The organism is Salinivibrio proteolyticus, assembly GCF_001996165.1.
GTDB classification, from domain to species: Bacteria; Pseudomonadota; Gammaproteobacteria; order Enterobacterales; family Vibrionaceae; genus Salinivibrio; species Salinivibrio proteolyticus.
Genome location: NZ_MUFP01000001.1, coordinates 115,343 through 292,800, shown reverse-complemented (window position 1 = coordinate 292,800; position 177,458 = coordinate 115,343). Strand labels below are relative to the sequence as shown.

The following is a 177,458-nucleotide window of genomic DNA, read 5'->3' as shown; positions in this document are numbered from 1 at the left end:
CTTTCTAGTTCATTTTTGTCTTTAACTATTGCACCTAATCCTGTATATATTGCTTGTTCTTTATCTCCTATCAGTGTGATTTTTGTATGTTTTCTTATCACAATAAGTTTTAGTATTTCATATTGTATTTCAGATGTGTCTTGGTACTCATCAACGAGTATGTGATAAAAAAGCCTGCTTAAACGTTTGCAAAGTTTCGGGTTGGACTGTAGTAGCCGATAGCTAATATTAAGAATTAAATCAAAATCTATATAATTATTGTCAGCAAGATATTTGTGGTAGTCAGTGACAAGGTTGTGAGATTTTGTTCCTGCTGGGTATCTAGGCTTGTAGTCCTGTGTAAGAGATGTATCTATCGAGTCAAAAAAACCGAAATCATAAACTTCTTTAAGTTCGGAAATTTTTGCATCCCTTTCATGCTCATCTATAACAGTGAATCCACCACATAACCTTGGAACTAGGTTAATGTTTGGATTGATTATCCATTGTAGGCAAAGTGAATGTATTGTTCCTACCCATAAGGATTTGCTTTCTACGCCAAATGATAAAAGCCTGTCTTTTATTGTGTCTGCCGCAATATTTGTATATGTTATGGCGATAATTTTTCGCTTTCCTATGGATAGGTCATCGGAGTGGTCGATTATGTGATAAAGCTTTGATACAAGAGTCCTTGTCTTTCCAGAACCGGGACATGCAGAAAGTAACATGTTATTATTGTAGATAACTGCTTCCATTTGTTCTGATGTTAGATTTCTATAAGGCATTATATTTCCATGAACCGAATGAAAGTATCATCATTGTAGTATGACTTATAGGAAGTAACTTTTTCCTCAAAGCTCTCCTTCCCATTTATTTCATCTTGTATTTCCTGTGACATCAAGCTGATATTGTATTCCATCATTTTTGACGTTATGAGCTGCAGATCTCTATCTGAAAGAGAAAATTTTATTGCTCTAAGAATATATTCAGGGATGACATTTTCAACATCAAGATGACCAACCATTTTTGCAGCAAGCCAACCTTTTCCTATTTTTTTGGCGAACTTTAAAGCTTGGTTGTATTTGGTGGGTTTATCCTTTGACTCTATGTTTTTTAACACTTTTTCGCGGGCAGCATCTTGGGTATAAGAAGATGTTATTACTGATTTGAATAGCCCTACATTCTCTATGTGACTAATTAACTCAGTCTCGAAGGTGTTTTCTGCATAAAAGGCTTCAACGTAAGGGTTTTTAATTGTATAGGTATCTAAAGCTTCTTTTCGTTCAGCTCCTGATTTTTGTGCGTTTAGTTGTGACTTTATATACTCAGGAGTTGCGAAGGTGTCATTGGTTTCTGTTATAAATGCTTTATCTAAATCGGTGAGTATTGAACAATAGCTTCTAATTCTGTCCTCATGGAAAAGATCAGATATATGCTTGAATACAGTGCCATCCATTTTTATCAGGCTTATTCCCATTTCTTCAAAACTTATGCCTAGTGTTTCTTTAACCAAAGCAGGAATTAGTATAAGTTCGGCGTCACCCTCAACTAGTATTACGCTTTTAGCAAATAAGAGATCGCTTCGAACTGCATCTAAGTATCTTTCTATACATAAGATGTTTTCAGGTTTTAACTGGTTTGAAGGTGAGTATACTTCTGTAATTGTATCCTTTCTTGAAAGTATATTCATAGAGGAAATATTGGAAACAGAGCTTATTTGTGTGGAGTGAGTTGAAACAAATACTTGCGTATTTTTAAAATTGAAGTTCTCAAAAAGGGTTTTTTGAATATGTGTATGAATATGTGCTTCTGGCTCTTCAATCATTAAAAAATGGGTGATGTGTTCTTCGCTATCTCGAATTGCTTCATATTCATATAATTTTAGAGCTAAATATATTAGGTTTGCTCCGCCCAAGCTTAGATCTTCTATTCTGCCAGTACCCTGGTAGCTCAACGAATCCTCWACCACCAACCCAAGAGATTGTACTAGTTCGACAAAGTCTTCAGGAAGCTGAGATGAAACCTGAATTTTAGGTGAGTATGTCGATCCTATGGTGTTAACAAGAGAGCGAGCAATATCATTACTTAAGGTTTCTATCTCCGGTATCGAAGATATTTTTTTGTTTACATCAACTATATCATCAACGACACTTTTGTCGTCGGAAATTTGCTTGCTTTTTAGGGTTAGTAGTTTGTAAAGTGGGTTGGTTTTATAATATTTAAGGTCTGCAACAACATTTCTAAGTGCTTTAACATATGTGCAGGCAACTTCATTTATTAAAGAGAAGTATGGTGGCTTTCTATTTCCAATGAGCGCTTCACTTTCAAGGTTTGGATTAGGAAATGTGTACTGGTCAAAGTCACCTGCATATAGTTTGTAAGTTGCCTCATCAGTAAAATCTAACTTTGTTCGGACAAAAGCTACTGGCTCGTAAGTTTCTCTCGATATGGAGTTAGAAGAGCAGAAATTAATTATCTTTTCTTTTCGTAGAGAGAAGTCTGAATGATCGTTGCTGATTTCGTATAATTCTTGACGGAACGAGAATTTCGGTCTAAAAATAAAAGTATAAGTTCCATCAGTGGAAGCTTTTGGTTCTTCACCATCATTCAGAATATAGTTTGCTAATACTTGTTGTTCTTCTGTCTCGTCTAAACCTTCAAAATCAATTGCTATTACAATCCAGTGTCCGAAAGGTTCTCCTAGTCCTCTGTGAAAGTCATCCTTAGAAAGAAATTTCGCATTTGCTGGTAATGAATCATCCAGAATTAATCTCATGGCCTGAAAAACGTTAGTTTTTCCTGATGCATTTTCACCAATAATATTGTTTACGGCATTTCCTTTAAACCCAAATTTTGCTTTTTTGAAGTTCTTGTAGTTAACAATTGATACTTGACGAATGTACATAACTTTATAATGCCTTAAGATTTTGGGCGTTTGGTGCTAGCATAGATATATTGTGTAGCATAGAATGGTATGGTATGGAATCGACGGCACCTAAAAATTGGTAAAATTGTCCGTTGAAATACCATTTAAGAGGGGTGGATGGGCAAATTAGGTTTCGCAGTCCGTGGTCTGAAAAGTCGCGGTACCTCTATATCAGACCAAGAGCGAGTGAGCTGCTGCGATGATGCAGATGGCTATCCTGTGAACGGGGCGGCTGTGCGACAGTTGACCGTAGATGAGGCAAATGATTTGCGTAGGGATATGGCTGAATCCTCCGCTTGGGCCAAGGTTGAGCTGAAACGCCGACGAGCAGTAAAAAACCAAAAAAAATCTGAGCATGGTATGGATGATGGTATTGAGGATGGGTTCGATTCTAAGTAGTTGTTATGTAATGGTATTTTATTCTCGTTTATATTAGAGTGGGTAATGCTCGCCAGATAGCGAATTAAGTCTTACCCACTAACAACAATGCCAGTCAGTTTTCTGACTGGTATTTTTTATGGGGATAATGATTGTTGGTTTTCAGAAATCAGTGTTTCCAGAAAATCGACAACAGCTCTAACTCTGCGTGAGTGTGCTAAATCTGAGTGAATAGCCAACCAAATAGGCTGGTCACAACCCACATCTCCTTGCACACAAACCAAGCCTCTTTTCTTAGAGGTAAAATGAGGGAGTATAGCCATACCAATCCCTGCTTCTACAGCACTCATTTGTGCCGATAGACTGGTTGTGGTTAAGCGAAAAGGCTTTCCTTTTAACATTTTGGTTAACCATTGTGCTGCTGGCAAATTTTGCTGCAATTCAGACCACCCGATGAAATCATCATGTTCGAAAGATAGGCTAGTGGTGTCTGAGCTCTTTCTATTGTTTACGTAGTCTTGTGAGGCGTAAAGCCCAAACCCTAGTGTACCTAGTCGGCGGATGCTCACATTACCCCGTTCCGGTCTTACCATACGCAAGGCAATATCAGCATCGCGTCGGTGCAGGTTAACTGTGGACACGCCCGTGACTATCTCTACGGTTAAATTTGGATGAGCAGCAATAAGTTTTGGCATGGCTGGAATAATGAGGTGATCAGCTAATCCTTGCGCTGTTGCCAGGCGTACATGACCCATCACTTCAGCATTATTACGATAAGTAGCATCTCCAAAAGCAAAGCCGGCTTGCTCTAGGGCTTCAGCCGGTGAAACCAGATCTCTGCCTTCATCGGTTAATGTATAGCCCTGTTGATCACGCGTAAATAAGCGAACCTGTAGCGCAGACTCCAGACGTTCTAAACGTCGAGAAGTGGTGGCAATCCCCAAATTTAATCGTTTTGCTGCGCGACTTAATGTTCCTTCTCGAGCGATGGCGAGAAATATCCTGGCATCATCCCAATTCAAAGATGATGTATTGTTCTGTTTTCCATTTTCGGAAATCTGATTGCGGATTATGTGCATATGAATCTCCACTTTCGGAAAATATACTGCATATCTCAACGTAAACCAAGGGATATCAATCATGAAGAAACGTGTATTAGGTCAAAGTCTTGAAGTCTCCGATATAGGTTTAGGCTGTATGGGCATGAGTGAATTCTATGGGCCCAGAAATGACGCCGAATCCAAGGCGGTACTCCATAAAGCTATTGATCTGGGCTGCACTTTTTTAGATACCGCAGATACTTATGGTCATTATCATAATGAGCAGTTACTTGGGGAATTTCTGAAAGAAAGCCGTGCTGAAATTAAAGTTGCGACTAAGTGTGGAATTGTACGTCGTCCTGGGGAGTATCAACGAGTAATTGATAATAGTCCAGATTATATTCGCCGTGCTTGTGAGAGTTCACTACGCCGCTTAGGTGTTGAATGCATCGACTTATACTATATCCATCGATTAGATCCTAATGTGCCTATAGAAACAACCGTTTTTACGTTGTCTCAATTGGTTAAGGAGGGGAAAATTGCAAATATTGGCTTATCTGAGGTCAGCGCAAGTACACTGAGAAAAGCGCATGCTGTTCATCCAATTAGTGCCGTGCAGACCGAGTATTCACTGTGGACCCGTGATGTGGAGCAAGATGTTTTGCCAACATGTAGAGAGTTGGGTATTGGTTTTGTGCCTTATTCTCCATTAGGGCGTGGTTTTTTGACAGGGAATATTACGCCTGACAGTGACTTTACTCCTGAAGATGCAAGACAATCATTACCGAGATTCACGCCTGATAACCTAAGAGCGAACCGTCCGCTAACAGAGGTAGTTGCTAGCATGGCCAGTAGTAAGTCATGCTCTTCGGCACAAATTGCATTGGCATGGTTATTAGCGCAGGGGCCTGACATCGTACCTATTCCGGGTACAAAGAAAATGAAGCATTTGGTCGATAACTTGGGGGCTCCTGATGTCGTATTAACGGTAGCGGATTTGGCCCGCATTGAATCAGCAGTGCGTGAATTTCAGCCCGCAGGGGAGCGTTATACAACCGAAGGTATGAAAGGAGTGAACGCTTGAGCCTGTCAAATTACACCAGTTGGCGTAGCTGGGTCGCTGTTTTTATGCTAGGTATTGCCTCCTTTACGGTTGTTGCTACTGAGTTAGCACCAATAGGTATGTTGTCTTCGATTGCAAAGGATATGCAGCACAGTGTCAGCTCTACAGGATTAGTGGTTACTTTGTATGCATGGCTTGGTGCCGCTGCCGCTTTAATTTCTGTCATGATGATTAGCCATTTACCCCGTCGACCATTGTTAGTCGGACTGATGCTATTGTTGGGATTGTCTAATGGTGTGGCAGCGGTTAGTCATAGTTTTAGCGTATTGCTAGCTGCCAGGCTTGTCGGTGCTCTTGCTCATGGTGCTTTCTGGGCAATGATTGGCACTTTGGGTGCACAGTTGGTCTCAGAAAGTAGCGTGGGGAAAGCCACTGCCATTATTTTCGGGGGTGTTTCAACCGCGAGTGTTTTAGGTGTTCCACTTATTAATTGGATAAGCGCTGATGCTGGCTGGCGATTATCATTTTCACTTTTAGGAATATTATCTGTTGTTACGGCATTAACTCTGGCTCTAAGCCTTCCTCATGTATCAGGTACACTGCGTTTGGGAAGGGTGCAACTCTTCTCTGTGTTTCGAAATTCGAAGTTGAGGATCGTATACCTCATTGCGGCTTGTGGTATCGTTTCACACTTTGCTGCATTTACTTATGTTGAGGTGCTACTTTCTTCAGTGATTGCCCTGCCAAACAGTTGGATCTCTATCTGTCTGTTGACATTTGGTATTGCTGGCATATTCGGCAACTTCATGTGCGGAATGTATATAGACAACCACTTAAAGAGAGTCCTTAGCACTGGGCTTCTACTTATTTCGTTGTGTTTGATGTTAATTAGCCTTCCGATTGTTAATAGCAAAATCATGACATTGCTTCTCGTATCCGGATGGGGCCTTGGTGTTGCGGTTCTATTCGTTGGTCTCCAAACATGGATCATCCGATTAGCCAAAGACGATGCATTACCAGCTTCTGCTATTTATGCTGCTATTTTCAATGGTGCTGTTGGGATGGGAGCTGTATTAGGAGCAGGAATTTTAGACCATTGGAATATTAGTACGCTTTATTTATCTGCTTCATTGATTACGCTGCTGAGTCTTACTTTGGTGGTTGGTAGTCGTAAAGGAGCTACGGAACAAGCTACTATTGTATAAGTTTGGAATGTTATGAAATACGTCGTCAATCAGCAAAAAATTAAAAAATTCTTCGCATGGTATAGATGTTGGTATCGATAAAAAAACAGCTTTATAATTATCTGTCATATTGGTGTTTTTTATTATTGATATTAGAGTGGGAGTAACTTCCAATTGGAAAGGCTCGGCGTCAACAAGTTATAAATAGAAAAAGTCCGCTGAATGGCGGACTTTTTCTAAGCGGGCTTGGGTGTTTTATGATCGTGAAAACTTAGTCGGATGAACACATATCAGGCGATAAAGCATAAGTCCGGCTAGAGTATTTTAGTCCTAAATCCCTTTTCGAATCACACTCAATGTAACCACGTTCGTTAAGTTCTTTTTTAGTTTCTTCGGTTATGTACCAGCCATATGTAAATGACAGGGTGACTACTAATAAAAAAAACATCAAAAATATTTTCGGAAGCCAATTTAAAGATCGACCTGAAATGAAGGTGATAACCATTATCAGAAATGAAATAACTGATAAACTGAACAGAGCTAGTAAAGATGCATTGTTAATAGGAGAGTAAACCTTAACAAGGTTTTCATAAGAAGATAGTGAAGTTAACATCCTCAGAGAGAAATATCCACTTACCCATAAAAACGGCATTAATAAAATCAAATACCCTGATGACTTGAAACGATTAATTCTCATTGACTAACTTCTCAATTTCTCTTTTCATAGGTTCGGTGAAGTTATACTCGTCATCAATTTCTGAAACAACAAAGCCAATACCAAAAGCAGCGATAGCAAATATACCTAATACTGCTACCGTAGGCGGCGCAACGAAAGTCGCTATTACACCGCTAACGAGTAATGTAAAGCCTTGCGCGATGACTCCTGCCACAACGCCTTTAGCCACATCTGCAGAAAATTGACCAACCACTTCGCCTAATGTTTTTTCATCGTGAAGCATATAGTCAACGGCATTTACAGCGCCACTAAAAACAATTTCGACATAAACATTGCCTTTAAGGAAGGTGATATTACCTTTCACTGTATTGAGTGCATGTCCCAACTTTAGCATCTTTGGAGTGGCTGCTTGCCAGCGTGGGCCAATATCTAGGTAACGGGGTTTGTAGTTTTCAACCACTATGTTCATCACACCGTTGATGTTAACGGCTTTCGCTGTTGCTCCCAATCCTCCCAGCTCTTTTGCAACTTCATAGGCTCCTTTCAAGCCAGTTGCTACGCCGGTGTAGTCTTTACCCGTTGATAGCTGCCCATGTGTGTCTTGCATAAAGGCGTCTAAATACTCATTTGCTTCTTCTAGCGTTAGTACAGCAATACGAGTGTTCTTTTGTTGCGAATGATCCCATTGGTACTCTTTTGCCACTTCGCGTGCGTCTTCGAGCAACGCTTCATCTGTAAACGGATAAACCTGTTCTGACGGCTTTCTTTTGGCAAGCACTTCTGCCCTGTGCTTGGCATAGCGATCTTCATTGGCTTGCACATACTCCCATGCTTGATCGCTTTGTTCGAAGCGAGCCTTGCGATGGCGAGCGAGTTTTTCTTGTTGTGTTTCTTTGGCCGCTGGAGCTTCTGGTTGTGTGTCCCCTTCAATCCAGCGCGTGTTTATTCGACTGATGTCCACTTTCATCATCTCGTGTTTCTAGATAACGGCATGATATAACAGAAAATCCTGAGGCAAAAACTTGCCTGAGTAAGCCAACATGAAAATAAATGCCTATATAACAGATGTTTATGGGAGGTTGATGGGGCGGTGAAAAAACGTCTATTAATTTTTTCTATAAATTCGAAGCTTCTCCAATWAACGCCCAAACAAGGAGAGTTATTCAGCGAATAAAAATTGGCAATAAGAAGATGGCTAGTCAGCATAGTGCTCAAGGTGAGCATCAAAGAGTCACTGTGCGACGTTTATTCTCTATTTCTATGTGCTTTTTTGTTTCTAAATGTTTCAGGGTTATCCCTTCACTGCGGTTTTTTGTGCTGAAAAGCAAATATATCTTATGGTTAACATTTTGCTAACAGGTTGATGTGTAGCTAACTATGCTGATTTTTGCTTTACTGGGGCCGATATTTCATTAATTTGTCATTAAAGGCAGCGTCAGGGCATGTGCTGTGGCGACATTGAAACAATATGGAGTGAGCTGTGAGCAGTCAACTTAGTCAGTCAGCGGATGCTGACGGCCCGCGAGGGTTAGACCGGTTTTTAAATATGATTGAGCGGGCAGGAAACCGTATTCCTGATCCGGCACTGTTGTTTTTCTGGGGCTTGATTACCGTTTGGGTACTGTCGGCCATTTTATCGCAAGTTGAGTTCGATGCCGTTCACCCGCTGACGGGGAATGCGGTGCAAGTGAACAACCTACTGACTGGCGATGCGCTCGCACACTTTCTAGCCAATATGGTTAGCACTTTTACTGGTTTTGCGCCGCTGGGTATTGTATTGGTTGCGATGTTAGGGGTGGGCGTGGCTGATCAGTCAGGCTTTATCACCACCGGCCTCAAGAAAATGTTGAGTGTGACACCGAAGCAAGCACTTACTCCGATGCTGATTTTAGTGGCGATCGTGTCACACACAGCAGCGGATGCAGGCTATGTGCTGGTGATCCCATTAGGCGGGATTATCTTTCATGCTGCGGGACGCCATCCACTGGCGGGGATTGCCGCTGCGTTTGCCGGTGTCTCGGGTGGGTTTTCAGCGAACTTCATTCCGTCTGGCATTGATCCTTTGCTGGCAGGCTTTACCGAATCAGCCGCTCACGTATTGGATGATACCTATCAGGTGAATCCACTCGCGAACCTCTACTTTACCGGCTTGTCATCAATTTTGATTGTGGCATTGGGCTGGTTTGTGACCGAGAAAATCATTGAGCCGCGCCTTAGCCGCACGCCGATTGATGAGGATGCTGAAGACGCCCCCGATCTTGGCTCATTCACGGCGATTGAAGGTAAAGCGTTTAACCGCGCAGGCTTGGCTATGTTGGTGGGAATTGCTGCGCTTGTTGCTGCTGCTTGGCCGGAAACATCGCCACTTCGCTCTCCGTCAGGGGAACTGACTGCATTTGATGCGCCGATTATGCAATCAATCGTACCGCTGATTTTCGTGCTCTTTATTATTCCGGGCATTGTCTACGGCAAAACCGCAGGTACCTTTAAAACCAGCCAAGACGTAATCAAATCCATGTCGGATACCATGGCGACCATGGGTGCGTACATGGTGATGGCGTTCTTCTGCGCGCAATTTTTGGCTGCATTTACCCAATCCAACATTGGTACCTTGTTAGCGCTCAACGGCGCTGAGTTGCTGCAATCGATGAAATTGCCGGGTGAAATGACGATTGTGGGTATGATCCTGCTGACCGCCATGGTCAACTTGTTGATCGGGTCGGCATCGGCAAAATGGGGACTGATTGGTCCGATTCTGGTGCCTATGCTGATGGTTGTCGGTATTTCTCCTGAATTGTCGCAAGCGGCGTATCGTGTGGGTGACTCCGTCTCTAACATTATTTCGCCATTGATGGTGTTCTTCCCGCTAGTGGTGGTGTATTGCCAACGCTACGTGAAATCAACCGGGATTGGCACTGTGGCTTCGTTAATGATCCCATACTCCATCACCATGCTGGTGGGCTGGACGCTTTTCCTTCTGGCTTATTGGGCGGTTGGGTTGCCGTTGGGCATTCAAGCAAGCTATCAATACTTGGTTCAATAACGCGCTCCTACGTGACGATAGACAAGCCGGCCTTCGAGCCGGCTTATTTGTGTCGTATACTTGGCGCCATCTCAATGGGTGAAGTTACAGGGTTTTGAATGAGCGAGTTGCAAACGACATCAAACGAGCACGAAAAATACATGCGCCACGCTATGACGCTAGCGGAAAAAGCCGAGCAAGAGGGTGAGGTGCCGGTCGGAGCTGTGGTGGTATACCAAGGGGAGATTGTCGGGTCCGGATGGAACCGTTCAATTACTCAACATGATGCCTCTGCGCATGCGGAAATCATGGCACTGCGCCAAGCAGGTCAAGTGCTGGGGAACTATCGCCTGATTGATGCTGACTTGTATGTCACTTTAGAGCCTTGTCCGATGTGCGCTGCAGCTATGGTGCATAGCCGTATTCGTAACGTGTATTTTGGCGCCTCCGACCCTAAAACCGGTGCGGCAGGATCGGTGATGAACTTGCTCAGTTACGAGGGCGTGAACCATCATGTGGCATCGCAAGGAGGGGTGCTTGAGGATGCTTGCCGTGAGCAGCTTCAGGCGTTTTTCCGTCGTCGCCGAGCCGAAAAAAAAGCCGCTAAAAAAGCGGCTCGAGGGCAGGGCGAGAATTAAAATGCATCGTCAAAGGCGGCGAACTCGCGGATGGCAAACGTACGTTGTCGCCAAAGCACTTTCTTGTGCATATTTTGACGCATGCGCTTACGCCGGTTAGCGGCGGAAATCGTGTTTTTACGGAAGTTACTTCTCACGAGCCGTTTTCTCGGAACCATACTGCCCTCATTGCTGTTGCTGGTTAGCGTCGCTTTGTGGTGACGTTTCGTCAGTTTCTGTGACGGTTTCAGACTCTTGCTCAGGCGCTGGCGCGACAATGGTTTGTAGGCCGCCTAAGTCTTCAACCTGCTCATTGTCGAGCGCTTCAATATGCGCTTTTTCATAGCCTAGAATACTTTGATAATAACGGCGGATATTTTCGACGTAACTTAACGCTTCGTATCCACGCGCATAGCCGTAGCGTGTTTGGGTATAGTATTGGCGTTTGGCGAGCATGGGCAGACGCTTTTTCACATCACTCCATGAGTTAGGGTTGGCCCCTTGTGCCTCCGTGAGGCGGCGTGCGTCCATCATGTGGCCAAAGCCGATATTATACGAGGCGAGGGCGAACCAAATACGCTCATGCGGGTTCACGCTATCAGGTACGCGTTCTAATACTCGTTGCAGATAAAGGGCGCCGCCTTTAATGCTTTGCTCGGGATCAAGGCGGTTACGTACGCCGACAGATTTCGCGGTCGGTAAGGTCAGCATCATCATGCCACGCACGCCAGTCGGTGAAATAGCGCGCGGGTTCCAATGTGATTCTTGATAAGACAGGGCGGCGAGCAACCGCCAGTCAAATTCATTGGCGTACTTTTTAAATAGCGGCTCCCACTTGGGCAGTTTGCTCTCAATCGCGCGCAAAAAGGCGCGGGTATCGACGTAATCAAACTGATCCACGTGACCAAAATATTTCTCTTCTAAAATCGCCAGTTCACCGCTTTGGGCGAGATCACCAAAAAATTCCACCATTAAGGCGTAAGCGCTGCTATCGCCTTGCTTTTTCATAAACCAAGCGACTGGCTCGTCTTCGCTCAGTTCCATCGCGACCGTGATATCAGGGTGTGTGCGTTGGATCAGCGCAATGTCGACGGAGTCGGCAATAGTAAAGTCGATGTCACCATTCGCGACTTGTTTGAGGAGTTCGTCGTCATCGGCATCTTGGACTACTTGCCAAGACAGTGCGGGATGGGCTTTTTTCAGTGATTGGAGTGTTAAGTCATGACTGGAGCCTTCAACCACTGCCATCACAGCATCATCTCGGTTGAAGTCATCGACATCACGCGGTCGCCAGTGGCCGTTTTTATACACCACTTGCTGGCTAACAAAATAGTACGCAGGGCCGGGGCGAAAGGCGTCAAGGCGTTGCGGTGTGATGGTCAGGCCCGCGGCAATAATGTCGACATCGCCTCGCTCTAGGGCGGGAAAGAGCCCGGAGAGCGTGTAGGTAGGCGTCATTTCCAATTTTACGCCCAGCTTATCGGCAAAGCGCTTGGCTAAATCATAATCTAGGCCGGTTGGGCCATTAGGACCGATGTAATAAGAAAGCTGATTATTGAGTGTGCCCACTCTTAGCACGCCGCGATCGCGGATTTTTTCGAGAGTCGTACGGTCATCAAAATGCCAATCACAGCCCGCTAAAGGCAGGGTTAGCAGCACAAGGGCCACGCAGGCAATCCAAGATGGCAGAGTAAATCGACGCTGTCTCAAAGGCTGTTGCTCTTGTTGCGGGCCGGCGTGAAGACACAGGCCGTGATCAATGGACCCTCCATTCTACGTGAATAGGCGTCCGACCGATAGAGGGGAAATTTTTTGCGCAAACGGTTGCGTCAGGTGTGTTGCCCGCGAAGATTTTCCCCTATAATGGCCGCCGCTTGCTTAAAAGGCCAGCAAAAAATGGGCGTGAACCTGCGGACAGCAAAGGCTGCCAGTGTGAGTGGTGATACCCAWGTTTACATGTCAACGCGTGTTAATTTGGGTATACCCCTTTCACTAACTGCTAACGAGAGACGTACGCACATGGATATTTTGCGTGGTTCCCCCGCACTGTCTGAGTTTCGTGTCAATAAACTGCTGGCTAGCTGTCAAGCGCATCAGTTGCCAGTCACGGCACTGTATGCTGAGTTTATTCACTTCGCTGATTTGCATCACCCCTTGGATAGCGCGAGTCGCGAAAAGCTCGAAAAGTTGCTGACTTACGGGCCCACTTTACCGCCGCATGCGCCTGAAGGGACGTTGTTTCTCGTTACGCCTCGTCCCGGTACCTTGTCGCCGTGGTCATCCAAGGCAACCGATATTGCCCATAACTGCGGCTTGGACGCGGTGAAGCGCTTGGAGCGCGGTACAGCGTACTATATTCAGTTATCTGCGCCTTTGACCAGTGAGCAACACGCAACCTTAATCGGATTGTTGCACGATCGGATGATGGAAGCTGTGTTCGATGAGCTTGAGGCCGCCGCGGTGCTGTTTGAGCAAGCGGAACCTGCGCCGATGCATAGCGTAGACATTCTCTCCGGTGGCCGAGCCGCCTTAGTTGAGGCGAACCAAGCCTTAGGGTTGGCACTGGCAGAAGACGAAATTGACTATCTGGTCGAGAACTTCACCCAGCTGGGGCGTAACCCAAACGACATCGAACTGATGATGTTTGCGCAAGCTAACTCAGAGCATTGCCGACACAAGATCTTTAACGCCGACTGGACTATTGATGGTGAAAAGCAGCCTAAATCGCTGTTTAAGATGATCAAAAACACCTATGAGCAAACCCCAGATAACGTGCTGTCGGCGTATAAAGACAACGCAGCCGTGATGACTGGCTCAAACGTTGGACGCTTTTTCCCCACTCCAGAGAGCCACACTTATCAATATCATCATGAGCCGGCTCATATTTTGATGAAGGTGGAAACCCATAACCATCCCACCGCGATTTCACCGTGGCCAGGCGCAGCGACCGGCTCAGGTGGTGAAATTCGTGACGAGGGGGCAACCGGTGTCGGGGGCAAACCCAAAGCAGGATTGGTCGGTTTTTCTGTCTCTAACCTTAAAATTCCGGGCTTTATTCAGCCGTGGGAGCGCGATTATGGCAAGCCTGAGCGCATTGCTACTGCGCTCGATATTATGCTGGAAGGCCCGTTAGGTGGCGCGGCGTTTAACAACGAATTTGGTCGCCCTAACTTGCTTGGCTATTTCCGTACCTATGAGCAATTGGTGACCTCGCATGCCGGTGAGGAAGTGCGTGGCTATCACAAACCCATCATGATCGCCGGTGGGATGGGTAACATCCGCGACGGCCATGTGCAAAAAGGCGAGATTGACGTGGGCGCCAAACTGATTGTGTTAGGTGGTCCGGCGATGAACATCGGCCTTGGCGGCGGAGCAGCATCGTCGATGGCATCAGGCCAGTCGGCGGAAGACTTAGACTTTGCCTCGGTACAGCGTGAGAATCCAGAAATGGAGCGTCGCTGCCAAGAGGTGATTGATCGTTGCTGGCAGCTTGGCGACGATAATCCGATTGCCTTTATCCACGATGTGGGCGCGGGTGGCTTGTCCAATGCGATGCCAGAGCTGGTCGATGATGGTGGCCGTGGTGGGCGCTTTAATTTGCGTGATATTCCTAATGACGAGCCGGGAATGAGTCCGCTTGCCATTTGGTGTAACGAGTCACAAGAGCGTTATGTCTTGGCGGTTAAACCGGAAAATATGGCGCTTTTCGAAGCCTTGTGCGAGCGTGAACGGGCGCCATACGCAGTGATTGGTGAGGCGACCGATGCGCGTCACCTGTCGCTTGAAGATAGTCACTTCAACAATACTCCTATCGACATGCCGATGGATATCTTGCTGGGTAAAGCGCCCAAAATGCACCGGGATGTGACGCGTCAGCAAGTGACAGGTGTTGCGCTTAACACCCAAGGCATTGAGCTGGATGAAGCCTGTGAGCGTGTTTTACGCTTGCCGGCGGTGGCGGAGAAAACCTTCTTGATCACTATCGGTGACCGTTCGGTGACCGGATTGGTTGCGCGTGACCAAATGGTCGGCCCGTGGCAGGTGCCGGTCGCCAACTGTGCGGTGACGGCGGCCAGCTATGACAGTTATCACGGCGAAGCGATGGCGATGGGTGAGCGTACCCCAGCTGCCTTGCTTGACTTTGCTGCTTCTGCCCGTATGGCGGTCGGCGAAGCACTTACCAATATTGCCTGTGCCGATATTGGTAGCCTGACTAACATTAAACTGTCTGCGAACTGGATGTCCGCGGCAGGTCATCCGGGCGAAGACGCCGGCTTGTACGAAGCGGTTAAAGCCGTTGGCGAGGAGTTGTGTCCTGAGCTGTCACTGACCATTCCGGTGGGTAAAGACTCAATGTCGATGAAAACCCAGTGGCAGCAAGACGGTGAAAACAAAACCGTCACCGCGCCGATGTCGCTGATCATCACCGCCTTTGGCCGCGTGGAAGATGTGCGTCGTACCGTGACCCCACAATTGCGGACCGACAAAGGTGATAGCCATCTGATCGCGATTGACCTCGGTGAGGGCGCGCAGCGTCTGGGCGCAACCGCGTTAGCTCAGGTTTATCATCAGTTGGGTGATAAGCCTGCCGATGTCACCAGCAGCGCCCGCCTAAAAGGCTTTTTCCATGCGATGCAAACCTTGGTGGCAGAGCAAAAGCTACTGGCGTATCACGACCGAGCCGATGGCGGATTGTTCGTCACCTTGGCAGAAATGGCGTTTGCCGGTCACACCGGTATTGACGTGGATATCGCCCGCTTAGGCGATGATGCCTTGTCGGTACTGTTTAACGAAGAACTGGGCGCGGTGATCCAAGTGGCGGCGCAAGATCTCGAGCGTGTTAATGCGGTGTTGGATGAACATCAATTAACCGCATGCAGCCACCTGATTGGCGGCCTAAGTGATAGCGATGAGATTATCTTGCGTCACGGTGAGGTACCTATCTATCAAGCCAGTCGTCAGTACCTGCGTCAGATTTGGGCTGAAACCACGTATCAGATGCAAGCGCGTCGCGATAATCCAGACTGTGCTCGCCAAGAGTTTGACGCCAAGCAGGCGGCCGATCCTGGTTTACACGCTAGCCTGAGCTTTGATGTGCACGAAGACATCGCAGCGCCGTATATCGCCACCGGCCAACAACCGACCATGGCTATTTTGCGAGAGCAAGGCGTGAACTCGCATGTGGAAATGGCAGCTGCCTTCGATCGCGCTGGATTTAACGCCGTGGACGTTCATATGAGTGACATTCTCTCAGGACGCGTCAGTTTGGACGGCTTCCAAGGGCTGGTGGCCTGTGGCGGCTTCTCTTACGGTGACGTGTTAGGCGCTGGTGAAGGTTGGGCGAAATCAATTCTGTTTAACAGCCGCGCGCGCGATCAATTCAGTGACTTCTTTACGCGTGAAGATACCTTGGCACTTGGCGTGTGTAATGGCTGCCAAATGCTATCGAACCTGCATGAACTGATCCCAGGCGCCGCACACTGGCCACGATTTGTTCGTAACGAGTCGGAGCGCTTTGAAGCACGCTTTAGCATGGTGGAAGTGCAATCAAGCCCATCCGCCTTCTTTGCTGGGATGGCAGGGTCACGGATGCCCATTGCGGTATCGCATGGTGAGGGACGCGTTGAGGTGCGTGATGCAGAGCATCTGGCGGCCATTGAGGCGTCAGGCACGGTGGCGCTACGTTACACCGATAATCACGGCCAGCCAACACAAGCGTATCCGGCTAACCCGAATGGCTCACCGAATGGCATTACTGCGCTGACCACTGAGTCGGGCCGTGTAACCATTATGATGCCTCACCCTGAGCGGGTATTCCGTACGGTCGCTAACTCTTGGCACCCTGATGATTGGGGCGAAGACAGTGCATGGATGCGTATGTTCCGCAACGCGCGGGTCACACTGGGATAAGCCCTATACCAATCAAAGCCGCCAATCTATGGCGGCTTTTTGGTGATAAGCGTGAATCGATGGATGATTTTTTATCCTGCTGCGATACAATTTCAGCTAAACAACTGATCCATCAGGACCGGCTGCGGCCAACGAGAAGGATAACGGAATGAAAAAAATTGAAGCCATCATCAAGCCATTTAAACTCGATGACGTACGTGAAGCACTTGCCGACGTGGGGATTACGGGGATGACTGTCTCAGAAGTAAAAGGTTTTGGTCGTCAAAAAGGTCATACTGAGCTTTATCGTGGCGCCGAATATATGGTCGATTTTTTACCCAAAGTGAAGCTTGAAGTGATCGTCAGTAACGATGTGGCTGAGCAATGTGTGGATACCATTATTGATACCGCACAAACCGGTAAAATCGGTGATGGCAAAATCTTTGTCTTTGATGTTGAGCGCGTGGTGCGCATCCGTACCGGTGAAGAAGACGAAGAAGCGATTTAGTATCGCGATTTGGGCCAATACGGTAAGCAACAAAAAGCCAAGCGTGATGCTTGGCTTTTTGTTTGTGTGGTGTTGTGATTGACTACGCGCCAGGGTTGGCAGGATGCGCCTGATAGCGCCCGGGCTTATGATTCATCGCCAAGACTAAGTTGAGCACAATCGCGCCAACCACCGACCACATCAAGAGGTTGAGGTCGATGAGGAAGAAAGACAACGCCAAGATGGTACAGTCGATGCCCATCTGTAGTTTTCCTGCCGAGATCCCAAATTTGTCCTGACAATAGAGCACCAGTACGTTAAAACCGCCTAAGCTGGCATTGTGGCGGAAAATCATCAACATGCCGACGCCCATCAGTAAGCCCMCAATGACCGCACAATAGGCGGGGGCCAACCAAGTGATTTGAAAAAAGTAGGCGATATGGTCGGCCATCACGGACACCGCACCACCGGCGAGCAAGCTGCGCACAGCAAAGCGCGGGCTCATACGAAACCAAGCCATCAAATAAAACGGACAGTTACACAGAAAGTACAGGGTGCCGAAGGACAGGTCGGTAAATTGGCTGACCAACAAAGCAAGGCCAGTCGTCCCGCCGGTTAACAGTCCGGCCTGTTGCAAGAAAAACACCCCTTGTGCGACGAGAAACGCCCCAGAGGCAATGGCGATCACATCTTCTTTTAAGCTGTGTTGATATCGGCTCACACGGCTTCTCCCTACATAAACAGCAACAAAAAGACCGCCAAAACCCAACTGGGGCGGCGGTTAAAAAAAGTTAATGGGAATTGCGGGCGCGGATTTTATCGTCAAATGAGAGTAATAAAAAGTCAGCCAAGTAAATCACTGGCTGATAGGATGTCAGCAATTTGATACTCGCGTGTAAATTGTTTACAGCGCACAATCTGCGTTTCTGTGCGGCGGACTAATCTGGCACAACCGACGTATAAAAAAAACGGCCGATTGACACTACCTGTTGCAGCGGYTTTTTTGTAGAATGACGAACGCAGTAATGGCGGTAGCGAAAACGTTTGCGTCAGGCTTTTAAAACGCCGATTTTTCCGCCCGTTTGCCTTGGTTTAGTCACTTTAAATGTGTAAGGCGACTAACCCAAGGTGTGGTGCACTATGCCATATCAAAACCATTCGAGCTATCGGGCCAACTTGGGTACGGGTAGCATTCGCTTTAAGGGTAATAGCCCACCACCATTGAGTCAGGAGAGACAAATGCTAAAGCGTGACATGAAGATTGCGGATTACGATCCGGCACTGTTCGCAGCCATTGAAGAAGAAACGGCTCGTCAGGAAGAACACATTGAGCTGATTGCGTCAGAAAACTATACCAGCCCACGCGTCATGGAAGCGCAAGGCTCTCAACTGACCAACAAATATGCCGAAGGCTACCCCGGCAAGCGTTATTATGGCGGCTGTGAGCATGTCGATAAAGTGGAAGCTCTCGCGATTGAGCGTGCGTGTGAATTGTTTGGTTGTGAATATGCCAACGTGCAACCTCACTCAGGCTCACAAGCCAACAGCGCGGTCTATATGGCGCTGCTAAACCCAGGCGACAAGGTTTTAGGCATGAGCTTGGCGCATGGTGGCCACTTAACTCACGGCTCTCCGGTCAACTTTTCAGGCAAACACTATGAAGTGATTGCGTACGGAATTGATGAAGCGGGTAAGATTGATTACGAGCAAATGGAGCAGCTCGCGCTGGAACATAAGCCGAAAATGATCATTGGTGGTTTCTCAGCCTATTCGCAAGTGGTGGACTGGAAGCGTATGCGTGAAATCGCCGACAAAGTGGGCGCTTGGTTCATGGTGGATATGGCACACGTTGCTGGTTTGATTGCAGCAGGCGTGTATCCAGATCCATTGCCACATGCGCACGTGGTCACCACCACCACCCACAAAACCCTCGCAGGGCCGCGCGGCGGTTTGATCCTGTCCAATGCGGGTGAAGACCTCTACAAAAAGCTCAACTCTGCGGTGTTCCCAGGTGGTCAAGGTGGCCCACTGATGCACGTAATTGCGGGTAAAGCTGTCGCGTTTAAAGAGGCGATGGAACCTGAGTTTAAAGCCTATCAAGCGCGCGTGATTGATAACGCTCGTGCGATGGTTAAAGGGTTCCAAGCACGCGGTTATAACATCGTGTCAGGATCAACCGACAACCACTTGTTCTTGGTTGATTTGATTGACAAAGACATCACCGGTAAAGAAGCGGATGCTGCGCTTGGTGCCGCGAACATCACTGTGAACAAAAACAGTGTGCCGAACGATCCACGTAGCCCGTTTGTCACCTCAGGCATTCGTGTGGGGACGCCAGCGATTACACGCCGTGGCTTTAGCGAGCAAGACGCCGAACAGCTCGCGCATTGGATGTGTGATGTGTTAGATAACATCAATAATGAGCAAGTGATTGCTGAAACTAAAGAGAAAGTTCAAGCCATTTGCCGCCGCCTACCGGTTTATGCGTAACCGTAAGCGTTGTAAGTGAACAAGCAAAGGCGCCTTCAGGCGCCTTTTTTGTGCGTGGTTAGCCACCGATTGTTAGCGAAATCAGCTTTGCGCACAGAATCGTTACAAACTCGCCGTTTGCAGGCTTTTTCATAATCGCAAATCGGTTACACTAACGGGATGATATTGAGGAGGCTAGCCCCATGCACTGTCCATTCTGTGGTGCAACCGACACCAAAGTGATCGATTCTCGACTCGTCGCCGATGGCCATCAAGTTCGTCGTCGTCGCCAGTGTTTGGCGTGCGCAGAACGTTATACCACGTTCGAAACGGCAGAGCTGGTGATGCCACGCATCATCAAAACCAATGGCAATCGTGAGCCCTTTGACGAAGAAAAGCTGCGCGGTGGCATTCAGCGCGCGCTGGAAAAACGGCCTGTCAGTGCGGATGATATCGAAAAAGCGATCAACAGCATTAAATCACGCCTTCGCGCGACCGGTGAGCGAGAGATTAGCTCAGCCTCGGTTGGTAACTTGGTGATGGAAGCACTCAAAGAGCTCGATAAAGTGGCGTATATCCGTTTTGCCTCTGTCTATCACAGCTTTGAAGATATTCGTGAGTTCGGTGAAGAAATTGCACGGTTGCAAAAATGAGTAACAACCAACGCGATAACACCATGATGGCGCGCGCACTCGCGCTTGCCGCTCAAGGGCGCTTTACCACGACCCCGAACCCCAATGTGGGTTGTGTGATTGCCCATGGCGACGACATCGTCGGTGAAGGATTTCATCTTGCTCCCGGCGGTCCACATGCCGAGGTACACGCTTTAAAGGCGGCGGGGAAACGCGCGCAAGGGGCGACAGCTTATGTCACCTTAGAGCCTTGCTCTCACTATGGTCGCACGCCACCGTGTTGCGATGCCTTAATTGCCGCTAACGTCAGTCGCGTGGTGTGTGCCATGCAAGATCCCAATCCTCAAGTGGCAGGGCGAGGTATCGCACGCTTACAAGAAGCAGGTATTGAGGTGGTCGTCGGTGTGATGGCGGAGCAGGCCAAGGCGCTCAATCCCGGTTTCATTAAGCGAATGCTCACTCAGATGCCGTATGTACAGCTTAAGCTGGCCGGGAGTCTCGATGGCCGGACCGCCTTAGCCAACGGGCAAAGCAAATGGATCACCGGTGAGTCTGCACGCGCCGATGTGCAAGCGTTTCGTGCTCAAGCCAGTGCCATTTTATCGACCAGCGCCACGGTATTGGCCGATAACCCCAGCCTCAATGTACGTCAAAGCCAACTTCCTCGAGCCACGCTCGATGCCTATCCACAATCGACTGTGCGCCAACCGACGCGTGTTGTGCTAGATAGAGATAATAAAACCTCACCGGATGCAACCGTCTATCAGCTTGACGGCGACGTGATCCGTATTGTTGATTCACCGAGTAATCATACGTGGCCGGATAACGTGCAAGAATGGGTGATGCCCGATGCATCGCTCACCGCTATCCTTGGCGCATTGGCGGAGCATGACATTGACAAAGTGTGGGTTGAAGCGGGCGCGAGGCTGGCGGGTCAGCTACTCACTGAATCGTTAGTCGATGAACTGATTGTTTACCAAGCCCCCGTCCTGTTAGGAGGCGATAGCCGTCCCTTAATTGGTTTGGATGGAATGCAACGAATGGATGAAGCACCGCGCTTTCACTTTAATCACCTGACGAGGATCGGTGACGATGTTCGCTTAACCGCCATGCTCTCTGAGCATGCCGTGATCACGCAAGAGTACGAATAACGATGTTTACTGGAATTATCGAAGCGATAGGCCGAGTGGAACGCTTGACCCGCCGCGGGCAAGACATGACTTTGACTATCGACAGTGGCGAGCTTGATCTCTGTGATGTCAAACTGGGTGACAGTATCGCCACCAATGGGGTGTGCTTGACCGTGGTTGCATTGAGTGCAACGGGCTACAGCGCAGATGTGTCATCGGAAACCCTTGCGCGTTCATCACTGGGGCACTTGTCGGTCGGAGACAAGGTCAATCTTGAAAAGGCGATGCTACCCACCACGCGATTCGGCGGCCACATGGTGGCAGGCCATGTTGATGGCCTTGGAGAAGTGACATCGGTGAACCAAACCGGCCGCGCGTGGGAATACTGGATTAGATTACCGTCTGAGCTCGCCAAATATGTGGCGTTAAAAGGCTCGATCACGGTGGATGGAATTAGCCTGACGGTGAACGACGTCAATGGCAGTGCATTTAAGCTCACCATCGTGCCGCACACCGCTGAACAAACCACGATTCAAACTTTTGCGCCTGGGCGTAAGGTAAACATCGAAGTCGATGTCATTGCCCGTTACCTTGAGCGACTGATGCTCGGTGACAAGGCGGCAGAACCCACACAATCAACGGGAGTCAGCCTTGATACGCTGGCCCGTTCCGGCTTTTTGAAATAAGGAATCCAAGATGGCAATAAGTAGTGCCCAAGAAATCATTGACGATATCCGCCTAGGTAAAATGGTGGTGTTGATGGATGACGAAGATCGCGAAAATGAAGGCGACTTGATCATTGCGGCCGAAGCGATCACGCCAGAAGCTATCAATTTCATGGCCACCCATGGTCGGGGCTTGATTTGCTTAACGCTGACCCAACAGCGCTGTCAGCAGCTTGGATTACCTTTGATGGTGTCTGACAATAACGCCCAATTTTCTACTGCCTTCACGGTATCGATTGAAGCGGCGGAAGGGGTGACCACTGGCATTTCTGCGGCCGATCGTGCACGCACCGTCCAAGCTGCGGTCGCGCCTAATGCAAAAGCTGCCGATTTAGTCCAGCCGGGCCATGTGTTCCCCTTAATGGCACAAGAGGGTGGTGTACTGACCCGTGCTGGTCACACCGAGGCAGGCTGTGATCTGGCCCGCTTAGGCGGCTTTAGTCCTGCGTCCGTGATTGTGGAAATCTTAAACGAAGATGGCACCATGGCGCGCCGCCCTGATTTGGAAGTGTTTTGTGAAAAGCACGGTATCAAGCTGGGCACCATTGCAGATTTGATTGAATACCGAAACCTTAACGAAACCACCATTGAGCGTGTCGCCTCTTGTAAGTTGCCCACCGAATTTGGTGAGTTTGATTTGGTCACCTACCGTGACACCATTGATAACCAAATCCACTATGCGATGTGTAAAGGCGAAGTGACCGCTGATCCGACCTTGGTTCGCGTGCACTTGCAAGATACCTTTACCGATGTGCTTCAATCTGACCGAACGGCTGAACGTAGCTGGAGCCTAAACCGTGCGATGCAACGGATCAGTCATGACGGTGGTGTGTTGGTGATTTTGGGGAAAGAAGAAACCAGCGATGCCATTATCAATAAGGTGAAAGCATTTGAAGCGCAAGATAAAGGCGAGCAGCCAGCTAGCGCCAAATGGCAAGGCACGTCACGCCGTGTTGGGATTGGCTCGCAAATCTTGGCAGACCTTGGCGTTAAGCAAATGCGTTTGCTTTCGTCATCAACGAAACGCTATCACGCACTATCAGGCTTTGGTTTGAACGTGGTGGAATACGTCACCGAATAAAGTAACAAGAAAGGCCGCGCGATGTGCGACAGGGGTGGCGGGCACGGAACATGGTGCCATTCGCTAAAAATGTGGTAGAATCGCGCGGTTTCTCATTCCGGAAAGCAAGTCACAGGAAGGCTCATGAACGTAATCGAAGGTGCATTTGCCGCGCCCAACGCGCAGGTTGCTATTGTTATCTCTCGCTTTAATAGCTTTATCAACGAGAGTTTACTATCAGGTGCGATCGACGCACTGAAGCGCCAAGGCCAAGTCAGCGAAGATAATATTACCGTGGTCCGCTGTCCCGGTGCCTACGAGTTGCCTTTGGTGACCCAGAAACTAGCTAAAAGCGGTCGCTACGATGCGATTGTGGCGCTAGGTTCGGTGATCCGCGGTGGCACGCCCCACTTTGACTATGTGGCCGGAGAATGTAATAAAGGGTTAGCACAGGTTGCACTGGAGTTTGAAACCCCAGTCGCCTTTGGCGTGCTGACTGTTGACACCATTGAGCAAGCCATCGAACGCGCAGGTACCAAGGCTGGTAATAAAGGGGCAGAGGCTGCACTGAGCGCGCTTGAAATGGTCAATGTCCTGTCCCAGATTGAATCCTAAACGGGGGTTAGAGTGAAACCAGCCGCACGACGTAATGCACGCCAATTTGCATTGCAAGCCATCTATTCATGGCAACTGGCGCAAGGCAATATCGCAGATATTGAGGCACAATTCCTTGCAGCCGAAAAGTACGAAGAAGACGACCACAAAGACGCAGAGCCACTTCTGCGTGAGCCTGAAACCGATGTGGAATATTTCCGCAATCTGTTTAGCGGCGTGGTACTGAGTCATCAAGAGCTAGACAGCAAAATGCGTCCTTACTTGTCACGTCCATTGCAAGACTTGGACGACATGGAGCACGCACTGCTGCGTTTGGCGATGTACGAATTGGTGAAACGTGAAGATGTGCCGTATAAAGTCGTGATTAATGAAGCGGTGGAACTGGCGAAGCGTTTTGGCGCCGAAGACAGCCACAAGTTTGTGAATGGTGTGCTTGATAAAGCGGCCCCACGACTTCGTTAATTACCTCCCTTTCAAGGCCAGCCCCGCTGGCCTTTTTATTTTTAGATGCGATACCACGAAAGCCATTATGACGCGCAACGAATTTGACCTGATTCGCGATTATTTCGCTCGTCAGCCAGTGAACCGCCGCGATGTGGCGCTAGGCATTGGTGACGACTGTGCCATTACCCAAGTCCCCGAGGGCTGTCAGCTCGCCATCACCACAGATACCATGGTAGAAGGTACCCACTTTCTTGCTACAGCCAGTGCTTCCGATATCGCGCATAAAGCGTTGGCATCGAATTTAAGCGATTTAGCAGCCATGGGAGCGATGCCTGCATGGTGCTCGTTGGCGCTAACGTTACCTGAACCGGATGAAGCGTGGGTGGCAGGATTCTGCCAAGGTTTCTCTGCGCTTGCTGAATACTTTCAAGTCCAGCTGATTGGCGGTGACACCACACGTGGGCCCAAAAGCATTACCATGACCTTACATGGCCATGTCCCTCATGGACAGGCATTAACGCGCGATGGTGCTAAGCCTGGGGATTGGTTATATGTCACCGGTACCTTGGGGGATAGCCAAGCAGGACTGAACTATGTCCTTGGTAAGCCGGTGACCGATGAGGCACGGGCGGCCACATTGATTAATCGGCATTATCGCGCGCAGCCTCGCGTAGCGGCAGGCCAAGCTTTACGGGGTATCGCCTCGGCAGCGATTGATATTTCCGATGGGCTGGTGGCTGATATTCAGCATATTATCAAAGCCAGTGGTGTGGGCGCATCCATTGATGTGACCCAATTGCCGCTGTCGGAGGCGTTATTAGCGGATGTGGACAGCTATGAAACCGCGCAAAAGCTTGCCTTAACCAGTGGCGAAGAATATGAATTGTGCTTTACCGTACCGGAAATGTATCGCGGGACGTTAGAGACAACACTGAAACACACTGGGGTCACCGCCGCTTGTATTGGTCAAATTAATGGCAGTCAGTCTTTACAATTGATGGCCGATGGTAATCCCCTAGACTGGACGCTATCAGGATGGGATCACTTTAAGGAGTTGGACAGTGACAGATCCTAAGCAGCGTTTATCGCTTAAAAACCCGTTGCATTTGCTGGCCGTTGGGCTGGGGAGTGGGCTCTCTCCGGTGGTACCGGGGACGGTTGGTACCTTGTTTGCGGTGCCTTTTTATTGGCTACTGGCAACCTACACAGCGCCAGTTGGTTTATGGATAGCCATTCTTGTCGGTAGTCTTGCAGGCATTGTGATTTGCGGTCGTACCTCTGCGGATATGAAAGTGCATGATCACGGCGCGATTGTGTGGGACGAATTTGTTGGCTTTTGGATCACCATGGCATTGGTGCCAAGCACCGACTGGCAGATTATCTTGGCAGGCTTCGTGATGTTTCGACTCTTCGATATGATTAAGCCATGGCCTATCAGTTGGTTGGACAAGCATGTTCATGGCGGGCTAGGGATCATGCTCGATGACATCCTTGCCGGCGTGATGGCCATGTTGAGCCTTTGGGCGTGGGTGACTTACATTTAATCAACCAACCCTTGGCCACGAAAAATGCCGCGTGTTCAACGCGGCATTTTTGTATGGGTCAGTCGTAGAGGGTTAGCGCATTGTCTGGCTGAGCTTTTGATCGACAGAGAGATTGCCAGCTCCACTGAACACTAATGAGACGGCGGCAGCCAGTAATGCCAATCCAAACTCATACCCGTTGTTGCTTAGAAACAGGCCGTTATCCCAGTGTACGGTAACAATCGCGACCAGCATGGTGATTGCCGTGACCGCAGCAGCAGGGCGCGTCAATAGACCAATCAACAACAGCACACCGCCAAAAAATTCCGCACTACCTGCCATCAACGCCATTAGCACACCAGGCTCAAGGCCAATCGATGCCATCCATTGGCCCGTTCCTTCAAGGCCATAGCCACCAAACCAACCAAACAGTTTTTGCGCGCCGTGGGCGACTAGAATCACCCCGACAGGAAAACGCAAAGCTAAGGGGGCAAAGCTTGATTGAGTGGAAAGCAGAGTATGTAAACGTTGACGCATAATGGGCCTCTTCGAAAAAGTTGATAGATATTGGCGTTACTCGCCGGATTGAGAGCCATAATAAAGGTGAGACGTCGGAATAATAAGTAGCAGAGCTTGATGGATATGTTCGGATATTTTGAACAAAAATCAAATGAAACGAGGTAAAGAACAGCAAATAGCGACTAAAGAAGGAGGGGGTAATGGTTTACTGGCGCTCCCACAGGGACTCGAACCCCGATCGGTCGCTTAGGAGGCGACTGCTCTATCCTGTTGAGCTATGGGAGCGCGGGCAGCCATTATACGTAAAAACAGGCGCGATTTAAGCGCCTGTTTCAATTTAGTTTACTCCTTTGGTGACAATATCACCGATCTGAATGCTGCCTATCAAGCTGTCGGGTTGGATAACCGCTTCGGCACTGCTTTCATAAACACGCGCAACGGTTAATGTCATTCCGCTTTTACGGCGCTGCGTGCGCACAATCCCTAAATCATCAGTGAAAGAAGCGAGATGCCACAGTTGTAACTGGTCACCCTGTTTCACGCCATTGATTCGGCCGACGTTGATTTGTGCGATATTGTCTTTTAACGCCACAATCTTAGGCTTGCTGGCGCGGCAGGATAAGGCCGACTCTAAATCCAGCAAGATGTTACGACTCATGCGTCGTGCCATTTGCCCGTAAGGCGATTGCCAAAAACGCGCTGTTTGGGTATCCACTTGGCTATGGCGCTCAAAAGGCCATTTGGCAACATCACGATAGCGGCGCTGGAAAATGACTTCACCGCTTTCAGCCTCCATCGCTTGCACATTGACCGCCAATTGCCGATTGTCTTGAGAGCTACCGAAGCTGCCACTGTCTGTCGTCGCGGAGAGATCGGTAATGGCTCCAGTGACAACAAATTGCGCGTCTTTATCTTCCGCCAGCATTGCGACAGCTTGCGGGGCGTTCGGCGAAACATCGACATTCGCAATACCACGGCCAACAAAGCTTTGTCCGTGTTGAGTGACTTCTCGACTAAGCAGCACAGAAAAATCATCACCAAATTGGTAAATTCCTCCTAAGGCCGCTTGCTGAGGCGACACAATCGGGAAGCGTGTCATCACCATTCCTTTCTTATACTGTGTCTTGTGGCAAGCATTTGCCGATGGATAGATATCTACCCGCACATTGACCACATAATTGCCACCTTGAGTGCCTTCTTCCAGAATTAAGATCTCGCGCACTTCACTACCATTGAATTGGTAACCGGGCTTAACGGAGGTAAAAAATCGTTTGATTTGTTGCAAACTGCCTACATCGGCGCCGGAGAACTGCATAGCATCGAACGTGGCTGCCTCTAATGCGCGGACGCGTGCTGCTTGCTCGCTTTCAAGGATGGGCGAGCTGGCGGACACTTCATACCAAGCTGCCTGTGTGAACGGCGTGATAAACAGAGAAAAAAGCAGGCCGAATCGCGCCAAACGGGTTTTCATAGTCAAGTTCTCACTTAGTAGGTATGGAAATTGCTTCGTTAACATAACAGGTAGGGTGGCAACCCTAACAAGAGCATGACGCATGAGAAATTGATGCAAGTTGTGTTCCGGAACACAAGGGTGACAATTCAAGGTAAAGGTTTGTGGTCCTTGTCCGATACTCTAAGAAGACACTTGTCTCACATCGATGACTGATCGCGGAGCATGATACGATGAAAAAGTGGATAGTGGCGGTATTAGCGCTGTTGACAGCAGGCTGTGCATATACGCCTATTTACAACGGGAAAGAGCCCTACTCGGGGAGTGAGTTCTTCCTCAAGCAGCGTCCTCGCCACACGCTGGACTATTTTTTAAATAGCATGGCCGACGAATTACTGGCGACAAACGCTTACTTAACCGCACGTACCCCGTTGGCGGTCACGTCGTTTGTAGACTTGCAAGACATGTCTGAAACGAACTGGTTAGGCAATACAGTGACCGAAGGGCTGATCTATCAGATGCAAAGCCGTGGCTTTACCGTCATAGACTTCAAATCGACCGGCGCGATTCGTGTTACTGAAGAAGGGGACTTTGCCATCAGCCGTGATTGGAAAGAGTTAAACCCCGAGCAGCAGATTGATTATATCTTGACAGGCACCATGCTACGACAAGGTGGAGGTGTACTGGTCAATGCGCGTATTATTGGTATGGAGTCGCGTGTTGTGGTCGCTTCTGCGCAAGGGTTTTTACCCGCAGACCGTATTGGTCGAGATATTGACACGCTTTATAAAGTGCGCATGCGTGATGGCGTCATTATTCGTGATGATCAAAACCGCATCAAGCGTGAAACAGTCGTTCTTAAGCCTTAACCAAGACAGGATGATTCATGAGCATAAAACATGGACTTTGCCTTTTAGCCCTGATGGCTTTAACCGCGTGTCAGCCTCTGACCAAGATGAAAGAGGAGAACGTTATTTCTGCGGTTGGTATGGCTTCAATCAGTGCTCAGCAAGGGGCCACGCAAGAAGAGCGTGAAACGAGGGCAATGCGGGCGTCAAAAGTGGAGGCATATAAAGAGCTCAGTGAGCAGGTGTATGGACTTCGAGTCAGTGGTCGCACCCGTGTGGAGGATCAAAGTCTTGGCCGTGATAGCACACAAGGCGCTGTCGACGGGATTATCCGCGGTGCTGAAGTGGTGGCAAGCTACAAAGTTGGTGACAGCTACGTGACCGAACTGGAGCTGGATTTAGATTTGATGCAAAAAATGAAGCGTTATGGCGAGTCGCAAAACATCCCCCGTAACGAAAATATTATCTTTTAATCCACCTCTTCTCCGCGCAATCAGCGAGCCACAGGGCTCGCTTTTTTATTAGCCGTCATTGGCCAGCTGAGCCGCGTTGTCTTATCGGTTGGGTAGGTGTGGATGTGCAGTGGGTATACGTGCTGCGGCCAATATAAAGCGGTTAAGTAAGGAGACGTCAGTGCGCAGTGCCAGGTGGCTCGGCGTATACTAAAGCGCGAGCTACGCTTTTACATTTGTGCCCAGGGTTTTTCGGCCTGACGCATTGCCGTCATGGTCATAGGTCAGTTCCGACTTACCGCCGCTTTCTTGGAACAAATTACGTAACCGATGGATGCTTAAACTTGCGCGTTGTAGCGCCATCCCATTGGTCTCGTTTTGTTGCTTACAGGCTTGAATGTGCTGTTGGATGGTGTTGACGTACTCAACGCATTGCGGGTCGCCTTTAAGCTTTTCTCGCTCAGGATGCTGTGCGAGTTGGCTATCAGCACGCTGTATTTCATTCACCAAGATTTGCTTTTGTTTGGCGGTGGCTTCGATGTCTTCCGACACCCGGCTGGCAATGGTTTTGGCTTCTTGCTCGAGCAGCGTTTTTAGCGACTGAACTCGCTCTAGCTGCTGCTCGAGAAGAACGGACAGGGGCGCATTTTGACTCATAAACTATCCCGCCAGATTAACTGTCGTTCAAATCGTTCTCAAAGCGCATCATATTGGCAGCGAGTTTGTCAGCATCGACTTTATACGAGCCATTGGCAATGGCTTGTTTAATTTCAGCGACTTTCGCACTGTCAAAATACGGCTCAGAGGCCATTTGCTGATTCATTTTTCCGATCTCTCGGCTTTGATGGCTCAGCGACACAGCATCATCTTGACTGGTCGTGCGTTGCTGTTCACGCACGGCGCTCCCTTGCGCCTCTTGTGTCTTATTCTGGTTCCCGCTATTGCGGGTTGTGGTCAGCGGTTGCTGGTTACCACGTAGTTGGTCAATACTCGCCATAAACGTCGCCTTACTGTCAGTCGCTTTTGAGTCCGTTGCTCAGCGTATCGGCATTCCTTTTGCTAACTTTAGCATTCGGGCGTAAAAAATTAGAAATTTACCGTTACTTCGCCCACCGCCGAGATTGTAGCATCGACAATCCGATTGGATTTATCGTTCTTGACTTTTATTTGCTCTCCTAGAGCACCGTCACTTAATGCCGTACCTTTTGCAACAATATTGAGTCCGTTTCCACGTGCAGTGATAACAACGTCATCATTTCGACACACGGCACACACATCGTTACTGCTGATGGGCTGACCAATCCCGACCGTTCTCTTTACTTTCGAGCCTATTAGGCGCGCTGGACTGGTGTAGGTTTGGCCACGTTGAAACCGACTGTCAACCATTTGAATGGTCATATCACTCTCTGCAAGAGGCATGCCACGATCTAACGGGCGCTTGGCAACGACCAGTGGGATCATTAAGCGAATTTGGACTGGGATATACACCTGCCAGTCATCTTGAGGACACGAGACCATGACCGTGACCGAGGTATTCATGCGTTGTCGCCCTGGCACTTCGGTATCTAATGGCAACGGGCAATCGGTCAGGCGTAATCTCGAGTCAAGGTTGCCGGCTGTGATGTCGAGCTCACCATTTTTGGGCACCGAAATGATAGACTCGACATGTCGTTCTGCCGCTTCTCTGACCGCATCCATTTGACTTACCGTCGCAGCGGCTATACTTACGCTAAAGCTTGTTAATAAGCTGACGATAAATAAACGTAATATCTGATACATAGATCCAAACCATTGATGACGACCAAAGAAGAAATTTTCCCTTCTTTCTCGAGAGTAGTGCAATAACCCACTACTATTATCATGCTACTCTACATAAAAAACGGGGCAACATGGAGTTTATCTTATGACAGGTGGTGTTCTTGATTCGGTCAACCAGCGAACGCAGCTGGTAGGACAAAACCGGTTAGAGCTGTTGACTTTCCGCCTGATGAGAAACCAACGCTTTGGCATTAACGTCTTTAAAGTAAAGGAAGTTCTTCAGTGCCCTAAGTTAACCGCGATGGCAAATTTGCATCCCTTAGTGAAAGGGGTCGCGCACATTCGCGGTCAAACAGTCTCTGTCATTGATATGAGCCTAGCAACTGGCGGGCCAGCTATTCCGGATCCCGAGAATCGTTTCGTGATCATTTCTGAGTTTAACCGTTCGATGCAGGGCTTTTTAGTTGGGTCGGTCGAGCGTATTGTGAACATGAACTGGGAAAAAATCCTCCCTCCGCCTCAAGGCACAGGCCGTTCTCACTACTTGACCGCCGTGACTGAAATTGACAATGAGCTGGTGGAAGTGCTGGATGTTGAAAAAATCCTGAATGAAATTGCACCCGTGAATGAGGAAATCAGTGAGGAGGTGCTCTCCAAGCGCCAAGAGCGTGAAGAAAGTGCACCGAGCCAAGTGCTGGTCGCGGATGATTCGAGCGTGGCGCGTCGCCAAGTGAAGCGCGCTGTAGAAAGTGTCGGTTATGATGTTATCTTGGTACAAGATGGCAAAGAGGCACTGGATAAACTGAAAGAAATGGCAGCAGAAGGCAATATATATAGCCAGCTGGCATTGGTGATTTCAGATATTGAGATGCCGGAAATGGACGGTTATACCCTCACCACTGAAATCCGAAAAGATGCGAGCTTAAAAGATCTTCATGTAGTATTGCATTCATCTTTAAGCGGGGTATTTAACGAGGCCATGGTGCAGCGCGTGGGCGCCAACTCGTTTATCGCGAAATTCGACCCTGATGAATTGRGCTCTGCCGTCATCGAAGCGGTTAAGTCGTAACCCAAACAGAGCGATTGAGTTGATTAATGACAAATGTAGCAATCAGTGACCAAGAATATCGAGACTTCTGCAAGCATCTCGAATCGAAATGCGGCATCGTGCTTGGGGATAGCAAACAATACCTAGTACGAAGCCGACTTAGCCCATTGGTCAATAAGTTTGGTTTGGCGTCACTCTCTGAATTGGTGAAATCGGTGATTACGGGCCGAAATCGAGAGCTGGCAGTCGCTGCAATCGATGCGATGACCACCAATGAAACCCTTTGGTTTCGTGACACCTACCCGTTTGAAGTGTTGGCCCATCGTCTACTGCCTGAATTAGGCAAAGCCCGCAAACCGATCAAAATTTGGTCGGCGGCGAGCTCATCCGGGCAAGAGCCGTATTCTATCGCCATGACCGTAGCTGAAACGCAGCAACGCAAGCCGGGCATGTTAGGTAGTGTGAGCATTACTGCCACCGATATTTCAACCTCGATGTTGGAAGCTTGCCGTCAGGGAATTTACGATAACCTAGCCCTCGGGCGCGGACTCTCACCCGAGCGTCGTCGTACCTTCTTTGAAGATGTTGGTGATGGCAAGATGCGGGTGAAAGAGAACATTAAGCGTATGGTGACATTCCGCCCTCAGAACCTGATGGAAAGCTATAGCTTGTTGGGTAAGTTTGACATTATATTTTGTCGTAACGTCTTGATTTACTTTTCGCCAGACATGAAGGCTCAGGTCTTAAATCAGATGGCGGGAGCGCTTAACCCAGGCGGACACTTAATTCTTGGGGCGTCTGAGTCGCTGACTGGGCTCACTGATAAATTTGAGATGATCCGGTGTAACCCCGGTATTATTTACAAACTCAAGTAATCCTTTTCAAAAGCGGCATCTTTCTTGCCGCTTTTTCTTTTCTGTTTGCCTCTTCTTTAGTGAGTATTGCCGCCGTCTCATCCAGATAATCCCGCGGCTTGGTTTCTATCTCATTGAAAATATAGTGTTTAGATTGGGTATTAAAAATTGGCATCAAGATTGCTTTGATGTAATGAGAAGAGTTTTGGAGGTTGCCCATGGCGATTACATTTGACAATGCATTAGGCGTACACCAGCACACTGTCGGCGTACGCGCTACACGGGCAGAGACGCTGTCTAGCAACATTGCTAATGCCAATACGCCAGGCTACAAAGCACAAGATATCGACTTTAAACGTGCCCTGCAGGCGGCAACCTCAGGGGCAAGCATTGGCCTTAGCCGCACTAATGAGCGGCACATTGCTGCCACCACTCACGTGGCGGGCGAGAAGAAGTACCGCGTGCCTACGCAACCTGATACTGGGGATGGCAACACGGTTGATGCTCAGCTCGAAAAGAATTTGTTTATGCAGAATGCATTGGAATACCAAGCCTCACTGGATTTTCTTGGCTCAAAGTTCAAGAACATGAAAAAGGCATTGAAAGGGGAATAACCGATGAGCTTGTTTAATATCTTTAACGTATCTGGTTCGGCGATGAGCGCAGAGTCAGTGCGGTTGAACACCACATCAAGCAACCTAGCCAATGCCAATTCGGTAAGCAGTTCTGCGCAGGAAACCTATCGTGCACGGCATCCGATTTTTGCTGCAGAGCTTAACCGCTTCAAGCAGCAAAGTGGTGAGAGTGTGCCGGTGCACATTAAAGGTATCGTTGAGAGCCAAAAGCCTTTACGTGCCGAATATAACCCTGACCACCCGATGGCGAATGAAGAGGGTTATATCTTTAAACCCAACGTCAACGTGATGGAAGAAATGGCGAATATGATCTCCGCGTCGCGCGCCTACCAAACTAACGTGCAGGTTGCCGATGCGAGTAAACAAATGCTGATGCGTACGCTTCAGATGGGTCAGTAATGTAGGAGGCGATAATGGCCGGAATCGACGGTACAGGTTCGACTAGCGGACTGTCCTACATTGACCAGCTCAAGGCGCAGCAGGAGAAAAAACTGCAAGAGAGCCAGGAGAAAGTCACCGGACAGACTGAGCTCAAGCAGGAAGACTTTCTCTCACTGCTCACCAAGCAGCTGTCACAACAGGATCCGTTCAAGCCTGTCGACAATGACAAAATGATCTCTCAGATGGCGTCATTTGCGACGGTAGAAGGGATCGGCAAGATGAACAATCAATTTGATGCGTTCAATGAGTCGATTACTTCTAACCAAGCACTACAAGCGTCATCTTTGGTTGGCCGAGACGTACTGGTTCCTGGCTCGATGGGCGTCAAGCCTGAAGCTGGCGGAATCGCGGGCATGGTGAAACTGCCTCGCGCGCTCGATAACGTAAGTGTTCGGGTGGAGAACGAACAAGGCCAGCTATTGCGAACCTTCAGCATGGGGCCGAAGCCGCCCGGCGATCACCGGGTTGAGTGGGATGGCAACGATGACAACGGCAATCCGATGCCGGAAGGTCGCTATCGATTGAAAGTCAGCGGCATGGTTGATGGTAAAACTCAAGAGTTTGATTTATCAACTTATGCCAATGTGAACAGTGTCTTGCTGGGGAATGGCGACGGCAACGTGATGTTAAATCTTGCCGGCTTCTCCTCACCGTTCAAGCTCGCTGAAGTGCTAGAAGTCGGTAATGCCGACGTCGGTAATGTGACGAAAGGCTAACCGATTTATTAGGAGTGGAAAGCAATGGGTTTTAATATTGCGTTAAGTGGCCTTGGTGCGGCCCAGAAAGACATGAATACCACCAGTAACAACATTGCGAACGCCAATACATATGGCTTTAAAGAGTCGCGTGCTGAGTTCGGGGATGTGTATTCAACGTCGATTTTTTCGAACTCGAAAACCACCAATGGTACGGGTGTGCAAACCTCGGTCGTTGCGCAGCAGTTCCATGAGGGCTCGAGTATCTACACCAACAACCCGTTGGATTTACGGATCAGTGGTAATGGGTTCTTTGGCGTCTCGAATGATAAGCTTCAAACCAGTGACTATCACCTGACGCGTAACGGTGCCTTCCACCTTGATAAAAACAACGACATTATCAACTCGGAAGGTCAATATCTGCTGGGTTATAAAGTGGACCCTGACACGCAGCAAGTGGGATCGTACGAACCCCAAGCGCTGAATGTGCCCGATCAGTTTGGTCAGCCTCGTGCCTCGCAAAATGTCGACATTGGCTTGAACTTACCTGCCGGTGGCGCAGAGAAAGATCCGGCGCAGTTTAATTTTGAAGACCCAGAGACCTACAACAAGCAAACGTCTGCCACCGTGTATGATTCATTGGGTCAGCCTTATAAGCTTTCCACCTATTATGTAAAAGGCAATGATCCCGCCAACCCGAATAGTTGGTCGGTGTACTACACCATGACAGATCCCGAAGGGGAAAAACCGGTTAACATTCAAGGTGGTAATGTCACCAATGCCACAGGGCACGCGGGACATACGGTCGACTTTAACTCGGATGGCTCTGTTAACAGTATCAATGGTGGCAATCCAATAGTGACCGATCCGCTTGGCGCAGCAGGGGCGGCGCTGGAGATGAACGGTGCGAATGGTGATCAGCAGTTGACGATCAACTTCGACAATCCGACCCAATATGCCGCACCGTTTGAAATGCGTAAGTTTAGCGACGATGGCGCGACGACTGGCTACTTGACCAAGGTCGATATTGATCCCAAAGGCACCATCATGGCCACCTATAGTAACGGTGAAAACATTGCGCTAGGGCGTGTCGCTATGGTCCGTGTGGCCAACCAACAAGGCCTTGCTCAAGTGGGCAACACCCAATGGGATATAACGCAAGACTCTGGCGATCCTATTTTTGGTGAAGCGATGCAAGGTGCGTTTGGCCAAGTAAAAAGCGGAACGATCGAGCAATCGAATATCGATATGACTCAAGAGCTGGTGGACTTAATCACCGCACAGCGTAACTTCCAAGCTAACTCGCGAGCCTTGGAAGTGAGTAACCAGATGCAACAAAACATCTTGCAAATTCGATAACCCTACTTTCCTTGCCGTCCACACATTGGGCGGCAAGGCTTTTCCATTCTCTCTTCCTGTTTAGCTTCTACTTGGCACTAAATCTTCATAATTGTTTGATAAATATTAAATTTTAATACTGGCATGTTCTTTGCTTTGTTCTAGTTAGAACGATTGTGGAGGCAACCAATATGGATCGCGCGTTATACCTTGCCATGAGTGGTGCGAAGCAGGACATGCAAGCGATGCAGCTGCGCGCAAATAACTTGGCAAACGTGAGCACAACAGGCTTTCGAGCCGATCTTGAGCAGTCTCGCTCCATGCAAGCGTATGGCGAAGGACTTCCCAGCCGTGTGTTCAACATGACAGAGCGTCCTGGCTATCGTTTTGAGCAAGGCTCAACGATTACCACCGGCCGTAATCTTGATGTTGCCGTACAGGGACAGGGTTGGTTAGCGGTACTCGATAGCCAAGGGCAAGAGGGATATACCCGCGCGGGTCACTTGAAAGTCGACCAGACAGGCCTGCTGCAAAACAGTAACGGCAACCTAATCCTAGGCGAGACCGGCGGTCCGATTTTTATTCCACTCCCCGCAGCAAAAATTGAAGTGGGCAAGGATGGCTCGGTGTCGGTGCTTCCGCAAGGAGCGCCTGCCGATGCAATGGAAGTGGTAGATAGAATTAAATTGGTTCGTCCCGACAATCAAGACTTATTCAAAGACAAAGACGGGGTTTTCAAAGCCAAACAGCCTGGCACTATCTTTCCTGCTGATGCGGGAGTGACACTACTCACCGGTGCATTAGAAGGCAGCAACGTGAATGCTGTGGGCGAAATGACCGGCTTAATCGACTTGCAGCGTCACTTTGAAATGCAAGTGAAGCTGATGAAAACCGCGGAAAAAATGGACGAGTCGTCTGCATCACTGTTGCAGCTTGGCTAAGTCATCTTAAGAGGAACACACTATGCATCCAGCATTATGGGTCAGTAAAACCGGACTTGATGCGCAACAGACTAACATCTCGACCATCTCGAACAACTTAGCGAACGCATCCACCATTGGCTTTAAAAAGTCGCGTGCCGTGTTTGAAGATTTGTTTTACCAAAACATCAACCAACCGGGTGGCCAGTCTTCGCAAAACACAGAGTTACCCAGTGGCTTGATGCTGGGCGCGGGCTCTAAAGTGGTTGCCACGCAACGTGTTCATACCAATGGTAATGTGCAAACCACCAATAACGCCCTTGATATGATGATCCAAGGCGATGGTTTCTTCCAAGTATTGCTGCCGGACGGCAATATCGGTTACCAACGTAATGGTCAGTTCACCCTAAACGATGAAGGCACCATAGTGACATCGGGTTCTGGCTACGTGCTGCAACCTGAAATCACCGTGCCGCAAGACGCGGTGCAGATTACGGTGGGTACTGATGGTGAAGTGTCAGCCCGTTTGCGTGGCCAGCAAGAAAACCAAGTATTGGGTCAGATCACCACAGTCGATTTTATCAACCCGGGTGGGTTAGAGCCGATTGGACAAAACATCTATTTACCGACAGGAGCCAGTGGCGATCCACAAGAAGGGGTGCCTGGTCTGGATGGCTTCGGTGAAGTGAAGCAGTCGATGCTAGAAACCTCGAACGTGAATGTCACCGAAGAGCTGGTCAACATGATTGAAGCGCAGCGTGTCTACGAGATGAACTCAAAAGTGATTTCGTCTGTTGACCAAATGCTGAGCTATGTGAATCAGCAGTTATAAACAAGGTTAAGGGTTACAAGGGGGCGCTGATGACTTTCCAACGTGTTTTAATGCCAAGCTTGTTGCTTATGGCCTTGTTCGGTCTGAGCGGCTGCTCTTTGCCGGGTCAGCAAGACACAGGTAGTGATCTTGACCAAGCAACCTCAACCACGGATGCGGTCGAGGGCGAGACAGCGCCAGACAGTGAGGGACTGATTGGCTTACTCCGCCAACGCGAAGATCCCAAAGCTGGTGACCCTGCTTGGTCACCCATTCGTCCTCAGCAACCCCCAGAGCATTACGCGACTGCGACAGGCTCCTTGTTTGATAGTACTCGCCAGCGTGACCTTTATGACGGGTCTAAACCGCGCGGTTTGGGGGATATCGTCACCGTGATGCTCGAAGAGAACACGCAAGCACAAAAAAGTGCGAGCTCTGATTTGGCGAAATCCAATGATCTCACTATGGATCCGCTCTCGCTGGGGGGGGAAGAAATCACTATCGGCGAGCGGACCCTATCTTATGAAGTGAGTAACGATAACTCCTTCACAGGCTCTGCTTCGGCCGATCAGAGCAACAGCCTACAGGGGTCAATTTCAGTCCAAGTAATTGATGTTCTCTCGAATGGCAACCTCATGGTTCGAGGTGAAAAGTGGCTGACATTAAACTCAGGGGATGAATATATACGCCTCAGCGGTACCATTCGTCCGGCAGACATTAGCCCAGATAACACGATTGCATCGACACGTATTTCTAACGCGCGTATTCAATATTCAGGAACGGGTGATCGCCAAGATACGCAAGAGCAAGGCTGGTTGGCACGATTCTTTAATGTCACTTTATAGCGCAATAACGTGCCGGAGAGTTGACGTGAAAAAGTGGTTGTTATCGATTGTATTGCTGGTGGTGGCGTTTCCGAGCCTCGCGGCACGCATAAAAGATGTGTCGGAAGTGGCAGGTGTACGCAGCAACACCCTAACAGGCTACGGTCTGGTCGTAGGTTTGCCGGGCACCGGTGAGAGCACGCCGTTTACCGATCAAAGTTTTAAATCTATGCTGGAAAACTTTGGCATCCAGTTACCACCCGACATCAACCCTCAGGCGGCCAATATTGCGGCGGTGGCTGTTACGGCAGATTTACCCGCCTTTGCGAAGCAGGGTCAAAAACTTGACGTTACGGTTTCCTCGATTGGTTCGGCAGAAAGCCTGCGCGGGGGAACGCTGTTACAAACCTTCCTTAAAGGTTTGGACGGTAACGTCTATGCCATTGCGCAAGGCAACTTGATCGTGGGTGGTTTTAGCGCCACGGGGGCGGATGGCTCACGATTAGTAGGTAATACACCAACGGTTGGCCGTATCACTAATGGCGCGTCTGTTGAACGCGAAGTGCCCAATCCATTTGGTCGCGGCGACTTCTTGACCTTCAACTTATTTCAAGCGGATTTCACCACCGCGCAACGTATGGCGGATGCCATTAATCGCTTCTTAGGCCCTTCAATGGCCTCAGCGATGGATGCGACGTCTATACGTGTTCGAGCGCCTCGTGATGTCAGCCAGCGCGTCGCATTTTTATCGACGGTGGAAAATATTGAATTCGAGCCGGGCGATGCCGCCGCCAAGATCATTGTAAACTCTCGTACGGGGACGATCGTGGTGGGACAAAATGTCCGTTTGCGACCTGCGGCGATCACTCATGGCGGAATGACGGTATCCATTAATGAAGATTTCAATGTGAGTCAGCCTAACCCGCTTGGCGGAGGGGAAGCGGTCGTCACGCCGGATACTGATATCGAAGTGCAAGAAGAAGAGGGACGGATGTTCCACTTTAAGCCGGGCGTGACCTTGGACGACTTGGTACGTGCCGTTAATGGCGTGGGCGCAGCACCGTCAGATCTGATGGCAATACTGCAAGCGCTGAAACAAGCAGGTGCCATCGATGGCCAGTTGATCGTGATATAGGGCAGAACAATGAAATCACCGGTTGATAGCCAATTTGTGCATGACATTAGCCAGCTCGATTCACTACGGCAAAAAGCCGTAAGTGGTAAAGATGGTGATGAAAAAGCGGCATTGCGGGCGGCGGCAGAACAGTTTGAGTCGTTGTTTACACAAATGCTGTTCAAATCGATGCGAGAAGCGAATGAAGCGTTTGAATCAGATTTGATTGATAACCGCACATCGAAATTTTACGAGCAAATGGCTGATGAACAACTTGCCAGTGAACTGAGCCGTGAAGGATCTCTGGGCTTGGCAGATATGATTGTACAACAGCTAGGCAGCGCGCAATCGGGTGAGCCCCAAACCAACTTAAAAGAGGCCGCTTTCGCATCCGCGAACGCGCTGCCCATGAATAAAGATCAAAGTCGGCAAGCGGCAGAGCAAGCGATGGCCGAACTGGATAGACAGTCTATCGCGCCGCCAAGTATTCCAGAGCGTCCCATACGCAAAGAATCGTTTGATTCGCCAGAGTCGTTTGTGCAAACCCTCACGCCTCACGCACGTCGAGCCGCTAGGGCGCTAGGTACGGATCCGGCGATTATTCTTGCGCAAGCAGCGCTAGAAACGGGATGGGGTAAAAAAGTCATCGCCAACGCGCGCGATAACAGCCACAACCTGTTTAATATTAAGGCCGACAAGCGTTGGCAGGGCGATAAAGTCGCGACGCAGACCTTAGAAGTCTATGATGGCATACCGGTTCAAGAAACGGCGAGTTTCCGTGCCTACCCATCGTATCAAGATAGCTTTGACGACTTCGTCTCTTTCCTCAATAGTAACCCTCGCTATCAGCAGGCACTGTCCCAGTCCGCACAACCAGAACAATTTATTCGCGAGTTGCATCAGGCCGGTTATGCGACGGATCCGGATTATTCGAACAAGGTGCTCCGCGTGCTCGATCAAGTCCGCGGCATGATGGATCAATAACGGCAGGCAAGGGCTTGCCGTTATCCTTTTCTTTCTTTGGTTTATGTATGAGGCCCACATTAAATCATTGATTTTTATGGGCTTAAAAACCTTTTCTTCTATTGGCTCAATTCTTGCTTTGATTCCTGTATCTCGTTTCTATTGCCGGGTTTTCTGGAGGCACAATGGGCTTTGACCTGCTTTCCCTTGGGTCGCAAGGTGTACTCACCGCGCAGCGACAACTTAATACCACAGGTCACAATATTTCCAATGTGAACACTGAGGGCTATAGCCGTCAGTCTGTTGAGCAAAGGGTTAACGACCCCTATTACTGGGGGGGAAGCAACTATGGTCATGGTGTACACGCCGCTGCCGTGCGTCGTAACTACGATAAGTTTGCCGTTAATGAACTCAATATTGCTACCTCCAATTTAGAACATGCCGCTGCGCGCAATGATCAGCTTGGGCGCCTTGACGATATGATGGCTCACTCAGCGCGGAAAATTCCTGACAACATGAATGAGTTCTTTGGCGCCGTGAAAGGCCTCACCGATAGCCCGAGTGACATGGGGGCGCGTAAGGTGGTGCTAGAGAAAGCGCGCATGGTGTCTGCCGGATTAAACGACGTATACGGCGTACTTCAGCAGCAGTCTATTGATACTTCCTCGCAAATCGATGCAACGGTCAAGCGTATGAACGATATTGGCCGCGAAATTGTTGACATTCATACAGCCATTCTGAAAACCCCAGGCGAAGCGAATGACTTACTTGACCGCCATGACAAGCTGGTGCGTGAGCTAGCTGAATACACCCAAGTCAGTGTTAATGCGCGCGAAGATGGTTTATTTAATGTCATCATCGGCAGTGGTCATATGCTGGTGTCGGGAATGAACAGCAGTGAACTCACTACCTTACCGGGAAAGCCTGATCATCAAGAGCGACGTTTAGCCTTGGTTGAAGGGAAAAGCGTGAAGGCGATTTCTAACCGCGATATTCGCGGTAAGCTCGGCGCGTTATTTGAATATCGCGACCAGACACTGGGGCAGGCGCGTGACGAACTCGGCCGTATGGCGATTGGCTTTTCTCAAGCGTTAAACGATTTGCAAGGACAAGGCTTCGATCTAAATGGTGAGATTGGCAAGAATATCCTGACTGACTTTAATGACGATCGTATTGCGGCATCCCGGGTGATCAAAAATGGTGATTCGACCGCTGATCTTAAAGTATACATCGATGATCTTCAGAAGCTTAAAATTGGTGACTATCAATTAAAATTTGATGGGGCGCAATACACACTCACGTCACCTGATGGCCAGCAATCAACGGTTACGCCAAGCGGAACACCGCCAAGTTTTAATGTAGATGGCATGCGCGTTCAAATCGACGCCAACCTTGCACCTAACGAACGGGTCTTTTTGCGCCCCGCGCGTGCAGCTGCAGGGCAAATCCGCATGGTGATGGATGATCCTGCTGGCATTGCCGCCCAAAGTTATGTCAGCGCTAGTTCAATTAGCCATGGTGAGGGGGATGTGCGCGTACTGCAATCTGGGGCTCAGAAAGAATTCCAAGTTCGCATATCACCTGATGGGAGTCAGTTTGCGGTCACGGATACAGACGGGCAAGTACTGCTTGCACCACAAGCGTATCCGCCAACAGGGCCGGTTAACGTCAATGGCACCTTGATTGAGATTAACGATAAAGCGGCGCCTGACGATATTCTTGCTATCAGCCTGATCCCAGCAGATGGCGACAACAGTAACCTGATCCGAATGCAAGAATTGCAAACGCAAAAGCTGATGGATAACGGACGTTCTACCTTGTTGGATGTGTATGAAGGATTGAATACCGACCTTGGGGTACAAAAAGCATCGTATGAACGACTACAAGATGTCAGCTTGGTGGAGCATGATGCGGCGGAAGGACGCGTTGCTGAAATCGCCGGGGTCAACTTGGACGAAGAAGCCGCGAATATGATGAAGTTTCAACGAGCCTATATGGCGGCGTCGCGCATTATGACAGCGGCAAATGAGACGTTTGATTCACTGCTCAATGCGACTCGATAAGGATAGCTATCATGATTAGCCGTATTGCCAGCTTTCACAACTACCAGTCAGTGTCTAACGATATCATGCGCCAGAATATTAAGGTGCAAGATAATCAAGAACAAATGGCGACCGGTAAGCGGGTGATCACTGCGGGTGATGATCCTGTGTCGTCAATTTATATTCAGAATTTCCGCCAGCAAGACGAGCAAATTGATCAGTTCATTGACTCGATAACGTTAGCGAGAAACCGCCAAACGCGTGAAGAGATCGCGATTGATGAATCTGAGCAATTGATGGACAGTGCGAAACGCAAAGTGATGGCGATGATCAACGGGTCGTTATCCGATGACGATCGCACCGCACACCGTCAAGACTTACAAGGTATGTTTGATAACTTTATGGATTTGGTGAATACCAAGGATGAATCAGGCAACTTCTTGTTCTCAGGGACCCAAACCAGTACGCAACCTTTTTATCGCGACAGTCAAGGCAATGTCCGTTATGCCGGTGATAGCTATTTTCGTACTGYGCAAGTTGCACCCGCGGTAGAAGTGCCCACATCGGATCCGGGCGATAAAATGTTTATGGAAATTGATAACCCCTATGGAGATTATCAGCCCGAGTACGATTTGCAAGATGGCTCCTTGTTGCTGCTTGCTCGCGCAGAAAACAGTAATAATGCAGACAACGCCGCGTACGCAGTGACCTTTGATGTGAATGCCAGTGGTGATACAACCTATTCATTGACCCAAAACGGGACCGAAGTGAGCACTGGGCTCTACGACCCTCAAAATGGGATTGAGTGGAACACGCTTAAAATGACCTTTGAAGGTGAGATGAAGCCCGGCGATACCATTGCACTCGAGCGTCAAGACACCTTCACCATCTTCGATGCGTTTAAAAATGGTGCTGCGTTGTCGTATGCTGACATCGATGATGCGTCTGCAACCGCAGAGCTGCATCAAGTCACCGATCAGTTTGCAGCGGCGTTCAAACACTTAAACAAGGCCCGTTCTGAGGTCGGCACACGTTTGACTACGCTAGATCGGCAAGAGAGCATGCACAAAGATTTCAAATTGGTGCTGAATCGCTCATTGGGCACGATGGAGGACTTGGACTATACCCAAGCCGCGATCGATATGAACGAAGACATGTTAGCCCTACAGGCATCGCAACAAGCGTTTGCGAAAACGAAAGACTTATCGCTGTTCAACTATATCTAATCCGCATCGCCAACGTGCTTTAACGGTGAGACGTTTCCAGCAAAAGGGCAGTATTGACTGCCCTTTTGCTGTTGGTGGTCTTGGGGAGCGTCGGTTACTCGGTCAATAAATCGCGATACATGGCCTGTGCCATGGCGTCCAATAGCGGCTTTTTATCGTTCATCAAGGGTGGATAGCAGAATGCATACTCTTGATGGCCAGACATTGCGACTGCTTGCATCGGATCACTGTCTTTGTGGCCGGCAAAAAAGACATAACAAGGTGCCCCTACCGCAACGGCGGTCCGGTGAACAGCGGTACCTGCGGTAAACACGCCGTCAATGGATGCCATAACATTCGCACTCCCGACAAAATCATCCTTAAGATCCAAGCCTGGTAATGGCACGACCTCGATCCCAGTTTGTTTTTTAACTTTGGCCAGCTCTTTTGAGCAGTCGCCATACTGTAAGTTCACAAACTGAACTTTAGGATGAAGGGAACGCATTTTTGTTAACCATTGCCCCAGTTCATCGGCAATCAAATAATGGATATTCCGTGTTGCTGCTGCCAAGCCACTTCGCCAGCAAACGCCAATAACCGGCCCTTGAGCTTTCAGTTCATTCAGCATCGATCGCCAAGGTGCCTCTTGAGTCGCCGATGCGCGAATATAGGTTTGCTGATAAAGGTGGCGCTCGAAATGCTGATAACAAATCCCTGCCAGTGAGCCGCCCGCGACCCAGCTATTGATATCGGCTAACACGTGATCAGGAATATGGATATCTTGCCCGTCAGTACGTGAAATAGGCACGATCTCTGTAGTGGGAAAGGCGGCTTTGAGCACGGGCTCAAGACGAGGATCACAGCCAACGTAGACCTTTCGGGCACGTTCCACCACCATAGGCACATTATGAAAATAGGCGAGCTCATCCCCGACACCTTGTTCAGGCATAATGAGTACGGCATCGCTTTCGGGACGAGAGAGGTCCCAACGCGGTAACTCACCGTGATATTTCAGTCGACGGCCACATTCAATGCCAGCTTCGTTGGCCTCATAAAACGCGGGCCATGCCATCTGAGTGCGATAGACAAACGCTAAGTTAAAGCGTAGAGCGTGATCATCCGGGCTGTCAGCCAATAGCGATTCGAGACGCTTTTGCGCGCTATCAATGTTGCCTAAATACCAATCTAATTCGCCTAATTGCGCTTGCAAGGTATTCGCATGCTTACCCGTGACGTATTGGCAGGCTTTTTCGTGAATCTGGTAGCAATGGGTTAGTTTTTCGTGGGTAAATTGGTGATGCTGTTTTAAATGCTCAAATGTGGCACGCGCCAGCGCATAATGTAACTCTCCGCGCTCAGGGTCTTCCCGTAAGCACTGCTTAGCAAGTTTACTGGCCTCTAACCAGTTTCGCTCATTGAGATAAATCACCAATAATTGCCGGAGAAACGCAGGATCTTGGCTTTGTTTATACACGCTCAGGCAGCGTCGCCTCGCGTGAGTATAGTTGCCTAATCCCGATTCGGCTTTGATCAGAAGCAGTTGCCAAACTGGGTGAGCTTGCGCTTTATCACTGCCACGGAGTAACAACTGATGGGCTTTTCCGAAGGCTTCATCGTCCAGCGCATACTGTGCCAGTGCCATCAGTGCCGGCGGGTAATCTGGCTCGAGCGTTAAAATCGTTTGATAGAGCTGTTCGCCTTGCTCCACATGTCCATCAGCCATGAAGTTCGCCGCTAATGTCATGGTTTTCTCAATTTCTTCGGCGAGCCCTTGATTTTTGAGTTGGTGTAACTCGTCACGCAATGCGTGAGTACGACGGCTTTCACCTTTATGGCCGAGTTTGTCAGTCAGTTGGGCACGTAGGTTTAGAATGTCAGGGTTGGTTGGCGCGGCAACAAATAGACGTTCGACGATCTCCATCGCTGCCGTGTTCTTTCCTTGTTGAACCAGCAACTGCGCTTTATCAAACAGTAATGATAAATCGTCGGGAGTGAGTGCCAGTGCATGGTTGATATGCGCCATCGCCTGCTCGAGATTGCCTTCCTCCGCATCTAATACGGCGAGGACTTGCCGCACTTGCGCCGCATCGGGCGCATGAGACAAAATCTGCTCGAACACTTCGCGGGCGTCCGCTTTATTTCCTTCTTGATAAAGGTTTATGCCGAGTTTAAATGCCTCATCCAACGTCATATTGGTATGGCCATCGTTATCTTGGGTCATAGATTGCGTCGTCCTATTCTAGCTGTGGTGAGCACGGCCGTTGGCGCTGCCTGTCAAGGCAATGGCGCTGTATGGCAAGACAAGATTGATGCAAAAAATGTTCCTTTGATCTGTGGGTTAGCGTGTTTGGCAACTTACTTGCAAGGCAACAAGGAAAAGAAAGTTGGATAGGCATTGCCGCTCGTTTGCCGCTTTCGCCTCATTTTATGGTTTAGGCGTTGCCTCTCAAGACGATTGGCTGGGCAACAAAAGCCCATAAATCATTGATTAAAATATATTCTATAAAGTTGGCACACATATTGTATTAAATTCATCAAGCGGCCAGTTTTTGAACGGGCTGATCTTGAAACTGATTAACAAGCTGTTCCCGCAGCACCGCAAACAAACAGTGCAACACGTCGCGGGTAGGCTGTTTCGCAAAGCAAGCGAAAGTCAAAGGAGAGCAAAATGGGTGTAACAGTTAACACCAACGTGTCTGCGATGACTGCGCAGCGTTACCTGAATAAAGCGACTGATGAGTTGAATAATTCAATGGAACGTCTGTCGTCAGGTAGCCGAATCAACAGTGCTAAAGACGACGCGGCGGGTTTGCAGATTTCTAACCGTTTGGTTGCTCAGACGCGTGGTCTGGATGTGGCAATGCGAAACGCCAACGATGGTATTTCGATTGCGCAGACCGCTGAAGGCGCCATGCAAGAATCCACTAACATCTTGCAACGTATGCGAGATCTCTCATTGCAGTCAGCGAATGGCGCGAACGGTAAATCCGAGCGTATCGCGATTCAAGAAGAGGTTGAGGCTTTGCAGGATGAGCTAAACCGTATTGCAGAAACCACAGCATTCGGTGGGCGACGCCTACTCAACGGCTCTTTCGGTGATGCGTCTTTCCAAGTCGGTGCCGATGCCGGTGAGGCGATCATCATGGGCTTAACCAGTATTCGCGCGGATGACTTCCGCATGGGTGGGGTTGAGTTTGTTGGCACACAGCCAAAATCGGCTGACTGGCAAGTTGACCCGACCGCATCAACACTGCAGCTGCAATTTACTACCAAAGACGGTGAAAATGTCAGCTTAACGATCGGTGCTAAGCCAGGTGATGATGTTGAAGAATTGGCCAGTTACATCAATGGTCAATCCGATGAAATGCTCACCGCGTCTGTCGATGAAGAGGGGCAATTGCAAATCTTTATCGAAGAGCCCAAAGTCGAAGGTACAGTTACCTTCGGGGGTGGACTTGCGACATCATTAGGACTGGTTGCCGGTAACGGTGACTTGATCACGACCAAAGACATCGACGTATCCGATGTGGGCGGTGCACAAATGGCCGTTGGTGTGATTGACTCCGCGATGCGTTATATCGACAGTCAGCGTGCTGACTTGGGTGCGAAGCAAAACCGCTTGAGTCACACCATCAGCAACTTGTCGAACATTCAAGAGAATGTGTCTGCGTCCAATAGCCGGATTCGCGATACTGACTTCGCGCGCGAAACCACGGCCATGACGAAAGGGCAGATCCTTCAGCAAGCGGGTACGTCTATGTTGGCTCAGGCCAAACAGATGCCTCAAGCTGCACTGAACTTGCTTCAGTAACACTGACAAATCAAGCAACTAAAAAGCGGCAAGTGATTGCCGCTTTTTTTATGTCATTTTTTTCGCGAATCACGCTAAAGATATTTCTCCTGTGGACGTTAACTTCCATAGCACCATGAAGCGACGGTGGTTTAGCCATCGTCAGCACGCAAAAAATACTAAAGCTTTTTGACTGTGCGCCGCTAAATGGGTTGTGAAAGATTTTCGAACTGGTTTTCCCTGGTCAGCTGGGCGAAGCCGGACCTAGAACCAAAGGAGAATAGTTATGGCTATTACAGTTAACACTAACGTCCCTGCAATGACTGCTCAGCGTTACTTGAATAACTCAACCGACGCGCTGAACAACTCAATGGAACGTTTGTCATCCGGTTATCGCATCAACAGCGCCAAGGATGACGCAGCGGGTCTGCAAATTTCTAACCGCTTGATGTCTCAAAGCAGTGGTCTGGATGTTGCCGTACGTAATGCCAACGACGGTATCTCTATGGCGCAAACCGCCGAAGGGGCGATGGAAGAGTCAAGCAACATCTTGCAACGTATGCGTGACCTATCTTTGCAGTCCGCTAACGGCGCAAACGGCGACTCTGAGCGTGCAGCTATCCAAGAAGAAGTGGTTGCCTTGCAAGACGAATTAAACCGTATTGCAGAAACCACATCATTCGGTGGTGCGAAACTACTGAACGGCACATTCGGTACGCGTTCATTCCAGGTGGGTGCGGATGCTGGTGAAGCCGTGATGATGGAATTCAAAAACATCCGTGCTGACCATGCTGACATGGGTGGTGCTAGCTTTACTGCAGCAAACGCAAAATCAGCAGGTTGGACAGCAACAGACGGTGCAACCTTAGCCATTACTATCACGGACGCGGATGGTGCAACGACCGCTATCAACGTGACTGCAAAAGGCGGCGATGACATTGAAGAAATTGCTACCTATATTAATGGTCAGTCGCAAGACAAACTGAGCGCATCGGTTACTGAAGATGGTGAGCTTCAGATTGTCACTGCAGCAGGTTCAGATGCTACCTTTACCGGTGCGCTGTCAGCTTCACTGGCAATGGGTACCAAGGTAGATGAAACCATCAAAGATGTGGATGTTTCTACTATCGGTGGTGCACAGAAAGCTGTGGGTCTTATCGATAACGCGATGCAGTTTATCGACTCACACCGTGCTGAGCTGGGTGCGAAACAGAACCGTCTAAGCCACACGATTGCGAACTTGGACAACGTGAACGAGAACGTGACTGCCTCTAACAGCCGAATCCGCGATGTGGACTTCGCTAAAGAGACCACTGAGTTCACTAAGTCTCAGATTCTACAGCAATCTGGTACGTCGATTCTGGCACAGGCCAAGCAGGCGCCGTCAGCGGCACTGAGCCTGTTGGGTTAATCACGCTTTATAACCCAGTAGCGGCGGATACTCCGCCGCTGCGCTAACAGGAGGTGAATCGTAATGGACATTTCATCCGTTTCAACTTCATCCCTGCCTCATACCGGCTCTTCCGACGGCACAAAGATTGCAAGAGAAGAGAGAGTAGGAAAAACTCGGTCTGACCAGGTTAGCGTGAGTCAAAACCAGCAGGCCGTTCGTCGAGAAACGCGTGAGTCTATGCAGCAGCGACGCGTTGAACAAGCGGAGCGTATTAACGAAACCCGTGAAATGCAACGTGAGCAGCTGGAGAAGTTGGTCGAACGTCTCGATGAGTTTATGTCCTCTTTTAACAAAGGCCTAGCATTCCGGCTTGATGAGGATACGGGCAGAAGTATCATCACCGTTTATGAAATGAGCAGTGGTGATATCATCCGCCAAATCCCAGAAACGGAAATGTTAGAGCTGGCCAAGCAATTGTCGCAACATGCGCGAGGGCTGGTGGCAGAAAAGGTATAACGAGGTGAGAGAATCGTCATGGGTGTAAACGCAGCAGGCATGGGTAGCGGTATCGATATCAATGCCATGGTCACTAAGATCGTGGATGCTGAGCGTGCACCCAAACAAGAGCGGATCGTCAAACGCATGAATGATGTCGAAACTGACATCAGTGCGTTTGGCCGCTTAAAAGAATCTCTCGATAAACTCAAAAGTCAAATGTATGACTTTCGTCGCAACGAGTCTTATGCGGCAAGGACTGCCTCAGTCAGTAATTCTGACGCTTTAAGTGCATCAGCGAGTCCTGATGCGATTCCCGGAAAATACCAAATTAATGTTCAGCAGCTAGCAAGCACGCACAAGCTCGTTTCTGCTGGCATGGATTCAGATGCGCCATTAGGTTCTGGTAAGCTCACAATTACCATGGGCAACCGGACAAGCATCATTGATATCCCACAAGGTAAAAATAGTTTAACCGACGTTGTCCGTGCGATTAACAGCGATCCAACCAACCCCGGTGTGCAAGCGTCACTGATCCAAGATAACAGTGGTGCAAGATTGGTTCTAAACGGCACTAAGACGGGGGCGGGCAATCAGATTGCAGTGAACGTTGATGCTCAAATGGGGAGCGCCCTGCATCAACTAGGGTTTAAAGTCGGTCAAGCTGGCAATGGCTTGACGCAAATGCAAGCTGCTCAAGATGCGCAGATTATGATTGATGGTATTGCATCTGTCTCCAGTGAAACCAATACCTTTACCAATGCGATTGACGGGGTGTCACTTGACGTTAGTCAAGCTGGGGCGTCACCCGTTACCTTGTCTGTTGAGCACGATCGTGAGTCGGTACGCTCCACGCTGGAAAGCTTTGTTGATAACTACAATGCCTTTTTCCGTGTGGCGCAAGCCGTGGGCAAATACGATCCCGAGACGCAGCAAGGGGGCCCTTTAGTCGGAGAAAGTGTAATCCGTACGGCCACAAGTCGTTTACGGAACTTGTTTTCATCGCCTATTGAACAAGCACCAGAAGGGATGAAGACACTCAGCGAGCTGGGTGTAACGACCACGATGGATGGTCGGTTAGAAATTGATAGCAAGGTGTTAGATAGACAGCTTCGTCAAAATTTTAACGCTTTAGAAGGTTTCTTTGGTGGAAACAAAGGCTTTGCTCGCCAGCTGGAAGAGGTCGTGAATGGCTTTACCGGTGCCGGTGGCGCCATCAGTAACCGAGAGAATACCTTGTCTGATCAGAAGCTGCGTTTACGTGATGAGCAGCAGGAGCTGGATAGACGGATGGAAAACCTTGAGGCGCGGACCATGAAACGCTTCTCCGCCATGGAAGAAGCGACAGCGCAAATGCGCTCACAGCTTCAAGCAATGCAAAACATCATGCCAGCATGATGACGAGTGAAATGACACACTGGCTTCAGCAATTAGAAGCGATTGATGAGGCGATTGCGCATTCACTAGCCGAACGTGATGCTGATCCCGAAAAACTGGCTCAGCAATTGCATGATAGAAAGGCATTACTCGACCAGATTGCAGCGTCTTCGGAGCAGCCTGATGGTCAAGCATGGGCAAAGGCATTATCAAGAACCGAACAGCTGGTTCAAGCACTCGATAATGAAAGAGCTGATGCTGCCAAGACGTTGTTGCAGCAGCGCAAGGGTAAGCAATCTGTGCAGCTGTATAAGAAATTTCAATAGGTGAGGAAGACTATGAGAGGCTCACTACAGGCCTATAAAAAGGTCTCTGTTGACAGTCAATTAAGCGCCGCGTCGCCTCATAAGGTCATACAGATGTTGATGGCCGGTGCGATTGAACGCTTGATTCAGGGCAAGGCCGCCATGGCACAAGGCGACTTATCCGTCAAAGGTGAGCGGTTAGGTAAAGCGTTGGATATCATTATTAATCTCCGCGCTTGTCTATCAATGGATGATGGAGGCGAAATTGCCAACAACCTGGATGCGCTTTATGACTTTATGATTCGCCAAGTCAGTGAGGCGAATTTGGAAAATAAACCGGAACCCATCGACGATGTGATTGAGATTTTACGTGAGATAAAATCGGCGTGGGACCAGATTCCGTCCGAATACCATAATCTGACCCAAGCGACCAGCTAAACAGCCTACCAAAAGACTGACATGGCACTGGAGTCACAGGTTTACTGTGTCTCCGGTTGCCTTATGCGCGTTCTCTATTACAATGTCTTGATTAAAATTGAGTTTGTTGCGGCTTTTTGGCACGTGACAACAATAATATATCTATCAGGGCAGACGTATCTCACACATGCAAGATTTAGCAAAAATCCTTGTTATCGATGACGATGACCAGTTTCGTCACGATCTCGGCGTGATACTCGACTTTATTGGCGAGCGTTACGCGCTTCACTCGACAGCAGATGTCAGTGACGCACTTTGGGAGCAAAACTGGGGCGCATGTTTTCTTGGCCACGTCCGCTCTTCTGCCTTGCTTGAAAAGGTACTTGAGCAGCTTGCTACCTATCATCATGTTCCTGTTATCGCGATACGTCGCCACGACCGTGAGCTTTCAGGACTGCCAAACTATGTCGGTGAACTGGGTCTCCCCCTTAACTACCCGCAATTATTTGACGCGCTTCACCACTGTCGAGAGTTTGCAGGCAAACAGGCATTTAGCATCCCGCAGCTTAGCGGTGACAATACCGCCTTTCACAACATGGTCGGTAAGAGTGAGGCGATGGGGCAAGTCCGTCGCTTGGTAGACCAAGTGGCTGCCACCGAAGCGAATGTATTGATCCTGGGTGAGTCAGGTACCGGTAAAGAAGTGGTCGCTCGACACATTCATCATGCTTCCTCACGAGCATCCGGTCCTTTTGTGCCGGTCAACTGTGGTGCTATCCCAGCAGAGCTTTTAGAAAGTGAGCTATTTGGTCACGAAAAAGGCGCGTTTACGGGGGCGATTTCCGCGCGTAAAGGACGCTTTGAATTGGCCGAGGGCGGAACCTTATTCCTTGATGAAATTGGCGATATGCCCATGCCGATGCAAGTTAAGCTGCTAAGAGTGTTACAAGAGCGCACCTTTGAGCGAGTCGGAGGGAATAAGAGTATTCGCGCGGATGTCAGAGTTGTTGCGGCCACACACCGCCAGCTTGAGCAAATGATTGAAGAAGGCGATTTTCGCGAAGATCTTTACTATCGCTTAAACGTGTTTCCGATCGAAATGCCGCCGCTTCGAGAGCGTCTTGACGACATCCCAATGCTGATACACGAACTGATGTCGCGTCTCGATAGTGAAGGAAGCAGCCGTGTGCACCTCTCACCACGCGCGATCAACTCGCTCATGGAGCATGAGTGGCCAGGTAACGTACGTGAGCTCGCCAACCTCATTGAGCGTCTTGCGATTTTGTATCCGGGGCAGCTTGTTGACGTCAACCACCTTCCTGCCAAATATCGCTACAGTGATATTCCAGAATTTCAGCCGGAAGCGTATTCAGTGGAAGAAACCGCTGTGGCTGAACGTGATGCCTTAACAGCGATGTTTAGTGAGCCCGACGATGATCCTATGATGGATGAGATGCCAGGCTTTCACGATAGTCCTGGCGCGGTCGTGCTACCGCCGGAAGGCGTTAACCTAAAAGAAATGCTGGCGGATTACGAAGTTGATCTGATTCGACAAGCTTTGGAGGCGCAATCAGGCGTGGTCGCTCGCGCGGCAGACATGCTGAATATGCGAAGGACGACGCTAGTAGAAAAGATGCGGAAATACGGGCTAAATAAAGAAGAACTGATTTAATCCGACCGTGTGTCAAAAAAGCGGAGTCAAAAAAATGACTTCGCTTTTTTGTTTCTAATTGCATGATATAAATAACTATTTTTATGGCATAATCCCTGCTTAATTGGATAAAACCTTTATCAAATCGTGTATTACCGAGATGGAAAGCCAATCGTCGCCACTGGGATCAGTGGATCAACAAGTTACGCGTTATAAACAAGTATTGGATGTCATGCCTGCTGGTGTGATCTTGCTTGATTCAAACGGCCGAGTGGCAGAAGCCAATCCAGAGGCACATCGCTTGTTGGGTGAACCACTCACGCAAGAACGTTGGTTTGACGTGATCCAACGCGCCTTCTCTCCGCGTGATGATGATGGGCATGAGGTGTCGTTAAAAGATGGTCGCCGTGTAAAGCTTGCTATATCGGCATCAGATTCTGGCCAATTGATCTTGATTACCGATATGACAGAGACGCGCTTGCTGCAATCACGGGTCAGTGATCTACAGCGGCTATCGTCCTTAGGGAAAATGGTGGCTTCCTTGGCACATCAGGTGCGAACACCGTTATCCAGCGCCATGTTATATGCGGCGAATTTAGGTGCGCCTAACCTGAATGAAGCCACCCGACAGCGTTTCCAGTTGAAGTTGCTCGATAGGCTGCACGATCTCGAGAAGCAAGTGAATGACATGCTGTTGTTTGCTAAAGGGGGTGATAACAAAGTGGTTGACCGGTTTACGGTTGAGCAGCTTTTTAATGAGTTTGAGCCTATGGTGGACGCGGTCGTTCAAGGGAAGAATGTTGATTTTGCCATCAATAGTGATGACGAAAGCGTGACCTTGCTGGGAAATGTGAATGCCTTAGCGAGCGCACTGAGTAACTTAGTGGTAAATGCTATTCAGGTTGCGGGAAAGGCGTGCCAAGTCGTGGTCGATGCGCGCATGCATGAGAACAATCTCTTGTTATCGGTAGCCGATAATGGCCCGGGTATCGCGCCTGAGCTTCAGGCGAAAGTGCTAGAGCCCTTTTTTACCACCCGCCAGCAAGGGACGGGGTTAGGGCTTGCCGTTGTTCAAATGGTTTGCCATGCCCATAAAGGCACCTTGACGCTTCAGTCAGAGCCGGGTCAAGGCGCTTGTTTTACACTGTGCTTGCCGTTGGCAGACACACCTGCTGCACAAAGCAGTGATAGCGTAGGAGAAACACAATGAGCCAAACAACTGTCCTGATCGTCGAAGATGACGAAGGTTTGCGTGAGGCCCTCGTCGATACGCTTGCCCTTGCCGGATATCACTGGATTGAGGCCGATAGTGCTGAGCAAGCCTTGCTGACCTTGAAATCAGAGGCGGTCGATATTGTCGTTTCCGATGTCCAAATGGCCGGAATGGACGGGCTCGCTCTGCTGCGAACCATCAAAAATAACACCCCGAATTTACCGGTGTTATTGATGACAGCCTACGCCAACATTGAAGATGCAGTGGCCGCGATGAAAGAAGGGGCGATTGACTATATGGCCAAGCCTTTCGCGCCTGAAGTGCTACTCAACATGGTCAGCCGTTATGCTCCGGTTAAAGCGGACAGTTCGGACGCCATTGTCGCGGATCCTAAAAGTGTTGCATTGATGGCGTTGGCCGGCAAAGTGGCAGCGACCGATGCCAATGTGATGATCTTGGGGCCGTCAGGCTCGGGTAAAGAAGTGATGGCGCGATATATCCACGATCATTCTGCGCGCGTGGCGGCGCCCTTTGTGGCGATTAACTGCGCGGCCATCCCAGAAAACATGCTGGAAGCGACGCTTTTTGGTTACGAGAAAGGCGCATTCACCGGCGCCGTACAAGCTTGTCCAGGGAAATTTGAGCAAGCCCAAGGTGGCACCATTTTGTTGGATGAAATTAGCGAAATGGATTTGGGTCTCCAAGCTAAGTTATTACGGGTACTTCAAGAGCGTGAAGTTGAACGCTTAGGGGGCCGAAAAAGTATTCAACTGGATGTTCGCGTATTGGCCACCAGTAACCGCGATCTCAAAGAGTATGTGGGCGAAGGGCATTTCCGAGAAGATCTGTATTATCGGTTAAATGTCTTTCCTATTACTTGGCCGGCACTCACAGACAGGCCCGGCGATATTATCCCACTGGCGAGTCATTTGTTGTCACGCCACTGTCAAAAACAAGGCATGCCGTGTCCTACGTTAAGTCAAGATGCAGAGCAGAAGCTACTCCACTATCCATGGCCCGGCAACGTCCGTGAGCTCGACAACGTGATGCAGCGCGCTTTGATTCTAGCGAGCAATGCCGCTATTCAAGCGAGTGATATTTTGCTAGAAGGCCATGATTGGCATGATGCGTCCGGCTTACAGCTCCGAGTGATGGATAGCCAGCCGGTGGTGCCATCGGTTGCGACATCAGCGGCGTCATTTTCCGACCCGAATGTCAACGGCAATGCTGGATTGGGGAATGAGCTGCGAGATCAAGAGTTTGCTATCATTCTAGACACTATTCGCGCTTGTGAAGGACGCCGCAAAGAAGTGGCGGAGCGGTTAGGGATCAGTCCGCGAACATTGCGTTATAAATTAGCCAAAATGCGTGATGCTGGGATTGAAATTCCAAGCTAACTCCCTAGGATGTGAGGCCTTTGCCAACGTGGCCTCAAAGTTGCAAGTTAGCTGTCATGGCGGAGAAATTCTGACCAAGTTGACAAAAAATTGACACAGTAAGGATCGACGATGAAAGCCAATGCCCTGTCCCAAGAGATGCAAGCCATGGCGGTGGCCGCGAAAAACGTGTCGCAACCAGCGACGGGCCAACAAGTGAGCCAAGAATTTGGCGATATGCTGGCCAGCGCGATCAACCATGTTAACGGATTACAAAAAACATCGGGTGAACTTGCCACGCGCTTTGATGAAGGCGACCGTAGTGTCAGTTTGTCGGATGTGATGATCGCACGTAATAAGTCGAGTGTGGCATTCGATGCAACGGTTCAAACCCGCAACAAGCTGGTTGAAGCGTACAAAGAACTGATGAATATGCCAGTGTAATGTAGGAATTAACCAGTGGCTGAAGAGAATCAAAACACCGATCTGGCAGTCTCCGAAGGGGCGGCAGCATTGCCATCCACGGAGCTTGGGCCAGAGATGGATCAAGACGTACAAGACCCGGATGCGTTAGAGCAGTCTGCCAAGTCTGACTCGCTATTCGGCGACTTGGACATGGTACGTCAGATGATCCTTGTGTTAGCGGTCGCTATCTGCGTCGCGTTGATTATGATGCTGTTTTTCTGGGTTCAAGAACCCGAAATGCGTCCACTGGGCTCGTATGAAACCGAGGAGCTAATTCCGGTGCTTGATCACCTCGATCAAGAAAAGATTAATTATCAGTTAGATGGTAATACGATTCGTGTCCCTGCGGATGAATACTCATCGATTCGTTTGGGACTGACTCGGGCAGGATTAAACACCGCAACCGCTGAAGGCGATGATATCCTTCTTAATGACATGGGATTTGGCGTCTCACAACAGCTTGAGCGCGAGCGCTTGAAACTGAGCCGCGAACGTCAACTTGCCGCCGCGATTGAAGAAGTCCGTCATGTCCGCAAAGCGCGCGTGCTGCTGGCGATGCCAAAGCAAAGCGTGTTTGTGCGTCACAATCAAGAAGCCTCAGCAACTGTATTTCTTACGCTTGGCGGCGCGAATACACTCGGACAAGAAGAGGTAGACTCGATTGTCGATATGGTTGCCTCTGCCGTCCCATCCCTGAAACCGACCCGTGTAACGGTAACCGATCAGCATGGACGTTTGTTGAACTCGGGGAGTGAAGATCCTGCCACGGCAGCACGCCGCAAAGAATATGAGCTTGAGCGTAAGCAAGAGCGCCAGTTACGCGACAAAATCGATTCTATTCTCATCCCAGTATTGGGTTTGGGTAACTATACCTCGCAAGTCGATGTGTCGATGGACTTTAGTTCGCTAGAAGAAACCCAAAAGCAATTTAATCCTAATACGCCCGCCACGCGCAGTGAGTACACTCGTGAAGACTACAATAGTAGTGATATGGTCGCAGGGATCCCGGGGGCGTTAAGTAATCAGCCACCGGCGGACGCATCGATTCCTGAAGACGTTCAAGATTTGAAAAATGGTGGCGCAGGAGACACGGGCTCGGTCAGTCGTGAAGCCACGCGAAACTTTGAATTGGACACTACCATCCGCCACCGTCGTGCACAGTCTGGCATTATTGACCGCCAGACCGTCTCGGTCGCGGTCAACTTTAAGCAAAGCGTGGATCCGGAAACCGGTGATGTGGTGAAAACCCCACTGACCGATGATGAAATCGCAAAAATTCGTCGTTTGTTGATGGGCGGGGTCGGTTTCAGTGAAGCGCGTGGGGACGTGATTGAAGTCATCGCAGTGCCCTTTGTTGAGCCTGAACAAGATATGGCGATGGATGTGCCGATTTGGGAGCATCCAAACTTCAACGACTGGGTGCGCTGGATGGCTGCGGCATTGGTGATTATCGTGGTTATCTTGGTGCTTATCCGCCCAGCCATGAAAAAACTGTTGTACCCAGCGCTCGACGAGGATGGCAATACCGTCGGACCCAATGGCGAGATCTTGGGACCCGATGGCTTACCCATCTCCCCTGACGGTGATGACATTGGCTTGATTGGTTCGGAGCTTGATGGCTCAAGTAACTTTGCGATGTCATCATCGGATGTGTCCTTGCCAAACTTACACAAAGATGAAGATTTGTTGAAAGCGGTGCGGGCATTGGTGGCAAACGAGCCAGACCTAGCCGCACAAGCTGTGAAGAACTGGGTAATGCAAGATGGCAAATGAAGTCGCGACAACCGGCGGTGAAGAGCAACCGGGTACCAGCTTTGATGTCAACTCATTGAGTGGTATTGAAAAGGCAGCAATTTTGTTGTTGAGCCTGAGTGAGCAAGATGCTGCGAGTATTATTCGCCACCTTGAGCCAAAGCAGGTGCAACGCGTCGGTGCGGCCATGACCTCAATGACTGACCTTAACTCCGATAAAGTGGCCGCTGTTCACCGCGCCTTTCTCGAGGAAATCCAAAAATACACCTCGATTGGGATGGGCAGTGAAGACTTTGTTCGTAATGCGTTGGTAGCCGCGCTGGGTGAAGACAAAGCCAACAACTTGGTCGATCAGATTTTGCTTGGCAGTGGCTCGAAAGGCTTGGATTCACTCAAGTGGATGGATCCGCGTCAAGTGGCGAGCATCATCATCAACGAGCACCCGCAGATACAGACCATTGTGCTTTCGTATCTCGACCCCGAGCATTCCGCAGAGATCCTCTCGCAGTTCGTTGAACGTGACCGGTTAGATCTGATGATGCGGATTGCCAACCTCGAAGAAGTTCAGCCTGCTGCATTGCACGAGTTGAATGAAATCATGGAGAAACAGTTCGCCGGCCAAGCGGGGGCGCAAGCAGCTAAAATTGGTGGCTTGAAGGCCGCAGCCGAGATCATGAACTACATGGATAACAGTATTGAAGGCGTGTTGATGGACTCGATTCGCGACCAAGACGAAGAGATGGCCTCGCAAATCCAAGATCTGATGTTCGTATTCGACAACCTTATTGATGTCGACGATCGCGGTATTCAAACTATGCTGCGTGACGTGCCGCAAGAAGTCTTGCAAAAAGCGCTTAAAGGTGCGGAAGATAATCTGCGTGAGAAAATCTACCGCAACATGTCTAAGCGTGCGGCAGAAATGCTGCAAGACGATATCGAAGCCATGGGACCGATCCGTGTTTCAGATGTAGAAGGGGCTCAGAAAGAGATCCTGTCTATCGCGCGCCGTCTCGCGGATGCGGGTGAAATCATGCTTACTGGTGGCGGCGGCGACGAGTTCGTTTAGGCCATTCACGTATCAGAGGTAAATCATGAGCCTAGATAAGCGTCGTGGCTACATTCGTGCTGACGAGGCACAGACTGAAACCATTGACCGTTGGGAATTGCCTCCTTACGGCGACAAGCAGTCTTTACCCAAAGAAACCGCACTCAACTATGATCCGAGTTGGGAGCCGGAGCCCGAACCGGAACCAGAAGAGTCGGAGCTGGCGCCTGAACCCTTAACCGCGGACGCGCTCGAAGCGATTCGTCAACAAGGCTACGATGAGGGCCATGAAGAGGGCAAGCAGCTTGGTCATCGTGAGGGGTTAGAAGCGGGTCTTGAAGAGGGGCGCGAGAAAGGCCACGAAGAAGGTAAAAAAGCAGGCTTTGACGAAGGTGTCGCCGCTGGGCAAGCCCTGATCGAGGAGCGCTGCCAGCATCTAGATAGAATTTTAAATCAGCTCACGCACCCGCTCGAAAAGGTCAATGAAGATGTCGAACAGCAGTTGCTAGTGATGGTGCAAGCGTTGACCAAATCTCTGATTGGCGTCGAAGTGCAGACCAATCCGCACGTGATCTTACAAACCTTACGCGCCGCCATCGAGGCACTGCCGATTGCTGATCACCCCGTTACTGTCTCCCTACACCCAGATGATCACGCGGTAGTCAGTGAGGCGTACGGGCCAGATACCCTTGCCGCGCGCGATTGGACGTTACAATCCGAGCCAGCACTGTCTCGCGGCGATGTGCACGTAAAAGCGAAAGACTCGGTGGTGGATTACCGTCTTGCCGAGCGTGTGGACACCTTGTTACGAGAGTTTCATGGTAAAAACCAAGCGCGCCCGTCGGACGCTGCGCACCAACAAACGGATCCTGTGACAGAATCTGAGCAAACCATACGTGATCTCGCGCAACAGGAAGCGGACGCGCCGCAAGAGCATGCGTCGTCAGAGCTCGATTCTCAAGCTAGCTCACAGGATGAGCAAGCACCTTCGGCTGAGCAAAACGCATCAGTGGATCAGGACAAAGGTGAGTCATGAGTGCATTGGCAGAGCGACTCAAGCACTGGCAAGTTGACAATCTCGCCCCAAAACCCGTCGCATCGGGGAAATTGGTCCGTATGGTGGGATTGACACTTGAGGCCATTGGCTGTCGCGCGCCGATTGGCTCTGTCTGCTCGGTCGATACCCTTAATGGCACTATTGAGGCCGAAGTGGTTGGTTTCGCCGGTGAGCTACTTTATCTGATGCCCAATGAGCAAGTGTCTGGTGTGCTTCCTGGTGCACGTGTGACGCCGCTGGCAGAGCGAGGTCATTTGGCGGTGGGGATGGAATTACTCGGCCGAGTGATCGACGGTATGGGCAACCCTTTGGATGGAAAGGGCGATATCTATACTGATAAGCGTGCCAGCTTAGAAGGGACGCCAATCAACCCCTTGGCGCGCCAGCCGATTCGTGAACCTTTGGATGTCGGCATTAAGGCGATTAATGGCCTTTTAACCGTCGGCAAAGGGCAACGTATCGGCTTGTTTGCAGGCTCGGGGGTAGGTAAGTCTGTCACGCTTGGCATGATGACACGAGGCACGACCGCACAAGTGGTTGTGGTGGGGCTCATTGGCGAGCGTGGTCGCGAAGTCAAAGAGTTTATTGACGATATCCTCGGAGAGGAAGGACGCGCGCGTGCCGTGGTGGTTGCAGCCCCTGCCGATGCGTCACCACTGATGCGCCTCAAAGGGTGCCAAACTGCGTTGACCATTGCCGAATACTTTCGCGATCTAGGGCTCGATGTGCTCTTGTTAATGGACTCTTTGACTCGTTTTGCGCAAGCGCAGCGTGAAATTGCTTTATCGGTTGGTGAGCCACCGGCCACCAAAGGGTATCCGCCGTCGGTTTTTGCGCGTTTGCCTTCGTTGGTTGAACGTGCCGGTAATGGCGCGGTTGGGCAAGGTTCGATTACGGCGTTTTTCACTGTACTCACTGAAGGCGATGACTTACAAGATCCGATTGCAGATGCAGCCCGCGCCATTCTTGACGGGCATATCGTGTTATCGCGCGAGTTGGCTGACAGTGGGCATTATCCTGCGATTGATGTTGAGCGTTCGGTCAGCCGTGTGATGCCAAACATCACCAGTGAAGAGCAAATTCTGATGTCTAAAGCGGTACGGCAAGTGTTGTCCGTTTGCCGAAAAAATCAAGACTTGGTCTCGATTGGCGCGTACAAGCCAGGCTCAGATGCAGCGGTTGACCAAGCATTTAGTATTAAGCCGCGATTGGATGGGTATTTGCAACAAGGCATGAAAGAAGTGGTCCCCTTTGATATGTGCGTCAACATGTTACGCTCAACCTTGCAGGGGTAATCGATGGCTGATCATGCACTGACACTGCTGTTGGATAAAGCCCAAGAGGATGAAAAGCAGGCGCAGCTTGCCGTTGTCGCGGCGCAGCAATCTTTGGATAATTATTATCGCCAGCTTGAGCAAATCGAGCAGTACCGCTTGGAGTATTGTCGGCAAATGAGTGATCGCGGCCAGCAAGGCTTATCGGCCAGTGCATTTGGCCACTTAAACAAATTCATTGTCCAGTTGGATGAAACCTTGGCAAAACAGAGAGATGCAGAGCATCAGTTTAAAGAGCATCTCGATAACTGCCAACAAACCTGGCAGCAAGCGCGGCAGTATCGGCAATCGATAGAGTGGCTAATTGAAAAGCGTGAACGTGAGCAAGCGGAGCGAGAACGCTATCAAGAGCAGCGACAAATGGATGAAATGGCAGCGATTATTGCCCGTCGTCGTCCTTCCCCCTTCTCTTAATCTCATAATGGCACGATAATTGCTTTGTCATTACCACGACGAGCGAGTATTCGCCTCGCGAACAGGTGATTTACACGGTAATGATGAGAGACCTATGACGCAGTCTAACCTGACGCTTTCTAATTTATCTGCCAACATCGCGCCAACGCCAAGCGAAGGTCAGCCTTTAGCTGGACAAGCTAAAGCGTCGCCAGAAGCGGGCTTTCTAGCGACATTACGGCAAACGCTTCAACAAGATGGCGCGGAGGGCGAGTTGCCCATTGAGCTGATGGCGGATGGCAAAACCTTACTGGTTGATGGCCAAATGATCGATGCAGAGGCAATGCTGGCAGATGGCATGTTCAGTGAAGCAGAAATGGCCCAAATTGCCGATATGACCGCGATGGAGGAAGGGGAAGCTCTGCTTGCACGCTTGAATCAAGCTGCCGCGACGCTGAATGGCAAAGATTTGCCTGTCAAAGCGGGTAGTGAATCACTGCTCAATGCTGACAACATGACAGGCGCCGACAAAGAGGCGTCAAATGACAAAGCGTTAGCATCATTGCAGAAACAGATGCACGAGCATGCCCAAGCGCAAAAGGTCTCGCGAGAAGCACTATTAGAGACGTTGTCACGGCAGCTGCCTGATGATGTCGATCCAGAACAGGCGCTGGCGCAATTGTCGCCCGACCAGTTAGCGGCACTGGTAGCGCAAGTGAGAGCGAATCAACAGGCGCGCAGCGGGATCAGTCTCAGCAGTGACGAACAAGGGGTGGCATCTGCACAGCCAGACAAAGCGATGAAGCTCGCGTCGGCATCGATCCCTTGGGCTGAGGCCAAAGCCGGCGCAGATGAAACTGAAAAAAAGGGTAAAGAGTCGGTTGTGGCTAAAGATATCGCCGCAGCGTTGGCTGCGCGTTCGACAGACAATCTGGACAAGCAGCGTCAAGCTAACCAAGCGACTTATCAATTGCATGCCGGTGACGGGGAGAGCAACAGTAAAGCCTCTTCATCGTTGACCGCCCAATTAGGACAGGCGGGCGCGAATGCGCTAGCCAGTCAGCAGGCGCAAGCGGCAGGGTTGAGCAAAGCTGCGGTAAAAGCCATGACTGAGAAGGCGGCAAACGCGGATAAAGCAGCGGGAGTGGATGGTAGTGGGTCGACACGCTCCGATACGCTGATGCAGCAGTTAGCGACTAGCTTAGGAACGTCATCGGCGCAAGCACATACTGCGCGTCAAGATATGCAAGCGGCACAAAATGCTCAAGCCCCCTTACCCATGGGACAATCGCCTGCAGAAGCGGGCGCGGCACTCAGTGAGCGCGTTAATGTAATGCTGTCGAAAAATTTGAAACAGGTTGATATTCGCCTTGATCCACCTGAATTAGGCCGGATGCAAATTAAGCTGGGTATCAACAATGACCAAGCGACTGTGCACATTACCGTCGCGAACCATCAAGCACGCGATCTCGTCGAACAAGCGATGCCGCGTTTGCGTGAAATGTTACAGCAGCAAGGGCTACAATTAGCCCAAGGCTCGGTCCAACAGCAAGACAGTGGTGCCCAACAAATGGCATCGGGTCAGCAGCAACAAAGCGGCGCAGGCCAATCGAGTGGGGCTGCATCCGGGATGTCGGGGCTCGATGACGGTGTTGACGAGGTATTAACCAGCCAAACCATACAGGTTTCACATAGCGATAGAGCCGTTGACTATTACGCTTGATGTGGGTGTAAAGATGAGGAGCACGAATAACGATGGCCGATGATAACAATCCAGAAGCGCCTGAAGGTGGAAAGAAAAAGCTGATCATCATTATTGCTGCAGCTGTGTTGCTGCTGTTAGTGGCCGGTGGTGCAGCGTTTTTCTTCTTATCTGGAGGAGATGACAGCCAAGACGATATTGTGCTTGAAGAGCAAGCAATGTCACTGCCAGCGATTTATGTCACCTTACCGCGCCCGTTTGTGTTCAATGTGACGGGCGACGAGCAGCAACGTCTCGTTCAAGTTAAGGCTCAGCTGCTGGTGCGAGGCAATGAAATGGAAGCGCTTGCCAAAGAAAATTTGCCCTTGGTGGAGCACGCGCTGTTGAATACCTTTGGGGCGGCAACCGCTGAGCAATTGCGTACACCGCAAGGCCAACTCGAAGTGAGGCGGCAAGCGGCCGAGAATGTACGTGCGGCCTTGATTAAAGTCACCGGTGAACCTGTGGTAGAACGGGTCCTGTTTACCGGTTTTGTGATGCAATAGGTGATGACGTGACCGACCTACTCAGCCAAGACGAAATTGATGCGCTCCTTCACGGTGTTGATGACGTCGAAGAGGATGATAACGAGCCCGAAGCCGGCGAAGGTGGTGCGGTAGGGTTTGATTTCTCTTCGCAAGACCGTATTGTGCGCGGTCGCATGCCGACGCTTGAACTTATCAATGAGCGCTTTGCGCGTCACATGCGCATTAGTTTGTTTAACATGCTGCGTAAAACCGCCGAAGTATCGATTAACGGCGTGCAGATGATGAAATTTGGCGAGTACCAAAACACGCTCTATGTCCCGACGAGCTTAAACATGGTGCGTTTCCGGCCATTAAAAGGGACCGGGCTTATCACCATGGAAGCACGATTAGTCTTCATCTTGGTGGAAAACTTCTTTGGTGGTGACGGGCGTTTTCATGCTCGGATTGAAGGGCGTGAATTCACTCCAACCGAGCGACGAGTGATCCAAATGCTGCTCAAGCTCGTGTTTGAAGATTACAAAGACGCGTGGGCACCGGTGATGGAAGTGGCCTTTGAATACCTCGATTCAGAGGTAAACCCGGCGATGGCCAACATTGTTAGCCCAACAGAAGTAATTGTGGTGAGCTCGTTCCATATCGAGCTTGACGGCGGCGGTGGTGATTGCCACATGGTTATGCCGTACTCCATGCTAGAGCCGATTCGGGAGTTGCTAGATGCGGGTGTCCAAAGTGACAAAATGGACACGGATGTACGCTGGAGTAAAGCGTTACGCGATGAAATCTTGGACGTCAATGTCGAGCTCAGTGCCAAGCTGTTAGATACAACGCTGTCATTACGCGATTTGATGGAGTTGCAAAAAGGGGACGTGATCCCTGTCGATATGCCAGACGCGTGTACTGTCTTTATTGAAGATTTGCCGACCTATCGTGCCAAAATGGGTCAGTCTAACGATAAGCTAGCACTCAAAATTGTTGAAAAATTGAAACGGCCAGATATGGCTAAATCAGATATTTCACTGCTTCAGGACAAGCCAGAATTGCTTGACGACTTAGAAGAAGATTTACCGATTGATGGTAAAGGTGGCAGTGATACCAGTAATCAAAACCATTAAACAGGGGTGAGACGTCATGGATCAAAATGATGTAGATGATGATTGGGCTGCCGCCCTGGCCGAACAGTCAGAAGTGGAAGGTTCTGATGAAGTGCAAGCGGCACCATTGGAAGAGCTGACGGACGACAGTGAACAGAAAATTGGCCCAGAAGAGCAACGCAAGCTGGATGCCATTCTCGATATCCCTGTGACCATATCGATGGAAGTCGGGCGCACACAAATAAATATTCGTAACCTGCTGCAATTAAACCAAGGCTCTGTGGTCGAGCTAGATCGATTGGCAGGGGAGTCGCTTGATGTACTGGTGAATGGCACCTTAATTGCGCATGGCGAAGTGGTTGTGGTGAACGACAAGTTTGGTATTCGTTTGACGGATGTGATCAGCCAGACTGAGCGAATTAAGAAGTTACGATAAGGAAAATCATGCGTCGGCTTTTGGGAGGCTTGTTATTTGCGCCGCTGCCTGTATGGGCCGCGGCGCCTGATATTAGTATCGCGACCATGTTGGTATCACTGACATTGGTGCTTGCGCTTATTTTTGCTCTGGCGTGGTTGTTGAGACGATTAAAATTGCCTGGTATGGCTGGGCAAGCTAATGGCATTCGTATCATCAGCCAACTGGCCGTTGGGCAAAAAGAGCGTATTCTAGTGGTCGATATCAACGGCGAGCAGCTCGTGATCGGCGTGACAGCCACCAACATTCGGTTGCTAAAAGCGCTGGATTCGCCTATGCCGACGTCGTCAAATGCGCCGGCACCGAACTCCCGGTTTGCTGAGCAACTTGGCCAACTGTTGAATCGAAAATGACTATCAAAACGTTACTTGCGGCTTGGCTTTTTGTGTGGGTGTCACTGTTTTCACCTGCCACATTTGCCCAACAAGAAGCAACGCCAGCACAAGAAACCATTACCACCGAATCGATTGATGAGGCCGGTGAGGCGGTGCGACTGCAGACAAGTCGCAACACCGGGGGCGGGATCCCTGCCGTGACGATGCGCGTCAATCCTGATGGCAGTGAAGACTACTCGGTGACATTGCAGATCCTCGCTCTGATGACTGCGCTGGGCTTTTTGCCCGCCATCGTGATCTTGATGACGTCATTCACTCGAATTGTGGTGGTGATGGCGATTTTGCGGCAGGCTATGGGACTACAGCAAACGCCGTCAAACCAAGTCATCATCGGGATCGCTTTGTTCTTGACGCTGTTTATTATGTCTCCGGTGATCGATCGCATGAACACGGACGCCATTCAACCCTACATCAATGAGCAAATAACGGCACGAGACGCATTCGACCGCGTGCAAGTGCCGTTGCGTGAGTTTATGTTGCGGCAGACACGTGTTAAAGATCTTGAGACCTTTGTGAACATGTCGGGAGCGCAAGTTAGTGCGCCAGAGCAAGTCCCGATGACAGTACTCATCCCTGCATTTGTTACCTCAGAGCTGAAAACGGCTTTCCAAATTGGCTTTATGCTATTTCTGCCGTTTTTGGTGATTGATTTGGTGGTGGCCTCTGTCTTGATGGCAATGGGTATGATGATGCTCTCGCCGATGATCGTCTCCTTGCCATTTAAGCTGATGTTATTTGTCTTGGTTGATGGGTGGAACCTCATTCTTTCTACCTTAGCGGGTAGTTTTGGCTAAAGGAGGCAATGATGGCCCCGGAAGCATTTGTTGAACTATTTCAAGATGCCTTGTATTTGGTGCTACTGCTGGTGTCGGCGATTGTGGTACCGGGTTTGTTGGTCGGCTTGATTGTGGCGATTTTCCAAGCGGCGACTTCAATCAACGAGCAAACACTGAGCTTTTTACCGCGTTTGATCGCCACCTTTGTGGCCTTGATGTTTTTCGGCCATTGGATGACGCGTATGTTGATGGAGTACTTCTACCGCTTGGTGGAAGAGATCCCGACCCTGCTTTACTAGGGCGATATCATGGAATATCCCGCCTCTGTTATCTTGTCGTGGATGGCCAATTATTTTTGGCCGTTCACTCGCATCTCCTCGATGATGATGGCGATGACGTTTTTTGGCGCACGCTTTGTGCCAGTGCGCATTCGCTTATATCTATCGCTGGCGATTACCTTTGCGGTGATGCCAGCACTCCCTGCGGTGCCAGAAGAGATTGAATTGGTGTCCTTTGCGGGATTTGTGGTGTTGGCTCAGCAAATCGTGATTGGCGTTGCCATGGGGATGGTCACGCAATTTATTACCCAAACCTTTGTGGTATTGGGACAAATCCTCGGTATGCAATCCAGTTTGGGTTTTGCCTCTATGGTGGACCCCGCCAATGGTCAAAACACTCCCTTACTCGGGCAATTCTATTTGTTCTTGGCAGTCATGCTCTTTCTTGCCACTGATGGGCATTTGCAGATGCTTAATTTAGTGGTTATGAGTTTTAAAACGCTCCCCATTGGCGAGATGATTGGTGCAGCGGATTACCGCAGTCTCGCAGATTGGTTTGGTACCATGTTTCAAGTCGCGTTGAGCATGTCATTGGCGGGCATTATCGCGCTCTTGATTGTAAACCTGTCGTTCGGGGTCATGACACGCGCCGCTCCCCAACTAAATATTTTTTCTCTTGGCTTTGCATTTGCATTGTTGATGGGCTTGCTGATCAGTTGGTATTTACTGTTCGGTATTTTGACGCATTACGATAACCACTGGCAGACTGGGCTTAACCAAGTTTGCTCTTTGATTCGCATTAACTGTGAGCCTAACTGATGGCAGAGAGTGACGGCCAAGAAAGAACAGAAGACGCCACACCCCGAAGGCGGGAGCAGGCGCGGGAGAAAGGCCAAGTACCGCGCTCAAGAGAACTGGCATCCGTCGCTGTCCTTGTGCTGGGAGCAGTGAGTTTGATGTGGTTTGGGCAATCGCTCGGGGAAGCGTTAATGGCATTAATGACGCGGCTCTTCACGTTGTCGCGCGCAGAAGTGTTTGATACCTCTGAGTTAATGCTGGTCGTGGTTGGCGAGCTATTACACCTTATCCTCCCGCTTGGACTGGTGCTGTTGCTGCTGTTCTTTTCCGGCCTCGCGGGGTCGGCAGGTCTTGGTGGGATCAGCTTCTCGTGGGAAGCGGCGCGCCCTAAGTTATCCAAAATGAGCCCCATCGCTGGGGTGAAAAGGATGTTTGGCACCCAAGGGTTGGTCGAACTATTAAAATCGATTCTTAAAGTCTTGCTGGTTGGGGGCGTGGCAAGTTACTTGGTGTATATCAACCTCCAAGAGTTCTTTGAACTGACAATTGAAACCTTCCCGCAAAACCTCTATCACGCGATGGATATTCTGCTTAACTTCGTGTTGTTGGTATGTTGCTCACTCTTAATTGTGGTTGCGATTGATGTGCCGTTTCAGATATGGCAGCACAATGAGCAGCTAAAAATGACCAAACAAGAAGTGAAAGACGAGTACAAAGAAACCGAAGGTCGCCCAGAAGTCAAAGGTCGAATTCGTATGCTGCAGCGTGAAATGGCGCAACGACGAATGATGGCAGAAGTGCCTCAAGCCGATGTCGTGGTGACTAACCCCGAGCACTACTCGGTTGCACTTCGGTATAACAGTGACATGGATAGCGCCCCAGTGGTGGTCGCGAAAGGCTCTGACTTCACGGCATTGAAAATTCGTGAAATTGCCGCTGAGCATGATGTAGCGATTGTCCCCGCACCGCCGTTAGCGAGAGCGCTGTACTTTAGCACTGAGCTTGAACAACAAATTCCAGACGGTTTGTTTACGGCGGTTGCACAGGTACTGGCGTATGTTTTCCAGCTCAAGCAGTACAAAAAAGGCCGGGGCCGCCGACCGACGCGTCCAGAAGACGCTTATTTGCCGATTCCGCCAGATTTGCGCCACGACTAGCACGCCTGTGTCCTTTGGACTGCGTGTTTTTGTCTGAGAAGTGACAAAATGCTGACACTTTAGAGGTTGTTTGTTGGCGCAAATATTGCTTTCTCCACTTCCTCTTATGTTTGACGAGCGCGTCGCTTTCTCCGCCGTTCACCTATCATGGATTTGAGCTTGTAACATGCTAAAAGCCAAGTGGCAGCTGCCATTCTCAGACAAAGTTCCTTACCACCGCTTGCGTGCGATGCCCGCGGTTGGGGCACCTATTCTTGTGCTAGCCACTCTTGCGATGGTGGTATTGCCCGTTCCACCCATGCTGTTGGACTTGATGTTCTCGTTCAACATTGCCTTGTCGCTGGTGGTTTTGCTCGTCACGATTTATACCCGCCGTCCACTTGATTTTGCCGCGTTTCCCACGGTGTTGTTGATAGCGACCTTATTACGCTTGGCGTTGAACGTTGCATCGACTCGGGTGGTGTTGCTCTATGGCCATGAAGGACCGGATGCCGCGGGTCAGGTGATCGGGGCGTTTGGTTCGGTGGTGATCGGAGGCAACTATGCCGTCGGTCTGGTGGTGTTCCTTATCCTGATGATCATCAACTTTATGGTGGTGACCAAAGGTGCCGGACGAATTTCGGAAGTGAGTGCCCGCTTTACCTTGGATGCCTTGCCCGGTAAGCAAATGGCCATTGATGCAGACTTAAACGCTGGGCTTATCGATCAAGAACAAGCGCGGACGCGTCGTCAAGAAGTGACCAAAGAAGCGGACTTCTACGGCTCTATGGATGGTGCGTCTAAGTTCGTTAAAGGGGATGCGATCGCAGGTATCCTGATCCTGTTAATTAACATCGTCGGTGGCCTGTCTATAGGGATGGGACAGCACGATCTCCCGTTCTCTGATGCGATTGAAGTCTATACCTTGCTGACCATTGGTGACGGCTTGGTGGCACAAATCCCGTCACTCTTGCTGTCAATTGGTGCCGCCATTATGGTGACGCGTCAAAATACTGATGAAGACATGGGGCAGCAAGTTGTCTTCCAATTGTTTGATAACCCGCGCGCGCTGATGATTGCTACCGGTATTCTTACCGTGATGGGTATTGTGCCGGGTATGCCTCACATCCCATTCCTGCTGTTAGCGATTATTTGTGGTGGCTTGGCCTATTGGAAATACCAGCAGTATCACAAAGCACAACAAAAAGCAGATGAGCCTGAGCAGCCAGAGACGGCTCCTATCACACCGAAAGAGTTGTCGTGGGATGATGTGCAACCTGTGGATGTGATTGGTCTAGAAGTGGGTTATCGCCTAATCCCCATGGTGGATAGAGATCAAGGCGGTGAACTGCTTGACCGCGTCAAAGGCGTGCGTAAAAAACTCTCTCAAGACTTTGGATTCCTCATTCCGCCGGTGCATATTCGCGATAATTTGGAGTTACCGCCGCATAACTACCGGATAACCTTGATGGGCGTCGCGGTAGGCGAAGCGGAAGTCCGTCYAGAGCATGAACTTGCTATTAATCCAGGACAAGTGTTTGGCCCTATTGAAGGCGAACCGACGCAAGATCCTGCATTTGGACTCGAAGCGGTTTGGATTGAGCCGAGCCAACGCGAGCACGCTCAGGCGTTAGGATATACGGTGGTCGACTCTGCCACCGTATTGGCGACCCATCTGAGTCAAATGCTGACCAATAACGCCGAGCGTTTATTGGGTCACGAAGAGGCGCAAAATCTTGTCGACATGCTGGGTAAACAAGTACCGCGTTTGGTGGAAGGGCTGATCCCTGACCAAATCCCACTAAGTGTATTGGTGAAGGTATTGCAAAACTTGCTCAGTGAGGCGATTCCTATTCGAGATATCCGCACTATCGTGCAGACCATGGCCGAGTACGCTGGAAAGAGTCAAGATCCCGACATTCTCACCGCAGCGGTTCGGATTGCACTGCGTCGACTGATCGTGCAGGAAATCAATGGTATTGCACCAGAACTGCCAGTCATTACGTTAGTGCCTGAGCTGGAACAGATGTTGCATAAAACCATGCAGGCCTCCGGTGGTGAGTCGACAGGCATTGAGCCTGGGTTAGCAGAACGCCTGCAATCATCATTAGCCGAGGCAACGCAGCAGCAAGAGCTGCAAGGTGAGCCCGCCGTGTTGCTAACGTCGGGCGTGCTTCGAGCGACCTTAGCGAAATTTGTGAAGAACACCATTCCGACGCTACGAGTCTTGTCATATCAAGAAGTGCCGGATGAGAAACAAATTCGTATCGTCAATGCGGTCGGTAATAATTAATACCGTTTTTTGAGTAGGGCAGAGCTTTGAAAATCAAACGTTTTTTTGCTAAAGACATGCGTACTGCACTTGGCCAAGTCAAAGAAGAGCTGGGTGCGGATGCGGTGATCATGTCTAACAAAAAAGTGACTGGTGGTGTGGAAATTGTTGCTGCCGTCGATGCCGATACAGATCCTGTTCCTGCCAAGCCGCAGCCACAGGCTCATGCACAAGAGCAGGCGGCGCAGGCATACTCAAATGCACACCGCCAGCTCGCGGATGACAAGGTCCAATTGCGCCAACGTCAACAAGCGGCGCCGCGCAATCATCGACCGCCTCGTTTTTCGGCCATGCTCGATGAATATCGAGATAAATCAGGTCCAGCAGACAGTGCCCCACAAAACGAAGCCGACTCCCTGTCTGCGTTGTTGCAACGACAACAAAAACAGTCATCTAGCCCCGACCCTCAACGTCATTCGAATTCGAGAGAACCTGAGCGGCCTTCGGCGCTTGGGCGAGGTTATGAACCTCGTCGAGAATTGAAGAGCAATGGTCGTGGCAGTTGGCAAGATGCAGGGCGCCAGCATCAACAGCCGGGTAGCAAGCCTAAACTGGATCCTTCCCGGTTCGAAGCGCGTCCATCGCAATCGTCCAATGAAGAGATTGAAGCGATGCGCCAAGAAATGGCTTCCATTCGTAGCTTGCTCGAGCATCAGCTCTCAGGCTTGATGTGGCAAGAGGTTGAACGTAGAGAACCGCTGCGTGCCATGCTGATTAAACGCTTGGAGCGCATGGGGTTATCGTCTGACTTATCGGATCAGCTCGCGTGTTATATCCCAGAAGACACGCCCCCCACTGAAGCGTGGCAGGCGCTGCTTGATTTGGTCGCTGACCAAATCATCACCGTGGATGAAAACATGCTTGAAACAGGCGGTGTGATTGCGCTTTTGGGCCCCACCGGAGTGGGAAAAACCACCACGATCGCCAAGCTTGCTGCCCGTGCAGCCATGGACTTTGGCCCTGAAGAAATCGCATTAGTTACCACAGATACGTTTCGTATCGGGGCGCATGAACAACTTGCGACCTATGGGCGTATTCTTGGCTGTCCGGTCAAGGTGGCTAAAGATGCCGATGAACTGGCCGACATCCTTTATCAACTGCGTCATAGACGTTTGATATTGCTTGATACTGCCGGTATGGGTCAGCGCGATCTGCGCCTTTCAGAGCAGCTCGATACATTAATGCAAAACAGTGGTTCGCATATTCGCAGCTTGCTGGTTTTGCCTGCGACGTCCCAACGTCGCGTATTACAAGAAACCATTGAACATTTTCGTCGTATTCCTTTGTCCGGCTGTGTGCTGACAAAGCTGGACGAATCTCTAAGCCTCGGTGAGCTGTTGTGTGTCACCATCGAAAATGCCCTGCCTGTTGCTTACTTAGCTGACGGGCAACGTGTGCCGGAAGATATCCGCCAAGCGACAGGACACTTCTTAGTGTCAAAAGCCAGCGAAATGCTGGAATCAGGCGCGGATCAGCACAATCACTTCTGGAGCAGTGATGTCCCAGAGTCGAATGGGGCGGACTTTTATGATTGAGACAACCATGCAAGATCAAGCAAGCGGCCTTCGCCGTCTAACCAACCCCTCACGGACCAAAGTCATCACAGTGACTGGCGGTAAAGGTGGTGTGGGGAAAACAAATGTCACCCTAGGAATGGCGGCCTCTATGGCGCGCCAAGGCAAAAAAGTCATGGTGCTTGATGCCGACCTTGGCTTGGCGAATGTCGATGTGTTGCTCGGATTGCGAGCAGGTAAGAACTTGTCTCACGTGCTTCAAGGTGTTTGTGACCTGAAAGACATCATCATTGAAGGGCCGCACGGTATGAAAATTGTGCCAGCATCGTCTGGAATGCAAGGCATGACCGAGCTAACACCCGCGCAACATGCTGGTTTGATTCGCGCTTTTGGTACACTCGAGGAAGAGGTTGATGTACTCTTAGTAGATACCGCTGCGGGGATCTCTGATATGGTACTGAGCTTTTCGCGTGCAGCGCAGGATGTGGTGGTCGTGGTATGCGATGAGCCCACGTCAATCACTGATGCCTATGCTCTGATCAAGATTTTAAGCCGTGAACATGGCGTGAATCGCTTTAAAATCGTAGCAAATATGGTCAGAAGCTACCGTGAAGGGCGAGATTTGTTCACAAAATTAACGCGAGTCACTGAAAGGTTTCTAAATGCTAATCTAGAATTAGTGGCATGTGTTCCTGTGGATGAAAGAGTGAGGCAAGCAGTGAGAAAACAGAAAGTTGTTATCGACGCATTTCCTCGCTCGCCAGCGTCACTTGCTTTAAACGCTCTGGCGAATAAAGCACTGACGTGGCCAGTACCGCGTAACCCTGGTGGTCATCTGGAGTTTTTTGTTGAGCGTTTGCTGATCAAAAATGATGACGCAGGAGAGTTAATTCGTGAATAAAGCGCTCACCTATAGTCGCACGGGTGATAATGGCCAAGGGGTACTCGAACGATACTCAAGCTTGGTCAAACGGATAGCGCACCACTTAATGGGGCGCTTGCCGCCGAGTGTACAAGTCGAAGATTTAATTCAAGCAGGCATGATAGGTTTGCTTGAAGCGCAGCAAAATTATGATCCGAGTAAGGGCGCAAGTTTTGAAACCTATGCCGGTATTCGGATTCGCGGTGCTATGCTGGATGATATGCGCCGTGGTGACTGGGTGCCACGCTCGGTCCACAAAGCAAGCAGGACAATCAGTGATGCGATTGCCTCACTGGAAAAGGAATTAGGCCGTGATCCCACGGATGTAGAAGTGGCACAACGGCTTGATATGAGCCTAGATCAGTATCATCAGGCACTGAATGACGTCAATTGTGGCCGATTAATCGGTATGGACGACTTAGGTGTCTCCGAAGATGCATTTACAACCGACAGTCATCGCAACGACAATCTTCCCTTTCAGGATGTTGCGGAGGATAATTTCAAGGCGGCATTGGCCGCGGCGATAAAAAGTCTTCCCGAAAGAGAAGCACTGGTGCTATCTCTTTATTATGATGAGGAATTAAACCTCAAGGAGATAGGGGCAGTGATTGGGGTGAGTGAATCCCGGGTCTGTCAGATTCAGAGTCAGGCCACGCAACGATTGAGAGCCAAGCTTTCCGCTTGGCATAGTGAGTAAGTAACAGTTTCGACAATAAAACGAGACCTCACCGGAGGCAACCTTGGATAAAAACATGAAAATTCTCGTTGTTGATGATTTTTCAACAATGCGCCGTATCGTAAAGAATCTTCTTCGTGACTTAGGTTTCAACAATACCGTTGAAGCGGATGACGGCTTAACAGCGCTGCCAATCCTCAAAAAGGGCGGTATTGATTTTGTCGTGACCGATTGGAATATGCCTGGGATGCAGGGGATCGATTTGCTCAAAGAGATCCGAAAGGATGACTCGCTGAAGCATCTCCCTGTACTGATGATCACTGCCGAAGCGAAGCGTGAGCAGATTGTTGAAGCTGCGCAAGCAGGCGTGAACGGTTATATCGTAAAACCTTTTACTGCTGCCACACTAAAAGAGAAGCTCGATAAAATTTTCGAGCGCATGTAATTAGCAAGCGCACAGTAAAAGGTAATCGTCATGATCAATCTGGACCAAGCGAAACAATTGGTCGCGTATCTTGAGAGTGGAGAGCAAGATAACGCTAATGCGCTTCTCGCTGATATCGCGAAAGAGGCGCGAGACCCGCTTTTTAAGGAAGTGGGAAAACTCACCCGCCAATTACACGACTCTATCTCCAACTTTCGCTTGGATCCCAGAATTGGTGATTTGGCGACTGTCGATATTCCTGATGCTCGCGATCGCCTCACCTATGTGATGGAGAAAACCGAGCTTGCGGCCAACCGCACCATGGATGCGGTTGAACGTACCATGCCTATTGCCAGTGAGTTGCAAGATAATTTGCAAGCGGTTAGGCCGAATTGGAACAGCTTGATGCGGGGTGAAATCGCCCTGGATGAGTTTAAAAGCCTTTGCCACAACATCGACGAGTTGTTGACCCAGGTGGAAGGCGGAGCGACAGAGCTTCACGGTCATTTGACCGATATTTTGATGGCTCAAGATTTCCAAGATCTCACCGGCCAAGTGATTCGACGTGTTATCGAACTTGTGCAAGAAGTCGAACAACAACTCGTCGAAATTCTGACAGCATTCGGCATGGAAAGTGACGAGACTGCGGGAGAAGCGCTGTCTCAACAAGAAGACGCCGTTGCGCCGGAAGGACCGATTATTCATCCTGAAGAGCGTGATGATGTGGTCCACAGCCAGGATGATGTCGATGACTTATTATCGAGTTTGGGTTTTTAGAGGTGCGCTATGAGCTTTGAAATGGATGAAGAAATCCTTCAGGACTTTTTGATTGAAGCGGGAGAAATCCTCGAACAGCTGTCTGAACAGCTGGTCGATTTGGAGCGTGCCCCTGATGATTCAGACTTGCTGAATGCCATCTTCCGTGGCTTCCACACCGTAAAAGGTGGGGCGGGATTTTTGGGCCTTAATGCGCTAGTTGACACGTGTCACGGTGCGGAAAATGTCTTTGATACGCTGCGTAACCATGGCCGTGAATTGACTTCAGACGTCATGGACACCATTTTGCAAGCGCTGGATACCATCAACGATCAGTTCTCGGCAGTTCAAAGTAGTGAAGAGCCGACGGCGGCCTCGCCTGAGTTGCTAGAAGCGCTACATCGCTATGCGAAACCTGCCAGTGCAGACGAGCAAGCTGCTGAGCCTGAACCTGAGCCAGAACCCGAACCAACGCCTGAGCCAGAACCTGAGCCTACCCCAGAACCGGAAGCTTCAGCATCGGGTGATGATGCGATAAGTGGCGATTCAGTGGATGAGATCACTCAAGATGAATTTGATCGCTTACTCGATCAACTGCATGGCGAAGGGAAAGCGCCAACAGCAGGCGGTGGCGATAGTCAAGATAAGCCCGATGTGGTTGCAGATACTGAGGCCGACAGCGGTGATATCACCGATGACGAATTCGAGAAACTGCTAGACGATTTACACGGTGCGGGTAAAGGCCCCGCGGCAAATAGCAACGACACACCGGAGCAGTCCGCTCCTGAAAAAGCGCCTGCGAGTGGCGGTGGTGATGAATTCATCGATGATGATGAGTTCGAAAAACTGCTCGATGATTTACATGGGAAAGGCAAAGGGCCTGCAGTGGGCGATACGCCGCCAGCAGCGGCAAAAGCAGAAGCGCCTAAAGCCGAACCTAAACCTGAGCCCAAGCCAGAACCCAAAAAAGCGGAACCCGCTAAACCCAGTGCGCCTGCTAAGGCGGGAGCCGGCAATAAAGCCCCGGCTGCGCCAGAAAAAGCACCTGAGAAAAAGCCGCCAGCTGCTCCACAGCAGGAGCAGACAGTTCGCGTTAATACCTCAACACTTGATGCCATCATGAACATGGTGGGCGAATTGGTTCTGGTGCGTAACCGCTTGGTGAGTTTAGGGCAAAGTAGCAATGATGAAAGCATGTCTAAAGCGGTTACTAACCTTGATGTGGTAACCGCCGATCTTCAAGGCGCGGTAATGAAAACGCGTATGCAGCCAATCAAAAAAGTATTTGGTCGTTTTCCACGCGTGGTACGTGATTTGGCGCGCAGCTTGAAGAAAGAAATCGTCCTTGAGATGAAAGGCGAAGAAACCGACTTGGATAAAAACCTTGTTGAGGCACTGGCCGACCCCATGGTCCACTTGGTGCGTAACTCGGTTGACCACGGCATTGAAATGCCTGACGTGCGTGAAAAGGCGGGTAAGCCACGAGTGGGTACCATCACCCTTAAAGCGTCTCAAGAAGGTGACCATATCCTGCTGACTATCGAAGACGATGGTGGCGGTATGGATGCTGAAAAACTGAAAGGTATCGCTGTCGATCGTGGTGTCCTAGATGCGGATGCTGCAGCACGACTGACTAACAGCGAAGCCTATAACTTAATCTTTGCGCCCGGTTTTTCGACTAAAACCGAGATCTCTGACATTTCAGGGCGTGGCGTCGGCATGGATGTGGTGAAAACGGGGATTACTAAGCTTAATGGCTCGATTAATATCGACTCTGAGCTTGGACGTGGCACCATTATTGAGATTAAAGTGCCACTGACGCTAGCTATTCTACCTACCTTGATGGTTGGTATTGGCGACAACCCGTTTGCTTTCCCTCTGTCTAACGTGAGTGAGATCATTAGCTTAGATATGTCACGCACCAATACGGTAGATGGACAACTAACACTCATTGTGCGGGACAAAGCGATTCCACTGTTCTTCTTACAAGACTGGTTGTGCAAAGGTCAGTCAGATATCGATAAAACCAAGGGACATGTGGTGATTGTGCAAATTGCCCATCAACGCATTGCGTTTGTAGTGGACACCTTGTTCGGTCAAGAAGAAGTGGTCATTAAGCCGCTAGATGAACTTCTACAAGGGACTCCCGGTATGGCTGGGGCAACCATCACCAGTGATGGACATATTGCTCTTATCCTCGATGTGCCCAACCTGCTTAAACATTACGCGGGTTAATTTGAGAAAAGGAAGCGCATGGCAGTGAAAGTTCTGGTGGTGGATGACTCAAGTTTCTTCCGCCGCCGAGTCAGCGAGATTATAAACGGCGACCCTAGGCTGGAAGTGATTGATACCGCGGTGAATGGCAAAGAAGCGGTAGAGAAGGTTGCTCAGCTCAAACCTGACGTCGTGACCATGGATATTGAGATGCCTGTTCTGGATGGTATCTCAGCGGTGCGTCAGATCATGGCACAGACTCCAACGCCGATATTGATGTTTTCATCGCTGACTCATGAAGGCGCAAAAGCCACTCTTGATGCGCTCGAAGCCGGGGCCTTGGACTTCTTACCCAAGAAATTTGAGGATATCGCACGTAATCGTGATGAAGCGACCAGCTTGCTTCAACAACGCGTCCTCGAAATTGCACGCAAGCGCTCTTTCTTGCGTCGTCCTAGCAAACCAGCACCGAGTGCGACAACAGGGCAAACTGCCTCACCAGCGGGTGGCGCACGTGCGCCAGTCCGTCCTGCGGCTCCAAACGCAGCCCCTGCGGCAAAGTCAAAGGCGCCCGCGCGATTTACCTCAAGTGGTAAGCGTTATCAGCTCGTGGCGATCGGCACATCGACGGGTGGGCCCGTAGCTCTGCAAAAAGTGTTGACCAAGCTCCCCGCCAACTTTCCATTACCGATTGTGCTGATTCAACATATGCCGGCAACATTTACGGCAGCGTTTGCACAGCGTTTGAACGGGTTGAGTCAGATTACAGTCACGGAAGCCAAAGATGGTGATGCATTAAAACCGGGCCATGCTTACTTGGCGCCGGGTGGCATGCAGATGATGGTAGATGGCCGGCCGGGCGCAGCGCGCTTGAAAATTTTAGATGGCGGTGAGCGCATGAACTACAAGCCCTGTGTCGATGTCACCTTTGGCTCGGCGGCCAAAGTCTATGGTGACAAGGTCCTTTCGATGGTGTTGACAGGCATGGGGGCAGATGGCCGAGAAGGCGCACGAATGCTGAAGAGCGCAGGCTCCACCATTTGGGCACAAGACGAAGAAAGCTGTGTCGTTTACGGTATGCCTCAAGCGGTGGCTAAAGCGGGTATTTCATCGGAGGATTTACCGCTCGATCGTATCGCAGAGCGTATTCTGGTTGAGCTGAATTTAAAATAAGGAGTGGGGCTTGATAGTCTGGAGTATCGCCAACCAAAAAGGCGGTGTCGGTAAGACAACCACCACAGTGACACTGGCCGGTTTAATTAGCGAACGTAAAAAGCGCGTTCTGCTGGTGGACACGGACCCGCACGCCTCCTTGTCGACCTATCTAAACTTTGACTCTGAGCAGCTGCCTGCGAGCTTATTCGATCTTTTTCAGCTGCAAACCGTGAATAAAGAAACGGTGAAGCCACTGATTGTTCGCACCCAGTTCGACAACATGGACTTGATTCCCGCACATATGTCCCTTGCGACACTAGACCGAGTGATGGGCAATCGCGGCGGAATGGGGTTAGTGCTTAAAAAGGCGCTCGATTCACTGGCTGATGAGTACGATTATGTCCTCATTGATTGCCCGCCTATACTGGGGGTAATGATGGTGAATGCATTGGCAGCGAGTCACCGTGTGTTGATCCCAGTACAAACAGAATTTTTGGCAATGAAAGGGTTAGAGCGTATGATGCGCACCCTGCAGATCATGCAGAAGTCGCGAACCTCTAATTTTAACTTAACGATCATACCGACCATGTATGACAAGCGAACTCGCGCATCGTTAGAAACATTGCAAGAGCTTAAAGTGCGTTATAGCGATCAGGTTTGGGCATCGGCGGTGCCCATCGACACCAAATTCCGCGATGCGAGCCTAAAACATATGCCTGCGTCGTTTTATGCAAAAAATTGCCGTGGCGTTTTTGCCTACAAGACACTGTTAACGTATTTGGAGCGACTGGAGCAGGATGAACAAGCATAATGCCCTATCCAGTGGTCAGGCGCTCGATGATTACTTTGAAGCCTTACTGGATGACTTAGACGAGACCCCAGAACCTCAGCAAGATACTGTTGCTGAGGATAGCGTACGTCAGTCAGACAGTGAGTCAAGCCGGCAGAAAACGGCGACGCCACTTGACCCAGATTATCAGCTCGAGCCTCAGCCCAAGCTTGCCCCTGATGAGACCGACGTTGAGCCAGTGGCATTTGCTGAACCAGAGCGCGATCTCGCTGAAGTTGAGCGCTTGCTTGCGCAACTGAAAGTAGATGAAGAAGCCGAGCTGGCGCAAGCCGAAGCGGAGGTTGAACCTCAAGTAGAAACAGCGCCTGAAACAGATATCTCTGATGTGGATACGGTGGCTGAGGCCGATCTCGAGGTTGCCACTGACACAGACATTGAGAGCGACATAGAGGTTTCAACGGAGACGTTGCTGGATGAGCCTATCGTTGAAACCGAGGTGACCGAAGAGGTTGCGGTTGAAACAGAGCAGGCGCTCGATCTTGATGCTGAGATAATGACTGAGCCCCAGACCGATCTGGAGGCGGATGTCGCCACTGATACGGAGCTTGAGACTGAGGTAGATCTTGAAACCGAGGTGGAAATCGAGCAAACAGTCGACGTCGACTCAGCAGTGGAGCCTGATACCCAAGCCGGAGAGGATTTACCGCCAACCCAATGGGAAAATGTGGAAACCGCCTCTGAGTTTCAGGTGTTATTTTTTGAGAGTATGGGCGTGACCTATGCGGTGCCGCTCGCTGAGTTAGGCGGGATCCACCAATTGGGAGATTGCAATCACTTGATCGGCCGTCCTGATTGGTATCTGGGTTTACAGACAGAAAAACACCAACAGCTTGATGTGGTCGATACCGCCCGTTGGGTGATGCCAGAAAAACTGGCAGATAATAGCCACAGAGATGACTATAATTACATAGTATTACTGGGTGATAGCAAGTGGGGACTGGCCTGTAATCGCTTGTTGGGCACTCAGGCATTAAGTGGTAAAGCAATTCGCTGGCGCAAGCAAGCCGGAAAGCGGCCTTGGTTGGCGGGTATGGTCAAAGAAAAAATGTGTGCCCTGATCCATGTTCAAGCATTTATTGCTATGTTAAATCAGGGGATTGACGCCAAAGCGATGGCGTAATGATAAATTGCACAGCGCGTAAAGAGGAAAATCAATGTCTCAGGTAGCTGAAGTTCAAAAAGAAGGCGTCAATGACGAGGTATTGCAGTGGGTCACTTTTCAGCTCGAAGAAGAGACCTACGGCATTAACGTCATGCAGGTGCGAGAAGTGTTGCGCTACACCGAAATTGCTCCTGTTCCTGGCGCACCTGACTACGTGTTAGGGATTATCAATCTGCGTGGTAACGTGGTAACCGTCATCGACACACGCTCTCGATTTGGCCTGATGCCGGGCGAAGTCACCGACAATACCCGTGTGATCGTGATTGAAGCGGAAACACAAGTGATTGGTATCATGGTCGACAGTGTCGCTGAGGTGGTGTACCTGAAAACCTCAGAAATTGACACTACACCAAGTGTCGGTACAGAAGAAAGCGCCAAATTTATCCAAGGTGTGAGCAATCGCAATGGCGACTTGCTGATCCTCGTTGATCTCAATAAATTGTTGACCGACGAAGAGTGGAATGAAATGGCAATGCTGTAATGGTTGCGCTGTTATTGACTTGGTTACCTGTCGCAGTGACGGTGGTATTTGCCATCGTCGCTTTGTGGCGTTTGCGGATTGAGCGACGCGCCAGAGAGCGACTTGAAAACAAGTTGCAGGCCATGGAAACGGTATTGAAAAGTGCGCGTCAGCGCCACGACAGTCTAGCTAAGCAGTTCAATGAGCTGCGTGCGGGCAGCATGGGCATGGGACAAAAACTGGCAGACATTGCTACGAATGTTGACGAGTTACTGGAAAAGCAGGTGGAAATTGAAATGCAAGATCCGGGCAGTCGTTTGTACAGTCGTGCCAGCAAAATGGTTGATCTCGGTGCCGATCTCGATGAGCTAATGCATGAGTGTGATTTGCCCAAAGCTGAGGCTGAATTGCTGCTCAATCTACGCAAACGCCAAGCGGCTAATCAACAACGTTAACTAGACTTTGGTGTTGACGGGCTTATGTCCCTGCCATCCGGGTGGGGTTTTTCCTTCTAATACCCAAGCATAGGCAATCAATTCTGCAACCACGCGGTACAAACTGGGTGGAATGGCCTCGCCAACCTCTAGGCGCTCTAGCCATTTAAGCAAATTCTCATCTTTGTGGATCAAACAGCCTTGGTCGGATAGTGCCTCAATGAGGGCATCTGCCAATTCATTGATCGCCTTTGCTTTGACGCTGGGCGCCTGATAACCGTCATACCCTAGCGCAATGGCTCGTTTTGTTTTCTTCATGAYCACACCTTTATCGATAAGCCTGCACGACGCGTATCTTGCTCGGGCGGTTGGCTGTCATGGTGAGGATTGATGGCGATGTCGAGCGGGATGTGTTGCGAAGCCAAACGTTCTTCTAGCCAAGGAAATGTTGCTTGTAGTCGTTGTTTTAGCGCGTCCGTCGGCGCCGTTAGCAATAAACTTCCTCCCTTTTCCTCAAGGCTTACGTCTGCGCGGACATACTGCTTACCCACTGGCAGATATAAACGTATCTGCCACTGTTGCTTCTCTGGCTTAGCCTTTGTTTGTGACTGACGCCGTTTAACATGTACCCGCACCGGAGGCTTCTCTGGATCGGCGAATGGCAACACCCATTGCCACTCGCCACTCCGTGCAGACTCTGAGACGCGCTGTTCGGCCATCAGACGCAATACGCCGAGTAAGGGACTCGGGTCTTCGCCACGATTTAGCCATTGACGCAATAGGGTTGTTAATGGTTTGTCAGCAGGGCGATGTGTCAGCCATTGCATCAGTGTCTCAGGGTCGAGAGGCTGATGGCTTTTGCTACCGGGTAGTGTCCACAGCGCCAGTAACGACTGCATCATGGTTTGAGTGGCAGGGGGCTGATTTTTTATCGCATTTAATACCGCAGGGAAGAGATGAAGTTGTGCCAGTGTGTCAGATAGCGGTGTCGAGCTGCCCGGCGTTAACAGGGTAAATTGGGCATGGGCAAGTAAAGAGGCGTCAAGTTTTTGGCCAAGCACGGCTGTCGACATTGGCGGTTTTAACACCAATTGTTGAGGGTTCGTTGTTCCGATCTTCATGGTTTCTCACAATTATTTACGCGAGTCACACTTTGCAACCCTGTGGTAACTAACAGTCATTTTGACCAATGTGGTACTATGCGTCCAATTTTGTAACACAAAGCAGGATGCAACATTTGTCATGTTGGAAGTGAAACAGCTTTGCTGTGTTCGTGATGACCGAGTGTTGTTTGATGCGCTGACATTCTCTCTTTCTCCCGGCGACCTTGTACAAATTGAAGGCCCAAATGGGGCGGGTAAAACCACCTTGTTACGGATTATCGCGGGGCTGGGACTCGCAGATAGTGGAGAAGTCTGTTGGCAGCAACAGGCGATTACCCAGCAAAGAGATGAATTTTATCGGCACTTACTGTTCTTGGGGCACACCACAGGGGTTAAGCGCGAACTCACCGCGTTCGAAAACCTCTCGTATTACATGAAAATGCATGGCCGAGACGACCAAGCGGCTATCTGGCAAGCGCTCGCCAAAGTCGGCTTAGCGGGACGAGAAGATATTCCTGCCGCACAGTTGTCTGCGGGCCAAAACCGCCGTATTGCGCTTGCGCGTCTTTGGTTGAGCAGCCACCGTAACCTGTGGGTGCTCGATGAACCGCTAACCGCGATCGATAAGCAAGGAGTGCAGGTTCTCGAGTCGGTATTTGAGCGTCATGTCGAGCAAGGCGGGATGGTGCTTTTTACCACTCACCAAGATATGTTTGTCGGCCACCCTTTACTGCAACGTATCCGTCTGGGGGCCCAATGATCAATGCGATGTGGCTGATTATCCGCCGAGAATTGAAAGTGGCCTTCCGACAACCATCGGATAGCTTAAATCCGCTGTGGTTCTTTATCATAGTGATCACTCTTTTCCCTCTTGGCGTGGGGCCAGGTGCAAATTTGTTACAGGAGATTGCGCCGGGGGTGATTTGGGTTGCGGCGCTGCTGTCAGCCTTGCTATCTCTAGAGCGTCTTTTTCGTGATGACTATCTTGATGGCTCGCTTGAACAAATGATGCTGATGCCGGTGCCGTTGCCTCTGGTGGTGATGGCAAAGGTAATCGCACACTGGTTATTGACGGGGCTACCGCTGTTGGTAGTCAGTCCACTATTGGCGTTATTGCTGTCTTTGGACTGGAACAGTTACCAAGCTGTCGTGATGACTCTGCTGTTAGGGACCCCAACCCTAAGTTTTGTTGGGGCGATAGGTGTAGCGTTAACGGTTGGATTACGTAAAGGCGGCGTGCTGCTGAGCCTATTGATCCTACCTTTGTACATTCCAGTACTGATTTTCGCGACATCTGCCATCGATATGGCAAGTTTTGGTGCCAACATTAGTGGGCAGTTGGCTATTCTCGGTGCTTTGCTCGCGGGATCCGTGACCCTAGCACCCTTTGCTATCGCCGCAGCATTGCGTGTGAGCGTGAATTAATAATTAATCAGGAAGTAGAGCAATTGTCATGTGGAAGTGGCTTCACCCTTACGCAAAACCGGAAAATAGTTATCGTTTATGTGGGAAACTCATCCCATGGTTTGCGGTGCTCGCCGGGCTGAGCTTAGTCATTGGTTGTATTTGGGGCTTGGCGTTCGCGCCTGCTGATTACCAACAAGGCGATAGTTTTCGCATCATTTATATTCACGTGCCCGCGGCCATTTGGTCAATGGGCGCCTATCTGTCGATGGCCATTGCAGCCTTTGTTGGGAGAGTCTGGCAACTCAAAATGGCAGACTGGGCGGTGGGCGCGATTGCCCCAGTTGGTGCAGTCTTTACCTTTATCGCCTTGATCACTGGCGCGATTTGGGGCAAGCCCATGTGGGGAGCCTGGTGGGTATGGGATGCGCGGCTCACCTCTGAATTGATCCTGCTTTTCCTCTACATCGGTGTCATGGCGCTGTATAACGCGTTCGATGATGCGCGTATGGCAGCCCAAGCGGCGGGAATATTGGCGATGGTCGGGGTGATTAACCTGCCGATCATTCATTTCTCTGTCGAGTGGTGGAACACCTTGCATCAAGGCGCCACGATTACCAAATTTGCCCGCCCGTCAATTGATCCAGACATGCTCTGGCCATTGCTGGTTTGTTTGGTTGGGTTTGCTAGCTTTTTTGCCACGTTGACCTTAATGGGGCTGCGGAATCAGATCGTGTTGCGTGAGTCGCACCGCCCTTGGGTGCGGGCCTTGGTGGAGGACAAATAATGCATTTTGATAGCATGAGTGCTTTTTTGGCGATGGGAGGTTATGCCGGTTACGTGTGGAGTGCGTTTGGCATCACCGCATTGGCATTAATTGCACTGGTTATTGGTTACCATCGTACCCATAAGAAACGGCTTGAAGCCGTCAAAAAACAAATGGCGCGAGAAAAACGCATTAAAGATGCCCAAGCACTGGAGAACACCTTATGACTCCTCGTCGTAAAAAAAGGCTTTGGATCACGCTTGCCTTATTGGTGGGTGTATCAACCACAATGGGGTTAGTGCTCTATGCACTGAACCAAAATATGGACTTGTTCTATACGCCAACCGAAATTGTTCAAGGTAAGCCGGATGGCAGTAAACCTCAGGTTGGGCAACGACTGCGCATTGGCGGCATGGTCGTAGAAGGGTCGGTCAAACGCGACCAGGAGTCACTGCAAATTCAATTTGATGTCGCTGATGTTGGCCCTGCTGTTACCGTCACATACGAGGGAATTCTGCCGGATTTGTTCCGCGAAGGGCAGGGGATTGTCGCGCAAGGTGTGCTGGTTGATTCGCGCACGGTGAAAGCCAGTGAAGTGCTGGCGAAGCATGATGAAGAATACATGCCACCAGAGATTGCTGAAGCGATGCAGAAAAATCATCAACCGCTCGAATACACCGACCAACAAAAGCAAGGTAGTCAATTATGATTGTTGAGCTGGGGCATTTTGCGCTGATCCTCGCCTTGGGATTAGCGCTGTTATTGAGTTTTTATCCCCTTTATGGGGCCAGCCAAGGCCACGAAGGTATGATGAAAATGGCACGGCCTTTATCGGTCGCCATGTTCGCCATGTTGCTCTTTTCATTCATCGCATTAAGTTGGGCATTTTAYACCAATGATTTCACCGTTGCCTATGTGGCAAGCAACTCCAACAGTGCATTACCCTGGTACTATCGGCTGACTGCTGTTTGGGGCGCTCATGAAGGCTCTTTGCTACTTTGGGTATTAATTCAAGCTTTGTGGACCGTCGCGGTGGCGGTGTTTAGTCGCGGGATGCCACTGTCTTCCATTGCGCGTGTACTCGCAGTGATGGGAATGATCTCGGTCGGTTTCTTACTGTTTATTATTTTGACCTCAAACCCTTTCGATCGCACCTTGCCTTACTTTCCTGTTGATGGTCGCGATTTGAATCCGCTTCTGCAAGATCCCGGTTTAATTGTTCATCCTCCGATCCTCTACATGGGCTATGTAGGCTTTTCGGTGGCATTTGCCTTTGCGATTGGGTCTTTAATTGCTGGTCGGTTAGATACGGCTTGGGCGCGCTGGTCCCGTCCTTGGACAACGGCGGCGTGGTTGTTCTTAACCTTAGGTATTGCGTTGGGTTCTTGGTGGGCGTACTACGAGCTTGGCTGGGGCGGCTGGTGGTTCTGGGATCCGGTAGAGAACGCGTCGTTTATGCCTTGGCTTGCGGGAACGGCATTAATGCATTCCTTAGCGGTGACGGAAAAACGCGGCACCTTTAAAGCGTGGACCGTTTTACTCGCCATCGCGGCGTTCTCATTGAGCTTACTGGGCACTTTCTTGGTGCGTTCAGGCGTGCTGGTGTCTGTTCACTCGTTCGCGTCAGACCCTGCGCGAGGGCTGTTCATTCTAGGCTTTTTGGTTGTCGTTATTGGCGGGTCTCTGCTGCTTTATGCCTTACGGGCATCGGAAGTGCGGGTACGAACGAAAGTGTCACTCATCTCACGTGAAAATGCGCTACTCGTCAATAACACCCTGTTGATGACTGGGTTAGTGGTTGTCTTGATTGGTACCTTATTACCCTTGGTACACAAGCAACTCGGATTAGGGTCGGTCTCGATTGGTGAGCCCTTCTTTAATTTCCTATTTGCGTGGTTGATGTTGCCTTTTGCCTTCTTCCTTGGCATCGGTCCCCTGATCCGCTGGAAGCGAGACAAGCTGAGTACCATCGCGAAACCGATGTGGATAAGCGGTCTTATTTCGGTTGTGTTTGGGGTGGCGACCATTGCCCTCCTCGCAGACAGCTTTAAAGCAATGGCGGCAATGGGCATCACTATGGCCGCGTGGATCACCCTTCTTCACGGCTATGAGCTTTATATTCGTGCGACCCATCGACATGCCTTTATGGTTGGGATCCGTAAGCTAGGCCGCAGTCACTGGGCGATGGTCCTCGGTCATATTGGTCTTGCTATCACTATCATTGGGGTCGCAATGGTCGAAAACTACGATATCGAACGTGATGTGAAGATGGCGCCGGGGAGCAGTGTCACGTTAGAAGGTTACACCTTTAACTTCACCGATTTGTCCCATAAAGATGGCCCTAACTACGATGGCTTTGTGGCGTCGTTCGATGTCTATCGCGGCGAGCGTTTTATTAATCACCTTGAAGCGGAGAAGCGTTTTTATCGTGTTCAGCGTTCAATGATGACCGAAGCCACCATCGATCGCGGCTTAACGCGCGATCTCTATATTGCCATGGGGGAAGAACTTCCTGATGGCTCTTGGGCGATGCGTCTATACTACAAACCTTTTGTGCGTTGGATTTGGTTTGGCGCCATTGTCATGGCGGTGGGTGGCGTTTTGGCGATCAGTGATAAACGCTATCGCTTCCGTCGCCAGACCAAATCAACTCACGTGAAGGAGGCGCGGGCATGAGAAAAGGGTTGCTGTTTTTACCGCTGGTGATCTTTGCCGCCTTGGCGTTCTTTTTTGTTTCGCAATTGGAGAAGAATGCCCAAGGGGACGATCCCACCAAACTGGAGTCGGTGTTGGTCGGACAGCCTGTGCCTGAGTTTCGTCTTGAAGATCTGAAAACGCCAGACAAAGCCTACGATCAGGCCATTTTTAACGGCGAACCTTTATTGCTGAATGTGTGGGCAACCTGGTGCCCGACTTGTTACGCTGAGCATCAATTCTTGAACAAATTGGCGTCGCAAGGCGTGAAGATCATCGGCCTAAATTACAAAGATGATCGTGCGAAGGCAGTAAAATGGCTAGATAACCTCGGCAATCCCTATCAGATCAGCTTGTATGATGGCGATGGGATGTTAGGGCTTGATCTGGGAGTGTACGGTGCGCCTGAAACCTTCCTCATTGATGCCAATGGCATCATCCAATATCGCCATGTGGGTGACGTGAATGCCTCTAATTGGGCGCAGACCTTAGGTCCGATGTATCAGTCACTCAAGGAGGAGGTGCAATGAAACGATTCGCCTTACTGTGCGTGCTATGGATGAGTGCGGCATTTGCATTGGCCAATGCTATTGATGTCTATGAATTTGATTCGCCAGAGCAAGAAGCGCGTTTCAGAGCCCTGACCCATGAGTTACGTTGTCCTAAGTGTCAAAACAACAGTATCGCTGACTCCAATGCAGAGTTAGCACAAGATCTGCGTCAAAAGGTGCATCAAATGCTTCAGCAAGGGCGCAGTGATGAAGAGATCTTAAGCTTTATGGTGGCACGCTACGGTAACTTCGTGAGGTACAACCCACCGCTGACGGCATCCACCTTGATCTTATGGTTGGCGCCAGCACTGGTATTGGCGTCGGGTATCGGTGTGGTGATTGTGCGCAGCCGTCGCCATAAACAGGCCGAAAAGAGCTCGCTGAGTGAGGATGAACAGCAACGCTTGCAGGATTTGTTAGCGTCGTCAGATGATTCAGAACAGGCAGATAATAATCATAACAAGGAGCCCAAATGATGGAGTTTTGGAGTGCCACCTTGGTGCTGTTTATTCTTGGTGCAGTGATGTTTCTGTGGCCGCTATGGCAAAAAAAAGACCATGATCATCAAGCAAGCCGAGATGCTCTGAACAAAGCCTTTTATTTTGATCGCGTGAACGAAATTAAGGCGGAGAGTGCGGAAGGCCTGATTGAGAACGAGCAAGATCTCACCCAAGATTTACAGCAATCGTTACTGGACGATATTCCGGAAAAGGAAAAAGCACGACAAGCGCGCCATTTGCGTTTATCACCCATGCAGTGGATTCCTGGATTGATTGTGTTGGCGGTAGTGAGTTTTGGCTTATATGGCGTCAAAGGCAGTGCTAACCAAGTGGCTGATTGGCAAGCCACCGCGGAAAACTTACCAGCGCTGTCTAAGAAGCTTTTAAATAATGATCAGCCCATGTCACAGCAGGAGATGCAAGATCTGACCTTAGCGCTTCGTACCCGTTTGCAGTATGAGCCAGATGACAGCACCGGTTGGTTACTATTGGGCCGTATTGGCCTTGCAAATCGTGATAGGGAAACGGCCAAAGGGGCGATGGAAAAAGCCTATGCGTTATCCCCCTCTCGTCCCGAAATTCAGATAGGATTGGCGCAAGCCTTATTGTTTGCCGGGTCGGAAGTCGACAGTGGCCGTGCAGAAACCTTGCTGAGATCGGTAGTGAGTGAAGACCCGTTTAACTTGCAAGCCATGTCGTTACTGGCCTATCAAGCGTTTGAGCAAAGACGATTTAATGATGCGATTGCGACGTGGAAAGCAATGAAAACCTTGATTGGCCCTGATGACCCACGTAACGAAACACTGGATCAATCCATCGCGCGCGCTCAGTTGGCCCTCAACGCCGCGCAAGGAGCGGCGGTAGAGGTGAAGGTGAGTCTTGGCGAGGATGTCACCCTCCCTGACAATGGGGTACTTATCGTGTCTGCCCATGAGTCGGCGCAAGCGCCTATGCCGTTGGCGGCAAAGCGCTTACCGCTTTCTAAGTTTCCGGTGACCGTTCGCTTGTCTGATATCGACAGCTTGAATCCCAATCGTGCGCTATCCTCTCCAGAGATGTTAGTGATAAAAGCGCGCATTGACGTGGACGGCAATGTCGCTACCAAAGACGGTGATTGGGTAGGAAGCAGTCAGCCAGTTAAAATCGGTCAAGCGGCAAGCGTGATAATCGACAAACAGCAATAATCACGACAAAATAGACTTCTTTGCGCAAAAGGCTGGGCTTGCCCAGCCTTACTATTAAGGAAATGAATTTGATGTGGAAACGTCTTTGTTTGATAGCGGTCGTGCTCGGTTTGCTATCTGGGTGTGCCTCGCGGCCTGAAGGTGCTGAGCCCCACCCTGAAGACCCGTTAGAAGGGTTTAACCGTGCGATGTGGACTGTCAACTATGACTACTTAGACCCTTACGTTGCACGGCCTGTTTCTATCGCCTACGTCGATTATGTTCCCAGTCCAATGCGGACCGGTATTTCGAATTTTTTGGGCAACCTTGAAGAGCCTGCGAGCTTTTTAAACAGCTTATTGATGCTGGAAGGGGAGAAAGCTGTCACTCACTTCAACCGTTTCTGGATCAATACCTTGTTTGGGCTCGGTGGCATTATTGATATTGCCTCGGATGCGGATATTCAGAAATACGATCAGCGCGAATTTGGTGACGCGATGGGGCATTATGATGTTGGCCACGGCGCCTACTTGATGCTACCAGGATATGGGCCAACGTCTGTGCGAGAAGGTGCAGGGGAGTTTGTCGATGGTTTGTATCCGCCACTTGCCTTGCTGACTTTGCCGCAATCGGTACTCAAGTGGATGTTTGATGGCATGGAGTCACGTGCTGCACTCGTCTCACAGGAGTCGCAGTTGGATAACTCGCCAGACCCTTACGCTTTCGCGCGAGAAGCCTATTTGCAAAACCGTTTGTATCGAGCGAAAGGCGATGAGGCGCTCAAAGAACAACCCGCGCTCAACGATGAGTTCTTGGATGACTTTATCGATGATATTGACGCCGCGCCGTAAATCCACATGAGCCGCTTGCGCAAAAAGGGATAAAAAAACACCACGGCCAAAACCGTGGTGTTTGTATTTCGTCAAATCAAAAAATTAGAAACGGTAGCTAGCTTGCACACCCAGCAGCCACACGTTACCTGTTGTTTCACCATCAAAATTGCCGCCAAACACAGATCCTGATTGATCGGACGCAATTCCATCACGAGGCTCCTTCACGGGAGCATCTTTGGCAAAAACATAAGTAAAGGCTGCATCTAAGGTCAGTTGTGACGTCACGTCATAGCCGGCACCCACACTCACCCAAGTCCGGTCGGTCTCAGGGATGGTCAAGGTGCGATTTTTATCGCTCACTGCTGAGGTATCGTAAGCAACGCCTGAACGTAGCGTTAGTTTTTGATCCCACTGGTAGGTAGTTCCCACGGCAAAGCGATAGTTGTCTTCCCAGTTTTCTACTTTCACCATTTTTGGATCGCTAGACAGCGAGGGGATATTGGCTTCAAGCTTGTCAAAGCTGCTCCAATCGGTCCAGTTAAGGCTGGTATGTACTGCCCATTTTTCCGACAATTGATGCAGGGAAGATAATTCTGCAGTCGCTGGCAGAGTCAGATCCATGCTGCCAGAAAAATGACGGTTTGGATTGGCTGAGTCATAGCTCAATCCTTCAGCATGACCTTCAAGTGTTAGCTCGACTTCAGAACGATAGTTAAAACCGATGCGGTTATTGTCGTTGATGTCATAGGCAACACCGAGTTGCCATCCCCACGCGCGGTCATCCCCTTCCATATATTTGAGGGTTGTCCCTTTCGGGTAAGGGCCGTATTGCAAGCTGCTTTTCGCCCCAATACTGCCTTCACCCAACACATAGCGAAGGCCTGCGCCGACGCGCAATTGCTCGGTGGCTTTCCATGAGAGGTTTGGATTTATTTCAAACGTGGTGACGGCCGCTTCATTACCAAACTGGGTACCGGTAAAGTCATTGCCCAGATCGGTTTCCATACCAAAGTTGGTGGCGAGAGCTAAGCCGGCGGTAAAACGGTCGTCGATTTGATGGGAAAAATAGAAATTAGGGATCACGGCATCATGAGCGACGTCACTGGTAGATGTTTTACCGTAAGTCGCATTATTACCTTCAATATCGACATTCGGGTTGACGTAAATGCCGCCTGCAGAGACTTGGGTGTCCGCCAAATAGCTTAATAGGGCAGGATTACGAAACTGGGCGCTAGCGTTATCGGCCATTACGGCTTCGCCGGCAAATGCGCGGCCGAGGCCCGTTGCGGAGGTTTCGGCTAATTGAAAACCTGCACTGTACGCGGAGGTTGAAAGAGAGCCCAATGCCGCAGCGACGGCGAGATAAACGATCTTATTATTTTTCATCGGCTTACTTGTTCGCTATAAAAAGGGACGCTCAGCCTAAACTCTCTTGAGGTTAAATCAATTTTCCTGTCGTATATGGCGAGTAAAACAGAATAAAAATCTATTTTTAATTTTTAAACTAGTTCTTATTACTAATTTTACTGATTGGTTAGTTAGCAATGATCAGTATTTCAGCGTACATCTGTGTACACGCGTGTTCGCTAAAATAGGGCGGGCCGACCGCTATCAACGAGTGGAGCATGAGAGAAGAAGCGGCGAGTATGATCGCCGCGTATTTCGTTATATGGCTTGTGGGTGCAAATGGCTTTGCAGTTGCTGGGCAAGCGGTGACAATGCCTCGTTCGCTTCACCGACAACAATGACGCTCGCATCATGAGCCGGCAGGCTTACCGACATCATATTACCATCACGCTGCTGAGCAGGAGATTGACTGGACATGGGAACCACAAAAACCGTATAGGCCTGCCCATCAGCTTCCATCACCATATGCAGCGCATGTTGGTCACCAAAACTGCAATGGTTGATATAGGTGACTTGGCCGGGGAGCTGGGTGAATGCTTTGCCGAAAGGACGTAACTTAGCGTTAACCTGTTGAATGCTGGCATTTTCATTAACACCCTCGATAAAGGTATGTTCATGATAGTAGTGTGCCAAGGCAACACGGTTGATATCCACGCTACCCAATCCCCAGTTAAATTGCCCCAAAGCTATCCCAAATACAAACGCAATCGATGCGGCGATCGCCAGGTGCCAGCGAGGTCGCTTCGTCTGAGCAGCGACATGGGATGTTTGTGCAAATACGATTTTATCCGCCAAATCCTCAGGCACATCGACCCGCAAGGCTTGATCGATTCTACTGTCGAGATCGGCAATATCGTCGGCATACTGTTGATGGCTTGCTGACGCTGACTTATGTGCTTGGACATCTGGATCTGTGGTATGCGGATCAGCCAGAAGACGGCGACGGAATTCAAGATCGTCCATAGTGTTTGCCTCCCGGGTTGGCGTTGGTATCGAGTGCTTCTTTGAGTTGCGCTCTTGCTCGGAATAAACGTGTCATCACCGTGTTTTTATTTAAATCAAGGATCTGAGCGATTTCATCGCCACTAAACCCCGCGATCACTTGCAGCACTAGCGGCTCTCGGTACTCAGGGGCTAGGGCGGCGATTTGACGGTGTAACCAGCGCTGCTCCATCGAGGCTTCTTCACTTGGGCGAGTATTATCGACCAACTCTCCATCTTCGACTTCCACGGTATCAAACTGTTTGCGTTCGAAACGTCGCGCATTTTCTCGGCGTAAAATAGTAATAAGCCAGGCTTTTGCAGCTTTATCATCGTGCAAACTGTCCAGGGCTCGCCATGCGCGCAAACAGGTTTCTTGCACTAAGTCTTCCGCGATATGCGGATCTTTCGCTAGCCAGAAAGCATAGCGATAGAGGTCACGGTGCCAAGCGCGCACCAGTGCCTCATAACGGGCTTGTCGGTTCATACCAGACTCGACCTTATAAGGTGACGATTAATTTCATACTGACCGTGCAAAGTGTCATTAAATTTCATCTTTTCACGAAAAGCGGCGTAACTTTGATCTGTTTCAATATAGCGTACTCACAAGTCGGTAAAGTGAACCCTGTCGTTATCGGCCATGTGTCGACACTCGTGAGGTTGAGTGAACGGCGTTTCCTTTTTGAATGATATGACTTTCTGTTCGGATCTGGGTGCGGGGAAAAGCACTGCACACTTCCCAGATTATCGTTTTGCTTTCCAATCTTTTTTGGGGCTCACGCTAGCGTGTAGCCCCTTTTTTTATTGCGTATTTTCTTTTCAATTCTCTGAAAATAAATCACTGTGATCAGCCTAGGTGCTGAATTGTGCGCCTGTTGGCAATCTTACCAATCAATTAAAACGGATGTTTTAAGCTGGTAACATTTTAGTTACACTCGTGGTCAGACCTGTAGAATATCCTAAGGAGCAGTGATGACGTCTCAGCAACACCTTAAAACCAGCAAAGGCGATCGTATCGCCATTGTGTCTGGGCTGCGCACGCCATTTGCCCGCCAGTCAACCGCCTATACAGATGTCCCCGCGGTTGACCTCGGAAAAATGGTGGTTCAAGAAATGCTCAATCGCAGTGCGATTTCGCCGAAAGACATCGATCAAGTCGTGTTTGGTCAAGTGGTACAAATGCCGGAAGCCCCAAACATTGCCCGTGAAATTGTATTGGGGACAGGTATGGACATCCATACTGACGCCTACAGTGTCACACGTGCTTGTGCGACCAGTTTTCAAGCGGTGGTGAATGTTGCTGAGAGCATGATCGCGGGCAATATCGAAGTGGGTATTGCTGGGGGCGCGGACTCTTCGTCCGTACTGCCCATTGGTGTGAGCAAGAAGTTAGCTCGTACTCTGTTGGACTTGAGTAAAGCCAAAACCATGAGCAAGCGTTTGAAGCTGCTCAGTAAGCTTTCGGTGAAAGATCTGGCACCTGTCCCACCTGCGGTAGCGGAATATTCAACCGGCCTAAGTATGGGGCAAACCGCAGAGCAAATGGCAAAGTCACATCAAATTAGCCGCAAAGAACAAGATGCCTTAGCGCTACGCTCGCACCAACTGGCCAGCAAAGCGTGGGACGAAGGCTTGCTCAGTGATGAGGTGATGACAGCGTACCCTGAACCTTACAAAGCGTGGATTGCACAAGACAACAACTTACGTCCGCAATCCACTCTTGAGGATTACGCGAAACTGCGCCCAGCTTTTGACCGCAAGCATGGCTCGGTCACCGCGGCAAACAGTACGCCGCTCACTGATGGTGCCGCGGCGGTGTTGATGATGCCAGAAAGCCGCGCCAAAGCGCTGGGCCTTGAGGTATTAGGGTATATCCGCTCTTATGCATTCTCTGCCATTGGAGTGCAAAAAGACATGCTGATGGGGCCGTCTTACGCGACGCCGCTTGCGCTCGACCGTGCCGGTATTTCACTGTCCGACCTAACCTTGATCGATATGCACGAGGCCTTTGCGGCACAAACCCTTTCGAATGTAAAAATGTTTGCATCCGAGACGTTTGCACGTGAGCACCTTAATCGTGATCGCGCGATTGGCGAAATTGATATGGATAAATTTAACGTCTTAGGGGGCTCGATTGCATACGGTCACCCATTTGCGGCAACCGGTGCCCGTATGATCACCCAAACACTGCGTGAACTGAAACGTCGTGGCGGCGGACTGGCCCTTAACACCGCATGTGCCGCAGGTGGACTTGGCGCAGCAATGATTTTGGAGGCGGAATAATGACAGTCGAAAACCATCAAGCCTTTACGCTACATATCGCTGACAACCAAGTCGCTTGGCTAAAAGTGGATGTTCCCGGAGAAAGCATGAATACCCTACAGGCAAGCTTTGTCGAAGGGGTCTCCGAGGTACTGGAACAACTGGAAAACAATAGCAACATTAAGGGACTTGTGATCCATTCTGGCAAGCCAGACAACTTTATTGCCGGTGCGGATGTGCGCATGCTCGATGCGTGTGAAACAGCTGAACAAGCCGCAGAGATTGCCGCACAAGGACAAACGTTATTTGCACGTATCGAAAAGCTACCCTTCCATGTTGTGGCTGCAATCCACGGCCCATGTTTAGGGGGCGGATTAGAGCTCGCGTTGGCATGTCATAGCCGTGTCGCGACCGATTGTGACAAAACCCGACTCGGGCTGCCAGAAGTGCAACTGGGCTTATTACCCGGCTCGGGCGGTACGCAGCGATTGCCACGTCTAATTGGCGTGCCGAATGCGCTAGATATGATCCTAACCGGCAAACAGCTTCGAGCGAAAAAAGCGAAAAAGCTCGGCGTGATTGATGACTGTGTCCCGCATACCGTATTGCTGGATGTGGCAGAAGCCTTGGCGCAAAAATCAAAGCCGAAGCGCCCGCGTAGCTGGCAAAGCTGGATGCTCAGTGGTAATGCGGTTGGCCGTAACTTTGTCTTTGACCAAGCAGGAAAGAAAACCCGCGCTAAAACACGGGGTAACTATCCTGCTGCGGATGCGATTCTTGCGGTGGTGAAAAAGGGGTTAGATAAAGGCATTCAAGCGGGTCTTGAAGAGGAAGCGCGCCGTTTTGGTGAACTGGTGATGACCAGCGAATCCAAAGCGTTGCGCAGCATTTTCTTTGCGACCACGGCGATGAAAAAAGAAAACGGTGCAGATGCTGAGCCGGGCGAGATTAAACGGATTGGCGTCTTAGGTGGCGGCTTGATGGGCGCCGGTATTGCCCATGTGTCGGTCGCAAAAGCCGGCTATCCTGTCCGAGTGAAGGATGTCAGTGAAGACGGCATCTTAAATGCGCTGCGCTACAGCTACAATTTGCTCAACAAAAAGCGCAAGCGTAAGCAGATCAGTAAAGCGGAACTGCAAGCGACCATGATGCAACTGTCTGGCGATACGCAGGCGACCACATTATCGAATGCAGATGTGGTGATTGAAGCGGTGTTTGAAGATTTATCACTCAAGCATCGTATGGTCGAGGAAATGGAGTCAATCACAGGAAACAAGGCAATTTTTGCCACCAATACCTCGTCATTGCCCATTCACCAAATAGCTCAAGGCAGCCAGCGCCCGGAGAACATCGTGGGCTTGCATTACTTTAGCCCGGTAGAAAAAATGCCGCTGGTGGAAGTCATCCCGCATACTGGCACCAGTGAGAAGACCATTTCGACGGTGGTAAAACTGGCTCATCAACAAGGTAAAACGCCTATCGTGGTTGGTGACAGTGCGGGTTTTTATGTCAATCGTATCCTAGCGCCCTATATGAACGAAGCAGCGCGAGTGTTATTGGCTGGCGAAAGCATTGAGCATATCGACAATGCTTTACTTGACTTCGGTTTCCCAGTCGGCCCGATCACCTTGTTGGACGAAGTCGGGATCGATATCGGTGCTAAGATTGCGCCCATTTTGACCCAAGAGCTGGGTGAGCGTTTTGAAGCGCCAGATGTGTTTGACGTGTTGCTGAACGACGACCGAAAAGGGCGTAAAACAGGCAAAGGATTTTACTTATACGATACGGGAAAAAAAGGCAGCAAGGGCAAACAGGCCGATAAAAAAGTGTACAGCCTGCTCAATATCAAGCTGAATCCAACGCTCTCTGGCCATGACATCGCACAGCGATGTGCGCTGATGATGCTCAATGAAGCGGCGCGTTGTTTGGATGAAGGGGTGATCCGCTCTGCCCGTGATGGTGATATCGGTGCGATTTTCGGCATTGGATTCCCTCCTTTCCTAGGCGGTCCTTTCCGCTATATGGACCAAGTGGGAGTAGAGCGCATTGTGAGCTTGCTGCAATCTCATCAAGACCGTTATGGGGACCGTTTTGCACCGTGCGAGCGTTTGGTGATGATGGCAAAAGAAGGGCTACAGTTTTATCCCTAAGCTCGGCGTGCCACCTAAACCAAAAGGGCAGCGTTCACGCTGCCCTTTTTTGTCGTCGTTTGTCAGGCCACTGTGGTTTTGCAGTGACGCGCTTATTCTTCGCTGCGGCCACAAATGGCCCGAAATGCGTCAATATCGCGAATAGGGTGCGCACCGTCTAATTCGGCATGTTCACGGTGCTCGCTGCCGCAGCTATGCATAACAAGCCTATCCGCGGTTCGAGGTTTGAGACGGTTAACCACAAAACGCACCATGTCGGCACGGGTTAGCGACTCCATGGCCTCGGCCACCTGTTCACGGCGTTCGTAGTGATAGTCTTTGTTGCCGATACTGATCCAATAGCGCTGCGCGCGAGCACGTAGGTTATTATCTGGCTCGCGAATTTGCGCTAATAGGCTTTGCTTACTGCTTTGCCAGCGTGCTTCGCTCATTTCAAGCAAGATCATAAATAGCGCATTGAGGAAGTCATCCACAGCGGCCATCAGTTGGTTAGGGCCTGCCATTGGCGATTGGACGTAAAAGATCAGCCCTGGGTGGCGATTTAACGGTAAATTGCCAGCGCCTACCATATATCCCAATTGTTGGCGCGTGCGCAACTCGTTAAAAAAGGTGGCTGACATCAGATGATTGGCAAGCGTGTAGGTGGCGACCGCTTCGGAGGAGGTGTCTGGACTTTGGTAGTACACCAACAACGCCGACTCCGCATGATCGAGTGCTAGCTCGTAGCTCATGGTGCCGCAGTCATTTAATAAGGTCAGCGGCCGGATCGATTCTTGATAGGTTTGATCGTCTACCCGCAGCGCATCTTTAACGGTTTCGGCCAAGGCCTTCGCATGGTGACGGTGCCAGTTGCCATAGACAAACATATCCACATGCAGCGTGGCGAACATGGCCTCAACGAACACGGGTAAATCGGCGATCGTGACGGTGTCGAGCGCGTCGAGCAAGGCTTGATAGGGTGGGTTATTGGGCTGCAATATCCCCGTCATGCTGTTATAGAGCTGACTTAATGGCTTATTTTTGGCCCCGTTTTCCCAATTACGCTTAAGTTGGCTTTTGATCACTTCAAAGCGTTCGGGTTTAAAGTTTCGCCGTGAAAAGGTGTCGAGGATCAAGGCCAACAGCAGCGGTTGTTTATCATTAAAGCCACTGATGTTTAATGTCACGCCACCTTGGTGGGCATATAAGTTGTAATTAATGCCTGCAATTTCTGCTTGGTAGGCATGTTCGTTCAGCGCTTCAAGTAGCATTTCGACGCTCAAGCGTGTCATGACAATGTTTTTGACGCTGGCGACGGCATGCGGACTGTCAATAGCAATGTAGACATGCCCTTTGGGCACCCGAAAGTGAGGCTCTTGACCATGCCAGAGCCGGAACCCTGGCAGCTCTTCTATCAATATCGGCGTATCGCTCGCATCATCTTCAAGCGGTAAGGGGCGCAGCGCATCGGCAATGTAGGGATTTGGATCGGGTAAGGTCAGCGCAGGAGAAATATAGGTGGTGCGCCATTTCTCACACTGCTTTTCGCTAAAGTGCTTCACCGCATAGGGCGTGTCATACCATTTGGCTTGTTTGTCGTATTTAAAGCCTTTGGCAACCAAGGTCACTCTGAGGTTATCGACCGTCATTTGCTGCAGCATGGCTTGGATTTGGGCGTGGTCAAACCCGGCCATCATGTAATCCCCGTACACCACCTCAATCGGGTCATAATGCTGCATATTCATCACCAGCTGACTCACTGTATCAATCGGGCGCAGCGGCTCTTGATAGTAAAACGCGAGCTCTTGGACTTGGCGTTTTTCTTGGTAACGCCACGCTTCCACACCGTATTGGCGGATAAGCTGAATGGCTTGAAACACATAGGTGATAATGTCGTCGAGCTTGCTCAAGCCCAGCTCGGTGAGTGCAAGGCTTAAGGTAAACTCACGGAAATCTTTGCCACTGATGCCACCGCCTGCAGAGAGGGTATTGATGTAGCCTTTGCTTTTGAGCAGAGACATCAAGCTACCAGGACCTTCATAGCCGAGAAGGTGGGCGATGTAAGATAGAGGTTTCGTGCGGTATTGATATTCGCTTTCGGGCAGTGAGAACGCGAGGGTTAACTTGCGTACCTCTTTAAGTGGCTCCACGGTGACCCACTGGCGTCGCTGTGCGGCACTGATCAGTGGTTCATGGATGCGCAGTGGTGAATAGTCGTGATTGATAATGGCACTAAAATGCTGCTGTGCCATCGCTTCTAGCTCATCAAGTGACTGTGGGCCCGTGACGGCTAACGTCATCAGGTTAGCGCTGTAATTGGCGTGATAAAACGCAATCAGATCGTCTCGCACCGACTGACCCGCTCTATCTGCCAAGGTCTCCAAGCTTCCGACTGAGAATTTTGCGAAAGGGTGAGCGGGATTAATGGTTTCTTTATGGACTTGATAGATGCGCCGCACATCGTCGTTGAGCTTCATGCGATATTCAGCATCCACGGACTGACGCTCTTTATCGACAGCATCGGCATCAAAGCGAGGCGAAATAAAAAACGCGCTGAAACGGTCGAGAGCCGCACGGAATTGGCTGGGGCGAATATCGAAAAAGAAGGTGGTGTTTTCAGTCCCTGTCCACGCGTTATTATGGCCACCATGCTGGCTAATAAAGCGCTGAAAGTCACCTGCTAGCGGATATGCATCCGTGCCCAAAAACAGCATATGCTCGAGAAAGTGTGCCAAGCCTTCTCGGTCGGCTGGGTCATGAAAATGGCCCACATTAACAGATAAGGCTGCCGCGCTGCGGTGTGCCGCAGGATCGGAGACTGCCAAAACGCGGAGCGCGTTGGGCAGGGTGAAATAACGGTAGCGCTTATTGTCATTTGGGCTAACATGCACAGGCAACTCGATATCGTTTAAACAAGTTATGCCTCAATTATGACTACCAGTGACCTGAGTCGCAAACCACTTCTTTGGTCTTTTGCGATATACATTGGTAGCATGCGGCTAAATCACAGATAACTGTTGTGAGTATTTCTGGCTATGAAACTGATCATAATGCGTCATGGGGAAGCACAAGCGTTTGCTGCAAGCGATAGTGAACGCGGTTTAACCGTGAATGGCGAGCGACAAAGTGAGCAAATGGCAGCTTGGCTCAGTCAACATTTGGCTGGCGAGACGATCGATAAAGTATTGGTAAGTCCTTACTTACGTGCACAGCAAACCTGGCAAGTCTGTGCGCCACACCTTCCTGCCCGTGAGGTTGCCACTGAGCCAGACATCACGCCTTATGGTCAGAGCGACCAAGTCTATACCTATCTGCAAGCCATGTTTGACGTAGAAGCACCGAATGTTGTCCTCGTGGTATCTCATTTGCCGCTGGTGGGCTATTTGACCAACGAGTGGCTGCAAAATGGTCAGCCGCCAATGTTCTCGACGTCAGCCATGGCGGTACTTGATATCGATGGTCAAAACGATACGGCCGAGCTTATTGCAATGATGTCGCCGCGCGAGCTACAAGGCTAAACCGGCTCGGGAGCTAGCGGTCGGAAACGTCGATTAACACCAAGAGTGCACCATTACCGCCGAACTCCAGTGGGGCCTGATGAAATGCCAACACATCTGGATGCTGTGCGAGCCACAGTGGGATTTTTTCTTTGAGGATCCCTTTGCCGATGCCGTGCATGACACTGGCACACTGGACGCCGTCTTTGACACAGGCTGCGAGCATCGCGCCGAGTTCACGTTTTGCTTCCATCTGTGTCATGCCATGTAAATCTAAATAGATATCGGGCACATAGACGCCACGACGCAAGCGTTTCACCTCATATTTTGAGACGCCTTGGCGGGCGTATTGCATAGGGCCAGATTCACTGAGTAAAGGCTCAAACTCATCAGAAAAATAAAAGGCATGATCGCGGCTTTGTTGCTCGAATCGCTGCTGTTTGCGCGGTTTGCTCGTCTGGCGTTGTGGCGGGTTTATGGTATCCTGCTCCAACTTTTTTGCGCCTTTGACGGCATCACGGAATAATGCAAAATCCTCTTCCGTTATTGATGGTTTTTTGCTCATAAAAACTGTCCCCGAGGTGATAATCTGAATTGTACATTCAGCCAGCTCAAAATGCTGCTTATTGTACTGACCTCGCGTCAAAGGGCGACCCTAAATTGCATGAAGCCGATGGAGGCCAATGTGGATACGATTTTTACTGAAGAAGTGGTCAGCGAATTACATACGCTGCAAGACATGCTGCGCTGGACAGTCAGTCGTTTCAATGCGGCAGGGCTGTTTTACGGTCATGGCACAGACAATGCTTGGGACGAGGCGGTGCAGCTTGTGCTTCCTACCTTATATCTTCCTGTCGATGTCCCGTCTGAGACGCGTTTTTCGCGCCTGACCACCAGTGAAAAACATCGTATTGTTGAGCGTGTCATTGCACGGATTAACGATAAAACCCCTGTTGCGTACTTGACTAACAAAGCCTATTTCTGTGGCCTCGAGTTTTTTGTTGACGAGCGCGTCTTGGTGCCACGTTCACCGATTGGTGAACTGATCCAACAAGAGTTTGCCGGTATTTTACCGCATGCCCCAAGCCGGATTATGGACCTATGCACCGGCAGTGGCTGTATTGCGATTGCATGCGCCTATGCTTTCCCTGATGCGGAAGTCGATGCGGTGGATATTTCTACCGATGCGTTGGAAGTGACCGAAATCAACATTCAAGATCACGGCTTGGAAGAGCAAGTGATCCCGCTGCGATCTGACTTACTAAAAGACGTCCCGCAAGATAAGTACGATTTGATTGTTAGCAATCCTCCGTACGTGGATGCAGAAGACATGGCCGACCTGCCTGACGAGTTCCGCCATGAGCCTGAATTAGGTCTGGCTGCCGGGACGGATGGATTGAAACTGGTTCGTCGTATCCTCGCCAATGCTCCGGATTACCTCACCGACGATGGTGTACTGATTTGTGAAGTGGGTAACTCGATGGTGCACATGCAAGAGCAATATGGCCACCTACCATTGCATTGGATCGAATTCGAAAACGGCGGTCACGGCGTGTTCATGATCTCGCGTCAAAATTTAGTTGCCTGTGCTGAGGAATTTGCGCTTTATCGCGACTAGTCACACGCGCTTAGCATACTTTTCTAGCCAGCCTTTGTGCTGGCTTTTTTTATTTTTGCACTGACGATCTGAGGTGGATTTTTTTTTGCGTCTTTGACTGCTTTGTGGTTAATTGCTAACAAAGTACGCAAAAACACAACAATGCCCATCAGGCAAACAGAGGAAGGCATGGCAGGCAACACGATTGGACAAATTTTTCGCGTGACGACGTTTGGAGAAAGCCACGGTATCGCACTGGGCGCGATTATTGACGGCTGCCCCCCGGGGTTGACGTTGACGGAAGCGGACATGCAGCATGATCTTGACCGTCGTCGCCCCGGCACATCGAAGTACACCACACAGCGTCGCGAGCCTGACGCCGTTAAGATTCTCTCCGGTGTGTTTGAGGGCAAAACCACGGGGACATCGATCGGCTTGATGATCGAAAATACCGACCAACGCTCAAAAGATTACTCCAAAATCAAAGATGTGTTTCGTCCCGGCCATGCCGATTTTACCTACCATCATAAATATGGCATCCGCGACTACCGCGGCGGTGGTCGTTCGTCAGCGCGTGAAACCGCGATGCGTGTTGCCGCAGGGGCGGTGGCTAAAAAATACCTTGCCCAAGTCCACGGTATTCAAGTCCGTGCCTACTTGGCGCAGATGGGAGACGTGACCATAGACACAGTTGATTGGGCGCAAGTTGAGCAAAATCCTTTCTTCTGTCCTGACCCAAATAAACTCGATGAGTTAGACGCACTTATCCGTCAGCTTAAAAAAGACGGCGACTCGATTGGTGCGAAACTGACCGTAGTGGCGGAAAACCTGCCGGTAGGCTTAGGGGAGCCGGTGTTTGACCGTTTAGATGCTGATATCGCCCACGCACTGATGGGGATCAATGCGGTGAAAGGGGTCGAGATTGGCGATGGTTTTGATGTGGTAACCCAGCGCGGCAGTGAGCATCGTGATGAAATACATCCTGACGGCTTTGCCTCAAACCATGCCGGTGGCATTCTGGGAGGGATTTCTTCAGGTCAGCCGCTGGTTGCCCATTTAGCCCTAAAGCCGACTTCTAGCATTACGGTTCCGGGAAAAAGCATTGATATTCATGGGGAGTCCGCGGATGTGGTGACCCGAGGCCGTCATGATCCCTGTGTGGGGATCCGCGCGGTACCGATTGCTGAAGCCATGGTGGCGATTGTGCTTATGGACCATTTGCTGCGTCATCGTGGCCAAATGGGGGCGAATCCCAGCATATAGTTTTTGATTCAGTCGCTTWCCCAAAAAACCGCACCCAGTTGTGCGGTTTTTTATGATCAGTGCAGTGATGAAGGAGCTTCAAAGCGAAAAACGGGTAACGACCAACCAAAACGAAGGGCAGCCATTCGAAAACTAAAGCCAATCACTAAACTAGCAACCGTCGCAATCAGTTCACCGACATCGAGGCGAATCAAGCTAAAGTAAAGCGCACCGGTGACAAAGGCGACCAAGGCATATAACTCTTTGTGCAAGACCATCGGCGATTGACGACAGATTAAGTCACGCAATAGTCCACCAAAAATACCGGTGATCAGGGATGAAACCATGCAAATCAGAGGATGTAGCCCCATATCCATCGCTACGCGGCAGCCAATAATGCTGAAGGCGGCAAGGCCCAGTGCATCTAGGGTGACAAACAGTTTATAATTGCGAGCAACCCAGCTGGCAATCCACGGCGTAATCAAGCCTGCGACGCAAGTAATCACGAGAAAATGCGGGTTAGCAACCCAAGTGAGAGGGTAGTGGCCAAACAGAATATCGCGGACGGTTCCGCCACCGATAGCGGTGGCACTGGCGACAAACATTACCCCAAACCAGTCCATGTGTTTTCTACCTGCGCTGAGTGCACCTGTCATGGCTTCCGCGGTAATGCCAATGACATAAAGCGTCAATAACAACATACAACCCGACACCTTATACTGGGATTAGAAATTGACGCGCATTGTAGTGGCCTTAACGGCCTCATACAATCAAATTTGTGATGAGGAACAAATAAAAAAGAGTGTTTAGATTGAAAGGGTTAGCTGTTGTAGATGCTGCTTTTTATCGCTAAAAATGTCTTTTTTGTTACTGATTGATATTTAATCCTATTAAAGTGCTGTATGACCCACGATTATCACGACTTAATCCGGCTTTTTAACCAAACATTTCTTGGCACGTTCAATACTGAACTCTTACTGGGCGGCGATGAACCCATTTATCAGCCCGCAGATGCAACGTACCCACATCATCGGGTGATTTTTGCGCGCGGTTTTTTTGCTTCTGCGTTACATGAAATTGCACATTGGACCATTGCCGGCGAGAAACGCCGTCAATTGGAAGACTATGGCTATTGGTATCACCCCGATGGTCGTGATGCTGACACGCAAGCTGCCTTTGAGGCCGTGGAAGTGAAGCCACAAGCGATTGAGTGGATACTATCTACAAGCTGTAGATTTCGTTTTCAAGTCAGTTGCGACAATTTAAGTGGTGTCGAGCCGGATCGCCATGCGTTTACTGCCAAAGTGCGTCAGCAAGTGATGGACTACCTGAGCGAAGACAGCACAAGCCCCGTATTACCCGTGCGTGCTAAGCAGTTTTCTGATACCTTGCGAGGCTTTTACGGCATTGCCCCGTTAACGCCCAACGATTTTGCATTGCCCGAGTCAGGCTAAGAGAGACATGATGATCCAAGACTACGAAGAACGTATTTTGACCTTGATTGACGAGATGGTAGAAACCGCCTCTGATGATGAGTTATTTGCCAGTGGTTATTTGCGTGGCCATGTGTCTCTTGCCGCTGCAGACTGCGAATTGGAAGGTCTTGATGACGTTGCCTCCCTCAAAGCGCGTGTGGATGCCAGCCTCAATGACAATGCCAGTGAATTGTCTCCCGGCGATCAACGTTTGGTGGGCGCATTGTGGGACTTGCTGCAGCAACAGGTTGAAAAAGACCAATAGTCTTCGCCGCTGAGCGCATGAAATAAGCGGCGCCGACAGTAAACAGCCATCGTCTTGACGATGGCTGTTTTGTCTCGTGCCTATGGTTACAAGGCTTTGCCTTTTAACAGCTTACGTACCCACATTCGCCCTGGATGCAGTCTGTCGAGCACCGTTTGTGGTAATGGCAAAGGCTCATCACACAATTGTGCGGCGAGTATTTCCGCGGCAAGCGGCGCGGACGTAAGACCACGTGACCCCAAGCCGAGTAGGCAAAATAGCCCCGGATAGACAGGCACGGAGCCTGCTTTTTCTTTATCTTTTTGCAGATTCTGGTACGCAGCAACCAGTGCGTGATAGTCGCAAACATTGCCCACAAACGGGAGGTGATCGCGACTGGCGCAGCGTACGCCCACACGTCCTTCTTTTGCAACTGGCACGGCACGCGCCCAGTCGGTATCAATACAACTGGTGAGACGCTGTTGGTTCTCGGTTTGCTCGTCAGCTTGGAAAGTGAGGTCTGCATTATTCCGGCTGTAACTGGCCCCCAAGCAATGCTCTCCTGCTTGATTGACCGGCGTTAAATAGCCTTCGAAACACAGCACTGTATTAAGTTGACGTAGCTCAGCATTGGTGGGGACATGGCTCACTTGACCTCGCACCGGATAAACAGGAATCGGCTGTGTTTGGCCAAATTGAGCGGATTGGTGACCGTTTGCGATCACCACATTATGATGCCAAACCTCACCAATTGCTGTGTTAAGTGTCCAGCCATTGTCGGCTTGCGTCAGAGCATCCACGTGGCAATCAAAATGTGCGCGCAGTTGTCCGCTCGCGATAGCCGCATCAATCACGGCGGCCGTAAATTGTTGTGGGCTCATCCACCCACCCAATGGATAAAATACGCCTGCATGGCCGGTTTCTAGGCCGACCGTCTCAGCTACATCTGCCTTATCGATTGGCGTGACGAGTGTGTCTGGAAAGTCACCTTCGGTCATTTTAGCCAGTTTGGTCGCACTTTTCTCATCGTAACCCAGTTGAGTCACGCCACACCATTGGTGTTCAAACGCGATCCCTTGCTCGTGTTGTTGCTCAACAAACTGGCGAGCAAACAAAAACGCAGGAGCAAAAAATTGGCTTAGATTGTCGTTATTGCCATTTAAAAGTGGATAAATGGCGCCTTGGCGGTTACCTGATGCCCCCGCTGCAGGATGCGAGTCTTGGCTATAGAGGGTGACGCGTTTTCCGCGTTGAAGTAATGCCGTGATCAATGCGGCACTGGCAATCCCTCCGCCAATGACCGCAATATCATCTGCCGATATGGCCGGAGTCCGAGCGTACCATGGTTGAAAGCTGGTCGCCGTTTTGCGCGTGGGTAATCGGCCTGCCAGCATTTCGCGTTTGTGGCCAAACCCTTTCACCTTTTGCATGTCAAAACCGGCAGCTAATAGACCACGACGGACAAAACCAGCGGCGGTAAAGGTGGCGCAAGTACACTGCTCACGGGCAAGCCTAGCCATGCCATCAAATAAATCTTGATTCCACATCTCCGGGTTTTTGCTCGGGGCAAAACCGTCGAGATACCAAGCATCGATAATCCCTGCTGCGCCAGTCGGCACTTGTGGTAACCAATCTTTAATATCACCAAACCACAAATCGAGTGTAATCTGACCTTGTGCCAGCACGATCCGTTGACAGCCCGCTAAAGGGGCTGGGTAGTGAGAACGAAGCTGCTCTGCATACGGGGCAAGCTCAGGCCAAGCTTGATGCGCACGGTCAAGATCTTCTACGGTCAGGGGATATTTTTCGAAACTGATAAAGTGCAGTTGTGTGACCGCCGCATCGGGTTGGGCTTGGCGGAACTGCGCAAAGGCGTGCCAGGTCGCGAGAAAGTTTAATCCGGTGCCGAAACCGGTTTCCGCGATCACAAAGCGGGGCGATGAGTGGGTCTCCCAGCGGGTGGGAAGTTGGTTTTGAGCCAAAAACACATAGCGGGTTTCGGCGAGGCCGTCAGCGTTAGAAAAATACACATCGTCAAACTGGTCGGCGACCGGTGTGCCAGTGTCGTTCCAACTGATTTGCGCATGTTTAATTGAGGGAGAGCTCACAAATGCCTCATACAAAAATGTCGTAAAAGCGAAATTGTACTGACTGAAAGGAAAGCTGACCACTTATCAGCTTTAAAAACGCTATCATCCACTGCGAAATTAACGTCTAGGAAAGAATCATGAAACGAGCTGTCATTACAGGCATGGGGATTGTTTCCAGTATTGGTAACAACGTCAAAGAAGTGCTGGAGTCGCTCAAAGCGGGAAAATCTGGCATTAACTTCTCTCAGCAGTTTGCCGATATGAAACTGCGCAGTAACGTTTGGGGTGACCTCAAACTGAACCCCGCCGACCATATCGACCGCAAAAAAATGCGCTTTATGGGTGACGCGGCTGGCTTTGCTTATCTTGCTATGGAGCAAGCGATTGAACACGCAGGTCTTGCGCCTGAACACGTCTCTAATGAACGGACCGGCCTTGTCGCAGGCTCAGGCGGTGCGTCTTCTGTTAACCAAGTAGCAGCGGTCGATATCCTTCGAGAAAAAGGGGTTAAACGCGTTGGCCCTTACATGGTGCCCCGCACTATGTCCTCGACGGTATCTGCGTGCTTGGCCACCCCATTTCAAATTAAAGGGGTGAACTACACCATGAGCTCTGCTTGTGCAACATCAGCACACTGTATCGGTCATGCACTTGAGCTCATTCAATTGGGTAAGCAAGACATCGTATTTGCTGGTGGCGGCGAAGAGCTTGATTGGTCATTAACCATGATGTTTGATGCCATGGGTGCGTTATCAACGAAATACAATGACGACCCACAAAAGGCTTCACGGACCTATGATGCAGACCGCGATGGGTTTGTTATCTCTGGTGGTGGCGGCATGTTGGTGGTCGAAGAGCTTGAGCATGCATTGGCGCGTGGCGCGACCATCTATGGTGAAATCGTCGGTTATGGTGCGACTTCTGACGGCTACGACATGGTTGCCCCGTCAGGCGAAGGCGCCATCCGCTGTATGAAGATGGCGATGCAAGATGTGGACGGCGACGTGGATTATATCAATACCCACGGCACATCCACCCCAGTTGGTGATGTCAAAGAGCTTGGCGCGATCCAAGAAGTTTTCGCAGGCAAGAGCCCAGCGATTTCAGCGACCAAAGCCATGACGGGCCACGCGTTAGGCGCGGCAGGTGTGCATGAAGCCATTTATTCGACGTTGATGCTGGAGCATGGCTTTGTGGCGCCAAGTATTAACATCGAACAACTCGATCCTGCTGCAGAAGGGTTAGATATCGTCACTGCACCGCGTGAGCAAGCACTGACGCGTGTGATGTCGAACAGCTTTGGCTTCGGTGGCACCAATGCGACCTTGGTGATCGAAAAATATCGCGGTTAATCCGCCCCTCGTTTTCCAGGTTTGCAGAGCAATTCTGCCATCAGACGCGGGCTATTATCGTTGAGAGCCGGTAATGGTCTTTTCAGGTCCTGGATTTACCCGGCTTCGGCCGGGTTTTTTTATGCCGACTCCTGCCATCGATAATTCCACCGTCCCCGTTGAGCAAGGGTGTTTTCTTGTGACGAGCCAGATACAATATTGCCTTCGCATTTTGCATCCGATACGCGGTGCACCGACTCACACAGGACGTTGAACGTGAAAATTGTTGTAGACGAAAACATGCCTTATGCCCAAGCCTTGTTTAGCCAATTGGGTGAGGTCGTGGCATTACCCGGACGCGCAATCAGCGCGGCGGATTTGATTGATGCTGATGCATTAATGGTAAGAAGTGTGACACAAGTGAATCAGGCCCTAGTCAAGGGCGCGTCTCGGTTAAGTTTTGTCGGCTCTGCCACCGCGGGTGAAGATCACCTTGATTTTAACGCCCTGCATGCCCAAGGTATTCACGCGACGGCAGCACCCGGCTGCAACAAAGTTGGGGTTGCTGAGTATGTGATCAGCGCACTGCTTGTATTGGCCCAACAACAAGGATTCTCGATTGCAGACCGGACGGTCGGTATTGTGGGAGTCGGGCACGTGGGCAGTTATTTAGCCGAGCGCCTTCATGCGCTAGGGATAAAAACAATGTTGTGCGATCCGCCTCGCCAAGATGCCGGTGATCCACGCCCAATGGTTGATATTGATACACTTATTGCATCGTGTGATGTAGTGACTTTCCACACACCATTAACGCGTGAGGGTCAATACCCCACCTACCATTTGATGAACGCGACACGTTTAGCAGCATTAGGTGCGGGCAGCATATTGATTAATGCGGCGCGTGGCCCTGTGGTTGATAATCAGGCTTTGAGTGCACGACTTGATGAAGGCGACATGGATGCGGTGCTTGATGTGTATGAGCATGAACCCGAGGTTGATCTGGACCTTATGGACAAGCTGACCTTTGCCACGCCGCATATTGCAGGCTATGGCCTAGAAGGAAAAGCGCGCGGTACTACCATGGTGTTTAACGCACTGTGTGAACACCTTGGCTTGCCTCATCGTGCCCACGCCAGTGAATTGCTACCGACGGCCCCCATCCCTCATGTGACGCTTGCTCAGCCATGGCAACAAAGCGATCTAATGGCATTGACACAATTGGTCTACGATATTCGTCGGGACGACAGTGATTTTCGTCGCGCGATGCATGGCGCTGGGGACAATAAACCCGCACAACGTACAGCCTTTGACCAATTACGAAAAAATTACTGGGATCGACGTGAGTACAGTGCGATCACAGTAGCCGGACAGACGGATTTCGGGTTACAGTCGCTGGCTAAGCTCGGCTTTAGTATTGAGGAGCAAGCATGACACAAGCATTTGACGTTGCGGTTTTAGGCGCAACAGGCGCGGTAGGGCGCGCGATTATTGATAGCCTAGAAGAGCGCGATTTTCCGATTGGGAAACTGCACCTGCTCGCCAGTGAGCGCAGTGAAGGAGAAACCATCAAATTCAAAGGCGAAAGCCTACGTGTTAAAAACGTAGAGAAGTTTGATTGGACCCAAGTGCAAATCGGCCTATTTTCAGCAGGCGCACAAGCGTCTGCACAGTGGGCGCCGATAGCGGCAGACGCAGGTGTCGTCGTGATTGATAACACCTCCCAATTCCGTTATGACTTTGATGTCCCTCTTGTGGTCCCCGAAGTGAACCCTGCCGCGATTGGCGATTTTCGTAACCGCAATATCATCGCTAACCCCAATTGTTCCACTATCCAAATGCTGGTGGCGTTGAAACCAATTTATGATGCAGTGGGAATCGAGCGTATTAACGTGTCGACCTATCAATCTGTCTCGGGTTCCGGTAAGTCGGGTATCGATGAACTTGCCGGACAAACGGTTAAACTGCTCAATAGTCAAGACGCTGAACCGGCGCTATATAGCAAACAAATTGCGTTTAATTGTTTGCCACAGATCGATCAGTTTATGGACAATGGCTACACCAAAGAAGAAATGAAAATGGTGTGGGAAACGCAAAAGATCTTTGCCGATGAAATGATTGGCGTGAACCCCACTTGCGTGCGTGTACCTGTTTTCTATGGCCATGCCGAAGCGGTGCATATTGAATGCCGTCAACCAATTGACGCTACAGAAGCGGTGGCCATCTTGAGCCAACATGAACATATCGAAGTGTTCGAAGGTGAGGACTACCCAACGCAAGTGAAAGAGGGCACTGGCACTGACAAGGTGTTAGTGGGTCGGATCCGTAATGATATTAGTCACCCGAATGGCTTGAACCTTTGGGTCGTGGCGGATAACGTCCGAAAAGGAGCTGCAACGAACTCAGTGCAGATTGCGGAACTGTTGGTGCGCGATTACTTGTAAATTCGCCACAGCGTTTATCGCAACGATGGTAAGACGCCATGATACCCTGTCACCATTGACAGGGTATTTTTTTAGGCACTATTTTTGCTTTTAACTCGGTGTGTCGCGGCAAATTGCCGGTAATCGTAAAGGTAAAACTGAGGCCGAGCGCCCACAGTTTGATCGCACAACACACTTTTATATCATCAAACTACAGTTTTTAGCATGGCTTCCGATATAGTTAGATATTTAGTGAGGCCATTTCTGCCATAAGGGGTGCGGGTGTGTCCGACGCACAGCAAAGTGAACAGTCTTCTCATCGTAAAACGTGTATGACTACTGGAAAGTTCAGTCAGCGTCTTGCTGTCTTGCTAGCCATGGTTGCGTTTATTGTCTTCAGTTTTTCTACTGTTTCTGTGGAAGCGGCGATTCGTATTCTTGGACCGCAGGATGAAATGACTACTGAGGCGCAATCAGCGCCGCAGCCAGTGAATACGCCGACACCGCAGCGTTATGGGCCAACCGGGGCGAATGAAACCTTATGGTCTATTGCCACGCAAATGCGGCCGAATAACCAAGTCAGTGTTTATCAAACCTTGGGAGCGATTTTTCGCTTAAATCCGAATGCGTTTGCGGATAACAATATCCATAGTTTGCAGCCTGGCAGTAACTTAGTAATGCCCACCTTGGCGCAAATTCAGCGTGAAAGCACTAACGATGTTGTTGCGCGCCTCGAAATCGACCAAGCGAGAAAGCAAGCCCAGGCAACCCCGCAAGCGCCACTTAGCACCCAAGTGAGTGCACCTCGTGAACCTCAGCAACCGGCTGCCTCTCGTCCTGATGCAACGCCTCCCTCACCAGATGCTGAAGAGCCTGATGCATCTTCGATGGCGGACTCCTCAAGCGATGACATGTCACCACAGCCACAAGTGGTCGAGAATTTGCAGTCGCAATTGCAAGCATCGGATCAAGAAATGACGCGCTTGGTGGAAAGCAATCATGTGCTCAAAGTCCGTCTATCGGAAGTTCAACACGAGCTTTCTGCGCTGAAAGAGCAAGTAGGCAATGATGCTGAATTGAATCAGGAAATCCGCGCGTTCTTAGAGCAACAACGCCAAGCAAAAGTCGCAAAAGAAACCCAGCCGCCATCAGCGGTGGAATCATTGATGGATAGCCCGTTGTTGCTTGCTATGCTAGCGATTCTGCCTGGCGCTGCGATTGCGGGGGCGATTTTCTTCTTCCTCTCGCGTCGTAAAAAGCAAGAGGATGACGTCGAAGAACCAGCGGCGCTTGACCATGATGAAATTGACGATGATATGCCGGTTATCATGGTGCCAGATCCTGAAGAGGAAGTCGGTGAAGAGCCGCAGGATGATGAGTTAGAAATTGCCGACGATTTTGGTAGCGATGAAGACCAAATGTTTGGTGATGACACGGATCTCGACGATCTTGACTTGGATGATGACCTCGATGATATGTCGGGTAACGAGTCGAGCGTGGCACCCAATGGGGATGATGCTATTGGCCTGGAAGACATGGAGCGAGCGCTGGATGAGCTAGCAGAGGCTCCCCCAGAAGAGACGCCTGAACCGTCGGTCGAAGAAGAGTCTACCCCAGAAGAGTCAGATGCTGCCCCCGAAGAAGAAATGAGTGCGGATGAAGCACTGGCTGCAGAATGGGCAAAATCACTCGAAGAAGATAATGGCGGCGATGTTGATGATATCGACGCCCTGTTGGCCGGCGAACAAGGTGAGGGTGCTGACCAACCGGAAGAAGCGACATCAGACACAGATAAGGCTGCTGACGAGCCAGAAGACGCACCAAATGATGCCTTGTTTGATAAGGTTCTCGAAGACGAGCCTGAGCTTGATCTTAGCCAAGACATTGATCTATCGGATGACGATAGCGACGATGACGACCTATCCCTCGATAACACCACCGAGTTGCTCGACGAACTGGTTGGTGATGAAGAAGAGGCCGATGACGAGGCTTGGATCAACGATGACGATGATGATATCGACGAGTTTGATGAAAGCAGTGACGCACTGTTAGACGAAGTGCTAGATAAAGATGATCCTCATCTTGAAGACTCAGATGCGCTGCTTGAAGAAGTGGTAGGGGATGATGATATCGACCCACTGGCTGAGGATGATGATCCGGCACTTTGGGGGGAAGACGACACCGATCCGAATGAAGCTGAACTAGAGCACTTGCTTTATGAAAGCGATGATGGCGATGAGACTGATATCGATAATGGTATGCCAGAGCCAGAGCCAGAGCCAGAGCCAGAGCCAGAGCCAGAGCCAGAGCCAGAGCCAGAGCCAGAGCCAGAGCCAGAGCCAGAGCCAGAGCCAGAGCCAGAGCCAGAGCCAGACAGTGACGATAGTGGCGAAGCAGACGAAACCGCCGAAGCGGATGCGTCAGCAGAGGATATCAGCGAAGACGATGTGCCTGCGGATGCAGATGAAGCCGGAGAAGATACCAGCGACGACGATGCGTCAGCAGAAGATGGCGAAAATGATCTAAATGCCGAGCCAGCAGATGATGAAGCTGCGGAAGCGGATGAAGCCGCAGAGGATGCCAGCGAAGAGGGTTCGCTAACAGAAGACGCCGACGATGATCTAAATGCCGAGCTAGCAGATGATGACACTGTGGATGCAGATGAATCCACAGAAGATACCAGCGACGACGATGAGTCAGCAGAAGATGGCGAAAATGATCTAAATGCCGAGTCAGCAGATGATGACACTGTGGATGCAGATGAAGCCTCAGAAGGTATCAGCGAAGAGGATGCGCCAGCGGAAGATACTGAAGATGATCTAGATGCTGAGCTAGCAGATGATGAAACTGTGGAAGCAGACGAAGCCAACGAAGATGATGCGCCAGCAGAAGACGGCGAAAATGATCTAAATGCCGAGCCAGCAGATGATGAAACTGTGGAAGCAGACGAAGTCGCAGAGGATGCCAGCGACGACGATACGTCAGCGGAAGATGGCGACGATGATCTAGATGCCGAGCCAGCCGATGATAAAACTGCGGATGCAGATGAAGCCACAGAAAACGCCAGCGAAGAGGATGCGCCAGCAGAAGACGGTGACGATGGTCTAGATGCCGAGCCAGCAGATGATGAAACTGCGGATGCAGATGAAGACGCAGAAGACGCCAGCGAAGATGATGCGCCAACAGAAGATGGCGACGACGATCTAGATGCTGAGCCAGCGGGTGATGAAACTGCGGATGTGGATAAAGCCGCAGAAGATGCCAGCGAAGAGGATGCGCCGGCAGAAGATGGCGACGATGATCTAGACGCTGAGCCAGCAGATGATGAAGGCGAAAATCTTGACAACCTCAGTGAAGAGGACCTTCTCGACCTAACCAGTTTGCAGAGCCAGAGCCAGAGCCAGAGCCAGAGCCAGAGCCAGAGCCAGAGCCAGAGCCAGAGCCAGAGCCAGAGCCAGAGCCAGAGCCAGAGCCAGAGCCAGAGCCAGAGCCAGAGCCAGAGCCAGAAAGCAGCAACCGAGACTATGAGTTTGACTCTCTCTCTTTAGATGAACTGGGCGAGTTTGACGAAGACGATGCATTGAGTGCCGCTTTGGATGAGCAACGTGAGCTCGAGTCTTACTTCGATGAGCAAGGCCGTGATGTGGGGCAAGGCGACAGCCGAGATATTAGTGAGCTGGATGATGACGACCATCAAGTGGGTGGTCTCAATATGGACGCTCTGTTGTCTGAACCGGATGGCGATGAGCCTCTTGATCTGTCCGGGCTCTCTGATGAAGAAGCGGCCGTGTGGCAAGCGGATAATGAGCCAGAGCCCGAAGCTGAAAGCGAGGACTGGAGTCAACAGCCTGCCATGGATCCAGAGTCGCTTGAGAAATTCGAATTAGAGCAAGCGCTTGATGACGATTTGCTGAATGAAGGTGAAGCAGAGAGCGAACTCATTGATGAAGGGGAAGAGGAGCGTGATTACATCAGCATCGAGGAGTTGATGCGCGATGATGGTAGCGCACCGGATATTGACCCGGATAAAGCGGAAATGAACTTAGACGTGGGGCTGGATGAATTTCCTGATGTGCTGGAAGATATCAGTGCCATCGATGTCGATGGTGATACGGCCAGTACGGAAGCGGCCACCAATCTCGATCTGGCTAAAGCCTATCTAGAGATGAACGATGTCGATGGTGCGATTTCATTGCTAGAAAAAGTCATGCAATCAGGGAATAAAGCGCTTCAACAAGAGGCACGACAGCTGCTTGAACAGCTACGATAAAAAACAGGCAGCTTCGGCTGCCGTTTTTTATCTTTGCGTTGGCGACATCGATGATTAAAGGAGCCCGGTATCGGACCTGCACATCGCATGCATTACGTATATAATGCGGCGCCTTAATAGTGAGTAAACGAAAAGGCACAAGCATGAGAGTCGCGTTAGGCATTGAATATGATGGAGCGCAGTTTTACGGTTGGCAGCGCCAACGAGAAGTTACCAGCGTACAAGCGCACTTGGAGCGTGCTTTATCCGTCGTGGCTAACCAAACTGTCGATGTTCAATGTGCTGGACGAACCGATGCTGGTGTCCATGGCACTGGTCAAGTGGTGCACTTTGATGTGGATAGCCAGCGGCCGTTAAAAGCATGGACACTGGGTGTGAATGCCAATTTACCGGATGCGATTGCTGTTCGTTGGGCAAAAGAGGTGCCTGACAGCTTTCACGCTCGGTTTAGCGCGACCGCACGTCGTTACCGCTATATCATCTACAATCACCCTCTACGTCCGGGCATTTTAGCCAAGGGGGTCAGCCATTATTATGGTGAGTTGGATGAAACCTTAATGCATCAGGCCGGTCAGTACTTACTGGGGGAAAACGACTTTTCCTCGTTCCGCGCTGCGCAGTGTCAGTCAAAATCACCGTGGCGAAATGTGATGCATTTGTCGGTGAGTCGTCGCGAGCGTTACATTATCATCGATATTAAAGCGAATGCATTTGTTCATCATATGGTGCGGAATATCGCAGGTAGCTTGATGGCTGTGGGCCGAAAAGAACATCCACCCGAATGGATTGAATGGCTGCTGGCCCAAAAAGATCGCACCTTAGCGGCCGCCACCGCCAAAGCGGAAGGCTTGTATTTGGTTGAGGTTGATTATCCGCAAGAGTTTGCGCTGCCCTATGCGCCGATTGGCCCCCTGTTTTTACCCGATGAGGTCATTAAACGGGCTTAAATAGTAGCGCGTCAAAGGGTAGAGCGAAGAATAGGTAGTACCAGTTTTTTATCCCAAGTCTGACTGACTTGTGATTTAATTCGGTCTAATTTGTTACGAATCCAAGATGGACGTCCTATGCGGACGCCCATGATTAAGTAAAGGTTGTCCATGAGCTGGCTTGAAAAAATCCTAACGAAAAGCAACATTGGTTCATCGCGCAAAGCATCCATTCCTGAAGGGGTCTGGACCAAGTGTACGTCCTGTGACCAAGTGCTTTATCACGCAGATGTAGAGCGTAACCTAGAGGTGTGCCCTAAGTGTGATCATCACATGCGCATTCCTGCTCGTCGCCGCCTTGATGTGTTTCTCGACAAAGACGGTCGCGAAGAGATTGCCGCTGAGCTTGAGCCGAAAGATGTGCTGAAGTTTCGTGACTCGAAAAAATATAAAGACCGCCTTTCTGCGGCACAAAAATCGAGTGGTGAGAAGGACGCACTGATCGTCATGAAAGGAACCGTGTTAGAGGTTCCCGTGGTTGCCTGTGCCTTTGAATTTAAGTTCATGGGTGGCTCAATGGGTGCCGTTGTAGGTGCGCGTTTTGTGAAAGCAGTAGAAACTGCGATCGAGAATAATTGTGGTCTGGTGTGTTTTTCTGCCAGCGGTGGCGCGCGTATGCAAGAAGCCTTGATGTCGCTGATGCAGATGGCAAAAACTAGCGCTGCGCTGGAGCGTCTTTCTCGTCATAAGCTGCCGTTTATCTCGGTGATGACCGATCCAACCTATGGTGGCGTCACCGCCAGTTTCGCAATGCTTGGCGACGTCAATGTCGCGGAACCTAAAGCCATCATTGGTTTTGCGGGCCGTCGCGTGATTGAGCAAACGGTACGTGAAAAGTTACCTGAAGGCTTTCAGACCAGTGAATTCTTGCTCGAGCATGGTGCCATCGACATGATTGTTGATCGTCGCGAAATGCGTCAGCGCTTGGCAGGGCTGCTTGCGAAGCTGAGCAATGTAAAATCACCATTGGTGGTTGACGTTGAACAATACAAGCCACAAGAAGACGAGCAATCTGCTTCTCAAGAGTAAGATTTGACCGTGTTCCTCAGCGTTATCCTTGGTATTATCTACCTATCATGTAGCAACTGACCAAGTTAATGTCTGAACAATGCATTCCTACAGCCACGTCCCCACTATCGACGTGGCTGTCTTATCTTGAATCCATCCATACCAGCGCGATTGACTTAGGTTTAGAACGCGTTGCCCACGTTGCCGAGCATGCGCAATTGACCAAACCTGCTCCAAAGATCATAACGGTGGCGGGTACCAACGGGAAGGGAACGACCTGTGCACTGCTCGAGGCGATCTTGCAGAATGCGGGCTATCGCACTGGCGTATATAGCTCTCCTCACCTTGTTCATTACAACGAACGCGTGCGTATTAATGGCAACCCCTTAGACGATGCGGCGCATTGCCAAGCATTCGCCGCCATTGAGCAAGCGCGCGGAGAAACCAGTCTAAGCTTTTTTGAGTTTGGTACCTTGGCGGCGTTACAGCTTTTTAAGCAGCATGAGCTTGATGTGGTGATCCTAGAGGTAGGCCTTGGGGGACGCTTAGATGCAACAAATGTGGTCGAGCATGACGTATCAGTGATCACTAGTCTAGCGCTGGACCATTGTGATTGGCTCGGCGATGACATCGACCAAATCGGTTATGAAAAAGCGGGGATTTTCCGTGAGGGTAAACCGGCAATTTGTGGCCAGCCTGCGCCTCCTGCGAGTGTTGCTGCGCATGCGGACGCGGTTGGTGCAGAGTTGTATCAAATCGGTTATCAGTATCACTATGTACAGCAAGGTGATACTTGGTGTTGGCATGCCGGAGCCTTTGATATGGATGCGCTGCCAGTTCCTCATATTCCTATGCAAAATGCCGCAACGGCATTAATGGCGCTCGGGGTCGCAGAGCTGAATATCGCTGACACGCACATCACCGAGGCATTGCGAACCCTCACTGTGCCTGGCCGGATGCAAGTTATTTCGAGCCAGCCTTACACCGTGTTTGATGTTGCCCATAACCCGCACGCTGCGCAATATTTGGCGGATAGGTTAGCGTCCATTAAGCAGGATAGAGGCGGAAACATCCATGCTGTGGTTGCTATGCTGGCAGATAAAGATATTGCCGGCACGTTAGCGTGCTTTGAGGGAATTGTTGACCATTGGTATCCCGCTTCCTTGAGTGTCGCGCGGGGGGCTCCGGCGAGTGCTTTGCCCGTCAACGCAGAGGAGCGGTTTGATACCCCTTATCACGCTTATCAAGCGGCCTACCAAGCGGCGGAACCCGAGCGTGATTGTGTGGTCGTATTCGGGTCGTTCCATACCGTGGGGCAAGTGAGTGAACAGATTAATTAAAACGGAGTCGATGTGGCCAGTAAGTTGCAAAAACGATTAGTCGGTACGCTGGTATTGGTGTCAATGGGGGTGATTTTTTTGCCAGATGTTCTGGATGGCAAAAAAGAGCACTATCAAGAGAGCTATCAAAGTATTCCTCTGCGCGATGATTTTGATGCTTCTGTGACAGAAACCCCGATTGCTGAACCACAGGTGGCTGATGTTGCTGTGCCTGACACCTCGGTAAAAACAACCGACGAAGAAGGGGGCGCATCAAACCAGCGTGAAACGACCCCTGACTCAACGGCATCTGAGTCGATCGCCACAGCAGATGGCGCGTGGATGATTCGCCTTGGTACCTTCCGCAATCAGGACAATGCGCGCCGTTTGGTTAGCCAATTACGTGAGAAAGGTTACCAAGCCCATATTTTGCCACGGGATCTGAAACCTGATGACCTTGCCAAAGTGGTTGTAGGCCCAAATGTGTCTAAAAATACGCTGGAATCTCAATTGGCAGACTTAGAATCTCTCACCGGGTTGAAAGGGCAGTTGCGCAAATTTGACCCACTTACCCAATAAGAAAACGTTTGCGTGAGCATTTTTTCTGTTAGAATGCGCGCGTCTCGAGCAAGTGAATAACATGATTTGGATTGATTACCTGATACTTGGCGTCATTGGTTTTTCGGCGTTGGTTAGCGTTATCCGAGGCTTTGTCAAAGAGGCACTGTCTTTGGTTATTTGGTTTGGTGCTTTTTTTGTCTCCAGCCAATTTTATCCGCAACTTGCGGTGTATCTCACCAACATACAGGATGCGGTGATTCGCAACGGAACCGCCATTGCCTTACTGTTTATTGCTACCCTCATTGTGGGTGCAGTGGTCAATTATGTGATTGCCCAGTTAGTGCAAAAAACAGGACTATCAGGGACAGATAGAGTGTTGGGGATTGTGTTCGGAAGTGTTCGTGGGGTATTGATTGTCGCCGCAGTCTTGTTTTTCTTGGATGCGTTTACGTCAGTATCAAAAACCCAAGCATGGGGACAATCTGAACTGATTCCTAATTTTGCTGTAGTTATTGAATGGTTCTTTAACTACCTCGAGAACAGTTCCAGTTTCTTACCTAAGATCGCGGGGTCTTAGGCTGGTTTACGCGTAACAAGGAATAGCTGACATGTGTGGTATTGTTGGAATCGTAGGGGCCAATCCGGTCAACCAGTCCATCTATGATGCGTTAACGGTGCTACAGCACCGCGGCCAAGATGCAGCCGGGATTGTCACCATCGACGACAATCGTTTCCGCCTTCGCAAAGCAAACGGCTTGGTGAAGGATGTTTTTCAACTCAAACATATGCAACGTTTACAAGGTCATGTCGGTATTGGCCATGTGCGTTATCCAACCGCCGGCAGTTCTAGTGCCTCAGAAGCGCAGCCATTTTATGTCAACTCTCCCTATGGAATAACCTTGGCGCATAATGGGAATTTGACCAATGCAGAAGCACTCCGTCATTCCTTGTTTGAAAAAGACCGCCGCCACCTAAATACCACCTCAGATTCTGAAATCCTCCTCAACGTTCTTGCGCACCAGCTTTCTAACGCTGTGTCACATCCGCTTACCGCCGATGATATGTTTGCTGCCGTCCGCTCGGTGCATGAGCAGGTATCGGGTGCCTACGCGGTGGTATCCATGATTATTGGTCATGGCATGATTGCCTTCCGTGACCCGCATGGTATTCGTCCCCTGTGTTTGGGCAAGCGTGAAGAGCAAGGCCAAGTTGAATACATGGTGGCTTCAGAGTCGGTTGCACTTGATGCGGTTGGTTTTGACTTTGTTCGTGATGTGGCCCCGGGTGAAGCCGTCTACATTACTTTCGATGGCCAACTTCACACATGCCAATGTGCAGCCTCACCAAGTTTGCACCCGTGTATTTTTGAGTTCGTTTATTTCTCTCGCCCTGATTCGTTTATCGATAAAATTTCGGTGTATGGCGCGCGCGTTCGTATGGGACAAAAGTTGGGTGCGAAAATACAGCGTGAATGGGAAGAAATGGACATTGATGTGGTCATCCCGATTCCTGAAACGTCCTGTGATATTGCGCTCGAAATTGCGCAGGTGCTCGGCAAGCCCTATCGACAAGGGTTTGTAAAAAACCGCTATGTAGGCCGCACGTTTATCATGCCCGGTCAACAAATGCGCCGTAAATCAGTACGCCGCAAGCTCAATGCAATTCGCTCGGAGTTTAAAGATAAACGTGTTTTATTGGTTGATGACTCGATTGTGCGTGGTACGACGTCGGAGCAGATCATCGAAATGGCGCGTGAAGCCGGCGCGAAAGAAGTGTATATCGCCTCCGCAGCACCAGAAGTGCGCTTCCCCAACGTGTATGGTATTGATATGCCCAGTGCCAATGAGCTGATTGCTCATGGACGAGAAGTGGATGAAATTACCAAACTGATTGGTGCCGACGGTTTGATATATCAAGACCTAAGCGATCTTGTTGCTGCTGTCGGTGAGGCGAACCCAGCCATAGAACGTTTTGAAACCTCTGTGTTTAGTGGTGAGTACGTGACCAATGATGTTGACCAAGCGTATTTGGAGTACGTACAAAGCTTACGTAGCGATGATGCAAAAACGGTTCGTGAACAACAACAAGAGCTTGCCAATTTAGAGATCCACAACGAAAGCTAAAAGCCCGTGGATAGCGTGATAATGACGAAAAAAGCCGCATTCGATGCGGCTTTTTTATCTTTGATGGCACGCGTCAACGCATTTAGACGCTGGCCGCCCTGTTCATCACCATGCTAGTGCGTAAACACAGGCCCAATTCCAACGTTCCACAGAATCACCGACGATGCCAAAATGGCGACCAGCAACACCAGACCGCAAGTGACCACCGAACTTGCGTAAATAAAGCCGCGCTCTTCAGGAATCTCCATAAGAATGGGTACACCGGTGTAGAGCAAATATACCGAGTAGGCGATACCTATGAGCCCGATAATCATCACAAACCACACAACTGGATATAAGGTTGCTAGTCCAACCATGAAAATTGGTGTAGCGGTGTAAGCTGCCAACTCCAAGCATTGGGTATAGGTGGGAGCGGACCCAAAGGTTCGACTCATCCACAACGTGAGGTAGGCAAGCGCGCATACACCACCGATTAGTGCTAGGTACATTGCACTGGCGATAAACAATGCGCTTTGTGCAGTGAGAAAGATCGGTTCTCCTACCCCGATTTTCCAACCGATGTTTACACTGGAGTAATAAGCGCAAACTGGCGGGATCAGCGCCAATAACAGTGCATGACCAATACTGTGTGATGCGCTTTCATGACGCTCGCCAATGGTCTTCCATTCTTTTTTCGGGTGCGTATACAACCCGAGAAGATGACTTAAAATCATAGCTACCCCCACTTATCCTTCCTGAATCCGTGCAAGCGCCACCACAAAAAAGGTTGCCCAGTTTGAGACTGTCCATGCACTGTGATTAACCGACGCCAATTTACTTTACATATAGTTAACATCTAGTCGGAAAGGGTTGAATATGCAAGTATTCGCACTGTAGAACAGATTAGGCGCGCTACACCTGTAAGCACGATACAGGCAGAAAGTGTGGGGCCTGCCTCTAAACGTAGGCATTTGACGTGTGTTGTGTGATGGCTTTCATGTTTCAGAAAGACTTTTTATCGTGTTAATACCGAGTAGCGTACTGTGATAGAGTAATTGATTTACAAGCCTTTTTTATGCTGCCGACCGTTGGCTTGAGTGAGATGTCTAGCAAAGTAGTAATAAAAACTCCATTTTAAACAGCTGTTTATATCCCATTGTCGATTTAATTATCATTATTATCGTCCTGAGAGTCTGAGTTCAACTATTCTTATCGGGTAATGTCGAATGGGAGACAGCCGCTGCTTTGCAGTCCTGGAGGAGAGAGCATCGTGTTGCATAATAAAGAAATTTTGATCGTCGAAGACGATCCCGTGTTTAGCCGTATGATTGCGTCATTTCTCGAGCGTGAGGGTGCAATAGTGCGTGAGGTTGAAAACGGATTAGAGGGGTTGCAAGCGCTTCGTCAATCCATTCCAGACTTATTGATTAGCGATTTATCTATGCCCGTTATGACCGGCCTTGAGTTTGTGGAAGAAGTGAGTGTGGAGTATCCCATGTTGCCAATGATTGTTATCTCTGGTACAGGAGGAATGGCGGATGTTGCCCAAGCACTACGGTTTGGTGTGAAAGATTTTCTAATTAAACCGATAGAAGACATCAATGTGGTCAAAAAAGCCATTGAGACGGTGATTGATGACGCCGACGATGATGTACACGCGAATGACGATTTTAGTCAGCAATGGTTCAAAGTGTGTGAAGATGCTGACCGCGGTGCCTCAGAGAATGAACTCAAGTGGCACTTGGATGCGCTGAAGCATAACCCTGGCAGCGCGCGAGAGCTTTTAATGGGACTGATGCCTGAGCCAGACTCCCAACAAGGTGCATGGCGCTTGTCCTATCATTCGCTACAATCGGCCGATGCGAATCCGATTGTGCTAGATTACACATGGCTGATGGGTGGGAAAATGGCCTTTTACGTTGTCGATTCTGCCTCGGCGGGAGAGGATGGAACGGCCACGACGTTAATGATCCGGGCATTCTTTAATGAGTTTGTGCGTACCCAAGATGTCAATGAACGTGGCTTTCTCACTTTGGTAAAACGAATCGAAGATGCGATTCGGGCTTCCTCGTATGCGGCGCCAATCCGTGCCATGTTTGGGGTATTGAATACCGCTGACAATCAATTAGAGATCTTTCCTGCGGGACTGACCGCGACAGTTGATAGTTGTGGCGCGACCAGTTTGTTGCATAGCGCGCACTGGTTAGGGAAAGATGCCATTCACAGCCAGTTCCAATATGTTGACATGGGGGCGGGCGATGCACGTGTGTCACTAAGCGAAGTTGGACTTAACAGCTTTAGTGTTGATATCCAAAGAATTGCATAAAAATAGTGCGGGAGCCTCGGTATAATGGGGCTTGTGCCTTGCTGCGTTGTGTTAACATCCGTATACTCATGTCGCTGTGCTGCTATGATTAAATGGCGTAATGCGAAAGCCGATTTCAAGGACAGAACGACATGAAGCATTGGTATCTGCTCTACTGCAAGCGCGCGGAACAACAACGCGCTGAGCAAAACTTAAAGCGCCAAGGCGTAGACTGTTATTATCCCATCGTCACGGTTGAGAAGCTTCGCCGTGGTAAGTGCCAGCAAGTTGAAGAGCCCCTTTTTCCTAATTATGTGTTTGCTCACTTCGATCCTGAAGAGGTGCAATACACGTCCGTCCGCTCAACGCGAGGCGTGGTCGATTTTGTTCGCCAAGGCGCACATCCTATTCGAGTTGACCAATCGCTTATCCAGCAGCTTATGATCATGGAAGATAGCGACGAGCAGCGTGACAAGCTTAATGATGGCTTTAAACCCGGCCAAGCGGTCACGATCCAAGCGGGGCAATTTGAAGGGGCGGAAGCAATTTTTAAGGAAAAAGACGGCGAGATGCGCTCTATTTTGCTGATCAAAATTCTCAACAAGCAAACGGAGTTGCGCGTAGATAATCGCTACGTCAAAGCTGTCTAATCCACGCCGAACATGACTGCTACACTGTCTATCTAAGGACACGATCGAGGTAGCGGGGGAATGTGTGGAAAAGGTGCTGATCGTTGAAGACAGCCGCGCTTTTCGGATGTTGGTCGAGTACGAAGCCCGTCAGCATGGCTTAGCGACCGTGGCAGTGGCCTGTATGGCCGATGCAGAAGCGGTTCTGAATCAAGACGCCGACTTTTTGTGCGCGGTTCTCGACTATAACCTGCCTGACGCGCAACAAGGTGAGGTTATCGATCTTTGTCTTGCCAACCATCTAAAAGTCATTGTCTTGACGGCTTCTCAAACGGAGACAATTCGCAAGCAAGTGCTTGCTAAGCCGGTGATTGACTATATACCGAAAGACAGCAGCCATTGTGTGCAGGCAGTCTGTCAATTGCTGTTGCGATTATCGCGCAATAAAGATCACCAAGTGCTAATTGTCGACGACTCCCCCTCTGTACGAAAACATGTTGCGGCTACGCTTGAACGCCAATATCTCAAAGTCCATGAAGCCAATGACGGTGAGCAGGCGCTATCTATGCTATCGATGACGCCCGGGATTACCTTGGTTATTACTGATTATGCGATGCCAAACATGGATGGGATCGCCTTGGTCCATCAGATCAGAAAGCATCATGAAGACGCTATGCTCGCAATCATCGGGCTATCTGGCCACCATGATGATACGTTGACGCCCCGTTTCCTTAAGGCGGGTGCAAACGACTATCTACAAAAGCCATTTAATCAAGAAGAGTTCTATTGCCGTGTGCATTCTTGCCTAAACGCGATCGATAGCGAGCGGCGTTTATTTACATTAGCCAATACCGACTTTTTAACGGCACTTTGGAATCGACGTTACTTTTTTTCTCAGTGCGAGAAGCTGCCAGATGAGGAGATTAAACATCTGGCTATTATTGATATTGACCATTTCAAGCGCATCAATGACCAGTATGGACATCATGTTGGCGATGAGGTCCTGTCTCACGTGGCGGCAACGCTAAGTGCACACTTCGAGAATGATTTAGTCGCGCGGCTAGGTGGTGAAGAATTTTGTGTCTTATCGACTCGAGAGCAGTCTATCTTTCAACAGGCGTTAGAGCGCTATCGACAAGAGCAAGCGGACATCATCATTCCTGTCTCTGGATTTGAAATAACGGTCACTGTCAGTATAGGTGTTGTCTCTGCGCAAGGTGGGATTGAATCCATATTGCATGATGCGGACCGAGGCTTGTATCAAGCCAAAGAAATGGGACGGAATTGCCTGATCGCACTATCGTAATAAAGCTGACAGCCTGACTTTTAAAACAGACAATTTGAGCGTTTTTTCGGCACAAACAATCGTCTCTGTCCCCTCACTAGGTATAAAAACGTCTCAATGTTGAGATTTGCCATCATATTTAACATTCAACCTCTTGATTAAGCGTAACCTTGGCCGCTTCTTGCCCAAATTGCGCATTTCTCGCGCACAACTTATGCCAGATATGGTGCTTTGCTTATGGAATACAAAGTGTTGGTTGTGGAAGATAGCCGACCTTTCAGACGGTTACTTGAAACTGAAATCCGTAAAGCCGGTTATATTCCCTGTATTGCAAGTTCGATCGCACAAGCAGAAACGATTCTGAATCAAGAAACAGATTTTCTTTGCGCGATACTGGATTATTGTTTGCCCGACGGTCAGGACGGTGAAATCATTGATGTGTGCTTGTCACTCGATATCAAAGTCATTGTGTTAACGGCCATGATGGATGCACGTACGCGGGAGCGCGTGCTTGCGAAGACTGTGATTGATTACATCCCCAAAGACAGCCCAGCTTGTGTTTCATCAATTGCACCGTTGCTGCATCGTCTCGAGAAAAACCAGCAACATCATGTATTGGTGGTGGATGACTCGCTGACCTCGCGTCGTTATGTACGTAGCTTACTGGAGCGCCAGTATTTAAATGTGATGGATGCGCAAGATGGAAAGGAAGCACTCGCGATGGTGCGTGCCGACCCGCGTATTTCATTAGTGATCACTGACTACACCATGCCAGAAATGGATGGGGTACAACTGGTCAAAGCACTCCGTCAGCACAAAGTCGATGGTCAGCTAGCCATTATTGGTCTATCTGGCGATGACGATCCGAGTTTGACGGCTCGTTTTCTCAAAGCAGGTGCGAACGACTTTCTGGCAAAGCCATTTAATCAAGAGGAATTTTACTGCCGTTTGCACAGCACATTAAATGCGCTGGATACAGAAAGGCGTTTGTTTCATTTGGCAAATACCGATTATTTGACCCAAACTTGGAACCGTCGTTACTTTTTTGAGCATCCTCAAACGCGGAAAAATAATGGCCCACGAGGACTAGCCTTGATTGACATTGACCACTTTAAAAAAGTGAATGATAGCTTGGGTCATCAGATTGGCGATATTGCGCTGATTGAGTTGGCCAAAGTGTTGAATCGTTATTTCCCAGATGCGTTGGTTGCACGATTTGGCGGTGAAGAGTTTTGTGTACTGTACGGTAACAATGACCAAGGCTTTGAGGCCCGCCTAAACGCGATGCGAGAAGAGCTAGCGGCAACAACGTGGACACCTTACGATCAGGCGTTTAAGTTTACGGTGAGCATTGGCATGGTGCACGGCGATGCGTCTGTCCATCAGTTGATCCAACGTGCTGACCATTGCTTATATCAAGCCAAAGCCAAGGGGCGTAACCAACTCGTTAAAGTGTCGGAGCCGGAACCGGCGCTGTTGATGTAAAAAAGCCGGCGGTCAGCCGGCTTCTCATTATGACACGATTAGGCGTCGTGGTATTGCTCGCAGGCCATCAAGGTATTCTCAATCAGTGTCGCCACCGTCATTGGGCCAACACCGCCGGGAACAGGCGTAATATGGCTTGCCTTTTCGTATGCCACGTCATAGTCAATATCACCGATTAACTGGCCGTTATCCATGCGATTAATCCCCACATCAATCACAATCGCACCGGGCTTAATCCACTCGCCGGGAATAAATTTAGGTTTACCGACGGCGACCACTAACACATCGGCTTGACCTACATGCGCTTCGAGATCTTGGGTAAAACGATGGCAAGTGGTTGTGGTACATCCGGCTAGGAGCAACTCTAGTGTCATCGGACGGCCGACAATGTTTGAGGCACCGACCACAACGGCATGTTTGCCACGCAAAGGTACGTTGTAGCGGTCAAGTAAGGTGATGATCCCTTTTGGGGTGCAGGAACGCAGGGTTGGCATACGTTGGCACAAACGACCCACATTGTAAGGATGGAAGCCATCGACGTCTTTGTCGGGGCGGATACGTTCAAGGACAGGGGTCGCATCAATGCCCGCAGGTAAAGGCAGTTGCACCAAAATACCATCGATGGTGTCGTCATCATTGAGTGTATCGATCAGCGTCAGTAATTCATGCTGAGAGCAGGTTGACGGCAAATCGTAAGAGCGAGAGACAAAGCCCACTTCATCACAGACGCGACGCTTACTGCCCACATAAACCTGTGACGCTGGATCGTCACCCACTAAAATCACGGCAAGCCCGGGTGCACGGCGTCCCGCTTCTTTACGGGCTGCAACACGTGCTGCGACTTCTCGACGCACCGTTTGCGCGATCAGTTTTCCATCAATGATTTGTGCGGCCATAAGTATCCTTTGGCTAAGAGAGCAAAAAACGGGTCGATATTGTGACAAACTTCGGACGTAAAAGCTATTGCGCAAACGTTTGCTTTTAGTGGTTTGCTTTTAGTGGTTTGCTTTTAGTGGTTTGGTGGCAGATGAACCGTCAACGTCATTGTAAAACAGAGGTGTTGTGCCAGATATCGCCTTATATCGGTTGGAGGCACACCACACAAAAGGGCTTTTATGCCTCGCGAACTGGCGTGCTTTTGAGCAACTGATTAGACATTTCGGTGAAAACCGTTGACGACGCCTGACCTCGCTTTATAATCCCCGCTGCATATCTATTTTGCGCCCTTAGCTCAGTTGGATAGAGCAACGGCCTTCTAAGCCGTGGGTCACAGGTTCGAATCCTGTAGGGCGTGCCATTTCTCTTGTTTTCGCTAGTGAAGATAATCTCCCATTTCTGCTCAAAAGCTAACCAAACAGTGCAAAAACACAAAAAGATGTGATCTTGCCCGGTTGAATTGTGAGATATCACCCCAATTTCGATATTGAAACGCCATCGGTCGCCCCTTGTCTCGACTCAGTTGACGGGTGCCGCTATAATAGCGCGTCTTAATTTTCAGTCTCGGATGAGATAGCTCGATACGCCAATTGCGTGTATCCGGATTCGCAGGGGCTATGACGGATTCATAGCTCGGATGATGACACCAGTAAAAACTGGTCAACATCACTCAGTACCCCTGAGTAAATTTGAGGTTAATTTTATAATGCAAGTTACCGTTGAAACCACCGAAGGCCTAAAGCGCCAAATGACCATCACTGTGCCTGCTGCAAACATTGAAGACGCAGTCACGAAAGAGCTACGCAACATTGCTAAAAATCGTCGTTTTGATGGTTTCCGTAAAGGTAAAGTACCTTTGAAAATGGTTTCTCGCATGTATGGCGATGCAGTACGCCAAGACGTGCTGGGCGAGGTAATGCAGCGTCATTTCATCGAAGCCATCATCCAAGAGAAAACCAATCCAGCAGGCGCGCCAACCTTTACACCGGTAGAGAATGAAGCGGGTAAAGATCTGGTATTCAACGCTGAATTTGAAGTGTACCCAGAAGTTGAACTGCAAGGTTTGGAAGCGATCGAAGTTGAAAAACCGCACGCAGAAGTACAAGACAGCGATGTTGAAGAAATGCTGACTACCCTGCGTAAGCAGCAAGCGAACTGGGTTGAAGCTGACGGTGAAGTAAAAGAAGATAGCCGTGTAACGCTAGACTTCACAGGTACCATTGACGGCGAAGAGTTCGAAGGCGGTAAAGCGGAAGGCTTCCAGCTAGTCATGGGCCAAGGCCGCATGATCCCTGGTTTCGAAGACGGCTTGGTTGGCAAAAAAGCGGGCGAAGAATTCACTATCGACGTCAACTTCCCAGAAGACTACCACGCTGAGAACCTAAAAGGTAAAGCGGCGCAGTTCGCGATCAAACTTCACAGTGTCGAAGCGCAAGAATTGCCAGAGCTAACTGAAGAATTCGTTCAGCGCTTCGGTATTGCGGATGGCAGCGTTGAAGGTCTGAAAGCCGAAGTCCGTAAAAACATGGAACGCGAGCTGAAGCAAGCGATCAAAAACAAGATCAAAGAGCAAGTCCTTGACGGCTTGGTTGAGCAAAACCAAATCGACGTACCGTCTGCCTTGATCGATCAAGAAATCAATGTTCTGCGTCAGCAAGCGGCTCAACGCTTTGGTGGCAACATGGACAGTGCATCACAACTGCCACGTGAGCTGTTTGAAGAACAAGCCAAACGTCGTGTTAGCGTTGGCCTGCTGCTGGGTGAAGTGATCAAAGCAGAAGAGCTTGAAGCAGACGACGAGCGAGTTAAAGCTCTGATCGAAGAAATGGCTTCTGCATACGAAGATCCAGCAGAAGTGGTTGCTTACTACGAAAAAGATCAGAAGCTGATGGAAAACATGCGTAATGTCGCGCTTGAAGAGCAAGCGATCGACGCGCTGTTGGGTAAAGCGAAGGTTTCTGAAGCTAACGTTGGCTTTAGCGATCTGATGAACGCAGCACCACAAGCGTAAAAGCGCAATAAAAAACGTGGGTGTTGTCATTGACACCCCGTTCATGTATCTGCATAAAATGGCCCTAATGACTTGTCATTTGGGCCATTTTTTCCGTCTAAGGTTCTATTCGACTGTCCGCCAATCATGCGATAGCGAAGGTAACTTTTGCTTAGAAAATTGTCGATGAATCATCCAGCTGCGATCAACGACATAACATTTTAGTGACCTGTTACAGCGTTTTATGCTAAACCTTGGTTAAGGCGAGAGTTAACGAATTCGATTAGGGATATTACGCTATGAGCAATCAAGATAAACACGCAATGCCCCCCATCATGGATGCTTTGGTTCCCATGGTGGTTGAACAAACATCGCGAGGAGAGCGTTCCTACGATATCTACTCCCGCCTGTTGAAAGAACGCATCATTTTTCTAACTGGCCAAGTAGAAGATCAAATGGCCAACCTGATTGTGGCCCAGATGTTGTTCTTGGAGTCGGAGAATCCAGAAAAAGATATTTATCTGTATATCAACTCCCCGGGTGGTGTAGTGACCGCCGGTRTGGCAATTTATGACACCATGCAGTTCATCAAACCGGATGTGAGCACACTGTGTACAGGTCAAGCCTGTTCAATGGGCTCTTTCCTGCTTGCGGGTGGCGCAAAAGGTAAGCGTTATTGCCTACCAAACTCACGCGTGATGATTCACCAACCACTTGGCGGTTTCCAAGGGCAGGCGTCAGATATTGAAATCCATGCCAAAGAAATGATCAAAACCAAGCATCGCCTGAATACCTTGCTGGCAGAGCATACGGGTCAGCCGATGGAGATTATCGAACGTGATACGGACCGCGATAATTTCATGTCTGCTCAAGAAGCGGTGGACTATGGCTTGGTTGACGCCGTACTCAATCAACGAGATTAAACCAGACGAATACCCCACATGCTTGGCGTGACAGCGGAACAGACCATGGCACGCCGGGTTACATCCAAAAATGGGTGTAATGCTGGAGCGCACGGAATCCGGTGTTGTTGCGCCAAGTAGAAAAGGTATACCGCTATGCATTGAAATGAGAGGATAACTTCTCATTCCCACACATGTAAGCGGATGTCGGGTCGGAAAAAGTGGCCGATTTGTTGTAAACTCAACAAAAGGCAACGATGGGCAAACGCCCCAAAGAGGTTAGCGAATGACAGACAAGCGAAAAGACGGTGGAAGCGGCAAGCTGCTTTACTGCTCGTTCTGTGGTAAGAGCCAACATGAAGTTCGCAAGTTAATTGCTGGGCCATCGGTCTACATTTGCGACGAATGTGTTGACCTATGTAACGACATCATCCGTGAAGAAATCAAAGAAGTGATGCCAAAGCGTGAAGGGGATGCCCTTCCTACACCGCGTGAAATCCGTGAGCATCTGGATGATTATGTGATCGGCCAAGAGCAAGCCAAAAAGGTACTGTCGGTTGCCGTGTACAACCACTACAAACGCTTGCGTAATGGCGATAAAAGCGCCGACGGCGTTGAACTTGGCAAAAGTAATATCTTGCTGATAGGCCCGACGGGTAGTGGTAAAACCCTACTGGCTGAGACGCTTGCGCGTTTCCTTGATGTACCATTTACCATGGCGGATGCCACCACATTGACCGAAGCAGGTTATGTAGGTGAAGACGTCGAAAACATTATCCAAAAGCTGCTGCAAAAGTGTGACTATGATGTCGCCAAAGCAGAGCGCGGTATTGTATATATTGATGAGATTGACAAAATCTCACGCAAATCCGATAACCCATCGATCACGCGAGACGTATCGGGTGAGGGTGTGCAGCAAGCCCTACTCAAACTGGTCGAAGGCACGGTGGCATCGGTTCCACCTCAAGGTGGCCGTAAGCATCCGCAACAAGAGTTCTTGCAAGTCGACACCTCGAAAATCCTCTTTATCTGTGGCGGCGCATTCGCTGGATTGGATAAAGTGGTTGAGCAGCGTGTCGATAAGGGGTCTGGCATCGGTTTTGGTGCAGAAGTCCGAGGTGCAAGCGACAAGTCAGCGGACGAGTTTTTCGGTAAAGTTGAACCAGAAGATTTGGTCAAATACGGCTTGATCCCTGAGTTTATCGGCCGTTTACCTGTCACTGCGGTGCTTAAAGAATTGGACGAGCATGCGCTTGTGCAGATTTTGCGAGAGCCGAAAAACGCGCTAACCAAGCAATACAGTGCATTGCTAGAGTTAGATGGTGTTGAGCTTGAGTTCCGTGATGATGCACTTCGTGCCATCGCTACGAAAGCTATGGAACGCAAGACAGGTGCTCGCGGTCTACGCTCAATCGTGGAAGCTGTGTTGTTGGATACTATGTACGACTTGCCATCGAGTAAAGAAGTAAGCAAGGTGGTGATTGACGAATCAGTGATCCGTGGTGAGTCAGCGCCGCTATTGATATATGAACACGCTGATAGCCAAGCAGCTGGTGGTGAGTAACCGCGAGTATTGCGTGTAACCTTATCAGTGGTAAAAGAAAAGGGAGTGATTGCTCCCTTTTTTATTTTCTGGCGGTGGAGCCGTTGAAACCTGTCCAACAGTCCCCATATACTCTTAATCAGATTGAACGGAAGAGAGAAGCATATGAACTTGGAGCGTTCCGAGCGCATTGAAATTCCGGTGCTGCCACTTCGGGATGTGGTGGTTTATCCTCACATGGTGATACCACTCTTTGTGGGAAGGGAGAAATCGATCCGCTGTTTAGAAGCGGCGATGGACAATGACAAACAAATTCTGTTGGTGGCGCAAAAAGATGCCGCCACCGATGACCCGAGCATCTCTGACTTGTACACCGTTGGTACGGTGGCGACGATCCTTCAGCTTCTTAAACTTCCGGATGGTACGGTTAAGGTGCTGGTTGAGGGGATGCAACGTGCACGTATCGACCGGTTTAGCGAAGACGACTTCTTTACGGCGGAAGCCGAGTATCTCACCACGCCAGCCATGGACGAACGTGAGCAAGAGGTATTGGTTCGTACTGCGATCAGCCAATTTGAAGGCTTTATCAAGCTGAATAAGAAAATCCCACCGGAAGTGTTAACCTCACTGAATGGGATTGAAGAAGCTGCTCGCCTAGCTGACACCATCGCGGCTCACATGCCGTTAAAACTACAAGATAAGCAAAAAGTTCTCGAAATTATCGACATCGCTGAGCGCCTTGAATACTTGATGACCATGATGGAGTCAGAAATTGACTTGCTGCAGGTCGAAAAGCGTATTCGTGGCCGCGTGAAAAAGCAGATGGAGAAAAGCCAGCGCGAGTACTACCTCAATGAGCAGATGAAAGCCATCCAAAAAGAGTWGGGTGAGCTGGACGATGCTCCCGATGAGTTTGAAGCGCTGAAGCAGAAAATCGAAGAATCTAAAATGCCGCAAGAAGCTCGAGAAAAAACCGAGCAAGAATTGCAGAAGCTGAAGATGATGTCGCCAATGTCGGCAGAAGCGACCGTTGTGCGTAGCTACATCGATTGGATGATCAGTGTGCCTTGGACCAAGCGTTCTAAGGTGAAAAAAGATCTCGCCAAAGCTGAAGAAGTACTCAATGCCGATCATTATGGCTTGGAGCGTGTTAAAGACCGCATCCTTGAGTACCTCGCAGTGCAAAACCGAATGAACAAGCTAAAGGGTCCCATCTTGTGCTTGGTTGGCCCTCCAGGGGTAGGTAAAACATCTCTGGGACAGTCGATTGCACGCGCCACTGGGCGTAAATATACCCGTATGGCGTTGGGTGGAGTGCGTGATGAAGCGGAAATCCGTGGTCACCGCCGTACCTACATAGGTTCGCTGCCGGGTAAATTAATCCAGAAAATGGCGAAAGTTGGTGTTCGCAACCCGCTGTTCTTGCTGGATGAAATCGACAAAATGTCATCGGATATGCGTGGTGACCCGTCTTCGGCATTGCTTGAAGTTCTCGATCCTGAGCAAAACAACGCCTTTAACGACCATTATCTGGAAGTGGATTACGACTTGTCAGACACCATGTTCGTGGCAACGTCGAACTCCATGAATATTCCTGGCCCGTTATTAGATCGGATGGAAGTTATTCGTTTGTCTGGCTACACCGAAGACGAAAAACTGAATATCGCGAAACGTCACTTGATTGACAAGCAAGTGAAGCGCAATGGCTTGAAGCCTCACGAGATCACCATCGAAGATTCTGCCATTATCGGCATTATTCGTTACTACACGCGCGAAGCGGGCGTGCGTAACCTCGAGCGTGAAATCTCGAAGCTGTGCCGCAAAACCGTGAAAGAGATCTTGCTGGATAAAGATCTTAAAGCGGTAACGGTCACCGCGGATAACTTGAAAGACTACTTGGGTGTGCGCCGTTTTGACTACGGTAAAGCCGATGAGCAAAACCGAATTGGTCAGGTGACAGGACTTGCGTGGACAGAAGTGGGCGGTGACCTACTGACCATCGAGACTGAATCGATGCCGGGTAAAGGCAAACTCACCCACACAGGTTCGTTGGGTGATGTGATGCAAGAGTCTGTGCAGGCAGCCATGACTGTGGTGCGTAGCCGTGCAGATAAGTTGGGAATTAATAGCGACTTTTACGAAAAACGTGATATTCACGTGCACGTTCCTGAAGGGGCAACGCCTAAAGACGGCCCGAGCGCAGGTATCGCTATGTGTACGGCGCTAGTGTCGAGCTTAACCGGTAACCCAGTCCGTTCTGACGTCGCAATGACGGGTGAGATTACTCTACGCGGTGAAGTACTGCCTATCGGCGGCTTAAAAGAGAAACTGCTGGCGGCACGTCGTGGTGGCATCAAAACCGTGGTGATCCCAAAAGAGAATGAACGGGATCTTGAGGACATTCCTGACAATGTGAAAGAAGAAATCGATATTCATCCTGTACGTTGGATCGATGAGGTTTTGACCATTGCGTTGGAAAACAATCCACTCGGTATTGAGCTAGTTAAGCCCGAAAAGAGTGACATGCAGCAAAATTAAGCAACGTAAAACGCTGACAGACCGCAAAAGGCTTGTCAGCGTTTTTTTTGCTAGCTAACGTTAAGTCGAAGCCTTGGCCCGCATGGGGTGGGCGAGGAAGCTTTCAACGTCTTTCGTCGATAAAGCGTCTTTTATTAATACCGCAAAAGAATGGGATTTGCGGAGAAGTATTGTAAGGGGATGAAAAAGTGAATAAGTCGCAACTGATTGATCAAATCGCAGAGGGTGCCGATATTTCTAAAGCGTCGGCGGGCCGTGCACTGGATGCCTTCGTAGAAGCGGTTTCTGATACGCTGAAGTCGGGTGACCAAGTCGCTCTGGTAGGTTTTGGTACCTTCTCTGTACGCGAGCGTGCAGCGCGTACTGGCCGTAACCCGCAAACCGGTGCAGAGATTCAAATTGCTGCCGCCAAAGTACCTGGCTTCAAAGCAGGTAAAGCACTGAAAGACGCCGTGAACTAATCACAGCGTGAGCCATTGCCGAATTATTCAAGTTTGACTGGGTGTTAGAGCTGCAAAGCCAATAACAACCGCGTATAATCCGGCAAGAAGAGCGTAAAGGCGCATCATTCGATGCGCCTTTTTAGTTGACAAACCACCAGCCCAAATCAGTTGGAGTACCGGCCAGTTATGATGGAACGTATACGCGAAGGCACCAACAGCCTTGCGGTGAAGATCATTTTAAGCCTTATTATCTTTTCCTTTGCTTTTGCCGGGGTCGGCAGCTATCTGGCAGGGGGTTCCAACCCGCCCGCGGCAACGGTAGGCGATAAAGAAATTAGTCGTGCACAGCTTGAACGTGCATACCAAAACGAACGCGCGCGCATGCAGCAGCAAGCCGGTGAGCTGTTCAATCAATTACTGGGTGATCCTGAGTATGTGAAGCGTTTTCGTCAAAACATTCTCGATCGGATGGTTGACGATCTCTTGCTTGAACATGAAGCCAGTGAGCTCGGGTTACGAGTCAGTGACGCGCAAGTCAAAGATGCCATTCGTGCAATGCCGCAATTCCGTCAAGGCGGACAATTCAACAATGAGCGCTATCAAGCCGCATTGCGCCAGACTGGGTTAAGCGCGGATGAGTTTGCCAACTATGTACGGACTGACTTAGTACGTCAGCAGCTGCTTACGGCATTGCAAGCCTCGGAGTTTGTTCTGCCGAGTGAGCTAGAAAGCCTCTACCGTCTAGAAGCGCAAAGCCGTGAAGTACGTACTATCACGCTGCCGGTTGATGCATTTGCTGCCAAGGTGTCTTTGTCAGACGAAGAGCTTGAAGCTTACTATCAAGCCAATCAAGACGACTATGTGCAACCGCGTATGGTTAAAGTGGCGTATGTGGAGTTAACCGGTGAAGGGCTGGCTGACGATATCCAAGTCACTGACGAAGACATTGCCACTTACTATCAAGAAAACCAATCGCAGTATGGTTCTCAAGAGCGTCGCAAAGTCAGTCATATCCTTATTGAAGGGACTGGTGACGATGCCAAAGCCCGCGCTGAGGCAGCACTTGAGCGCTTAAATCAAGGCGAAGACTTTAGTGAACTGGCACAGCAAGTCTCTGATGATACTTACAGTGCCGAACAGGGCGGATCACTTGATTGGATTGAGCCAGGTGTGATGGATCCTGCGTTTGAAAAAGCGGCGTATGCGCTAGCCAACAAGGGTGACTATAGCCAAGTAGTAAAATCAGATTTTGGCTATCACATCATTCGTCTAGATGACATCGATGCTGCGGATATCACGCCACTGAGTGAGGTGAAAGAGGATATTCGCGTTGCGCTGCAGCAAGAGCGCGCGGCTGATCGTTTCTATGCTCAATCAACGAAGCTTGCCGAAGTCGCGTTTGAAGATGCCAATGGTCTTGAGCCAGCTGCTGCTGCAATCAATGGTAAGGTACAAATCACTGACTTCTTTGCCCCAGAGCAAGCGCAAGGGGTAATGGCACGCCCAGAAGTGCAACAAGCGCTGGATAGCTATGACGTACGTGAAAATGGCCTGAACTCGGAACTGATAGAGCTTTCAGGTGAACATGCCATTGTGGTCCGCTTGGATGATGTCAAACCTGAGAAACAACTGAGCTTTGATGAAGTGAAGGATCAGGTGACACAGACCCTGGCCGCACAAAAAGGCCAGCAACAAGCACAAGAGCAAGCAGATGCTTTGCTGACACAGCTTGAAGCTAATGGTGCACTGACTGACAGTGAATATACATTCAGCGAGCCACAAACCTTAAACCGTGTTGCTCAACAACTTGCGATTTCTGAACTGGCCTTTACCTTACCTAAGCCGGAAGCGGATACCTCGAGCTACGGGGTGACTACGGATGAGCAAGGTAATGTAGTGGTTGTGGCACTGGATAAAGTGATTGAGCCAGAGGTGCCTGAAATTAGCCCGCAAAGCCAAATGGCAGCCCGTGTTGCCCGTGCGATGAGCAACATGTCTTTGTCGGCAACCTTGGAAGAGTTACGTAACCAAGTGGATGTCAATTACGCGGACTCAGACAGCCAATAAGCGGATAACGGCACACCGCGAGAGTTAGATGTCTCTCGCAGCAAAGTGTGTGAAACAACAAAAACGGCGTAGGACTTTTGTCCTGCGTCGTTTTTCTTTTTTTGAGCGCATGCAAGGCGTGTAGGAGTGGCGTAGGTTGAGAGCGAAAATTAATCAATAGAGGATATCTGATGAAAAAGCTACTCACTTGCCTAATGTTTGCTCTCTCTTTGGTCTTGGCGCCCACAGCGTGGAGCGCGGATGAGAGCGCGACTCCTGCGGCAGCTCAAGCGCAGACTATACAGGTCAATATCAACACCGCGGATGCAAAAACTCTCGCCGAAAAGTTAGAGGGCGTGGGGCCATCAAAAGCCGCCGCGATCATCGAATATCGCGATGACCACGGCGCTTTTCGCGCACCGGATGATTTGATTAAGGTTAAAGGGATTGGGAGCGCGACGTTAAAGAAAAACCGGGATCGAATCAAAGTCTAAGTGACCCCCACGCGCAAAGGTTTTGCACAACCTTTGCGCGAATAGGGCTTGAGTCTTTGCCTGCCAAGACACACAATGACTCCATTACCGTCAATGTAGCAGGATGCGATGACTCAAAAACAAAGCCACTTTTTTGCCCACCTCGCGCGTATGAAGCTGATTTATCGTTGGCCGTTAATGCGCAATGTTTCCGCAGAAAATATCTCAGAGCACAGTTTGCAAGTTGCTTTTGTGGCGCATGCACTCGCGCTTATCAATAACAAGCGGTTTGGCGCAAATTATCAGCCCGATCGGATCGCGGTGTTAGCCATGTTTCATGACTGCAGTGAAGTGATTACCGGAGATTTGCCAACGCCGGTGAAGTACTTCAATCCTTCTATTGCGACCGAATATAAAAAGATCGAGAAAATGGCGGAGCAAAAATTGATTGCGATGCTACCGCCGGAACTACAAGACGATTACCGTAGCTTGATTGATTCAGACACGATCGATTCAGATGATTATTTGCTGGTCAAGCAAGCCGACACGCTATGTGCCTACCTCAAATGTTTGGAAGAGATTGCGGCTGGCAATCATGAGTTTGAGCAGGCCAAAAAGCGCTTAGAGACGGCGATGGAAAAGCGCCGTTCGCCGGCGACCGATTACTTTATGGCGACGTTTGTTCATAGCTTTACATTATCGCTCGATGAGATCAGTGACGATGGACTTTAATCTTCCTGACGCGTGGCAAGCGCGTCGCATGAGCAATGAAAATAAAAAGCGACGCAATGATAAACGCTCCGTCTATCAGCGCGATAGAGCGCGCATTTTACACTCGGCGGCCTTTCGTCGCCTGCAAGCGAAAACGCAGGTGTTGGGGGCTGAACACAGTGACTTTTATCGCACCCGACTCACGCATTCATTGGAAGTATCCCAAATTGGTACTGGAATTGTTGCGCAACTGAAAGAAAAGCAGCCGACCTTTCGACCGCTGTTGCCTTCAACCGGACTGATGGAAAGCTTGTGCCTAGCGCATGATATTGGTCATCCGCCCTATGGCCACGGCGGCGAGATCGCACTGAATTACATGATGCGTGAAGAGGGTGGGTTTGAAGGCAATGCCCAAACTTTCCGTATTGTCACCTTGCTAGAGCCTTATACTCAGCATCACGGTATGAACTTAGCGCGACGAACCTTATTGGGAGTGATGAAGTATCCTGCCTTGATCAGTGCTGCTCATAACGGACAATCGCCCTCACCGGTGACGGACTTTCGGCACTTGAAGGCGCGCGATTGGCAACCTGCTAAGGGCATTTATGATCATGATAGTGCGCGGCGCGACTGGGTTCTCGAACCATTATGTGACGCGGATAAAGCCCTCTTTTTAACCTTTCGTGATAACCAACCTGATGGTGAACACCGCAAAACCCGCTTTAAATCTTTAGATTGCTCCATTATGGAGTTAGCGGACGACATCGCTTACGGGGTGCATGATCTTGAAGATGCGATAGTGATGGGCTTAGTGAACCGTGAACAGTGGCAAGAAGCGGTTGCCAGTGTGCTCGCCGAGTGTGGCGATCCATGGTTAGAAAGCCATATTGGGGAGCTGAGTGAGCAAATGTTTGGTCCTCCTTATGAGCGCAAAGATGCGATTGGCGCGCTGGTGAATACCTTGCTCACGTCGGTTGAGATTGCGCCCACTGTGCAAGATGGGGCACAGTGCTTTCAATCACCGTTACTGGCGTGGAATGCGTTCTTGCCGGATGTGATGGCAGGTGTACTGGAGACACTGAAACGCTTTGTCAGTGAGTTTGTGGTTAAACAGCCAGAGCTTCAGGTGGTGGAGTACAAAGGGCAACAATTGGTGATGGAGCTTTTTGATGCGTTTGCCTCCGACCCGGAACGTCTCCTGCCGAAAGATTACCGGCAAGATTGGCTGATGGCGCAACAGGTGGATGAGTCAGGAATGCGCGTCATTGCGGATTATTTGTCGTCGATGACCGACAGTTTTGCCCAAAAGCTGCATAGCACCATGTTTACCGCCGCCAGCAATGGTCCGCTTTATGCGATTCGCTAGTCGTCCTGCTGGCCGGATTGAGTGTGTGATGCCGGCATAAATGCCAGTTGGCGCGCGATCATGGCTTCAAAGCTTGCGAGCAGTGGCTGATAATGCTCACTGTCACCACTGAGTTCGCTAAGTGCGGCAAATCCGGCCTCTAGGGTAGACAAGGCGCCCGGCTTGCGGCTTTTACGTATCCTGTATTGGCTCGATGGCATGGTGTTGATGGTTGCGGTAGGCAAGTCATGCAGGTTGGTTGAAAGCTGATACATCTTGTAGGCTTTTTTCCATGTCCCGTCGAGTAAGATGATCCCCCATGGCCGCTGCTTGTCTTCCTCGCCCAACGCCTCGGTCAGCGATGAAAGGGAGCAAGCGTGCTCGCCCGGATATAAGACGGCATAGCGTCGCTCAGATTGCGCGAGTGCATCGTTAAGTGCGGCATGTTGGCTGAAGTCCTCGCCCACCCAACACTGGCAATTATCCAGCGCAAGCGCGAGCAAACAAGCACTGTTCTTAGGGTGTGAGACCTCATCGGGGTGCTGCAGAATAATCACGGGAATGGTATTGGTCAGCGGTGTGACGGCATCGCACACACAAATCGCTTTGGCTTTATGACAAGACGCGCAGTATCGAGACATGATGATCGCTGGTTGAGAACGGAATCAAGCAGCGTTTTACCGCTGCTTGATGAAAAACGCAAGTATCACGTAGCCACAGTCGTGACCTGGCTGTAGCCCGAGAGGAAGCGTTCAAAGCGGCTAATAGCCATTTCTAAGTCATCCACGCGAGGCAAGGTGACAATCCGAAAATGATCCGGTTTGGGCCAGTTAAAGCCGGTGCCTTGTACCATCAAGACTTTTTCTTGCAATAAAAAGTCGAGCATCATCTTTTCGTCATTGTGAATGTTGTAGCGCTTGGTATCGATCTTCGGGAACAGATAGAGCGCTCCTTTAGGCTTTTTRCAGCTTACTCCAGGGATTTGATTGATCAGCTCGTATGCCTTATCGCGCTGTTCTAATAAACGGCCACCGGGCAGAATTAACTCGTTGATACTCTGATAGCCGCCCAGAGCTGTTTGGATGGCATGCTGCATCGGCACATTGGCGCAAAGGCGCATCGAAGCCAGCATTTCTAAGCCTTCAATGTAGCCCCGAGCGTGCTGTTTGGGGCCAGTGACCAGCATCCAGCCAGAACGAAAGCCACAGACTCGATAGGCCTTAGACAAGCCGTTAAAGGTCAAACACAACACATCAGGGGCTAAAGTGGCGATAGAATGATGCTGTGCGCCGTCGTAAAGGATCTTGTCGTAGATTTCGTCGGCAAAAATAATCAGATTGTGCTGGCGGGCTATCTCGACCACCTGCAGCAAAAAGTCGCGACTGTATACCGCCCCGGTTGGATTGTTCGGGTTAATGAGCACGATGCCGCGTGTTTTGGCAGAGATCTTTGCCTTGATATCATCAAGATCTGGATACCAGTCCGATTCTTCATCACACAAGTAGTGTACCGGCTTGCCGCCCGACAATGACACCGCCGCGGTCCACAGCGGATAATCCGGTGACGGCACCAACAACTCATCGCCATTATTGAGCAAGGCCTGCATTGCCATCACGATAAGCTCTGAGGCGCCATTACCCAGATACACGTCTTCAACATCTAAGTCCATCAAGCCGCGTTTTTGATAGTGCTGAACCACCGCCTTACGCGCGGAATAAAGGCCTTTTGAATCGCAGTAACCTTGTGAGGTCGGAAGGTTACGGATTACATCGACCAAAATCTCATCTGGCGCATCAAAGCCAAAAGGCGCAGGGTTGCCGATATTGAGTTTTAAAATGCGGTGGCCTTCTTCTTCAAGCCGTTTGGCTTCTTTCATCACTGGGCCACGGATGTCGTAACAGACGTCATCCAGCTTGGCGGACATCCCGATGTGTTGCATTGACTTTCCTGTTTAGTAAAAGGTGAATATTGTTATTAGGCTTTTTTGGTAACTTACACTATTCGCGGTCTGATTCGAAAGAGATAAACGAATAAAGTTTTACCGATGGCTGTCGGGCAAAAAAATCGACCAAGTTCGACAGAAGACTGATCTAGCGCATGTTTATCCCCGCAGGGGACAGGTAGACTGACAAGCATTAATTACGTGCTACATAAAGCCGTACATGATTTGCGAATAGGACTGCCGCCCAATGCGGTTGGAGGATGTCGTGACTACCTTGATTCAAGCGGCCAATCAGTTACAGAGCCAGTTGGCAATATGCCAAGCTCCCGCTCTGTTACAAGCAGATTTTGACTGGCCGAGTAACCTTTCCCCGATTGCTTGGCTGGATGCCCAACCTGTCTTCCCTAAAATGTATTGGCAGTCGCGCGATGGCCGCGAAGAGGCATTGGTGTTAGGGGCGTGCCGCCGTTTTTCTCAGCTACATGAAGCGCAAGCTTCACTCACGCCACAGCAGCGAATTTGGGGATGTGTGGCGTTCGATGATGGCGCTGGGAATGGTGATTTTTTTCCTGCCGGTCGTCGAGTTGATCCGCCGTGATGCGCATTGGCAGCTCTCTGTTAATGTACAGACCGGTGTAGATAGCCAAGCGATATTGAGCCAAGTGATCTGGTTGGGGCGGCCATTGGCCCCCATGCAAAGTCAAGTCATGCAGGAAAATCATACCCCGATGTATCAGGGATGGTGTCAATCGGTGACCACCGCGTTGGAGACGATGGCATCGACATCGCTTAAAAAAGTGGTTTTAGCTCGACAAACACGGTTGACGTTGGATGCGCCCATTCGCGCCGGCCAGTTACTCAGTCACAGCCAGCAGCATAATGCAGAAAGCTTCCACTTTTTATTCGCGACCAGCGAGCAAGATGCATTTCTTGGCTCGACGCCTGAACGCTTGTATCGGCGCCGCGATTGTCGTGTCAGTACCGAAGCTGTCGCGGGAACCGTCAAGCGTGGCGCGACCTTCAGCGATGATCACCAATTAGGTGAGTGGTTGCTACATGACAATAAAAATATTCACGAAAACCAATTAGTGGTTGACGATATCTTGGCGGGAATACGCCGTCATGCACTCACAGTAACTGCTGATCCTGCTCCGCACTTAATGGTATTGCGTCATTTACAACATTTGCGCCGCCGCATCAGTGCGATTGTCGGCCCCGGTGTGGACGATACGGTATTGTTAAGCGCCCTTCAGCCTACCGCCGCTGTCGCGGGGTTGCCGCGTGATTTAGCGCGCGCATTTCTTGCTCAATATGGCATTGTTCGCGGACGCTACAGTGGAGCGGTGGGGTATATCTCACAGCGTGAAAGCCAGTTTTGCGTTGCTATACGCAGTGCGCAGCTTTCAGGCCATACCATTGATCTCTATGCGGGGGCAGGCATCGTGCCGGGCTCAGATCCGGATACCGAATGGCAGGAGCTGGATAATAAACTCACGACCTTGCGCCAATGTTTACCGGATGCCCCAGTGCCCCTCTCAGCCGAAAGAATGACAGGAGTGTGCGGATGACGCTGGCGCTCACCCACACATGGGCTGAAGTGATCATTGACGAGCTGTCGCGACTGGGCGTGCAGCACATATGTATTGCGCCGGGTTCTCGCTCTACACCGCTCACGCTCGCTGCTGTAAAGCAAAGCCAGCATCCGCGACGCGGTGTCACTTTGCACAGTCACTTTGACGAGCGCGGGTTAGGCTACTTAGCGCTAGGGCTGGCAAAAGCGCATGCGTGTCCGGTTGCGGTGGTTGTCACCTCTGGCACCGCGGTGGCGAATCTTCTCCCTGCGGTGGCGGAAAGCCGCTTAACCGGCGAACCTTTGGTGATCTTATCGGCCGACCGACCGTTTGAATTGGTTGACTGTGGTGCCAATCAAGCCATTGAGCAACCCCGCTTGTTTTCTTCCCATGTCACGCAAACGCTCTCTCTTCCAGCCCCTGAGACCGCGATGCCCTTGTCAGCACTCCTGAGCAAGATTGATCATCTGATGGCTCAGCAGGCCCAGCATGGTGGCAGTGTGCATATCAACTGCCCGTTTCGAGAACCTTTCTATGGCGAGCGTGACCCCGCAAGTGAGCAATCATTGCGGGCCGGATTAGAACAATGGCTTACTGATGACAAGCCGTATGTGAGAATGATGCCAACCAGATCGCAGTGGCAGATGCCTGCCTCTTGGCAACATCTCGCGTCGCAAACCAGCAAGGTGGTATTGATTGCTGGTGCGCTGCCGGCCAACACAGGCGCTCAGGTGGCGCGGTTGGCAAGCGTCCTCGATGCGGTGGTGCTGGCTGACCCGCAATCCGGCGTCAAAAGCACAGCGCCGGGGCATGATTTGTGGCTCAACGCGCCTAGCACTCGCGCGCTATTGGATGAGGCTGAGTGGGTTATTCAACTCGGTGGCCGTTTGGTGTCCAAACGGTTAGGGCAGTGGCTGGCCAACATAGAAGTACCGTACTGGCTGATCACCGATCGGGAACAAGCGCTCGATCCAGCTCATCGGCCCAGTGAATACGTACGGTTTATGCCCCAGCAATGGGAGGAAGGTCTAGACGCGTTATCGGATGCGCTCACTCAGCTGCAACGACCAGTAAGCGGCTGGGCGCAGGCGGTGACCACAGCGGCACAGATACAACGGCAACGCGCGTATGCAAAAGTGGAAGACAGCCTATCCGAACATCGCCTTTTTCAGTCTCTGCCTAAGTGGCTGCCCTCAGAGTGTGATGTGTTTTTAGGCAATAGTTTGACGATTCGCTTAGCCGATATATGGAGTGAGCTGGGTGATTATCGCGTATACGCCAATCGAGGGACGTCGGGTATTGATGGCTTACTCGCAGGTGCAGCGGGCGTGCAGCGAGTGAACCAGCACCCGATGCTGGTGGTGTTGGGAGATACCAGCGCCTTGTATGATTTAAACAGCTTGGCGCTGTGGCGTGATGCACCTGCCCCCGCGGTTATTTTGATCCTTAATAACGACGGCGGTGGGATTTTCGATATGTTACCGGTTGAGCGATCTCTGCGAGATGACTACTACCGTATGCCGCATGGTTTGGGTTTTGAACCGGCAGCAACCATGTTTGGCTTGCCTTACCACCAGCCCAAAGACGTAGTGAGTTTGAGCGAAACCTTGCGAGGGGCGTTACAGTCACCCGGCGCAGAGGTAATTGAAGTCAATACACCTGCAGGCGAGGCAGGGAGTGTTCTGAACCGTTTATTGGCGGAGGTAGCGCATGGCTAGTCGGCTAACCTATCGCCAAGGCGGAGATCCCAATGGGCCGCGGGTGGTGTTCTTACATGGCTTATTGGGTAGCGGCGACGATTGGCAAGCCGTAACTGCTGCGCTCTCCCATTGTCACTGGTTATGTCTTGATTTACCCGGACACGGTGAGAGCTGGACACAGCAATGTCAGCATTTTGACGATGCGTGTGACGCCATTTTGACAACCTGTGAGCAGGTATGGGGGCGGGAGCCAGCGCTATTAGTCGGTTACTCCCTCGGTGCGCGTTTAGCGATGCATTGCGTTATCTATGCACCTACTCGCTGGTCTGGCGTGTTGTTAGAAGGTGGTCATCCGGGACTTGCTGATAACGAGGCCCGTCAGCAGCGACTCGCACATGATAAGCAATGGGCCACACGCCTTCGTCATCAGCCGTTAGACGCAGTGCTAGACGATTGGTATCGCCAGCCTGTCTTTCAATCTCTTGATGAATCGGCCCGTTGCGCGATGGTCCAACGGCGCTTATCGAATCACGGATCGGCCGTAGCGGATACCTTATTGGCTACGTCGTTAGGCCATCAAGCCGACTTACGCAGTGTGCTAAAACACTGTTTTCAACACGGGCTCGTCATTGACTACCTTTGTGGGGAGCGCGATAAAAAATTCCATGCACTTGCCAAACATTTGCATCAAACCACTGGGATTGGGGTCACGGTGATCCCTGAGGCGGGTCACAACTGTCACCAATCAAATCCACAAGGCTTTGTACACGCATTACTCGCAAGTGCAGCTTTTCAGGGCGTTGCCCCAACCAACCTATAAAGGGGAGATCCTATGGCTATTACGCCGGGTATAACCGAACAAGAACTATACGCACCCATTGAGTGGGTAGAGGCTGATCAGACATTCAGTGACATTCTTTACCATAAATCGGCAGACGGTATTGCGCGTATTACGATTAATCGTCCCCAAGTTCGCAATGCCTTTCGTCCCCAAACGGTCAAAGAGATGATGCAAGCGCTTGCTGATGCCCGTTACGACAGTGATGTAGGAGTGATCATCCTGACCGGTTTAGGCGAAAAAGCCTTTTGTTCAGGAGGCGATCAATCCATCCGTGGTGACTACGGCGGCTATCAAGACGACGAAGGCACTCATCATCTTAATGTGCTGGACTTTCAGCGTCAGATCCGTACCTGTCCAAAGCCTGTGATTGCTGCCGTGGCCGGTTATGCTGTAGGCGGAGGTCACGTGCTACATATGATGTGTGATCTGACCATCGCGGCCGATAACGCCCAATTCGGCCAAACTGGGCCTAAAGTGGGGAGCTTTGATGGTGGCTGGGGCGCCTCGTACATGGCCCGCATTGTGGGTCAAAAGAAAGCGCGTGAAATTTGGTTTCTATGTCGGTTCTATAACGCGCAAGAAGCGTTAGATATGGGACTAGTAAACACTGTGGTGCCACTTGCCGACTTGGAGCGAGAAACGGTGCGCTGGTGTCGTGAAGTGCTGCAGCACAGCCCGATGGCACTGCGTTGCCTAAAAGCCGCGTTGAATGCTGACTGTGACGGACAAGCTGGGTTGCAGGAGTTAGCAGGGAACGCAACCATGATGTTCTATATGACTGAAGAAGGGCAAGAAGGGCGCAATGCGTTCAACGAGAAGCGCCGTCCGGCGTTCAATCGTTTCCCACGCAATCCATGAGGTGAGTATGAGGCAGGCACGGATCTACCACTATAGGTTACCGATCCAGTCGGGCGTATTTGTGCGCGACCAGCGACTGGCTGAGCGGGAAGGGTTAGTGGTTGAGCTGAGCGAAGGCGCACGTCGCGGCTGGGGCGAAGTGGCGCCTCTGCCGGGGTTTAGCCAAGAGAGCTTTGCACAAGCACGCCATGCGTTGATTGCCGCCACCGCGGCATGGTGTGATCACCGCCATGTGGCGATGACGCAATTACCGTCCTCAGTCGCATGGGGAGTGAGTGTGGCGCAAGCGGAGTTGGACCAAAAGCTACCGACAGAGGCGACGTTTGCGACTGTGCCTGTCTGTACGGGCGATCCTGATGCGCTCTTACAAGCCTTGAGTGGACCCAGTCAAACGCCATCACCGCAAGCCAAGGTAAAAGTAGGCGAATATGAGGTGGCGCGCGATCGGTTGATGGTCACGACCTTACTGGAGGCGGTTCCGACATTAACCTTACGGCTGGATGCCAATCGGCGTTGGCGCCCAGAGCAGCTAAGCCAGTTTTGGCAAGGCTTGAGTGATGCACATCAACAGCGGATTAGCTGGATAGAAGAGCCCTGTGCCGAACCCTTGCAATCACTTCGCTGTGCGCAACAGTTGGGCTTTCCTCTCGCTTGGGATGAGACATTGCGCGATCACGATGACAGTGAATTGATTGAAAGTGAATACGTTTCGGTGTGGGTGCTCAAACCCACTTTGATGGGCGATCTTGCGTCACTGACGAGCTGGATTGATAGCGCGACAACGCTTGGCAAGCAGGCAATGATCAGTGCAGCGCTAGAATCAAGCCTTGGACTCACGCAGCTATCACGCTTTGCCACTTGGTTAACGCCGGATGTGGTTCCTGGACTTGATACGCTGAGTATCTTTGCCCACCAACTTGACCGTACGTGGCCAGGTGCGCCGCAGCCATTAGCGCCTCTACATGACCAGCCCCTTATCTGGGTGAATACATTGTGACGGCCTCGGCGTTCGGATTTAAGGTGTGGCCGTGGCGGCACTGGGCTGGCTGTGCGCCAGACTCGCTTGCCATCGAGAGTGACACCTCACTGACATGGCAGGCGCTGGTGGCGGATGTGGACCGTCAGCAAACGCAGTTTAATGCCGCGCCAGTGGTGGTGTTCGACAGTCGTCTTGCTCCCCAGCGCTTAGTGGTGGGCCTGCTTGCTGCATGGCAAGCGGGCAAGATCACCTTAGTGCTCAATCATGCTTTAAGTGACGACGTGAAAGCCGCCGTGTTGGCAGAACTTGGCGAGTGTCAATGGCTGGACCGCGATAACGACAAGGTAAGAGGATCTGACGCGATATCGATAGTGCCTTGGCAACCACAGCAACCGCTCACCATGACGCTGACATCAGGGTCAACAGGAAAGCCCAAAGCCGTGGTACATGCAGCGCATCAACACCTTGCCAGTGCGGCAGGTTTAACCCAGATGCTGCCGTATCAAGGGCTGTCTGAGCACGAGGAGAGGCCGAGCAGTAGCACCGATAGTTGGTTGTTATCGTTGCCGCTTTTTCATGTGTCGGGTCTGGCTATTGTGTGGCGCTGGTTATTCAAAGGTGCCACCCTCGCCATTTTCCCTTGTCAGGGAGAAGCTTTACCCGAATCACTGACTCGGGTGACACACGCCTCCTTGGTGCCCACACAACTCTATCGCGCCTTACCTTGGTTGGCCGCGCGGCAAGCGCCTTCTCGACTTAAGCATGTATTACTGGGCGGTGCAGTGATTCCCGCACGATTGACACAACTAGTTGAGCAACAGGGCATTGCTTGTTGGTGTGGCTATGGTATGACAGAAACCGCATCGACCGTCACGTTAAAGCGCGCCGATGGCCATGACGATGTCGGCGAGCCCTTGCCGTATCGCGCCGTTGCGCTGGCGAGCGATGGTGAAGTGATTCATCATGGCGACACGCTCGCGTTAGGATATTGGCAGGCGGGACGGTTAAAGGCGCTTTCGGCAGAACAAGGCTTAGCCTCGCGGGATCTGGCGAGATGGGAGACGCGTTGCCAGCGGCCAGTGTTGCGTATTATTGGGCGCAAGGATAATCAGTTTATCTGCGGTGGAGAAAATGTTCAGCCTGAGCGTATTGAAAGCCACTTACTCCAACGAGACGAGATCAACCAAGTCGTGGTTGTCCCGGTTATTGACCATGAATTTGGCGCGCGTCCAGTGGCGATAGTGCAAAGCACAGCGCAACTGGATCAGGTGCAATTAACGGCGCATTGTCAGTCGTTAGCGCCTTATCAACGTCCCATTGCTTTTTTGCCGTGGCCGACATTCGAGCAGGGTGCCAGTATTAAGCCGTCACGTGTGCAGCTTGCCCAATGGGCAAGCCAGCAAATCGAACACTAAGGCCGGTCGGCACGTAAGCGAATCACCTCGTCGCGCATATACGCGGAGGTGGCTTTTTCCGGCTCCACGGCGGGGCCGGCCACCACAGTTACCTTTGACCAAAAGCGTTTTGGCAGTTTTAACRTGGCCTTGCCGCCATGTCGGCTAAAATAACTGCCCCATAAGCCTTGCAGTGCCATGGGTACGACAGGGACCGGTGARCGCTGCAGAATCATATCCATGCCACGGCGGAACTGGTCTATTTCACCATCAAAGGTCAGGTGACCTTCTGGGAAAATCAACACCACTTCGCCATTATCTAACGCGCGTTGGATCTCATTCATCGCGGCGCGAATGGTGCGTCCTCGGTGACTGATGGGGATCACTTTTGAGGTGCGGAAAAACCAATGCAGCACGGGTAATTTGTACAAGTCTTCAAACATCACAAAGCGAATCGGACGATGACAAGCACCCGCCAGCAAAAGCGCGTCCATGTAGCTGACATGATTACAAATCAGTAAGGCTCCCCCTTGTTCGGGAATATGGTGTAAATCTTTATGCTTCACCCGATACAAGGTGTGCGTGATCATCCACGTAAAAAAGCGCAGTGCAAAAATCGGCACCAACTGACTGACATAGATAGCCACCAATAAATTGAGCACTGTCAGTAACAGGAAAAACTCGGCAATGGAGATTTTCACCACCACCAAGAGGGTGATGCCAAGAATGGCACTTGCCACCATAAACAACGCATTGAAGATATTGTTGGCGGCAATAACGCGTGCACGCGCGGCTTTATCGGCGCGCTGTTGCATCAAGCTATACAAGGGGACAATAAAGATCCCACCGAACACGCCAATCATCAATAAATCGATAAACACCCACGTCAGTGCCGGATCGGTCACAAAGGCGATTAAATCGCTGTGCACAGTTGGGCTGGCGGGCGTGGCAAAAAATAAATGCAACCCAAAGCCGGTAAGCCCAAGGCTTCCCAAGGGCACGATACCGGGCTCGATACGGTGGCCGGACAGCTTGTCACACAGCAGCGCGCCCACCGCGATACCGATTGAAAATAGGGTCAGTAAGAAGGAAACGCCGGTTTCATTCCCGCCCAGCAAGGCGGTGTATTTAGGAAATTGGGTCAGGTAGCTTGCACCAAGAAACCAAAACCAGCTGATACCTAAAATGGCCTGTAAGGTCACTTTGTCTTGGCGTGCAAAACGCAAGGTTTGTTTCATCAGTGCGATGGGTTTATAGCGCAGATTGAGGGTTGGATTACCGGCAGGCGCGGGAGGGATCGCATGTGCCGATAGCACGCCCAGCAGTGCAAAGGCTAATACCGCGGCGCCGGCAACCACATTGGCATGTGGGTGATGAGCGATAAATCCAGCGAGTAAGGTCCCGAGTAGAATAGATAAAAACGTGCCGGTTTCGACGAGCGCATTGCCCGAGACCAGTTCTTTATCGCTCAAGGTTTGTGGTAGCAGTGCGTATTTTACCGGGCCAAAAAAAGCGGACTGGGTGCCCATCATAAACAATAACCCTAGCAGCACTGTCCATGATTCGTAATACAAGGCAATCGCGGCGCTCGACATAATCACGACTTCCAGCCATTTTACGCGCCGCATGATAAGGGCTTTATCGTATTTGTCGGCAAGTTCACCGGCAAAGGCAGAAAACAGGAAAAAAGGCAGAATAAATAACCCCGCCGCGGCATTAATAAACAGAGTCGCATCCATTGGCAACTGCTCGGCGGAAGCAAATGCGACCATGATCACCAACACGTTTTTATAAACGTTATCGTTAAAGGCCCCTAACGCCTGTGTGATGAAATAGGGCAGAAAGCGTCGCTCGCGCAGAAGCTGAAACTGTTGGCTCATGAGTACATTGGTCCGTTTAGCGGTGCAATAAGCGACTTATACTAGCAAGGCGAGGCGAGTGCGCAACCTTTAAACGGGTTGCGCATCATTGAGTTATGCGGTTGGCAATAAGTATGAACACCCGATATTGGCTGTGTCAGCGACAAATAACGGTTATTGATTACTGCCAGTCGATAGTGGCGTTAGGCAAATTTTTGGCTGTTTTTTATCGAGACTTGATCATTCAACGTCCAAAAGTCATATAGCACGCCGAGTAAGAAGAAACCGCCCGTAAACAGGTAAATGACCCCAGTGATCCATTTCCCCATGTACATACGGTGGACCCCAAAGATACCTAAAAATGTCAGCAGCAGCCAAGCGACGGTGAAATTGGTTTGTCCGCTACGAAAACGTAGATCCGCTTCCTTATCCATTAGCGGGATCAAGAAGAGATCGATAATCCAGCCAATCCCGAGCAGGCCGAGGGTAAAAAACCAAAGCGTCCCAGTGACAGGTTTACCATAGTAAAAACGGTGTGCGCCAAGAAAGCCAAAGATCCAAAGCAGATAACCGATAAACTTGCTGTGGGTATCATTCATGGTCCAGTCCTATCAATGTAAATAAATGCGTTGTGAGCTTGGAGTCGTAACAGCGTAAATGGTTCCTTGAGTGCGCCAAACTTCGCGATGGTTCCCGAATCCGGTGGTGACGTTTGGTAACAATTAATGTCAGTCATAGGATTGACTTCACTTCCAGACACTCTAGCATGACATCAGTCATAAACCACAGATGAAGCAATCATGAAAAAATTACTCTCTGTCGCAGCGTTGATGTTTGTCTTCGTTGTTTCAGCGCCTTACGCAGAAGCCAAGCGCTTTGGTGGCGGTAAGTCATTTGGCAAAAGCTTTAAAACCGCCCCCGCCCCTAAGCAAAAAACAACCGATACCAACACCATCAAACAAAGCCCGACCAAAAGCAGCAGTAAAAAAGGCTTGATGGGTGGTTTACTCGGCAGCTTACTCGCCGGTGGTTTGTTGGCGGCCTTTTTTGGTGGTGCCTTTGAGGGTATCCAATTTATGGATATCTTAATCCTTGGTTTAATTGCCTACCTGATTATGAAGTTCTTGCGAGGCATGACACAGGCCAAAGCCAGTGCTCAGGCGCAAGGGCCAGCTTACGCGGGACAAAACAAAGGCTATTATCACGAACAGCCCTCAGCGTTTCGTAACAATGCTACAGACACCAGCGCGACGTCGGGTGGTTTCGGGGAAACACAAACCGATGTCCCCTTTAACTTCCCGCCACAATTCGACATGCAAAGCTTTTTGAGTGGTGCGCGCGAACACTATCGTATTTTGCAAGGCGCTTGGAACCATAACGAGCTGGAGAAAATCCAAGAGTACGTGACGCCAGCGCTGTATAACGACTTAGCCGCCGAACGTGCGCGATTAGGCGGAGAGCAACACACCGAAGTGATGTATGTGGATGCTGAGATTGTGCGTGCCGATTACGACAGTCGCACTGCCCAACTGAGTTTGAAATTCACCGGTCGTTACTGTGATCGTGTCGAGGGTGTAGAAGAAGATATCTCGGATATTTGGCATCTAGAGCGTGATTTAACCCAGTCCAATGCACCTTGGTTGATCGTAGGTATTCAAAGCTAAAGTGAGAACACGCGTTTCGCTACAATAACGCTAGCTCATCACTGGGCTGGCGTTTTTTATGTTGCCGCCTCGAGGTAAATTAAATTATCTAACGCTTGCTGGGTACTCTCACCGCACACGTCTTTGTCAGCGCTAAAGGCACTACACACCGCAGGTCGCTCAGGACGACCAAACAGTTTACATAAATTATGCTCGTCGAGTTGGACACATCGTGTTCCTGCGGGTTTACCGTCAGGCATACCGGGTATTGGAGAGGAAATACTCGGGGCAATACAACACGCGCCGCAGCCTAAACGGCACGAGAATGTCGGCGTAGTGGGCATAAAACCTCGGTATTGGAGCAAAACGGGCAGGCACTCTACCATTGACGCTGGTTGTCGCCAAGTCGGGAAGGGAAGGTCGCTTGCACTTTACCGCTATGATGGTTATAACAGCGGCGCAATGTCGTTACCGCTACTCAGCGGAAAAATATAAGAGAGTACACATCATGAGCACGCCTTTTTGGCAACAAAAAACCTTGGCGCAAATGAGCGACGAGGAGTGGGAAGCTTTATGTGACGGTTGTGGCCGTTGCTGCTTACATAAGCTGATCGACGAAGAGACCGACGAGCTCTACTACACTAACGTGGCGTGTAGTCTGCTCGATGATAAAACGTGCTCATGCAAAGACTATCCCAATCGCTTTTCTTATGAAGAGTCATGCCTCAAGCTTACCCGCGATAAAATAGATGAGTTCTATTGGTTGCCAGAGACTTGCGCGTACCGCTTGTTGGCAGAGAATAAACCGCTGCCTGAGTGGCATCCTCTGATCACTGGCTCAAAAGCGGCAATGCACCAAGCTGGGATCTCGGTCAAAGACAGCGTGGTATACGAAATCGATGTGATTGATTGGGAAGATCATATTTTGAATCATCCTGCCGGGCGTTAGTGGCGGCAGACAAATGATGACGTTGTTTAGCTAGGCACCGACACTTGCGGTGCCTTTTTTGTGAAGACGGCACTGTATCGACATGCAAGCCACGGCGTAAGGCGATGGTTCTTCGCGGATAACCCATTGTTTATTTTCTGTTGTTGGGCATAATGATCGCCAACTCGACAGGAGGTGGAATGCAAGAGTATGCACGTCGTTCTAAAGCTGGCTGGGCCCTCGCGGTAGCGTTATGGGTTCTGGCAGTGTGCGCCTTGCAAAACCAACTGAGTTGGCAATCAGGTGTGCAAGCCGCTTGCCAAGCATTGAGTATGCAAGACCAAAGTGATGACACAAGTGTGGTCGGGAAAAAATGTGCCCTGTCTGAGCATCTGGTACAGCCTACAGCATTGATGCTCGATTGGCTCCCCGCGCCACTTTGGTGGCTGATTGTATTACTTGCGGTCATGGCGACGGTGAGCGTATCGATTACTTTACCTACACACGACCCGCCGACCTATCGGCGACGACACCTTTGCTTTTGTGTGTTCCGAGAATAAAGCGCCTGCTTTTCAAATGGCGTATTTATTCTTAACAAGGAACAGACTTATGAATCGAATCAATGACTATTGGCACACTGTTAAACAAGGTCGCGCTTGGCAAGCTTGGGTCTTGCTGCCGCTATTGTCTTTGTGCTTACTACTACTCACTCCAACGGCACGAGCCAATGCTCCGGATACCGGCTGGCTTAGCAATCCTGATCACCCACCGGTGACAGCACGTTTAGCGTTAACTGGGCAAGGGAGTCCAGACACGCTGCGCCTCGATGGTTTACTTTCTATCCGCTTGCAAGGTGATTGGAAAACATACTGGCGCTCGCCCGGCGAAGGGGGCGTGGCACCCGAGTTGATTATCAATGACAGCCAAAACCTGAACCAGATTACTTGGCACTGGCCGGCGCCGAAGCGCTATGAGCAGCTTGGGTTGACCATGCTCGGCTATAAAGGGCAGGTTGCTTTCCCTCTGACATTAGATGTTGAACACTGGCAACAACCGGTTTCATTGGATGCGACGCTGCGCTTGTCATCGTGCACCAGTGTGTGTGTGATCACTGACTATCCTATCTCGCTCGACTTTACGCCTAGTGCACTAGAGGCCGATGGCGAGCGGATGTATCAGTTTAACCAAGCGATGAGTCAGGTGCCCAAGCCACTCCCAAATATGACGCTTGATTCTGCGGTTTGGGATGCCAGTAAACAGCAGCTCGCCGTCACCGTGACGGGCAACCAAGCTTGGCAGCAACCTGACCTCCTAGTGGATGGTGAGGCGGTGATTGATGACACCTTTGGGTTGCCGAGTATCCACCGTGATGGCAATACGCTGACCGCGACCTTTGATGTAACCAATTGGATTGAAACCCCCAATCTTACCGACAAGCCGATTCAGGTTACCGTCATGGATAAACAGCTACTTGCCGAGCATAGCATCACGGTGCAAGCAGGCCATGTGGTTGCACACGCGGGACTTTCTATTTGGGTGATTGGCGGGATTGCGCTCTTAGGCGGTTTGATCCTGAATGTGATGCCCTGTGTGCTTCCCGTTCTGGGACTCAAACTAAACAGTATCGTTGCGAACCCTAACGCCACTCGTGGTGTCATTCGTGGCCAGTTTTTGGCCTCAGCAGCCGGGATACTCGTCTCCTTCTGGGCGATTGCTGGATTACTGATGGCGCTCAAACTAACAGGGCAAGCGGTGGGTTGGGGCATCCAGTTCCAAAGTCCGATCTTTATCGGGGTCATGACGCTGGTGATTTGGCTCTTTGCCCTGAGTCTATTCGACGTGCTGCGTATTGATTTGCCCCCAAGTTGGCAGACGTGGCTAGCAACACGCGGTGGTCACACCCACAGTGGTCACTTTGTGCAAGGCGTGTTTGCAACCTTACTCGCCACACCGTGTTCGGCCCCTTTCCTTGGCACAGCAGTGGCGTATGCATTGGGCGGCTCCTTGACGGCGCTATGGCTGATTTTTACCGCGCTGGCGGTTGGTATGGCGCTGCCGTGGCTGTTGGTCGCCGCTTTCCCGGGGCTGACCCGCGCATTGCCGAAACCCGGTCCGTGGATGAACCATGTCAAACGGGTCTTTGCGCTGTTGCTGGCTGGCACCACAGTGTGGCTATTCTGGTTATGGATGCCTTATCTTGGCGTTTTGGGTGCGATAGCAATGGGAACAGTGTTGCTGGTTGCCACTTTGTGGCTGACATATCGGACCCTTGGCAAGCTGGCGGCAATTAAAGGCTCGGCTGGGTTGCTGGTTATTATTGTGCTCGGGCTGATAGGGGCGTCCTTGACCGCGCAGCAGTGGGCAACGCCCCTCAATCCTGAACCAGATTGGGTAAGCCTTGATGAAGCGGCAATCACGCGCGCCGTCGAACAGGGTCAAGTGGTGTTTGTCGATGTGACCGCTGATTGGTGTATTACCTGCCATGCCAACAAAGTAGGGGTGATGCTACAGTCGCCCGTCTATGATGCGATCACCGCACCGAATGTAGTGACGATGCAAGGTGATTGGACCCGTCCGAGTGATACAGTGACGCAGTATTTGCAAAAGCACCAGCGCTATGGCGTGCCGTTCAATATTGTTTATGGTCCGGGTGCACCTGATGGGATCGCGTTGCCGGTGATTTTGACCGATAACGCGGTGATGGCCGCGATTGAGCAGGCGAAAACACCATGACGGCCAATCAAACGAAACTGTCATGGCGTCAGCGGGTCAAACGTGGTGCGCGTGATCTGTGCTGGCTCATCGTGTTTGTGTTGATATCTAGCACTGCTGTCGATTGGTGGCGAAGCCGTGATATCGATACCAGTCAGGTACCGGTGACGTCGATGCGTTTGCTGGATGGTCGCCAACAAGATTTGGTTGCTATGTCGCAACAAGAGCCGGTGCTGGTCTATGTGTGGGCAAGTTGGTGCGGGGTATGCCGTTTTGTGACTCCCTCGGTAGATTGGCTAAGTGGTCATGCGCAAGTGGTCTCGATCGCGTTACGCTCAGGCTCGGATAAACATGTGGCCGGATACCTTGCTCATCATGGTTATGATTTTCCTGTGGTGAACGATCAAAGCGGGGCGCTTTCTAATGCCTTTTCAGTGAAAGTAACGCCCACCGTGATGGTGATCGAACAAGGAAAAATTACTTCAATTACAACCGGATTCACCACGCCCCTTGGCCTATGGTTGAGACTGTTGTAATGCATTTATATCAATAAAAAGGAAACCCAATGTCCTTCACTCGTTATATCGCGCCATGTGTTGCGCTCATGATGCTAGCCATGCCTGCTAGCGCCAAGAATTTAAGCGATACACAGCAAGCGCAACTGGATGAAATTGTTAGCCTGTTGGAAGATAACCCCAGGCTAATTGCCAACCTTAATCAGAATTTGCAGAATTTTGTCGAGCAACAGCAGACGTTTAAGCAGAACCTTGCCAAACGTCGCGACTGGTTTGAGTCTAAGACCCACAGCTGGATTGGCGCTGAAAATCCAACCGTCACTGTGGTGAACTTTATGGACTACAACTGCCCGTACTGTAAAAAGTTGGAAGACGAACTTCAAAAGCTGGTGGCCGCGCATGATGATGTCAAAGTCATTAATATTGCTGTGCCACTTAAACAACAAACCATTGATGAGTTGGGCACTAACTCTGCGGTGTATGCCATGAATGTATGGCTAGAACAGCCAGAGGCTTTTGCACAAGTCCATGAATTACTGATGAAAAAGCGCGGTATGCATGATGCGCGATCGCTAGAGAAAATCGCCAAGAAAACCAAGACCGAGCAATGGCTAAAAACGCCAGAAGAAACAGGAAAAGCGGTGGCGGATAACTACCGAGCCTTTGTTGAGCTGGGGTTGCGTGGCACGCCAGCGATGATCATTGGCGATCAAGTCGCGCCGGGCTATTTACCTTATCCGCAGCTAGAAGCCATGGTTGAGGCAGCGAAAGCAGAGGGCTAGGTCTGTACCATCAACGCTAACGGTTTGAAAGCCAGTCATATTTTGACTGRCTTTTTTTGTTAGCTGCGCTTTGCGGCAAAAGCTGGCAAAATAGCGCGCCTTACTGGTAAAGGTCATGGCATGAGTCAAACATATCCATCTGCCCCTCGCGTGGTTTTAGGCCCAATGGAAGGGGTACTCGATCCCTTAATGAGAAACCTGCTCACGGAGATTAATCATTACAGTCTCTGTGTGACGGAATTTGTGCGTGTGGTCGATCAGCGTTTACCCGAGAAGGTCTTTTATCGCTTGTGCCCTGAATTGCATCAAGGAGGCGTCACCGCCGCCGGCACGCCGGTGCGTGTGCAGCTGTTGGGACAAGATCCGGTGGCGATGGCGCGCAATGCCGTCCGAGCCATTGAGCTTGGCTCTCACGGGATAGATATTAATTTTGGCTGTCCGTCAAAAACGGTGAATGGCAACCGAGGTGGTGCAGCTTTGCTTAAGACCCCAGAGCATATGTTTGATGTGGTGAAAGCGGTACGCGATGCGGTGGACGCAGCCCATGTAGTGAGTGCCAAAATTCGTCTTGGCTACAACGATTTAGATGACTACCCGGAGATTGCTGATGCGGTATACCAAGCCGGTGCCTCTGAGCTTGTGGTCCACGCTCGAACCAAGCGTGATGGCTATAAAGCGGGTACCATTCGTTGGGATTTGATTGCAGAGATAAATCAACAATTGCCTATTCCTGTCACCGCGAATGGCGATATTTGGCACCGAGAGGATGCATTGCGCTGCCAAGCCATCACCGGGTGCGACACCTTAATGGTTTGTCGTGGCGCCCTGAACATGCCCAACCTTGGCGCCCACATTCGAGACAATGTTGCACCAATGGCGTGGACAGACGTGCTTACGTTATTGGTACGCTATACCGAACTCGAGCTACAAGGCGATAAGGGCCAGTATTTCCCGAACCGGATAAAACAGTGGTTCAAATATTTACGTCAGTACTATCCACAAGCAGACGCTTGTTTTAAAGCGATTCGCGTGCTCAATCGCGCCGATGAGATAGTGCGTGAGCTGGATAACGCTCGCCTCGCTGACGCGACTCAACAGATACGGGAGACAGAATGTCAACACTAATCACGCTTTCTTCTGAGTGGGAAGGTATGCCAGCCAGCTTTGTAGAGGGCGCCCTGCTGGCCGCCAATATCTGTCCCGCACCGCTATCACCGGACACATGGTTATCGGTATTGATGACGGCAGGCCTTGATGAAGACGATGTCCATTTACCTGACGCCGATAAAAAGACGATCCTCGCGCATCTTGACGCGCAGTATCACGCTCTCATGCGCAACGACTATGAGTTGCCAGACGCGTTGATGCTGTCGTTACGTAGCGAACCGGCTCAAGCGTTTGCCGAGGGTTTTCTTGCGGTATGGCCTTATGTTGAGCCGCATTGGCAAGAAGCCACAGTAGGCGATGGAAGTCGGCGCATGTTATCCGCACTGGTGACCTCGATGCTGTTGCTGCATGACGAGGCGGGGACGCTGGCGCAAATGAAAGAAGTTGGCTTAGATATTGAGCCCGGTCGCTACATCGACCAATTGGACCTAATGATCCAAGAGGTCGCCAAAGCAGCCGATGAAGTGCAGCAAGGTAGCCATGGCGCCCATCAAATTAACCCGTTTAAGTCGGTAGGGCGTAACGACCTTTGTCCGTGTGGCAGTGGCGCCAAGTTTAAAAAGTGTTGTGGTCGATAAGCGATTGCAGGAGAGAACGATGACGCAAGTAAACACGCAAGCGGCGATTCGTGTGGTCGCCGGTGTGATTGGGCAAGCAAACCAAGTGCTTGTTGCTCAGCGCCACCCAGACAAGGCCTACATTAGCTGGTGGGAATTTCCGGGGGGTAAAGTAGAAGCAGATGAAAGCGATCAACAAGCTCTCGCGCGTGAGCTAAAAGAAGAGCTGGGAGTGACGGTAGCCGTCGGCGCGCCGATTGTCGAAACAGAATATGACTACGGTGATAAGCGCATTTTGTTGTGTAGCTATTGGTGCACGCTTGCAAAGGGAGAGCCCGTAGCCCTGAGCCATCAGGCCATTCACTGGAGCGAACCAAACCGACTCGATCCCGCGGTATTTAGTGCAGCGGATAGACCTTTGCTAGCCAAGCTGCAAGCCGATACGAAAATCGTCTGCGAAGCCTAAGTAGCTGCAGATGCGCCGCCCTCGATTTGGAGGCGGCGCGTCAAGGTTACTAAGAAAAGATACGGCGCGGTGGTCGGCCAATAAATTGGGCGATGATGACTAACCCCCACACTACCAGCATTGCCGAGAAAATACCTACCAACCATTGTGGCATCGAAAAGCCAAGCCATTGCCATACCACCTTGCTGCAATCACCATAAGCTTCAAATACCTGTGGAAGCCATTGATTGAGTGGGGCCCAAGTCGGGAAGTTCACCGCGACATCACACGTCGGGCCGAACAGTTGATTCGGATCCGGAAATTGGTAGCTGACATGCTCAAGTGCCAGTTTTAGCCCCCAGGCAGCGGTCACCCCATAGCCGAGTAACCCCAAGGTGCGTAATGCAGCATTTTGCGGCGCAATCACGCCAACCAGTGCGGCTGCTCCCACGCCAAACAGTGCAACCCGTTCATAAATACACATCACACAAGGCGCGAGTGATTGGTGGTATTGGAAATACAGCGCTGTAGCCTCAAGACCGACAACACTCACGAGCAACAGCAGCCAAGAAAAACGACTGCGAGAAAACTGGTTTAAGGCGCGCCACATAACTCAAATTACTCCTGATACAAAAGAAGGCCCTAAACAGGGCCTTGCTATTCAATCGTTTGTTGAGCCTGAGGTCAATGGTAGAAGTGCGTTAGTGCGCACTCGGTAAGGCTTGTTGTGTCATATGGATGGTTTCAGAAATCCATCCTTGATGTAGCATCCATTCCGTGGCCGGCACCAAGAAAAACTCGATCCCCACTACGCCGAGTAGGCCCATTACAATCGTGTAAGGCAATGCCATATAGACCATGCGCCCGTAGGAGAGGCGAAGTAACGGTGCCAATGTAGAGGTGAGCAAGAACAAGAAGGCGGCTTGACCATTCGGGGTGGCGACCGAAGGCAGGTTTGTCCCAGTGTTAATGGCGACGGCCAGCATGTCGAATTGTTCACGGTCGATAACGCCGTTGATAAGCGCGGATTTCACTTCATTAATGTACACAGTGCCGACGAAGACATTATCAGACACCATGGACAGCAACCCGTTCGCGATATAGAACATGGTGAGCTGCATATGGCCCTCCAACGACAGGACGAGATCGATCACAGGCGCAAATAAGTGTTGGTCGATAATCACGGCGACTACCGAGAAGAACACTGCCAACAGCGCGGTAAAGGGCAGCGCCTCTTCAAATGCTTTGCCGATGTGGTGTTCATCGATTACCCCGGTGAACGAGGTTGCCAAGATGATAATGCTAAGACCAATCAAGCCGACTGCGGCTAAGTGAAGGGCAAGGGCGGCAATTAACCAAACGGCGATCAACGCTTGAACCACGAGTTTAGCCACATCTTGTGGTGTGCGTTTGGCGCGTTGTGCTTTATCGTACTCCACCAGAATTTTAAGAACGTTATCTGGAAGCTGTGCGCCGTATCCGAATAGACGTAACTTTTCGACCAACACACAGGTGAGGAGGCCAGCGGCAAAGACTGGTAGGGTCACCGGTGCCATCCGCAGAATAAACTCACCAAAATGCCAGCCAGCTTGATCGGCAATAATCAGGTTTTGTGGTTCACCCACCATGGTCATCACGCCACCAAGCGCGGTACCCACGCCCGCATGCATCAGTAGGCTACGCAAAAAGGCGCGATAGTTTTCCAGATCGTTGCGACTGAGATCATCACTCAGACTCTCATCTGTAGTGTGGTCATGCGCGGCGCCAAATTCTTTTCCTGAGGCAACGCGGTGATAAATTGAGTAAAAACCCACGGCGACACTAATGACCACGGCAATCACGGTTAGCGCATCTAGGAAGGCAGATAGCGTCGCCGCCGCGACACAAAACGCGAGGGATAGCGCAATTTTGGAACGGATCCCTAACAAGATTTTGGTGAAAATATACAGCAACAGCTGCTTCATAAAGTAAATACCTGCCACCATAAAGACCAGTAGCAGCAAGACTTCAACGTTGGCGACCAATTCATGCTTTACTTGCGCGGGGCTTGTCATACCAATGGCGACGGCCTCAATGGCAAGTAGACCGCCTGGTTGCAGAGGGTAGCATTTTAGCGCCATGGCTAAGGTGAATATAAATTCAACCACCAGTAGCCAGCCGGCAATGAAGGGGTCAATCGAGAATACAATCGGGTTGATGATTAAAAAGGCGACAATGGCCAGTTTGTACCAATCTGGCGCTTTACCGAGAAAGTTCTTCAAAAAAGCGGTTCTGAGTGTCATGGTCTTAGCCATAGTGAAAGTCTCATGGTTATGTATGCATCGTACAGGCGGCGCATGGCGAGAAAACACACGTACACAGAAACCATAGCAGCCCGTTTGAGCGAGCGATGGATCCAGTACGAGGAGCGGGTCACTGTACAAATTCGGTATTCGGCAATGGCGAGCAGCGTAGGCGGTTGGTCGCAACTGCATGACGGATGTGCGCTATTTTGCCTTAGACATACTTTGTTACATCTTGTATGACATAATTTTGCGAATTATGCCCAGATTTTCATTGATCTGGTACAAAAATCTGCAGGATGTCACTTCATTGGCTCTGAAAACACGTAGCGGTTTCTGCCTGAAAAGACTAGTGGTATGATGAGTTATTAATCAAAGCAAGAAGCAAATTGGAATTAAGATTCAATGGTTATAAAGGCGGATAGCCCAGCAACGTTTGCTGAAAAATATATAATTGAAAGTATTTGGAATAATCACTTCCCGAAAGGGTCCATTTTACCGGCTGAGCGTGAATTATCAGAGCTTATCGGTGTGACCCGAACCACATTACGTGAAGTCTTGCAGCGCTTGGCGCGCGATGGTTGGTTAACTATCCAACATGGCAAACCAACCCGTGTAAACGATTATATGCGCACCTCTGGGCTGAGCATTCTCGATACGTTGGTGACGCTGGAAGGCCAAGATGTTCACGGTGTGCTCGAAGATTTGCTGGCGGCGCGCACCGATATTAGCGGTGTTTATATGCGCTATGCGGCAAAAAATCGCCCGCAAGAGTGCATTAATCTTATCGAACATGTGATTAAACGCTGTGAGCAAGTGCTTGAAAGTGAAAGTTTTGAGCAGTTTATCGCCTTGATTGATGAGCAAGCTGAGGTGCTTAAAGACGTCAAGAAGATTCAAGATAAGTACGGCAAGCAAGATCCCGCACTGTGTGAGCGGATCTCAATGGGACGTGCCTTTAACCACTTCGATTACATGCTGTTCCAAGGCATGGCACATTATTCTGGTAATAAAGTGTATGTATTGACCATTAATGGTATGCGTCAGATTTATTCGCGAGTAGGTGGATACTACTTTATGGATCGCCGTGCTTGTGAGATTGCATTACGCTTCTACAGTGACTTGCGCGGTTTGATTGAAAACAATCAACATAATGCCATCAGCGATCGCGTGAAGCAGTACGGTCGTGAAAGTGGTGCATTGTGGTTTGGCAATCGTGAAACCATTGCAGCCAATATGGCCGAAGAAGAGGCCTAGCTGACGCATTACCTCAACCGAGGTGCGATATTGTTTTGCGTCTCATCGGTTTGAACAGTGAAAAGCCAGAGGCCTTGTGCCTCTGGCTTTTTTGTCTATCTTAGGACGGGACAGGTGGCAAGACTAACTACCGACTAACATGTCAGGGTCAAACTGCGGCCGTTTCGGACAGCTACTCAATATTTTCCCTCGTCCTTCACTGGTTTCCTCTTCGAGGATCACTTCAAATCCCCAAAGTCGATGGACATGCTTCAGCACCTCCTCATAGGAATTGGCCAAAGGGATGCGGTTATGAGGCACATAGCGCAGGGTGAGTGACCGATTACCGCGTAAGTCGACATCATAGACTTGGATGTTGGGTTCACGATTACTGAGGTTATATTGGGCTGAAAGTTTTTCTCTCAGCTGACGGTAGCCTTGTTCATTGTGAATACTGGTGACTTCGATATAGCTTTGCTTATCGTCATCATTGACGGCGAAAAGCTTCATATCGCGCATGACTTTGGGCGATAAAAACTGGCTGATAAAGCTCTCGTCTTTAAAGTTTGCCATCGCAAAATGCACCGTATCGAGCCAGTCCTTGCCTGCAATCTCTGGGAACCAGTAGTTATCTTCTTCGGTTGGGTTTTCACACATTCGGCGAATATCTTGGAACATGGCAAAGCCAAGTGCATAGGGGTTAATCCCTGAGTAGTATTGGCTGTTGTAGGGCGGCTGTGCGACCACATTGGTATGGCTGTGCAAAAACTCCATGATAAAGCTTTCCGTCACCAAGCCCTCATCGTAAAGATGATTCAGTATGGTGTAATGCCAGAAGGTTGCCCATCCTTCATTCATCACTTGAGTTTGTTTTTGCGGATAAAAATACTGGCTAACCTTGCGCACTATGCGCACCACTTCACGCTGCCAAGGCTCTAGTAATGGCGAGTGTTTTTCAAAGAAATACAGCAGGTTTTCTTGCGGCTCTGCGGGGAAGCGTCGTTTTTCTTGTTCCTGTTCTTTATTACCGCCAGGAATGGTACGCCACAGTTCATTCACTTGGGTTTGCAAATAATCTTCGCGGGCTTTTTGTCGCGCTTTTTCTTCCGCGAGAGAAATTTTCTGTGGACGTTTGTATCTGTCTACCCCGTAATTCATCAGCGCATGGCAAGAGTCGAGCAAGTTTTCGACTTCGGCGAGGCCATACTTCTCTTCGCATTCACTGATGTAATTTTTCGCAAACAGCAGGTAGTCGATAATTGAGCCGGCATCGGTCCAGGTTTGGAATAGGTAGTTACCCTTAAAAAAAGAATTGTGCCCATAACAGGCATGAGCCATCACCAATGCTTGCATGGTGATGGTGTTTTCTTCCATTAAATAAGCAATACAAGGGTCTGAGTTGATCACTATCTCATAGGCAAGTCCCATGTAACCGTGCTTATAGTGACGTTCTGTCTCGATAAACTTCTTGCCAAATGACCAGTGGTTGTAGTTTATCGGCATGCCAACGCTTGAGTAAGCATCCATCATTTGCTCGGCAGCGATAATTTCAATCTGGTTGGCGTAGGTGTCGAGCCTGTAGTGCTCGGCAACGCGCTTAATTTCCTTGTGATACTGCTCAAGCAGGTCAAAGGTCCAATCCGGCCCATCATGGAGCGGCGTCTTACGTTTGCCTTTAGTGACAGCCATACCTAATCTCCCTGAAAAAACATACCGATGCAGAGAGTGGCGTCAGGCTTCGACCTGACGCTTAAACAATTCGCGGAACACGGGGAAGATGTCTTCCGCCGAACGAATATTCTGCATCGCAAAGTTGTCATGACTTTCCGCGAGTGCCTCATATTCACGCCATAACGTTTGATGCGCGCGGCGCGTAATCTCGATATAGGCGTAATAGCGGCTGACCGGCAGTAAGCTTTTCTGCAGTAGCTCACGACAACCCGGTGAATCGTCTGCCCAGTTGTCGCCGTCAGACGCTTGGGCGGCATACACGTTCCACTCTGTGGGGTTGTACCTGTCTTTGATGATCTCATCCATCAAGCGCAATGCACTGGAGACAATGGTGCCGCCGGTTTCTTGCGAGTAAAAGAATTCGTGCTCATCGACTTCTTTTGCTTGGGTATGATGGCGAATAAAGACTACCTCTACATTTTTGTAGGTACGGGTTAGGAACAAATACAACAAGATATAAAAGCGTTTTGCGATATCTTTAGTCGCCTGATCCATTGACCCCGATACGTCCATCAGACAGAACATCACCGCTTGGCTACTGGGCTGTGGCCGTTTTTCGTAGTTTTTATAGCGAAGATCGAAGGTATCAATAAAAGGTACCGCGGCGATCTTGCTTTTCAGTGCTGCAATTTCCTCTTCAAGCCGCTTCATTTCCAAAGGCTGTGCTGGCTCAGAGTGACGCAAGCTTTCCAGCGCTTCCTCAAGCTCTGCCAGCTCTCGGCGCTTGCTCGCAGACATCGCGGTGCGACGCGCTAACGAGTTTTGCAATGAGCGCACAATGGCGATATTCGAGGGCACACCATTGGAGGTATACCCCGCACGGTGGGTCTTATACTCCACCATTTTTTGCATTTGATTTTTCTTCAGATTAGGTAGCTCGAGATCTTCAAACAACAAGTCGAGATACTCATCTTTCGAAATTTGGAAGACAAAATCGTCTTGGCCTTCACCGTCTGGACTCGCTTGTCCGTCACCTGCGCCACCACCGCCTTCGCCGCCGGGGGGACGTGCGATACGATCGCCGGGGCTAAATTGGTCGTTGCCAGGGTGGACAGCATCACGCTGTCCTCCTTTGCCTTGGTGGAAGGTCGGTTCACGGATGTCGCGTGATGGAATCGAAATATCCTCGCCACTTTCGACATCAGTGATTGACCGGTTGTTGACGGCGTCGGCGATTGACTCTTTTATCTGCCTTTTGTGGCGGCGTAAAAAGCGCTGTCGATTGACGGTGCTTTTATTTTTGCCATTGAGCCGACGATCAATAAAATGCGCCATAACTCTCTCCCGTCACGTGTGTCCGCCCTGAAAGGGATGTGCTACGACGATTTACGTACGCGCAAATACCATTCAGATAGCAAGCGAACCTGCTTGCGGGTATATCCTTTTTCCATCATACGAGCGACAAAGTCGTCGTGTTTTTTCTGCTCGTCGCTAGACGTTTTGGTGTTGAATGAAATCACCGGTAGCAAGTCTTCGGTATTGGAGAACATTTTCTTCTCGATGACCGTTTTCAGCTTCTCGTAGCTGGTCCAAGCAGGGTTTTTTCCCTCATTATTGGCACGTGCACGTAGGACGAAATTGACGATCTCGTTACGGAAGTCTTTCGGGTTGCTGATCCCGGCAGGCTTCTCAATTTTCTCCAGCTCGCTATTGAGTGCCGAGCGATCGAACAGTTGGCCAGTGTCTGGGTCGCGGAACTCTTGGTCTTGAATCCAAAAGTCTGCATAAGTTACGTAGCGGTCAAAGATATTCTGACCATATTCCGAGTAGGATTCGAGATACGCCGTTTGAATTTCTTTGCCGATAAACTCGATATATTTCGGGATCAGATAGCCTTTTAGGTGCTCGAGGTAACGCTCTGCAATTTCTTGTGGGAATTGCTCACGTTCAATTTGTTGCTCAAGGACGTAAAAGAGGTGGACCGGGTTTGCGGCGACTTCTGCGTGGTCAAAGTTAAACACACGAGATAGGATCTTGAACGCAAAACGGGTTGAGAGCCCATCCATGCCTTCATCGACCCCGGCATAATCGCGGTACTCTTGGTATGACTTCGCTTTGGGATCGGTGTCTTTGAGGGTTTCACCGTCGTAGACGCGCATTTTCGAATAAATGGACGAGTTCTCAGGATCTTTTAAGCGAGAGAGCACCGTAAAGCGAGCGAGAATATCTAGCGTGCTTGGTGAGCAAGGCGCTTGTTTTAGCTCACTGTGTGACAAGAGTTTGTCGTAAATACGGATCTCTTCGGAAACGCGTAAGCAATAAGGCACCTTGACGATGTAAACACGGTCGAGGAATGCTTCATTGTTTTTGTTGTTGCGGAATGACTGCCATTCCGATTCGTTGGAGTGAGCGAGAATGATGCCATCAAACGGCAGGGCAGACAGACCTTCGGTCCCGTTGTAGTTGCCCTCCTGCGTCGCCGTCAACAAGGGGTGCAGCACCTTGATCGGTGCTTTGAACATTTCCACAAACTCCATCAAACCCTGATTGGCCTTACACAGCGCGCCAGAGTAGGAATATGCATCAGGATCGTCTTGCGAAAAGTGTTCTAGCTGACGGATATCGACCTTGCCCACCAAGGAGGAAATATCCTGGTTGTTTTCATCCCCGGGCTCGGTTTTCGCCACGGCGACTTGGTTGAGCACTGAGGGACGAACTTTCACGACTTTAAATTGGCTGATATCGCCACCAAACTCTTTAAGTCGCTTGGCGGCCCAAGGCGACATAATGCTACGAATATAACGCTGCGGGACACCGTACTCTTTTTCTAGCAGGTGACCATCCTCTTGAGCATCAAAAAGGCAGAAAGGATGATCATTGACCGGACTACGTTCGCCGTTCGCGGTTAGCACATAAATCGGTACTTGCTGCATCAAGCTTTTCAGTTTTTCTGCAAGCGAGGATTTACCGCCGCCGACAGGGCCGAGTAAGTAAAGGATCTGTTTGCGCTCTTCTAGCCCTTGCGCAGCGTGTTTGAGGTAGGAGACGATTTGCTCAATCGACTCTTCCATGCCATAGAAGTCTTCAAAGGTCTTATAGCGTGAAATAACACGGTTGGAGAAAATACGACTGAGCCGTGGGTCGAGGGAGGTGTCAATTTTCTCTGGTTCACCGATGGCCATCAACAGGCGCTCGGCGGCATTGGCATAAGCGCTGCGATCGTCTCGGCACAGATCCAAGAACTCCTGAAGGCTCAATTCTTCGTCTTTTGCATCTTCGTAACGCTGACGATAATGATCGAAAATAGTCATGGTCCTGCCCCCTAAATCGTCTGATAACTCATAAAGAAAAGGTGGTCCTTTGGCTGAATATCCCTTTTCCTCATAATAATGTTAGACCCCAATCCACGTTTTTGCGTGAAAGAATTGATTGTTTTTTCGATATTTTTTCCCCTACCATTGATAGGTAAATCAAATAGCCACTTGCAAGACAGCTTAGATTCAAGTTGTTGTAGTAGGCTGTCACGTTGAGAGGGTAATATCAGTGATGGTGTCCACGATAAGTGTGGTTTATGGACAGCTACTGGCCTAATTCTAAATTGTGCGTTGACCAGCAAATTAAGGAAGAATAATGACTGTAAAGCTTGTTAAAGCGGTGGCGGCTTCGTGCCTCATACTCGCCGCGGGAAGTGTTTCCGCAGAAACACGTGTGTCAGCCGGTGTCCTAGCCGCTTTTTCCCCCCAGCCTTATAAGGACACAGATACGGACCCACTTATCGTACCGACTGTCAATGTCGATACCGATCATTTCTATTTCCGAGGGCTCACCGCTGGCGCGCGTTTGGCGCCGAAAGATTCAACACATAATTTGGTTTTATCAACGACGTATGATCCACGTCGTTTTGATCCTGCAGATACCGATGATCCACAGCTAAGTTTACTTGATAAGCGCGATACGTCGGTTGTTTTGGCTTTAGCGTATCAATACCACTCGCCAATCGGCCGATTCCAAGCATTAGTCGGTGAGGGGGTGACCCATGATAGAGATGGTTTGTATGGGGAAGTCAGCTGGAAATATGCGATGAACCGTCAGCGATGGGGGATCTCTCCGGAAGTGGGGTATTCCTACAACAGCAGTGACCTCAATCAACACCTTTACGGGATCAGTGCCGCGGAGGCCTCTCGGTCCGGACTATCCGCCTACGACCCCGGTTCTGCGGGACACTATTTTATTGGTGCTAGTGGTTATGTGATGCTGACAGAGCGCATCCAGCTGCTTGGTGGTGTGCGTTACACCAATTTAGATGACAACATTGCAGATAGCCCGATGGTAGACCAATCAACGGCCGCATCAGGCTACCTTGGCGTGAATTATATTTTTTATTGATTCAAGTCCCCAGTGAATGGGCAGCCTATTCGCTTGATCGCGACCAACATGCAAAAAGGCAGCGCTGGCTGCCTTTTTCGTGTTTGCAGATCATCTAGAGCAGCAACTCACCATGTTTTTCGTCATGAATACAGGTGGTTAGTGTGTGGCTTTCTCCCGGTGCCAGTTGAATACTGGGTTGCTCAATGGCGGCTTCAATACAGACAAAATGTAGATAGCCGTCATCGTCCATATCAGACATTTTTACCGAAGCCGCTTGGCCTGGATTCCATACGACTGCGCTCGTCTCTCCTTGATTATTGACGATAATACGTCGATATCCTGCCGTATCAGTCAGAGTTAATGACGAGGCTGAGTCGGTATAAATGCGGTCGACGGGCTCTTCAAAAGTCACGGTGCCAGAGGCGGGCTTTCTCTGTCCATGGCTGAAATTGTCGAGATAATGGCTTCCCACACCCGCTACGGTTGCTTGTTCACTATCCGCAACGGAAAGGTAGCTGTGTAGGGCGCCTCCGAACTCAAATGGCAGCGAGGCAGTGTTTTTTACCGTTAAAGCGACATCGAGCGTTTGGGTGAGCGTGAATGTCATAACGGCTTCAAAATCGTGTGGCCACAGTGCACGGGTTTTCGCAGAGGGGAGCAGCGATAATTGAATCGTCACACCTTGTGCATCTTCTTCAATGTGTTGAATGTCCCACATCACGCGGCGTGCAAAGCCATGAGAGGGAGAACCCGTTTGGCCGAACCAAGGAAAGCAAACGGGAATGCCACCCCGTAGAGGCGTTTTTGCATCATAGACTGCATTGCCACTCATCCAAATCAGTGGTTCCGCATTGCGTGGGGAGAATGACAGTAAGTGAGCCCCAAACTGACTGATGGTGGCATCACAGGCTGGATGTTGAATCCGAAGAACCGGGACGGCTTGGCGATAACATAAATCAACTGACGCCGAGAGCCGGCGCTCGAAGTGCAGAGTATGAGAAGTCATAATCGCGTCCTTTATTGCGCAGAAACGGCATAGAGCCCATAAACAAAAGGCGGCCAACGGCCGCCTTTAATCGATACTATGGTAATTGCATCTTACTTAGAGATGTGTGCAACTAGGTCAAGTACTTTGTTTGAGTAGCCGATTTCGTTGTCGTACCAAGATACAACTTTAACGAATTTGTCGGTCAGTGCGATACCTGCTTTGGCATCGAATACTGATGTTTGTACTTCACCGATGAAGTCTTGAGAAACAACAGCATCTTCAGTGTAACCAAGAACACCTTTCAGCTCACCTTCAGACGCTTCTTTCATCGCGGCACAGATTTGCTCGTAAGATGCCGCTTTCTCTAGGTTGACAGTCAGGTCAACAACAGAAACGTTGGCAGTTGGTACGCGGAACGCCATACCAGTCAGTTTACCGTTCAGCTCAGGAAGTACTTTACCTACTGCTTTCGCTGCACCAGTTGAAGATGGGATGATGTTCTGAGACGCACCACGGCCACCGCGCCAGTCTTTCGCAGAAGGACCGTCAACAGTTTTCTGAGTTGCAGTGGTTGCGTGAACAGTGGTCATCAGGCCAGACTCGATACCGAACTTGTCGTTCAGTACTTTCGCGATTGGCGCTAGGCAGTTAGTGGTACAAGACGCGTTAGACACGATATCTTGACCCGCATACTCGCTGTGGTTAACACCCATTACGAACATTGGGGTTGCGTCTTTAGATGGACCAGTCAGAACAACTTTCTTCGCACCCGCTTGGATGTGTTGACGTGCTGTTTCGTCAGTCAGGAAGATACCGGTTGCTTCAGCRACAACGTCAACACCAGCCTCATCCCACTTAAGATCTGCTGGGTTGCGCTCTGCCGTTACACGTACTTTCTTACCGTTAACGATCAGGTTGCCGTCTTTCACTTCAACAGTGCCGTTGAAGCGGCCGTGAGTTGAGTCGTACTTCAGCATGTAAGCCATATACTCAACGTCAATCAGGTCGTTGATTGCTACTACTTCAATGTCTTCGCGCTCTACAGAAGCACGGAATACGAAGCGGCCGATACGACCAAAACCGTTAATACCTACTTTGATAGTCATTATGTTGCTCCACAACTTAATTTCTAGTGAGATGAAACTGGTAGTAAAATTACAGAATAGGACCCGTCCATGCAAGGGTAATCGCGTTCAAAATTGTTTAAAGTCAAAAAAAAGTACGGATTTTTTTTACATCACCTAAACATTTAGCGCCCTTGCGACTATACCTGTCCCTTCTTTGACCAATAGGTACAAAGCGAAGGGAGAGGTATTGGATGACAACTGGTGTATTGAAAAGCGTAGAAGCAGATGCACAATCGTGAAAGGGAAGCACATCAATTCCGTTATCTGTCGAAGAGAGCTGGGTTTTAAAATTACTGACAAATAGAGAGAAGCGCCCGCGATCGCAGGCGCTTTGATGTTAAGTAGGTTCTTTAGGGTCAACTGCGTTGACTAAAGTTGCTTCGAAATTGCCGTCTCGGATTGCTGCAGAGATATCTTTTGCTATTGATTCCAACTGGTTGCGGCGCTCCTCTGATAGAGGATAGAGCCGTGCTAATCGGTCACTGTCAGCTATGGGTAAGTTATAGTCTTTACCCACTTTGGCCCATAGATACGCATGCTCGAAGCGCTCTAATGCATGGTTAGTGGTCGCTAAGGATTTAATCGCTTCAGGGATCACTTCGTCACGTACCTCTTCATCGTTGCCGTCATACAGCTCAAGCACATGCAATAAGATACGAACGGTTTTGTGTCTGTCCCGGGAGACGTAATAGGTGGCGAGTCCAAGTTGAAGCTGGGGCGTTTCAAGATGCTGTGTCCCCTCAAGTTTTAGAAATTGAGGTAAAGCGCTGTTATCGCCTTGTGACCAGCGGTAATAAATCACCGGTGGCTGATACGAGTCTTTCAATTCACGTTCTAAGCGTTCGATAGAATCATAGGCGTGATAGACCGCTTCGGTACGCTTCGTTTTTCGCTCTTTTAGAGTGGTTGGTTCGATTCCCGCAACCAGCTCCATGCAGCGTAAATAGACTTGAGTCTGTTTGAGCTCGGCCAGTTTATTAAGATCACTGGGCTTTTCATCCACCGCTAACCGTTTGAAAATCAAGTCTGAACGCTCAAAACGGCATTGGCCATCACCAATATTTAACCCTTCGCACAATTCAGGATGCGTATCACACACTTGGTTTGTGGTCGGTTCCCCCTCACAGCCAGCCAGTAGCAATAGAATTGCGCCAGCAGAAGCAGCAGTGAGTGATTTAGGTAATCTTAAAGGCATGGTTGTTCGTATCCCCAATCAGTTGCGGTGAGTATACTTCAAATCTAAGTGTAGTTTATGTCCTAAAGCGTGATTTTGCGCACTGAACTCGAGATGCCGAAAGGCAGGTCGGTTAAGGCATAATAGAGACATGTCAAAAAGCGGAGCCATCCATGGATATTGAACAACTGTTAAAAGCGATGACACCAGAGGTTTACGATCGCTTGTGTTATGCCGTCGAAACGGGAAAGTGGCCCGATGGAACAGCGCTTAACCAAACTCAACGTGATCAAGCACTGCAAGCGGTGATGCTTTATCAATCGCGACATAACGAACAGCCTCAGCATATGACTGTTGCTAAAGGTGGACAGGTGACGTTCAAGTCGAAAGCGGAGTTAAAGCGTGAGTTTGCGAAACCGGACGAAGCACGCATCGATGTACAAACGAAGCACTGATGTTTTGACGCGTCGATGGAACGCGCCGCCTGTTAAAGCGGCGCACTTTCCTGTCATTTAGCCAGCAATGAGCAAGGCGAGTGGGATGGAAAGCATTAAACTTAATGCCGTGCGCAATGCCCAAATTACGACCAATCGGAACACACTGATCGGAATGCTGGTGGCGAGAATACAGGGAATCGATGCGGAGAAAAACAGTACGCTCGATACGCAAGTAATCGCCGCGCTAAAACGTAATACAAAGTCTGCCTCGCTAAGCAACAGCGCTGGCAGGAACATTTCTGCTAAGCCGGCAGACGCAGCTTGAGCAAGCTGATGGCCGTTATCTAGTCCCCATAGTGCGGTGATGGGGTAAAAAACCCAGCCTAACCACTCAAAGACGGGGGTGTACTTGGCAGCTAACAACCCTAACAACCCTACCGACATGATCGCAGGCAAGATTGTCATGGTCATCAACAAGCCGTCTTTCACAGTGGCAATCAGGTTGTGACTGACTCGGCCTGCTTGAGCGGCTTGAGATAAGCCGGTTTGATAAGCCAGCACCCAGCGCTGTCCCTTGATAGCTTGCGGTTCCGGCGCTAGCACATTGTCACTTAAGCCTTTAATAGGCGGTAGTCGCACCGTAATGGCGGTGACGATGAAGGTGATGATCAACGCACTCCAAAAATACAAGTTCCAATGAGACATTAAATCGAGGGTACGGGCCACAATGATCATAAATGTGGCTGAGACGGTCGAGAAACCGGTTGCGATAATGGTGGCCTCTTTGACCGAATATTGCCCATTCTTGTAGACCTTATCCGTAATGAGCAAGCCGAGTGAATAGCTGCCAACAAACGAGGCGACCGCATCAATGGCTGAGCGGCCAGGGGTTCGCCAGATGGGGCGCATAATCGGCTGTAGCAAAATACCGATAAGCTCAAGTAAACCGTAACTGACCAAAAAGGACAGAAAAATCGCACCGACGGGAACAATCAYGCCGACTGAGACCACCAGTTTATTGAATAGAAAGGGCAGAATATCGGGCTCGTGGAGAAAGGCAGGGCCAATTTTGGTGAGTGCCATGAACGCGCTAACGGCACCAATGCATTTCAATAAGGTGAATAGCTTTTGACCGCTACTTTGCCGCCACTGTCCCGTCCACAGTGGCATAATGGCACCGGCTAAAATAATCATGAGTACATATAGGTTGATCAGGTTGCCAAAGGTGCTTTTTATCCAACTAACAAGGTGATCGAGTGGAATGGTGGTGTTGCCATCAATAGAAACAGGAACGAAGAAAAACACAATACCAATGGCACTCAGGCCGAACAGGCGCCATAACACCTGCGAATGGGAAGTAACTTGTCTGACGTGCTCCATGTCAGCCTCCAGCTATACAAAATCCTAGATTTGTATATACCAGAATGCAGGCTGTAAGGAATGCTGGTCGGTGAAAAGCGTAAAGGGACTCACAGTTTCTACCACCAGAGAGCATTGAGCCCAACTAATCGTTTGGCGCAGAGAGGCTGATTGGACTGGCGAAAAAAGGCGTCAATTGGTGGTTCTCTTCCTGCGCATAATCGTCAAACAGCGGATGCTGGCTGAGTGCTTCAAGATACTGATTTAGCTGGGTGTAGCTGCTGTCGAGCACCAGCCCTGCCATTTGAGCACAGCGAAATAGACTCCATACACTGATGGTTGCCATATTGACCTTATCCGCAGGAATATGGGTAAGGAGTTGTGATAGGTATTGGCAAGCTTCTGGTAGCGTTTTTAACGCATTATTGACGGCTTGGTGGTCTATGTCTTTTTCGAGCATATGACCCCGAACTACACGCTGATAAAACAAGGTATCCACGATTAAAGGGCTGAGATGGTGACGACAATACCACTCAATCCAGCGTATATCGGCACGGTGACGGGCATTGCCAGGATAAAGAAGAGGATCAGGATACGCATCATCAAGGTACTCGGCCACGATTGTATCGTGATAAATCGTATGCCCGCCATCGAGCAGTGCAACGATTGTTTGCATGGGCGGGTGGCGCAGCACAACTTCATGCGCTTCAAACGGAGAAGCTGGGACCAGTTCGTAATTCAGTTGTTTAAATCGTAAAGCCAGCGCAATTTTTCGCGTTTGTGGTGATAAAGAATCACCGTGCAACACCATCATTGTGGAGACCCTGATCGGCGAAATGTATGAATAAATTAGCAGATAAAAAAGCCGACATCATTGTCGGCTTCACAAACTCATGATTTTTTGACCAAACTTGAGGCAAGCTAGTAATAGCTCAGCTCACCACGTAGATCCTTTTGCACCATGGTGCGTAGGGTTTCAAAAGGCAAGTCTTGGCTGAGCAAGAAATGGAGTTTGGCGAGAGCTGCTTCAGGCGTCATATCATAGCCGCTGAGTACGCCGGCATCAGCAAGGGCACAGCCAGTGGCATATCCCCCCATATTGACACGTCCAGCCAAACATTGGGTTAGGTTCAGCACCAACACTCCGCGTTCTGTTGCTTGTTTGAGTAGCGACAATAGCTCAGGATTTTGCGGTGCATTCCCTACCCCAAACGTAAGTAAAATCATCGCATTAACAGGTTGCTTTAATGCGTTGCGTACCACGTCGGGTGAGATTCCCGGGTACATCATAATCACCGCTACTGGCTGGTCGTTGATGGTATGTACTTTAAACGGACCTTGTGCCGGCTGATTAAGATCGGTGGCTTTCACTTCGATATGAATGCCCGCTTCCAACAGTGCGGGTAAATTCGGTGAAGTGAACGCATTAAATCCATCCGCATGCGATTTGGTACTTCGATTACCGCGAAGTAATTGATTATTGAAGAATAAAGTCACTTCATTTACCGGATAGTTCGCTGCAATATGCAGGGCGTTCAATAAGTTCGCCTGTCCGTCAGAGCGAAGCTCGGCAATGGGGATCTGAGATCCGGTGACAATCACAGGTTTTTCCAAGTTCTCTAACATGAACGACAACGCCGAGGCGGTGTACGCCATGGTGTCGGTACCATGTAAGATCACAAAACCATCGTAGTCGTCGTAATTCGCTCCAATATCGTCAGCAATGCGTTGCCAATCCTCTGGCGTCATATCCGATGAATCAATGAGTGGTTCGTACTCATGAATGGTAAAACGAGGCATTTCTGGACGATGGAATTCTGGCATGTTTTCGAGCTGTTGCTGAAGAAAACCCGAAACAGGCACATAGCCATGATCGGATTTCTGCATGCCGATGGTGCCGCCTGTGTAGGCGATATAAATATGTTTACGTTCCATCATGACAAATCTGCATTAAATGAGCGTGAGCACAGTATACATGTAACCGTTACATGGTTGGTACTGCGTAACCACACAGAATAGAGGAAAACTTTGGGATAAAGCTCCGACCAGAACGGCCGGAGCAAAGCGTGTTACTGATATTGGCAGTTTAAGCAGAACAAGTAACGGCCTTGAGGGTCGTTAAATTGTTCGAGCATTGTCACCGACTGTAACTGCGGTGACGCTAGTAACTGGCTTGCAAACGTCGGGATATTCGCTTGCATGGCTTGGCCAAACACCGACGCGGTTTGGCCGAGCATCTCAGTCATAAACTGCTCAAACGGCGTCAGCGGTTTTTGCATCCAATCCAGCTGGTAGTTTTCCAGGCCCGCCAATTCTGCCGCTTGTGTCACCGCATCATCAAAGTCGCCTAATTGATCGACTAATCCGAATTTCAGCGCGTCGCTACCGGTCCATACGCGACCTTGAGCCACCTTATCTGTTTCTTCCAAAGACAGATTACG

167 protein-coding genes, 2 tRNA genes and 1 pseudogene (1 of these 170 cut by a window edge) are annotated in these 177,458 nt (G+C 50.1%); 127 read left to right on the top strand and 43 right to left on the bottom strand.

Annotated features, from left to right (window positions below; translation table 11 throughout):
- The 3 genes from BZJ19_RS01365 to BZJ19_RS01350 form a co-directional block, all read right to left on the bottom strand.
- Nucleotides 1–764: UvrD-helicase domain-containing protein (locus tag BZJ19_RS01365; RefSeq protein WP_157891146.1), on the bottom strand; the 764-nt coding region annotated here is incomplete at its 3' end.
- Complete coding sequence (locus BZJ19_RS01360) at nucleotides 764–2,884, bottom strand: ATP-dependent nuclease (RefSeq protein ID WP_077674340.1); 2,121 nt, start codon at nucleotides 2,882–2,884, stop codon at nucleotides 764–766. The genes BZJ19_RS01360 and BZJ19_RS01365, both read right to left, overlap by 1 nt.
- A 536-nt stretch (nucleotides 2,885–3,420) precedes the next feature.
- On the bottom strand, nucleotides 3,421–4,425 hold the full coding sequence (locus tag BZJ19_RS01350; RefSeq protein WP_235608117.1) for a LysR family transcriptional regulator: 1,005 nt from the start codon (nucleotides 4,423–4,425) through the stop codon (nucleotides 3,421–3,423).
- On the opposite strand from BZJ19_RS01350, the gene BZJ19_RS01345 reads away from it, so the two are divergent.
- Nucleotides 4,424–5,407, top strand: a complete 984-nt coding sequence (locus BZJ19_RS01345; protein ID WP_077674337.1) for an aldo/keto reductase — start codon at nucleotides 4,424–4,426, stop codon at nucleotides 5,405–5,407. The two genes, BZJ19_RS01350 and BZJ19_RS01345, sit on opposite strands and share 2 nt — an antisense overlap.
- Nucleotides 5,404–6,591, top strand: a complete 1,188-nt coding sequence (locus BZJ19_RS01340) for an MFS transporter (RefSeq protein WP_077674336.1) — start codon at nucleotides 5,404–5,406, stop codon at nucleotides 6,589–6,591. Before BZJ19_RS01345 ends, BZJ19_RS01340 begins: the two co-directional genes overlap by 4 nt.
- Nucleotides 6,592–7,256: 665 nt before the next feature.
- On the opposite strand, the gene BZJ19_RS01335 is transcribed toward BZJ19_RS01340, so the two are convergent.
- Complete coding sequence (locus BZJ19_RS01335) at nucleotides 7,257–8,216, bottom strand: hypothetical protein (RefSeq protein ID WP_338095777.1); 960 nt, start codon at nucleotides 8,214–8,216, stop codon at nucleotides 7,257–7,259.
- A 576-nt stretch (nucleotides 8,217–8,792) separates the two neighbouring features.
- On the opposite strand from BZJ19_RS01335, the gene BZJ19_RS01330 reads away from it, so the two are divergent.
- Both BZJ19_RS01330 and tadA read left to right on the top strand, forming a co-directional pair.
- A complete protein-coding gene (locus BZJ19_RS01330; protein ID WP_101494777.1) occupies nucleotides 8,793–10,289 on the top strand; it encodes an AbgT family transporter in 1,497 nt (498 codons plus the stop codon).
- Between the two features lie 98 nt (nucleotides 10,290–10,387).
- A complete protein-coding gene (gene tadA / locus BZJ19_RS01325) occupies nucleotides 10,388–10,906 on the top strand; it encodes a tRNA adenosine(34) deaminase TadA (protein WP_077674334.1) in 519 nt (172 codons plus the stop codon).
- Here tadA and BZJ19_RS17170 read toward each other — a convergent pair.
- Both BZJ19_RS17170 and mltF read right to left on the bottom strand, forming a co-directional pair.
- Nucleotides 10,903–11,064, bottom strand: coding sequence for a hypothetical protein (locus tag BZJ19_RS17170; RefSeq protein ID WP_167314748.1), 162 nt, complete (start codon nucleotides 11,062–11,064; stop codon nucleotides 10,903–10,905). The two genes, tadA and BZJ19_RS17170, sit on opposite strands and share 4 nt — an antisense overlap.
- Before the next feature lie 7 nt (nucleotides 11,065–11,071).
- Entirely contained in the window at nucleotides 11,072–12,541 is a 1,470-nt protein-coding gene (mltF, locus tag BZJ19_RS01320) for a membrane-bound lytic murein transglycosylase MltF (RefSeq protein WP_235608118.1), read from the bottom strand.
- Between the two features lie 363 nt (nucleotides 12,542–12,904).
- On the opposite strand from mltF, the gene purL reads away from it, so the two are divergent.
- Both purL and glnB read left to right on the top strand, forming a co-directional pair.
- On the top strand, nucleotides 12,905–16,795 hold the full coding sequence (purL, locus tag BZJ19_RS01315) for a phosphoribosylformylglycinamidine synthase (RefSeq protein WP_077674333.1): 3,891 nt from the start codon (nucleotides 12,905–12,907) through the stop codon (nucleotides 16,793–16,795).
- A 148-nt stretch (nucleotides 16,796–16,943) separates the two neighbouring features.
- Nucleotides 16,944–17,282: a nitrogen regulatory protein P-II gene (gene glnB / locus BZJ19_RS01310; RefSeq protein ID WP_046074987.1), complete on the top strand. Its 339-nt coding sequence runs from the start codon at nucleotides 16,944–16,946 to the stop codon at nucleotides 17,280–17,282.
- Between the two features lie 82 nt (nucleotides 17,283–17,364).
- Here glnB and BZJ19_RS01305 read toward each other — a convergent pair whose 3' ends face one another.
- A complete protein-coding gene (locus tag BZJ19_RS01305) occupies nucleotides 17,365–17,982 on the bottom strand; it encodes a DUF6198 family protein (protein ID WP_077674332.1) in 618 nt (205 codons plus the stop codon).
- A 518-nt stretch (nucleotides 17,983–18,500) separates the two neighbouring features.
- Between BZJ19_RS01305 and glyA the strand changes: the two genes are divergently transcribed.
- The 9 genes from glyA to BZJ19_RS01260 all read left to right on the top strand — a co-directional run bounded on the left by glyA (nucleotide 18,501) and on the right by BZJ19_RS01260 (nucleotide 25,880).
- The gene (gene glyA / locus BZJ19_RS01300) at nucleotides 18,501–19,751 is read left to right on the top strand and encodes a serine hydroxymethyltransferase (protein ID WP_077662883.1); all 1,251 of its coding nucleotides are present in this window, start codon (nucleotides 18,501–18,503) and stop codon (nucleotides 19,749–19,751) included.
- A gap of 182 nt (nucleotides 19,752–19,933) precedes the next feature.
- Entirely contained in the window at nucleotides 19,934–20,383 is a 450-nt protein-coding gene (gene nrdR / locus BZJ19_RS01295; RefSeq protein ID WP_069589271.1) for a transcriptional regulator NrdR, read from the top strand.
- Nucleotides 20,380–21,513: a bifunctional diaminohydroxyphosphoribosylaminopyrimidine deaminase/5-amino-6-(5-phosphoribosylamino)uracil reductase RibD gene (ribD, locus tag BZJ19_RS01290; RefSeq protein ID WP_077674331.1), complete on the top strand. Its 1,134-nt coding sequence runs from the start codon at nucleotides 20,380–20,382 to the stop codon at nucleotides 21,511–21,513. The genes nrdR and ribD overlap by 4 nt, the downstream gene beginning before the upstream one ends.
- A 2-nt stretch (nucleotides 21,514–21,515) precedes the next feature.
- The gene (locus tag BZJ19_RS01285; protein ID WP_077674330.1) at nucleotides 21,516–22,178 is read left to right on the top strand and encodes a riboflavin synthase; all 663 of its coding nucleotides are present in this window, start codon (nucleotides 21,516–21,518) and stop codon (nucleotides 22,176–22,178) included.
- Nucleotides 22,179–22,188: 10 nt separating this feature from the next.
- The gene (gene ribBA, locus BZJ19_RS01280) at nucleotides 22,189–23,298 is read left to right on the top strand and encodes a bifunctional 3,4-dihydroxy-2-butanone-4-phosphate synthase/GTP cyclohydrolase II (protein WP_077674329.1); all 1,110 of its coding nucleotides are present in this window, start codon (nucleotides 22,189–22,191) and stop codon (nucleotides 23,296–23,298) included.
- A gap of 123 nt (nucleotides 23,299–23,421) precedes the next feature.
- Nucleotides 23,422–23,892, top strand: a complete 471-nt coding sequence (ribH, locus tag BZJ19_RS01275; RefSeq protein ID WP_069589277.1) for a 6,7-dimethyl-8-ribityllumazine synthase — start codon at nucleotides 23,422–23,424, stop codon at nucleotides 23,890–23,892.
- A 12-nt stretch (nucleotides 23,893–23,904) separates the two neighbouring features.
- Nucleotides 23,905–24,354, top strand: a complete 450-nt coding sequence (gene nusB / locus BZJ19_RS01270) for a transcription antitermination factor NusB (protein WP_069589278.1) — start codon at nucleotides 23,905–23,907, stop codon at nucleotides 24,352–24,354.
- A gap of 67 nt (nucleotides 24,355–24,421) precedes the next feature.
- Nucleotides 24,422–25,411, top strand: coding sequence for a thiamine-phosphate kinase (gene thiL / locus BZJ19_RS01265; protein WP_077674328.1), 990 nt, complete (start codon nucleotides 24,422–24,424; stop codon nucleotides 25,409–25,411).
- On the top strand, nucleotides 25,398–25,880 hold the full coding sequence (locus tag BZJ19_RS01260) for a phosphatidylglycerophosphatase A (RefSeq protein WP_077674327.1): 483 nt from the start codon (nucleotides 25,398–25,400) through the stop codon (nucleotides 25,878–25,880). Before thiL ends, BZJ19_RS01260 begins: the two co-directional genes overlap by 14 nt.
- 72 nt (nucleotides 25,881–25,952) lie before the next feature.
- On the opposite strand, the gene BZJ19_RS01255 is transcribed toward BZJ19_RS01260, so the two are convergent.
- The 3 genes from BZJ19_RS01255 to BZJ19_RS01245 all read right to left on the bottom strand — a co-directional run bounded on the left by BZJ19_RS01255 (nucleotide 25,953) and on the right by BZJ19_RS01245 (nucleotide 27,849).
- The gene (locus BZJ19_RS01255) at nucleotides 25,953–26,396 is read right to left on the bottom strand and encodes a DoxX family protein (protein WP_077674326.1); all 444 of its coding nucleotides are present in this window, start codon (nucleotides 26,394–26,396) and stop codon (nucleotides 25,953–25,955) included.
- Nucleotides 26,397–26,587: 191 nt separating this feature from the next.
- Nucleotides 26,588–26,663, bottom strand: a tRNA-Arg gene (locus tag BZJ19_RS01250).
- Nucleotides 26,664–26,715: 52 nt separating this feature from the next.
- The gene (locus tag BZJ19_RS01245) at nucleotides 26,716–27,849 is read right to left on the bottom strand and encodes a flagella assembly protein FlgT (protein WP_077674325.1); all 1,134 of its coding nucleotides are present in this window, start codon (nucleotides 27,847–27,849) and stop codon (nucleotides 26,716–26,718) included.
- Between the two features lie 212 nt (nucleotides 27,850–28,061).
- On the opposite strand from BZJ19_RS01245, the gene BZJ19_RS01240 reads away from it, so the two are divergent.
- Together BZJ19_RS01240 and BZJ19_RS01235 are read left to right on the top strand one after the other, a co-directional pair.
- Entirely contained in the window at nucleotides 28,062–28,697 is a 636-nt protein-coding gene (locus BZJ19_RS01240) for a FlgO family outer membrane protein (protein ID WP_069589286.1), read from the top strand.
- 17 nt (nucleotides 28,698–28,714) lie between these two features.
- Nucleotides 28,715–29,149 (top strand): LPP20 family lipoprotein, encoded by a 435-nt coding sequence (locus BZJ19_RS01235; protein WP_102136080.1) that lies wholly within the window; start codon nucleotides 28,715–28,717, stop codon nucleotides 29,147–29,149.
- 201 nt (nucleotides 29,150–29,350) lie between these two features.
- Here BZJ19_RS01235 and BZJ19_RS01230 read toward each other — a convergent pair whose 3' ends face one another.
- The 3 genes from BZJ19_RS01230 to flgA all read right to left on the bottom strand — a co-directional run bounded on the left by BZJ19_RS01230 (nucleotide 29,351) and on the right by flgA (nucleotide 30,907).
- Entirely contained in the window at nucleotides 29,351–29,785 is a 435-nt protein-coding gene (locus tag BZJ19_RS01230) for a flagella synthesis protein FlgN (protein WP_077674324.1), read from the bottom strand.
- A gap of 16 nt (nucleotides 29,786–29,801) precedes the next feature.
- The gene (gene flgM / locus BZJ19_RS01225) at nucleotides 29,802–30,125 is read right to left on the bottom strand and encodes a flagellar biosynthesis anti-sigma factor FlgM (protein ID WP_069589288.1); all 324 of its coding nucleotides are present in this window, start codon (nucleotides 30,123–30,125) and stop codon (nucleotides 29,802–29,804) included.
- An 89-nt stretch (nucleotides 30,126–30,214) separates the two neighbouring features.
- Nucleotides 30,215–30,907, bottom strand: coding sequence for a flagellar basal body P-ring formation chaperone FlgA (gene flgA / locus BZJ19_RS01220; protein ID WP_077478926.1), 693 nt, complete (start codon nucleotides 30,905–30,907; stop codon nucleotides 30,215–30,217).
- 124 nt (nucleotides 30,908–31,031) lie between these two features.
- Between flgA and BZJ19_RS01215 the strand changes: the two genes are divergently transcribed.
- Both BZJ19_RS01215 and BZJ19_RS01210 read left to right on the top strand, forming a co-directional pair.
- On the top strand, nucleotides 31,032–31,955 hold the full coding sequence (locus tag BZJ19_RS01215; protein ID WP_077674323.1) for a chemotaxis protein CheV: 924 nt from the start codon (nucleotides 31,032–31,034) through the stop codon (nucleotides 31,953–31,955).
- Nucleotides 31,956–31,981: 26 nt separating this feature from the next.
- Complete coding sequence (locus BZJ19_RS01210; protein ID WP_069589292.1) at nucleotides 31,982–32,809, top strand: CheR family methyltransferase; 828 nt, start codon at nucleotides 31,982–31,984, stop codon at nucleotides 32,807–32,809.
- On the opposite strand, the gene BZJ19_RS01205 is transcribed toward BZJ19_RS01210, so the two are convergent.
- Nucleotides 32,802–33,008, bottom strand: coding sequence for a hypothetical protein (locus BZJ19_RS01205; protein ID WP_077674322.1), 207 nt, complete (start codon nucleotides 33,006–33,008; stop codon nucleotides 32,802–32,804). The two genes, BZJ19_RS01210 and BZJ19_RS01205, sit on opposite strands and share 8 nt — an antisense overlap.
- On the opposite strand from BZJ19_RS01205, the gene flgB reads away from it, so the two are divergent.
- The 11 genes from flgB to flgL all read left to right on the top strand — a co-directional run bounded on the left by flgB (nucleotide 33,007) and on the right by flgL (nucleotide 43,797).
- On the top strand, nucleotides 33,007–33,402 hold the full coding sequence (gene flgB, locus BZJ19_RS01200; protein ID WP_077455526.1) for a flagellar basal body rod protein FlgB: 396 nt from the start codon (nucleotides 33,007–33,009) through the stop codon (nucleotides 33,400–33,402). The genes BZJ19_RS01205 and flgB overlap by 2 nt on opposite strands.
- A 3-nt stretch (nucleotides 33,403–33,405) precedes the next feature.
- Complete coding sequence (gene flgC / locus BZJ19_RS01195; protein WP_069589296.1) at nucleotides 33,406–33,822, top strand: flagellar basal body rod protein FlgC; 417 nt, start codon at nucleotides 33,406–33,408, stop codon at nucleotides 33,820–33,822.
- Nucleotides 33,823–33,836: 14 nt separating this feature from the next.
- On the top strand, nucleotides 33,837–34,580 hold the full coding sequence (locus tag BZJ19_RS01190) for a flagellar hook assembly protein FlgD (RefSeq protein WP_069589298.1): 744 nt from the start codon (nucleotides 33,837–33,839) through the stop codon (nucleotides 34,578–34,580).
- Between the two features lie 24 nt (nucleotides 34,581–34,604).
- Nucleotides 34,605–35,918, top strand: coding sequence for a flagellar hook protein FlgE (gene flgE, locus BZJ19_RS01185; protein ID WP_077674321.1), 1,314 nt, complete (start codon nucleotides 34,605–34,607; stop codon nucleotides 35,916–35,918).
- Between the two features lie 170 nt (nucleotides 35,919–36,088).
- Nucleotides 36,089–36,838 carry a flagellar basal-body rod protein FlgF gene (flgF, locus tag BZJ19_RS01180; RefSeq protein ID WP_069589300.1) on the top strand — a complete coding sequence of 250 codons (750 nt, stop codon included), beginning with the start codon at nucleotides 36,089–36,091 and terminating at the stop codon, nucleotides 36,836–36,838.
- A gap of 22 nt (nucleotides 36,839–36,860) precedes the next feature.
- The gene (gene flgG / locus BZJ19_RS01175; RefSeq protein WP_069589302.1) at nucleotides 36,861–37,649 is read left to right on the top strand and encodes a flagellar basal-body rod protein FlgG; all 789 of its coding nucleotides are present in this window, start codon (nucleotides 36,861–36,863) and stop codon (nucleotides 37,647–37,649) included.
- A gap of 29 nt (nucleotides 37,650–37,678) precedes the next feature.
- On the top strand, nucleotides 37,679–38,473 hold the full coding sequence (locus BZJ19_RS01170; RefSeq protein WP_415752736.1) for a flagellar basal body L-ring protein FlgH: 795 nt from the start codon (nucleotides 37,679–37,681) through the stop codon (nucleotides 38,471–38,473).
- A gap of 25 nt (nucleotides 38,474–38,498) precedes the next feature.
- Complete coding sequence (locus BZJ19_RS01165; protein ID WP_077478930.1) at nucleotides 38,499–39,587, top strand: flagellar basal body P-ring protein FlgI; 1,089 nt, start codon at nucleotides 38,499–38,501, stop codon at nucleotides 39,585–39,587.
- Between the two features lie 9 nt (nucleotides 39,588–39,596).
- Nucleotides 39,597–40,550, top strand: coding sequence for a flagellar assembly peptidoglycan hydrolase FlgJ (gene flgJ, locus BZJ19_RS01160; protein ID WP_077674320.1), 954 nt, complete (start codon nucleotides 39,597–39,599; stop codon nucleotides 40,548–40,550).
- Nucleotides 40,551–40,714: 164 nt separating this feature from the next.
- A complete protein-coding gene (flgK, locus tag BZJ19_RS01155) occupies nucleotides 40,715–42,592 on the top strand; it encodes a flagellar hook-associated protein FlgK (RefSeq protein WP_077674319.1) in 1,878 nt (625 codons plus the stop codon).
- 11 nt (nucleotides 42,593–42,603) lie between these two features.
- Nucleotides 42,604–43,797 (top strand): flagellar hook-associated protein FlgL, encoded by a 1,194-nt coding sequence (gene flgL / locus BZJ19_RS01150; protein ID WP_077674318.1) that lies wholly within the window; start codon nucleotides 42,604–42,606, stop codon nucleotides 43,795–43,797.
- A gap of 94 nt (nucleotides 43,798–43,891) precedes the next feature.
- On the opposite strand, the gene BZJ19_RS01145 is transcribed toward flgL, so the two are convergent.
- Nucleotides 43,892–45,997: a tetratricopeptide repeat protein gene (locus BZJ19_RS01145; RefSeq protein WP_077674317.1), complete on the bottom strand. Its 2,106-nt coding sequence runs from the start codon at nucleotides 45,995–45,997 to the stop codon at nucleotides 43,892–43,894.
- Between the two features lie 447 nt (nucleotides 45,998–46,444).
- Between BZJ19_RS01145 and BZJ19_RS01140 the strand changes: the two genes are divergently transcribed.
- The 36 genes from BZJ19_RS01140 (at nucleotide 46,445) to BZJ19_RS00965 (ending at nucleotide 81,937) form a co-directional block, all read left to right on the top strand.
- Entirely contained in the window at nucleotides 46,445–47,587 is a 1,143-nt protein-coding gene (locus BZJ19_RS01140; RefSeq protein WP_077674316.1) for a flagellin, read from the top strand.
- A 265-nt stretch (nucleotides 47,588–47,852) separates the two neighbouring features.
- Nucleotides 47,853–48,977: a flagellin gene (locus tag BZJ19_RS01135; protein ID WP_077674315.1), complete on the top strand. Its 1,125-nt coding sequence runs from the start codon at nucleotides 47,853–47,855 to the stop codon at nucleotides 48,975–48,977.
- Between the two features lie 174 nt (nucleotides 48,978–49,151).
- Entirely contained in the window at nucleotides 49,152–49,475 is a 324-nt protein-coding gene (locus BZJ19_RS01130; protein WP_235608116.1) for a flagellar protein FlaG, read from the top strand.
- 18 nt (nucleotides 49,476–49,493) lie between these two features.
- Complete coding sequence (gene fliD / locus BZJ19_RS01125; protein ID WP_077674313.1) at nucleotides 49,494–50,852, top strand: flagellar filament capping protein FliD; 1,359 nt, start codon at nucleotides 49,494–49,496, stop codon at nucleotides 50,850–50,852.
- 11 nt (nucleotides 50,853–50,863) lie between these two features.
- Nucleotides 50,864–51,157, top strand: a complete 294-nt coding sequence (locus tag BZJ19_RS01120; protein WP_131825260.1) for a hypothetical protein — start codon at nucleotides 50,864–50,866, stop codon at nucleotides 51,155–51,157.
- 12 nt (nucleotides 51,158–51,169) lie between these two features.
- A complete protein-coding gene (fliS, locus tag BZJ19_RS01115; RefSeq protein WP_069589317.1) occupies nucleotides 51,170–51,574 on the top strand; it encodes a flagellar export chaperone FliS in 405 nt (134 codons plus the stop codon).
- A 166-nt stretch (nucleotides 51,575–51,740) separates the two neighbouring features.
- On the top strand, nucleotides 51,741–53,225 hold the full coding sequence (locus tag BZJ19_RS01110) for a sigma-54 dependent transcriptional regulator (RefSeq protein WP_077674312.1): 1,485 nt from the start codon (nucleotides 51,741–51,743) through the stop codon (nucleotides 53,223–53,225).
- A 139-nt stretch (nucleotides 53,226–53,364) separates the two neighbouring features.
- Nucleotides 53,365–54,414, top strand: a complete 1,050-nt coding sequence (locus tag BZJ19_RS01105; RefSeq protein ID WP_077674311.1) for a sensor histidine kinase — start codon at nucleotides 53,365–53,367, stop codon at nucleotides 54,412–54,414.
- Nucleotides 54,411–55,814 (top strand): sigma-54-dependent transcriptional regulator, encoded by a 1,404-nt coding sequence (locus BZJ19_RS01100; protein ID WP_077674310.1) that lies wholly within the window; start codon nucleotides 54,411–54,413, stop codon nucleotides 55,812–55,814. Before BZJ19_RS01105 ends, BZJ19_RS01100 begins: the two co-directional genes overlap by 4 nt.
- Nucleotides 55,815–55,925: 111 nt before the next feature.
- Nucleotides 55,926–56,237, top strand: coding sequence for a flagellar hook-basal body complex protein FliE (fliE, locus tag BZJ19_RS01095; RefSeq protein ID WP_077674309.1), 312 nt, complete (start codon nucleotides 55,926–55,928; stop codon nucleotides 56,235–56,237).
- Between the two features lie 15 nt (nucleotides 56,238–56,252).
- Complete coding sequence (gene fliF / locus BZJ19_RS01090; protein ID WP_069587135.1) at nucleotides 56,253–58,031, top strand: flagellar basal-body MS-ring/collar protein FliF; 1,779 nt, start codon at nucleotides 56,253–56,255, stop codon at nucleotides 58,029–58,031.
- Nucleotides 58,021–59,076, top strand: a complete 1,056-nt coding sequence (gene fliG / locus BZJ19_RS01085; protein ID WP_069587136.1) for a flagellar motor switch protein FliG — start codon at nucleotides 58,021–58,023, stop codon at nucleotides 59,074–59,076. The genes fliF and fliG overlap by 11 nt, the downstream gene beginning before the upstream one ends.
- A gap of 25 nt (nucleotides 59,077–59,101) precedes the next feature.
- Nucleotides 59,102–60,091, top strand: a complete 990-nt coding sequence (fliH, locus tag BZJ19_RS01080) for a flagellar assembly protein FliH (RefSeq protein ID WP_077674308.1) — start codon at nucleotides 59,102–59,104, stop codon at nucleotides 60,089–60,091.
- The gene (gene fliI, locus BZJ19_RS01075; protein ID WP_077479278.1) at nucleotides 60,088–61,407 is read left to right on the top strand and encodes a flagellar protein export ATPase FliI; all 1,320 of its coding nucleotides are present in this window, start codon (nucleotides 60,088–60,090) and stop codon (nucleotides 61,405–61,407) included. The genes fliH and fliI overlap by 4 nt, the downstream gene beginning before the upstream one ends.
- 3 nt (nucleotides 61,408–61,410) lie before the next feature.
- On the top strand, nucleotides 61,411–61,860 hold the full coding sequence (gene fliJ, locus BZJ19_RS01070; protein WP_077479277.1) for a flagellar export protein FliJ: 450 nt from the start codon (nucleotides 61,411–61,413) through the stop codon (nucleotides 61,858–61,860).
- Nucleotides 61,861–61,954: 94 nt separating this feature from the next.
- Entirely contained in the window at nucleotides 61,955–63,562 is a 1,608-nt protein-coding gene (locus BZJ19_RS01065) for a flagellar hook-length control protein FliK (RefSeq protein ID WP_077674307.1), read from the top strand.
- Nucleotides 63,563–63,594: 32 nt separating this feature from the next.
- Nucleotides 63,595–64,086 carry a flagellar basal body-associated protein FliL gene (fliL, locus tag BZJ19_RS01060; protein WP_077479275.1) on the top strand — a complete coding sequence of 164 codons (492 nt, stop codon included), beginning with the start codon at nucleotides 63,595–63,597 and terminating at the stop codon, nucleotides 64,084–64,086.
- A gap of 8 nt (nucleotides 64,087–64,094) precedes the next feature.
- A complete protein-coding gene (gene fliM, locus BZJ19_RS01055; RefSeq protein ID WP_077674306.1) occupies nucleotides 64,095–65,180 on the top strand; it encodes a flagellar motor switch protein FliM in 1,086 nt (361 codons plus the stop codon).
- A gap of 16 nt (nucleotides 65,181–65,196) precedes the next feature.
- Nucleotides 65,197–65,595 (top strand): flagellar motor switch protein FliN, encoded by a 399-nt coding sequence (gene fliN / locus BZJ19_RS01050; RefSeq protein ID WP_069587145.1) that lies wholly within the window; start codon nucleotides 65,197–65,199, stop codon nucleotides 65,593–65,595.
- 8 nt (nucleotides 65,596–65,603) lie between these two features.
- The gene (fliO, locus tag BZJ19_RS01045; protein ID WP_077674305.1) at nucleotides 65,604–65,987 is read left to right on the top strand and encodes a flagellar biosynthetic protein FliO; all 384 of its coding nucleotides are present in this window, start codon (nucleotides 65,604–65,606) and stop codon (nucleotides 65,985–65,987) included.
- Complete coding sequence (gene fliP / locus BZJ19_RS01040) at nucleotides 65,984–66,823, top strand: flagellar type III secretion system pore protein FliP (protein ID WP_077674304.1); 840 nt, start codon at nucleotides 65,984–65,986, stop codon at nucleotides 66,821–66,823. The genes fliO and fliP overlap by 4 nt, the downstream gene beginning before the upstream one ends.
- Before the next feature lie 11 nt (nucleotides 66,824–66,834).
- On the top strand, nucleotides 66,835–67,104 hold the full coding sequence (gene fliQ, locus BZJ19_RS01035) for a flagellar biosynthesis protein FliQ (RefSeq protein ID WP_069587148.1): 270 nt from the start codon (nucleotides 66,835–66,837) through the stop codon (nucleotides 67,102–67,104).
- 9 nt (nucleotides 67,105–67,113) lie between these two features.
- Nucleotides 67,114–67,902 (top strand): flagellar biosynthetic protein FliR, encoded by a 789-nt coding sequence (fliR, locus tag BZJ19_RS01030; RefSeq protein WP_069587151.1) that lies wholly within the window; start codon nucleotides 67,114–67,116, stop codon nucleotides 67,900–67,902.
- On the top strand, nucleotides 67,902–69,038 hold the full coding sequence (flhB, locus tag BZJ19_RS01025; RefSeq protein ID WP_077674303.1) for a flagellar biosynthesis protein FlhB: 1,137 nt from the start codon (nucleotides 67,902–67,904) through the stop codon (nucleotides 69,036–69,038). The genes fliR and flhB overlap by 1 nt, the downstream gene beginning before the upstream one ends.
- Before the next feature lie 166 nt (nucleotides 69,039–69,204).
- Nucleotides 69,205–71,310 (top strand): flagellar biosynthesis protein FlhA, encoded by a 2,106-nt coding sequence (gene flhA / locus BZJ19_RS01020; protein ID WP_077674302.1) that lies wholly within the window; start codon nucleotides 69,205–69,207, stop codon nucleotides 71,308–71,310.
- Between the two features lie 26 nt (nucleotides 71,311–71,336).
- A complete protein-coding gene (gene flhF, locus BZJ19_RS01015) occupies nucleotides 71,337–72,884 on the top strand; it encodes a flagellar biosynthesis GTPase FlhF (protein ID WP_077674301.1) in 1,548 nt (515 codons plus the stop codon).
- Complete coding sequence (locus BZJ19_RS01010) at nucleotides 72,877–73,764, top strand: MinD/ParA family protein (protein ID WP_069587159.1); 888 nt, start codon at nucleotides 72,877–72,879, stop codon at nucleotides 73,762–73,764. The genes flhF and BZJ19_RS01010 overlap by 8 nt, the downstream gene beginning before the upstream one ends.
- Complete coding sequence (locus BZJ19_RS01005) at nucleotides 73,757–74,482, top strand: RNA polymerase sigma factor FliA (RefSeq protein ID WP_077479269.1); 726 nt, start codon at nucleotides 73,757–73,759, stop codon at nucleotides 74,480–74,482. The genes BZJ19_RS01010 and BZJ19_RS01005 overlap by 8 nt, the downstream gene beginning before the upstream one ends.
- Before the next feature lie 55 nt (nucleotides 74,483–74,537).
- Entirely contained in the window at nucleotides 74,538–74,906 is a 369-nt protein-coding gene (gene cheY, locus BZJ19_RS01000) for a chemotaxis response regulator CheY (protein ID WP_069587163.1), read from the top strand.
- A 30-nt stretch (nucleotides 74,907–74,936) separates the two neighbouring features.
- Nucleotides 74,937–75,662, top strand: a complete 726-nt coding sequence (locus BZJ19_RS00995; RefSeq protein WP_077674300.1) for a protein phosphatase CheZ — start codon at nucleotides 74,937–74,939, stop codon at nucleotides 75,660–75,662.
- A gap of 9 nt (nucleotides 75,663–75,671) precedes the next feature.
- On the top strand, nucleotides 75,672–77,876 hold the full coding sequence (locus BZJ19_RS00990) for a chemotaxis protein CheA (RefSeq protein WP_077674299.1): 2,205 nt from the start codon (nucleotides 75,672–75,674) through the stop codon (nucleotides 77,874–77,876).
- Between the two features lie 18 nt (nucleotides 77,877–77,894).
- Nucleotides 77,895–79,028 carry a protein-glutamate methylesterase/protein-glutamine glutaminase gene (locus tag BZJ19_RS00985; protein ID WP_077674298.1) on the top strand — a complete coding sequence of 378 codons (1,134 nt, stop codon included), beginning with the start codon at nucleotides 77,895–77,897 and terminating at the stop codon, nucleotides 79,026–79,028.
- 10 nt (nucleotides 79,029–79,038) lie between these two features.
- Complete coding sequence (locus tag BZJ19_RS00980) at nucleotides 79,039–79,821, top strand: ParA family protein (RefSeq protein WP_069587171.1); 783 nt, start codon at nucleotides 79,039–79,041, stop codon at nucleotides 79,819–79,821.
- Nucleotides 79,808–80,980 (top strand): chemotaxis protein CheW, encoded by a 1,173-nt coding sequence (locus tag BZJ19_RS00975; RefSeq protein ID WP_077674297.1) that lies wholly within the window; start codon nucleotides 79,808–79,810, stop codon nucleotides 80,978–80,980. The genes BZJ19_RS00980 and BZJ19_RS00975 overlap by 14 nt, the downstream gene beginning before the upstream one ends.
- A gap of 34 nt (nucleotides 80,981–81,014) precedes the next feature.
- Nucleotides 81,015–81,503: a chemotaxis protein CheW gene (locus BZJ19_RS00970; RefSeq protein ID WP_069587175.1), complete on the top strand. Its 489-nt coding sequence runs from the start codon at nucleotides 81,015–81,017 to the stop codon at nucleotides 81,501–81,503.
- On the top strand, nucleotides 81,503–81,937 hold the full coding sequence (locus BZJ19_RS00965) for a DUF2802 domain-containing protein (protein ID WP_077479263.1): 435 nt from the start codon (nucleotides 81,503–81,505) through the stop codon (nucleotides 81,935–81,937). Before BZJ19_RS00970 ends, BZJ19_RS00965 begins: the two co-directional genes overlap by 1 nt.
- On the opposite strand, the gene BZJ19_RS00960 is transcribed toward BZJ19_RS00965, so the two are convergent.
- A complete protein-coding gene (locus BZJ19_RS00960) occupies nucleotides 81,938–82,234 on the bottom strand; it encodes an EscU/YscU/HrcU family type III secretion system export apparatus switch protein (RefSeq protein WP_077674296.1) in 297 nt (98 codons plus the stop codon). It lies immediately after the preceding gene.
- Complete coding sequence (locus tag BZJ19_RS00955) at nucleotides 82,231–83,037, bottom strand: flagellar hook-length control protein FliK (RefSeq protein WP_077674295.1); 807 nt, start codon at nucleotides 83,035–83,037, stop codon at nucleotides 82,231–82,233. The genes BZJ19_RS00960 and BZJ19_RS00955 overlap by 4 nt, the downstream gene beginning before the upstream one ends.
- A gap of 121 nt (nucleotides 83,038–83,158) precedes the next feature.
- Here BZJ19_RS00955 and ccmA point away from each other — a divergent pair, with 121 nt between their 5' ends.
- The 10 genes from ccmA to BZJ19_RS00905 all read left to right on the top strand — a co-directional run bounded on the left by ccmA (nucleotide 83,159) and on the right by BZJ19_RS00905 (nucleotide 90,948).
- Nucleotides 83,159–83,779 (top strand): cytochrome c biogenesis heme-transporting ATPase CcmA, encoded by a 621-nt coding sequence (gene ccmA / locus BZJ19_RS00950; RefSeq protein ID WP_077674294.1) that lies wholly within the window; start codon nucleotides 83,159–83,161, stop codon nucleotides 83,777–83,779.
- Entirely contained in the window at nucleotides 83,776–84,444 is a 669-nt protein-coding gene (gene ccmB, locus BZJ19_RS00945) for a heme exporter protein CcmB (RefSeq protein WP_069587183.1), read from the top strand. The genes ccmA and ccmB overlap by 4 nt, the downstream gene beginning before the upstream one ends.
- A gap of 28 nt (nucleotides 84,445–84,472) precedes the next feature.
- Nucleotides 84,473–85,210 carry a heme ABC transporter permease gene (locus tag BZJ19_RS00940; protein ID WP_077674293.1) on the top strand — a complete coding sequence of 246 codons (738 nt, stop codon included), beginning with the start codon at nucleotides 84,473–84,475 and terminating at the stop codon, nucleotides 85,208–85,210.
- Entirely contained in the window at nucleotides 85,210–85,416 is a 207-nt protein-coding gene (ccmD, locus tag BZJ19_RS00935) for a heme exporter protein CcmD (RefSeq protein WP_069587186.1), read from the top strand. Before BZJ19_RS00940 ends, ccmD begins: the two co-directional genes overlap by 1 nt.
- Nucleotides 85,413–85,898: a cytochrome c maturation protein CcmE gene (gene ccmE / locus BZJ19_RS00930; protein ID WP_077674292.1), complete on the top strand. Its 486-nt coding sequence runs from the start codon at nucleotides 85,413–85,415 to the stop codon at nucleotides 85,896–85,898. The genes ccmD and ccmE overlap by 4 nt, the downstream gene beginning before the upstream one ends.
- Nucleotides 85,895–87,865 (top strand): heme lyase CcmF/NrfE family subunit, encoded by a 1,971-nt coding sequence (locus BZJ19_RS00925; RefSeq protein WP_077674291.1) that lies wholly within the window; start codon nucleotides 85,895–85,897, stop codon nucleotides 87,863–87,865. Before ccmE ends, BZJ19_RS00925 begins: the two co-directional genes overlap by 4 nt.
- Entirely contained in the window at nucleotides 87,862–88,413 is a 552-nt protein-coding gene (locus BZJ19_RS00920) for a DsbE family thiol:disulfide interchange protein (RefSeq protein ID WP_077455488.1), read from the top strand. The genes BZJ19_RS00925 and BZJ19_RS00920 overlap by 4 nt, the downstream gene beginning before the upstream one ends.
- Nucleotides 88,410–88,910, top strand: a complete 501-nt coding sequence (locus BZJ19_RS00915; protein ID WP_077674290.1) for a cytochrome c-type biogenesis protein — start codon at nucleotides 88,410–88,412, stop codon at nucleotides 88,908–88,910. The genes BZJ19_RS00920 and BZJ19_RS00915 overlap by 4 nt, the downstream gene beginning before the upstream one ends.
- Nucleotides 88,907–90,118, top strand: a complete 1,212-nt coding sequence (ccmI, locus tag BZJ19_RS00910) for a c-type cytochrome biogenesis protein CcmI (protein WP_077674289.1) — start codon at nucleotides 88,907–88,909, stop codon at nucleotides 90,116–90,118. Before BZJ19_RS00915 ends, ccmI begins: the two co-directional genes overlap by 4 nt.
- Nucleotides 90,119–90,189: 71 nt before the next feature.
- Nucleotides 90,190–90,948 (top strand): MlaA family lipoprotein, encoded by a 759-nt coding sequence (locus BZJ19_RS00905; RefSeq protein WP_077479254.1) that lies wholly within the window; start codon nucleotides 90,190–90,192, stop codon nucleotides 90,946–90,948.
- Nucleotides 90,949–91,032: 84 nt separating this feature from the next.
- Here the strand turns inward: BZJ19_RS00905 and BZJ19_RS00900 are convergent, their stop codons facing one another.
- From BZJ19_RS00900 to BZJ19_RS00890, 3 genes and pseudogenes are all read right to left on the bottom strand, one after another.
- On the bottom strand, nucleotides 91,033–92,316 hold the full coding sequence (locus BZJ19_RS00900; protein WP_077674288.1) for an outer membrane protein transport protein: 1,284 nt from the start codon (nucleotides 92,314–92,316) through the stop codon (nucleotides 91,033–91,035).
- 279 nt (nucleotides 92,317–92,595) lie between these two features.
- Nucleotides 92,596–93,300, bottom strand: a complete 705-nt coding sequence (locus tag BZJ19_RS00895) for a DUF3379 family protein (protein ID WP_077674287.1) — start codon at nucleotides 93,298–93,300, stop codon at nucleotides 92,596–92,598.
- Nucleotides 93,287–93,820 (bottom strand): annotated as a pseudogene (locus tag BZJ19_RS00890) (sigma-70 family RNA polymerase sigma factor); the annotation flags it as partial. The gene BZJ19_RS00895 and the pseudogene BZJ19_RS00890, both read right to left, overlap by 14 nt.
- A 470-nt stretch (nucleotides 93,821–94,290) precedes the next feature.
- Here BZJ19_RS00890 and fadI point away from each other — a divergent pair.
- Together fadI and fadJ are read left to right on the top strand one after the other, a co-directional pair.
- Entirely contained in the window at nucleotides 94,291–95,601 is a 1,311-nt protein-coding gene (fadI, locus tag BZJ19_RS00885) for an acetyl-CoA C-acyltransferase FadI (RefSeq protein ID WP_077479250.1), read from the top strand.
- Nucleotides 95,601–97,730: a fatty acid oxidation complex subunit alpha FadJ gene (fadJ, locus tag BZJ19_RS00880; RefSeq protein ID WP_102136079.1), complete on the top strand. Its 2,130-nt coding sequence runs from the start codon at nucleotides 95,601–95,603 to the stop codon at nucleotides 97,728–97,730. Before fadI ends, fadJ begins: the two co-directional genes overlap by 1 nt.
- Nucleotides 97,731–97,822: 92 nt before the next feature.
- Here fadJ and BZJ19_RS00875 read toward each other — a convergent pair whose 3' ends face one another.
- The gene (locus BZJ19_RS00875; RefSeq protein WP_077674285.1) at nucleotides 97,823–100,600 is read right to left on the bottom strand and encodes an insulinase family protein; all 2,778 of its coding nucleotides are present in this window, start codon (nucleotides 100,598–100,600) and stop codon (nucleotides 97,823–97,825) included.
- A gap of 144 nt (nucleotides 100,601–100,744) precedes the next feature.
- On the opposite strand from BZJ19_RS00875, the gene sixA reads away from it, so the two are divergent.
- The gene (gene sixA, locus BZJ19_RS00870; RefSeq protein ID WP_077674284.1) at nucleotides 100,745–101,227 is read left to right on the top strand and encodes a phosphohistidine phosphatase SixA; all 483 of its coding nucleotides are present in this window, start codon (nucleotides 100,745–100,747) and stop codon (nucleotides 101,225–101,227) included.
- A 13-nt stretch (nucleotides 101,228–101,240) separates the two neighbouring features.
- Here the strand turns inward: sixA and smrB are convergent, their stop codons facing one another.
- Nucleotides 101,241–101,771, bottom strand: a complete 531-nt coding sequence (gene smrB, locus BZJ19_RS00865; protein ID WP_069587210.1) for an endonuclease SmrB — start codon at nucleotides 101,769–101,771, stop codon at nucleotides 101,241–101,243.
- Between the two features lie 120 nt (nucleotides 101,772–101,891).
- Between smrB and prmB the strand changes: the two genes are divergently transcribed.
- Both prmB and aroC read left to right on the top strand, forming a co-directional pair.
- The gene (gene prmB, locus BZJ19_RS00860; RefSeq protein ID WP_077674350.1) at nucleotides 101,892–102,824 is read left to right on the top strand and encodes a 50S ribosomal protein L3 N(5)-glutamine methyltransferase; all 933 of its coding nucleotides are present in this window, start codon (nucleotides 101,892–101,894) and stop codon (nucleotides 102,822–102,824) included.
- Nucleotides 102,825–102,992: 168 nt separating this feature from the next.
- Nucleotides 102,993–104,066 (top strand): chorismate synthase, encoded by a 1,074-nt coding sequence (gene aroC / locus BZJ19_RS00855; protein ID WP_077479247.1) that lies wholly within the window; start codon nucleotides 102,993–102,995, stop codon nucleotides 104,064–104,066.
- Nucleotides 104,067–104,122: 56 nt separating this feature from the next.
- On the opposite strand, the gene BZJ19_RS00850 is transcribed toward aroC, so the two are convergent.
- Nucleotides 104,123–104,746: a trimeric intracellular cation channel family protein gene (locus tag BZJ19_RS00850; RefSeq protein WP_077479246.1), complete on the bottom strand. Its 624-nt coding sequence runs from the start codon at nucleotides 104,744–104,746 to the stop codon at nucleotides 104,123–104,125.
- 201 nt (nucleotides 104,747–104,947) lie between these two features.
- Here BZJ19_RS00850 and BZJ19_RS00845 point away from each other — a divergent pair, with 201 nt between their 5' ends.
- Both BZJ19_RS00845 and BZJ19_RS00840 read left to right on the top strand, forming a co-directional pair.
- Nucleotides 104,948–105,499 carry an elongation factor P hydroxylase gene (locus BZJ19_RS00845; RefSeq protein ID WP_077674283.1) on the top strand — a complete coding sequence of 184 codons (552 nt, stop codon included), beginning with the start codon at nucleotides 104,948–104,950 and terminating at the stop codon, nucleotides 105,497–105,499.
- 10 nt (nucleotides 105,500–105,509) lie between these two features.
- Complete coding sequence (locus tag BZJ19_RS00840; protein ID WP_069587231.1) at nucleotides 105,510–105,785, top strand: YfcL family protein; 276 nt, start codon at nucleotides 105,510–105,512, stop codon at nucleotides 105,783–105,785.
- A gap of 86 nt (nucleotides 105,786–105,871) precedes the next feature.
- On the opposite strand, the gene mnmC is transcribed toward BZJ19_RS00840, so the two are convergent.
- Nucleotides 105,872–107,872, bottom strand: coding sequence for a bifunctional tRNA (5-methylaminomethyl-2-thiouridine)(34)-methyltransferase MnmC2/FAD-dependent 5-carboxymethylaminomethyl-2-thiouridine(34) oxidoreductase MnmC1 (mnmC, locus tag BZJ19_RS00835; protein ID WP_077674282.1), 2,001 nt, complete (start codon nucleotides 107,870–107,872; stop codon nucleotides 105,872–105,874).
- Between the two features lie 119 nt (nucleotides 107,873–107,991).
- Here mnmC and fabB point away from each other — a divergent pair, with 119 nt between their 5' ends.
- From fabB to purF, 11 genes are all read left to right on the top strand, one after another.
- The gene (gene fabB, locus BZJ19_RS00830; RefSeq protein ID WP_077674281.1) at nucleotides 107,992–109,206 is read left to right on the top strand and encodes a beta-ketoacyl-ACP synthase I; all 1,215 of its coding nucleotides are present in this window, start codon (nucleotides 107,992–107,994) and stop codon (nucleotides 109,204–109,206) included.
- Nucleotides 109,207–109,461: 255 nt separating this feature from the next.
- Complete coding sequence (locus BZJ19_RS00825) at nucleotides 109,462–110,616, top strand: 4-phosphoerythronate dehydrogenase (RefSeq protein WP_077674280.1); 1,155 nt, start codon at nucleotides 109,462–109,464, stop codon at nucleotides 110,614–110,616.
- A complete protein-coding gene (locus BZJ19_RS00820) occupies nucleotides 110,613–111,626 on the top strand; it encodes an aspartate-semialdehyde dehydrogenase (protein ID WP_077674279.1) in 1,014 nt (337 codons plus the stop codon). The genes BZJ19_RS00825 and BZJ19_RS00820 overlap by 4 nt, the downstream gene beginning before the upstream one ends.
- A 311-nt stretch (nucleotides 111,627–111,937) precedes the next feature.
- Nucleotides 111,938–115,153, top strand: a complete 3,216-nt coding sequence (locus BZJ19_RS00815) for a FimV/HubP family polar landmark protein (RefSeq protein WP_131826377.1) — start codon at nucleotides 111,938–111,940, stop codon at nucleotides 115,151–115,153.
- 44 nt (nucleotides 115,154–115,197) lie between these two features.
- The gene (locus BZJ19_RS00810) at nucleotides 115,198–115,875 is read left to right on the top strand and encodes a FimV/HubP family polar landmark protein (protein ID WP_102136078.1); all 678 of its coding nucleotides are present in this window, start codon (nucleotides 115,198–115,200) and stop codon (nucleotides 115,873–115,875) included.
- Between the two features lie 143 nt (nucleotides 115,876–116,018).
- On the top strand, nucleotides 116,019–116,822 hold the full coding sequence (gene truA, locus BZJ19_RS00805) for a tRNA pseudouridine(38-40) synthase TruA (RefSeq protein WP_077674276.1): 804 nt from the start codon (nucleotides 116,019–116,021) through the stop codon (nucleotides 116,820–116,822).
- Nucleotides 116,823–116,972: 150 nt separating this feature from the next.
- Entirely contained in the window at nucleotides 116,973–117,890 is a 918-nt protein-coding gene (gene accD / locus BZJ19_RS00800; RefSeq protein WP_077674275.1) for an acetyl-CoA carboxylase, carboxyltransferase subunit beta, read from the top strand.
- Between the two features lie 68 nt (nucleotides 117,891–117,958).
- Complete coding sequence (gene folC / locus BZJ19_RS00795) at nucleotides 117,959–119,209, top strand: bifunctional tetrahydrofolate synthase/dihydrofolate synthase (RefSeq protein ID WP_077674274.1); 1,251 nt, start codon at nucleotides 117,959–117,961, stop codon at nucleotides 119,207–119,209.
- Nucleotides 119,210–119,221: 12 nt separating this feature from the next.
- Nucleotides 119,222–119,767: an SPOR domain-containing protein gene (locus tag BZJ19_RS00790; protein WP_077455686.1), complete on the top strand. Its 546-nt coding sequence runs from the start codon at nucleotides 119,222–119,224 to the stop codon at nucleotides 119,765–119,767.
- A 61-nt stretch (nucleotides 119,768–119,828) separates the two neighbouring features.
- The gene (locus BZJ19_RS00785; RefSeq protein WP_077674273.1) at nucleotides 119,829–120,326 is read left to right on the top strand and encodes a CvpA family protein; all 498 of its coding nucleotides are present in this window, start codon (nucleotides 119,829–119,831) and stop codon (nucleotides 120,324–120,326) included.
- Between the two features lie 31 nt (nucleotides 120,327–120,357).
- Nucleotides 120,358–121,872, top strand: a complete 1,515-nt coding sequence (gene purF / locus BZJ19_RS00780) for an amidophosphoribosyltransferase (protein ID WP_077674272.1) — start codon at nucleotides 120,358–120,360, stop codon at nucleotides 121,870–121,872.
- 113 nt (nucleotides 121,873–121,985) lie between these two features.
- On the opposite strand, the gene BZJ19_RS00775 is transcribed toward purF, so the two are convergent.
- Nucleotides 121,986–122,585 carry a Yip1 family protein gene (locus BZJ19_RS00775; protein ID WP_077674271.1) on the bottom strand — a complete coding sequence of 200 codons (600 nt, stop codon included), beginning with the start codon at nucleotides 122,583–122,585 and terminating at the stop codon, nucleotides 121,986–121,988.
- Between the two features lie 536 nt (nucleotides 122,586–123,121).
- Between BZJ19_RS00775 and BZJ19_RS00770 the strand changes: the two genes are divergently transcribed.
- The 4 genes from BZJ19_RS00770 (at nucleotide 123,122) to BZJ19_RS00755 (ending at nucleotide 127,555) form a co-directional block, all read left to right on the top strand.
- A complete protein-coding gene (locus BZJ19_RS00770; RefSeq protein ID WP_077674270.1) occupies nucleotides 123,122–124,177 on the top strand; it encodes a response regulator in 1,056 nt (351 codons plus the stop codon).
- A gap of 131 nt (nucleotides 124,178–124,308) precedes the next feature.
- Complete coding sequence (rfaH, locus tag BZJ19_RS00765; RefSeq protein WP_077674269.1) at nucleotides 124,309–124,806, top strand: transcription/translation regulatory transformer protein RfaH; 498 nt, start codon at nucleotides 124,309–124,311, stop codon at nucleotides 124,804–124,806.
- 64 nt (nucleotides 124,807–124,870) lie between these two features.
- Nucleotides 124,871–126,091 carry a response regulator gene (locus BZJ19_RS00760; protein WP_235608115.1) on the top strand — a complete coding sequence of 407 codons (1,221 nt, stop codon included), beginning with the start codon at nucleotides 124,871–124,873 and terminating at the stop codon, nucleotides 126,089–126,091.
- Nucleotides 126,092–126,307: 216 nt separating this feature from the next.
- Entirely contained in the window at nucleotides 126,308–127,555 is a 1,248-nt protein-coding gene (locus BZJ19_RS00755; RefSeq protein ID WP_077674268.1) for a response regulator, read from the top strand.
- Nucleotides 127,556–127,593: 38 nt separating this feature from the next.
- On the opposite strand, the gene folD is transcribed toward BZJ19_RS00755, so the two are convergent.
- Nucleotides 127,594–128,451 (bottom strand): bifunctional methylenetetrahydrofolate dehydrogenase/methenyltetrahydrofolate cyclohydrolase FolD, encoded by an 858-nt coding sequence (gene folD, locus BZJ19_RS00750; RefSeq protein ID WP_077674267.1) that lies wholly within the window; start codon nucleotides 128,449–128,451, stop codon nucleotides 127,594–127,596.
- Nucleotides 128,452–128,775: 324 nt separating this feature from the next.
- Between folD and BZJ19_RS00745 the strand changes: the two genes are divergently transcribed.
- The 10 genes from BZJ19_RS00745 (at nucleotide 128,776) to BZJ19_RS00700 (ending at nucleotide 140,503) form a co-directional block, all read left to right on the top strand.
- Nucleotides 128,776–128,852 (top strand) — tRNA-Arg (locus BZJ19_RS00745).
- A gap of 345 nt (nucleotides 128,853–129,197) precedes the next feature.
- Nucleotides 129,198–130,502, top strand: a complete 1,305-nt coding sequence (tig, locus tag BZJ19_RS00740; protein WP_077674266.1) for a trigger factor — start codon at nucleotides 129,198–129,200, stop codon at nucleotides 130,500–130,502.
- A 278-nt stretch (nucleotides 130,503–130,780) separates the two neighbouring features.
- The gene (gene clpP, locus BZJ19_RS00735) at nucleotides 130,781–131,404 is read left to right on the top strand and encodes an ATP-dependent Clp endopeptidase proteolytic subunit ClpP (RefSeq protein ID WP_077674265.1); all 624 of its coding nucleotides are present in this window, start codon (nucleotides 130,781–130,783) and stop codon (nucleotides 131,402–131,404) included.
- Nucleotides 131,405–131,669: 265 nt separating this feature from the next.
- Complete coding sequence (gene clpX / locus BZJ19_RS00730; protein WP_077674264.1) at nucleotides 131,670–132,947, top strand: ATP-dependent protease ATP-binding subunit ClpX; 1,278 nt, start codon at nucleotides 131,670–131,672, stop codon at nucleotides 132,945–132,947.
- A gap of 144 nt (nucleotides 132,948–133,091) precedes the next feature.
- Nucleotides 133,092–135,464, top strand: coding sequence for an endopeptidase La (gene lon / locus BZJ19_RS00725; RefSeq protein ID WP_077674263.1), 2,373 nt, complete (start codon nucleotides 133,092–133,094; stop codon nucleotides 135,462–135,464).
- Between the two features lie 188 nt (nucleotides 135,465–135,652).
- On the top strand, nucleotides 135,653–135,925 hold the full coding sequence (gene hupB, locus BZJ19_RS00720) for a nucleoid-associated protein HU-beta (protein WP_069590554.1): 273 nt from the start codon (nucleotides 135,653–135,655) through the stop codon (nucleotides 135,923–135,925).
- Nucleotides 135,926–136,093: 168 nt separating this feature from the next.
- Nucleotides 136,094–137,974 (top strand): peptidylprolyl isomerase, encoded by a 1,881-nt coding sequence (gene ppiD, locus BZJ19_RS00715; RefSeq protein ID WP_077674262.1) that lies wholly within the window; start codon nucleotides 136,094–136,096, stop codon nucleotides 137,972–137,974.
- A gap of 170 nt (nucleotides 137,975–138,144) precedes the next feature.
- Nucleotides 138,145–138,447, top strand: coding sequence for a ComEA family DNA-binding protein (locus tag BZJ19_RS00710; RefSeq protein WP_201249159.1), 303 nt, complete (start codon nucleotides 138,145–138,147; stop codon nucleotides 138,445–138,447).
- A 108-nt stretch (nucleotides 138,448–138,555) separates the two neighbouring features.
- Nucleotides 138,556–139,158 (top strand): 5'-deoxynucleotidase, encoded by a 603-nt coding sequence (gene yfbR / locus BZJ19_RS00705; protein WP_077674260.1) that lies wholly within the window; start codon nucleotides 138,556–138,558, stop codon nucleotides 139,156–139,158.
- A complete protein-coding gene (locus tag BZJ19_RS00700) occupies nucleotides 139,148–140,503 on the top strand; it encodes an anti-phage deoxyguanosine triphosphatase (protein ID WP_077674259.1) in 1,356 nt (451 codons plus the stop codon). The genes yfbR and BZJ19_RS00700 overlap by 11 nt, the downstream gene beginning before the upstream one ends.
- On the opposite strand, the gene BZJ19_RS00695 is transcribed toward BZJ19_RS00700, so the two are convergent.
- Both BZJ19_RS00695 and BZJ19_RS00690 read right to left on the bottom strand, forming a co-directional pair.
- A complete protein-coding gene (locus tag BZJ19_RS00695; RefSeq protein WP_077674258.1) occupies nucleotides 140,500–141,123 on the bottom strand; it encodes a tRNA-uridine aminocarboxypropyltransferase in 624 nt (207 codons plus the stop codon). The two genes, BZJ19_RS00700 and BZJ19_RS00695, sit on opposite strands and share 4 nt — an antisense overlap.
- 65 nt (nucleotides 141,124–141,188) lie before the next feature.
- The gene (locus tag BZJ19_RS00690; RefSeq protein ID WP_069590543.1) at nucleotides 141,189–142,421 is read right to left on the bottom strand and encodes a pyridoxal phosphate-dependent aminotransferase; all 1,233 of its coding nucleotides are present in this window, start codon (nucleotides 142,419–142,421) and stop codon (nucleotides 141,189–141,191) included.
- A gap of 268 nt (nucleotides 142,422–142,689) precedes the next feature.
- Here BZJ19_RS00690 and BZJ19_RS17060 point away from each other — a divergent pair, with 268 nt between their 5' ends.
- From BZJ19_RS17060 to BZJ19_RS00660, 7 genes are read left to right on the top strand one after another with little or no spacing between them, the layout of a single operon-like run.
- Entirely contained in the window at nucleotides 142,690–143,022 is a 333-nt protein-coding gene (locus BZJ19_RS17060; protein WP_131826376.1) for a hypothetical protein, read from the top strand.
- Nucleotides 142,979–143,992, top strand: a complete 1,014-nt coding sequence (locus BZJ19_RS00685; protein ID WP_157891145.1) for an isochorismate synthase — start codon at nucleotides 142,979–142,981, stop codon at nucleotides 143,990–143,992. Before BZJ19_RS17060 ends, BZJ19_RS00685 begins: the two co-directional genes overlap by 44 nt.
- A complete protein-coding gene (menD, locus tag BZJ19_RS00680; protein ID WP_077674256.1) occupies nucleotides 143,989–145,713 on the top strand; it encodes a 2-succinyl-5-enolpyruvyl-6-hydroxy-3-cyclohexene-1-carboxylic-acid synthase in 1,725 nt (574 codons plus the stop codon). The genes BZJ19_RS00685 and menD overlap by 4 nt, the downstream gene beginning before the upstream one ends.
- Nucleotides 145,706–146,515: a 2-succinyl-6-hydroxy-2,4-cyclohexadiene-1-carboxylate synthase gene (menH, locus tag BZJ19_RS00675; protein WP_077674255.1), complete on the top strand. Its 810-nt coding sequence runs from the start codon at nucleotides 145,706–145,708 to the stop codon at nucleotides 146,513–146,515. The genes menD and menH overlap by 8 nt, the downstream gene beginning before the upstream one ends.
- 12 nt (nucleotides 146,516–146,527) lie before the next feature.
- Nucleotides 146,528–147,394 carry a 1,4-dihydroxy-2-naphthoyl-CoA synthase gene (gene menB, locus BZJ19_RS00670; RefSeq protein WP_069590537.1) on the top strand — a complete coding sequence of 289 codons (867 nt, stop codon included), beginning with the start codon at nucleotides 146,528–146,530 and terminating at the stop codon, nucleotides 147,392–147,394.
- A 7-nt stretch (nucleotides 147,395–147,401) separates the two neighbouring features.
- Nucleotides 147,402–148,391 (top strand): o-succinylbenzoate synthase, encoded by a 990-nt coding sequence (gene menC, locus BZJ19_RS00665; RefSeq protein ID WP_157891144.1) that lies wholly within the window; start codon nucleotides 147,402–147,404, stop codon nucleotides 148,389–148,391.
- Between the two features lie 23 nt (nucleotides 148,392–148,414).
- Nucleotides 148,415–149,788: an AMP-binding protein gene (locus BZJ19_RS00660; protein WP_131826375.1), complete on the top strand. Its 1,374-nt coding sequence runs from the start codon at nucleotides 148,415–148,417 to the stop codon at nucleotides 149,786–149,788.
- Here the strand turns inward: BZJ19_RS00660 and BZJ19_RS00655 are convergent.
- Nucleotides 149,785–151,647, bottom strand: coding sequence for an MFS transporter (locus tag BZJ19_RS00655; protein ID WP_077674252.1), 1,863 nt, complete (start codon nucleotides 151,645–151,647; stop codon nucleotides 149,785–149,787). The genes BZJ19_RS00660 and BZJ19_RS00655 overlap by 4 nt on opposite strands.
- A 182-nt stretch (nucleotides 151,648–151,829) precedes the next feature.
- Nucleotides 151,830–152,225 carry an NINE protein gene (locus BZJ19_RS00650; protein ID WP_074212203.1) on the bottom strand — a complete coding sequence of 132 codons (396 nt, stop codon included), beginning with the start codon at nucleotides 152,223–152,225 and terminating at the stop codon, nucleotides 151,830–151,832.
- Nucleotides 152,226–152,426: 201 nt separating this feature from the next.
- Between BZJ19_RS00650 and BZJ19_RS00645 the strand changes: the two genes are divergently transcribed.
- A complete protein-coding gene (locus tag BZJ19_RS00645) occupies nucleotides 152,427–153,290 on the top strand; it encodes a Tim44 domain-containing protein (protein ID WP_077674251.1) in 864 nt (287 codons plus the stop codon).
- A 56-nt stretch (nucleotides 153,291–153,346) separates the two neighbouring features.
- Here BZJ19_RS00645 and BZJ19_RS00640 read toward each other — a convergent pair whose 3' ends face one another.
- Nucleotides 153,347–153,613, bottom strand: coding sequence for a YkgJ family cysteine cluster protein (locus tag BZJ19_RS00640; protein WP_077455707.1), 267 nt, complete (start codon nucleotides 153,611–153,613; stop codon nucleotides 153,347–153,349).
- Nucleotides 153,614–153,777: 164 nt separating this feature from the next.
- Here BZJ19_RS00640 and BZJ19_RS00635 point away from each other — a divergent pair, with 164 nt between their 5' ends.
- The 8 genes from BZJ19_RS00635 (at nucleotide 153,778) to BZJ19_RS00600 (ending at nucleotide 160,396) form a co-directional block, all read left to right on the top strand.
- A complete protein-coding gene (locus tag BZJ19_RS00635; RefSeq protein ID WP_077455708.1) occupies nucleotides 153,778–154,218 on the top strand; it encodes a YcgN family cysteine cluster protein in 441 nt (146 codons plus the stop codon).
- A gap of 179 nt (nucleotides 154,219–154,397) precedes the next feature.
- Complete coding sequence (locus BZJ19_RS00630) at nucleotides 154,398–154,757, top strand: hypothetical protein (RefSeq protein WP_077674250.1); 360 nt, start codon at nucleotides 154,398–154,400, stop codon at nucleotides 154,755–154,757.
- A 49-nt stretch (nucleotides 154,758–154,806) separates the two neighbouring features.
- Nucleotides 154,807–156,930, top strand: a complete 2,124-nt coding sequence (locus BZJ19_RS00625; RefSeq protein WP_077674249.1) for a protein-disulfide reductase DsbD family protein — start codon at nucleotides 154,807–154,809, stop codon at nucleotides 156,928–156,930.
- Nucleotides 156,927–157,445 carry a protein disulfide oxidoreductase gene (locus tag BZJ19_RS00620; RefSeq protein WP_074212211.1) on the top strand — a complete coding sequence of 173 codons (519 nt, stop codon included), beginning with the start codon at nucleotides 156,927–156,929 and terminating at the stop codon, nucleotides 157,443–157,445. The genes BZJ19_RS00625 and BZJ19_RS00620 overlap by 4 nt, the downstream gene beginning before the upstream one ends.
- A gap of 29 nt (nucleotides 157,446–157,474) precedes the next feature.
- Nucleotides 157,475–158,206: a DsbA family protein gene (locus BZJ19_RS00615; protein WP_077674248.1), complete on the top strand. Its 732-nt coding sequence runs from the start codon at nucleotides 157,475–157,477 to the stop codon at nucleotides 158,204–158,206.
- 120 nt (nucleotides 158,207–158,326) lie between these two features.
- Nucleotides 158,327–159,331 carry a tRNA dihydrouridine(16) synthase DusC gene (gene dusC, locus BZJ19_RS00610; RefSeq protein WP_077674247.1) on the top strand — a complete coding sequence of 335 codons (1,005 nt, stop codon included), beginning with the start codon at nucleotides 158,327–158,329 and terminating at the stop codon, nucleotides 159,329–159,331.
- Nucleotides 159,319–159,951, top strand: a complete 633-nt coding sequence (locus BZJ19_RS00605; RefSeq protein ID WP_077674246.1) for an SEC-C metal-binding domain-containing protein — start codon at nucleotides 159,319–159,321, stop codon at nucleotides 159,949–159,951. Before dusC ends, BZJ19_RS00605 begins: the two co-directional genes overlap by 13 nt.
- A gap of 19 nt (nucleotides 159,952–159,970) precedes the next feature.
- A complete protein-coding gene (locus BZJ19_RS00600) occupies nucleotides 159,971–160,396 on the top strand; it encodes a (deoxy)nucleoside triphosphate pyrophosphohydrolase (protein WP_077674245.1) in 426 nt (141 codons plus the stop codon).
- Nucleotides 160,397–160,445: 49 nt separating this feature from the next.
- On the opposite strand, the gene dsbB is transcribed toward BZJ19_RS00600, so the two are convergent.
- Complete coding sequence (dsbB, locus tag BZJ19_RS00595) at nucleotides 160,446–160,985, bottom strand: disulfide bond formation protein DsbB (protein ID WP_077674244.1); 540 nt, start codon at nucleotides 160,983–160,985, stop codon at nucleotides 160,446–160,448.
- A gap of 91 nt (nucleotides 160,986–161,076) precedes the next feature.
- The gene (nhaB, locus tag BZJ19_RS00590; protein ID WP_077674348.1) at nucleotides 161,077–162,657 is read right to left on the bottom strand and encodes a Na(+)/H(+) antiporter NhaB; all 1,581 of its coding nucleotides are present in this window, start codon (nucleotides 162,655–162,657) and stop codon (nucleotides 161,077–161,079) included.
- A gap of 405 nt (nucleotides 162,658–163,062) precedes the next feature.
- Between nhaB and fadR the strand changes: the two genes are divergently transcribed.
- Entirely contained in the window at nucleotides 163,063–163,914 is an 852-nt protein-coding gene (gene fadR / locus BZJ19_RS00585) for a fatty acid metabolism transcriptional regulator FadR (RefSeq protein ID WP_077674243.1), read from the top strand.
- 123 nt (nucleotides 163,915–164,037) lie between these two features.
- On the opposite strand, the gene BZJ19_RS00580 is transcribed toward fadR, so the two are convergent.
- Genes BZJ19_RS00580 through BZJ19_RS00570 form a run of 3 tightly spaced genes read right to left on the bottom strand, consistent with a single transcriptional unit; the run spans nucleotide 164,038 to nucleotide 168,875 of the window.
- On the bottom strand, nucleotides 164,038–165,582 hold the full coding sequence (locus BZJ19_RS00580) for a SpoVR family protein (RefSeq protein ID WP_077674242.1): 1,545 nt from the start codon (nucleotides 165,580–165,582) through the stop codon (nucleotides 164,038–164,040).
- A gap of 42 nt (nucleotides 165,583–165,624) precedes the next feature.
- Complete coding sequence (locus BZJ19_RS00575; protein WP_069590011.1) at nucleotides 165,625–166,899, bottom strand: YeaH/YhbH family protein; 1,275 nt, start codon at nucleotides 166,897–166,899, stop codon at nucleotides 165,625–165,627.
- 41 nt (nucleotides 166,900–166,940) lie between these two features.
- Nucleotides 166,941–168,875 carry a PrkA family serine protein kinase gene (locus tag BZJ19_RS00570; protein WP_077674241.1) on the bottom strand — a complete coding sequence of 645 codons (1,935 nt, stop codon included), beginning with the start codon at nucleotides 168,873–168,875 and terminating at the stop codon, nucleotides 166,941–166,943.
- Nucleotides 168,876–169,194: 319 nt separating this feature from the next.
- Between BZJ19_RS00570 and BZJ19_RS00565 the strand changes: the two genes are divergently transcribed.
- Entirely contained in the window at nucleotides 169,195–169,950 is a 756-nt protein-coding gene (locus tag BZJ19_RS00565) for a MipA/OmpV family protein (protein WP_077674240.1), read from the top strand.
- Between the two features lie 94 nt (nucleotides 169,951–170,044).
- Here the strand turns inward: BZJ19_RS00565 and BZJ19_RS00560 are convergent, their stop codons facing one another.
- The 3 genes from BZJ19_RS00560 to BZJ19_RS00550 form a co-directional block, all read right to left on the bottom strand.
- Complete coding sequence (locus tag BZJ19_RS00560) at nucleotides 170,045–170,938, bottom strand: D-hexose-6-phosphate mutarotase (RefSeq protein ID WP_077674239.1); 894 nt, start codon at nucleotides 170,936–170,938, stop codon at nucleotides 170,045–170,047.
- 92 nt (nucleotides 170,939–171,030) lie between these two features.
- A complete protein-coding gene (gene gapA, locus BZJ19_RS00555; RefSeq protein WP_077479292.1) occupies nucleotides 171,031–172,026 on the bottom strand; it encodes a glyceraldehyde-3-phosphate dehydrogenase in 996 nt (331 codons plus the stop codon).
- Between the two features lie 358 nt (nucleotides 172,027–172,384).
- Nucleotides 172,385–173,242 (bottom strand): DUF2989 domain-containing protein, encoded by an 858-nt coding sequence (locus BZJ19_RS00550; protein WP_077674238.1) that lies wholly within the window; start codon nucleotides 173,240–173,242, stop codon nucleotides 172,385–172,387.
- Nucleotides 173,243–173,394: 152 nt separating this feature from the next.
- On the opposite strand from BZJ19_RS00550, the gene BZJ19_RS00545 reads away from it, so the two are divergent.
- Nucleotides 173,395–173,676: a YeaC family protein gene (locus tag BZJ19_RS00545; RefSeq protein ID WP_077479294.1), complete on the top strand. Its 282-nt coding sequence runs from the start codon at nucleotides 173,395–173,397 to the stop codon at nucleotides 173,674–173,676.
- Nucleotides 173,677–173,733: 57 nt separating this feature from the next.
- On the opposite strand, the gene BZJ19_RS00540 is transcribed toward BZJ19_RS00545, so the two are convergent.
- The 4 genes from BZJ19_RS00540 to sppA all read right to left on the bottom strand — a co-directional run.
- On the bottom strand, nucleotides 173,734–175,038 hold the full coding sequence (locus tag BZJ19_RS00540; RefSeq protein WP_077674237.1) for a YjiH family protein: 1,305 nt from the start codon (nucleotides 175,036–175,038) through the stop codon (nucleotides 173,734–173,736).
- 124 nt (nucleotides 175,039–175,162) lie between these two features.
- The gene (locus tag BZJ19_RS00535; protein ID WP_077479296.1) at nucleotides 175,163–175,831 is read right to left on the bottom strand and encodes a glutathione S-transferase family protein; all 669 of its coding nucleotides are present in this window, start codon (nucleotides 175,829–175,831) and stop codon (nucleotides 175,163–175,165) included.
- A 107-nt stretch (nucleotides 175,832–175,938) separates the two neighbouring features.
- Nucleotides 175,939–176,952: an asparaginase gene (ansA, locus tag BZJ19_RS00530; RefSeq protein ID WP_069590079.1), complete on the bottom strand. Its 1,014-nt coding sequence runs from the start codon at nucleotides 176,950–176,952 to the stop codon at nucleotides 175,939–175,941.
- Nucleotides 176,953–177,086: 134 nt separating this feature from the next.
- Nucleotides 177,087–177,458, bottom strand: partial view of a signal peptide peptidase SppA gene (gene sppA / locus BZJ19_RS00525; RefSeq protein WP_077674236.1) — the 3' portion only. The gene runs 1,515 nt beyond the window's last position; the window shows 372 of its 1,887 coding nt (coding positions 1,516–1,887); its start codon lies off the right edge, out of view; it ends in the stop codon at nucleotides 177,087–177,089.

What these genes read in the sequence shown, in the direction of transcription:
- BZJ19_RS01345 (WP_077674337.1), top strand. Translation starts at nt 4,424, where the DNA reads ATGAAGAAACGTGTATTAGGTCAAAGTCTTGAAGTCTCCGATATAGGT.
- BZJ19_RS01350 (WP_235608117.1), bottom strand. Translation starts at nt 4,425, where the DNA reads ATGATTGATATCCCTTGGTTTACGTTGAGATATGCAGTATATTTTCCG.
- BZJ19_RS01335 (WP_338095777.1), bottom strand. Translation starts at nt 8,216, where the DNA reads ATGATGAAAGTGGACATCAGTCGAATAAACACGCGCTGGATTGAAGGG.
- BZJ19_RS01330 (WP_101494777.1), top strand. Translation starts at nt 8,793, where the DNA reads ATGATTGAGCGGGCAGGAAACCGTATTCCTGATCCGGCACTGTTGTTT.
- tadA (WP_077674334.1), top strand. Translation starts at nt 10,388, where the DNA reads ATGAGCGAGTTGCAAACGACATCAAACGAGCACGAAAAATACATGCGC.
- BZJ19_RS17170 (WP_167314748.1), bottom strand. Translation starts at nt 11,064, where the DNA reads ATGGTTCCGAGAAAACGGCTCGTGAGAAGTAACTTCCGTAAAAACACG.
- purL (WP_077674333.1), top strand. Translation starts at nt 12,905, where the DNA reads ATGGATATTTTGCGTGGTTCCCCCGCACTGTCTGAGTTTCGTGTCAAT.
- glnB (WP_046074987.1), top strand. Translation starts at nt 16,944, where the DNA reads ATGAAAAAAATTGAAGCCATCATCAAGCCATTTAAACTCGATGACGTA.
- glyA (WP_077662883.1), top strand. Translation starts at nt 18,501, where the DNA reads ATGCTAAAGCGTGACATGAAGATTGCGGATTACGATCCGGCACTGTTC.
- nrdR (WP_069589271.1), top strand. Translation starts at nt 19,934, where the DNA reads ATGCACTGTCCATTCTGTGGTGCAACCGACACCAAAGTGATCGATTCT.
- ribD (WP_077674331.1), top strand. Translation starts at nt 20,380, where the DNA reads ATGAGTAACAACCAACGCGATAACACCATGATGGCGCGCGCACTCGCG.
- BZJ19_RS01285 (WP_077674330.1), top strand. Translation starts at nt 21,516, where the DNA reads ATGTTTACTGGAATTATCGAAGCGATAGGCCGAGTGGAACGCTTGACC.
- ribBA (WP_077674329.1), top strand. Translation starts at nt 22,189, where the DNA reads ATGGCAATAAGTAGTGCCCAAGAAATCATTGACGATATCCGCCTAGGT.
- ribH (WP_069589277.1), top strand. Translation starts at nt 23,422, where the DNA reads ATGAACGTAATCGAAGGTGCATTTGCCGCGCCCAACGCGCAGGTTGCT.
- thiL (WP_077674328.1), top strand. Translation starts at nt 24,422, where the DNA reads ATGACGCGCAACGAATTTGACCTGATTCGCGATTATTTCGCTCGTCAG.
- BZJ19_RS01255 (WP_077674326.1), bottom strand. Translation starts at nt 26,396, where the DNA reads ATGCGTCAACGTTTACATACTCTGCTTTCCACTCAATCAAGCTTTGCC.
- BZJ19_RS01245 (WP_077674325.1), bottom strand. Translation starts at nt 27,849, where the DNA reads ATGAAAACCCGTTTGGCGCGATTCGGCCTGCTTTTTTCTCTGTTTATC.
- BZJ19_RS01240 (WP_069589286.1), top strand. Translation starts at nt 28,062, where the DNA reads ATGAAAAAGTGGATAGTGGCGGTATTAGCGCTGTTGACAGCAGGCTGT.
- BZJ19_RS01235 (WP_102136080.1), top strand. Translation starts at nt 28,715, where the DNA reads ATGAGCATAAAACATGGACTTTGCCTTTTAGCCCTGATGGCTTTAACC.
- BZJ19_RS01230 (WP_077674324.1), bottom strand. Translation starts at nt 29,785, where the DNA reads ATGAGTCAAAATGCGCCCCTGTCCGTTCTTCTCGAGCAGCAGCTAGAG.
- flgM (WP_069589288.1), bottom strand. Translation starts at nt 30,125, where the DNA reads ATGGCGAGTATTGACCAACTACGTGGTAACCAGCAACCGCTGACCACA.
- flgA (WP_077478926.1), bottom strand. Translation starts at nt 30,907, where the DNA reads ATGTATCAGATATTACGTTTATTTATCGTCAGCTTATTAACAAGCTTT.
- BZJ19_RS01210 (WP_069589292.1), top strand. Translation starts at nt 31,982, where the DNA reads ATGACAAATGTAGCAATCAGTGACCAAGAATATCGAGACTTCTGCAAG.
- flgB (WP_077455526.1), top strand. Translation starts at nt 33,007, where the DNA reads ATGGCGATTACATTTGACAATGCATTAGGCGTACACCAGCACACTGTC.
- BZJ19_RS01205 (WP_077674322.1), bottom strand. Translation starts at nt 33,008, where the DNA reads ATGGGCAACCTCCAAAACTCTTCTCATTACATCAAAGCAATCTTGATG.
- flgC (WP_069589296.1), top strand. Translation starts at nt 33,406, where the DNA reads ATGAGCTTGTTTAATATCTTTAACGTATCTGGTTCGGCGATGAGCGCA.
- BZJ19_RS01190 (WP_069589298.1), top strand. Translation starts at nt 33,837, where the DNA reads ATGGCCGGAATCGACGGTACAGGTTCGACTAGCGGACTGTCCTACATT.
- flgE (WP_077674321.1), top strand. Translation starts at nt 34,605, where the DNA reads ATGGGTTTTAATATTGCGTTAAGTGGCCTTGGTGCGGCCCAGAAAGAC.
- flgF (WP_069589300.1), top strand. Translation starts at nt 36,089, where the DNA reads ATGGATCGCGCGTTATACCTTGCCATGAGTGGTGCGAAGCAGGACATG.
- flgG (WP_069589302.1), top strand. Translation starts at nt 36,861, where the DNA reads ATGCATCCAGCATTATGGGTCAGTAAAACCGGACTTGATGCGCAACAG.
- BZJ19_RS01170 (WP_415752736.1), top strand. Translation starts at nt 37,679, where the DNA reads ATGACTTTCCAACGTGTTTTAATGCCAAGCTTGTTGCTTATGGCCTTG.
- flgJ (WP_077674320.1), top strand. Translation starts at nt 39,597, where the DNA reads ATGAAATCACCGGTTGATAGCCAATTTGTGCATGACATTAGCCAGCTC.
- flgK (WP_077674319.1), top strand. Translation starts at nt 40,715, where the DNA reads ATGGGCTTTGACCTGCTTTCCCTTGGGTCGCAAGGTGTACTCACCGCG.
- BZJ19_RS01145 (WP_077674317.1), bottom strand. Translation starts at nt 45,997, where the DNA reads ATGACCCAAGATAACGATGGCCATACCAATATGACGTTGGATGAGGCA.
- BZJ19_RS01140 (WP_077674316.1), top strand. Translation starts at nt 46,445, where the DNA reads ATGGGTGTAACAGTTAACACCAACGTGTCTGCGATGACTGCGCAGCGT.
- BZJ19_RS01135 (WP_077674315.1), top strand. Translation starts at nt 47,853, where the DNA reads ATGGCTATTACAGTTAACACTAACGTCCCTGCAATGACTGCTCAGCGT.
- fliD (WP_077674313.1), top strand. Translation starts at nt 49,494, where the DNA reads ATGGGTGTAAACGCAGCAGGCATGGGTAGCGGTATCGATATCAATGCC.
- BZJ19_RS01120 (WP_131825260.1), top strand. Translation starts at nt 50,864, where the DNA reads ATGACACACTGGCTTCAGCAATTAGAAGCGATTGATGAGGCGATTGCG.
- fliS (WP_069589317.1), top strand. Translation starts at nt 51,170, where the DNA reads ATGAGAGGCTCACTACAGGCCTATAAAAAGGTCTCTGTTGACAGTCAA.
- BZJ19_RS01110 (WP_077674312.1), top strand. Translation starts at nt 51,741, where the DNA reads ATGCAAGATTTAGCAAAAATCCTTGTTATCGATGACGATGACCAGTTT.
- BZJ19_RS01105 (WP_077674311.1), top strand. Translation starts at nt 53,365, where the DNA reads ATGGAAAGCCAATCGTCGCCACTGGGATCAGTGGATCAACAAGTTACG.
- BZJ19_RS01100 (WP_077674310.1), top strand. Translation starts at nt 54,411, where the DNA reads ATGAGCCAAACAACTGTCCTGATCGTCGAAGATGACGAAGGTTTGCGT.
- fliE (WP_077674309.1), top strand. Translation starts at nt 55,926, where the DNA reads ATGAAAGCCAATGCCCTGTCCCAAGAGATGCAAGCCATGGCGGTGGCC.
- fliG (WP_069587136.1), top strand. Translation starts at nt 58,021, where the DNA reads ATGGCAAATGAAGTCGCGACAACCGGCGGTGAAGAGCAACCGGGTACC.
- fliH (WP_077674308.1), top strand. Translation starts at nt 59,102, where the DNA reads ATGAGCCTAGATAAGCGTCGTGGCTACATTCGTGCTGACGAGGCACAG.
- fliI (WP_077479278.1), top strand. Translation starts at nt 60,088, where the DNA reads ATGAGTGCATTGGCAGAGCGACTCAAGCACTGGCAAGTTGACAATCTC.
- fliJ (WP_077479277.1), top strand. Translation starts at nt 61,411, where the DNA reads ATGGCTGATCATGCACTGACACTGCTGTTGGATAAAGCCCAAGAGGAT.
- BZJ19_RS01065 (WP_077674307.1), top strand. Translation starts at nt 61,955, where the DNA reads ATGACGCAGTCTAACCTGACGCTTTCTAATTTATCTGCCAACATCGCG.
- fliL (WP_077479275.1), top strand. Translation starts at nt 63,595, where the DNA reads ATGGCCGATGATAACAATCCAGAAGCGCCTGAAGGTGGAAAGAAAAAG.
- fliN (WP_069587145.1), top strand. Translation starts at nt 65,197, where the DNA reads ATGGATCAAAATGATGTAGATGATGATTGGGCTGCCGCCCTGGCCGAA.
- fliO (WP_077674305.1), top strand. Translation starts at nt 65,604, where the DNA reads ATGCGTCGGCTTTTGGGAGGCTTGTTATTTGCGCCGCTGCCTGTATGG.
- fliP (WP_077674304.1), top strand. Translation starts at nt 65,984, where the DNA reads ATGACTATCAAAACGTTACTTGCGGCTTGGCTTTTTGTGTGGGTGTCA.
- fliQ (WP_069587148.1), top strand. Translation starts at nt 66,835, where the DNA reads ATGGCCCCGGAAGCATTTGTTGAACTATTTCAAGATGCCTTGTATTTG.
- fliR (WP_069587151.1), top strand. Translation starts at nt 67,114, where the DNA reads ATGGAATATCCCGCCTCTGTTATCTTGTCGTGGATGGCCAATTATTTT.
- flhB (WP_077674303.1), top strand. Translation starts at nt 67,902, where the DNA reads ATGGCAGAGAGTGACGGCCAAGAAAGAACAGAAGACGCCACACCCCGA.
- BZJ19_RS01010 (WP_069587159.1), top strand. Translation starts at nt 72,877, where the DNA reads ATGATTGAGACAACCATGCAAGATCAAGCAAGCGGCCTTCGCCGTCTA.
- cheY (WP_069587163.1), top strand. Translation starts at nt 74,538, where the DNA reads ATGAAAATTCTCGTTGTTGATGATTTTTCAACAATGCGCCGTATCGTA.
- BZJ19_RS00995 (WP_077674300.1), top strand. Translation starts at nt 74,937, where the DNA reads ATGATCAATCTGGACCAAGCGAAACAATTGGTCGCGTATCTTGAGAGT.
- BZJ19_RS00990 (WP_077674299.1), top strand. Translation starts at nt 75,672, where the DNA reads ATGAGCTTTGAAATGGATGAAGAAATCCTTCAGGACTTTTTGATTGAA.
- BZJ19_RS00985 (WP_077674298.1), top strand. Translation starts at nt 77,895, where the DNA reads ATGGCAGTGAAAGTTCTGGTGGTGGATGACTCAAGTTTCTTCCGCCGC.
- BZJ19_RS00975 (WP_077674297.1), top strand. Translation starts at nt 79,808, where the DNA reads ATGAACAAGCATAATGCCCTATCCAGTGGTCAGGCGCTCGATGATTAC.
- BZJ19_RS00970 (WP_069587175.1), top strand. Translation starts at nt 81,015, where the DNA reads ATGTCTCAGGTAGCTGAAGTTCAAAAAGAAGGCGTCAATGACGAGGTA.
- BZJ19_RS00965 (WP_077479263.1), top strand. Translation starts at nt 81,503, where the DNA reads ATGGTTGCGCTGTTATTGACTTGGTTACCTGTCGCAGTGACGGTGGTA.
- BZJ19_RS00960 (WP_077674296.1), bottom strand. Translation starts at nt 82,234, where the DNA reads ATGAAGAAAACAAAACGAGCCATTGCGCTAGGGTATGACGGTTATCAG.
- ccmA (WP_077674294.1), top strand. Translation starts at nt 83,159, where the DNA reads ATGTTGGAAGTGAAACAGCTTTGCTGTGTTCGTGATGACCGAGTGTTG.
- ccmB (WP_069587183.1), top strand. Translation starts at nt 83,776, where the DNA reads ATGATCAATGCGATGTGGCTGATTATCCGCCGAGAATTGAAAGTGGCC.
- BZJ19_RS00940 (WP_077674293.1), top strand. Translation starts at nt 84,473, where the DNA reads ATGTGGAAGTGGCTTCACCCTTACGCAAAACCGGAAAATAGTTATCGT.
- ccmD (WP_069587186.1), top strand. Translation starts at nt 85,210, where the DNA reads ATGCATTTTGATAGCATGAGTGCTTTTTTGGCGATGGGAGGTTATGCC.
- ccmE (WP_077674292.1), top strand. Translation starts at nt 85,413, where the DNA reads ATGACTCCTCGTCGTAAAAAAAGGCTTTGGATCACGCTTGCCTTATTG.
- BZJ19_RS00920 (WP_077455488.1), top strand. Translation starts at nt 87,862, where the DNA reads ATGAGAAAAGGGTTGCTGTTTTTACCGCTGGTGATCTTTGCCGCCTTG.
- BZJ19_RS00915 (WP_077674290.1), top strand. Translation starts at nt 88,410, where the DNA reads ATGAAACGATTCGCCTTACTGTGCGTGCTATGGATGAGTGCGGCATTT.
- ccmI (WP_077674289.1), top strand. Translation starts at nt 88,907, where the DNA reads ATGATGGAGTTTTGGAGTGCCACCTTGGTGCTGTTTATTCTTGGTGCA.
- BZJ19_RS00905 (WP_077479254.1), top strand. Translation starts at nt 90,190, where the DNA reads ATGTGGAAACGTCTTTGTTTGATAGCGGTCGTGCTCGGTTTGCTATCT.
- BZJ19_RS00900 (WP_077674288.1), bottom strand. Translation starts at nt 92,316, where the DNA reads ATGAAAAATAATAAGATCGTTTATCTCGCCGTCGCTGCGGCATTGGGC.
- BZJ19_RS00895 (WP_077674287.1), bottom strand. Translation starts at nt 93,300, where the DNA reads ATGGACGATCTTGAATTCCGTCGCCGTCTTCTGGCTGATCCGCATACC.
- fadI (WP_077479250.1), top strand. Translation starts at nt 94,291, where the DNA reads ATGACGTCTCAGCAACACCTTAAAACCAGCAAAGGCGATCGTATCGCC.
- fadJ (WP_102136079.1), top strand. Translation starts at nt 95,601, where the DNA reads ATGACAGTCGAAAACCATCAAGCCTTTACGCTACATATCGCTGACAAC.
- sixA (WP_077674284.1), top strand. Translation starts at nt 100,745, where the DNA reads ATGAAACTGATCATAATGCGTCATGGGGAAGCACAAGCGTTTGCTGCA.
- smrB (WP_069587210.1), bottom strand. Translation starts at nt 101,771, where the DNA reads ATGAGCAAAAAACCATCAATAACGGAAGAGGATTTTGCATTATTCCGT.
- aroC (WP_077479247.1), top strand. Translation starts at nt 102,993, where the DNA reads ATGGCAGGCAACACGATTGGACAAATTTTTCGCGTGACGACGTTTGGA.
- BZJ19_RS00850 (WP_077479246.1), bottom strand. Translation starts at nt 104,746, where the DNA reads ATGTTGTTATTGACGCTTTATGTCATTGGCATTACCGCGGAAGCCATG.
- BZJ19_RS00845 (WP_077674283.1), top strand. Translation starts at nt 104,948, where the DNA reads ATGACCCACGATTATCACGACTTAATCCGGCTTTTTAACCAAACATTT.
- BZJ19_RS00840 (WP_069587231.1), top strand. Translation starts at nt 105,510, where the DNA reads ATGATCCAAGACTACGAAGAACGTATTTTGACCTTGATTGACGAGATG.
- fabB (WP_077674281.1), top strand. Translation starts at nt 107,992, where the DNA reads ATGAAACGAGCTGTCATTACAGGCATGGGGATTGTTTCCAGTATTGGT.
- BZJ19_RS00820 (WP_077674279.1), top strand. Translation starts at nt 110,613, where the DNA reads ATGACACAAGCATTTGACGTTGCGGTTTTAGGCGCAACAGGCGCGGTA.
- BZJ19_RS00815 (WP_131826377.1), top strand. Translation starts at nt 111,938, where the DNA reads ATGACTACTGGAAAGTTCAGTCAGCGTCTTGCTGTCTTGCTAGCCATG.
- truA (WP_077674276.1), top strand. Translation starts at nt 116,019, where the DNA reads ATGAGAGTCGCGTTAGGCATTGAATATGATGGAGCGCAGTTTTACGGT.
- accD (WP_077674275.1), top strand. Translation starts at nt 116,973, where the DNA reads ATGAGCTGGCTTGAAAAAATCCTAACGAAAAGCAACATTGGTTCATCG.
- folC (WP_077674274.1), top strand. Translation starts at nt 117,959, where the DNA reads ATGTCTGAACAATGCATTCCTACAGCCACGTCCCCACTATCGACGTGG.
- BZJ19_RS00785 (WP_077674273.1), top strand. Translation starts at nt 119,829, where the DNA reads ATGATTTGGATTGATTACCTGATACTTGGCGTCATTGGTTTTTCGGCG.
- purF (WP_077674272.1), top strand. Translation starts at nt 120,358, where the DNA reads ATGTGTGGTATTGTTGGAATCGTAGGGGCCAATCCGGTCAACCAGTCC.
- BZJ19_RS00775 (WP_077674271.1), bottom strand. Translation starts at nt 122,585, where the DNA reads ATGATTTTAAGTCATCTTCTCGGGTTGTATACGCACCCGAAAAAAGAA.
- rfaH (WP_077674269.1), top strand. Translation starts at nt 124,309, where the DNA reads ATGAAGCATTGGTATCTGCTCTACTGCAAGCGCGCGGAACAACAACGC.
- BZJ19_RS00755 (WP_077674268.1), top strand. Translation starts at nt 126,308, where the DNA reads ATGGAATACAAAGTGTTGGTTGTGGAAGATAGCCGACCTTTCAGACGG.
- folD (WP_077674267.1), bottom strand. Translation starts at nt 128,451, where the DNA reads ATGGCCGCACAAATCATTGATGGAAAACTGATCGCGCAAACGGTGCGT.
- tig (WP_077674266.1), top strand. Translation starts at nt 129,198, where the DNA reads ATGCAAGTTACCGTTGAAACCACCGAAGGCCTAAAGCGCCAAATGACC.
- clpX (WP_077674264.1), top strand. Translation starts at nt 131,670, where the DNA reads ATGACAGACAAGCGAAAAGACGGTGGAAGCGGCAAGCTGCTTTACTGC.
- ppiD (WP_077674262.1), top strand. Translation starts at nt 136,094, where the DNA reads ATGATGGAACGTATACGCGAAGGCACCAACAGCCTTGCGGTGAAGATC.
- BZJ19_RS00710 (WP_201249159.1), top strand. Translation starts at nt 138,145, where the DNA reads ATGAAAAAGCTACTCACTTGCCTAATGTTTGCTCTCTCTTTGGTCTTG.
- yfbR (WP_077674260.1), top strand. Translation starts at nt 138,556, where the DNA reads ATGACTCAAAAACAAAGCCACTTTTTTGCCCACCTCGCGCGTATGAAG.
- BZJ19_RS00700 (WP_077674259.1), top strand. Translation starts at nt 139,148, where the DNA reads ATGGACTTTAATCTTCCTGACGCGTGGCAAGCGCGTCGCATGAGCAAT.
- BZJ19_RS00695 (WP_077674258.1), bottom strand. Translation starts at nt 141,123, where the DNA reads ATGTCTCGATACTGCGCGTCTTGTCATAAAGCCAAAGCGATTTGTGTG.
- BZJ19_RS00685 (WP_157891145.1), top strand. Translation starts at nt 142,979, where the DNA reads ATGGTGATTTTTTTCCTGCCGGTCGTCGAGTTGATCCGCCGTGATGCG.
- menD (WP_077674256.1), top strand. Translation starts at nt 143,989, where the DNA reads ATGACGCTGGCGCTCACCCACACATGGGCTGAAGTGATCATTGACGAG.
- menH (WP_077674255.1), top strand. Translation starts at nt 145,706, where the DNA reads ATGGCTAGTCGGCTAACCTATCGCCAAGGCGGAGATCCCAATGGGCCG.
- menB (WP_069590537.1), top strand. Translation starts at nt 146,528, where the DNA reads ATGGCTATTACGCCGGGTATAACCGAACAAGAACTATACGCACCCATT.
- menC (WP_157891144.1), top strand. Translation starts at nt 147,402, where the DNA reads ATGAGGCAGGCACGGATCTACCACTATAGGTTACCGATCCAGTCGGGC.
- BZJ19_RS00650 (WP_074212203.1), bottom strand. Translation starts at nt 152,225, where the DNA reads ATGAATGATACCCACAGCAAGTTTATCGGTTATCTGCTTTGGATCTTT.
- BZJ19_RS00645 (WP_077674251.1), top strand. Translation starts at nt 152,427, where the DNA reads ATGAAAAAATTACTCTCTGTCGCAGCGTTGATGTTTGTCTTCGTTGTT.
- BZJ19_RS00640 (WP_077455707.1), bottom strand. Translation starts at nt 153,613, where the DNA reads ATGCCCACTACGCCGACATTCTCGTGCCGTTTAGGCTGCGGCGCGTGT.
- BZJ19_RS00635 (WP_077455708.1), top strand. Translation starts at nt 153,778, where the DNA reads ATGAGCACGCCTTTTTGGCAACAAAAAACCTTGGCGCAAATGAGCGAC.
- BZJ19_RS00630 (WP_077674250.1), top strand. Translation starts at nt 154,398, where the DNA reads ATGCAAGAGTATGCACGTCGTTCTAAAGCTGGCTGGGCCCTCGCGGTA.
- BZJ19_RS00625 (WP_077674249.1), top strand. Translation starts at nt 154,807, where the DNA reads ATGAATCGAATCAATGACTATTGGCACACTGTTAAACAAGGTCGCGCT.
- BZJ19_RS00620 (WP_074212211.1), top strand. Translation starts at nt 156,927, where the DNA reads ATGACGGCCAATCAAACGAAACTGTCATGGCGTCAGCGGGTCAAACGT.
- BZJ19_RS00615 (WP_077674248.1), top strand. Translation starts at nt 157,475, where the DNA reads ATGTCCTTCACTCGTTATATCGCGCCATGTGTTGCGCTCATGATGCTA.
- dusC (WP_077674247.1), top strand. Translation starts at nt 158,327, where the DNA reads ATGAGTCAAACATATCCATCTGCCCCTCGCGTGGTTTTAGGCCCAATG.
- BZJ19_RS00605 (WP_077674246.1), top strand. Translation starts at nt 159,319, where the DNA reads ATGTCAACACTAATCACGCTTTCTTCTGAGTGGGAAGGTATGCCAGCC.
- BZJ19_RS00600 (WP_077674245.1), top strand. Translation starts at nt 159,971, where the DNA reads ATGACGCAAGTAAACACGCAAGCGGCGATTCGTGTGGTCGCCGGTGTG.
- dsbB (WP_077674244.1), bottom strand. Translation starts at nt 160,985, where the DNA reads ATGTGGCGCGCCTTAAACCAGTTTTCTCGCAGTCGTTTTTCTTGGCTG.
- nhaB (WP_077674348.1), bottom strand. Translation starts at nt 162,657, where the DNA reads ATGACACTCAGAACCGCTTTTTTGAAGAACTTTCTCGGTAAAGCGCCA.
- fadR (WP_077674243.1), top strand. Translation starts at nt 163,063, where the DNA reads ATGGTTATAAAGGCGGATAGCCCAGCAACGTTTGCTGAAAAATATATA.
- BZJ19_RS00580 (WP_077674242.1), bottom strand. Translation starts at nt 165,582, where the DNA reads ATGGCTGTCACTAAAGGCAAACGTAAGACGCCGCTCCATGATGGGCCG.
- BZJ19_RS00575 (WP_069590011.1), bottom strand. Translation starts at nt 166,899, where the DNA reads ATGGCGCATTTTATTGATCGTCGGCTCAATGGCAAAAATAAAAGCACC.
- BZJ19_RS00570 (WP_077674241.1), bottom strand. Translation starts at nt 168,875, where the DNA reads ATGACTATTTTCGATCATTATCGTCAGCGTTACGAAGATGCAAAAGAC.
- BZJ19_RS00565 (WP_077674240.1), top strand. Translation starts at nt 169,195, where the DNA reads ATGACTGTAAAGCTTGTTAAAGCGGTGGCGGCTTCGTGCCTCATACTC.
- BZJ19_RS00560 (WP_077674239.1), bottom strand. Translation starts at nt 170,938, where the DNA reads ATGACTTCTCATACTCTGCACTTCGAGCGCCGGCTCTCGGCGTCAGTT.
- BZJ19_RS00550 (WP_077674238.1), bottom strand. Translation starts at nt 173,242, where the DNA reads ATGCCTTTAAGATTACCTAAATCACTCACTGCTGCTTCTGCTGGCGCA.
- BZJ19_RS00545 (WP_077479294.1), top strand. Translation starts at nt 173,395, where the DNA reads ATGGATATTGAACAACTGTTAAAAGCGATGACACCAGAGGTTTACGAT.
- BZJ19_RS00535 (WP_077479296.1), bottom strand. Translation starts at nt 175,831, where the DNA reads ATGATGGTGTTGCACGGTGATTCTTTATCACCACAAACGCGAAAAATT.
- ansA (WP_069590079.1), bottom strand. Translation starts at nt 176,952, where the DNA reads ATGGAACGTAAACATATTTATATCGCCTACACAGGCGGCACCATCGGC.